This is a genomic window from Streptomyces piniterrae, from assembly GCF_005048155.1.
Taxonomy (GTDB): domain Bacteria; phylum Actinomycetota; class Actinomycetes; order Streptomycetales; family Streptomycetaceae; genus Streptomyces; species Streptomyces piniterrae.
In genome coordinates this window covers 229,596-418,818 of record NZ_SUMB01000008.1, presented here as the reverse complement: position 1 = coordinate 418,818, position 189,223 = coordinate 229,596, and the positions used below count along the sequence as shown (strand labels likewise).

Below are 189,223 nucleotides of genomic sequence, written 5' to 3'. Positions count from 1 at the left end.
GGGCGGGAGCGTCCGCGGCGGGAGCCTGGGCCGCTGGAGCGGGCGCAGCGGCTGGAGCGGGAGCAGCCGGGGCGGGCCCCGCCGCCCTGTCGCCCCCGCCCTGGTCGCTACCGGTCGCGGCACCGCTGCCGGCGCCCGTCGCGCCCCGTACCGCGGCGCGGGCGGCCGCCGGCCCGGACGGTCCCGCGGGCGCCGCCACCGGATGAGCCTCAGGGCCCGGTACGTAGCCGGCTGCCGGCCCGCCCCCGGAAGAAACGATCGGCACCCCGGCCCCGGCGCCACCGCCGCCCATGGGGCCCGGGGCACTCACACCGCCCAGCGCCGCCGCGCCCGCGCCGCGCTCCAGCCGGTCGAGCCGGGCCTGCACCGACCGCTCGTCGTCGTACGCCGCGGGCAGCAGCACCCGCGCACAGATCAGCTCCAGCTGCAGCCGCGGCGAGGTCGCCCCGCGCATCTCCGTCAGACCCGTGTTGACCAGGTCGGCGGCCCGGCTCAACTCCGCCGCCCCGAACACGGACGCCTGCGCCGTCATCCGCTCCACGACATCCGCCGGGGCGTCGATCAGGCCCTTCTCCCCCGCGTCCGGCACGGCTGCCAGAATCACCAGATCCCGCAGCCGCTCCAGCAGATCGGCCACGAACCGCCGCGGATCGTTGCCGCCCTCGATGACCCGGTCCACGACCTCGAAGGCCGCGGCCCCGTCCCCCGCCGCGAACGCCTCGACGATCGAGTCCAGCAGCGAACCGTCCGTGTACCCGAGCAGGGCGGTCGCCATGGCGTATGTCACACCGTCCTCGCCGGCACCGGCGAGCAGCTGGTCCATGACGGACATCGAGTCACGCACCGAACCGGCCCCGGCCCGCACCACCAGCGGCAGCACACCGTCCTCCACCGCGGCGGACTCCCTGGCGCACACCTCCGACAGGTACTCCCGCAGCGTCCCGGGCGGCACCAGCCGGAACGGGTAGTGGTGCGTACGCGAACGAATCGTCCCGATGACCTTCTCGGGCTCCGTCGTCGCGAAGATGAACTTCAGATGCTCCGGCGGCTCCTCGACGACCTTCAGCAGGGCGTTGAAGCCCGCCGAGGTCACCATGTGCGCCTCGTCGATGATGTAGATCTTGTACCGGCTCGACGCCGGCCCGAAGAACGCCTTCTCCCGCAGCTCACGCGCGTCGTCCACACCGCCGTGCGACGCCGCGTCGATCTCGATCACGTCGATCGATCCGCGCCCGTTCCGTGCCAGGTCCACACAGGACTGGCACTTCCCGCAGGGCGTCGGGGTGGGACCTTCCTCACAGTTCAGACACCGCGCCAGGATCCGCGCGCTGGTCGTCTTGCCGCAGCCACGCGGACCACTGAACAGATAGGCGTGATTGACCCGATTGTTCCGCAATGCCTGCATCAGCGGATCGGTCACATGCTCTTGCCCGATGACCTCCGCGAAGGTCTCGGGTCGGTAGCGGCGGTACAGCGCAAGGGACGACACGCTTACGACGATATCGGCCCCCACTGACAACCGGCCCCGCCCGCAAACGCAAGCGCCCCCCACGCACCCGCCAGAGCCGACCTACCCTTGCTGCCTTCCGGCCCTGGGGGAGTTCAGTCAGATAGCGCCACGTGAGGGGCTGCGCACCACACTAGCGGATCCCCCACCCAAGAAACGAACCCGGACCCCCGCCTCGATCCCACTCCACCCCCCGCCTCCGGATCATGTTCGCGAGCACTCCCCAACGTCTTGTATTGTTTGCGGCGGAGGATTCGCCTAGTGGCCTAGGGCGCACGCTTGGAAAGCGTGTTGGGGGCAACCCCTCACGAGTTCGAATCTCGTATCCTCCGCCGGCAGAAGGCCCGGACCGCTCGACGGTCCGGGCCTTCGTCGCGTTCCGGGCCCGGGGCGCTCACCGCACCTCGGACGTCCTGGGCATGTCTCCCTTGGTTGTTGTGGTGTCGATCACCGAGAACGCCGCGCCCTGCGGATCGCTCAGTGTCGCGAAGCGGCCGAAGGGGCTGTCCATGGGGCCGAAGCGCAGGACTCCGCCGCGTTCGGTCGCCTTGGCCACCGCGGTGTCGCAGTTCTCCACCGTGAAATAGATGTTGATGTACGGGCGCACCTCGGGCGGGAACTCCTCCGTCATCTTCATCCGGCCCAGGACCGGATCGCCGGCGAGGCTGAAGATCCTGAAGTCGATCTTGTCGTCCTCCAGTTGCTGCGCGCTATACGGGAAGACGGTGGGGAAGAACTCGTCCGACAACCCGGGTTCCCGGGTGAAGACCTCGGCCCAGCAGTACGCGCCGGGTTCGGCCTTCTTCTCGAAGCCCTCGTGGGCGCCGGCCTGCCAGACGCCGAAGACGACACCGCTGGGATCGCTGGCGAGCAGCATCGACCCGAAGTCGCCGACCTGCATGGGCTCCATCACCACCCGGCCCCCGCCGTCGCGGACCTTCTGTGCGGTGGCGGCGACGTCCGGCGAGGCGAAGTACAGACACCACGCCGACTGGCCTTCCTGGCCGGGCATCGGGGGGACGATCGCGGCCACCGCCTTGCCGTCCGAGTACGCCTGGGTGTAGTTGCCGTACTCCGCCGCGGCCTCGCCGAAGGTCCAGCCGAGCACGTCGCCGTAGAAGCTCTTCGCACCCTCGACGTCGGTGAACATCGCGTCGGCCCAGCACGGCATGCCCTCGGGTCGTACGGCCATGGCAGGGCCTCTCTCCCGCTCGGTGGTGGTCGGATTTGTCACGCTAGCCAGCGGTCCGTCACCACGCCCGCCGAACGCGTCCCGTAGGTGGTCCCCTAGGTGGTCGGTAAGCGGTCCCGTAGGTGGTCCCGTAGGCCAGAGCGCACGTGACGGAGCATCCGGCAGAGCGGTCGGCGGCGGTTCCGTGGGCAGGGGAAATCGCTGCCATAGCCATGAAATCCGGTCGGGCTATGGTGCTCCCGCAACAATGTTCATGCGTTCGAAGAAGGGGGCGGTCTCAGTGTCCGATCTGGGACGGCTCATAGCCAACCGGTACCGGCTGGTGGAGCGTGTGGGCCGGGGCGGTATGGGCACCGTGTGGCGCGCCGAGGACGAGGTGCTCGGACGGCACGTCGCCGTGAAGAAACTGCACGTTCCGCCGCATCTGCACGACGACGAGGTGCGGCGTCTCTACGAGCGCACCCGCCGCGAGGCCCGCAGCGCCGCCCGGATCACCCATCCCAACGTGATCGTGGTGCATGACGTCGTCGACGACGAGGGCCTGCCGTGCATCGTCATGGAGTACATCCCCTCGGTCACCCTGAGCGACGTCCTGAAGCGGCAGGGCTCGCTGCCGCCCGGCGAGGCCGCCCGGATCGGCCGCATCATGGCCGCCGCGCTGCGCGCCGCGCACGACGCCGGAGTGCTGCACCGGGACGTCAAGCCCGCCAACGTTCTGCTCGGTCACGACGGGCGCATCGTCCTCACCGACTTCGGCATCGCCGTGGAGTCGGGAACGCCGTCGCTGACCAAGACCGGCGAGCTGGTCGGGTCGATCCACTACCTCGCGCCGGAGCGCCTGCGCAGCGGGGTCGCCGAGCCCGGCCCCGCCTGCGACCTGTGGTCGCTCGGGGCGACGCTGTACCAGGCCGTCGAGGGGCGCCACCCGTTCCAGCGGGACACCGCGATCGAGACGGCGTACGCCATCGCCGCCGACGCTTACGACCCGCCGCGCAACGCCGGGGCGCTGGCCCCGGTCATCGAGGGCCTGCTGGAGAAGGAGCCCGGCCTGCGCATGGACGCGCACGAGGCCGAACGCCTCCTGAGCCAGGCGGAGGGGACGGGAGCGGCGACCGGGGGCGGTGTGACGACCGGGATGCCGACCGGGGGCGGGGTGGCGACGAGGACGGCGGCCGCTCCCGTCGAGGCGCCCACGCGGCCGGAGCGGCTGCGGGACGGCTCGGCCCCCGCGCGCACCGGCAACCGCGGTCGGCGTACGGCGCTGTGGAGTGTGTCGGCCGTGGTGGCCGCCGGGGCCGTGACGGGGGGTCTGCTGCTGTGGCCCGAGGGCGGTGCTCGTCCGGCGGCCGCGCGTCCGTCGACGACCGCCCCCAGCGACTCGCCGAGCCCCAGCGCTTCCCCGCCGCCACCGCTTCCCGACGGATACCACCTCGTGAAGGCCGGTCAGGGCTTCTCCGTGCCCATACGGGACGGCTGGAAGCCGAAGAAGGTGCCCAGCGGTGAGGTGGCCTATATCGATCCGTCCGGGCTGGTGGGGCTGCGGGTCAATGTCGTCGGGTTCGCGGGGTCCGATCCGCTCCAGCACTGGCGGGACACCGAAGAGGCCCAGACGGCCCGGGACAACGAGGGCTATGAGCGGGTGCGGATGGCCCCGACGACGTTCCGGGGACGGCCCGCGGGGTACTGGGAGTTCACCTTCAAGGGCACGCTGCGGGACTACCGGGCGGTGGAGGTGGCCTTCAGCGGCGCGGACGGCACGCAGTACGTGGTCTACCTCTCCGCGCCCAACGCGCAGTGGGACCAATACCGGCCGGACTTCGACAACGCGCTGAAGGGGATCCGCCTCCGCGAGTAGGGGCGGGTACGTGGGCGGGTGCGTGCGCGCACTCAGCAGCAGCCGCCGCAGCAGGCGGCGGCGGGCTTGGTGGCGCGGATGACGGCGGAGTGCATGCCGTCGGCGACAGCGCCGGTCACGGTGATCTCGATTCCGCTGAAGCCGGCGGCTTCCAGGCCCCGGCGGTATTCGGCGAAGGAAAGAGCCCCGGCGATGCAGCCGGCGTGGTCGCCGCGCTCGGCGCGCCGGCCGGGGGTCAGGTCGTCATCCGCGACGATGTCGGAGACGCCGATCCGGCCGCCGGGAGCCAGTACGCGGAAAGTCTCGGCGAAGACGGCCGGCTTGTCCGTGGACAGGTTGATAACACAGTTCGAGATCACGACATCGATGGTGTTCGCGGGCAGGGGGATCGCCTCGATCGTGCCCTTGAGGAACTCGACGTTGGTGGCGCCGGCCTTCCGGGCGTTGGCCAGGGCGAGGGCGAGCATCTCCTCGGTCATGTCGAGTCCGTAGGCCTTGCCGGTGGGGCCTACGCGGCGGGCGGAGAGCAGGACGTCGATGCCGCCGCCGGAACCGAGGTCCAGGACCCGCTCGCCTTCGTGGAGGTCCGCCACGGCGGTGGGGTTTCCGCAGCCGAGCGAGGCGGCGACGGCCTCGGCGGGCAACTCGTCGCGGTCGGTGGCGGCGTAGAGCCCGCCGCCGAACTCCTCGTCGACCTCGACGGCCTGCGGGCCGCAGCAGGCGGCGCCGCCCTCGGCGACCTGGACGGCGGCGGCCGCGTAACGCCGGCGGACGGTCTCACGCAGTGCGGCGGAGTGCTCACTCATGCCCCTCACTCCTTCATCGACGAGGGTGTATCGACACTCTTGGAATCAAGGCTGAACCTTGCATTGAAGAATGTCAACATAGATAAACGTCGATGTACGGCGACGTGCAGGGCCCTCGGAGTCAGGTCCCGTCAGGATCAGCCGGCCGGCAGTCGGTGGATGTTGTCGGCCCGGATGCCGGCGGCGTCCTGAGTGACGTTGAAGAGGACCCGCTCGCCCTCGATCAGCCTCCGATCCTGGTCACCTTGGATCGCCGACCAGTACGCCACGACCTCGCGCCCCGCACCGTCCTGCGCGATGACACCGACACCGCGTCCGGAGTCGAACCACTTCACTATGCCGTTGGGCACGGCGATCACCCCCGTGATTGTTGAAAGCAGAACCAGGGCAAGCAGCGTGCGCCCGCTGCCCGACGAGTGCAAGGGCGTACGACCTGGCGTGCGATGCATGCTCCCCGCGCACTACCCCGGCTCTCGCGCCCCCGAGGCCACGGCCGCCCGCGTCACCCCCAGCGGCTCCCTGACGGGCGGGTGCGGGAAGGCGGCTGTACCGCGCCGTTGCGTGCCTGGGGTTGTGCCTCGAAGAGGGTGGTGTACAGGCCGCTGCGCTGGAGGAGTTCGGTGTGGGTGCCGGACTCGACGAGGCGGCCGTCGTCCAGGACCAGGATGCGGTCGGCGTCGGCGGCCAGGTCCAGGTGGTGGGTGATGACGAGGGTGGTACGGCCTTCGGCGAGGCGGCGGAGGGGGGCGAGGATGCGTTGCGCTGCGAGGGCGTCCAGGCCGGTGGTGGGCTCGTCGAGGATGAGGACGGGTGCGTCGCGGAGCATGGCGCGGGCGATGGCGACGCGCTGGAGCTGGCCTCCGGAGAGGGCGGAGGTGCCCGGGGCGATGATCGTGTCGTAGCCGTCCGGGGTGGCGGTGATGAACTCATGGGCGTCGGCCGCCTTCGCGGCCCGCACCACGTCGTCGTGGGTCGCGTGCTCACGCCCGCAGGCGATGTTCTCCTCGATCGTGTCGTGCAGGACCAGGACCTCCTGGGGGAGCAGCGTGACGTTGCCGCGTATGTGGGTGAGCGGCAGGTGGTCCAGTGGTTCGCCGTCCAGCCGGATGGTGCCGGTGTCCGGGTCGTAGAACCTCAGCATCAGAGCGGCCAGGGTCGATTTGCCCGCGCCGCTGGGGCCGGTGATGACCAGGAGTTCGCCGGGGACGGCGGTGAAGGAGAGGTCGTGGACGGCTTCGTGTTTGCTGCCGGGGTAGCGGAAGGTGACTCCCTGCGCCTCCACTTCGCCGACGGCGCGCCCGCCGGCCGGGACGGTCACGGAGTCGGACGCGGCCGGGTCGGTGACGGAGGGCCGCGCGTCGAGGATCTCCAGCAGTCGCTCGGCTCCGGCGGTCGCGGCGACGGCTGTCAGGCCGAGCTGGCCCAGGGAGCGGATCGGCGGGTAGAGGTAGCCGATGAAGGCCGCGAAGGCCAGCAGCTGGCCCAGCGTCATCCGTCCCTCGGAGATCTCCCATGCGCCCATCCCGATGATCGTCAGGACGCAGAGCGTCTCCAGGAGCTCCACCAGTTCCTCGTAGAACTGGTTGAGGCGGGCGCTGCTCACCGATGCCCGCAGCGAGGTGCGCGCCTCGCGCTGGAGCCGCTGGTGCTGGTCGCGCTCCCGGTTGTACGCCTGGGTGAGGACGACGTTGACCAGCCCTTCCTCCACGACCGAGGTGATCGCGCCGTCCGCCTTGCGGGCCCGGCGGGACACCGCCTTCAGACGGCCCGTGAAGGCGCGGGTGGCGGCGAAGAACAGCGGGGCCAGGATGAACGTGACCAGTGCCAGGTCCCAGCGCAGCCACAGAGCCGCGGCGGCGTAGAAGAGGACGCCGAAGACCGCCGCGGACGCCTCGACGACGCCGGAGACCACCAGCTGCTCGATGGCGTCGACGTCGCCTGTCAGGCGCTCCACCAGGTCACCGCGGCGGTTGCGTTGGAAGAAGTGCGGCGGCAGCGTCTGGAGATGGTCGAAGACGCGGGCCCTCAGCCGCATCACGAAGCGTTCGGCGGTCCATGCCGCCAGGGAGTTGCCCAGATAACCCACTATTCCGCCGACGACGGCTATGGCGAGCCACTTGCCGGCCGGTGACCAGAAGGCGCTCACCGAGCCCTTCTGGAGAGCGTTGTCGGTGAGTTGGGCGAAGAGCAGGATGGCCACGGTCTCGGCGAACGCGGCCAGGATGGCGAGCAGGAAGACGATGACGAACCAGCGCCGGTCGCCCTTCGTGAGGGGCCAGAACCGCCCGAAGGCTTCTTTGAGGGCGACGTGCCTGGTCAGGATCGGGGCGTCGGCCGCGGCACCTCGGTAAGGGGCGATCCGCCCGGTGTCCGCGTTCGGATACGCGTCCTGATACCTGTCCTGATACGCGTCCGGATCCGGATCCGGATCCGTATCGATGCCGGCATACCCGTCCGCATCCGTGCCGGCATACGGGTCCTTGTCCATGCCGGTGTACGTGCCCGGCTCCGTCGCACCCGGCTTCGCGCCGACATCCGCGGCGGCATCCCAGTCCGCGGGCGGCTCTTCGGGGGGCGGGTGTGGTCGCGAGCTACGCAGACGCATGGCCGTTCCGCCTATCGGTGCCGGAGGCGAGGGGCGCTACGCGCGCCGGTGGTGGCCAGACAGCCGACGAGGCCGACCCGCGCCTCGCGCGGGCCCGCCTCGCACTCAGGCCTGTGTTCACAGACGGATGAAGATCCGAAGCCTACGACCCCGGAAGAACCGACGACGGCGGAACCTCCTGTAGTGACCGCGACCGTAGCAGTCGTCGTCATACCAGTCGTCGCCGTGGTGACGCCTGCGCCTACGCCTGCGAGGGAAGACTTTGCTGAAGCTCATCTTCGCCCCCTTACATCGATGGACTTCGCCGCCGCCTTGGTCCGAACGGCGACAACTCCGAGGCTACGACGCTTATCTGGCGCTAACAACACTTATAGGTGAAAATTCATCCAATACGGACATTTAATATTTTAGCCTGCGCCGATCTTCAGGATTGACCTTCGTCGGCCGCGGTCGACTGCGGGACCGCCTCGCCCTCTTCCTCGCGCCGGACGGCGGCGCCCACGACCTCCGGAGGCATCGCCAGCCGCACCGCCCCGTAGTGCACGGCCAGGCTGAAGACGATCACGATCACCAGGTCCCACCATTCGGGCAGCGCCCGGGTGCCGCCGTAGCGGCCGAAGTGGCCGATGACGACCAGGCCGCCCAGCCAGGGCCAGATCCAAGCGGCCTGCCGCCAGCCCAGCAGCGCCCGCTCGGCCGGCGGGACCGCGCGACGGTTGACCGCGAGGACGACGAAGCCGAGAAGGATGGCCAGGGCGAGCTTCCAGCCCGCCTCGTAGCCGGACCAGTAGAAGATCAAATTTGCAAAGACAAACCCCATGGGGGCCAGCACCGCCCACGCCGGCAGCCGGTAGGGCCGCGGCCGGTCGCCGTCCCGCAGACGCAGGGCGTGCAGCGCCACCGGAGCGAACGCGTACATGATCGCCGCGGCCGAGGTGACCAGTCCGACCAGCGCCTGCCAGCTGGGGAACGGCAGAAAGGCGAGCTCGCCGACCACGAAGGCCAGCAGCACCGAGACGACCGGTACGCCGCTGCGCGGTCCGACCCGGGCGAGGCTCCGGGGCAGCACCCGTTCCCGGCCCATGGCGTACGAGAGGCGCGCGGCCCCGGCCATGTACACCAGGCCTGTGCCCGCCGGGGAGATGACCGCGTCGACGTACAGGATGGTCGCCAGCCAGCCGGCCCCGATGGCGGTGGCGATCGTGGCGTACGGCCCGAAGTTGCCCTCCCCCGCCGGGTTGTCCCAGCCGTGAGTCAGGGCGGCGGGGTCCAGGGCGGCGAGGAACGCGGCCTGGAGCAGGAGGTAGAGCACGGTGCCGATGGCCATGGCCACGATCACCGCCCGGGAGATGTCCCGCTGCGGGTCGCGGGCCTCACCGGCCAGCTGGATGGCCTGCTCGAAACCCAGCAGCGCGAAGACCACACCGGCGGGCAGCGCAGCGAAGACGCCGTGCGCGCCGTGCGGGGCGAAGCCGCCGCCTGCGGTGAAGTTCGAACCGTGGAAGGACAGCGACATCAGGACGATGACGGTCAGCAGCGGTACGGCCGTCTTCACCACGGTGGAGAGCGAGTTGGTGGCGGCCAGCAGGCGCACGCCGAGGACGTTGATGAACGTGAAGAGCAGCATGAAGACGCTGGCGATGACCAGGCCCACGGTGGTGAGGGTGCCGTTCGGGCGCAGCATGTCGACCTGGTCGTGCACCCAGCCGATGCGGTCCAGGTACGAGAGGGTGGCCTCGACCTCGATCGGGGCGATAAGGACCGACCGCAGCCAGGACATCCAGCCGGCGGTGAAGCCGACCAGCGGCCCGAACGCGAAGAACGGGAACCGGGCGGTGCCGCCCGCGATGGGGTAGGTGGCCCCCAGCTCCGCGTGGGCCAGCGCCAGCACCACGAGCATCACCGAGGCGAGCACCCAGGAGACCATCGAGGCGGGGCCGGCGGAAACGGCGGTGGTCAGGGCGCCCAGCAGCCAGCCGGAGCCGATGATCGACCCCAGCGAGAGGAACATCAGCCCCCAGAAGCCGACCGCCCGATGGAGATGGCCGGCTCCCGTGGCGTTTCCGTTCCCCTGCGCGTTGGTCTTCGTCACACGCACTTTCCTTCCCGGAACCGTGGTCGTCCCGGGAAATGTCACTCGTATGCCGGTTCGCTGCGCTTGGGCTGGGCCGTTTTGGTCCCCGCCGTTTTCGGCTTGCCCGCCGTTGTGGCCGGTGTGGGCTGTTGCCGCTGCGCGGGGCTTTTCGGCTGCGGTGCCGGAACTCAGGACTCCGTCATGAGTTCCGGCCCCTCCCGTGGGTGGGTGGTGGGGAGGCTGTGGGGGTGTGCCGTACGCCGTCACCTGCGGGTTGGGCGTCTGGGGGCTCGCCCCCGGCTCAAGCCGAGCGCAGCGCTAAGCCGACCCCACCCGCCCGTACCAATGCGAGAAGCGCTCCAGCGGATCGCCCTCGGTGTTCCACGGCCAGGGGGTGGCCACGCCGTTCGTGGCGCGCAGGACCTCCAGCGCCTCGTCCGCGCGGGCGGCCTTGACCAGTGCGTAGGCCAGTACGTTGAGGTCGGCCACGGCTGTCGCGTGGGTGAGGAAGCCCGGCCGGAGCCAGTCCTGTACGGCCTGGTCGAGGGCCCGTGCGATGTCCGGGCGGCGCCAGTGCTCGCCGGCGCCGATCCCGGCCCGGCCGTCGGCGCCGAAGGCCCGGTGGTAGTTGCGGACGAGGGTGATGATCTCCAGGCCGGCGGTGGGGGCGTCGGGCGGCATGACGCTGCGGATGCCGTCGAGCAGGTCCAGCATCAAGGCCGTGGAGCCGCATTCGTCCGGTGAGAGATAGGCCAGTGCCTGGAGGTGGGCCTCGCGGTTCCAGAGGTCGCGGGCCTTGATCTCCCGCCAGACCGCCGACATTTCGCGGTGCGGACGGCGTTCCAGGCGCAGGGTGGCCAGCGCGAGGGTCCACGGGATGGGGTCGGCCGGGAGCAGATCGGCCGCGAGGTGGCAGGCGTCGCGGGTGGCGGCGAGGTCCACTTCCGCGCCCCGTTGCGCCTGGAGCAGGTCCGACCAGGCGTGCAGCAGTACCGCGCCCTGGTCGTTCGGGGAGTTGCGCCGCCACATGTCCGGTACGGCCCGGCCCGCCGCGCCGGCGAGCACCTCCAGACGGTGCGCCTTGCGGTCCCAGTCCTGGCCGGCGTCCTCGATCGCGCGGGCCACCAGGGCGATGACCGAGGTGTCGAGCGAGCCGCGGGACCAGGACGTCTCAAGGCGTCGCCGGACCTGGCCGAGGGTTGCGTCGTCGAGTTCGGGGACCAGTCGGGGGAGGTTGCCTTTGCGGCGTCTGAAGACGGGCATGGGGTGGGCGAATTCCAGGCGGGTGAGGAGTGGGTGGGGCAGTGCCGGGTGCGCGTCGGCTCATGCGCGGGCGGCGGTGTGTGGTCCACACCGCCGCCCGTACAGTCATCGCTCGGCCGGCCGATCAACTCGGCCGGCGAGCAGCTCGCTTACCGGGACGAGAGCGCGTCCGCCTTGGCGGACCTGCCGCCCAGCCGCTCGCGGACCACGGCGACGCCGATCACCAGCGCGGCCAGGAGCACGGACAGCAGCACCTGGATGCGTCCGCCGCCGGGCTTGTCGTCGGTGAGCATGTAGCCCAGCACGAAGGTGATCATCGCGATGGTGGCCCAGGTGAGGTACGGGAAGAGCCACATGCGGACGACCAGCTTGTCCGGGTTCTCGCGGAGGATGATGCCGCGCATCTTCAGCTGCGAGAAGCAGATGACCAGCCAGACGAACAGCGCGACCGCGCCGGACGAGTTCAGCAGGAACTGGAAGACCGTGGTCGGCCACAGGTAGTTGAAGCCGACGGCGATGAAGCCGAAGACGACGGAGGCCAGGATCGCGGCCTGCGGGACGCCCCGCGAGTTCGTCTTGGCGAAGGCCTTCGGAGCGTCGCCGCGCTGGCCGAGGGAGAAGGCCATGCGGGAGGCGGTGTAGAGGCCGGAGTTGAGACAGGAGAGCACGGCGGTCAGCACGATGACGTTCATGATCTGGCCGGCGTGCGGGATGCCGATGGTGTCGAGGGCCGCGACGTACGAGCCCTTCTTCTCGATCGCGGGGTCGTTCCAGGGGAGGAGGGAGACCACGACGAGGATCGAGCCGAGGTAGAAGATGCCGACCCGCCAGATGACGCTCTTGGTGGCCTTGGTGACCGCGCGCTCCGGGTCCTCGGACTCGCCGGCGGCGAGGGTGACGATCTCGCTGCCCATGAAGGAGAAGACGACCATCAGGACGCCGGTGAGGATCGCGCTGGGCCCGTTCGGCAGGAATCCGCCGTGCGAGGTGAGGTTGGCGAAGCCGGTGGCGGCGTTGTCGGAGCCGGGCAGGACGCCGAAGATCGCCAGGGCGCCGAGGCCGATGAAGGCGGCGATGGCGACGACCTTGATGCCCGCGAACCAGAACTCGAACTCACCGAACGAGGCGACCGAGGCGAGGTTGGTGGCGGTGAGGACGACCATCACGATCAGTGCCCAGGCCCACTGCGGGACGGCCGGGACCCAGCTGGTGAGGATCGCGGCGCCGGCGGTGGCTTCCACGGCGAGGACGACGACCCAGAAGAACCAGTACAGCCAGCCGATCGAGAAGCCGGCCCAGCGGCCGAGCGCCCGGTCCGCGTACGCGGAGAACGAGCCGGAGGTCGGGTTGGCGGCGGCCATCTCGCCGAGCATCCGCATGACGAAGACGACCAGGGCGCCGACCAGGGCGTACGACAGCAGGATGCCGGGACCCGCGGCGGCGATGCCGGAGGCGGAGCCCACGAAGAGACCCGCGCCGATGACACCACCCACGGCGATCATGGACAGATGGCGGTTCTTGAGACCGGACTGGAGACCTGACTCGTGTGGAGCCTGACTGTGGCCGGGTGCGGCGGGAGGTGAGGCCACGGGAGCAGGGGGACGTGTAGTCATCTCGACATCCATTGAGGGTTGGGACGGGTCATGCGAGGGGTGACTGCGTGGTGGATCGCCTCGGGTAGCAGGGCAGGAGAGGGCCGGGTACAGCTGGCGATCATGGCCCTGACTCATTTGCGATGACAGCGGCACCGAGCGGGCCGCGGTCTTCGGATTTCGGCGCGGGGAGTGAGGTAGCGGCTGCTGTGCAACCGCGTGCGCTCTGCCTCCTTTTGGGAGGTGAGCCGCATCACTGCCGAAATGGATTTGCGACAGCGTATGCGGAGAGCCGAGGTGGAGTATTTGTGAAGGACGACAAAGTCACCCTCGATGACTGTTCAGCTGAACAATGCGAAACCCAGGAAAAGACGCGTCGCCGCCTGTGAAGTGGTTGGCAATCCGGCTTCCAAACCTTCGGTAGCGGGGTAAATCCGGTGCGTGACCCCCGTTCCCCTCTCCTTTCGCCCTCCTGGGACGGGACGGCGGCTGGTACGCCCGGACAACAGGTACGCCCGGACAACATCGCCGTGCACTCCTTGGCCCGCCACACAGAGGACTGGGACGGCCGCCCTCCTAGCGTGAGTCGGGCCACCCCCGACCACGCCGATCAGTCGATCAAGGGAGCTCCATGCACGGCGACGAACTGCCAGGTCAACCTAACGGGGCGGGAGCCGGCATCGGGGCAGCGGGCGACATCGAGCCACCGGACGGCACCGGGACAGGGGACGGCATCGGGGCCGGAGACGACATCGGGCCCGGAGACGGCATCGTCGTCATAGGCGCGACCACCCTCGCACGCCGGGTCTGCGCCGCCCTGGGAGAGGGCGGCCACCCGGTGGACCACCTCGCCGCACCCGACGACCAGGACCTGCGGCGCGCGCTCGCCGGCCGCCCCGCCCACGTCGCGGTCCTCGTCGGCGACGACCTGTCCGCCCTCCGCTACGCGCTCGCCGTACGCCACGTCAGCGGCACCGTCCGGATCGTCGCCACGGTCTTCGACCGGACCGTGGCACAGCAGCTCCAGTCGCTGCTGCGCCGCTGTGTGACGGTCTCGCCCGCCGACATCCTCGCGCCGACGCTGGCCGGCCTGTGCGCGGAACCCGGCGACCCCGGTGACGCCGGTGAACCCCTCGTCCCCCGCGCCCCCGGCGCCCCCAGCACTCCCGGCATCCTGGCCGTATGGCCCGACGGAGACGGCGCGCTGGCGGTCCGCCGGCACGAGGAAGGGCTGGTGGAGACGGCCTGGCGACCGAGCCCGGGTGCGCGTCGGCGTGCGCTGCTCGGACGGCTGCGCGGCCAGCTGCAACCCCATGACGCGGACGCCCGGCTGCTGCTCATCGGCCTGCTGGGCATCGCGACGGTGCTGGCCCTCGACTGGCTGTGGCTGGTCGTCGCCTTCCACAAGCCGGCCAGTACGGCCTTCCTGGAAGCCGCACGGGTCGTCGCCGGGGTGGGCCCGGCCGCCCCGCACGAAGGACACCCCGTCTACGAGGTGATCTCAGGGATCGCGATGCTGGTCACGGTCGGTTTCACCGCGGTGCTCACCGCCGGGATCGTGGACCGGCTGTTCGGCCCGCGGCTGGTCGGCGTCCTGGGACCGCGGGTGCTGCCGCGCTCCGGGCACGTCATCGTCGTCGGCCTGGGCCAGGTCGGACTGCGGCTCTGCCAGACGCTGCGGCAGCTGGGGGTCCCGGTGATCGGCGTCGAGCGGGAGCCCGCCGCCCCGAACCTCCGGCTGGCCCGGTCGATGGGGATCCCGGTGGTGCTGGCACACGGCGAGGACCGCGAGGTGCTCGCCCGGCTCGGACTGGCCCGCGCGCACGCACTCGCCGCCGTCGGCTCCGAGGACCTCGACAACATCGCCGTCGCGGTCGCCGCCCACGGCGTGGCGCCGGACATCCGGGTGGTGCTCCGGGCCGGCGAGGACGAGGCGATCGCCGAAACCCGCTCCCTGCTCCCCCTCGGCCACACCCGCGACATCACCAGGACCAGCGCCGCCTACGTCACCGCCCACCTGACCGGCACGGTGCCGCGCCGGGTCGTCGCCGACACCGACTGCGACTACGTCGACCTGCCCGGCAGCGGCCTGACCCCCTGGCCGGTCCCGGCCCGCGACGACTGCGGCCACATAACGGGCGGCCACGCAACGGGCGGCCGCACAACTGGCGGCCACGCAGCCGTCCCGCGATCCGGGGATCCGGCTCAGGCGTCGGGCGGCAGCCGCAACTGCAGCATGGCCAGCAGCCGCTGATCCGGCCGGCTCAGATCGAGTCCGGTCAGCTGCTCGGCCCGGCGGATCCGGTAGCGCAGGGTGTTGGGGTGCACATGCAGCTGCGCGGCGGCCGCCCGTACATCGCCGAAGGCATTCAGATACGCCAGGATCGACTCGGCCAACTGCCCCTGGTGGCGGGCGTCGTGCGCGACCACCGCGGTCAGCCGGGGGTCACGCATGTCGGGCCGGGCGGTGATCAGCGCCAGCATCTCGCTGACCAGCACCTCGGCCTGTATGTCCGGCAGCGCCGCGACCGTGGTGGAGACATCGACATGCACCATGGCGTCGAGGATCCGGTCCGCCTCCCGCCGCGACTCGGGGACCTCGCCCAGCCCCGGCACGATGCAGCCGACCGACCCTCGCAGCGACAGCCCCAGGTGGCGCCGCGCGGCGTCGGCGATGTCCTGCCCCCAGCCGCGCAGCGTGCCGATGTCGATGCTGCGCGGCAGCTGCGGCAGCAGCACGTAGATGCGGTGGTCCGCCTCGGTGACCAGCGCGGCACGGTGCCGGGCGGCCGTGTGCACCGAGATCAGGTTGGTGACCTCGGCCCGCGTCAGCTCAGGACCGGTGGCCTCCGCCGCCCCGTACGAGAAGCCCAGAACGGCGGCCGGCCGGAAGGCGTCCAGCGCCAGATGGCTGGCCAGCGGCTGGGGTCCGGTGCTGCCCTCCAGCAGCCCGGCGGTGAGCGTACGGGTGAGCGTCAGATCCGCGGAGAGCTCCCGGCGGCGCCGTACGAGATGCAGCGCGGCGACCCGGGCCGCACCGAGAAGCGCCTGGTCGGAACGCTCGGTCAGCGGCGTCGACCCCTCCTGCACCCAGATCGTGCCCAGCTGCCGGTCCCCGGACCGGATGGCCACCGCGAGCCGCCGCCGGATCCCCAGCTCCGCATGACTTTCGATGGTGATCACGTCATCGGAGGTGCGCAGCCGCTGGAACACCCCCCACTCCCGCAGGTGCGCCAGATACGGCTCCGGGCCCTGCCAGCCCAGGATGGACAGCCGCCGCAGATCATCGACCTCGTCATGGTCGGCGGAGCGGGAGTAGGCGAGCACCCGGTTCGCGGTGTCCTCGATGCTGACGATGCCGCCGGTGAGGATGGCGGTGGTCTGGGCGAGCGAGAAGAGGTCGCCCTCCTCCATCCCCTCGCCGGCCCGCCCCGGCGGCGCGTCCTCAAGCGCCGCACGGGCGATGGCGTCCACCTGATCCCAGCGCGCCTCGCCGCGTACGGAGAGCAGCGCCACCCCGGCCTCGACGGCGGTCTCGCTCAGCGCGGCGGCCTGGCCGGGAGTGTCCAGCTTGACCGCGACGGCGGCGGCCCCGTCCCGCCCCGCCACCCGCAGCGCGGGAAAGGCCGCCCGCCCACGGGCGCCAATGGCCAGAACCAGTTCCCCAGGATGGGCGATGGGCGGATCCTCGGGGTCCAGCAGCGCCACGCTGCGTATCTCGACATCCAGCCCGGCGGGCGCGGCTTGCAGCTCCACCAGGGGCTCACCCAGGGACATCAGCAGCTGACGCAGGCTGATGCCGGCTGTGGGTGGCGGTGCCGCGGCAGCTGGTTCCATGATCGGCGCCTCTGCTCGGATCGGGTGGTACTGATGCTATCCGGCCAGGGGTACGCGGGAGCTTACGCCGGCCCCCTCATGGCGACCTGTGTCCGCACTGAAGAGGATGAGCCGGAATGATCAGGGATTGATTGCGGCTACCGCTAGCTGATCACTGGTGATCAACATGGGGCGCGGCAGGTACCTCGGCGTGCGGCTTGCTGTGCTCCACCCTGAGTGCTCCTACCGCAATGGGCAGCCCAGTTCCGGCATGGCGCGATTCGGCGAGCAGCACACCAGGGCCAGGGACAGGAACGTGGGGCGTTCGAGAGGGAAGCCGTGCGACACGTCCCCGCCCCAATCCAGCCGCGCGGCAGCAGCGTTGGCCAGTGTCTTCAAGCGTGTGCTGTCGCGGTCCGACTCGGAGGCGAACCGGGGCGCATACTCGGCCAGCCGTTGCCCGAGCCAGGCCGCAGCTTCCTTCGGTTCATCCCACGTGCCGCAAATCAGCTCGCGTGGCTTGATCAGCCAGTACGCCGTTTCCAGCGGCGGTAGGTCCACGACGGGGAACTCCGCCTTCACCTCCTTGTACCGACGAATCAGCTCCAGTCTGCCGTCGGCCGGAGGTGGATCAGGGGGTGGGGGCCGCCTCAGCGCCTCCTCGTCGAACCGTTGCTTGGAACCGGCCCACAGGTACCCATGGTGGTGCAATGGCCGTTCCCCTTCGGGGAGTTCGAGGAACTCTGGAGTCCGACCGGCCCCCGACTTGCGGAGGGGACGGAGACCAGTCGGAGATATGGGCCGGTCAGGCCGAGAGCCCGAAGCGGGCCGGGTCGATGCCGGCCGCGTGCAGCTCAGCCGTGGTGAAGCGCAACGGCATCACGTCTGGCCGCTTGCTGTCAGCCAGCGCCCATGCATCCTCAGCGATCTTGGAAAGGGTCACGCACCCTTCAGTGCACGGGCCGCCGCATGCCTTGCTGAACACAGCGGTCTCGGAAAGGGAGAGGTCGTACAGGTCGGTCATTGGTGCGCCTTCCTGATGGTCTGGCAGCCCCAGAGCAGGGCTGTCCCCCGCCCGTGCCGGGCGGAAGCCATGGGGGAGCGCCTGAGATGCCCTCTCAGGCGAAATCGTGGAGCTTGGACATCAGCGTCAAGCCCGTCCCTTCAGCGACGGCGTGATGGTGAAACAGCTCCTGCATGATCGAGCGCGAACCACCGACCGCTTCCGAGGCATTCCGATACGCGGGACGAGTCGGGATCACGTTGAGGCGCCAAACCCTCGGCGCCGAAGGCCCAATTGAGCTTCTCTGATCGGTCGGCATAGAGCAATTCTCGACCGCTCAGCACGGAAGCTCCAGCAATATTTGCGTTGTAGGGTAAGTGATCACGAACGGCAGGTGCTGGCCCATTTCCGGAGCACCGCCCTGGCCTCATCACCGAACAGCGCGTGACGCTCGTACAGGCCGAACACTTCCAGGTGTTCCGCAATATCCCTGGCGTCCTGGAACACTATGCGCCCGGTGAACGTCTCGACGGTTGCCAGCCGTTGATCGTAAACGGTGAACGTATTCATCGGACCACGTCCGACAATCGTGGCCAGTGGGATTACACCGATACGCACGTTAGGGAGATGGGATATCGAGACAAGGCGATCGATCTGTACGGCCATCGCCGCACGCGGAACCACCGGCCATCTCACGGCTTGCTCCGTCAGCACGAACGTGAAGCGTTTCGCGTTGTCGTACAGAATCGCTTGCCGCTCCAGCTTCTTCGCGACCGTCTTGGAGAGGTCCACCGGCGAGTGGCCAAGGCTGGCCCTGACGTATTCAGCCGTGGCCAGGAGCCCCGTCACCATCGCGGGCAGGAAGTAGCGGAGTGTCGTGGCTTCCCTTTCCAGGCCGGCCAACTCCGCTTGACGCTTCTCCAAACCCCTGCGCCACGATGCGCGCTTACCCTGCCACTCCGTGTTGGCGAGTCGCGCGAGGGTGGCCACTTCCGCCACGGTTTCCGGGGGCGCATCAAGGGCTCTGAGCGCCAACTCAACATCGACCAGGCCCGGCGTAATTCTGCCGGTCTCAATGTTGCTGAGCTTGGTTTGGGACATGTTGCAGCGCTGAGCGAGCCAGACCTGTGTACGGCCGGCTCGCTTGCGCATGGCGCGGAGGGTTTCCGCCAGGTCAGCCTTTGATTGGCCTAGCTGCCCAGGGTCATACGTCAAGGCCCTTCACGTACTCCTCGAACGGCACGGCGTGTTCCAGGGCGATCCCCTTCCACTCCCGGTAGGGAACTGGGCTGCCCTCGTACGCCTCCCGATTGATCTGGGTGCCGTCCGGTCGGAAATTCAGGTGGGCGATCCGGGTTTCGTCGAACATCCACCAGTCACGCCCGGAGAGCGGCAAGCCGTAGTCCTCCCGCGTCACGTCCAAGATTCGGATATCCTCACCGGCTGCGATGTTTCCGGGGATGCCCCAGGCGAATTGATACCGCTGGTAGTCGGTGAGCGGCTGGCGCACGACGCGGACACGACCAATGCGTCTGCCGGATTCGACGTATCCGCGCACCCGTTCATGCCAGCGGACATTGTGGTCGGCGGGCTTCTCCTCGCCCCGCCGGAAGCGGGCAACGTTCTCCTGCTCCCTGGGCATGGTGTAGGTCGGCTGCGCCTCGAACCGCCAGGCTTCCCGCTCGAAGGCGTCGAACAACCTACGCCAGCCCTCACCATCCAAGAACACGGACAGCCTCCCTCAGAACGTGCTCGGGGATTTCCACCAGGCCCTCACCGTCAGGGGGAGTGAAGGCGTCGGACACCACTCCCTGGACAACGAATGAACCGCTCTTGGCCCGGTAGACGTTCGGGCAATCGTCGTCGTCGCAGTCGGGTCCGCCGACATCGCCCGTAAGGCGGATCAGTTCCTCACGCGCCATCGTGCCCCTCCTCGGGCGCAGGGCCGCTCCCCGCTGCCACGAGGACCGTAGGACGGGCACGGGTGCCCGGTCCACGGCACATCGCCAATATTCGCGTTGTCGGGTAGATGATCACGGGAAATCGCCGGGGTCACACGAGAAGGCGTTCGGGGGCGAGCCGGACCCGAGGCTGTCGGGTCGCCGCTTCGCTGCGCAGGCTTCATGGCGGCTTACTCTCCTGGCCGCCACTCGCCGCCGCTCCCCCGAAGATCGCCACCAACAGATCCTCTTCACGCTGCCGGATGAGGCAGTCACGCAGCCGCACAACGAACTCCGCCGCAAACACGGGATCGACGGACATCGCGTACAACTCCCGCTGCAACTGGCGTGCATGGGGTAACGACGCCTGCGGCGACGCGAGTTGGGCACGCCGACGCCACCAGTCCGCCGACCATCGAGCGCCCCTCACCGCTTCCCCGTCCCCGTACCCTCGCTACGCTCGTTCACTTTCCTGACCTTCTCGGACAGGTCCCCCGTGTCACCCGAGGGCCGCTCATCCTTGTCCATCAGGAAGCCACCTTCATACCGTGAATCCAGCGCGGCCCCGCATCGATCCCATACGAAGCCAGCCACAACACACGTCGCCTGCTCCGTTGCAGTCGCTCTTCATGCGCGACCAGATACGGGCGCACGAGGGCGGAGTCCTCACCCCGCAGCAGCTCGGTGTGGCGGGCGGGTACGCGCGGCACGACCGCGTACCTCGTGGGCGCGGGGGCCGGCGATACGCCGACGGACCGATGGCGCCCCTTCGCAGGCAGCAGGAGGCGTAGCAGCGCCTCGAAGAGCCGGATAACGTGATGCATGTCGTCAACCTCCGAGTGGTTGATGGCCACGCCCCCGGACCGACGCGCATCGGTCGCGGGGGTCTTGCGTGTGGCGAGCGCGGATGAATACCGGATGTAGCCATTCGGTCACGCGAACAACGCAACGGGCAATAGAATTGGGCCTGTTGAACCGGCATCGCTCAACATCGCGACCTGCCGTGACGCCGACGCACGCCCACATGACGAGAGGTCACAGCGTTGGACGAGACAGCCGCGCCCGAGAACTTGAATCCGCTCCAACGCTTCGGCCGTGACATCAAACAGGTGCGCCTGGCCCGCAAGCTCACGCAGCAACATCTGGCCAACGCCACGGGCTACACCAACGGTTACGTCAGCAAGGTCGAGTCCGGGACGCTGTTGCCCAGGCCCAGCGAGAAGTTCGCCAAGGGCTGCGACGCCACGTTCGGGACCGGTGAGTTGTTCGCGGGGTTGCTACGCCGGATCGAGCAAGGGGACCACCCAAGTTGGTTCGTTCCGTACGCGAACCTGGAACAGAAGGCATCGCGGATCCTGGACTACTCGACAAACCTCGTGAAGGGAATCCTTCAGACCGATGACTACGCGCGGGCCATCTTTCGCGCGTACTACTCGCAGGAAGAGTCAGAGGCGATCGAAGACAAGGTCGCCGCACGACTTCGGCGACGTGAGGTATTCGAGCTGGACTCCCCACCGCTCCTGTGGACCATCCTGCATGAGGCGTGTCTACGGACGGTCGTTGGAGGCGCCAAGATCATGGCGGGCCAGCTTGAATACCTGCTGGCAGCAGCCACAGCGCCGCACATCATGCTTCAGGTGATGCCGTTTTCGGCAGGCGCTCCGGCCGCGCACGCGAAGCCCTTCACTGTGTTGCGCTTCACCAACTCCCCCACGGTGCTCTACACGGAAACCCGGGTAGGAGGCAGGACGTACGACTCCGAACAGACGGTCGACGCCGCCCTGGACGACTATGATCTTCTTAGGGCGCACGCATTGTCCCCGGATCAATCAGTGGTCCTGATCAAGACTCTGCTGAAGGAGTACCGCGAATGAGCCCCGCCTTGGATCTCACCAGAGCGCAGTGGATCAAGTCGTCCTACAGCGACGCCAGCGGCGGGGATTGCATCGAGTTCTCCCGCGACTTCGCCTGGATCAAGTCCTCCTACAGCGACGGCAGCGGCGGGCAGTGCATCGAGATAGCCCCCGGCCTCCAGGGCGTCGTCCCCGTCCGCGACAGCAAGAACCCCGACGGCCCGGCACTCGTCTTCCCGGCCGCCGGCTGGTCCTCGTTCGTCACCGCGGTCAAGGGCGGGGAATTCCCCGCCACCTGACAGACCCGCTCGGCCCTACTCGGCCGGCTTTCCCGGCTGGTCGTGGGTCGAGCAGTGGATCCCGCCCCCGCCGGAAGCAATCGCGTCGATCTTCACGGGGACGATGTCGCGACCGGGAAAGTGATCCCGCAGTATCTGCTGCGCACGGTCGTCGCCCCGCGCGTCACCGAAGCGCGGGACGAAGACCGCCTCGTTCGCGACGTAGAAATTGACGTACGAGGACACGAACGCGTCGCCGCGCCCGGTGATCTCGTCCGGGTCCGGCTGAGGCAGCTCAACAACCTCAAGTGCCTTGCCGCGAGCGTCAGTTGAGCCCTCCAGCACCCTCCTCGCCTGCGCGGCGGCGCGCGACCAGGAGTCCTCGGGCCCGCCCGGGAACGCCTTGTCGAGCAGTACCACCCCCGGCGCGGCGAAGCGGGCAAGGCAGTCCACGTGCGCATCGGTGATGTCCTCGCCGCGTACGCCCGCGAACCAGATCACCTTCCGTACGCCCAACGCCTTCTTGAGCTCGTCCTCGATCTGCTGCCGGCTCTTGCCGGGGTTGCGGTTCTTGTTGACCAGCGAGCTTTCGGTGGCCATCAGCGTGCCCTGGCCGTCCGTCTCGAACGCGCCGCCTTCGGCGACGACCCAGGTCCGGTCGCGCGAAATCCCGTACTCGGCAAGCGCCTTACGCCCGACCTGGGCGTCATTGCGGTGCTCCTGCTTGCCGCCCCACCCATTGAAGTTGAAGTCGACGCCCCGGACCCGGCCCCCGTCCTCCACGAACATCGGCACGGTGTCGCGCGCCCACAGATCGTCCACCGCGATCGGGGCGACCTCGACGTCCGCCCCGCACGCCCGCCGTGCCGCCGCCTCCTGTCCGGGCCCGGCGAGCAGCACCACCGGCTCGTACTCGGCGATGGCGCGGGCCAGCCCCGCGATGTCGCGGCGGACACCCGGCAGCAGATCGCCCCAGATCCGTTCCGAAGCGGGCCAGGCCATGAACGTACGGGCGTGGCTCTCCCACTCGGCGCCCAGGCGGCGCCCGGCGGCCGACGGGCTCGGCTCCGTGGCCGCCGGCACGTCCTTCGGGGAGCAGGCCACGCCGCCGAGCGCGAGCGCACCGACCCCGCCGAGGGAGCGCAGGAGGGTGCGACGGGAGAGGGGTGAGGGCGAATCGGTCATGGGTCGCATGTCCACACAGTGGCACTGACTGAAATTTCAGTCAAGAATGGAGGCGTAGCGGGGCCACTCCCACCCAAAGGAAAAACGGAAAGGGAGGCGGCCTACTTGCGGCTGCCCGCCGGGCCCAGCTCCAGCTCCAGCGCGCCCCGCAGCAGCTCCCGCGCACGCTCCAGCGGAATCGCGCCGGTCAGCCAGCGTTCGCTCAGGCCCTCCACCAGCGCGGTGAGCCGCTCGGCCGCGTCCGTGGCCACCACGTCATCGCGTGCCGTGCCTGCGTCCTGTGCCCTGCGGATGAAGTCGCTCGCGTCGTCGGACCACTGGGCCGTCGCCTCCCGGAGCTGTTCCCGCAGCTCCGCATCGAACATGGCGCTCGCCCTGAACTCGCCCCAGGCGGTGCTGTTTTCCACCACCGCGGGCAGATCCTGCAGTTCGAGAAGCAGCATCTCTTCGAGATAGGCGCGGGGGTCGGTGCGCGGGCTCGCGGACGGTTCCGTGTACCGCTCGGCCCGCTCGTTGATGAACTCCAGCGTCCGGCGCATCAGTCCGGCACGGTCGCCGAAGTGGTAGTAGATCAGGCCCGTCGAGACGCCGGCCTCGGCCGCCAGTTCCTCCACCCGCAATCCGCGTACGCCGCTCCGGGCGATGAGGCGGGTTGCGGCTTCGAGGATCGACTTCTGACGGTTGGACGCTTTCGACACCGTGCCACCCTATCCGCGACCACGGCACGGGCAGCCCACCAGGAAGAGGCCCCGTGACCCCATCGCCCTCCACCGAAAAATTCGATGAGGTTCCGCCACCCCAACCCGCCTTGGACACGCCCCTGACCAGCCCTTTCCCAGGCGCGGCCGCCACTTGTGCCACCTGCCTCCCCCGCTCCACCCAATCCCGCATGCCGGAAGTCTTGTTCCAATTCTGATCGAGATCTAGGGTCGGGCCACCCGGCGCGGCTGACCTCGTTCGCGGGTGATTCCGGGCTCCGTCGCGTGCGCAGCACACCCCGCTGCTGCCCGTGCGCGGACACCAAGACGAACGTGGGAAGCGGGCGAGCGCGTTGGCGAACGAGCAGCAGGAGAATCGGGCAGAGCCGGGACAAGAGCGGGGACACAAGCCGCAGCAGGAGGGGCAGCCGGGAGATCACGGCGTACGGCGGCGGCGGTTCCTCGCCGGAGCGGCGGTGGCGGGGGCCGGTGGGCTGCTCGGCGGCCCGGGGGCCGGCAGCGCGAGCGCGGCCGGAGGTGCCCCGGCCGACGGCGCACCGCATGGGCTGCGGCGGGAGCAGCTCGAAGGCAAGGGCACGAAGAAGAAGCTGCTGCTGGTGCCCGAGCTGCTGCTGTTGCCGAAGGGGCCGGTGCGCGGGCAGGCCGTACTCGTCGAGGGCGGAAAATTCCGGGAAATCGGGCCGGCCACGCGACTCATCGCCGCACACCGCGACCTCCAACCGGTCCGTCTGGACGGGCATTTGCTGATGCCGGGATTCGTCGACGCGCACCATCACCTGACCCAGAGTTTCGGGAAGGCGCAGTCGTTCGGTCAGCCGTCGGAGATGTTCAAGACGATCTGGGAGCCGCTGGAGCACGCGCTGGACGGGGAGACCGCCTATCTCTCCGCGAAGCTGGCCGCGCTCGAAGCGCTGCGGGGCGGTTTCACGACCATCTCGGATGCGGGGACGCGTGCCCCGGTCGGTGTCGACGTGATCGCGAGGGGCACGGAAGAGGCCGGCATCCGGTGCGTGCTGGCCAAGATCGTCGCCGACGGGAGCGGCGGTCCCGAGCATCTCGGGAGATGGGACGGGCATCCGCTGGTGCATCCGTCACTCGCCATCGCCGTGGCCGAGAACGCGACGGACAAGGTGCTCAAGAAGACCGCGGACATGTGCGCCGAGGCCGGTGCGGTGTTCCAGATCCACGTCAATGAACATCTCGCGTCCGTGGAGCGCTCGTTGAAGAGCGTCGGCCGACGCCCGGTCGAGTATCTCCATCACATCGGCGCTCTCGGTCCCCACACGCTGGGCTCCCACGCCACCCTCCTCACCCCCGTCGAGATGCGGCTGCTCGCCGACTCCGGCGCGGCGATCAGCTACAACCCGGTGGCCAGCGCCTGGAAGGGCAACGCCGTGGCCCACGCGACCATGCTGGCCGCGATGGGCGTACGGTTCGGCACCGGCACCGACGGCACCCGCGCCGACGGCTTCCGGCTGATCGACGCCGCGGAGACGGCGCAGCGGCTGGCGTACGGGATGCACTCGGGGGACAACTCGTGCGGGGCCGGGCGGATCTGGCTGGAGCATGCGACGTCGCTGAGCGCCGACGCGCTCGGGCTGGGCAAGGTGACGGGTGAGATCGCCGTCGGCAAGGCCGCCGACTTCCTCGTCGTGGACGTGAACGTCCCCGAGCTCACGCCGTCCTGGGACCTGCAGTGGGAACTTGTTCGCCTGGCGAACCGCGACCAGATCCGCGCGGTCGTGGTCGCCGGCAAACTGCGCCTGTGGGAGGGCTGGCCGACCGACTGGGACGGCCGGGCCCTGGTCGAACGCGCGGCGAAGGTGGGGCCCCAGGTGGTGCGCCGGGCCAAACTGCAGCGGGTGGAGCCGTTGCCGTAATGCTCCCGGTCCGCTGCGCCTGGCTGGGCCGTTGAGGTGTCCCGTCCTCTGGCGGGTGCTGCCGGGGAGCGTGTTCCCCGGCAGCACGTTCACGAGTGCCGGGCCCAGTCTCTGGTGGGGCACCCGGTCGCACGTGTCGCAGGGTCAGGAGAACGGGTCCATGCGCCCAAGAAAGTACTTTTCACCACCTCGGCCATCGTTGTCGATGTCGATGTAGAGGGTGCCGGAGGCGCTGTAACTGCCCCGCTTGGCGGTCTGCGGCGAGCTGCAGTCGATGTTCACACCGTCCCGGGCGTTGACCAGCGCTGTGTCATCGCAGGATCTGTTCCTGACGGCGGTGTTGCTGGAGCCCTTCCAGAGAGTCAGGTGGATCCAGAAGGAGTCGACCTTGCGCTGGCCGCCCCCGTCCAGGACCCTGCCGTAACCCTTCGCCCAGTACTTCCCACCGACCTTGTCGACGCAGATGTCTTACTCGACATCGATGTTCTCGCCGGGCGTATCGAACTCCTCCATCCAGTGATGCCCTGGCTAACCAGTCATGATCACGTCATGCAACGTGCGCTAAGGGGCTGCGCAGGACATGCCAGCGCAGCACGTTCGCCACCCGTCGCGCCCGATCGGCCCGCGTCAGGGCGCGACGGAGACGCGCCGTCTGGCCGAGGCCAGCCCGCGGGGTTCATGGATTGGCGGATTCGCGAATGGCCGCGCATGAAGTGCCTTTACGGTGTTGGCTCGTAGCAGGACAGCGGCACGAGAGAACGGGGCGTCATGGCGGACGAGGCCTGGGTCGGGCTTGCTGATGCGGTGCGTGGGGTACGGGCGGAGCTGGCCGCCGCGCAGGCAGACGGCGCAGGGCAGGAGCTCGGATTCGAGGTGGGGCAGATCGAGCTGGAATTCGCCGTGGACATCCGCAAGGAGGGCTCGGGCCAGGCAGGCGCGAAGGTATACGTACTGTCTCTGGGGGCCAAGGGCTCAGTGGCTCAGAGCGTCACGCACCGGATGAAGGTCGTGCTCAACCCTCAGGATCGGCAGGGCAACAGCCCAAGGATCTCTGATCGGGTCGACGAGATCCCCGAGCGCTGAGGCGCCCCATGAACCTCAATGCCGTCGCGGAGGTCTGGTCCCGAAGTTCCGGATCGGGCTGGATCGCGGGGTCCGGCCATGTGATCGCCGGACGCCTGCTGCTCACAGCGGCGCACACGGTGCCGTCCGACGAGGTGAGGGTGCGGCTGCTCACGGACGACGGCCTACGGGAAGGCCGCGTCGTATGGCGCGGTGACGGCCTGCTGGATGCCGCCTTGGTGGAGGTCGCCGACGCCACATTCGATGCTGTGGCGCACCGCCCCGTCCGGTTCGGGCGGCTGATCAGCTCCGCCCCAGGGACAGAGTGTGAGGCGGTCGGCTTCCCTGATGCGACGCGGGCCTTCGAAGGCCCTGACCAGTTGCGCGACACCGAACACCTCACCGCCCGGCTCAATCCGCTGACCCGCCGCAAGCAGCGGCTTCTGGACCTGCGGCTGGACAACTGGCCCGACCATGCCCCGGATCGCCCCTCCCGCTGGTCGGGCATGTCCGGAGCGGGCGTGTGGTGCGGGGAGTTACTCGCCGGAGTGGTGGCTTGGGACACCCCCTCGTTCGGTCAGCGCAGACTGACCGCGGTGCCGCTGGCGGCGCTCGCCGGCCAGACCGGGTTCCGCCGCGTAGTCGAGCGCCACACCGGTCACGCGCTACGCCTGGAAGCAGTGGAGCTGGCCGGTCTGCTCTCGCCCTGCTACCCCGCCCAGCTGCCTGCGTCCCCGGCAGCTCTGCTCCGTGCCGAACACGAGGTGGTCCCGTTCACCGGGCGCGAGGACATCCTCCGGCCGCTGGTGGACTGGTGCCAGGGGCCCGAGCAGTTGTCCGCGTGGCTGGTGTCCGGACCGGGCGGACAGGGCAAGTCCCGTCTCGCGCGTCGCCTCAATGAGCTGATGAGTGCCGAGGACTGGACGACCGGCCAGATCGCCGATCTCGCCGCTATCACCGACCAGCAGCTGACCGCCCTGTCGCGATGTACCGCCCCCGTGTTGTTGGTGCTTGATTATGCCGAGACGCGCCCTGAGCTGGCCCAGGAGATCATCGACCACCTCGCTGCCCATCCGCCCCGGCACCCCGTTCGGCTCCTTCTGCTCGCTCGGGCAGCCGGCGAGTGGTTCACCGCTCTTTACTCCGCTTCTCCCGCGATGCCTGGCACTCTCCGCGCGGGCCCACTCGTGCTGCCTGCACTCGCCGAGTCGCCCACCGCACAGGACGCCGCCTGGCGGGACGCCATCGGCGCGCTCCGCAAGGGCCTGCGCAGCCTCGGCGACGAAGCAGGACTCGGCGGCGAAACGGAGCAGACGGCCGAGGGGCTAGCCGTCCCTCAGCCCAGCACCGCAGGGCAGGCACTCTCGATGCATATTGCCGCGCTCGCCTCGCTGCTGCCCCGTGATTCTGAGCAGTCCCCTGAGCAGGTTCTGCTCACACATGAGCGCCGCTACTGGGACCGAGTCGCCGAGCGCCGCAACCTGGGCCTGGACCGTCTTCGTCCCCTTGCGATGCTGGCTGCCCAGCTCTGCGGGCCGACTCCACGCACCGCGGCCCTGGAGATCCTCGCCCAGCTGCCAGGCCTGCGTGGTGATGGGGCCGAGCAAGACCGCCGTGCGCTGGCTGAATGGATCCATGACCTGTATCCGCCTACCGCATCCGGCGATGCCTACTGGGGCACCCTGCAGCCCGATCCACTGGCCGAGCACTACATCATCCACGCCCTCGGCCAGGAAGCGCGCCTGGCCACCAAGGTGCTGGTGACATCAGGCATCGATCAACGCCGCCATGGCGTCACGCTGTTGGCCCGGGCTGCTGCCCGCCCGCGCGGAGGCACGGCAGCCGACCATCTGATCCACGGCATTGCGGAACACCCGATGGCACTCGGCCATGTCGCCGTCGAAGCCGCCACCCGTGTCGAGTCACCGACGGTGCTGGTGCAGGCGCTGGAAGCTCTGGTTGCTGGTTTGAAGGATTCCGCAGAGCAGCTTGAGACGGTGTACGCCTGGTTCCCTGGCGATACCCATGTGCTGGCCAAAATCGCGGCCGGAATGACCAGCCGTCTCGTCGACGTCTGTCGCGGGACGGACGACAAGGAGCGGCTGTGCTCATGGTTAAGCGACCACTCGATCCGTTTGGGCGACCTCGGCCGCCGCGCGGAATCACTGGCGGCAACCGACGAAGCCGTAGAGCTTCTGCGACGCCTGGCAGCGGAACGCCCTGAAAAGCTGCGCCCCAAACTCGCCCGTGTCCTGGCCAATCACTCGAACAGCTTGAGCAAGGTGGGTAGGCGAGCAGAGTCCCTGGAGGCCGCCACCGAGGCCGTAGCAATCTTTCATGACCTCTCTCAGGACAATCCTCAGGCCTTCGTTCCCGCGCTCGCCACATCCCTCATCAATCAAGCATCCGCTTTAAACGAACTGGGACACGGAGAAGCAGCAGTACGTACGAGTTGTTGGGCTGTCCACATCTTCCGCCAACTGGTGACAGCCAACCCCGGGGATGTCGACTGCGGCATCGGCCTCGCTCTGGCCCTGGACAATCAGTCACAGGGCCTCAGCATCCTCGGGCTGCGCGAGGAATCCCTTGCTGCAATCAACGAGTCGACGTGCGTTTCCAGGGAGTTTGCCGACGAACGTCCCGATGCCTTCCTGCCCAGGCTCGCCGCTGCCCTCAGCAATCAGTCATTGCTGCTAAGGGAACTGGGCCATCGCCGAAAGGCATTGGAAACGATCACAGAATCAGTTGCGATTCGGCGTCGGCTGGCAAAGGGCCATCCGGAGGCGTTCGAGCCCGCTCTAGCCGCAGCACTCACCAATCAAGCCACGATGTTGAAGATCAACGGCAACGGGGAGGGAGCTCTGGCCGCAAGCTGCGACGCTGTCACTCTTTATCGCAAACTAGCCGAAGTATCGCCGGATTTCTTCCTTCCAGAGCTTGCCTCGTCCCTTGTCACCAAATCATCTGCGCTGGGCGCGACCGACCGCGACGAGGAAGCTCTGGAGGCGAACTCCGAAGCAGTCGGGATCTTTGCCAATCTGGCAGAAATGCACCCCGATCTCTTCCTTCCGCGCCTTGCCGGATCGCTCAACAACCAGTCTAATCGGCTGCAACGCATGGGGAAGGCACAAGAATCCTTGGCTGCAGCCGACGATTCCGTACAGATCTTTCGGAAGCTGAGTGATGGGCAGCCGGACGCTTATCTGCCCGACCTCGCCAAAGCTCTAACCAATCAGTCAGCCCACATGGGTGAACTCATGCGGATCGAGGAGGCTTTGGAGGCCATAACCGAAGCCGTCGCGATCCTGCAAGAGCTCGCAGCTCGCCACCCCGACGCCTTCCTGCCCAACTTCGCTGGTGCGCTCGGCAACCAGTCAGTCATGTTGCGCCGGGCAGGTCGGCTGGACGAAGCAGTGGCGCCGAGTGCCCAAGCCGTCGAAATCTTCGCTAGCCTTGCCCGCTCCCATCCCGACGCCTTCTCGTCCGACCTCGCCCGAGCTATCGACAATCATGCGGACGCCGTCCACGCCGCCGAATTACTCGATGAACCGTTCGAGGAGCTTCCGGAAGAGCTCTCACCCGAGATCCACTGGACGCCCCTCAGGCAGGACTGCGGCTGTGTGATCGACTGGGGCTGGGAAGTGACCTCCGTACCACTCGACTCCTTCGTGAGCTGGTGCACCTACGTGGTGGCGCTCGCCTGCCCGTGGCACGGCGCAGAAAGCGGCCAACCTCTCGATATCCCCGACGGTGTCCCCGTGGCGCTCCGCGACCGTGATTGCGGAACTGCGATCTACGCCCGCCAAGCGACAGGCGAGGACATCGCCCTCGGGAAGAAGCTCGCCGACGCCCTACAAGCCTTCACCGAACAGCGGGCCGCCTCAGATCGCTCTTCGATCCTGGCGGAGATCCCGCCTCAGTACCAGGACTTCCTCCGAGCCGGAGGCTACGACCCTGTGGAGGCCTGGCTGGAACAGCGGCTGGTGGACATCATCCTTAATCGAACCGCCTGACCAATCGAGCCCGGCCTGCGCCACCGCTACCGTTGGGCAACTCCGACGACTGGAAAGGCCGCCCGTCATGACCAATAAGGCCGCGCCGTTCGACGAACTGGACCGCAAGATCGTTGCGGCGCTGATCGACAACGGGCGGGCGAGTTTCGCGGAGATCGGTACGGCCGTCGGTCTGTCGGCGACCGCGGTCAAGCGCCGGGTCGACCGGATGCGGGAGAACAACGTCATCACGGGGTTCACCGCCACCGTCCGGCCCGCCGCCCTGGGGTGGCTCACCGAGGCGTATGTCGAGGTGTACTGCGACAGCGCGGCGCCGCCGCGCCGACTGGCGGAGGTCGTGCGCAACCACCCGGAGATCGCGGCGGCGATGACCGTCACCGGGGGCGCGGATGCGCTGCTGCATGTCCGGGCGGCCGACGTCGAGCACTTCGAGGAGGTGCTGGAGCGGATCAGGACCGAGCCGTTCATCCGCAAGACGATCAGCTACATGGTGCTGTCCCACCTGCTGCCGGACAGCCCGGAGGCCGGCGCCCGCCAGTCCTCGGCCCCGGGCGACGCGGGCTGACACCCGACGGGTCGGGTTACGCCGGACGCGCGACAACGCGGGGTGACGCGGAGCGACCGGCGAATCTGACGCAGCAAACCTGCGGCAATCCCCTCCATTACGCAGCATTCCTGCGCAGCTAAGCAGCGGTTCTTTCTTGTGACCGGAATCGGTCGGTCCTTACCGTTGATCTGCACCCCGGGTCACGATCAGTGACAACCGGTCACCTCATTGCATGTCACCGTGCGTCACCACGAGTCACCGCACGTCGGGCATGCCATCGCAGGAAGCGAGGGATATTTCTGTGTCGACGAGTGTGCCGATGAGCCCCGTACCGGTGAGCACCACGCCGGTCAGTCCCGCGCCGGCGAGCCCTGTGCCGGTCAGCCCCGCCCCGATCAGCACCGCCCCGATCAGCACCGCCCCGATCAGTACCGTCCCGATCAGCACCGCGCCTGCCGCTCTCCTCCCGAACATCCGCGTGCCCGCGCCGACTCCCCGGCGCTACCTACTCTGCGAGCCCCGGCACTTCGAGGTCCAGTACTCGATCAACCCCTGGATGCGCGAGGACACACCGGTCGATACGGCTCGAGCGGGCCGCCAGTGGGAGGCGCTGGTCAGCGCGTACCGCGAGCACGGCCACACGGTGGAGACCGTGGCCCCCGTACCGGGTCTGCCGGACATGGTGTTCGCGGCGAACTCGGCGCTCGTCGTCGGCGGCCGGGTCTTCGGGTCGTACTTCCAGGCGCCCCAGCGGCGGCCGGAATCCGCCGAGTACGAGACCTGGTTCAAGGCGGCGGGATACGACGTCTACCGGCCGGAGTCGCTCTGCGAGGGCGAGGGCGACCTCGTCCCCGCCGGACGCCACATCCTGGCCGGGACCGGCTTCCGCACCACCCGCGAGGCGCATGCCGAGGTGCAGGAGTTCTTCGGCGTGCCGACGATCGGGCTCCAGCTGGTGGACCCGTACTTCTACCACCTGGACACCGCGCTGTTCGTCCTGGACGAGGGCGAGACGACGACGGAGGAGACGGCGGCAACGCAGGGGACGCCGGCGACGGGCGGGGCGAATGCGGCGACGGGCAGGGCGAATATCGCCTACTACCCCGACGCGTTCTCCCCCGGCAGCCGCGCCGTGCTGCGCCGGCTGTTCCCGGACGCGGTGATCGCCAGCCGGGACGACGCGATGGCGTTCGGCCTCAACTCCGTCTCCGACGGCCGTCATGTCTTCATCGCCCCTGGGGCCGTCGGCCTCATCGACCAGCTCACCCACCGTGGTTACGTCCCCGTCCCCGTCGACCTTTCGGAGTTCCACAAGGCCGGCGGCGGCATCAAGTGCTGCACCCAGGAGATCCGCTGATGACCGCTCCCACCCGTACCGCCCCCGCCGCCGCCCGCGTCGGCTCGCCCGCCGCCGCACCCGACGCCGCGCCCCGCTCCTCGGCCGAGCTGATCCGTGCCGAGGGACCGGTCCTGGCGCACAACTACCACCCGCTGCCGGTGGTCGTCGCCCGCGCCGAGGGCGTCTGGGTCGAGGACGTCGAGGGACGCCGCTATCTCGACATGCTGGCCGGCTACTCGGCCCTCAACTTCGGCCACCGCCACCCGGCACTGATCGAGGCCGCACACCGCCAGCTCGACCAGCTCACCCTCACCTCCCGCGCCTTCCACAACGACCGCCTCGCCGGCTTCGCCGAGGGACTGGCCGAGCTGACCGGCCTCGACATGGTGCTGCCGATGAACACCGGCGCCGAGGCGGTCGAGAGCGGCATCAAGGTCGCCCGCAAATGGGCATACGACGTCAAGGGCGTCCCGGACGGCCAGGCCACCATCGTCGTGGCCGCCGACAACTTCCACGGCCGTACGACCACGATCATCGGCTTCTCCAACGACGAGACGGCCCGCGCCGGCTTCGGCCCCTTCACGCCCGGCTTCCGCGTCGTCCCCTACAACGACCTGGCCGCTCTCGAAGCGGCCGTGGACGAGACGACGGCCGCCGTCCTCATCGAGCCCATCCAGGGCGAGGCGGGCGTCAACATCCCCGACGACGGCTACCTCACCGGCGTACGCGAACTGACCCGGCGGGCCGGGTGCCTGTTCATCGCCGACGAGATCCAGTCCGGCCTGGGGCGCACCGGCAGCACCCTCGCCGTCGACCACGAGTCCGTCCTCCCGGACGTCCTGCTCCTCGGCAAGGCGCTCGGCGGCGGCATCGTCCCGGTCTCCGCGGTCGTCGCCCGGCGCGAGGTCCTCAGCGTGATCGGGCCCGGTCAGCACGGCTCCACCTTCGGCGGCAACCCGCTCTCCGCCGCGGTGGGTTCGGCCGTCATCGACCTCCTCGCCACCGGCGAGTTCCAGCGCCGCGCCGCCGAACTGGGCGAGGTCCTGCGTACCGGCCTGACCGCCCTGACCGGCAAGGGCGTCACCGGTTTCCGGGCCCGTGGCCTGTGGGCCGGTGTCGACATCGACCCCGCGCTGGGCACCGGCCGCGAGATCAGCGAACGCCTCCTTCGCGAGGGCATCCTGGTCAAGGACACCCACGGCTCCACCATCCGCCTCGCCCCGCCGCTGACCATCACGGCGGAGGAACTGGAGTCGGCGCTGGCGGGGTTGGAGCGGGCGCTGGGGTAGGCGCTCAGGCGCGCGAGCGGGAGACGGGGCTCGGCGCCCCGTCCTCCCTCGCCCCGTTGTGCTGTGCCGCCCAGCCGTCGAGGGCGGTGCGGCACGCATGATCGAGATGCCGCAGCTCGGTCAGATCCAGCTCGACGGGCGTGTCCTGGGGCAGCGCCTCCAGCGCGTCCAGGATCTTCGGCAGCCGCAGGAAGGTCGCATTGCCGCGGAGCGTCACGACAGTGCGCCCACCGGTCAACTCCCTTACGTCGACCTGCACTTGGGACGTCTCCCAGGCGGACTTCACGACCGACAGCAGCAGCCCCAGCAGCACGCCCTCGAACATGTTGGTGAAGACGATGGCGCCCGCGGTCACCCCGAGGATCACCGCCTCGCCTCGGTGCTCCCGCCACAGCTGCGGCAGCTGCCGCGCCGGCACCAGCTTCACCCCGGCGTGCACCAGGACGGCCGCGAGCGCGGCGAGCGGGACCACGCCGAGGGCGGCCGGCAGCAGCACCGCGAAGACCAGCAGCCAGACGCCGTGCAACACCCGCGACGCCTTCGTCCGCGCCCCGGCCTGGACGTTGGCCGCGCTGCGTACGATCACCGCGGTCATCGGCAGCGCGCCGAGCACCCCGCACACCGCGTTGCCCGCGCCCTGCGCCATCAACTCCTTGTCGTAGTCGGTACGCGCCCCCTCGGCCATCCGATCCACCGCGGCCGCGCTGAACAGCGACTCCGCGGAGGCGATGAGGGCGAAGGCGAGCACGGTGCCGATAACGGACAGTTGGCCGAGCCCGGCGAGTTCGCCGAGGCCGGGCGGCTGGATGGCCTCCAGCAGGCCCCGCACCTCGACCTTCGCCACGGGCAGCCCGAAGGCCGCCGTCGCAACCGTGGCCACGCCGATGGCCGCGAGCGGCCCCGGCACCATCCGTACCTTCGCCGGCAGCCGCTTCCACAGCACGAGCAGGCCGAAGGTGCCCGCACCGACGGCGAATGCCGCGAGGGCCTCGGGCCGGCCGGCGATCCGCGCGGCGAGGCCGGGCAGCCCGGCGATCTTCCCGAGTCCGCTGCCGGGCTGGTCGGCGTCGGCCATCGCGTAGACCTGACCGAGGATGAGGATGAGGCCGATGCCGGCCAGCATTCCCTGGACGACGGCGACGGATATCGCCCGGAACCACCGCCCGCAGCGCAGCGCGCCGAGGACCAGCTGAAGCAGCCCGGCGGCGAGCACGATGGCGCCGAGCGAGGCGAGCCCGAACTCCCGCACCGCCTCGTGGACCAGCACCGTCAGGCCGGCCGCGGGACCGCTGACCTGGAACGAACTGCCCGGCAGACAGCCGACGACGAGACCGCCGACGATGCCGGTGACCAGCCCGAGTTCGGCGGGCACACCGGACGCGACGGCGACACCGACACACAACGGGACGGCGACGAGAAAGACGACGAGCGAGGCGAGCACATCGTGGCGCAGCGCGGTGGGACTGAGCGCCGGGAACTTGGATGTGACGCGTTCAAGTGCGGGAAGCATGGAACTCCGGTTCCTGGAGGCAGCGGCGAGCGGATGGGTGAGGTGTGCGGAAGGGTGAGGCGTGCGGTGACGGGGCCGTGCCCCGCGGAGCTGTCGACGGCCGCGCCTGCCTACAACCGCTGGAACTCCCGCACCTCCGGCCGGTAGCCGCGCACCGCCCCCGTATGCACCTCGTAGAACCAGACATCGAGCGAGAGCCGCCCCTCGGCCATCGCCTCCGCCACACACGGATAGGCCCGCAGCCGCTCGCCCTGCACCAGCGCATGCCGCTGCACGGCCTCGGCGAGCTCCGGCGAACCGCCGCCCGCCGCGCCCGCTCCCGTACCGCGCGACTGCTCCGGCGCGGCCGCCGCCAGCCAGCCCTGGACGGCGGGCACACCGCTCAGGTCGTCGTCACGCACCATGGCGCCGACCGCGCCGCAGTGGGAGTGCCCGCAGACGACGATGTGCCGTACGCCCAGCACCCGCACCGCGTACTCGATGGTCGCGGTCTCCCCCGCGGGCTGCTCCTGGCGGTACTCGGGGACGATGTTGCCCGCGGTACGCAGCTCGAACAGGTCGCCGGGGCCCGCCCCGGTGATGAGCGCCGGCACGACACGCGAATCGGAACAGGTGATGAAGAGAGCCTGCGGCGACTGCCCGGCCCCCAGCCTGTCGAAGTCCTCGCCGCGCTCCGCGCAACGGCTCTCGAAGGAACGGGCGTACGCGGTGAGTTGCTGCATGGTGGCCTGCCTCCTACTCGCCCTCGCGGGCGCGTGGTGTGGTCGGGTCAAGAGGTGTTACGGCACTCGGCGAGCGCCTGCGGCACACCATGACGCAGCGATCCTGAAGCGGAGCTGAAGCGCGGGCTGCTCCCGCTGTCGGACTCCCCCATCGGACTTTCTCTATCGGACTCCCTCTATCGGGCCGCCAGCAGCGTCGCCGCCGCCGTGCGTGCGTTCCGTGCCGCCTCCGGGTCGCCGGTCAGCGCGGCGGTGGTGATCGCACCGTCGACCAGCAGCACCAACTGCCCTGCCAGGCCCGCCGGATCGCCGACCTTCAGCCCCTGGACGAGTTCGGTCACGTAGGCATGCAGCGCCAGCTTGTGGTCCCGGGCGACACAGGCGACCCCGTCCGAGGTCGGGCCGAGCTCGCCGAAGGAGTTGATGAAGGCGCAGCCGCGGAAACCGGGGGCGGCGAACCAGGTGTGCAGCCAGTCGAAGAGCGCCAGCGGCCGGTCCTCGGGCGCGCCGGCATGCTCGGCGACGTACTCGGCGAGCTCGCTGCGCCACCGGGCGTCGCGGCGTTGCAGATACGCCTCGACCAGCTCGTTCTTGGACGGGAAGCACTGGTAGAGCCGCTTCAGCGACACCCCGGCGGCCGTCCGCAGCTCGTCCATGCCGACGGCCTGGATCCCCCGGTCGTAGAACAGCCGCTCCGCGGCGTCGAGCACCCGTGAGCGCGCTTCCTCCTGGTCCACTGCGCCTCTCCCTCCTCGGCACGATCCAGATGATCCAGACGATCGATCCGGCGCCTTCCCGCACCCCCCACTTGGCACGAGAACGAACGTTCTCTACACTACCGGACACGAGGAGAACGAACGTTCTCCTCATCGGTCGATCACGACACCGAGCACCACCAGGAGCCCGCCATGTCTGCCACGTCCACCCCTCCCCACACACCAAGGCCGCCGTTCCCCCCGTTCGACGAAGCATCCGCACTCGCGAAGGTGCAGGCCGCGGAGGACGCCTGGAACACCCGCGATCCGGAGCGGGTCGCCCTCGCGTACACCGAGGACTCCGTCTGGCGGAACCGGGACACCTTCGTCACCGGCCGCCCCGCCATCGTGGAGTTCCTGCGCGCGAAGTGGGCCAGGGAGCTCGACTACGCCCTGCGCAAGGAACTCTGGTCGTACACGGGCAACCGGATCGCGGTGCGCTTCCAGTACGAGAGCCACGACGCGACCGGCCAGTGGTGGCGCAGCTACGGCAACGAGCTCTGGGAGTTCACGGACGACGGCCTGATGCGCCGCCGCGAGGCCGGCATCCACGACGTCGCCATCACGGAGTCGGAACGGCGCATCTTCGGCCCACGCCCGGAATCCGAGAAGGGACTTCTGCTGCCGGTCCGTTGACCGGGGATCCCCGATGCCGGTGTCACAGGATGCCCAATGCCGGTGTCGCAGGCGCTGTCACATCCGGCGTCGCAGGACCTCGCCGAGGAGAGCGATGCCCTCGGCGAGGTCGGCGGGCGTCCGCGCCGCGTAGCCGAGGACCAGTCCGGGCGGGTGCGGGCGCTGGCTGTGCCAGGACAGGGGCTGGACCTTCACCCCTTTGGTGAGGGCCGCAGCGGCCAGGTCCGTATCAGAGAGGCCGCGTTCGAAGGTGATCGTCAGGTGCAGGCCGGCGGCCGCGCCGTGCACCGTCGCCCCCGGCAGGTGCGTACGGATCGCCTCGATCATGGCGTCCCGACGGCGGCGGTGACGTCGTCGCAGCAGGCGCAGCCGGCGTTCCAGCTCGCCGGATTCCATCAGCCGGGCCAGGACCAACTGCGGCAGTACGGCATTGCCGAGGTCGGCGAACCGCTTGGCGTCGACGAGGGCGTCCCGGTATTTCGGCGGTGCGAGCAGCCACCCCACCCTCAGCGCCGGGGCGAGGAGTTTGGAGACGCTGCCGGTGTAACAGACCCGGTCGGCGAGCATGGCGCGCAGGGCGGGAACCGGCGGGCGGTCGTAGCGATGCTCGGCGTCGTAGTCGTCCTCGACGATCAACCCACCCTCGCCGGCCCAACGCATCAGCTCACGCCGCCTGCCGCCGCCGAGCACCACCCCCATCGGGAACTGATGTGCCGGGGTGAGCAGGGCGGCCGGGGCGCCGCTGGCCCGCAACGCGTCGACGCGTATGCCCTCCCCGTCGACCGGGACCGGCACCGTCGCCAGCTGCCCATTGCCCAGATGCTGACGGGCCCCGAGCGATCCGGGCTCCTCCACGGCGATCGCTTCGACGCCGTCGTCCCGGAGCACCCGGGCGATCAGGCCGAGCGCCTGGGCGGTCCCGGCGACGATGAGCACCTCGCTCGGGTCCGCCCTGATGCCTCGATTGCGGGCCAGCCAGTTCACGACGGCCAGCCGCAGCGCCGGCGCCCCGCGCGGATCTCCGTATCCGAAATCGGCGGCCGAAAGGTCCCCGAACACTGCGCGTTCGGCGCGCAGCCACGCCGCTCGCGGGAACGCCGCCAGATCGGGCACCCCGGGCGACAGATCGATCCGGGCGGGTGCCGTCCGGAGCGCGTCGAAGATGTCCGGGCCGGGCGGGGAAGCGTAGAGCGCGCTCGCCGGAGGAGCATCGGCCGGGCGGGGCGGGCGCGATGCTGTCGGGGCCTCGATGGGCGCGGCGACGGGCGCTGCGACGACGATGGTGCCGCTCCGCCCGCGCCCGACGACATGCCCGTCCTCGGTGAGCCGTTGATACGCCTCGGTGACGACGCCACGAGATATGCGCAGGTCAGCGGCGAGTGATCGGGTGGCGGGCAGCTTGCTCCCGACCGGGAGGCGGCCGTCGGAGATCGCCTGCCGTAGTTGCCGGGCCAGCCAGTCGGAGCGCCCACCCGTGGGCGCGTCGGCGATGTTCAGTTGCAGGAAGTCGGCTCCGGGGGCGGTTATGGCCCTGTGAGAGTCATCGTCTTTGGACCTGTCCACCGGACCATTGTGGCGACACCCTGAACTCATGGATGACACAAACAAGGCGGCGGCGGGCGGGGAGTTGGCAGGGCTCCGCGAGTCGGCGGAGGTCGGCGAGTCGGCAGGGATTCGCGAGTCGGCGGCGAGCACCGCCTACGTCCACGGCTACTCGGACCATGAGGCGCGCCGGTTGGGCGATCAGGCGGACACCCTCGCGGCGCTGCTGCACGCCGGCACTGCGTACCCCGCCGGCAGCCGGGTGCTGGAGATCGGCTGTGGCGTCGGCGCGCAGACCGTGCACCTGGTCAAGGCCAGTCCGGGCGCCCGCATCGTCGCCGTCGACCGATCCGCCGAGTCGCTCGCGCAGGCCCGCGCGTACGTGGCCGCGCAGGCCCCGGACGCACAGGTGGAGTGGCGCCGCGCCGACCTGTACGGCCTGCCGTTCGCCGACGCGGCGTACGACCATGTATTCGCCTGCTTCGTACTGGAGCACCTGGACGACGTCGAGCGGGCACTGGCCGAGCTGCGGCGCGTGCTGCGGCCCGGCGGCACGCTCACCGTGATCGAGGGGGATCACGGGTCGACGCTGTTCCACCCCGACAGCCCCGACGCCCGCGCGGTGATCGGGCACCAGATCAGGTTGCAGTCCGCCGCCGGCGGGAACGCGCTGATCGGGCGGGAGTTGCAGCCACTGCTGGCCGGTGCGGGGTTCGACGAGGTGGCGGTACGGCCGCGTACCGTCTACGCCGACGGGACCCGGCCCGCGTTGGTCGACGGTTTCACCCGCAAGACGTTCATCGCCATGATCGAAGCGGTCCGGGCGGACGCGCTGCGCGCCGGGCTCACCACGGAGGCCGACTGGGACCGGGGGATCGCGGATCTGCGGCGATCAGCCGAGGACGGCGGCAGCTTCCACTACACGTTCTTCAAGGCGACGGCGGTGAAGGGAGAGGGAGAGGGAGAGGGAGAGGCTGGCGCATCCGTAGGCGCACCTGTACGCGCCGCCGCAGCCGCCTCCGTCGCGCACTCCCGCAACGCGGGCAGCTTTCGCGCCGTTTCGTCGTCCGCCGGCATACAGGCGAACAACTTGATGCCCGGCGCGTCCAGGGCCGCCAGCTTCGCGTAGTCGAAGGTGAGCAGCCCGACCCGGGGATGCGCGAACTCCCGGCGGCTGCTGTTGAGTTCCGCGATGTCGTGCGCGTCCCACCATGCGGCGAACTCCGGGCTCGCCTGCCGTAGCCCGCCCGTGAGCCGTTCGAAGCGCGGCTCGCCAACGCGGTCCCGCGCGTCCGCCCGGAACTGCGCCAGCAGGTTCCGGGCCTGCCCTGGCCAGTCCGCCAGCAGCGTACGCATCGCAGGATCCATGAACACCAGCCAGATCAGGTTGCGTTCGGACGGTGCCAGCTCCGCCGGGTCGCCGATCAGGCCCGCCTCGGCACGGTTCCAGCCCACCAAATCCCAGTTGGCGTCCAGGAGGTAGGCGGGGTGCGGTTCGAGCGCGTCGACCAGCCGTTGCAGCGCGAGCCCCGGGCCCCGCCCCGCGGGCTGCTCCGGCGGCCGTTCGCCGGCCAGCGCGAACAGATGACGGCGTTCGACGGAGGTCAGCATCAGGGCGCGCGCCAGGCTCGTGAGGACCTGCCGGCTGACGGTGATGTCCCGTGCCTGCTCCAACCAGGTGTACCAGGTCACACTGACACCGGAGAGCTGGGCGACCTCCTCGCGCCGCAGGCCGGGGGTACGGCGCCGGGGCCCGGCGGGGATGCCCGCGTCACTCGGCGTGATCCGCTCCCGACGGGACCGCAGGAACTCCGCGAGCGCCCGCCGTCGCCCCTGGTCGGAGCCAGGTTGAGCGTCCGAGTCGTAGTCAGAGTCGTAGTCAGATTCAGCCATCGCAACCGCCCCGTATGTGCCACCGCGCCCGTATGTGCACCGTACCTGCGGCCGGTGTTCGGGCGCCTGACAGCAATATGGGGGTAGCTGGAACACCAGCATAATCGGCCTCTGTATCTCCGTTACGGGCTGACCGAGCCTTGCGACATGCCCCAGCCCGAGACCAACTCACAGACACAGACACGGACACCGGCCGGCCCCCGACCCCGACCATCGAGGGGCCCCTCCCCCTGGCCGCCCCTGGCCATCGTCCTCATCGGCGCCTTCATGGCCGTCCTCGACACCTTCATCGTGCTCGTCGCCGCTCCCGCCATCCAGGCGGACCTGCGCGCCTCCGACGCCGATATCCAGCTCATCCTGGCCGGCTACCAACTCACCTACGCGATCGCCCTGATCACCGGCGCCCGGCTCGGTGACCGCTTCGGCCGCCGACGGCTGTTCCTGGCCGGAATGGGCCTCTTCACGCTCTCCTCCGTGGCCTGTGCGCTCGCTCCGGGCCCCGGCGGCCTGATCGCCGCGCGGCTGGCCCAGGGACTGAGTGCGGCCGCGATGTTCCCGCAGGTCTTCGCGATGATCCAGGTGCTGGTCCCGGCGGCCAAGCGGCCCAGGGCGTTCGGGGCGCTCGGTGCGGTCATCGGAATGGCCACCATCATGGGCCAGTTGCTCGGCGGCGTACTGATCTCCGCCGACCTGTTCGGCTCCTCCTGGCGCCCGGTCTTCTGGGTCAATGTCCCCGTCGGCATGATCACGCTGCTGCTCGCCGTCCTGTTCGTGCCCGAGTCACGGGCGCCGGAGGCCAGACGGCTCGATCTGCCGGGTGCCGCCGTACTGACCGTCGCCCTCTTCCTGCTCGTCGTGCCGCTGGTCGAGGGCCGCTCGTACGGCTGGCCGCCGTGGACCTGGCTCAGCCTGGCCGGCAGCGCGCTCGCCTTCGCGGCGTTCGGGCTGGTGGAACGGCGGGTGGCCGCGTCCGGCGGCGCCCCGCTCGTCCATCTGGCGCTTCTGCGCGCACGCCCGTTCGCCGTCGGCATGACCCTCGTCGTCCTCACCTACGCCGGCATCAACTCCTTCTTCCTCATCCTGTCGCTGACCCTGCAGAACGGCCTGGGGATGGACGCGCTCGGCGCCGGGCTGGTCTACACCCCGCTCGCCGTCGCCTTCTTCGCCGCCAGTCTCGTCGCCGGCCGGCTCACCCGGTACGGGCGCCGCGTGCTGCGACTCGGCAGCCTGATCAGCGGTACGGGCTTCCTCGCCACCATCGCCCTGGCCGTCGGCGCCGGCTCCTCGCTGACGGCCTGGTCGCTCGCGCCGCCCCTGGTCCTGGTCGGCGCCGGCAATGGTCTGCTGGTGACCCCGCTGCTGAACGCCGTGCTCGCCAACGTCGGGCCGAAGGAGGTGGGGATGGCGTCCGGGGTGCTCTCCACCGGGCAGCAGGTCGGCGGCGCGGTCGGCGTGGCCGTCGTCGGCGTCCTCTACTACAACGCCCTGGGCGGTGCGGCACACCACGACACCGGAGCGTACGGGCATGCGCTGACGATCGCCGTCGCCTTCAACGTCGCGCTGGCCGTGACGGTCTCCGCCCTGCTGCCGCTCCTCCCCAACACCGCCTCCACAAGCCGCAATTAGCGACGTGGGTCGGACCTGAGCCCTTGTCATCAGCGCACCATTCCCCTATCTTGGAATGACCGTTCCGAGATAGGGGGGGGCGGTCAGGGGTCGGGCCGGCACGCCCACCCGACCGACGAGGAAGCGAGCAGGCCATGCCGGACATCAAGCACTTCAACCCCGACGTCGTACTCGACGACGTGGTCCGTGTCTTCTGGCGCCAGGGCATGCCCACCACCGGAATACAGGCCCTGGTGACCGCGACCGGTGTGAGCCGCTCCAGCCTCTACGCGACCTTCGGCAACAAGGACGGCCTCTACGCCGCGGCCCTGAGCCGCTACATCGAGCAGCACTCCACACCCGCCTTTGCCCAGCTGTCCGCGGCGCCCTCGGGCCTGACCTCCATAGAGGAGTTCTTCGCCGGGCTGATCCATATCCGCTGCCATGGCGAGATCGCCGGCTGGGGCTGCATGGTCACCAACGCCCACGCCGGCCCGGAATGCTCCGATCCCACCATCCGCACACTCCTTGACGAGCACCACCGGACGCTTGAGTCGGCCCTGCGTGCCGCGCTCGCCACCGCCTCCCACCTCGGGCAACTCCGCCCTTCCGTCGATCTGGACACCGCCGCGGCGGTGCTGGCGACGCTCGCGTACGGAGTCAATCTCCGCTCCCGCGCCGGTGCCGAGGCCGAAACGCTGACCGCCACCGTGTCCGCGGCCCTCGCACCTCTGCGCGCCCGCCATCGGGCCACACCACAGGAGGAATCACCGACATGAGCCTCAACGACGAACTGGCCGCGCTCCGCGCCCACTACCTTCAGCTCCCGGCCGCCGCCCGCACGGTCATGGAGCGCGCCGGACACGACCTCGCCGCGTCCGGCCAGGCCGAGCGTGCACTGCAAGTCGGCGCCACGGCACCCTCGTTCAGCCTGCCCACCGCGACCGGCCGGACCGTGACCCTGGACGCCCTGCTGAAAGACGGCCCCGTCGTCCTCACCTTCTACCGCGGCGCCTGGTGCCCGTACTGCAACCTGGCGCTCCGCGCCCTCCAGCAGCACCACGCCGAAATCACCGCCCGCGGGGCGCGTTTGATCGCCGTCTCCCCCCAGATACCCGACGAGTCGCTCTCCCTCGCCGAGAAGCACGCCCTCGCCTTCGACGTCCTCAGCGACCTCGGCTCCGACACCGCCAAGCAGTACGGCCTCGCCTTCGACCTCCCCGACGACCTGGCCACCGTCTACGACTCCTTCGGCTTCGACCTCCAGCGGGTCAACGGCGGCCACTCGCGCACCCTGCCCGTCCCGGCCACCTACGTCATCGACCGCGACGGCACCATCCGCTGGGCGTTCGTCGACACCGACTACACAGCGCGCGCCGAACCGACCGACATCCTCACCGCCCTCGAAGCCCTCGAAGCCCTGAAGTAACTCCCGAAACGACTCCTGAAGTAGCTCCTGGAGCAACCGTTCGCGGCTCGTCGGCACCGGAGGATGGGCCGCCCGTCGCCGTGACGCTAAGGTCGGATTTCCAGGTACGTAACGGGGAAGGCAGGCGCCGATGGCGCAGGACGAGGCCGTGATCGGCTGCACCGGAAGGCTGCTGATCGGCACTCGAGGGACGGCCGGTCCCGGTGAGGTTCTGGTGCGGATCAGGGGCGGGTCGGAGACCTTTCTCGCCTGGTCCGCGGAGCCCCTTCCGGTGGGGGCGACAGTGCTCGTGATCGAATCCCGTGGCAGCCGCCAGGTCGATGTGATCGAGTGGACTGATCCGTTGGACGCGTTGACCGGCGCCGCCGGCGACGCCGGTTGAGGAGACGAAGAATGTTCGGTTACCGCGTTCCTGCCCCCGATGAGGCCATGCTGATCTCGGGAGGCAGGCGGCATCAGGGGGGCGCGCCATTCCGCGTGGTGACCGGGCACGGCAAGTTCGTGCTGCCGGTCTTCCGCAAGGTCCGCTTTCTCACCCTGGCGATGTGTGAGTCCGAGGTCGCCGAGACCTGTGTGACCAAGCAGGGCATCGCACTGACGGTCCGTGCCGTGATCGCGTTCAAGGTCGGCAACGACACCGAGAGCGTCGTCAACGCCGGCCAGCGGTTCCTGTCCGACCAGGACCAGATGTCGGTGCTGACCGGCCGGATCTTCGCTGGTCATCTGCGGTCCATCATCGGTTCGATGACGGTCGAGGAAATCGTCACGGAGCGGCAGAAGCTGGCCACCGAGGTCCTGGAGACGTCCAAGACCGAGATGGCGAAGATCGGCCTGATCGTCGACTCGCTCCAGATCCAGTCGATCGACGACGGCGACACCGGCTACATCGAGGCGATGTCCGCCCCGCACAAGGCGGCCATCCAGCGGCAGGCGCAGATCGCCCAGGCCAAGGCCACCCAGGCCGCGGTCGAGGCGCAGCAGGAGGCCGCGCGTAACCAGGCCGAGTACAACCGGCAGACGGCCGTGGTCCAGGCCGAGTACGCCGCCGAGGTCGACCGCGCCCAGGCGCGCTCCGCCCAGGCCGGCCCGCTCGCGCAGGCGCACGCACAGCAGGAAGTGCTCGCCGCCCAGACCGAACTGGCCGAGCGCGCCGCCAAGCTCCGCCAGCAGGAGCTGGTGGCCGAGGTCGTCAAGCCGGCCGAGGCGGAGGCCGAGCGCATCCGGCTGCTGGCGATGGCCGATGCCGAGCGGATGAAGATCCAGGCCGAGGCCGCCGCCTCGTACGACCGGGTGGCGCTGGACCGCATGCTCATCGACCAGCTCCCGCAGATCGTCAAGGAGGCGTCGGCCGGCCTGGCCAACGCCAACGTCAACGTCCTCAACGGCACCGACGGCCTCGGCGAGATCGCCGCCGGTCTGGTCGGCCAGGGCCTGACCATCCTGGACTCGGTCCGCCGCAACCTGGGCGCCCCGGACAGCCCCGCGGACAAGAACGGCGAGACCGCGAAGAAGCCGAGCAGCGGCCAGATCGAAATCCAGTAGCGGAATCCAGCAGCGGACGAGGCGGGCGGGCGACGGCCGGGGAAGGGACTACGCCCATGTGGTGGCCGGCACCGCCCCCCGCTAACCGGCACCGCCCCCCGCTAAGACGCCCCCTCCGCGTCCCGCCGCCGGGCGGCGTTCACCAGGTGGTTGAGTACGGCGACGGTGGTGGCGACATCGGCGCTGTCGATGCCGTCCAGGGCCTGTTGGAGGGTGGCCTGGCTGGCTTGTTGGAGGCGTTCGAGGACGGCCTTGCCGTGTGCGGTGATCGCGACCTTGCGGGCCCTGCGGTCCAGGGAGTCCGGGGTCCGTTCGACCAGATCCTGGGATTCCAACCGGCCGATCTGGCGCGTGACATGAGGCGGCTCCACCATGAGCAGGGCCGCCAGATCACCGACCCTGCTGACGCCTCCGTTGCTGTCCAGAGCCATCAGTAGCCACAGGTCGGAGCGCCCCGCCTTGACGCCGGCCCGCGCCGCCTTCCGTTCGTGCTCCTGGGAACGGGTGAGCAGATAGGACAGCGTGGCCAGCACTTCCTGCAGCGCGACGATGGGGTCCTGGTCTCTTGCGGGGTCCGGCATGGAGGCACTTTAGCCGCCGTGGGAACACCCCGCTCAGGTCTCGCACCTGCACTGATCCGCCGGCGCCCCGACCCCGCTCCGACCCCGCCCCGCCCCCGTCCCGGCCCCGTTCCGTTGCCTCTCGTGGCGCTCCGTAGGAGACATCGGGCGGGATTCGGCCAACCTCGTGCGGGCCGTGATGTCCCCTTTCGCCGTCGGCTCGGGGTGGGTTAGCGTACCGACAACTTAGTTACCTAAGTTAGGTAACTAGCGCAAGTCCGTTCACCAGCCCAGGAGTTGGCAAGGCCGGGGAGCCCCACACGTCAGCGCCGTCAGTCCCACGTCAGCGCCGTTTGTCCCGCGTCAGCGCCGCCTCCGACCGCGGAAGGACCAGCCGCATGACGACCGCAGAATCACTCGACGCCCTCACCGTCCCGGCCGCCCGCGCGAGCGGCTGCCCCTTCGATCCGGCGCCAAGTGTCGAGCGGGCGCGACAGACGGACCCGGTCATCCGGGCGACGCTGTGGGACGGCTCCTCGTGCTGGCTGGTCACCCGTCACCAGGACGTACGGGAGGTGCTCGGCGACCCGCGGTTCAGCGCCGACGCCACCCGCCCGGGATTCCCGTTCCTCACCCAAGGGCTGCGCGAACTCGTGGGCCGGAACCCGACGTTCATCCGCATGGACGACCCGGACCACGCCCGGCTGCGCCGCATGCTGACCGCCGACTTCATGGTCAAGAAGGTCGAGGCGATGCGCCCCGAGGTGCAGCGGATGGCCGACGATCTGCTGGATCGGATGACCGACGGCCGCACCTCGGCCGACCTGGTCTCCGAATTCGCGCTGCCGCTGCCGTCCCTGGTGATCTGCCTGCTGCTCGGCGTCCCGTACGAGGATCACGCGTTCTTCCAGGACCGCAGCCGGGTGTTGCTGAGCCTCCGCTCGACCGGCGATGAGGTGCGGACGTCGATGGACGAGCTGCTGGAGTATCTGACGCGTCTCGCCGAGTCCAAGCAGGGCGCCCCGGACGACGGCATCGTCAGCCGACTGGTCGCCCGCGGCGAACTCGACTTCACGGAAATCGCCGCCATGGGCCGCCTGTTGCTGATCGCCGGCCATGAGACCACCGCCAACATGACCGCCCTGTCGGTACTCGCCCTGCTCCGCAACCCCGACCAGCTGGCCCGGCTGCGTGACGACTCCTCCCTGGTCAAGGGTGCCGTCGAGGAGCTGCTGCGCTATCTGACGATCATCCACAACGGCGTTCCCCGGATCGCCACCGAGGACGTCACCGTCGGCGGCCGCACCATCCGCGCCGGCGAGGGCGTGCTGTGCACGGTGAACACGGCCAACCGCGACGAGGACGTCTTTCCTGGGGGCGACAGCCTCGATGTCGGCCGCGACGCCCGGCGCCATGTCGCCTTCGGCTTCGGCGTCCACCAGTGCCTGGGCCAGCCGCTCGCCCGCGTGGAGCTGCAGATCGCGGTGGAGACGCTGCTGCGCCGGCTGCCGGGCCTGCGCCTGGACATCCCCTTCGAGGACGTCCCCTTCCGGCACGACATGGGGATCTACGGGGTGCACGCCCTGCCCGTCGCCTGGTAGCCGCACAAGGCCACGCACCCCCTCCCCACCCACCAGCCGGCCCACCGTCAAAGCCGTTCGACAAGGAGAACCATGCGCGTTCACGCCGACCAGGAGAAGTGCTGCGGTGCCGGAAGCTGTGTGCTGTCGGCGCCGGATGTCTTCGACCAGCGCGAGGAGGACGGCATCGTCATCGTCCTCGACGCCCAACCGCCGGCGGAGCTGCACGAGGCGGTACGCGAGGCGGCTGCCATCTGCCCGGCCGCGGCGATCTCCGTCTCATAGGCCTGGGCGGCAACCCACCTCGCATGCCGCCCAGTTGACGACCGGGCACTCCTTCGTGTGACGGCGCACATCAGCGGGTCTCCTTACGGGCAGCGACAGTTCGCACAGATCCCGTAACGAAAGGAATATCCGCATGCGCCTTCGCCGCACGCTGGGCACCGCCGTCAGTGCCCTCGCGCTCGTCCTGGCCCTGCCCGCCTCCGCAAACGCGTCCGCGGGGACGTTCACCTACCTGTACAGCAACGTCGAGATCGGCCCGGTGAACATGGGTACGTTGGTCGACCCGCCGAGCGGGGAGTGCATCACCCTCCCGGAGGTCGCCGACGAGAGCGTGCCGCCCGCGCACACTCCGACGAACAGCACGGACGCGTACGCCACGGTCTACACGGATCCGATGTGCGAGGGCGACTCCTTCACCCTCCGGCCGCTCGGCGGTCACGCCTCCGAGCGGCTGAAGGTGCGGTCCGTGATGTTCTCCGACCCGATCCCGACCGAAGGCGCCTCCTAGCCCTGCCCTCGTTCCTGCGCCCGGCGCATCTGCCGGGACGGCCACCAACTCGTCTTCCCCAGAAGCAGCATCGCCGACGGGAGGATCATCACCCGGATGACGAAGGCGTCCAGGAGTACGGCCACCGCGAGGCTGAAGCCGATCTGCTTCATCTCGGCCAGGTGCAGGAACATAAAGCTGGCGAAGACCGTCACCATCACCACCGCCGCGCTGGTCACGACCTTGGCCGAGGCGCCGATACCGTGCAGCACCGCCTCCCGGGTCGGTACGCCGCGCAGCGCAGCCTCGCGAATACGGCTGACGACGAACACCTGGTAGTCCATCGACAGGCCGAAGAGGATGACGAAGAGGAAGAGGGGTACGCGGGAGCCGATCGCGCTGGTCGCCGCCGGGTCGAAGCCGAACAGCGTGCTGGCCAGGCCGTGTTGGAAGAAGATCACGACCAGGCCGAACGCGGCGCCGGCGGACAGCAGGTTGAGCGCGACGCCGATCAGCCCGATGACGACGGAGCGGAACACCAGGGCGGTCATCAGGAAGGTGAGGAGGAGCAGCATCCCCACGACCAGTGGCAGCTGCTCTTCCTGGTGGGCGAGGTAGTCGGTGTCGTGCGGGATGTCGCCGCTGACCGCGAACCGGGCGCCGGCGACCTCCCCGACCGTGGCCGGCAGATAGTCCCGGCGGAGGCGGTCGAGCGAGGCGATCGCCTCGGGCGAGCTGAGTTTGTGCGGGACGGAGAGGTACATGGTGCTGGTCCGCCGGTCCTGGGACGTACGCACCGTCGGCGTCACGTTCCTGGCGAACAGCGGGTCGGCCTGCGCCCGCCCACCCAGCTTCCGCAGCGCGGAGGCCACTTCACCGTTCTGATCGGCGGCGGCCCGGACCACGATCTGGTGCTGGGCGCGCAGTTCGGGAAAGGCGGTGGTGAGCCGGTCGTAGCTCTTGACCGCGGGGATCTCCCGGGAGTGGCTGTCCTTGTTGAGGACGCGCAGCTGCATACCGAGCGCGGGCGCCGCCAACCCCAGCATGACCAGCACCGAAAGGCACAGGGTGAGCGCCGGACGCTCGCCGGCCGGCCGTAGCAGCGCGTTCCACACACGGCCGGGTTCGGCCCGGTCCGCCGGGTTCCACCGGCCCCGGCGCGGGAGCCGACCGCCACGTTCGGCGGCCCTGGCCTCCCGGCGGGCCGCCCGGCGCTCCGCACGCTGTCCGATCTTCACTAGCAGCGCGGGCAGCGCCGTCATCGAGCTGAGGACGGCGGCCAGCACCACGATGATGGTGCTGGTGGCGAGGGACGAGAAGACGACGTCGGTGGCGAGATAGAGCGTGGCGGTGGAGACGACGACCGCGAGGCCGGAGACCACGATCGCCCGCCCCGATGTGGCCGCGGCCAGTTCGACCAGCGCCTCGGTGTCGATCCGGCCGCCCGAGCGGGCCCGTTCCTCGCGTTCGCGCTTGAGGTAGAAGAGCGTGTAGTCGACGCCGACGGCCATCCCGATCAGCAGGATGACGTTGGCGCCCACCCCGGCGTCCGGCTGGATGTGCGAGACGATCATCGAGAGCCCGAACGCGGCGACGATCGAGGTCAGTGCGAGCAGCAGCGGCACGGTCACCATCAGGGCCGATCCGAAGGCGGCCAGCAGGGTGAGCAGGGTGACGGGGAGGGTGATCGCCTCGGAGAGCGCCAGGTCCGCGCCGCGCTGGGTGTCGAGACCGACGCTGATCGACGGGCTGCCGGTCTCCTCCACCCGCAGCTTGGGATGGGCGCGTTGGGCCGCGGCGGTCTGTGCGGCGAGCGGCGCGACATGGTCCTTGGCCTCCGCCTCGGGGCCCTTCATGGCGACTTCGATCCGCAGCGTCCCGCCGTCGCCCGAGCGGACCGGGGCCGCGACCCCCGCCACCTCCGGGAGCTTGCGCATCCGGGCGGTGACATCCCGTACGGCCTCGTCGGCGGCGGCCCGGTCCAGCGGGCCGTTGCGCGCCGAGATCAGCACCTGTTCGACCGGCTTGCGGTCCAAGTGCCCCTCGGCCGCCATGATCTCGGCGCGGCCCGCTTCACCGACGCGGTAGTCGTCCGCGGTGGCCTTATGGGTGCCCATGGCGCTGCCCACGCCCAGGCACAGCACCACGAACGCCAGCCACCCGGCTATCGCGCGCCATGGATGCCGTGCACTCCAGGCCGCCACCCGCACGGTGACCGGCCGTTTTTCCCGCGTCTTCACTGGCACAGCTCCTTCGACAGCACATCGCGATTCACTAGTACGCATGTCAGTGGAGAATTACAGGTGTCATGATGAAGCGTCAACTGCGATGGTGTGCCCGGCGGGCCGGCTGTCTTGGCTGCGGAAGGCGCCGCTGACCGTGCCGCGCGGCACCGCGGAACACCTCCGACCTGGCTTGACAGCCCGTCCCCACATGCGAAAACCTCCGCTGACAGGCGTCCGGGCAGACAAGAAGGTGGGCCATGAACAGCGAGGAGCTGCTGGCCCTGCTCTCCGCCGTGGGCCATGCCCAGCGGCTGCGGGTGATCGCGGAGCTCGCGGACGGCCGGTTGTACGTCAGCGAGCTGGCCCGTCGGCTGGAGATGTCCCGGCCGCTGCTCTACATGCACCTCGACCGCCTGGAGAAGGCCGGTCTGGTCGTGGGCCGGCTGGAGCTGTCCGACGACGGCAAGGCGCTGAAATACTTCGAACTGGCACCGTTCGAGCTGAAGCTGAACGTGGCCACCGTCCTCGCGGCCCTCCAGGAGGACCGGTCCGGGACGGCGAATCCGGGGCAGTCGGCAGAGGCCGGGGACGCGGGCGGCGCGGGTGAGCCGTCGGCCGCGGAGGGACCGAACGACCTTAAGGGGACGGGTACATGAACGGCAGCACCATCATCCCAATCGCGGTTCTCCTCATCATTGGTGGTTGCATCACCACGATCGTGGCCTCGTACTTCAGGCTTCAGCGGCACCGCGCCGACGCCGCCGCGCTCGCGGAGTACCGCAAGTTCGCCGAGCAGGTCACCACCAACCAGCAGGCGATCAACGACCGTTTGGCGGAGCTGGGCGACCGCGTCAAGGCAGTGGAGAAGCTGCTGGCGAGCGTGGGCTGACCGGGAGCACGGCACCGCACCGCCGCCGCTCGGCACTTCGCTCCGAAGAATTCCCGCGGCGGTCGGCAACCCCCGTCCCCGCCACACGTCGTCACGGGTGAGGGCGCCATCAGGCGCCCGCCCGTCGACCGTGGAGCAGACCACCGTGAACCTCCCGCCCACCCCCCACCGTCACCAGCCGTCCGCATCCGCCGGCACCCCGCCGCGCACCGCCTCCCGTACGCGCCTGCGCGGTGCGGCCGGCGCCGCGCTGCTCGCCGCGGTCACACTCTCGGCGCTGTCCACGGCCACCGCCGCGCACGCCGACGCCCCGGCACCGCGCCCCACGGCCGGCACCCCCACCCCGGCGCCCACCTCCGCGTCCCCGCGCCCGACTTCCGCTCCCGAGTCCCCGCGCCCGACCGCCGGCCCCACGACCCCGGCTCCCACCTCGGACGAGTCCACCACCGCGGCGCCCTCCCCCCGGCCCACCTCCAGCACCACCGCCGCGCCCAGCGCCACCCCGTCCAGCCCCGGCCCCAAGCCGACGGCCGCCCCTGCCGACGGACACGGCGCCAAGCCGAGCCCCGCGCCCGCCCCCGCCGACGGACAAGGCCAACTCGCCCGCACCGGCGCCTCCCCCGCTGCCGCGATCGGGCTGAGCGGCGCGGCGGCCGGCCTGCTCGCCGCGGGCGGCGGCACCCTCTACGTCGTCCGCCGCCGGCGCACCTGAGCCCGCGCCCGGCCCGAGGAATCGATGGAGTACTCCGCCACCCAGCACAGCGCCCCGGTGCGATTCGCCGTACCGGGGCTGCGGCACGCCCTGTGGCAGTGGCTGCTGCGCGCCGCCCGCCCGGCGACCGCGCGCCGCGAAAGCCCCCGCCCCAGCCACCCGAGCCCGGTCACCGGCGAACCGGCCGGCACCCGGCCCCAGTTGCCCACCCCGTTCCCGTCACCGGACTCCCAGCCGACGATCAGCGAGCTCTACCACGCGCACCGGCTGAACATGGTGCGGCTGGCCGTCATGCTCGTCGACGACCGGGCCACCGCCGAGGACGTCGTCCAGGACGCCTTCGCCGCGCTCTACAAGCGCCACGGCGAACAGCTCGGGGAGGTCGACAACGCCCTCGCCTATCTGCGCACCGCCGTCGTCAACGCGGCTCGCTCGGTGCTGAGGCGCCGTCGTACGGCCCGCGACTACACCCCGCCGTACGAGGCGGACGCGCCGTCCGCCGAGGAGCGGATCGTGCTGGACGAGGAGCACCGGGAGGTGTTCGCCGCGCTGGGCCGGCTGACCACCCGCCGCCGGGAGGTGCTCGTACTGCGCTACTGGGGCGATCTGACGGAGGCGCAGATCGCGGCGACGCTCGGCATCAGCCGCGGCTCGGTGAAGTCCATCGCCAGCCGTGCGCTGGACTCCCTGGAGAAGATCTTGGAGGGGCGGTCATGAACGGCCATGGCGGCAGCGACGCCGGAACGGGACCCCGTGAGACGGCCCCAGAGCGCCCTGTCGAGGAACGGCTGCGGCGGGCGTTCGCGGCCCGCGCCGAGTCGATCGACGTACGGGATCTGCGGCCCGCCGATCCGCCGGGTCCGCACCTGCGCCGCGGTCGCCGACCCGGAGCCCCGCCCTGGCTGCGCCGCTTCGGGCTGCCGCTGGCGGCTGCCGCCGCGGCCGCCGCCGTCGCGGTCGGCTATCTCGCGCTCGCCCCCGCCGCCCCGCCGTCCCGGCCCGCCCCCGCTTCGTCGCCGAGCCCGGTGAGCCCTTCACCGTCCCCGACCCACACCGGCCCGTCCCCAGGGCCCTCCGCGGGCGAGCCCACCCCCAGCGGCAGCCGAACCGTCGAGCCCTCCAACTCCGGCTCACCAGAGCCCGGCGCCGACCCGATCCGGCCACCACAAGGCACGTCGACGAGCACCCCCACCGCCCGGCCCACGGAGCAACCCACCGAGGGGACCAGCACCTCCGCCCCACCCCCCTCACCGACCCCCACCGCACCCGACACACAGTCCGCCAACTCCCCCACCCCATCAGCGGATTGACGCCCTTCCCCCCTCCCCCCGTTTCACGTGAAACATCACTCCCCGACGCGCACCGCACCCGACAAACCCACGCCCGCCGCGTGGGGGTACCTCCCACGCCCTTTAGGCAGTGGGGGAGCAACGGCGACAAACCCCCACGGCGGGACAGCCGAAAACAGCGAGCAACCAAGACGGTTCAGGCCAAGCGCAGCCCCCCGTTAGCCACGCGTTAGCCGATCACCAGCCCCACCACCGAAGATCATGTACACACCACACTGACCGGCAGCCACCTCCGCCGGTCGCACCACCGCTCGGCCGCCGTCCCCGGGAGAGCCCGTCATGCCGTTCAGCCCTACCGCCACCGCCCACCGCGGCCGCCGGACAGCCGCCGTATCGCTGCTCGCCGCCGCCGCTCTGTCGCTCACCGCATGCGACGGCAAAGACAGCAGGGGCCAAGCGCCATCGCCCGCCGTGTCCCCGTCGGCGGACCGCAGCCCATCGACGCACCACAGCCCGTCGGCGCAGCACAGCGCGAGGCCCCACGCCGGCCCCAGCAGCCACACACCCGGCCCGACCAAGTCGCCGACGTCCGGCACCCGCGTCGCCTGCACTCCCGAGATGCTCAGGTTCCACGCCGGCGCCGCCCGGCGGCCGATCAACCACATGGTCCTGACCGTCACCAATATCTCCGACCGGACCTGCGACTTCGCCGGCCAGCCGTACCCGAAGCTCCGGTTCGGCGGCGAGCAGCGGCACGCCACCCCGGTGATCAGGCGCAGCAGACCGGGAACCGCCGTCTCGCTTGCCCCCGACGCCACCGCGTACGCCGGAGTCACCACCTCCGCCGCCGACCGTCCGGACGGCAAGGGCGAGAAGATCTCCCAGTTCGGCGTCACGCTGGCCCGCCACACTGCCCCGACCCAGGTGGGCCTGGACAACGGCGCCCCGGTGTACGTCGATGTGGACACCGCGAAGGTCACGTACTGGCAGTCCTGCCGCGCGGACGCCCTGAAATGGTGAGCGGCCGGCCCGCCCCCCTCGGGCGGCCGCATCCCGTAACCCATTCGTGTCGAATCCGGCCGCGTCCAGAAAAGCGGCCCCTGTCCTGCCCAAACGCCGACCCCACCCCCCTGCATCACTCCCCGTTTATCTGGATTCACCCCCTTTGATCCGCTGCGGCATGGCTGCGCCCGGTGCCGCTCGCCCGGTAGGCTTTCCGTGTGATCTTCAAGCGCATCGGAAATGGGCGGCCGTACCCCGACCACGGCCGGGAGAGCACCCGCCAGTGGGCGGATGTCGCCCCGCGCCCGGTACGCCTCGACCAGTTGGTGACCACCAAGCAGCAGCTCGATCTCGAGACGCTGCTCGCCGAGGACTCGACGTTCTACGGCGATCTCTTCGCGCATGTCGTGAAGTGGGACGGCGACCTCTACCTGGAGGACGGGCTGCACCGCGCCGTGCGCGCGGCCCTTCAGCAGCGCCAGGTGCTGCACGCCCGCGTCCTTGAGCTGGGCTGACATTTCGGGCACCGCAGGCCCTAATTGATCCTTTTGGGTTGGCTCTCACGCCACGCGTTGATCATTTAGTAGGCATGGCCTCCGCCCCGCACTACGCTGCGCCCATGAGCATGCTGACGCCCCCAGGCATGGGCGGTAAGAAGTACCGCATCACGGGCGACAGGTACCCGCGGATGCGCCGTCCCCGACACCGCCGCCGGATCATCCTCACCCTCATCGCCACGGCCTGCGCCCTCGGCCTGGCCGGCTGGGGAACCCTGCAGCTCATCGATGTCTTCGGCGGCAAGAGCAATACGGCACAGGCAACCCAGAGCAAGCAGAAATGCGGCAAGACCGGCACCGCGGGCCGGTCCCACCCCAAGCCCACTGCCGGGAAGCTGCCCAAGCCGACAGCCCTGACCGTCAATGTCTTCAACGCCACGTCGCGCGCCGGCCTCGCCAAGCGCACCGCCGACGAGCTCAAGAAGCGCGGCTTCAAGATCGGCAAGGTGGGCAACGCGCCGACCGCCCTCGACAAGAAGGTCAAGGGCTCCGGCATACTGCTCGGCCCCAAGGCCGCGACCACCGGCCCGCTGAAGGTGCTGGCCACCCAGCTGGCCGGCGCCGAGCAGCAGACGGACGACCGCAAGGGCGCCGACCTCGATCTGATCCTCGGCGACGGGTTCAAGGCACTGGCCAAGCAGCAGGACGCCGAAAAGGCGCTGGCCCTGCTGTCCCGCCCGGCCCCGCCCCCGTCCCGGGAAAAGTGCTGACAGCACGCACGACAGGGCCCGGTACGCGACGCGTACCGGGCCCTGTCGCAACTCACACCTAAGCCATCAGCCCGCAGTGCCGTACATCCGGTCGCCCGCGTCCCCGAGCCCCGGCACAATGTAGCGGGCCTCGTTGAGGCGCTCGTCGACCGCCGCGGTGACCACCGTGACCGGCGTGCCGGCCAGCTCCCGCTCCATGACCTGCACGCCCTCCGGCGCGGCCAGCAGGCAGATCGCGGTGACATCGTCCGCACCGCGCTTGATCAGCTCGCGGATCGCCGCGACCAGCGTGCCGCCGGTGGCCAGCATCGGGTCGACGACATACACCTGGCGCCCCGAGAGGTCGTCGGGCATCCGCGTGGCGTAGGTGTGCGCCTCGTACGTCTCCTCGTTGCGCACCATGCCCATGAAGCCGACCTCGGCGGTGGGCAGCAGCCGGACCATGCCGTCCAGCATGCCGAGACCGGCCCGCAGGATCGGTACGACCATGGGGCGCGGGTGCGAGAGCCGCACTCCGGTGGTCGCCGTCACCGGGGTCTCGATGTCGACCTGCTCGGTACGCACATCACGGGTGGCCTCGTAGGCGAGCAGGGTGACCAGCTCGTCGGCGAGCCGCCGGAAAGTCGGGGAGTCGGTGCGCTTGTCGCGCAGTGTGGTGAGTTTGTGCGCCACCAGCGGGTGGTCGACGACGTGGATCCGCATGACATCGACAGTAGCCGAGCCTGAGGGCCCCGACGCCCGCCCTGCGGCGCCCGGGTGCTCTCCGGGGTGGACGGCCGCGCTGGCATCAAACCACCAAAACGAGGGAAAGTGAGCACGTACGCCCGTGACGTCGACTCGGCATCGGGCGAGGACCCACCCGAGGGGTGTGTGCAGCGTGCCGGACCGTAAGCGGATCGACGACATGACGGACGCCGAGTCCGGTGCCCAGGGCGTCGAGAGCGACGCGGCACGCCGAAGGCGCCGGGCCCAATTCCTCCGGGAACTGCACGAGGCGCGGGAGCTGCGGGACCGCGTTCAGCCGCGCCGCGCGCGGGCCGCCCGGATGCGCCAGGCCATGCGGATGCGCTCCTTCCGCTGGTGAGCCGCCCGCCCCGGGCGCTGCCCCGGAGGCCGCCCCCGCACCCCGTTCGCTGCGGCACGTGAGCGACATCTCTCACATCCTCATCACGACGCAGCGTCGAAGACCCCGCGCGAACGCGATGTTTCTGCCACGATTCCGAAGGGGCGGGACCGCGGCGTGCAGCGCCGCCCCGCCCGGCCCGGCACGCCTATGACCAGTGGGAGAGTCACGGTGTACTTCGCCGCACTGCTCGCGCGCACCGAAGACGGGTGGGAAGCGAGCGATACGGAGCTCGACGATGTGGAGACGCTGACCGATCTGGCCGACCTGGCCCGAGAGGCGGCGATCAACGACGACACAGTGGTGGCGCTCATCGAACAGGAGGGCACCTGGTTCGGTGTCGTCCGGGTGGACGGCGAGGACGACCCCCGGGTCTTTCTCTCCAACGCCGCCGCCGCTGCCAGAAGCTCGTACGGCGCGATGCTGACCGACGAGCTCCTCGGCCGCGACGACAACGACGCGGACGAACTCGACAGCCTCGATCTGGACGGTACGGAGGACGGCGAAACCGAAACGGAAACGGACATCAGCGAGGACGACTCGGTGAATGGCTCGGCACCGCCCGGCCCTCTGGGCGACGCGGGGCTCCTGTCGGACCTCGGCATCGGCGAGAAGGAGCTGCTCGACCTGCAGGGCGACGCACTCGCCGAGATCGTCGACGCCCTGGGCTGCACGGACGTCCTGGAGGCCGTGCGCTGAGGCCTGCCGGGCCCCCGGGCCCGGCCTCCGGTCGCGTCCCCGACACTGGGGGCATGACCGTGCCCCCATCCGCCCCTGAGCCCCCATCCGCCCCTGAGCCCTCACCCGCGCCCGACCCGCTGCGCGACCCCTGGATCGCGCCGATGCGTCAGGCGCTGGACGAGGCCGCACGCGCCCCCGGGACCGGTGACGTCCCGGTGGGCGCCGTCGTGCTGTCCGCGGACGGCACGGTGCTCGGCACCGGCCACAACGAACGCGAGGCGACCGGCGACCCGACGGCACATGCCGAGGTCCTCGCCCTGCGGGCGGCGGCGAAGGCCGTCGGGGAGTGGCGGCTGACCGGCTGCACCCTCCTGGTCACCCTGGAGCCCTGCACGATGTGCGCCGGCGCGATCGTCCTCTCCCGGGTCGACCGCGTCGTCTACGGCGCCCGTGACGCCAAGGCCGGCGCCGCCGGATCCCTCTGGGACGTCATCCGCGACCGCCGGCTCAACCATCGCCCCGAGGTCATCACGGGCGTCCTCGAAGGCGAGTGCGCGGCCTTGCTGACCGCCTTCTTCCGCGACCGCTGACGAGCGGCGGGGAATCCGATTTCGGAGCACGGCCTCCTGTGGGCTAAGCTCTCTCTCGGTAGCGTGTCCGAGCGGCCGAAGGAGCGCGCCTCGAAAGCGCGTGAGGGGGCAACTCCTCCGTGGGTTCAAATCCCACCGCTACCGCTCTGAAGGCGAAGGCCCCGATCCCTTGCGGATCGGGGCCTTTGTCGTGCCCGCCGCCCCGGCTGTTCCGGAGCCGTCTGGAGGGCTGTCCTGAAGTCAACGTCCTTGCGGACTACGCCAGTTGAGGCAGGATCCTGCGGGCGTACGGCGAAGGACCCGGCAGCAGGAGCCGGGCCCTTCGCTGGGCGGTGCCGCCAGAGCCTTCAGGCCTGGCCCATCGGTCAGGCCCTAGTCCCGACGGCGGCCCAGCGCACGCCGGACGAAGTGGACGATCAGCGCGATCACCACGATGGCGATGATCAGGAAGATCACGAACAGCACGATCGCGAGGACACCGAGCTTCTTGAAGAAGCTCTTGCCCTTCTTCTTCGCCTTGGACTTCCACTTCGACTTCTTGGACTTGAAGCCGACCGACTTCAGGTGCGTCGAGCCGTGGTGCGCGGAGGCGGTGGTGGCGGACGCCGCCTTCCCCGCGCTCACCGTGCCCGACGTCCGCGATTCCGCGTCCGCGTATCGGACGGTGGCCGTGGTGCGCGCCGCCACCTCGCTGCCCGCGGCAGCGGCCGGTGCGGCAGCCGCCGCCAGCAGGCCGAGAAGCAGCGCGAGGACCACTGCCGGCCGCCTCCGTGCGGGCCGCGCGGCGGGCGAGCGCGAATCGCGCTGCCGGTGTGCCGAGTTCATCTCCATGGAACCAATCCCCCTCCAGTCGAGCGTCCAGCCATTATGGGCGTGGGCGGGCAACCCCGGCGGAGGCCTCGATCTCCGTGCGCAAGGTGCTGTGCCGTTCCGCATCGGAGGCTTCCCGAGCGAGGCAAAGCCCGAACAGCCGCTGGGTGAGGGCGATGTGGAGGCCCGCCAGGATCGCGACGGCCATGGTGGCAACCCCGCCCCGCCCTGTCGCGTACATGATCCTTTCAGATCCTTACGGGGAGAGGGACGCGGGGCGGCCGTCGACCGGTTGCAGAGCGTCCGCACGGCGCCGTTGTCCGAGGCGACGGGGGATTCGGTCGGGGGAAGCGGCGTCGGGGGAGGACAGGCCGCCTCCCCCGATGAGGACCGGGCCTCCAAGTCCGCGCCGCCGTCAGGGGGAAAGCCCGCGGCGCGGACCCCGCAGCGAGGCCTCGATCCCACGACCGGCGGATTCCTGCCAGACCCACCGGACACTCACCCATACTGCCGCTGCCGCGCGTCCCAACAGCTGGGCGAAGGACCTCATTTGGCGGGCCTTTGGTCCCTAAAGACGGAATCAATGACGGATCGGACGGGACCGGCGGCGCCCGGCACGCGGCACGCGATATGACGGCCCTCACCGCGACCGTCGAACACGTGTGGTTACACTCACCCGACTGCACTCGGGAACTGCAGGTACTGGCACAGGGGAGACGGGACTGATGGTGCAAGCGAAAAAGATCGCGCTGTACGTGGTCATCGTCTTCGTGCTCTACACGATCATCACGTCCCCGAGCCGGGCCGCCGACCTGGTCCAGATAGGCTTCGAGGGCATATCGACCGCTGCCCAGGGTGTCGGCGAGTTCATGACGCAGCTGATCAGCTAGACATCAACCAAGATCAGCCCGATACCCACAGAGGCAGCCGGCCGCCCGGACCGGCTGCGCACCATCCGCCGCACGGAGGCCCCAGTGATCCGCCACCTGGTCCTGTTCAAGCTCAACGAAGGCGTCTCGCGCGACGAGGAGCGGGTGCAGGCCGGCGCCCGCGCGTTCGCCGAGCTCAAGGGCCAGATCCCGGAGCTGGAGCACTGGGAGCACGGCTGGAACATCACGGACCGCCCGATCGCCTATGACTTCGCGATCAACTCGGCCGTCGCCGACGCGGACGCCCTCAAGCGCTATCTCGAGCACCCGGCCCATCAGGCGGCCGCCGGCCAGTGGCGCGAGTTCGCCACCTGGGTGATCGCCGACTACGAGTTCTGAGCCGGCACCCCCGCTCACCGAGCCCCTCGCCCCCTCCGGGCGGGGGGCTTCGTCGTACCCTCCGGCGCCGACCCACCACGCCCCACAGGCCTCACCACTCACCCAATTCCCCATCCAACTCAGCACTCAACACGTCGTTATGGGGTGCTTGCACACAGTGCACATGTCTTGTGATGCTATGACCGCTTTTGCCAGATACATGCACTGCGAAGGGAGGCGTAACCGTGACGGCCCGTACTGCGCCCAAGGCTCCATCCCGCGAGAGCCGAAGCGCGGACACGCGGGCACTCACACAGGTGCTGTTCGCGGAGCTGGCGGGTCTCGAACCCGGCACGCCCGAGCACGCCCGGGTCCGTGCCGCGCTGATCGAGGCCAATCTGCCGCTGGTCCGCTACGCCGCCGCCCGTTTTCGCAGCCGCAACGAACCGATGGAGGACGTCATCCAGGTCGGCACCATCGGCCTGATCAACGCCATCGACCGGTTCGACCCCGACCGCGGCGTCCAGTTCCCCACCTTCGCGATGCCGACCGTCGTCGGCGAGATCAAGCGCTACTTCCGCGACAATGTGCGCACCGTCCACGTCCCGCGCCGCCTCCACGAGCTCTGGGTGCAAGTCAACGGCGCGACCGAGGATCTGACGGTGCTGCACGGCCGCTCCCCGACCACCGCCGAGATCGCCGAGCGGCTCAAAATCGGCGAGGACGAGGTCCTGGCCTGCCTGGAAGCCGGCCGCTCGTACCACGCGACCTCCCTGGAGGCCGCCCAGGAGGGCGACGGTCTGCCGGGCCTCCTGGACCGCCTCGGATACGAGGATCCGGAGCTGGCCGGCGTCGAGCACCGCGACCTCGTACGGCATCTCCTCGTCCAGCTGCCGGAGCGCGAACAACGCATTCTTCTGCTGCGCTACTACAGCAACTTGACGCAGTCCCAGATCAGCGCGGAGCTGGGCGTGTCGCAGATGCATGTGTCGCGACTACTCTCCCGTAGCTTCGCCAGATTGAGATCCGCAAACAGGATCGACGCCTAACCGGGATGAGCGACCCGTTCCTGCGCAGATATGTCGACATGGCGCTACAGCGTGTTGCCGACATGTGACATTCTGCAGGAACCGCGTTTGCCGTGGCCCTGCCTCCGGTATTCAGGTGGAGGCATAACTCCTCGGTCCGGCCTGGGCCGGGGGACGCCGTAGCGACCCAACCGCGACCTCAAGGGGGTGGCATGTCCGTAGAACTGGGCAGCTCGAAGGTGCTTTCCGCGATTCCCGCGCCTGCGCCACACGTGCATGACGACGACGCCATCAACACCCGCACGCTCTCCCGCTCCCTCTTCCTGCGGCTGGCCACGCTCGACAAGGACTGCGCGGAGCGTACGTACGTCCGCGACACCCTGATCGAACTCAACCTCCCGCTCGTGCGCTACGCCGCGGCGCGCTTCCGCAGCCGCAACGAGCCGATGGAGGACATCGTCCAGGTCGGCACGATCGGGCTGATCAAGGCGATCGACCGTTTCGACTGCGAACGCGGCGTGGAATTCCCGACGTTCGCGATGCCGACCGTCGTCGGCGAGATCAAGCGCTTCTTCCGCGACACCTCGTGGTCGGTGCGCGTCCCGCGCCGCCTCCAGGAGCTCCGGCTCGCCCTCACCAAGGCCAGCGACGAGCTCGCGCAGAAGCTGGACCGCTCCCCCACCGTCCCCGAACTCGCCCTGTGCCTGGGGGTGTCGGAGGAGGACGTCGTCGACGGCCTGGCGGTGGGCAACGCCTACACCGCCTCGTCCCTCGACTCCCCCTCCCCCGAGGACGACGGCGGCGAGGGTTCTCTCGCGGACCGCCTCGGCTACGAGGACTCCGCGCTGGAGGGCGTCGAATACCGCGAGTCCCTCAAGCCCCTGCTGGCCAAACTCCCCGCCCGCGAGCGCCAGATCATCATGCTCCGGTTCTTCGCCAACATGACCCAGTCCCAGATCGGCGAGGAGGTCGGCATCTCCCAGATGCATGTCTCCCGGCTGCTCACCCGCACCCTCGCGCAGCTGCGCGAAGGACTCATCGCAGACTGAGGCCCGGTCCGCCGAGAGGCATTGCACCTCGCGCCGCTCGGCGGACAGCTGTACAGAAGAGCGCACGGCCCGCTGTACGGAAGAAAGCGCGGCCCGCAGGAAACACCGCACGCCCCTATACTCCTGACGCCCCGTCAACAACACTGTCCCGATGCGACGGACGACGACTGTTGCCTCCGCCTCGGCGGCCGTACTGTGTCTGGGCGTCCTGCTCACCGGCTGCGGAAGCGCATCCGAAGAGGGCTATGCCGCAGTGGGCGCCGCAGGCCCCGCCGACGGCCGCGCGCCGACGAAAGCCGTACCGGAGGGCGGAGTCGAACTGACGCCCCTGGACGGCGACGGACGCGGTGACTCCGACGACGGCGCCACCGAACCCGGCTCCGGCCCCCGGTCCGCGAGGCCCGCACCGGGCGCCTCCCCGGAGGCCGCCGATGCCACCCCCGACGCCCCGGACGACGGCCCGTCCAAGACCCCCAACTCGCCCTCGCCGCCCGGCGATACCCCGCGCCCGGACACTCCCGGCAGTGGCTCCCCCTCGCCCCGGCCGCCCGCCCCCACCATCCCGGCCGGCCCGGACGCCCCCACGGGGCTGGTGATCGGCAAGCCGGATCTCGCCGATACGGACGTCCGCTGGTGCGAGAAGGTCAGCATCGACTTCCTCAACACCGGCCGGCGCTCTGTCACCTCCGGCACCGTCACCTTCGGCAGCCACATCATCGGGCCCCTCGGAGTCGACTGGGCGACGATCGACGCCACCCGCAAGCTGCCGCTCCCGCTTACCCCGGGCGAGCGGAAGACCGGCACCTGGCGGGTGTGCGTGGAGTCTTGGCGAGTACCGCTCGGTATGCACCTGGACACCAAGGACGTGACCTTCCACTGGAAGTAGGTCCAGCAGTTCCAGTAGGTCAGCAGGTCCACGTACACCGGATCAGGCCAGATCAGGTGCGGATCAGGTCAGCATCAGCGTGCTTTTCGCCGTGGCCCGGGAGCTGTTGCCCACATAGACGTCGATCGTGCCGGGCTCGATCCGGTACGTGCCGTCCGGATCGTTCGTCCAGAAGCCCAGATCCTCGGCGCCGATCCGGAAGCGCACGGTCCGGCTCCTGCCGGCCGCCAGGGCCACCCGGCGGAAGCCGCGCAGCCGACGTACCGGCTGGACGACGCTGGCGGCGCGGTCGTGGACGTAGAGCTGTACGACCTCATCGCCTTCCCGGTCCCCGGTGTTGCGCACGGAGACCGAGACCTCGACCGTGTCGCCCCGCTCCAGCGCCTCGGCCGCGATGCGGGTGGTGCTCAGCCGGGGCTCGCCGATCTCGAAGGTCGTGTAACTCAGGCCGTGGCCGAACGCGAACTGCGGGCCGTGCGGCAGGTCCAGATACTTGGAGGTGTACTTGTTGTCCGGGTCGTACGGCCGCCCGGTGTTCTCGTGGTTGTAGTGGACCGGGATCTGCCCGGCCACGCGCGGGAAGCTGACGGGGAGCTTGCCGCCCGGGTTGACCTTGCCGAAGAGGACGTCGGCGATGGCGTTTCCGGCCTCGATGCCCGGGTGCCAGGCCTCCAGCACGGCGGGGGCCCGGTCCAGCCAGTCGCCGATGGTGAGCGGGCGCCCGTTGACCAGCACCACCACGAAGGGCTTGCCGGTGTCCGCCACAGCGGCGATCAGCTTCTCCTGGGCGCCGGGCAGCCCGATGTCGCTGCGGGCGGCGGCCTCGCCGCTGAGCGCCGGCGGCTCGCCGACCACGACCACGGCGACCTCGGCGGCCCGGACGGCGGCCACGGCCTCGGGGATGCCGCTGGTGTCCGTGCCCTCCGGGTCGACGCCCCGCGCATGGCCGATCTTCGCCCCGGGCGCCGCCGCGCGGACCGCGTCCAGCACCCGCACCGAGGGGAACCTCTCCCGCGCGGCGGGCAGCACCCACGTCCCCAGCAGATCCCCGGAGTCGGCGAACGGCCCGACCACCGCGATGGACGAGACGGACCGGCCGAGCGGCAGGGTGCGCCGCTCGTTCCTCAGCAGCACCATCGACCGCGCCCCGGTCTCCCGCGCCGCGGTACGCGCCTTCTTCGACGGCTCACGGATCTCGGCGGACTCGTCCACATACGGCTCGTCGAAGAGGCCCAGCGAGAACTTCAGCCGAAGCACCCGGGAGACCGCGTCGTCCAGCCTGGCCAGGCCGACCTTCCCGGAGCGGACCAGCGCCTTGCCGTAGCGGGTGACGTTGGTGCTGCTCATCTCCATGTCGACGCCCGCGTTGAGGCTCAGCCGCGCCGCGTCCGCACCGTCCTCGGCGAAGCCGTGCGCGATCAGTTCCTGGACGCCGGTCCAGTCGCTCACCACCATGCCGGCGTAGCCCCACTCCTCCTTGAGGATCTCGGTGAGGGTGTGGGTGTTGCCGTGCGCCGGTACGCCGCTGATGGTGTTGAACGAGGCCATCACGGTGGCCACGCCGGCGTCCACCGCGGCCTTGAACGGCGGCAGATACAGATTGCGCAGCCGGGCCTCGGAGACGTCCACGGTGTTGTAGTCGCGGCCGCCCTCGGCGCCCCCGTAGGCCACGAAGTGCTTGGCGCAGGCGGCCAGCCGGTTCCGCCCACGGAGACCGTCCGTACCGCCGCCCTGATACGCCCTGACCTTGGCGGCGGCGAATACGGATGTGAGATACGGGTCTTCCCCGCATCCCTCGGCGATCCGCCCCCACCGCGGCTCGTGGGTGACGTCCATCATCGGGGCGAAGGTCCAGTGGACCCCGTTGGAACGTGCCTCGGCCGCCGAGATCTCCGCGTCCCGCTCGGTGACCGCCGGATCGAAGGTGGACGCCTGGGCGAGCGGGATGGGGAAGGTGGTCCACAGGCCGTGGATGACGTCCAGCCCGAAGAGCAGCGGAATGCCGAGCCGGGACTCCTCAACTGCGATCTTCTGAACCGCGTTGCTGCTCTCGGCGCCGTAGATGTTGAGCACCGACCCGAGCCGACCGGCCCGCGCCGCGTCCTCGACCTCTTTGGTCCCTCCGCCACCCGGCCCCGTGTCGTAAGCCCACGGCAGCTGCTGTAACTGCCCCAGCTTCTCTTCGACACTCATACGCCCCAGCAGCGCGTCGACCTGACGGTCATACGGCCCAGGCTTCCGCGCAGCGCCGCCGGCGCGCGCACCGGGCGCCGCCTGGGCCACGCCGGCAGCCCCCGGAACAGCCCCGGCCGCGGCAACCGTGCCGCCTGCCGCAGCCAGCAGAGTACGTCGTCGGATCCCGCTCATGCCTTCACCTTTTCAATTCAAATCGGTGAGTAACTGCGGTAACTCCGGTAATTCCTCCAAGAGTTGACTGAAGCTACGGCGCTGTCACGGGCACGTCAAGAGTTTGGACGCGGGGGGCGGGACGCGGGGACGTGGGGCGCGCGACGCCCGGGGCGGTGAGGCATGTGCGGCGAGGGGGCGACGGACGTCGCCCAAGTACGGCCGACAGATCGACCGACAGCAGATTGACCGAGGCGCTGCGGGACTCGCCATGCACTACCGCGAGCTGTGAGCCAAGGGGCGGCGAGAGCCGGGGGCGGGGGGGGCGGGTTCCCGCGTTCAACGGCGCGTTCGACGACGAAGCGGCTCGGGGAGTACGTGTGTCCGGGGGAGTACGTGTGTCCCCTAGGGGGCGATCGAACAGATCCCCTAGGGGACGTGAGAGCCCCCTGCGGGTCCACAACGCCGGGGGCCAGACGGGTATTCCCGCTGACGGGGGGCCGGGTAGGCATTCCCGCTTCCGGAGGCCGGGCGGACACTCCCGCCTTCGGCTGGGCGGGCGGGCATTGCCACTGCCGGCGGGGCAGGCTGGCATTCCAGTTTCCGGCGGGCCGGGCGAACACTCCCGCTTCCGGCGGGGAGGGCGGGTATTCCCCGCTTCCGGGCGCGCCGGCGCACGGCGTGGCCGGCGGGGCGCCCTCTACAGTGGCGGCTGTCGTCCTACGACAGGGCCAGCCACGCAGCGCCGGCCACGACCGCGAGCGCGACGATCACGCCGATGATGACGCCCACGCGCGGGCCGGCCGACTGCTGCTGGGGCGCCGCCGCGCGGCCGCCGCCCTGCGGGACGCCGCCCTCGTCGACGAAGGCGCGGAACATCTGCGTGCTGCCGGCCGGGTCGTAGTTACCGTCGGCCTGGTTCTGCGGGTTGGTCGCCATGGGCAAGGACCCTAGCGAACCGGGGGCGCAGGGGCACCCCTGGGGCGCGCACCAGCACGTATGCGGCACTTGTGCAGCACCGGCCCCGCACGAATCCAGCACGGGCGCGTGCGCATCCGGCACGGACGAGTCCACAGAGTCAGCACGGGCGCGTCGAGAGCCGGCATGGACGAGCGCAGGCGCGGCACGACGATTACGCAGCCGGCACGCGCGAGTACGCAGCCGGCACGGGCGAGTACGCACCCGCGTGCGCGAGTACGCATGGCGCGCGACCGCGCCCCTCCCCACGCACCCGGCACACACGGTCGTACGGCGGCACATGCCTTCGCGCACCGGCACACTCCGGCACCCCCGGGCGCCCGCGGCACACGGCACACGGCACGCGCGTCCCCGTTCCAGCCCCGCGCTCCCCGCCCCACTGCCACTCCCCCTCCCCACCTGCGCCTTCACGTCGCCAGTCGACCGTCTTGACCGGCCCCCGGTCCAGACTTTTCGTTGCCTTTACCCCGCCCGCCCCACATTCGTTTGCCTTCAGCAACCAACCTGTTTATCGTTGCCCTAAGCAACAAAAGATCTGGAGGAGCGGTGGCCGCTCAAAGTCAGTACGAGGAGCTGGCCAGGCAACTCAGCGCCATCGGCGCCGTCAAACGGGAAATGGGGCGGATCCTTCCCCAGGACTGCCCGCCCGCCTCGGCCGGCGTGCTCACCCTGCTCGACCGGCACGGCGAGATGCGGATGGGCCAGCTCGCCGAGCTGCTCGCGATCGATATGTCGGTGACCAGCCGGCACGTCGCCCATGTCGCCGAGCGCGGCTGGATCGAGCGGCAGCCCGACCCGGCGGACAAGCGGTCGCGGCTGCTGCGCCTGACCCCGAGCGGCAGGGAGCTCCTCCGGGAGCTCGCCGAGCGCTACACCCAATCGCTCGCCCGGTACCTGGACGACTGGTCCGACGCCGACGTCGGCCGTCTCAACGAGCTGCTCGCCAGGCTCCGTACGAGCTTCGGCGACTGCCGTACCCGGGCGCATCACGACGCGCACCACGACACACGCCGTGACGCACGCCATGACACACGCCACGACTCCACCACCCGTACACCCGCAGGATGAAAAGGAACCACATGGCTACGACCACACCAGCCGGTGTGCGGGGCGGCCACGCCAAGCATGGAGGCGGGCACAGCGCCTCCAACGGGGCACCCATGACGCACCGTCAGATCATGGAGGCGCTGTCCGGGCTGCTGCTCGGCATGTTCGTCGCCATTCTGTCGTCGACGATCGTGTCGAACGCGCTGCCGGAGATCATTCATGATCTGGACGGCGGGCAGAGTGCCTACACCTGGGTGGTCACGGCCGCGCTGCTGGCGATGACGGCGTCCACCCCGCTCTGGGGCAAGCTCTCCGATCTGTTCAGCAAGAAGCTGCTCGTCCAGTTCTCCCTGGTCATCTATGTCGCGGGTTCGGTTGTCGCCGGGCTCTCGCAGAACACCGGCATGCTGATCGCGTGCCGGGTGGTGCAGGGCATAGGCGTGGGCGGTCTGTCCGCCCTGGCCCAGATCGTGATGGCCGCGATGATCTCCCCGCGCGAGCGCGGGCGCTACAGCGGCTACCTCGGTGCTGTTTTTGCCGTGGCCACCGTCGGTGGTCCGCTGCTCGGCGGTGTCATCACCGACACGGACTGGCTCGGCTGGCGCTGGTGCTTCTACGTCGGCGTGCCGTTCGCCGTCATCGCGCTGATCGTGCTGCAGAAGACGCTGAAGCTCCCCGTCGTCAAGCGCGAGGGCGTCAAGGTCGACTGGGCGGGCGCGTTCTTCATCAGCGCGGCGGTTTCGCTGCTGCTGGTGTGGGTGACGCTGGCCGGTGACAAGTACGACTGGTGGTCGTGGCAGACCGGCGCGATGGTCGGCGGCGCGGTCGTACTCGGCGTGATCTTCGTGCTCGTCGAGGCCAAGGCGAAGGAACCGATCATCCCGCTGCGGCTGTTCCGCAACAAGACGATCACCCTGGCGTCGCTGTCCTCGCTGTTCGTCGGTATCGCGATGTTCGCCGGCACCGTCTTCTTCAGCCAGTACTTCCAGCTGGCGCGGGGCAAGTCGCCGACGATGTCCGGTGTGATGACGATCCCGATGATCGGCGGCCTGTTCATCTCGTCGACGGTCTCCGGCCAGATCATCACCAAGACCGGTAAGTGGAAGGCCTGGCTGGTCAGCGGTGGTGTGCTGGTCACTGCCGGCCTCGGGCTGCTCGGCACCATCCGTTACGACACCGAGTACTGGCACATCGCGGTCTTCATGGGCCTGATGGGCCTGGGCATCGGCATGATGATGCAGAACCTGGTGCTCTGCACACAGAACCAGGTCGCACCCGAGGACCTCGGCGCCGCCTCGTCCGTCGTCACCTTCTTCCGCTCCCTCGGTGGTGCGGTGGGTGTCTCGGCGCTCGGTGCGGTGCTCGCCAACCGGGTCACGCACTACGTCAAGGACGGCCTGACCGAGCTCGGCCCCAAGGCCGCGAAGGCGGCCGCCCAGGCCGGTGGCAACAGCGGCGGCGGCATCCCGGACCTGGACGCCCTCCCGGCGCCGCTGCGCACCGTCATGGAGTCCGCGTACGGGCACGGGGTCGGCGATGTGTTCCTCTACGCGGCGCCCTGCGCGCTGCTCGCCCTTCTCTTCACGCTGTTCATCAAGGAGGTCGCGCTGAAGACCCGCGGCGGGCTGGCGCAGAGCGCGGCGAGCAGTGAGGAGGCGCCCGCTGCCGCGGATGCCCCCGTCGAGGCCGCTGCCGCACCGATGGCCGAGGAGCCGGAGCCCGCGCTGGTGGGCGCCTCGCCGGTCGCCCCCGAAGGCGACGGGCACACGCCCTCCTGGGCGCAGCCGGCCGCCGCGGTGGCAGCGCAGCCGCTTCAGGCGTTCGCGTCCGCCGGTGACGGCGACGGCACCGCGGGCGGGTCGGCGATCCACGGCTTCGTACGCAACCCGGAGGGCAACCCCGTCCCGCGCTCCGCGGTGACGCTGATCTCGCTCAGCGGGCGCCAGTTGGGCCGCTCGGTCGCCCAGGCCAACGGCTCGTATGTGCTGAACGCCCCCGGCGCCGGCTCGTATGTGTTGATCGCGGCCGCCGACGGGCACCAGCCGCAGGCGTCCACGGTCGTCGTCGGCGAGCAGCCGCTCGGTTACGACATCCTGCTCAGCGGCACCAGCGGCCTCGGCGGGCAGGTCCGCAGCGCGGTCACCGGCCAGCCGGTCGAGGGCGCGATGGTCGTCGTCACCGACGTCCGCGGCGAGGTGCTGGCCACCGGAAAGACCGGCGCCGAGGGCTTTTTCGCCTTCGACGACCTGGCCACCGGGTCCTTCACCGTCGCCGTGAACGCAGCCGACTACCGGCCGACCGCGCTGCCGGTCGAGGTCGGCGGCCAGGGCACGACCCGTATCGAGATCGAGCTGCTGTCCGGGGCGCGGGTGCAGGGCGTCGTACGGGCGGGCGGCCGGAGCGGCGCCCGGCTTCCGCTGCCCGACGCCCGGGTCACGCTGGTGGACGCGGCGGGCAATGTCGTCGCCACCTCGACGACCGGGGAGGACGGCGCCTACGCCTTCACCGACCTGGACGCCGGCGACTACACGGTCATCGCGAGCGGCTATCCGCCGGTCGCCAGCGGCCTGTCCGTCGATGCGCGCGGGGTCGACGGCTATGACGTGGAGCTGGCGCACCCGTCGGATGCTGGTGGGGCGGCGTGACCGGGGCGGGAGCCGTTGTCGGTTGCGCATCGACACGGTGCCAAATCCAAGTCCGGCAGGCCGGTGGGGCGGCATGACCGGGGCAGCAGACATGGTCGGCCGCGCGGGCAGCGGGCGCCGGCACTGACCCCGCCCCGGGATCCCGCAGCAGGGCATCCCGGCGGCACAGACCCCGGGTCCGGGCGCGCTTTGAGCGGAGACGCGTCCGGGCCCGGCACCAGGGCTCCGGCGGCGGCCGTGCACACAGGCAGGGGACGGCCTGCACGCCGCCGCCCGGAGCCCTACCTTCCCCCAGGCTCTCGGCCGGTCCTGAGCAGGGGGCATCGCATGAGGCAACAAACGGGAGAGGCAATGACTTCGACGGGAGCGGGCACGGGAGGCGCCGGCGTACGGGCGCGGATCCGTACGCGGGACGGCTGGGCGGTTCAGCATGCCGTACTGACCGTCACGGACATGACGGGCAGTCAGGTGCTGCGCGCGACGGCGGACGAGGAAGGCGGCATCCGCAGCGAGCGGCCGCTGCCCGCGGGCCCGTACACGGCCATCGTGACGGCCGTCGGCTACGCCCCGGTCGCCTCCAGCGCGATCGTGACGGCCAGCGGCCGGATGGACGTCGGCAGCGTGGTGCTGGCACGGCAGGGCGGCGCCGAGCTGCCGCCGCCCGGCGCCTGGACGATCGACCCGATGCACTCGACGGTGGGCGCGGTCGCCCAGCATCTGGGGATCTCCAGCGTGCACGGCCGGTTCACCGAGTTCGGCGGGCGGATCGAGATCGCCGAGGAGCTGGAGAAGTCGACGGTCGAGGCGACCATCAGCGCCTCGTCCATCGACACCGGCAACGGCATGCGGGACGGCCATCTGCGTTCCGAGGACTTCCTGAACGTGGCCGAGTTCCCGGAACTCAGCTACCGCAGCACCGGCCTGGCGCCGGCAGGACCGGACCGCTGGACGGTGCACGGCGAGCTGTCGCTGCACGGCGTCGTACGGCCCGTGGACCTCGACCTCAGCTACCTCGGCACCGGGCCCGACCCCTGGGGTGGCGTACGCGCCGCCTTCCGGGCCACGGCCGAACTGCGCCGCGAGGACTTCAAGATGAACTACAACCAGGTGGTGGCCGCGGGGATAGCGGCGATCGGTACGACGCTGCGGGTGGAGTTGGCCATCCAGGCGGTTCAAGGGCTTCACGGGCTTCACGGGGAAAACGCAGCTCAGGGGGAGAGCGCGCCCCTCGACTGAACGCTCCCCGCTACCACACGACCCGCTCCGCCGCCCGCGTTTTCGCCCCAGCTCGAATAGCTGGCGCGCCCCCGGTGCCCTGGGCAGACTGCCTTTCGCGGAGGCAGTGCGGCCCCTCACACCACGCTCGGCCGAGGGTCTGCCAGGCACTCCGTGCGACTTGACCGAAAGACCACGCAGACCGACAGACCACACCGGGGGAGAACCACCATGCGCAAGATCACGAGGGCCGCGGCCGCGCTCGCGCTGGCCGTCGGCGCCACCACCGCCGTCACCGCCACCAGCGCCAATGCCGCCCAGGCGGCCGGTACCGTGCACGGCTGCCCGTCCGGGGCCGTCTGCATCTACCCGCAGAACACCGGCTGGAACGGCGACCGTCCGAACCTCGTCTACTACAGCTACGGCGCCCACAACCTCAACAACCAGGTCGGGCAGCACTACGTCTTCAACAACCAGACCGGGGGTGCCACGGCCCGCACCTGCACCGGCTACAACGGCACGGGGGACTGCCAGGGCTTCATCCAGCCCGGCTACTACGTGGACAAGGACCTGACCCCGATCAACTCGATCCTCCTCGTGCGGCCGTAGTTGTCGCCACAGCGGTGGCCGCGGGCATGACCGCAGCCGTTCCGCACCCGCGGGTTCATCCGGGCCGGCCCTCCTGCTGGGGCCGGCCCGGCTACGGTTCATGGCCCACCGCCCACCGCCCGGTCGCGCAGCGCCTCGATGCCCGCGATCTGCAGATCGAGCGCGACCGCGAAGTCCCGCTCCAGCATTTCGAGGGCGGACAGGCCCTCGCGGGCGTCCCCGGCCCGGATCGACAACTCCATCATCTCGGCGAACTCCGGGCGGTCCGAGATCGCGGCGATGACCTGGGCGAAGTACTCGTCGAGGCTGATGCCGGCGGCCCGGCAGCGGGCTTCGTGCAGCCCCCGGATCGTCGAGAAGCCGTAGACGAAGTGGAAGACGGACGCGAGCGCGCCGGACGTCGTCTCCTGGGCCAGGCCGCTGCGCTGCATCACCCGGAGCGTGGCATTGGCGAACGCCGTCGAACGCGGGCCGATGTTGATGAACTCGCCCAGCAGCCGGGCCGCCCAGGAGTGCCGCAGCAGCATGTCGCGGTAGGCGACGGTGAGGGCGCGCAGCTGATCGCGCCAGTCGGCGGCGGGATCCGACTCGTCGGGGAGCGGCATCTCGCCGGCCACCGAATCGATCGCCAGCTCCAGCAGGTCGTCCTTGGTGTCGACGTACCAGTAGACCGACATCGCGGTGACGCCCAGCTCGGCGGCGAGCCGGCGCATCGAGAACTTCGCGAGGCCCTCGGCGTCCAGCAGCCGGACCGAGGCGGCGATGATCTTTTCGAGGTCCAGCCCGGCCGGCTGGTCCGTCTTCCGTTTGGGCGGGGGGCGTTCGGTCAGCCAGACGCTGCTCGGCTGCTTCTTGGCGCGGCCGTCCGTCTCTGCCATGGCGCCCTCCTTTTCGCAGAGCGATTCCCGGACCGCTTCTCGGAGCGCCGATCGGAGTTGTTCCCGGAGCGTTTCGCGGAGCGATCTTTCTTCTCGTGTCCGATGCTATTCCGCGGCACTGACAGTGGGTGACGAACCTGCGGCGGAGTCGGGCACTGCTGACGCCCCGGCGGATCCCTCCCGCCCCGTACGCTCCGCCCGCCGCAGCAGTACCGCGGCGAGCAGCCCGCCGAGGAACACCGCGGCCGCGCCGACGAGCTGACTGGTGCCGATCCCGGCCGCGAAGGCGTCGTGAACGGCGACCCGCTCGGCGTCCGTACGGGTCCGGGCGAGCGCCGCGGGAAGCGACCCCGCTCCGGCGGCGACCAGCGGAAGCAGCGCGACGAACCGGGAGTTCAGGACCGCGCCGAGGACGGCGACACCCAGGCCCTGGCCGAACTCCATCAGCGTGCCGTTGACCCCGGCGCCCACCCCGGCCTTGGCCGGCGGTATCGCGGACATGATCGCGTTGGCCATCGTCGGCATGGCGAACGCGACACCGACACCCATCACGATCAGGCCGGCCAGCATGCCGCCGTAGCTGTCACCGCCGAGCGTGGAGATCGCCGCGAGCCCGGCCGCGAGCAGCGTCATCCCGGAGACGATCATTCCGGGGGTGCCGAGGCGGGGCATCAGACGGGCGCCCACACCGGTGAAGTTGACCAGGATGACGGTGACGGCGAGCGGCGCCATCCGCAGCCCGGCGTCCAACGGGCCGTAGCCGAGGACCAGTTGGAGATGCTGGGTGAGCAGGAACATCGAGCCGCCCATCCCGAAGGCGACCAGGATGCCGCCCGAGACGGCGCCGATGAACCGGCTGTTGCGGAAGAAGTGCATATCCAGCATCGGATGCGGGACATGCAGCTCCCAGAGGGCGAAGGCGGCCAGTCCGACGAGGCCGACGGCGGCGGAGATCAGCACCCTCGCGGACAGCCAGCCGGTCACCGGACCGTCGATGATCGCGAAGACCACGCCGGCCATACCGATCATGGACAGCAGCGCCCCGAGCAGGTCCGGACGCTCCGCGCCACGGCTCTTGGACTCCGGCACGAGGGTGACGACGGCCGCCAGCGCGATCGCCGCCACTGGGAGGTTGACGAGGAACAGCGAGCCCCACCAGAAGTGGTCGAGCAGCGAGCCGCCGATCAGCGGCCCGGCGGCGAAACCGAGGGAGTTGACGGAGCTCCAGATGCCGATGGCCTTGGGACGCTCCGCGTCGTCGAAGATCTGCATGACGACGGCGAGGGTGGTGGTCACCAGGAGCGCACCGCCGACGCCCATGCCGGCGCGCGCGGCGATCAGCTGACCGGGCGACTGGGCGAGCGCCGCGCCGAGCGAGGCGAGGCCGAACAGCACCAGGCCGACGGCGAGCATCTTCTTGCGGCCGTAGCGGTCGGCGGAGTTGCCCGCGGTGAGCAGCAGGCCGGACTGCACCAGCGAATAGGCGTTGATCATCCACTGGACGTCGGCGGTGGTCGCGCCCATCCCCTGGGTGAGGGAGGGGACGGCGACGTTCAGGACGGTGTTGTCGAGGACGACGGTGAGCTGGGCGACGCAGATGACGGCCAGGATCAGCCAGCGGGTGGCGGGCCGGCCGGGCGGCTGGAGGGGAGTGGGTTCGGAGGCCACGGCGGGCATACGGGCTCCCTGTACGGTGCAAGGCGGAGTGGTCGCCATACACCGTACAGGGAGTGTTATACGCCGTACATTCAATTATGAGCGGGAGCCCGAGGCGCGGTCACGCCTTCCGCGTCAGGTCGTAGAAGGTGGCCTGACCCACGGTGACCTTCGTGAAGGTCTTCTCGATCCACGAGGTGATCTTCGACGAGGAGCCCTGGCCGCCGCCGGGGCCGCCCATGGCACCCCAGCCGCCCACGATGAAGTAGTGGATCTTCCCTTCCTGGACGTACCGCTTGAACTGGGCGAGGGTCGGCGAGGGGTCGCTCCCGTTGAAGCCGCCGATCGCCATCACCGGCTTCTCGGTGGCGAGTTGGTAGCTCGCGGCGTTCTGGGAGCCGATGGCCGCGGCGGCCCAGGTGTAGTCGTCCGCGTCCTTCTCCAGCAGCGCCTTCGCCTTGTCGCCGACCCGGCTGCCGTTGAGCAGACCGCCCATGGCGCCGCCCATACCGCGCATCCGGCCCCCCTCACCCAGTCCGCCCGCCTGGCCCGGACCGGGGACGACCTGCCGGCCGCCCCGCTGCCCCGGGAATTGGCCCTGCTTCTGGCCCTGGACCTGCCCCTGAACCTGGCCCGGAGGCCGGCCACCGGGCGGGACCGGGGCGTTGCCGCCGCGCGCCGCGCCGACAGGCGGCTTGCCACGGACGAAGCGCATGCCGCCCGGCCCGCCCATACCGCCCTGGACCGACGGCCCTGCCGTGATGATCGATCCGCCCTTTGCTGTATCGACCGTGTTGAGCGTGTACGCGAGCGGGCCGGCCAGCGCCGTCGCCACCCCGAGCCCGGCGGCGAGCACCGCGATCCGGCGACCGGCCCCGGCCGGCTTCGCCGTCCCCACGGGCCCCGCTTCCCCTGCCGCACCCACCACGCCTACCGCCCGGGTCCGCCGTAGCCTCAGCAGAAGACCGAGCGCCGCCAGCAAACCGAACGCCAGGACCGTCCAGCGCAGCCACGGCAGCCAGTTCGGCGAACGGTTCAGCAGGACGTACGACCAGCCGGCGGTCACCGCGACGGTCAGCGCCAGGACGAGCGACGCACTCCTCCCGCCGCGCCGCCACAGCAGCGTCCCGCCCATACCGACCAGCGCCGCGACATAGGGCGCCAGCGCGATGTTGTAGTACTGGTGGAAGATCCCGGACATAAAGCTGAAGGTCACGAACGTCATCAGCAGCGCGCCGCCCCACACCAGGAACTCCGCCCGCTGCCCGGCCTCTTCGGCGGCGACCGCCCGCCGCGCCCGCCGGAGCACACACACGGCCGCGACCAGCAGGATCAGCGCAGCGGGCAGCAGCCAGGAAATCTGGCCGCCCATGTCGGAGGAGAAGAGCCGGGTGATGCCGGTCTCGCCCCATCCACCACCGCCGCCACCACCGGGCCCGCCCCTGCCACCACCACCGACGCTGCCGGTCTCATTGCCGGTGATCCGCCCGAAGCCGTTGTAGCCGAAGGTCAGCTCAAGGAAGCTGTTGGTCTGCGAGCCGCCGATGTACGGGCGCGAGGACGCCGGCCACAGCTCGACGAGCGCCACCCACCAGCCGCCGGACACCACCATCGCCAGCCCGGCAAGCAGCAGTTGGCCGAACCGCCGGCCCACCCTCACCGGTCCACAGCATGCGTAGACGAGGGCCAGCGGCGGCAGGATCAGCCACGCCTGGAGGGTCTTGGTGAGAAAGCCGAGCCCGAAGCAGAGGCCGGCCAGCAGCAGCCACTTCGTTCGCCCGTCCTCCAGCGCGCGCAGCACGGCGGCGATCGCGCAGACCATCAACAGGCACAGCAGCGCGTCGGGGTTGTTGAACCGGAACATCAGGGCGGCGACCGGCGTGATCGCGAGCGCCGCACCCGCCAGCAGGCCGGCCGCCGCGCCGAACCGGCGCCGTACGGCCGCGTAGAGCACGCCGACCGTCGCGACGCCCATCAGCGCCTCCGGCACCAGGATCGCCCAGGTGCTCAGCCCGAAGAGGCGTACGGACAGCGCCATCGGCCACAGCGCGGCCGGCGGCTTGTCGACGGTGATCGAGTTGGCCGCGTCCGAGGACCCGAAGAAGAACGCCTTCCAGCTTTCGCTGCCGGCCTGCACGGCGGCCGAGTAGAACTGGTTGGCGTACCCGTTGGCGGCCAGGTTCCAGAGGTAGAGCGCGGCCGTGACCACCAGCAGCGCCAGCAGCGCGGGCCGCGCCCAGCGCGGGTCATTCGGGGTGGTCGGGGTCTCCGGGGTGATTGGCGTCTCCGGTGTGATCACGGCCGGATGCGGCTGGTGTGCCGGCTCTGCCGGCGTACGGGGTGAGTGCGGGGTCATCGGGCGCTCCTGGTGGGGTGGTTCTGCTGGTGCCGGGCGGCCTGGTGCGGTTCTCCGGTGTCGTCCCGGTGGCCCTCTCGCCGCTCCGCGTCCGGGAAGACCCAGGCGCGGAAGAGCAGGAACCGCAGCACCGTCGCCGCGAGGTTGGCGGTGACCAGCACCGCGAGTTCGGTGCCTTGCGAGGCCGTGTCGGCCGCTGCCTCCAGGGCCGCGAGCGAGCCGCTGGTGAGGGCGAGCCCGATGGCGAAGACCACCAGCCCCTGCGCCTGATGGCGGACCGCCCGGCCCCGCCCCCGTACACCGAAGGTCAGCCGCCGGTTGGCGGCCGTATTGATGACGGCCGACAGCAACAGGGCGGCGGCATTGGCGAGTTGGGGCCCGATGCCCAGCCGGAAGACGGAGTAGAGCGCGAGATAGAGCAGCGTGCTGAGCGCCCCGACGACGCAGAAGCCGACGAGCTGACGGGCGAGCCCGCCCGGCACACCGGTCAGCTCACGGTCCCGGGGATCGTCGCCGAAGGGCCGGGCCAGCCGGTCCAGCGGGAGCGCGCCGGTCGCCAGCGCCCGCCCCACCCGCCAGACGCCCTTGAGGTCGTCGGCGGCGGTACGGACGATATGCACGGTGCTGTCCGGGTCGTCGACCCAGTCCACCGGAACCTCATGGATGCGCAGCCCGGCCCGCTCCGCCAGCACCAGCATCTCGGTGTCGAAGAACCAGCCCGTGTCCTCGACCATCGGCAGCAGGCGCTCGGCGACATCGCCGCGGACCGCCTTGAATCCGCACTGCGCGTCGGAAAACCGGGCGGCGAGCGAGCCGCGCAGGATGAGGTTGTAGGTGCGGGAGACGAACTCGCGCTTGGGGCCGCGAACGACCCGCGAACTGCGGGCCAGCCGGGAGCCGATGGCCAGGTCGGAGTGGCCGGAGATCAGCGGCGCGACCAGCGGCAGCAGCGCGTTCAGGTCGGTGGACAGATCGACGTCCATATAGGCCAGCACCGGCGCTTCGGACAGCGTCCATACGGTGCGCAGCGCCCGCCCGCGGCCCTTCTGCTCCAGCCGTACGGCCGTGACCTCGTCGATCGCATCGTCGAGCAGGGCGGCGACCTCCGGCGTACGGTCCGTGCTCGCGTTGTCGGCGATGGTGATCCGGAAGCCGTACGGGAAGGTGCGGGTCAGGTGCGAGTGCAGCCGTCGCACGCAGGGTTCGAGGTCGGTCTCCTCGTTGTAGACGGGGATCACGATGTCGAGAACCGTCTCGATCTGGCCGAGGCGCAGATGCTCGCGTGGCGGCAGGGAGCCCAGTGGAGTGCGGGCCGGCTGTGTCATCGTCATGCGGACGACACTCGCCAGCCGCGCTGTCACCTCTGTGTGGTGAGGCTGTGGCTGGGCTGTGAGTGTGGGTGTGGGTGAGGCGCCTGCGGAGGTACGGCGGGCGCTTGCGGACGTACGGCTGGTGCCTGTGGACGTACGGCTGGTGTCTGCGGAGGCGCCACTCGCGTCTCCGGGCTCGCGACCCGCGCTTCCGGGCTCACGGCCCGCGTCTCCGGGCTCGCGGCCACCGGAAGGGTCACCCCGAAGACCGTCCGCCCCGGGACGCTGTCGACTCCGACCGTGCCGCCGTGCGCGGTGACCACGGCCTGCACGATGGCGAGGCCGAGGCCGGTGCTCCCGGCGGCGCGCGAGCGGGACGCGTCGCCGCGGGCGAAGCGTTCGAAGACATGCGGGAGAAGATCGGGCGGGATGCCGGGCCCGTCGTCCCGCACCTCCAGGCGGACGGCGGACCCGTCGCCCACCTTCCGCACCCCGGCGGTCACCGTGGTCCCCTCGGGCGTATGCGTACGGGCGTTGGCCAGCAGGTTCACCAGAATCTGGTGCAGCCGCCCGGCATCCCCGCGTACCAGCGCGGGCTCATCGGGCAGCTCCAGACGCCACCGGTGGCCGGGGCCGGCGGCCCGCGCATCGCTTACCGCATCCACCACCAGCGGCGAGAGATCAGTGCTCTCGTACGAGAGCGGGCGTCCGGAATCGAGCCGGGCGAGCAGCAGCAGATCCTCCACCAGCCCCGTCATCCGCTCCGCCTCGGACTCGATACGGCCCAGAGCGTGCCGGGTCGCCGGCCCCGGCTGCTCCTGCCCGCGCCGGGTCAGCTCGGCATAGCCGCGGATCGACGCCAGGGGGGTCCGCAGCTCATGGCTGGCATCGGCGACGAAGCGGCGCACCCGCGTCTCACTCTCCTGCCGCGCCGACAGCGCCGAACCGACATGTCCCAGCATCCGGTTCAGCGCCGCGCCGACCTGCCCCACCTCCGTACGCGCATCCGCCTCGGCCGCCGGCACCCGGACGTGCAGCGCCACCTCGCCCTGGTGGAGGGGGAGTTCGGACACACGGGTGGCGGTGGCCGCGACCCGGCGCAGCGGCCGCAGCGCGATACCGACCATGGCGGCGCCCGCGATCCCGGCGGCGAGCAGCCCGGCGCCCGTCACACACACCTCGACGAGGACGAGCGTGCCGACAGTCTCCTGCACCTTGCCGAGCGGCAGCCCGAGCACCAGGGAGCCGTCCTTGGCGTACTGCACGCGGTAGTCGCCCAGACCGGGCAGCTCGGCGGTGTGCGGCCGACCGTCCCGCGGCACGGAGTCCAGGGCCGCGGTCTGCGTCCCGCTCAGCCGCTCCAGATGATCTTCAGGCGTACGACTGGCCGCGCTCTTGCTCTTCGCCCCGCCCTCGAGCCCCCCGTCGAGCCCGACCCGCGCACCCACCGTCCCGAGGGGCATGCCGGGCATCACCACGAAGTCGGGGCCGTACCCCAGGAGAGGGGCGTGCGGCTTCGGCTCGTGGGAGCGGTCGACGGATCCCTTCAACTGCTTGTCCAACTGGCCCTGTAGCTGGGAGTGCAGCGCGATGGTGGTGACCGCGGCGATCACCGTCCCGACCACGGCGATCAGCGCCACCGCCGACACGACGAGCCGAGTCCGCAACGACCAGCGCCGTCGAGGAGCGGGGGCGGAGGCACGCTCAGGGACAGCGACGGGAGGAGTGACGGGGTCAGGGGCGGGGGGAGCCTCAGGGAGGCTCTCAGAACCCTGGCCGTCAGAGCCCTGGGCATGGCCCCCGGCGGGAGAACCCAGCATCCCGCTACCCGCCCGGCTTGATCAGATACCCCGCACCACGCCGGGTGTGAATCATCGGCTCGCGCCCCGCGTCGATCTTCCGCCGCAGATACGAGATATACAGCTCGACGACATTGGCCTGGCCGCCGAAGTCGTAACTCCAGACCCGGTCCAGGATCTGGGTCTTGCTCAGCACCCGCCGCGGATTCCGCATCAGATACCGCAGCAACTCGAACTCGGTCGCCGTCAGATGGATCTCCTGACCGCCCCGCCACACCTCGTGGCTGTCCTCGTCGAGCACCAGATCGCCCACCGTGAGCAGCGATTCGCTCCGCGCGGCGGCCGCCCCCGCACGGCGCAGCAGCCCACGCAGCCGGGCCACCACCTCCTCCAGGCTGAACGGCTTGGTGACATAGTCGTCGCCACCCGCCGTCAGCCCCGCGATGCGGTCCTCGACCGCGTCCTTGGCGGTCAGGAACAGCACCGGTACGTCCGGCAGTTCGCGCCGCAGCCGCCCCAGCACCGTCAGCCCGTCCATATCCGGCAGCATCACATCGAGCAGCACCGCATCCGGCCGCCAGCTCCGCGCACAGCGCAGCGCGCCCGCACCGTCCCCCTCCGAGCGGATGTCCCAGCCCTCGTAGCGCAGCGCCAGCGACAGCAGATCGGCGAGCGAGGACTCGTCATCCACGACGAGCACCCGCACCGGGCTGCCGTCCGCCCGCGACAACTCAGGCCGCTTCCCGGGCTCCCGCGCCGCACCGCCCCGGGAGCCGGAGCCCGTCGAGCGACCGGACGCGAGTCCGGCCGAGTAAGGGGACGACGCAGCGAACGACGGAGTCATGGTCATGCCCCTGAGCGTGGCCCGCCCCCCTGAGAGCTCCCTTTCCGCTACCTGTGAATCTCCTGAGAATCACCCTCCCCCGGCCCTTCCTCAGCCCTCCGGCCCCTGGCCCGTCCAACTCCCCGCCCCACCAGCCATGTTCCGTGCGGCTTTCCCTGCCACTTTTCGTGCGACCGGCCTGGGCCGCCCCCCGCGCGGCCCATACCGATCAGCACTCCCTCAGCATCGCACCCACCACTGACAATCGCCCTGACCAGCAATAACGCCCAACAGCCCGCGCCTGGCAGGCACTCACCGGACGGCCACCCTGCCCCTCCCACCCCCCACATCACCCCGTACCGTCGCGGCATGAGACTCCTCGCCCTCTCCGGCAGCCTCCGGGCCCGCTCCTCCAACGGCGCGGTGCTGCGCTCCGCCCTGGACCTCGTCGACGGCACCACCGCCATCGCGGACGTCGGCGCCCTCCCCCACTTCAATCCGGACCTGGACGGCGAGGACGCCACACCCCCCGCCCCCGTCGCCGCCCTACGCACCGCCGTCGCGGCCGCCGACGCCCTCCTCATCGTCAGCCCCGAATACGCGCACGGCGTCCCCGGCGTCCTCAAGAACGCCCTCGACTGGCTGGTCAGCAGCGGCGAATGCGTCCACAAGCCGGTCGCGGTGATCACCGCCTCGCCGTTCCCCACCGGCGGCGACCACGCCAATGCCCAACTCCGCGAGACCCTGCGCATGATGACCGGCGACGTCATCGCGGCCGCCTGCCTGGAAATCCCCGCCATCGGCCCGAAGATCGACCCCACCACGGAACGCGTCACGGACGAGGCGACCCTGGCAGCCCTCCGCGAGTCGATCGGCCATCTGGCTGCGGGCTCGCTGCGCTTGACCTGAGCCGGCCCGCCCCCACCGCGGCGAATCGACTCAAGCTCCCCACAACCCCGGCGAATCCAAAACCGGCCCGGGCCGAGCGCAGCGAACCGGGACCGTGGTCACCCGCCCCGAGGCCGCCCCCAGAACCCACCCCGACAGAACCCGGCCATCCAACACCGCAACCTCGCCCTCACCCCTGCCGCCGCCCCCGCCGTCAGCGACGTCCCCCGCCAGCCGCAGCCGCATATACACATCCGACCCGACCCCGGCCACCACCTCCCCCACGATCTCCGCCCCCGCCGTCATCCCGCCCAGCTCCGCCGCGCCCGCCGGGACACGGTCCAGCCCGAAGAGCTCCGTATGGTCCTCGCAGGCGAACTCCGCCGGCTCCAGAGTCTCCGGCCATCCGGCCAACTCCCGTGCCCTGCCATGCAGTTGAGCGAGTTCACCCACCCGCTCGGCCAGCGGCGGCAGCGCTCCGCGTGCCGCCCGCTTGGCCGCCTTCCCGAGCCGGTCCGGCACCGCCAGCGCACTCCCCAGCAACGCCTCCGCCCGCCGCGCCGCCATCAACGGCCCACGCCCCAGCCACGCGTACGCCACCGCTCCCTGCTCCACCAGGCGCGCCGGCCCGCGCTCGGCGGCCGTGATCCCGACCTTGACGAGCCCGGGACCGAAGTACGCCAGATACACCCCGTACGGGCGCGGATCATCGGCCATGGTGTCGGCCGCGACGGAACGCGACCGGTCCAGCTGGGCGCACCGCGCGCACTGGTCCTTCGCGCTCGCGCCGTCGAGCGCCGCCCCGTACGGGCACACGATCCAGCGGCCGGCCCGCCGCACCCCGAGACAGCGCCGCTCCCCCTGGACGGCGAACGCCAGCGCCTTGCCCACGGGGAGCGGACTCACCCGCTCCTCGCTCCGCTCGGCGCAGTACCAGCCGAGCCCCTGCGCATATCCGTCCGCCGGCCCCGATCCGCCACCTGACCAGCGCGGTCCCGTACATCGCCACACACAATCAGCGTACGACCGGCCACTGACAACGCCCCCACCCCACCGCAGAGCCCACGACCGCGGAGCCACCCCACGACGGCCCCGCCCGTACCCCCACCCCATGCGCCCCTACGACACCACCGTCAGCTCCACCCCCGGCCCCCGGAACGTGCTCCGATAGGCCCGCGGCGAGACGCCCAGCGCCGAGTGCAGATGCAGCCGCAGTGAAGCCGCCGTGCCGAAGCCCGCCTCGGCCGCGATCCGGTCCACGGTCAGATCCGTCTCCTCCAGCAACTGCCGTGCCCGTTCGATCCGTTGCTGCGTCAGCCACTGGAGCGGCGAGATGCCGACCTCCTCCCGGAAGCGCCGGGTGAAGGTCCGTACGCTCATCGACTCCCGCGCCGCCAGCTCCCGCAGGCTCAGCGGCCGGTCCAGATGCTCCAGCGCCCACGCCCGCGCGGTGCCCGTCGAGGACGCCTGCGGCTCCGGCACCGGCCGCCGGATGTACTGCGCCTGGCCGCCCTCCCGGTGCGGCGGCACGACCGTCCGCCGGGCCACGTCGTTGGCCACCGCCGCACCGTGATCGCACCGGATCATGTGCAGACACAGGTCGATCCCGGAGGCGACCCCGGCCGCCGTCAGCACATCCCCCTCGTCCGTGTACAGCACGTCCGCATCCAGCTCGACCGCCGGAAACAGCCGGCGGAAGTCGTCCACCGACCGCCAGTGGGTCGTGGCCCGCCGCCCGTCCAGCAGACCCGCGGCGGCCAGCACGAACGCCCCCGTACAGATCGACGCGATCCGCGTCCCCGGCCGGATCCGCCGCAGCGCGTCGGCCATCGTCGGACTCAGCCGCCCGGCGCTCCGCTCCGTGCCCGGGTCGTAGTCCACCCCGGAAGCCGGCAGCACGACCGTGTCCGCCTCCTCCAGCGCCTCCGCCCCGTGCGCCACATTCAGCGTGAAATCCGCGTCCGTACGCACCTCCCCCGGCTCCAGCGCGCAGGTCACCACCTCGTACAGCCACTCCCCGGACGCCGACCTGGCCTCCCCGAAGATCCGGTGCACGATCCCCACCTCGATCGGCAGCAGACCATGCCGCACCAGCACCGCAACCCGGTGCCGCCGCAAGCCCCCGGACGCCTCCGACCCCGAACCGGAAACCGAAACCCCGCTGCCACTGCCACTGCCAGCCATCATGGCCCGATCCTTGCACATCATGGCCATCCGGCCACTCGTACGCCGCCCCCGCCCACCCCGAGAGTGGACGCCATGAAGGTCCTCTGGCTGTTCGCCCACCCCGACCACCGCTCCCTGAGCGGCGCCCTCAAAACCGAGGGACTCCGCACCCTCGACGCCCACGGGCACGAACACCGCGTCTCCGACCTGTACGCCATGAAGTGGAACCCGGTGGTCGACGCCGACGACTACGCCCACGACCCGGCCGACCGCCTCCTCATCGGCGAGACCTCGGAACGCGCCTACGCCACCGGCCAATTGAGCCCCGACATCCGCTCCGAGCAGCAAAAACTCGCCTGGGCCGACACCTTGATCGTCCAGTTCCCCCTGTGGTGGTACGGCATGCCGGCCATCCTCAAGGGCTGGTTCGACCGCGTCTTCGTCAAGGGCTTCGCCTTCGGCATCACCGACCCCGCCACCGGCCGCCCACAGCGCTACGGCGACGGCAAACTGGCCGGCAAGCGCGCCATGGTCATCGTCACCGCCGGAGCCCGCGCCGCCACCCTCGGCCCGCGCGGCGTCAACGGCGACCTCAACGACCTCCTCTTCCCCTTGCAGCACGGCACCCTCTGGTACACCGGCATGTCCGTAGTCCCGCCCCTCCTGATCCCCGGCGCGGACCGCACCACCCCCACCGACTACGAAACCGCCGCCACCCGCCTACGCGACCGCCTGCGCACCCTCCCCACCGCCACCCCGCTCCCCTTCCGCCACCAGAACACCGGCGATTACGACGACGACCTCCTGCTGCACCCCCACCTGGCCACTCCGCAGCACCACGGCCCGTCGGCCCACTACACAGCCCCGCCACCACCGGCCCACGCCTGATCCGAACCGACTTCCCGCCATACGCTCCGAGGCCGCTCTGAAGCGCCGTGAAGCGCCGTGCCGTGCTGCGAAGTGCCCGGAACGCAAAAAGCCGCAGGCCCGGTGGACGTGAATCCACCGGGCCTGCGGCATCAGTAGCGGGGACAGGATTTGAACCTGCGACCTCTGGGTTATGAGCCCAGCGAGCTACCGAGCTGCTCCACCCCGCGTCGGTAGCCCAAACACTACGCGACTACCCGACCAACGCCTAATCCTTTCTCCGCAACCCGCCCGAACCGGCTACGCCACCAGCGCCACCGCACACCAGCAGCACAACCACAGCCTCGACCTCCACCCTCAACACCCCCGAGAAAGCACACCGTTGACACACCCCGACCTTCCGTCCCGAAGGCAGCACGAGACAGCGGCCGTCTGGCAAGATCCCCACCATGTCGAACGTTTCATCGATTACATACGCGCGGATAGGCGCGATCCTCCACGAGATCGGCATGGTGTCCGAGGAGGAGATGCACAGCACCCTCGAAGACGCCGCCGACTACGCGAACGAGGAGCTGGAGGACCACTACGAGGCGGCCGGCGCCCTCGAAGAATTCGGCGTGGCGGTCTCCGTCCACGCCGACGACATCGACTCCATCTACGACGACTACGAGAGCCTGCTGGAGGACGCCGTCGAGGTCGCGGGCGGCAAAGTCACCATCACCGACGTTCGGATCACCGAGGGCGAAGGCGATTTCGAGGGCGGCCGCTTCGATCGTCTGGAGTTCGAACGCAACGGCAAGCCCGTGTCGATCTCCGCCGAGCACTTCGCGGACGACTACTACGACCAGGAGGCGGCCTGCGAGGCCATCGCCATGACCGTCCACGACGACGACCCCCGCTCATGGCACTACGTCGACTTCGAACGCAAGCCGAGCGCCGGCTACGACAGCATCATGGTCCTCGCCACGCGCGACCAGGCCGAAGCGCTCCATGAGCACCTGGGCTTCACGTTCCCCTGCAGCGCGCCATCGGATTCCACGGAGAACTCGCCGGCGTACCAATGGCTGCAATGAAGCCGCCAACGCCAGGATGACGCCCTGTCAGCCGGGATCCTGAACACTGCGGCCGAGATAGGCGGCCAGACGGCCGAGAGCGCTTGCATCTTCGGATACCGGCTGCGGCGGGCCGAACGATCCGGCGGCGGTTCGCGGCAGTTCGCCGTAGATCTCCCGTACGACCGGCAGGGCCGACTCGGCGAGGTCGTGGACGGCGTCGTGACGGTGTCCGATGGCCTGGGCCAGGTCCCAGCCATGGACCAGCATCTCGATCACCAGCTGCTCGACCAGCCGGCGCCCGGGCGCCGGCCCGTACCGCCGGTCAAGCATGCCGGGTCGGCCAAAGGCGGCCCGCGCGCCCTGTGCGGCGGCGCGGAACGCCGCGACATGGTCATCGCCGAGGTGATCGGCGGTGACATCGGCCCGCGGGCTGCCGCCGGCCAAGCCGGCCCACAGCAGGTTCTCCCAGACCAGATGGTCGAGGAGGGTGCGAACATCCCAACCCGCACACGGCGTTGGCCGGTCGAACTGGTCCGGCTGCACGGCGGAGACGAGTACGTCCACGGCGTCCAGCACCCTTTCGCAGGCGTCGAGCACACCGGCCGGCTCCCAGGCGGCGTCCTCGGCGTCGTACATCTCACCGAGTTGCGCGGCTCGCGCACCCGGCGCGGGATTGGCCCGCAGCGCGGTCATCAGCCATTGCCCCGCAGCCACCATGCTCGGCCGCACGGGCCGGCCATTGATGACACACAGCAGCTGCCAGTAGCGCTCAACATGCGGATCGGCGACGACTTCGAGCTGCTCCAGCAACAGCCTGCGCGCCCCCGCACCATCAGCGAGCGCCTTCACGGAGGTGGCGGAGGTAGTGAACTCAACCGACTTGGCGGACGCCACAGCCTGCGTGGGTATCCAGATCGCCACAACGGCAGCGACAACCGGATCAGCCGCCGGCGAATCCGCGGCGATCCCCTCCCCCATCGCCTCCTCCACCCGCTGAAGCCACTCGTCGGTCGCCCGCTCGGCTTCCGCCAGCACCCTTTCGTCATGCTCACCCGGCCGGTGCTCGGCGGCGTACCGGGCCATCCGGCGCATGCCGGCACGCAGGGCCGGGTCCCGGACGAGTTCACCGAGCTCGATCCAGGCGTCGACCTGCTCGTCGGTGGGGTCCGCCGGAAGCTCCGGGGCGGCCGCCAGCAGGCCCCGGCGGTACGTCGGGACATCGAGCTCCCCCAGGGTCTCGGTCACGAAGTCATGGATGACGGTGCGGCGTTCGGCGGCGGACATACGCGCCAGCTCGGTCATGGTGGTGAATCCCTCGGCAGTGGTGTCGCGGCGGATGGCGGTGCGCAGTACGGCCTGCTGCGATCGCAGCGTGCGCATCTGCGCCTCCAGCGCGTCGACGTGGGCCGCGGCCACCTCCGCCAAGGTCTGTTCGCGCTCCAGTACGTCCTTGATCGTCGCCAGCCCAAGGCCCAGCTCCCGCAGCGTCCGTGCCAGCTGCAGACGGGCCAGCGCCTCGGTGCCGTAGACCCGGTAACCGGCAGAAGTCCGGCCGGCCGGATGCACCACCCCGATGTCGGACCAGTGCCGGATCAACTTCACCGACAGCCCGGTCGTCCGCGCGGCCTCCCCGATGCTCCAGAACGTGTCGTCGCCGACGTGCATGCGCTCCACTCTTGGGTCTCCCACAGTGGGAGAGTCAACCGCCCGGCCACGCGGGACGGCGCGGCCCGGCCCCCGCTCTCCCCTACGAGGCGGGTCGGACCGACACCCAGACGATCATGCAGGCCCTGAGCCACACCCTCATCGCCCCGCGGCCCGCAGCAGGCGGCACCGGCTGACGCGGTTGCTGTACTTCGCTGCTGTACGGCACGACAAAGCCCCCGCCCGGATGACCCGGCGGGGGCTTTGACCTGCTGTGCGCTCGGCAGGATTCGAACCTGCAACCTTCTGATCCGTAGGCGGGTGCCGCCGTCAGAAGCCCGCTGCCATGCCAACGTACGAGGTCGAGCGCCCTACCAACCCAGTGCGCCTGCGTCTGCCGACGTACGCGGCTGTTGATGTCACGCGCTGATGTCAGTTGATCAAGCCGCCCTGGAGTCTTGCGGATCCTCTGCGACGACGCACGACCGGGAAGTATGGTCAACGCATGCCGGGAGAAGAGCTGCACGAGGTCGGCGCGGACGGTGCCAGGCGTGCGAAGGAGTGGCTCGAAGCCACAACTCGCGTGAAGGCGTCGTGGACGAACACGGACTCCAAGTGGATTCGTCGCATGACATTCAAGTGGCCGGCAGGCAAGCAAACCACATTTTCTTTGGACCTCGGCGGCCTCCTTTGCGGCGGCGAGTTTGACAATGACATCTTCATGGCGGAATGCAAGAAGTACGCGTCACCCGGAGATCAAGGAACTCACTATTTAAGTTACCTTGCCAAGTGTTACGTGATCGTCAGCCAACAGCCAACCGCAGCAGAACACTTCATGTGGATCACGTGGTGCCCATTCAACGTAACCGACTGGGATAAGCTGCTGACTGAACACTGGGTACGTAAGGCAATTCGCGTTCACGCAAACGAGATTTTCGGCGAAATCCCACCCGAAGAAGTAGAAGACGCGATCGACGCAGACATAGTCACCGCAGTCACCGAACGACTGTGGATGATTGTACTGTCGGAAAAGCAGGAGAAGTTAGTAATCACGCGCGAACATCGCGCACTGATTCAGCGTCATGATGTCCTGGAGGGTGTCCGGTGACTTTTTCCGACTTTTCCAGTGCACTGAATGCCGCCTTCGAGACACCGGACCCGCGGGATGCCGTTGACCGCATCAAGGGCGTCGTGGCGGAAGAGCTGGCACAAACAGATTCGCGCGCCGTCGTCAAAAAGACAGACTTCTTCAATCACAGCTTTGCACCGGACCTCGTCCTTTCATGGCCTGGCGAGGACGAACGGTTGGTTTTCCTGAAATCTGACACTCGTCCCGATGTGCTGCGTGACGATGTCAGCGCAATCCGGAAGCATCACCCTATTGTTTTCGCGCTCGATGAAGTTGACAATGGCCTACTAAACTCGACTGATCCTGAGAGTCAACTTCCAGAAGACGACACTCTAATCGCAGATACTCGCGGAATGGAAGTGCTAATCCGCAGTCGCCTGCATGACCCAGTTGTAGGGCTAGCTTCGAGCGCTGTCTTACAAGGAGGCCGCGGATTCCTTACGGAAGCCGAGGCAGAGACCATGGCGTCCAGCGTTTCCAGCGGATTCAGCGGGGCTCAACGTCTTGACGTACAGACAACCGAGGCTGCCGTCACCCAAATTTCCGGGCATTTCGATACCCGGCGCACTTCGCGCCTTCTCCGATTCTTGAGTGCTGTATGGGTAGGGTCCGGCGGCACACCAGCCAACTTTCCAGGAGAGCACGATGTTAGCGGCGACCTGGACAGTGCAGCGCTCGAATTCCTTCTTGACCTGCCAGAAATCGAGGACTTCGGATTTTGGCGCCGCATCGGCAGGCCCTTGACCCTTGACTCTATTCAAAGATTGCACGTGGATGACGAAAGGGAGAATCTGCAGCACCTCATTGAATCGAATCTGGACGTTTTGCAGGCACGCGCATGCAGAGTCCTGGAGCGGCAACCCGAACTGGGCGAAACGGTCCGGAGAGATTTCCGCTGGGGTATCGACAGAGAAATGCTCTGTCTGCGGAATGATCACAGCGCTGTATATTTTGCCGCCAAAGTTGACGATCTGCGCGTCGAGCCACACAGCGGCGATGGGATCTCCTTGCCCGAACTACTGAAGCGCGTAGAATATCGGCGAGTTCCAATCAGTGAGCTTGAATTGGCAACTCCGACACGCACCGTTTCCTACGCAACAGTAAACCGTGACGATGTTTCTCACGACGAGGAACTACTGGATCTAACGCGCACACTCAGTTATTCAGCCCACGTAAAGAGTGCCGTTGCTACCCTGATGGGCACACGTCAGCTGGTATGCGATTTTCCTGCACGTACAGGCAAGGGGCGAACGACATCAAAGTTTCCGCTGGGCCTTCTCGCTCCGGTGGCGCTTTCACTTCTCACAGAGCTCGCCGGAGAGGAGCGGCGCAGCCTGGATGAGGTGACTCGATTCTATCAGCCAAATCATGGCGAGCAGATGGCACTGGACGACCACTCGGAATCTGAATTCTTGTTTTGATCCGCGCTCAACTTCATCCGCTGGTCGCGAAATGTGCAATCATTCCTTGCTTCCGAGGGAGATTCTTCCGCAGCGCTACGCCGGGCTTTTCATGACGTACACAAATGCAGCGAGATGCTCAGGAGTTCGGGATCAACAGGTTCCTGCCGTCGTGGACTCGCACGTGCGGCTTCCCGGCGCCGAGCGCATCCAACACCCGTACGGCGTATGCCTCCACCATGTAGCTCTCGACCTCTTCGCGGGTGAACCAGCGCACTTCGGCGGACTCGCTTGAAGTGTGCTCCTCGCCTCCGACCGGTCGGCATCGGAAGACCAGGGCGACAACGCCGCGCTTCATGTTCTTGTAGACGCCGGTCAGGCGCTCCGTCTCGACCTTGATGCCGGTCTCTTCCAGGACCTCTCGGCAGGCGCCGTCCTCGGGGTGCTCGTCCAGTTCAAGGACACCGCCCGGCGCCTCCCAGGCGCCATTGTCAGCACGCTTGATCACGAGAACGCGGCCGTCTTCGCGGACCACCACTCCGGCCACCGAAACCGAGTGAAGCGACATTGACCGGCCTTCCCGGTTAGCGTTACTCATGTACAGGAGCATAGGAGGACTGAAGGACATGGGCACAGCCGCCTCTAGAGACTCAGGTCGGCCACGGTACCTACAGATCGCGGATGACCTTGCTCAGCAGATCAGGTCCGGAGTGCTCGCCCCTGGAACCAAGGTTCCCAGCGAGTCGGAGCTCATGGCTCGCTACTCCGTCTCCCAGGGCACGGCGCGCAAGGCCGTGGCGGAGCTCCGGCCTACCGGCTTGATCGACACCCACCACGGCAAGGGCTCATTCGTGAAGAGCCAGCCGCCGGTACGTCGTAAGTCGTCCGACCGCTTCCGGCGCTCCCACCGCAAGGCCGGCAAGGCTGCCTACCTCGCGGAGTCCGAGCAGGCCGGAAAGACCGCGGGCGTGACCGTGCTGTACGTCGGCCCCACGGAAGCGCCGGCCGAGATCGCCGAGCGCCTGGGCGTTCCTGCTGGCACAAAGGTGCTCGCGCGACGGCGCCTGTACTTCAGCAACGGGACACCGACGGAAGAGGCAACGTCATACCTCCCCTGGGACCTCGCCGAGGACATCCCCGAGCTGCTTGCGGAGAACCCTGGAGGCGGTGGCATCTACGCGCGCCTGGAGGAGAACGGGCACATGCTGAAGGAGTTCACGGAGACCGTCCGCGCCCGGCTCGCCACGAAGCAGGAGACCGGCGCGCTCAGCCTGAGTCCTGGCTCGCCCGTGATCCACCTGATCAGGAACGCGGAAAGTGAGGACGGCCGGGTGGTCGAGGTCTGCGACACCGTCATGGCCGCTGACCAGTTCGTTCTCGACTACCGCATCCCCGCCAGAGACTGACGAAGCCTCACCCCATCCAGCCCGTCGCGAAGAAACCTCTCGCGGCGGGTTGACTCATATACAGGAGTTGGGCATTCTCATGGCAGCAACTCCTGCACATAAGTACATGAGTGCAGGAGTTCAGGGGTCAACGACCCCGTGCATTGCCTGCCTGGACGCCCTCACCGGTGTCCAGGTGCACCACCCAGGAGCCCCGCAGCGGACGGGGGGAGGCGACCCGGCGCCTTGTCATTCCGGAGGGCTTAGACCGAAAGGTCATGTCTCCATACGCCTACAACGGGGTCACGCAGCGCTACCTGATACGGGCGCTGCTCCCCCGAAGGAGACCTGTCCACGTCCGCTTCCACCAAGGAGGCACCGTGCACAGCCAACGAAGACTCCAGGCGCCGCAGTGATCGACCGGCAGGGCGGCGCCGTTCACCACTCCGTTCGCGAGCAGCAAGTCCAGCCGCGAGCAACCGGTCTCACCCAACGCGGATATCGCAGCGGCTAGCGCTGCGCCGGTTGCCTCCTCCGCCCGTCCGGGCGCTCCCTCGTGGGGCAGCTCGTACGGGCGGGGTTGAGGGGAGCCGGACTATCCGGCCCTGACTTCCCAACCACGTGAGAGGACTGTTCATGAGCCGCTTGAAGAAGGCTGCCGCCGTCAACCGTCGGGCCGCCGATATGGAGCGCGAGCGGGGCAACGACAAAGTCGCGGACCGGTATGAGGCCCGTGCCGACGAGCTGGAGTCCGGGCGGGTCGCCGACCGCACGGATGACGCGATCGCTCTGGTCCGCGCCTTCCGCCGCAGGTGACCGGCTAACCCTGCACCACGGCCCAGCCGCTTCTGGTCTCCATCCTGCCCAGCCAAGGAGTTTCGTCCGTGGACGCAGCCACGTTTGCCGCTGTCTTCATCGCCCTGTACGTCGCCCACAGCGTGGGCGACCACTGGGTGCAGACCTCGCACCAGTCAGCCCACAAGGGGCGTCCCGGCTGGGTCGGCCGTCTCGCGGACGCCCGGCACGTCGCCACCCTGACGCTCACCAAGGCCGCCGTCCTTATCCCGGTCGCCGCGCTGCTGGGGCTGCGCCTGTCGGTGCTCGGCGTCGTCGCCGGGCTCACCGCCGACGCCATCACGCACTGGTGGGCCGACCGCCGCACCACGCTTGCGTGGCTGGCCAAGGTGACCGGCAAGGGCGAGTTCTACCGGCTCGGTGCCCCGCGTGCCGGCCACGACGACAACGCGCACATCGGCACCGGCGCCTACGCGCTTGACCAGTCCTTCCATCACCTGTGGCTACTGGTCGCCGCGCTGCTCATCGCCACCGTCTGACCCTCGTTCTTCGCGGGGCGGTCGCACTCCCGGACAAGGACAGCCGACCGCCCCGCGCCATCCCGACGTACCTGACAAGGAGAGATCCACCATGCGCATGCGCACTTTCATCGCGGGTCAAGAGGCCGCAGACGAGATGGAGTTCGTAGAGCTGGCGCTGGGCATCGACGTCGACCTGTTCCGTGGCCCGCTGGAGAGGGAGACGGTGGAGGAACGGCACGCTCGCTGGGACGTGGCTCGCGAAGTCCTGCGGGATCTGCGGGAGTCGGCGGACGCTGGTGACGAGGTCGCCGGTTGGGACGCCCTGTACGCCGACGCGCTGACCCGCACGGTGCCGTTCATCCGCTCCTCCCGCGACCAGCGCACGGGGACGGGGGCAGCAGCGTGAAGGCCAAGACGGTGCTGCCCGCCGTGGCGATGACGGCGGTGTCCATGGTGCTCACGTTGGCCGTGGTCGTGATGTGGCTGGGCACGGCCGTGCCGTGGATGGTCGCGCTGGTCGTCGGTCTCGGGATCGACGGCGGCTGGCTGGCCACGCTCGCCTATGAGCGGCGTCTTGCTGCGCAGGGTGACCACTCCATGCCCGTCACGGCCGTCGGCTGGGCTTTTGGCGCGGTGGCGACCGGCGTCCTGGTCGCCCACGCGCTCACCAGCTCGTCGTCCGCCGCGTGGCTGGCGGTCGCCTGGCTCCCGCTCGCTGCCAAGGCCCTGTGGCTGGTCCATGGGCTGTGGGAGCACACAGCGCTGACCCCGAGGGCGCTGGAGTCGATCCGGGGTATCCAGCAAGAGGCCCGGGATGAGGCGGCTGTGGCGCGTGCCCGGCTCCGGGCTGAAGCGGCCACGGAGGAGGCCCGGTTGACGGCCGTGACAGGGGCCGGTGCACGCGTCGCACGCGTCCAGGCCGAGACTGCCAAGACGCTGGCCGAGGCGTGGTCGACGCTGGAGACGGCGCGGGCGGGCGAGGAGACCGGCAAGGCGCTGACCAGCGTGACGACCCCCGTCACGCCTGGCGTCACGCCCCGCTGGGAGCTTCCGGTGTGGGGCCCCTCCGAGCCGGTCGGGACTCCCGCCCTAGAGGCGGCACCCGGGCTGACCGATGACGCACTGGACGCGTTGGTCGACGAGATCCGTCACAGCGAGGTCCCGGCCCTGTCCTACAACAAGATGTCCACCCGGTTCCGGGCGGCTGGCCACTCTGCCTCCGAGGTTCGCTTGCGGGCCGCATGGAAGCGTGTGGCCGCCTGATGGGCGCGCTGCCGGTGTTCCGGTGGCGCCTTGCCCCGGACGGCTACGCCACGCGCCGCCAACTGCGCGCCCGCGGTCTGCGGCCCGGTGGGCAGCAGGTGGTGGCTCAGCTCGAACGGCCGCGCCGCCGCCGGCCCCCGTTGGTCGCCTACCTCTACCGGGTCGACTTGGCCAAGCAGGTCCGCCCGATGACGCCCGCCCGGTGGGCGGCACTGGCCAAGGCCAACCGCGCACGCCGCATCTGCCCGCAGTGCCGCGCCGAAGCGGGCTACGTCATTCCTCCCTCGCTGGGCACCTGCGTGCCCTGTGCCTTCCCCGACCCGTCCCACGCCGTGAGGAGTGCCTGATGGGCAAGCCCGACACCCGTCGACTGGACAAGGCGATACAGCAGACCACCCGCAAGCTCGAAGCCGTCCGCAACCGCGAGTTGTGGCCGCTGGAGGGGCGTGAGCGCCGCGCCGTGCTGGGCGCGCTCACCTCCGGCTCCTACAGCACGCACCGGGGCAACGGCACCGGCCGCGCCGAACGCCAGCTGGAGACCGCCTGGACGAGCGCCGAGACCCGGCTCATCACCGAACTCACCGTCCTCAACACCGAGCGGCAGCGCGTGGCGAACGAGGCCGCCGCCGACCGCGCGGCCAAGAAGTCCTCCGGGTGGTGGTGAGCGTGTTCCAGGCCGGAGACATCGTGCAGATCGTCGCCTGTGAGGACGAGCCCCGCGCCGTGGGCCGGCGCGGCCGGATCGTCGACGAGGTCCCGCCGGGTCCGCTCACCGGCGGCCTGTGGACCGTCCACGGCGCTGGCCTGCTGATCGGTTCCTTGCTGTGCCACACGCACGAACTGCGCAAGGTCAGCGCCCGGCACTAGACCTCGCGCGCCTGCTTCCCGCGGCGCGGGGCTCCCCACGTGATGGGTTGAGCCCCGCGCCGCTCCCCGCACACCTCCCGCCCTGACCAGGGCAGTTCAGGAGATCCGCCGTGAGCAGCAACGTCGTTCACCTGCACAAAAACTCCAACCCCAACCCCGCCCCCGACCAGGAACCGGCCACCGTGACCACGCTGACCGTGGTCCCCGACCCGCCCGCTGCGCCCCCGGTCCCGCTGTGGGTCCGCTCCGGCCGTGCCCTCAAGACGGCCGTCACGCACGAGAACACGCGCACGGCCGCCCGCGCGGCGGCCCGGCACTCCCTGTACGTCGCCGGTGGCACGCGGATCGTGGCCCGTCGGGCGTGGGACGGCCGCACTGCCGCACGCTACGAGCGCTACATGCGCACGGCGGAAGCCGCGGGGAACATCGAGGCGGCAGCCGAGTGGGAGGAGCGCGGGCAGCGCTTCCGCAAGGCCCGTCACCGTCGCCGCATGGACCTGTTGCACTCCCCGGTTGAGGCCGCCAAGGGCGCCTTGGTCGGCACCGGCATGGGCATCGGCACCCTGGTCGCCCTCGGGGTGGTCCTCGCCATCGCTAACAAGGACGTCACCGACGTCATCACCCCCATCAAGGCCGTCATCGACTTCATCGCCCTGATGATCACCATCGTGCAAGTGGTGTGGCCCTACGCGATCACCCTCGGGCCGTTGTTCGCCCTGCTCGGACTGTGGGCGGTCGGTCAGCACCAGCAGGCCGCACCGCAGTGGGCGCTTCCCACCAACGTCCGCTCCAGCGAGGGTGAGCCGATCACCCCGTCCATCGTGGTCAAGGCCCTGCGGGACCTCGGCGTGCCCGCGCTGCGTAACGCCATCAAGGAGATGGGAGACGCCGGCGCCTCGATGCTCGGTCCGATCCGGATCGCCGGGTGCGGGGTCGAGGTCGACGTCACCCTGCCCTCGGGGGTGTCGACGATCGAGGTGCAGAACCGGCGCCGCAAGCTCGCGGAGAACCTGACCCGGCACGAGCACGAGGTGTTCATCACGATCCCGCAGGCGGCTCGCACGGTGCGGTTGTGGATCGCTGACTCCGGCGCGCTGGATGAGCCGATCGGCCCGTCTCCGCTGGTCACCGATGAGTCGCTGACCGCCGACTACGCCAAGGGCCGCGCCCCCTGGGGTCAGGACCTGCGCGGTGATGCTGCCGCGCTGAGCCTGTACCAGCGCCACCTGCTCATCACGGGCCTGTCGAACCAGGGCAAGACTGCCGCCCTGCGCTCGCTGGCCCTGTGGGCGTCGCTGGACAAGCGAGTTGAGTTCCGGATCGCCGACCTCAAGGGCGCCGGCGACTGGGCCATGTTCAACGGCCTGGCCACCGTGCTCATCCAGGGACCGACTGATGAGCACGTGATCGAGGCGACCGAGATGGTCGAGAGCCTGGTCGACGAGATGAATCGCCGCATCGCGGCGCGGCAGGCCGATCCCACCGTGGTGTTCGAGCCGCTGATCGGCATCGTGGACGAAGCGCAGGTGGCGTTCATGTGCCCGGCCGTGGACGACGAAAAGCGCCCCTACGGCGGCTCCAAGGCCACCTCCCGCTACTTCATGGCCGTGCGCAAGGTCCACAACCAGGGCCGCGTAGTCGACGTGCTCATGTACGAGGGCACGCAGGACCCCACCGACCAGAACCTTCCCAAGCTCGTGCGCGAGGGCGCCCACACCCGGGCCTCGCTCGCGCTGGGCACCGAGGCACAAGCCGTCATGGCCCTCGGCGAGAAGGCCGTCAATGGCGGCGCCGCCCCGCACCTGCTGCGCCAGGGCCTGGACAAGGGAACCCTGGTCGTCGCCTCCGACGGCATCACCATCCCCAAAGGCCAGTCGTCCATCACCCTGCGGACGCACTTCATCGGCGACGACGACGCCAAGGCCATCACCGACCGGGCCAAGGCCCTGCGCGACGGCGTCACCACCCTGCACGCCATCGCGCGAGAAGAAGAGCACGAACCGCTCGCCGACATCGCGGCCGTCGTCGGCGACGCGCCCCGCGTGCGGACCAAGGACGTGCTCGCGCGGCTCGCCACGCTCAACACGGACGCCTACGGCGGCTGGTCGTTCATCGACCTCAAGCGTGTCCTCGACGACGCCGGCGCGGAGCCCTACAAGTCCGACGGCGTCATGGTCGTCGCCCGCGACCGCGTCGCCCGCGCCCTCGCCAACCGCGACACGGACGGTTCCGCTTCCGCCGACGGATAACAGGGAGCCAACCCCCGAACGGTCAGGGAGGCAGGGAGAACTCCCTGAACGCCTCCCTGACCCGCCTCCCTGACCCTGACCAGCACAAATGATCGTTCAGGGAGGCAGGGAGGCACGCAGGTCAGGACGCCCGAAACCCCCTCCACAGCACCCCCGGAAGGGGGTGCCTCCGCCTCCCTGAGCCGACACCGGAAGGGATTCCGCATGGACCCCGAGCACGCCCGCCACGCGCCCGCCGACCGGGCCGTGGAAGTCCACCAGCCCGCCCCCGTCGCCATGACGCCGGCACCGCTCGTTCCCGCCCAGCCGGGAACGGTCCCGGCGGTGGCGAGCATCGTGCTGCCGGACGGCCGTGTCGTTACCGGCTACGCCATCGAACCCGCCAAACCCGAACCGGCCGTCGCCAAGCCGCCCGTCTCCCGCGCGGCGGTGAACATCGCCCTCGGGGGCATCGGGTTCGGTGCGGTGTGCGGCGGGCTGTTCCTGCTGACCGCGTTCATCACAGCGCTGACCGCGCTGATCACTCAGCTCATCACGCTCGCCGCCGTCTGCTTCGGCGGGTTCGTCGCGGCCCAGATCTTCAAGGCCGACGACGCCAAGAGCGGGATCACGTTCCACATCCGCAAGGCCGTCTTCAAGCGCAACCGCTTCAACGGCTAGCTACGCCCGAGGGCGGCGGCACTCCCGGACAGGACAGCCCGCCGCCCTCGGTCTCCTTATCCCGACGTAAGCAGAACAGGAGACCTACAGCATGGCCCAACCCATGCCCATCCTGCGAGCCGACTCCCGGCCGCGGCTGTTGGACCTCTTCTCGTGTGCCGGCGGCGCCGCCGTGGGTTACGCCCGCGCGGGGTTCGCCGTGGACGGCTGCGACATCACCCACCGGCCCAACTACCCCTTCCCGTACCACCAGGGCGACGCGCTCTACTATCTGGCCTGTCTGATCGAGTCGGGCCAGATCGAGCGGTACGCGTTCGTCCACGCCTCCCCGCCGTGTCAGCACGGATGCGCGCTCACCGTCGGTACGAACGCCTCCCAGGGCTGGGGCCGCACGCACGTCGATTTGGTGGCACCCACCCGCGAACTGCTCGACGCCACCGGTCTGCCGTACGTCATCGAACAGCCCAACGGCCGCGCACAGATCCGCAAAGACCTGACCCTGTGCGGGGAGATGTTCGGGCTCGGGGTCATCCGCCACCGCAACTTCGAGTTGGGCGGTTGGACTGCCCCGAAGGCGGTCCACGTGCCCCACCGGGGCCGCGTGCGGGGCTACCGGCACGGCCGCTTCTACGACGGCCCGTACGTGGCCGCCTACGGCAACGGCGGTGGTAAACCCACCGTCCCTGAGCTGCAAGCCGCGCTCGGCATCGACTGGACCGACGTGCGCGAGGAACTCACCGAGGCCATCCCGCCCGCCTACAGCGAGCACATCGGCCGCGCCTTCCTCGCCTCGCGCACGATGGGGGTGGCGGCATGAAGGCTCGCCTGCACACCGCCCTCCGTCTCGCGGCCAGCGGCCTGCCAGTCCTGCCGCTGCGCAAGGGCAAGCTGCCCTACGGGAATTGCCCGGCGTGTGCCGAGAACGTCTGTGGCGGCCGGCCGAACATGAAGAACGCCGGTCCCTGCGAATGCGCCAGCGTCTGCCACGCCTGGGCCGCAGCCACCACCGACCCCCGCGTCCTCACCTCGCCGACATGGGCGTCCGCGTGGCGTGAAGCGGCGGCCGTCGCTTACCACCCCGGTGGGGCCGGGCTGACTGTGGTCGACCTGGACGACGCGGCAGCCATCGCATGGGCTGGTGAGGCCCTGCCCGCCACCCGCACGGTACCGACGACGCGGGGCGAGCACTGGATCTACCGGGGTGCGATGCAGTCCGCGAACGCTGTGCGGCCCGGCGTCGACATCAAGTCGCTCATGTCCTACGCACGCTGGCTCGGTCCCGGAACCGGCACCATGACCGACCTGCCCGACGCCGTGCGCGGGCTGGCCGTGAAGGAGCCCTCCGCGGTCCGGCCTGCATCGCCTGTCGTCACCGTGTCCGCGCTCGCCGGGGGTGGGGAGTGCCGTCATCGCACGCCCGCCTACCTGGAGCGTGGCATCGCCATGGCCGAGCAGCGCATCACCGAGGCGCGTAGTGCGGTCCACACCACCGTCTACCGGACGTTCCTCGCCGTGCTGGCCGCCCATGGCCGGTGCGGCTGCCTCACCGACGCGCACATCGTGCGCCTGTTTACCGCCGCTCAGACCAAGGGGGAATCGCCCCGCCACTGCACCGAAGCGTGGGCCAACGCCTGTACCAGGTTGGGGCTGTGACCATGTCCGACGACGAAAAGAACCCGGCCCGCGAGGTCATCACCGACTACGCGCAGGCGCACTTCCGGTACTTCCGCACCGCCGACGGGACCGTGTACGCGCAGAAGAACGGCCACCCCGTGGCCCGTCCGATCCGCTCGCAGGGCACGACGGGCAGCCATCGGCAGGAACTCATGGTCGGCCTGTTCAAGGACGGGATCGGCGTGTTCAACGGGACCGCGCTCAAGGAGGCGTTGGACTTGATCGAAGCACTCGCGTTGACCGAGGACGTGCAGCCCGTGAACATCCGCGTCGCGCCCGGATTCGACGGGGCGACGTGGCTGGACCTGGGCCGCAGCGACGGTCAGTCCGTCCGCATCCACCCCACCGGGTGGGACATCGCCATCCCCGACCCGCGCGAGGTGTGCTGGCGCCGCACCCAGCTCACCGGGGAACTGCCCCTGCCGGCCAAGGACACCGACGGCAAGGGCATCGACCTACTGCTGCAGCTGTGCAACTTCGCCACCGCGGAGACCGAGTGCCTGGCCATCGCCTGGCTGATCGGCTGCCTCGGCCCGTCCGTGCCCGTCCCCGCCCCGTTCCTCACCGGGCCGCAGGGCGCCGGCAAGTCCACCGGGGGCCGCATGCTCGTGCGGATCATCGAGGGCATGAGCGGCGACCTGCGCCGCGCGCCCAAGGACGAAGAGAACCTGATCGCGGCCGTGGCCGCCGGTTGGGTCACCGCCCTGGACAACCTCTCCCACATGACCCCGGACCTGTCCGACGCCATGTGCTGCATCGTCACCGGCGCCGAGAACGTCAAACGCGCCCTCTTCACCGACGGAGACGTCTTCCGCGCCCGCTACCGCCGCCCCCTGCTCCTGACCGGCATCGACGTGGGAGTCATCCGGCCCGACCTCGCCGAACGGCTCCTGCCGCTGCGTCTGGAGCGTCCCCGCGTCCGGCGCACCGAAGCTGAACTGTGGGCGGAGTATGCAGAGGTTCTGCCCGTGGTTCTCGGGTCTCTCCTGGACCTCACGGTCAAGGTCCGCGCCGCCGATGCGGAGACCCCGACCGACCTGCGGATGGCGGACTTCGCGCACTTGTGCGCGCAGCTCGACGCGGCAACCGGCCTCGGAGCGCTCACCGCCTACCGGGCCAGTCTGGACGACCTCAACGACGACGTGATCGAGGGGGACCTCCTGGCACAGACCGTCCTCAGGCACGCCGCAGACATCGAACCGGGCGCAGAGCAGCGGATGGCCTCCACGGAGTGGCTGCACTGCCTCACCCGCCTCTACACCGGCGAGGACTTCCGTCCCCTGCCCAAGGGGTGGCCGACCACGGGCAAGGTCCTCTCCGACCGTCTCAAGCGTCTACAGCCGACCCTGGCCGCCCGGGGCGTCCTGATCGACTCGGGCCGCACCAGGGAGGGCCGCTACATCGAAATGACCCGCTCACCGGCCACGCCCCCGCACGAGCAGCAGGCGTTCTGACTGACACCCGACCGCACGAGCAAGAGGAGCACCAGCGGCCAGGCGTGCTCCTCTTGCTGTTCGGCGGCGGCGCCGCCCTGCGATGGACGCGCCGCGAAGCGGCTCCTTCTTCACTCCCTGAGCCGCGCAGCACCACCACAGACACCCCCCTCTTTTTCCTAAGTGGGAAACCCTGCGTCACCTGCGTCACGGGTACCCGAAAAACGCCGGGTGACCTGGGCATACGACCGTGACGCAGACGGCCGCCCTCTGCGTCACGCCGCGTCACCTGCGTCACCGTGACGGACAGCCTGTGTCACCGGTGACGCACCCCCACGCTCTGCGTCACCCAAAACGCGCAGGTCAGGCGCGCGCATGACGCAGGTGACGCGGTGACGCAGAAATCCGCACCTCGGACAGGCAAGCCCCAAGAAGCCCCCCAACCAACTCCATTCGCAGGTCCAGCCCTCTTCTGGAGGTCTCAACGTGCTGACCGTCGTCGCGAGCGACCCGCAAGTCCTCACCGTCCCGGAGGTCATGACCGCTCTGAGGCTCAGTCGAAGCAAGGTCTACGACCTCATCCGCTCCGGCACCCTGCCGAGCTTCACCGAGGGCCGCGCTCGGCGCATCCCCCTCGACGCACTCCGCACCTACATCCACAACAAGCTTGAGGAGGCTGCCTGATGGCCAAGAGGCGCGCCAACGGAGAAGGCACGATCACAAAGCGCACCGACGGCCGCTATCACGCCGCTGCGTACGTCTACCGGCCTGACGGCACCCGAGTCCGCAAGTTCGTCTACGGCAAGACACGCGAAGAGGTGGGCGGCAAGCTCATCGAGCTCCAGGAGAAGACCCGGCAGGGCATCCCGGCCGCCACGTCCGCCATGCCGTTCGGCGACTTCCTCACTTACTGGCTCGCCGCGATCGCGCCCACCCGCCTCAAGCCCGCAACGCTCAACAGCTACGAGGGCCTCTCGCGGCTCTACATCAAGCCCGCCCTCGGCAAGAAGAAGCTCAACCGCCTCTCCCCCACCGACATCCGCCTGTTCCTCGCAGAGTTCAAAAGCGGGTGCCTGTGCTGCCTCCGAGGCGTCGACGCAGCGCGCGCCAAGGAAGAGCGGACGTGCTGCGCCCTGAACAAGTGCTGCAAGCGCCGGCCGTCCGCCCGCACCGTCCAGTACATCCACGCCGTCCTCCGCTCCGCACTCCAGCAGGCCGTCCGTGAGGAACTCATCGCCCGCAACGTCGCCCGCATCGTGGAGACGCCCACCATCGAACGCCAGGAGGTACGACCGTTGGACGCCGCCGAAGCCAGGATCCTGCTCAAGACGGCCCGCAATCACCGGCTCTACGCCTTGTGGCTCCTGCTCATCTCCACCGGCCTGCGCCGCGGGGAAGCGCTCGGGCTCACCTGGTCGGACATCGACCTGGGCACCGGCCAACTGCGCGTCCGGCGCAACCTCCAGCGCATCAAGCGTGAGCTTCTCTTCGGCACGCCGAAAACGGCGCGCTCGATCCGAACGGTGTCGCTCCCCCGGAAGTGCGTAGAGGCCCTCATCGCCCACCAGGCGCAGCAGGAGAAGGAACGAAAGGTGGCCGGCGCCAAATGGCAGCCGTTCCCCGACCAACCGAACGGCCTGGTCTTCACCACGGCCACCGGCCGGGCCACCGATCCTCGCAGCCTGAACCGGATGCTCACGATCTTGTGCCGGGACGCCAAAGTGCGGCGCGTACGGGTGCACGATCTCCGGCACACCTGCGCCTCACTGCTGCTGGCTCAGGGGGTCGACGCCCGCACGATCATGGAGACGCTGGGTCACAGCACGATCACCATGACGCTGGATACGTACGCGCACGTGATGCAGACGACGCTCAAGGCCGCGGCCGACCGCATGGACGATGCGCTCGGAGTGGATGACCCGGATAAGCGAGACGGTGACGACCCCGGGTGCGTACCCGCCGCCTGAGTGGCTTCTCGCCGCGCGTTGATGTCAGCCGCTGATGTCAAAGGCCCCCTGGACGATGTCCAGGGGGCCTTTGACCTGTGTGCGCTCGGCAGGATTCGAACCTGCAACCTTCTGATCCGTAGTCAGATGCTCTATCCGTTAAGCTACGAGCGCTTGGCTTTCCGGCGGTTTTTCTTGGCCGGTCGGCGTTGCGGGAACAACATTACATGACCTGCGCCGTGAGGCGAAATCCATTACCCGCACCCGCTCTGACCTGCGGAAATGTGTTCGTGGGCGGATTTTGGGCGGGGGCGGTCCCGGGGCGGGCGTCGAGGTTCTGGGCGAAGTTCGGGTGGGTGCCGCCCTCTTCGGAGGCGTCGAGGGGGAGGACGGGGGAGCGAGGGGCGCGGAGAGGCGCGGCGCTGCGGGCGTCGGTCTCGTACCCCGCGTCGTACCGCCTCGTGTCTTCCTCGTACGTGTCGTGCTCGCGGCCCGCACCTCGCGGCTCGTGCGAAAGCGTTCAGGCCCCGGTCGCGGACGACCGGGGCCTGAACGAAAGAGGAGCGGAGGCGGAGGGATTTGAACCCTCGATGGGGGGTAAGCCCCAAACCGCATTAGCAGTGCGGCGCCATAGACCGGACTAGGCGACGCCTCCACACACCCCACGCGCGCAAGCGCGATGTGGCGTGTCCAGATGATGGCACAGCTCTGCGGGCTGTCACCAATCGCCCCCTACGGTACTAGGCCCGCACGCCACCCGGCAAAGACGTTCCTGCGGCGCAACGTCGGGGTCGGCGGCGCGTTAGGAGAGGCGGGACGTACGGGACGCAGCCGTACGCCCCCGGCGCGTACGCATTGCGTACCTGCCCCGCTCTCGTCCCTCTGGAGCTGTGATGCCGCACCTCAGAACATCCCGCAGGACATCCCGGAGAACGTTCCGCCGAACCTCCCGCTTCGGCGCGGCCGCCACCACCGCGGCCGCCGTCGTGTCCGCCGCGTCCGCCCTTGCCACGGCGGCGCCGGCCGCCTCGGCGTCCCCGATCCCGCTGCCGGAGCGCCGGGCCGCGGCCGGCCGGGCGGTGCCGACGGGCGATCTGCCGATGTCCGGCGACCACCTCACGGTGACCGTCGCCCACTCCGGGGACCCGAAGCGGGACGGTACGCGCGACCTGTACTGCCACCCCACGGGTGGCGACCACCCCGAGGCCAAGGCGGCCTGCGACGGGCTGGACGAGGTGACGACGTGGGGCAAGGACCCCTTCGCGCCGACATCGCCGAACTCCCAGTGCACGATGATCTACGGCGGCCCCGCCACCGCCCATGTGGTCGGCAGGTGGGCCGGGCGGGAGGTGGACGCGCGCTTCGACCGCTCGGACGGGTGTGAGATCCACCGGTGGGAGCGAGTGCAGCCGCTGCTTCCGCGCACCACCTTGTGGTCCAGTTCGTGAGGGGGGTGAGGGGCACGAGGCGTGAGCGGTGAGGCGTGAGGTGTGCGTAGGTTTGTGGGTGGGCCGTGTCCGGTTCGCGGTTGCGCTCCCGCCCCTTCGTCACTCATCGTCACTCAGTTCGCCCCCGGGTTCGCCGGTCGGCCGGTGACCCGGTTCGTGGCGGAGTAGCGCGCCAGGTCAGGACGCGGGGCACATGTCCGGCGTGCGGCGAGTCACACGAAGTCGCGGCATTTCCTCCTCGTCAGGCGCCTCTGTGTCTCGGGCAAGTGCCCGTAGACTCCCTCCCAGCGACCCGCCCCGGTGGGTCGGCAAGGTGCGGTAACAGGGAGGAAGCGTCGTCGTGAGCAGCAGGCCATCCCGAGGCGCTGCTCGCCTCGCAGCCATACTCGATGCCCTGCCGGACGCGCTGTTGCTCGTCAACTGCAACGGCACGGTCGTCAACGCCAACACCATCGCGCTGGAGACGTTCGAGGCGCCGGGCACCGCCCTGGTGGGCCGCGGTCTGCTGGATCTGCTGCCGTCCTTCGACTCCAAGCGCATCCCGGGCTCCATGCGGCGCCGGGACGAGGAGAGCGAGGGCGGCCGTACGAAGCCGACGCGGATGATCGCGCGGCGTACGGACGGGACCGAGCTGTTGGTCGAGGTGACCAGCGCCAATCTGGAGGACGGGCGCACCCCGTACGAGAGCGCCTTCGAGGCCGCGTACGCCGATCACCGCAACGGCTACACGGGCGATGAGCTGCTGATGCTCGTCGTCCGTGATCTGACCGGGACGCTGGACACTGAGACCGAGCTGGCCCGCCAGCAGCGGCAGACCGAGATGATCCTGCGGGCCGCGGCAGAGGGTGTGGTCGGGGTCGACGCCGAGGGCAAGGTCGTTCTCGTCAATCCGTCGGCCGCGCAGATCCTCGGCTATCGGGCGAGTGAGCTGGGCGGCAAGGAACTTCATCCGCTGATCCACCACTCGCGGGCGGACGGTACGGCGCTGGCCTGGGAGGACACCCCGCTCGCCGACACGCTGAAATCCGGGCGCAAGCACCGGGTGCGCGGGCAGGCGCTGTGGGCCAAGGACGGGCGGGCGGTGGCCGTCGATCTGACGACGGCGCCGGTGCGGGACGGCGATCAGCTCGTCGGCGCGGTGATGACGTTCACGGACCGGCGGCCGTACGACGCGCTGGCGGCGCGGCACGGCCAGCTGCTCGCGGTGCTCGAACAGGCGCTGCGCGGGCCGCTGGAGGAGCTGAAGGGCGAGCTGGGCACGCTCGCGTCCGACCCGGCCGGGCAGCTGTGGCCCGAGGCCAACCAGATCCTGCACCACCTCGCCGCCGGCCACGCCCGGATGACGACGCTGGTGGACAACGTCCTGAGCTATCAGCGGCTGGACTCCGGGAAGGACCGGCTCAACCGCACCAAGGTCTCGCTGGACACCGTCGTCGCGGCGGGTGTGGAGGGCGCGGTCGAGTTGATCGGGCCCGGCCGCGCGCAGTTCGCGGTGCACGCGCCGCCGATAGAGGCGACCGTCGATGCCGAGCGGATCGCGCAGGCGCTGTCGCATCTGATCGCGGATGTCGCGGGTGTGGACTCCACGGGGCGGATGCCGGTCGGGGACGGCGCCACGGGCCCTGGCGGGCGTCCGGGGCCGGTCCCCGGAGACTCGACGATCGTGGTCGCGGCGGCCAAGCGCGGCGATGTCGTACGGATCGAGGTGCGCGGGCCGTACGGCGGCGGCGACCCGGTCCATGAGCCCATCGTGCGCGGGATCATGCGGCAGCACGGCGGTCTGATGCAGACGCACGAGATGCCGGGGGCGCCGGGCGCGGGCGGCAGCGCGTATGTGCTGGAGCTGCCGGTTTCGCCGGACGGGTCGGTGACGGCCGGTGCGGGCGGTGCGGCCGGGGCCGAGCGGGCGTCCGAGGCGACCGGCAATGAGACGACGGTGATGCCGGTTCCGGCCGGTCGGGCCCGCGGGATGCAGGGGCCGGGGGCCGCCTCGGCGGCGGCGGAGGCCGGCGAGGGTGGTGCCGGTGGTGCCTCCGGGGATGGTGACCGTACGGGGCAGCACGGGGCGGATGTTGGCGGCGGTGCAGGAGTACCGGCCCAGCCGACCGGTCGTCGGCGCGCGCGGCACTCCGGCGCCGAGCAGGGCTCGGGAGACGGCACGGGTACGGCTCCGCGCGCGCTCGGTGCGGGTGGTGGCGCGGCAGCCACGCCCGGTGCGGAGGCCGGCGTTCCACACGGTGCCGTAGGCGATGGCCCCCAGGGCGAGACGGGCGCAGGGGCGGCCGGCGGCGGTACGGGCGCGCATCAGCACGGCGGTGCCGCGGGCGGGTCCGACGGCGGGGGCCGGCCGGGCGCGGACGGTACGGGGCTGCCGCCGGGCATGGCGGGGGCCGAGGCCGTACCGCCCACCGGGCGGCGACGGGCCAGGCAAGGCGCGCCGGAGGGCGGGGCGCCGCCGGCGCTGCCGTCCGGCGCGAGCGCGAACGAGGCGGCCGACGGCGGTACGGCCGCGCAGCACGGGCCCGGCGGGGCGCAGGCGGCAGGTGCCGGACAGGGGGCGCGTCCGGGCTCGGGTCCGGGTGCGGGTGCGGCGTCGGTTCCCGGGCAGGGTCCGGCGACGGGTCCGGGGCAGCCGCAGGGGCTGGGCCCGGTGGTGCCGCAGGGCCAGGCGCTGGTTCAGCCGCAGGGTTTGGGACCGGCACAGGGTTTGGCGCCGGCACAACCGCAGGGCCAGGGACCGGTTCCCCCGCAGGGCAACGCTCCCGTTCCGCCGCAGGGCCACGGCCCCGTCCAGCCCCAGGGTCTGGGCCCGGTGCAGCCGAGTGGGCGACGGGCCCGCCGGGCGCTGGCCGAGGCGCCCGAGCGGGCGCAGTCATCCGCGTCCGCCGCCGCGTCGAACGGCGCCGCCGCAACGCAGCAGCCGTCGGATCCCCGTTCAGCGGACGCGCTGTCGCCCGCCGGCGCGCGTACCGCCTTCGCACTGCCGCCCGCCGCGGCGGACCAGACTCCGCAGTCGCTGCCGGCCCTGCCCGCGGTCGCGGGTCAGGTACCCGCGCAGGCCGCCGGTGCCCAGGAGGGCGGTGGCACGGGCCGTCGCCGGGCGCGTCGGGCGGTCGGCGACGGGGCGGACGGTACGCCCGGTGCACAGCCGGGACACGAACTGGAAGCCGCCGCCAACTCCGGTGCCGCGCAAGGCGATTGGGATGCCGAGCCGACCGGAAGGCGGCGTGCCCGGCGGGCCGCGGCCGAGGAACGGGCGGCGGCCGCGATGGCCGATGCCGAGGCGTCCGGCACGTTCGTGGCGGGCCCGGAGGGTCTGGTGGCGCAGCCGACCGAGCCCGGCGCCGAGACCGGTACGACGACGGGCACAGCGGCCGGGATCGCCCCCGTTGCGAACGGGGCCGGAGCCGCCGCGCCCGCCCCGACGGGCCGTAGGCGCGGGCGTCCCAGCCCGGCCGAGGAGGCCCCCGGCGGGCCCGCGGCCACCGGCCAGGGCGCCGAGCACACCCCGGCGCACGGCAACGCGCAGGTCGCGGCGCCGGGCCAGGACGCGTCCCCCGTCCCGCCGCAGGGCCGAGCGGCCGCGCCCGTGCACCGGCAGCCGCTGCCGCCCGCCGAGGACGACGGCGCCCACGCGGCGGGGCACTCGCACGGGCGGGCGTTCAGCGTGCGCACCCTCGGGCAGGGTGTGCCGTTCGCCCAGCAGCTCGCCGATCAGCAGCGCCCGGCGGCCCCCGCCGGCAGCACGCCGCCCAACGGCACATCCGGCGGTTCCGGGCGCCGCCGCAAGCTCGCGGCGCCCCCGCAGGACGGCGAGCGCGCCACCGCGGCCGAGTCCGCGCCGGCCGAGGCGCGCCCGCACCCGACGACGCAGCAGGCACAGCCGGCGCAGCAGCCCCAGCCCGAGCCCGCCCCCCAGGCGCAGCCGCAGCCGCACCTGATGGACGCCGGCGAGGGCCGCGCCTTCGCGATCTCCGCGCCCGACGAGGGCAGCGAGGGCCCCGAGCCGCTGGACGGCCCGAACGGCGCCATAGAGGTGATGAACCGTCAGCCGCTGCCGATGGACGACGAGCTGCCGCCGGAGCCGCTGGACAACCCGCGCCGGCTGCTGGTCTGGCCGGCGCCGGACGTCTCCACCCAGGCGGCGCTGAGCGATCGCGGCTACCGCCCGGTGATCGTCAACTCCCGCGAGGAGGTGGACGCGCAGATCGCGGCGTACCCGGCGGCGCTGTTCGTCGACCCGCTGACCGGGCCGATCACCCGCACCGCGCTCCAGTCGCTGCGCCAGGCGGCGGGCGCTGCGGAGGTCCCGGTGCTGGTCACCGCCGGTCTGGCGCAGGCGACCCGGGAAGCGGCGTACGGCGCCGACCCGGCCGTACTCCTCAAGGCGCTGGCGCCGCACGACAGCGAGCAGCACCCGCCTCGGGTGCTGCTGATCGAGCAGAACGACGCCATCGCGGGCGCTCTGACCACGTCGCTGGAGCGGCGCGGGATGCATGTCGCACGGGCCGACGCGGACGCCGACGCGGTCACCCTCGCGACGCAGATGCGGCCCAACCTGGTCGTGATGGATCTGATGCAGGTACGCCGTCGGCGGGCCGGCATCGTCGACTGGCTGCGCGCCAACGGACTGCTGGACCGCACCCCGCTCGTCGTCTACACCTACGCCGACATGGACCCGGCCCAGATGCCGCTGCTCGCCGCGGGCGAGACCGTTCTCTTCCTGGCGGAGCGCTCCACGAGTGCCGAGGTGCAGGCCCGGATCGTCGACCTGCTCGCCAAGATCGGCACGAACTGACGGGATCGGCCCGCGCTGACGGGGATCGGCGCCGGCTGATGGGCATCGGAGCGGGCTGACGGGGTCGGGCAACAGCTGACGGGATCGACACGAGCCGACGGCGGGGCCGGCGGGCGCCGTTGGAGTGGTCCTCCTCCGGCTCCCGGCCCGGCCCCGCCGCACCTCACCGCGCTTCACCGCACCTCACGGCATCACGCCAGCAGCGTCACATCCAGCTCGCCCTCCGCGTACTGCCTGCGCAGCACCTTCTTGTCGAACTTCCCCACGCTCGTCTTCGGCACCGACGGGATCACCGCCCACCGCTCCGGCAGCTGCCAGCGCGCGATCCGCTCGCCCAGGAACGCCTTCAGCTCCTCGTAGCCGATCACCGCGCCGTCCCGCAGCACCACCGTCGCCAGCGGCCGCTCGCCCCACTTCTCGTCCGGTACGGCGACCACCGCGGCCTCCGCGACATGCGGGTGCGCCATCAGATGGTTCTCCAGCTCCACGGACGAGATCCACTCGCCGCCTGACTTGATGACGTCCTTGGCACGGTCGGTCAGGGTCAGATAGCCGTTCGCGGTGATGGTGCCGACGTCACCGGTGCGCAGCCAGCCATCCGGGCTGAACTTGTCCTCGGGGCGCAGCGGTTCGCCCTCCGCGCCGCCGTAGTACGCACCCGCGATCCACGGACCGCGGACCTCCAGTTCACCGGCCGACTCGCCGTCCCACGGGAGCTCCTCGCCGCCGGGGCCGATCAGCCGCGCCTCGACGGAGGCGGGGAAGCGGCCCTGGGTGGCGCGGTAGGTCCACTCCTCCTCGCCGCTGGCACCGGCCGGTGGATGCGCGACCGTGCCCAGCGGGGAGGTCTCCGTCATGCCCCAGGCGTGCACGACACGGATGCCGTGCCGGTCCTGGAAACCGCGCATCAGGACCGGCGGACAGGCGGAGCCACCGATGATGACCGTCTTCAGACAGGCGACATCCCGCTTAGTGGCATCCAGCTCGGCGAGCAGTCCCTGCCAGATGGTCGGTACGGCGGCGCCGATGGTCGGGCGTACCGCCTCGATCATCTCGGCGAGCGGGGCCGGCTGCAGGAAACGGTCGGGCATCAGCAGCGACGCGCCGGCCATGAACGCGGCGTGCGGCAGGCCCCAGGCGTTGACGTGGAACATCGGCACGACCGGCAGGGCGATGTCCTGGGAGCTGAGCGCGAACGCCTCGGCGTTGTTGACCTGCAGCGAGTGCAGATACAGCGAACGGTGGCTGTAGAGGACGCCCTTGGGGTCGCCGGTCGTCCCGGAGGTGTAGCAGAGCGCGGCGGCCTCGCGTTCGTCGATCTCCGGCCAGTCGAAGGTCTCCGCCCGCCCGGCGATCAGCTCTTCGTAGTCGTGCACCCGCACCTGGGCGTCCGCGAGGGCGGAGAGGTCACCGGGGCCGATGACGACGAGGTGTTCCAGGGTGCGCAGCTGCGGCAGCAGCGGGGCGAGCAGCGGGATCACGGTGCCGTTGACGAGCACGACCCGGTCCTCGGCGTGGTTGATGATCCAGGCGAGCTGTTCGGCGGGCAGCCGCAGATTGAGGGTGTGCAGCACCGCCCCCATGGACGGGATCGCCAGATACGCCTCGAGGTGCTCGGCGTTGTTCCAGGCGAGCGTGGCGACCCGCTCCTCGGCCACCACGCCGAGCTCGTCGCGCAGGGCGTGCGCCAGCTGCGCGGCACGGCGCCCGACCTCGGCGAACGTACGCCGCTGCGGATCTGCGCCGCCGGTCCAGGTGATGACCTCCGACTCGCCGTGAATGGTCGACCCATGGGCCAGGATTCGCGAGACCGTGAGCGGTACGTCCTGCATCGTGCTGAGCACCGGGTGCCTCCGCTGTGTTACGGGCGGGTATTCGTGCTGCGATTGTCGACGCATACCGCGTGGTATGTCACGCCCCTGGGGTGTGTTCTTTGCCGCTTACTCCTGGTGGAGGCCGGGTGCGCGGTGAGTGAGGGGCGGTGGCGGAGGGGCCGCAGCCAAGGGGCGGTGCCGGTGCGGGAGGGCTTCCCGCTATCCGTTCACCTTCGGGGAGTGCTGCCCTGCGGAGCCGCCGGGCTTCTGGCTCCCGCACAGCGCCTGGGTACGGTGCGCGACCATGGCGGCGTCTATTCGGCTGGGCATCGGGAGACCGTTTCCGTCGAGCTTCTGATAGTGCGTCAGGTTGAAGCCGAGGGAGAGCTGGCGCCGGCCGTCCTCGGTGGAGAGGGACCAGGTCTCGGCGCCGGACACCCGGCCGTTATGGCCCCAGAACTCTCCGCACGGCGTCTCCATGCGGAACAGGCCGAGCCCGTAGCGGACGGTGCCGTCCTCGGTCGGCACCGTGGTCTTCATCTCCCGCAGCTCGGCCGGGGCGAGCAGCTCGCCGCCCAGCAGTGCGCGGTAGAACTGGTTGAGGTCGGCCATCGTCGACACCAGCGAGCCTGCCGTACTGACCCAGGACATGTTGTAGACGCTGAAGTCGCGCGGCGGGTCGTAGAGGCCGTACATGGCGTCGTAGGCCTTGGCGTGCGGTCCGGTGAGGTGCTCGGAGCGCGGGAAGTAGGTGTGCCGGAGGCCGGCCTTACCGATGACGTGCTCGGTGATGTACTTCTCCGGGGCCTCGCCGGTGATCTTCCGCAGCAGGAGCCCGGCGATCACGTAGTTGGTGTTGGCGTAGTGGTGTGCCTGGCCCGGCTTGCCCGACGGCTTTGCCTTCAGGCCCAGTCGGGCCAGTTCTTCCGGGTCGAAGTGGCGGTAGCGGTTGGCTTCCATGCTGTCCGGCGACGAGAAGATCGCCGGGGTGTACTCGGCGATGCCGCTGGTGTGGTTGAGCAGCATCCGGACCGTGATGGCCCGGCCGCGCTCCCCGGGGACGAGGTCGGGCAGATAGCGGCCTATCGGTGCGTCGAGTTCGATGCGGCCGGCGCCGGCCTGCTGAAGCACGGCGACGGCGGTGAAGGACTTGGTGATGCTGCCGATGCGGTGCCGCATCTGCGGTGCCATGGGGCGGTCGGTGGCGGTGTCGGCCACCCCGGCGGCGCCCTGCCATTCTTCGGCGCCGTCCCGGACCGCCGAATAGGCGCCGTACATCCCGGCGTCATGGAACGCCTTCAACGTCCCGGCCAGCGCCGGGCGGTCGAGACCCGCCCGCTCCGCGGCCGCCGCCGCCGACGGGCCGGGGGCGGGCGCGGCCCAGACCGGGGCCGCAGCGGCCACCGGGACGGTCAGCGTCAGCAGGGCGGCCGTGGCGGCTCCGGCCAGCCGCGCGCGGCGGTGCTTGGCGGGTGACTTCGGGTGGGCCGGGTGGGCGGGCTGGCGCAGGTGTGCCAGGGGCATGGTGTCTCCGTCGGTTCGAGGCGAGCCGCGCGGGGCTGTCCACTCCCCCGAGCCGGACAGTCCCGCGCACCGCCGCCCGTGCGGGCGGTCGGGCGATCTTCGTTGCCTCGATTTTTGCGACGGAACGTCACCGAGCCATCAACCCGTGGAACGACCTTGATCCCAAGTTCACATGACAAATGTCAGGTTTGGAGAGGGGAGGGCAGGAGGGGCGGGAGCAGCGGCGTGCTGACGGGACAGTGCGCTGAGAGGGTGGTGCCGCTGACGGGACAGCGCCGGTGGTCAGGTCCGCCCGCGGCCGCCGTCCGCCACCGCCTGCAGGACCAGGACCGAGAGATCGTCCTCGACCGGCCCCGTGCCGAAGTCGTGCGCGGCCCGGCGTACATGCTCCGCCAGCGCCTTCGCGCCCAGCCCCATGCCCTGCCGCAGGATGTCGGCCAGGCCGTCGTTGTCGTCCAACTGCCAGTTCCCACAACGGCGTTCGGTCACGCCATCGGTCACACACAGCAGCGTCTCGCCCGGGGCGAGATCGAAGGAGCTGGCGTGGAATTCGGTGCCTTCGTCGATCCCCAGCAGCATCTGGGGATCGGACGCGGGACGTACCGTGCCGTCGACGAAGAGGTGCAGCGGCAGCGGGTGGCCGGCGCTGGCGACCGTGCAGTGGGCCCCGGCGACATCCGGTTCGACCTCCAGCTCCCCGTACAGCAGGCTCAGGAAGCGCGGCCCGGCCTGCTCGCCGCCGAGTTCCACCGCCTCCTTGCTCTCCTCCGCCATGGCGGCGTTCAGCCTGCCGAGCACCGACTCGACGCCATGGCCCTCGCGCGCCAGCAGCCGCACCAGGTGCCGGGCCAGGCCGGTGACGGACATCGCCTCCGGGTCCTTGCCCTGGACGTCCCCGAGGAGGAAGCACCAGCGGCGTTCGCCCATCGGGAAGATGTCGTAGAAGTCGCCGCCGACGGTCTGCCCCTCGCCGTGCGGCTCGTAGACGATCGCGGTGTCCACGCCGACGATGCTGGCCAGCGACGAGGGCAGCTGGCGCCGCTGGAGGGCCCGGCTGATCGTGGTCTGCCGGGTGTACTGGCGGGCGGTGAACACCGCCTGGGCCACCCTCCGGGCCACGTCCTCCACCATCCGCACCACGGTGTCGGTCATCCGCAGCTGCCCCGCCCGGCCGAGCAGCAGGACGCCCTGGTCCGTGTCGCGGGCCACCAGGGGAAAGGCCAGCGCCGAGCCGGCCGTCCGGCCACCGCCGCCACCCGCACTCTCCGGCCAGGGCCAGGGCGTCGCGGTCCGGACTCCGGTGGACGGCGGGTCCCGCTCCAGCTCGGCACGGAGCGGGTTGATGCGCCGCTCGTCGACGTGCCACACCCGGGACAGCTGGACGCCCATGCCCTGAGTGGTCAGCCAGATGCCGCACCAGTCGGCGAGCCGGGGGACGAGCAGCTGTGCGGCGAGCGCGGTGACCATGTCCTCGTCGAGCTGCCCGGCCAGGAGTTCGCTGGTCTCGGCGAGGAACGACGGGCCGCCGCGGTCGACCCACTCGGCGGCGGGCTTGCGGTCGCGGGTCAGGTGTACGTGGTGCGCGGGGGGCGCCGGGGTGCGGAGCGAGGGGGCGGGGAACTCGTAGACGCGGGTCTCGGAGGCCGGTACCTCACTGGCGAACACGGCCCCGGCGTGTGCACTGGTGGTCCCGCCGTCGCCCTCGGCCACCGGGCCGGCCGCCTCGGTGTCGCTCGTCTCCAGCCGGAACCAGACCCGTTTCTCCGACTGCCGGTAGGTCACCCCCCACGACTCCGCCAGCGCGCCCACCACCTGGAGGCCGTAGCCGGGCTCGCCCTCCCGGGCGTCCACTCCGCCGTGGACGGTCCTGGAGGGGTGGCGGTCCGCCACTTCGATCACCACGCCCGTCCCGTCGGAGGGGCTCCGCTCCAGGCGGCAGACCACGTCGATGTCGGTGCCGGCGTACATGACGGCGTTGGTGACCAGCTCGCTGACCAGGAGGAGTGCGTCGTCGAGGACCTGCTCGCCGACCGCCCCCGCCGGCGGTGCCGACCCCCGGCCTGTCCCGGTGAGCGCCGCACGCACGAATTTTCGTGCTCCGGAGGGCGCGAGCTGGTTCGCCGGCAGAGCCTTCCGGGACACGGATTCGGTCGCGTGCGCGGACATCGGTCCCACTGCGTCCCCTGGATGCACCTGGGAGAAAGTACTTGCAAGCCCTTTATACTATGACATATCTGCCCTAATGGATCACGGGGGGATGGTGTGCCATGGCGCTAGACCCAGCCCGGACCGATGCCGATTCAGCACCCCCGGGCTCCGACAAATCCACCCCCGAAACCCAGGCCGGGACGGCCACCACCACCCCGGTCCCGCCGCCGGCTGTGCCCGACGGCCAATGGGTTCGTACGGCCGACCTGCGTCCGCTGCTGGCGGCGATGCACTCCCTCTGCGACGGGGATTTCACCGCCTCCGTACAGACTGACCAGGAAGGCGTGGTCGGCGACATGGCCGGCCTCTTCAATCAGATCGTGGCCCGGAACGCCCATCTGGCCGATGAGATGCAGCGCGTCCGGCGCGAGATCATCCGGCAGGGACGGCTGGACGAGCGGATCACCGCGAGCCCCGGCCAGGGGACCTGGACGACGAACGTCGACGCCGCCAATACGGTGCTCGAGGCGCTGGTCGTCCCGGTTGCCAAGGCCACCCGGGTGCTCGACGCCGTCGCGGACGGCGATCTGACCCAGCACGTCGAACTGCACGACGGGAAACGCCAGCTCCGGGGCGACCTCAGACGCCTGGGCAGCGGCGTGAACCGCATGGTGGACCAGCTCTCGCTGTTCACCGGCGAGGTGACCCGGGTCGCCCGCGAGGTCGGCACCGAAGGCCGGCTGGGCGGCCGCGCCAAGGCCCAGGGCCTGTCCGGGGACTGGCTCCACGTGACCGAGGCGGTCAACACCATGGCGTCGCGGCTGACCGCACAGGTGCGGGACATCGCGGTCGTGACGACGGCGGTGGCGCGCGGCGACCTGACACAGCAGGTGACCGTCGAGGCCACCGGCGAGCTGCTGGAGCTCAAGCTCACCGTGAACACGATGGTGGACCAGCTGCTGGCGTTCGCCGACGAGGTCACCCGCGTCGCCCGCGAGGTCGGCACCGAAGGCCAGCTCGGCGGCCGCGCCCAGGTCAGGGGCGCATCCGGGGTCTGGAAAGACCTCACCGACAACGTCAACTTCATGGCGTCCAACCTGACCTGGCAGGTCCGCAACATCGCCCAGGTCACCACCGCCGTCGCCAACGGCGACCTGAGCCAGAAGATCACCGTGGACGCGCGCGGCGAGATCCTGCAGCTCAAGGACACCGTGAACACGATGGTCGATCAGCTCTCCGCGTTCGCCGACGAGGTCACCCGCGTCGCCCGCGAGGTCGGCACCGAAGGCCAGCTCGGCGGCCGCGCCCAGGTCAGGGGCGTGTCCGGGGTCTGGAAGGACCTCACCGAGAGCGTCAACTTCATGGCCGACAACCTGACCTCCCAGGTCCGCAACATCGCCCAGGTGGCCACCGCCGTCGCGGAGGGCGACCTCGGCAAGACGATCACCGTGGAGGCGAAGGGCGAGATCCTGGAGCTGAAGTCGACGATCAACACCATGGTCGATCAGCTCTCCGCCTTCGCCGACGAGGTCACCCGCGTCGCCCGCGAGGTCGGCACCGAAGGCAACCTGGGTGGTCAGGCGCAGGTCAGGGGCGTGTCCGGGGTCTGGAAAGACCTCACCGACAACGTCAACTTCATGGCGCTCAACCTGACCTCCCAGGTCCGCAACATCGCCCAGGTGACCACCGCCGTCGCCAACGGCGACCTCTCCAAGAAGATCGACGTGGACGCGCGCGGCGAGATCCTGGAGCTCAAGGACACCGTGAACACGATGGTCCAGCAGCTGCGGGCGTTCGCGGACGAGGTGACGAGGGTGGCCCGCGAGGTCGGCACCGAAGGCCGGCTGGGCGGCCGGGCACAGGTCCACGGCGTGTCCGGGGTCTGGAAGAACCTCACCGACAACGTCAACTTCATGGCCGACAACCTGACCTCCCAGGTCCGCAACATCGCCCAGGTCGCCACCGCCGTCGCGAAGGGCGACCTGTCCAAGAAGATCGACGTCGACGCGCGCGGCGAGATCCTGGAGCTCAAGACCACGATCAACACCATGGTCGACACGCTGTCCTCGTTCTCCTCCGAAGTGACCCGCGTGGCCCGTGAGGTGGGCAGCGAGGGGCAGCTGGGCGGCCAGGCCCGGGTGGAGGGCGTCTACGGGACGTGGAAGCGGCTGACCACCAGCGTCAACGAGCTGGCACTGAACCTGACCACGCAGGTCCGCGCGATCGCCGAGGTCGCCAGCGCGGTCACCCAGGGTGACATGTCCGGCTCGATCACCGTGGACGCCCAAGGCGAGGTCGCCGCACTGAAGAACAACATCAACCTCATGGTGGCGAACCTCCGCGAGACCACCCGCGCCAAGGACTGGCTGGAGTCCAACCTGGCCCGTATCGCGAGCCTGATGCAGGGCCACCGCGACCTGGTCGAGGTCGCCGACCTGATCCTGCGCGAGCTGACCCCGCTGGTGAACGCCCAGTTCGGCGCCTTCTTCCTGGCCGAGGCGGGCGCCGAGCCGGGCGAGGGCCTGGAGCTGATCGCCGGATACGGCACCGGGCAGGCGGAAGGCCGTCGCTCGCTGCCGCGGCTGCGCCTCGGCACCCCCGGCTGGGGGCTGATCACCCAGGCCGCCACGGAGAAGAAGCGGATCCTCGTCGAGGCCGTACCGGCGGACTACATCACCATCCGTTCCGGACTCGGCGACGCGCCGCCGGCCAGCGTCGTCATCCTGCCGGTGCTCTTCGAGGACCAGGTGCTCGGCGTCATCGAACTGGCCTCGTTCAGCAAGTTCAGCGAGGTGCACCTGGCGTTCATCGACCAGTTCGTGAACACCATCGGCGTCTCCATCAACACCATCATCGCCAACTCCCGTACGGAAGCGCTGCTTTCGGAGTCCCAGCGGCTCACCGCCGAGCTGCGCAAGCGCTCCGACGAGCTGCAGCTCACCAACGCCGAACTGGAGGAGAAGGCGGCCCTGCTGGCCACGTCCTCGCAGTACAAGTCCGAGTTCCTGGCGAACATGTCGCACGAGCTGCGCACCCCGCTCAACTCGCTGCTGGTGCTCTCCCGGCTGCTCGCCGACAACCCCGACGGCCGGCTCTCCGCCCAGGAGGTGGAGTTCGCGGTCACCATCCACCGTGCCGGCTCCGACCTGCTCCAGCTGATCAACGACATCCTCGACCTGTCGAAGATCGAAGCCGGCCGGATGGATGTGCACCCCAAGACGCTGCCGCTGATCAAGCTGGTCGACTACGTACGGGCGACGTTCCGGCCGCTCGCCCTCGACCGGGGCCTCTCGTTCGATGTGAAGGTCGGCGAGAACGTGCCCGGCGAGCTGTACTCCGACGAGCAGCGCCTCCAGCAGATCCTGCGCAACCTGCTGTCCAACGCCGTGAAGTTCACCTCGTCCGGCGGGGTCGAGCTGATCGTCGAACGGGTGCCGGGCGCCGACTTCGAAGAGGAGTCGCTGCGCAACGCCGAAGACGTCATCGCCCTGTCCGTGAAGGACACCGGGATCGGCATCCCGCCGGAGAAGCTCGACGGGATCTTCGAGGCGTTCCAGCAGTCCGACGGCACCACCAACCGCAAATACGGCGGCACCGGTCTCGGACTCTCCATCAGCCGGGACATGGCGGCGCTGCTGGGCGGCCGGATCATCGCCGAGAGCGAGGAGGGCGTCGGCTCCACGTTCACGCTGTATGTGCCGGCGCACTACTCCGGGCCGTCCTCCGAAAGCGGGGTGACGCCGGCCGAGGCGGGTGTCCCCGTCCCGGTCCCGGTCCCCGTGCCGGCCGGCCGAGGCGCGCCGCAGCCGGAGGCTCTGCCCGGCGACGTGTTCCCCAGGAAGGAGGCTCCGCCCCGTACGGGCCCCAGGGCCGATGGCTCGGAGGTCGCCTGGCCAGAGACGCAGCGCCTCAAGGAGTGGCTGAGCGGACGCCCCGGCCGTGTGCTGGCCAACCGCCAGATCCTCATCGTCGACGACGACATCCGCAACGTCTTCGCGCTCACGCATGTACTGGGCCGGGTCGGTATCAGCGTGAAGTACGCGGAGAACGGCCGCGAGGGCCTGGAGGTCCTGGACCGGACACCCGATGTGTCGCTGGTGCTGATGGACATCATGATGCCCGAAATGGACGGTTACCAGATGATCCAGGCGATCCGCCGCGCACCTCGCTTCGCCGACCTGCCGGTCATCGCGCTCACCGCGAAGGCCATGCCGGGTGACCGGGAGAAGGCGATCGAGAGCGGTGCCAACGAGTACGTCCCCAAGCCGGTCGACGTGGACCGGCTGCTGTCGGTGATCTGCCGGCTTCTCGACCCGCACTGCGACTCCGACATGCTGCGGCCGCCCGCGTCGTCGCCGGATGGCAATGGATCATCGGACGGAGCGTCGGAAGGCCGCGCATCGGCAGGGTCGGCTGGGTCGGCTGGGTCGGCTGAAGCCTCTGATGCCCCGGGGGCGACCGGCGCCGGCGGGGCCGCCACGGCTGACGACGACGGCACACCGGAGCAGCGCTCATGACCACGACACCGACGGACACCTCCAGCATCCTCATCGTCGACGACATGGAGGAGAACCTGGTCGCCCTGGAAGCCGTCCTCGGGTCACTCGCCAATGTGGTCCGCGCGCGCTCGGGCGAGGAAGCGCTCAAGGCGATGCTGCGTCAGGAGTTCGCCGTCGTCCTCATCGACGTCCTGATGCCGGGCATGAGCGGCTTCGAGACCGCCGCCAACATCAAGGGACTCGACCAGACCAAGGACGTCCCGGTCATCCTGCTCACCGGGGCCTCGGTCGACCCGGACTACGCCTACCGCGGCTACACGGTCGGCGCCGCCGACTTCCTGATCAAGCCGTTCGACCCATGGCTGCTGCGCACCAAGGTCAATGTCTTCCTGGACCTGCACCGCAAGAACCGTCAACTCGCCGCGCAGGCCGAGCAGTTGCGGCGCCTGCTCACCGCCGAGAACCGGCCGGGCGGCGATACGGCGCCGCCCCCGGAGGCGGCCGAACAGCCCGCGGAGGTCCCGGAACGCCCGGAGTCCACCAGGCCCCCGGAAGCGCCCGACTTCCCGGAGCACCCGGAATCCCCGGACCACCACCAGCCGACGGACCAGGCACCCGCCGGGCCGCACGAGCACGTCGCCGGCCGCGGCGCGGCGGCCGGCGACGCGGCCCGGCTGGCCGAGGCGGCCGGCCAACTCGCCCAGGTGGAGCTCGTCCTGCGCGAGACGGAGGGTCCCGAGCCCGGCGATATCGCCGACCGTATCGCCGAATTGGAACAGGCGGTGGGCCGGCTGCTGGCCCGCAAGGGGCCGTAGGCGCAGGCGCCGCGTGGCGGTGCGGCGCCTCCCGGGGTGACGGTTCCCCGGGAAAGCGCCGCACCCTTTTCAGGCGGCGATCAACAATTGCCGAGACCGGCGAATCGTGCGGTGCGCGCCACGGTTTCCTTGTGCCAACCGCCGTACGCGCCAATAGTGGTGCAGGGGCCGTCGACGTGCCGGTCCCACTTGAAATAGACCCGGACCGAATACGAGCAGTTGTTGGTGGCCTTGGTCGTGGTCGTGGCCCAGCTCGACGTGGTCCTGAGGTGCACGCAGGAAGGCGCCGAGACCTTCCCGGAGGAAGCAGCGCTGGCGGGAGCCGCGCCCATCCCCGCGAATATGGCCCCGGACGCCACCAGAACGGCGGCGGAACGGGCAAGATTCTTTCGGCCATGAGTCATGGCTGTCCCCCTTGGTTTCGGGTCGGTCGGGCCCGAACTCGGGTTGGTCGGACCCAAGTTGCACGGACGTTACTCACGCCCGAGCCGAGGAAGAAAGCATTCCGCCCGAAAGTCTTTCGCATTAACCGCGATCGCCCTGTGGGGAATTCAAGCCAGCGAAAACGATATTGATTCGGCGGCTTTTGAGCGGACGATCCAAGTCCATTTGCCGCGCGGGGAAACCGGTGGAACGATGCCTGCCCCGCCACGCTGCCCCACATGGCTGCAGGCGGCATGCGGTGGCGGCTCCGCGGGAGATTTTTTCCGGAACCGTGAACCGATCGCCACCGCCCGTCCGATGAAGGGATGTGGCAGGCATGGACGAGAAGCACAGCAGCGACGCGGAACTGCTGTGCGCGGCAGCGGGAGGCGACAGCCGGGCCTTCGAGCTGTTCTACCGGCGCTACGAGCCGTGGCTGGTCACCCGGCTCCGCTACCGCTGCTCCGACGCCGCCCTCGTCGATGACGTCGTCCAGGAGACGTTCCTCGCGATCTGGCGCGGCACCGCGCGCTACGGCGAGCAGCCCGGCGCGGACGCCGCCGGCTGGCTGTGGCGCATCGGCTCCCGGCGGCTCACCGACGCGCAGCGCGGCCACGGCACGAGACAGCGGCTGTTGCAGGCCCTCGGCCGGTTCCGCATCGCGCACCAGCCGTCCGCCGAGGACGAGGTGCTGGAGCGGCTGCCGCACGGCGACCTGGCCGCAGCGCTGGCCCGGCTTCCGGCCGAGCTCAGCGCCGTATTGCAGGCGACCGTCGTCGACGGACTCACCACCACCGAGGCCGCCGCGGTGCTGCGCATTCCGGCGGGCACGGTGAAGACCCGCGCGATGCGCGCCAGACGACGGCTCCGCAAGGAACTGGAACTCCTCACATGACGGAAGGAAGCAGCGACATGACCAGCGGCAGAGAGGAGCGGGCGATGGAGGTGACGGCAGGGGGTCCGCCGCCGGGCGGTCCACGGCCGCCGCACGGCCCGCGTTCGCCGCACACCACGCATCTCGAGGACCAGATGCTGCGGGCCTACGCGTACGGGGAGTTGCTCCCGCCGCGGCTCGCCCACGCCGACGCGCATGTCGCGGACTGCCCGCACTGCCGCTCCCGGCTCGGCGACCTCGGCGACCGGGCGCGTACGGACACCGGATGGGCCCGGCTGCGCGCCGTCATGGACGTTCCGCAGCCCGGCCCCGTGGAACGCGCGCTGCTCCGGTGCGGGGTCCCCGACCACACCGCGCGGCTGATCGCGGCCACTCCGGCGCTGCGCCGCTCCTGGCTGATCGGGGCGACGGTGACGCTGCTGCTGACGGTGGCGGTGGCGCGATGGGGCCGTGCCGATGCGGCACCGCTGCCGTTCTTCGTCCTGGCGCCCGCCCTGCCGGTCATCGGGGTCGCCGCGTCCTTCGGACCGCGCTCCGATCCGATGTACGAGATGACGCTGGTCGCGCCGGTGCACGGCCTGCGGCTGCTGCTGGTGCGCACGGTCGCGGTGGTCGGCACCACTGCCGCACTGGTCGGTGCGGCCGCCGTGGCGATGCCCGGCCCCGCGCTCCGGGCACTCGGCTGGCTGCTGCCTTCGCTGGCACTGACCCTGATCACGCTGGCGCTGTCCGCTCGGCTCGATCCCGCGGTGGCGGCGGGGGTGACCGGCGGCGGCTGGACGCTGGCGCTGGTGCTGACCTTCGGGGACGGCGACAGCCCGTTGCTGTCCGGCACCGGGCAGTGCGCCGCGGCCGGGGCCGCGCTGGCGGCCGGCGCGGTCATCGCGCTGACCCGATCCAGCTTCGACCGGGGGCTGCCCCATGCGTGACATGGATACGCGCCCCGCGGCGGCGCACCCGGAACTCCGGCCGGCGACCCGGCCGGATCTCACCCCTGCGTGGCCCACCCCGCCCCTCGGCCACCGCCAAGCCCACCCACCCCACCGTCAAGACCGTCTGCTCTCACCATCGTGAAAGAGGGGGAACCTGCCATGAACCGCGCAGCCGTGTCGGCCCGGGAGCTGACCGTCTCGTACCGCAATTTCCGTGCGCTGAACGGGATCTCGTTTGTGCTGGAGCCCGGCGTGACCGGTCTGCTGGGGCCGAACGGCGCGGGCAAGACGACCCTGCTGCGGGCCCTGGCCACCGCCGCGCTGCCCGACAGCGGTGCGCTCAGCGTCCTCGGCATGGACCCCTGCACCCCCGAGGGTCGGCTGGGAATACGCCGCCGGCTGGGCTATCTGCCGCAGGACCCGGGCTTCCATCCGCACTTCACGGCCTTCGAGTTCGTCGACTACGTGGCCATCCTCAAGGAGATGAAGGACCGGGCCGCCCGGCACCGCGAGGTCCTCCGCGTCCTTGACGCCGTCGGTCTGCCCGACCGCCGGCGCAAGAAGATCAAGCAGCTGTCGGGCGGCATGCGGCAGCGCGTCGCGCTCGCCGCGGCGCTCGTCGGCGATCCCGAGCTGCTGATCCTCGACGAGCCGACCGTCGGGCTGGACCCCGAACAGCGTCTGCGGTTCCGCGAGTTGATCGCCGATCTGGGCGACGGCCGCACCGTGCTGCTGTCCACGCACCAGACCGAGGACGTCGCCGCGCTCTGCCGCAGGGTCATCGTCCTGGACGGCGGCACCATCAAGTTCGACGGCGAACCGCCCGCGCTCGCCGCCGTCGCCGACGGCAGGGTGTGGAGCAGCGAGCAGCGGGACCCCCGCGCGCTGGCGGGCTGGCGCACCGGCGTCGGCACGGTGCGCAACATCGGCTCGCCGCCGCCCGGCGTCCCACTGCTCGAACCCACTCTGGAAGACGGCTATCTGCTGCTCCTCGACGCCACGACGGCACGGGAGAACGTGGCATGAAGGAGACGACCAGGAGAGACACGACCAAGAGGAACATGACCGAGCGGGACCAGAGCGGGGAGGGCCGGAGCGCGAGGAACACGGCCGAGCCGACCGGTTCCCCGGCACCGCCCACCCGTCACCAGGCCCGCACCGGCACCCCCGGCCACACCCGGCCGCCCGGCCACACCCGGCCGCACGGGGCCGGCCCCAGCCGGGGCGCCGTACTGGCACTGGCCCGCGTGGAAGCGCTGCGTCTGCTGCGGCATCCCGCGATGCTCGCCTCCCTCGCCGGCTATCTCGCGCTGTGGGGGTACGCGGCGGCCACCGGCGACCCCGCCAACCGCTATCCGGTGCTCCAGGACGAATCCCGCTACCTCCAGATCCCGCTGCTGCTGCTCGCGATCGGCACCCTGCTCGCCGCCAATCTCGGCATACTGCGCGGACGCCGGCATGGTGTGGAGCCCCTCTACGAGGTGCTGGGCCTCGGCCCGCGCAGCCGCACGACGGCCCATCTGCTTTCGCTGCTGCCCGCGGTGGCGCTGACCGCGGTGCTCGCGCTCGCGCGGCTCGGATATCTGGCGGCGAAGCCGGGCGCCGTGGGCACCGTCCAGTGGCTGGAGATCGCGGTGCCGCCCGCCGCCGTGTTGCTCGCCGGGGCCCTGGGCATACTGCTGGCCCGCCTCGCCCCCTCCCCCTCGGTGGCGCCGCTCGTACTGGCCGGGCTGGCCGCGGTCACCTTCGTCGCGGCGGTGCAGAACACGGCCGCCTGGCGCTGGCTGGCCATCGTCGCCATCGAGGACGAATTCGCCCCGCCGATGCCATCGGAGCTGGTGGGACGGCCCGCCGGCTGGCACCTTCTGTGGCTGCTCGCCCTCGCCGGGCTGTGCGCGGCGCTCGCACTGCTGCGGCGCGCGCCCGGCGACGCTCCACCCGCCGTGCAGCCCGGCGCGGGCCCCCTGGGGACGGCCGCGGCCGCCGCCGCGGCGCTCGCCATACTCGCCGGCACGCTCCAGACCCGGCCCCTCCCCGCGAACGTCGTCCAGGCGCGGGCCGAAGCCACCGAGCACCCGGTGGCGCAGCAGGTGTGCACCACCCTCGACACCACCGAGTACTGCGCGTTTCCCGAATTCAAGGGCCGCGCCCAGGACTGGGACAAGGTGGTGCGGGGCGTCCTCGCCCGCACCCCCCGCGAGATCGCCGACGCCCGCTACGCCGTCCGCCAGCGCATGTTCCGCGGCGGCGTCGAGTCCCACCGCGATATGCCGCTCCCCCAGGCGGCCTGGGACGCCGACGACCTACGGGCCGGCACGCGGCGAGCGGTCCCGGTCGGCACGTGGTGGAGCGAGGGCGACGCCGGGGGCGACGCGGCGGGCGACGCGGTGGCCGAATTCTCGACGCTGTTCGCGTATCGCGTGGTCACCGCCTCCGTGCCGCACGCCCCGAGGACGGACATGGTGTGCGGTTCGCGCGGCGTGCTCGTCCTGTGGCTCGCGGGCCAGGCGACCGACGGCACCCGGCAAGCCCTCCGTGATCTGGCGACCCGCTCCTCGGGAGGCTTCAGTTTCCCCGTCCTGGAGTCCGCGACCGGACTCGGCTTCGACTCCCGTGAGCGGGAGCTGGCGATGAGCCTGCTGGAGCGGCCCGCCGACGAGATCGGTGCCCGGGTGAAGGCGTCCTGGGCGGAGCTGGCCTCCGCGCGCACCTCGACCGACCGTGCCGCGCAGCTGCTCGGCGCGCCCGCCCCGGCGCAGGCGCCCGCCACCGACGGGGCATGCCGATGAGCCGACCAGTCCACCACCGACCTCGGCGGCACCCCGGCAAGCCGCTCCCTCTGGTTCTCCTCCCGCCGCTGCTCCGCGCGGCCCGGACCACACCGCTCCTGGGCGCCGCTGTCACGACCGTCCTGCTGGCGGGAATCCCCGCCGCCCTGTCCGCGAATCTGCGCCTCACCGACGGCGTGCTCCTGATCCGCGTGGCCACGGTGCTGATCGCGCTCGGCGCGGCCTTCCTGCTGGACGACCCGGCGGCGCGCACCACCGAGGTGGCGCCCACGCCCCGCCTGCTGCTGCACGGTCTGCGTGCCCTCGTCACGATCACCATCACCGGCACGGTCTGGGCCGCGGTCCTGCTCCTCGGCCGGTCCGCCATCGCCCCCGAGGAACGTGTACTGCTCCCGGAATCCGGCCTCGCCCTGGAAGCGGGGTCGCTGCTCTTGTCGGTGCTGATGCTCGCGGCGGCGGGGCTGAGGGTCACGGCGGGTACCGGCGGCGGCCTGGTCGCCGCACCGGGGGCGGTGCTGCTGCTACTGACCGCGATGCTGCTGCCACTGCCCGACGGAGTGGAACTGTTCCCGCAGCCACTGTCACCGGCGTGGGAACCGTCCCGGCAACTGTGGGCGGGAATAGCCGGGTTGGCGGCGATCGCCACCGGGCTGCTGCTGCGGGAGCCCCGACGGCAGCGCCGTTCGCCGCGCGTGGCCTAGGCATTCTCCGTACATGGCCTGGGAATTCGCCGCGCGTGGCCTAGGAAAATGCGGGGATCCCCACCCGCCCTCGCAACTGGGCGGGGCGGATCCGTCGACCCACTGCCAAGGAGGCGCGACTCAAGAGGCGCGACACGCCTCACGCAAAGGTCGTCGCCAGCTCCGGGTCCTCACGGAGTTTGGCCAGGGCTCGCGAGACGGCGCTCTTCACCGTGCCGACGGAGACCTCCATGACCTCGGCGGTCTGGGCCTCGCTGAGGTCCTCGTAGTAGCGGAGGACGACCATGGCGCGCTGACGGGCGGGCAGTCGCATCACCGCTCGCCACATCGCGTCGCGCAGCGCCTGGAGTTCCGCCGGGTCCGGTGCCGGGAAGGGGTCCGGCTCAGGGAGTTCGTCGCAGGCGAACTCCTCGACCTTGCGCTTGCGCCACTGGGAGGTACGTGTGTTGACCAGCGCGCGGCGGACATAACCGTCCAGGGCGCGGTGGTCCTCGATGCGCTCCCAGGCCACGAAGGTCTTGGTCAGCGCGGTCTGCAGCAGATCCTCGGCGTCGTTCGGGTTCGCGGTGAGCGACCGCGCGGCGCGCAGCAGCACCGGGCCCCGGGCCCGTACGTAGGACGAGAACGACGGGAAAACCGCGGGCGTCGAAGCGTTTGTGCACACTGGCGTGGTCATGGCTCAACGCTAGAAGCGGGGGTGGGGTCGGGGGATCGGTCCCAGGTGCCGAAGCGCCATCCCTCTCAAGTTGTACGGGTGGCACCGATCCCACCTCCTCAGGACTGACGGGTGGGGGATCACCCGTAGGACCTGCTGAGGATCAGTCCCGAGGTGGGGACGCCGGTGCCGGCCGTGACCAGGACGTTCGCGGCGTCCGGGGTCTGATTGACCGAGGTGCCGCGAATCTGCCGGACGGCCTCGGCGATGCCGTTCATGCCGTGCAGGTACGCCTCGCCGAGCTGCCCGCCGTGGGTGTTCAGCGGCAGCGCGTCCGCGGCGACGAAATCGGCCCCCTCGCCCGGCCCGCAGAAGCCGAACTCCTCCAGCTGCATCAGAACGAAGGGGGTGAAGTGGTCGTAGAGGATGGCGGTGTCGATGTCGGAGGGGGCGAGCGCGGCCGTGCGCCAGAGCTGGCGGGCCACCACCCCCATCTCGGGCAGGCCGGTCAGGTCGTCGCGGTAGAAGCTGGTCATCTGCTCCTGGGCACGGCCGGCGCCCTGGGCCGCGGCCGTGATCAACGCGGGCGGCCTGGGCAGATCGCGGGCCCGCTCCGCCGAGGTCACCACGATCGCCTGGCCGCCGTCCGTCTCCTGGCAGCAGTCCAGCAGCCGCAGCGGCTCGACGATCCAGCGCGAGGCGGCGTGATCGGCGAGGGTGATGGGCCGGCCGTGGAAGTACGCGGCGGGGTTGCGGGAGGCGTGCCGGCGGCCGGTGACCGCGACATGGCCGAACGCGTCCGGGGTCAGCCCGTAGGTGTGGAGGTAGCGCTGGGCGGCCATGGCGACCCAGGAGGCGGGGGTCAGCAGCCCGAAGGGGAGGTTCCAGCCGAGCGCGGCGCCCTCGGCGGACGGCTCTCGCTTCTGTACGCCGGAACCGAAGCGACGGCCCGAACGTTCATTGAAGGCGCGGTAGCAGACGACCACTTCGGCGATGCCGGACGCGACCGCCAGCACCGCCTGCTGGACGGTGGCGCAGGCCGCGCCGCCGCCGTAGTGGATGCGCGAGAAGAAGGACAGTTCGCCGATGCCGGCGGCCTGCGCCAGGGTGATCTCGGGGGTGGTGTCCATGGTGAAGGTGACCAGCCCGTCGACGTCGGCCGGGGTCAGCCCGGCGTCGTCGAGCGCGGACTGCACCGCCTCCACGGCGAGCTTGAGCTCGCTGCGCCCCGAGTCCTTGGAGAACTCGGTCGCACCGATGCCGACGATGGCGGCCCGGCCGCCCAACGAATCCGCGCGGCGCAGGCTCATACCGTCCCCTCCGACAGCGCACCCTCGGATCCCACGCCGCCCGATATCCCGCCCGGCGATATCCCGCCCTGCGCTGCGCCGTCTTCCGATGTCCCGCCCTGCGATATCCCGTCTTCCGGCAGCCCGACGATCACCGTGCCGGTGACGTGGTTGCCCAGGCCGTTCGCCCCGACCACCCGTACCTCGGCCGTACCCTCGCCCACGGCCGTCACCGTGCCGCTCAACACCATCGTGTCCCCCGGATAGTTGGGCGCACCGAGCCGGATGGCGACCTTGCGCAGGACGCAGCGCGGACCGAAGTGGTCGGTGATGTAGCGGCCGACCAGGCCGTTCGTGGTCAGGATGTTCATGAAGATGTCCGGGGAGCCCTTCTCCCTGGCGGCCTCCACGTCATGGTGCACGTCCTGGTAGTCGCGCGAGGCGACCGCCCCGGCGACGATCAGGGTGCGGGTGACGGGGAGGGTGAGGGGCGGCAGTTCGTCACCGACGGCAGCGATCGCGGCGCTCATATCTCGGTCTCCCCTACGAATGTCGCGGTCTCCGCTACAGATTTCGCGGCCTCCGCCACGAGCAACTCACCCAGCTCTTCCAGGAGTTGGGCACCGGCTCCGAGGTGGGCGGCAAGCTGCCTGCCCCAGAGGAAGTGCCGGTGGACGGGGTGTTCGACGTCCGCTCCGATGCCGCCGTGCAGATGCTGGCCCGCGTGCACCACACGTGTGCCGGCCTCGGCCGCCCACCAGGCGGCGGTCAGCGCGTGCGACGCGGCGTCCAGCCCCTCGTCCCGCCGCCAGGCCGCCTCGTACGCGGTGACCCGGATCGCCTCGGTGTCCATATACGCGTCGGCGGCCCGCAGCAGCACCGCCTGGTTGGTGGAGAGCGGGCGGCCGAACTGCTCGCGGGTGGAGGTGTGGGACACGGCGCGAGCGAGGGCGCCCGCGCAGACCCCGGCCTGGAGCCCGGCGAAGGCGGTGCGGGCGGCGGCCAGGACGTCGTCGTACGGCGCCGGCCCACCCCGGCCCCTTAGGCCCCCCAGGTCCCCCATGCCCCCGGCATCGTCCCCCAAGGGCTCCGCCTCCGCCCCTGTCAGCGTGAGCCGCCCCGCCGACCCGGGCGCGGTGGTCGCCACCGGTTCGACGCCGACCCCGACGTCCCCGGCCCTCACCAGCCACAGCCGCCGGTCCGCGTCCGGCACCAGCAGCAGGGTGGCCTCGCCCAACCAGGGCACCACGGGGACGACACCGCTCAGCCGCGCCCGCTCCCGCACCGCGCCGACCACCCGAACGCCGCTCCCGGCGCCACCCCGCCCGAACGCGCCCGTCGCCACCTCCGACCCCGCGCGCAGCCCGGGGAGCAGCCGCTCCCGCTGCTCGTCCGTCCCGTGCACGGCGATCGCCAGCAGCCCGTAGACACAGGTCGCGGCGAGCGGCACCTGCGCCGTCGTACGCCCCTGCTCCTCCAGCAGCAGTACGAGTCCCAGCAGCCCGATGTCCTCGACGGCGCCCGGCAGTCCGGCCGCGCACAGCGCCTTCCACAGCTCGGTGTCGGCGGCGGTGCCCAGCGCCGCCAGCCGCTCGGGCGTGGACCGGTCCGCGAAGATCTCTCCGGCCAGTCCGCTCGCGGCCCGCTGCTCCTCCGTGGGCGTGAAGTCCATCTCAGCCCTCACCCCCGGCCACCCGGAACACCGGCAGCTCCAACTCCGGTTCCACCCGCTGGAATTCGACCCGTACGGGCATCCCGATGCGCACCTTGTCGTAGGGCACGCCGACCACGTTGCTGACCATCCGCACCCCCTCCGCGAGCTCGATCAGAGCCACCGCGTAGGGACCCGCGGTGTCGGCGGCCGGATCGGATGCGGTGAAGGCGGGGAACGGCGGGTGGTGCATCACCACATACGAGTAGACGGTGCCCGCACCGCTCGCCTCGACCGTGTCCCACTTCTGCGATCCGCAGCCGTTGCACCCCGGCAGCCAGGGGAAACGCAGCGTTCCGCAGCCGCCGCACCGCTGGATGAGCAGTCTGTGCTCGGCGACTGCGGCCCAGAACCCGGCGTTGTCGCGGTTGATCACAGGGCGCGGGCGCTTGCCTCCAGAAGCCGCGGCGGCCGTGGGTTTCTTGGCCGCAGGCGTAAATTTCCTGGCCGCAGGCGCGTACTTGAGGACCCGGAAGCGATGCGTCCCGGCCAGCTCCCCCGCCACCCGTATGTCCATCCGCGTCGTGACGAAGTACCCGGTCCCCAGCTTGGTGGTCTTGCGCCCCGACACCGACTCGATCACCGCGTCGAAGGTGATCCGGTCCCCGGGACGCAGCGGCCGCAGATACTCCTGCTCGCAGTCGGTGGCGACGATGGAGGTGCACCCGGCGGCGTCCAGCAGCGCGGACAGCTCGTCGTAGGCCCCCGAGCGGCCGGTGTGCCCGGAGAGCCCGCCCATCGTCCAGGCCTGGAGCATCGCCGGCGGAGCGATGGCGTCCGGCCCCGCGTACGCCGGGTTGCCGTCCCCCATCGCCTCGCACCAGTGCCTGATCATCGGCTCGTTGACGGGGTCCTTGCCCACCCCCGCGACGGCCGCCGACCGCCCCTCGTACGCCTTCAGCCGCGCGAACAAGCCGTCGCCGGCCACGTCGCCACCGGCCCTTCCGTCGCCGGCCACGTCGCCACCGGCCCTTCCGTTGCCGGCCACATCGTCACCGGCCATTTCGCCACCGGCCACCGCCTCACCCACCACGCCCGCGCCCTCCATGCCCTCGCTCACCGCCGCCCCCTCCGCATCCCCAGCCGCATCGTCGCCACGATCTCCCGCTGGACCTCGCTCACGCCGCCCCCGAAGGTGTTGATCTGCGCCGCACGGTTCATCCGCTCCAGCTCGCCGTCCCCGAAGACGCCCGGCGAGCCGGCCCGTACGAGGGCGGTGTCGCCGACGGCTTCCTGGCACATCCGGTAGACCTCGACGGTGCTCTCCGTCCCCGCGAACTTCACCCCGCTCGCGTCCCCGGGGGCGAGCTTCCCGGCACCCACATCGCCGACCAGCCGCCAGTTCAGCAGCCGGGTGGCGGCCAGCCGGGCGTGCGCCTCGGCGAGCCGGGCCCGTACCCATGGGCGGTCGGCGGGCCGCTCGCCGGTCGCCGCATTCGGGGTACGGGCGTGGGCCAGGGCCGCGTCGAAGGCGTCCTCGGCCTGCATACCGAGGGCGGCGAGCGCGACCCGTTCATGGTTGAGCTGGTTGGTGATCAGGCCCCAGCCGGCGTTCTCCTCGCCCACCAGGTTCCCGGCCGGGACGCGGACCCCGTCGTAGTACGTCGCGGTGGTCGTCAGTCCGCCGACCGTCTCGATCGGCGTCCAGGAGAACCCGGGTGCGTCGGTCGGTACGAGGATGATCGAGATGCCCTTGTGCTTGGGGGCTCCGGGGTCGGTTCGGCAGGCGAGCCAGATCCAGTCGGCGTGCTGGGCGTTGCTGGTGAAGCTCTTGCTTCCGTCGATCACCCAGTGGCCGGCCCCCTCGGCCGCACCGCCCCCACCCCACTCCTCACCCTCACGTCCCCCGCTCCCCGCGCCGTCGTCCCTCACCGCTCTCGTACGGAGCGAGGCGAGGTCGGTCCCGGCGTCCGGTTCGGTGTAGCCGATGGCGAAGACGATCTCACCGCTGAGGATGCGCGGCAGGAAGTAGTCCTTCTGGCCCGGCGTCCCGTACTTCATCAGGGTCGGGCCGACGGTGTTGAGCGTGACCATCGAGACGGGCGCGCCGGCACGGTACGCCTCGTCGAAGAAGACGAACTGCTCGTCGGGGCCGCGCCCCTGGCCGCCGTACTCGGCCGGCCAGCCCAGGCCCAGCATGCCGTCGGCGCCGATCCGGCACAGCACCGCGCGCTGTCCGGCGGCGTCCTCCACCGGCCCGTGGGGCAGCAGTTCCCGGAAGTACGAGCGGAGTTCGGCGCGCAACCGCTGCTGGCGCGCGGTGGGGGCGAGGTGCACGTCGGCGGCCTCCTGGCGGCGTCGGCGTACGTCCCGGCCGGGCCTTCCGGCGAACCGTCCGGGCGCACGAACGAGCGAGCGGGTTTCTGACTGTCCGTCAGAAACCCGCTCGCTGTCAAGGTCGGCGCAGTGAACCCCAGAGCAGCCCAATTGCCCCTGCGCCGCACCTCGACATCACCCGTCGGTCAGGCGCCGCTCTCCCCAGCGGCGCCTTACCTCACCACATCTCGGAGAAGTTGACGGTGGTGTTGTCCTGGTCGATGAACGTCCCGCCGGAGCCGTCCACACTCGCGGTGTTGTTCTGGTTCGACGCGCCTTCCCCGTTGGCCACCTGCTGGCCGTTGGTGGCGTTGCCGTTGTTGTTGCCGCCGACGCCGACGCCCCCCTGGCTCACCGCCGCCGAACTCGACCCGTGGTTCGCGAAGCCGCCGTTGTCGGCCTGCGCCACGCCGCTGAGCAGCGCGACCGCGAAGGGCAGTGCCGCTGCGACAGCGAGGACGCGGGCTGTACGGGTGCTTGCCATGTCTATTCCTCCTACGGAACACACTTCTGGATCTGATGGATCGATGCTGGATTCGCCGGACCTGCTGGATGGCGTGGATCCCGGGGCGCCCATGGGTCCCGTGAAACCCGTGGAATCCCTGAGCCCGAGGAACCACTCAAGTCCGATGTCACCTGTGGAAGTTCTCGATCTGCGTGGGGTTGTCGACTGAACTCCATTTGTTCACCGGGCGGTTGGCCGACCACCGCGGTTTCTTCCTCGACGTCGCGAACCCAGGATTGCCCACCGAATCCCCTGCGAACCCACTAGGAAGGGCCGATTCCCCCGCAAGCATGAGGAACCCCGGGTAAACCCCGAGCGGACCCCGACTTTCCCCGGAGCCCCCACCAGCCCCTCCTCGCCCCTCGCGTCCCAGCCCCGCCCCTCCCCCCTTCCCTTTCTCGAACATCTGTACGAAAATGGTGCCATGGCCACGCCCCGGCCCCATGCCGCACCGCCCGCCGGACCCCCGCCCGCGCCGCACCCCGACCTCCGGCCCTCCGGGCGCAGGGCAGCCCCCTGCCCCGACGCCCACACCAGCACCCACACCCGCGCCCTGGCCCACGCACTCGCCGCCGCCGACCGCGGCTACGCCGTCATCCCGCTGACCCGCGGCAAACTCCCCGCCATCCGCTCCCCGCACCACGACCGGCCCGGCGACCCGCCCTGCCACGGCGAATGCGGCCGCCTCGGGCACGGCGTACACGATGCGAGCACCGACCCCTTCGAGGTCCGCCGGATGTTCGCCGTCGCCCCCTGGGCCACCGGCTACGGCATCGCCTGCGGACTGCCGCCGCACCACCTCATCGGCCTCGACCTCGACACCAAGAGCGGCGCGGACGGCCTCACCGCCCTCCGGTTCATCGCCGAACAGCACCGCTTCCCGATCCCGCCCACGGTCACCGTCCGCACCCCCAGCGGCGGCCGCCACCTCTGGCTGACCGGCCCGCCCGCGCCGCCCGTCCCCAACTCCGTCGGCCGCCTCGCCCCCGGCATCGACATCCGCGGCGCCGGCGGCTATCTGGTCGGCCCCGGCTCGCAGACCACCCGCGGCCGGTACGTCCTGGCCCCCGGCACCCCGAGCCGACCCGCCCCCGCGCCGCGCGCACTGCTCGCGCTCCTCACGCCCCCACCACCCGAAACACACCAAGGCGCCCCTACGCCCCATCCCGCCGCCGCCCTCATCCGCTTCGTCCGCGCCTCCCCCGTAGGCCAGCGCAACGCCCGCCTCTTCTGGGCCGCCTGCCGCGCCCACGAAGCCGGCCTGGGGCGCGAACTCGCCGCCCGGCTCATCGAGGCCGCCCGCCACACCGGCCTGCCCGAACGAGAGGCCCGCGCCACACTCGCGTCGGCGGCCCGCCTCTAACCACTGCGCCCGCCCGCTCCGACGGGTTACCCCACCCCGCCGCCGGGTGCGGCACCCGGCACCCTCCACCCGTCCGAACCATCCATCCGAACTATCCGCATGAACCATCCGTACGAACCATCCGTCTGAATTGCCCGACGCTGCCGCAAACGCCTTGCCACGCCACCGAATTGCCCGGCCGACCGGCCCCGCCGACCGATCACCGTACGTAACTCGACAGGCCGGTCGCGTCATGAACGACCAGGAACCGCCGAACCACCCTCAACAACGCCCACTACCACGACAATTCGACCACCCATCCGTCACCGCCCGACATTCCCTCACCAACCAGTACATCCAGACAGCCGAACTCACCCGATCGGGTGAGAATCACCCATGTCGAATGCGTCACGACTGGCAGCGAAAACCGTGTGAGGTGCGCCACTCCCCGGCTCGGCAGGCGGCCATGAACTGCGGCGATTCCGATCAGTAACAAGCGCGGGGCGGGAGCCAGATCCGGCCAATGGTCGCACCGCACCCCAATTACGAGGCAAGATGGAGCCCAACGTGTTCGCGAAAAAGTGATCCGCGTCACACATTTCGCCACCATTCCGCTATACGGAAGTCGCGCGAAACGCAGCGGGTCGCGATCCCGAGCCTCGGGCCGGCGGACATATTGCAGACGTGAAAAGGCGAGAGCCTCATCCCCTGTAGCCCGCGAAGCCGTTGGGGATGAGGCCCTCTACCACTCACCGCGCGCGGGGCCTTGGCCGGTTGGTCGGGGCCCTTCGCGTTGCAAGGGGGAAGAATCCGCTCCCGCACAACCCGCAGGGTCGTGCGTATCGGACCGGACCACCGGGCCGCATTGCGCACACCCGGTCCCACTCGCAGCAGTGACCCTAGGGCTATGGCGGGAGCCCATCGGGCCACCTCCCTTCCGGGCCAGCATTCGTGGCCCCCCGGGGGAAACCCACGATTGCACTGCGCTCAGAAGTTCGGCGTTTGGTAACCCCATACAGTACCGGTCGGCATCGTCGGCACCGCCACCGCAGGTTCCCTTGCTCAGCCTTCCCGGTGCGGCGCAATCCGACACTGCGTGCCCGCCAGGGAGTTTGTACAGACCTTCGCCGCCTGCCATCCAGGCGCCCACCTGCGAGAACTCCGGCCAACAACAGGGAACGCAGTGCCAGTTCCCGTACCGGGGGTAGCACAAATCACATTCTCCGCCGTCCGAGCCGAATCCCCTATTGACGATCTTTCCTATAACGCGGCGGAAATGATCGATCAATGGAATCGCCGGCGACACACCGCGTATTAACCATAAAAATGACGGGAGTTGGTCGCCCCCGGGAAGTCAATGAAAGGCGTTTCCCCGAACCAGCCCCTCAGGAACCGGACTTGCGAACACGAGCGACACATCAACAGCGGGAACTACCCGCAGAAGCCTCCGGAAAGCGGGTTTCACCGCTGCACCATGGCAAATGCCTTCAGAAATACGGGACTTGAGGACCACGGGGACACCCGGCCCTCGACGCCCCCGCTCTCGGCGCCGCCAAGGTTCGGCGACCCGTCACTCGGCGCCCCGAACCTCCCCGTTCTACGCCACCAAAAGGGTGAACTCCGGCCGGTCCCACATCACCGCCGGCGGGTTCGCCGGCACGGTCCCGATGAGCCGCGCACCCACGCTGCGGTAGAAGCCCTCGGCGGGCGGGTGCGCGACGACCCGTACGCTGCCCAGTCCGACGTGCCGCGCCTCGCCCCGTAGGTGCTCGATGAGCCGGCGTCCGATGCCCAGCCCCTGCGCGTGGTCCGCCACGAACATCAGGTCCAGCTCCGGCGGTTCGACGATCAGCGAGTAGAAGCCGAGCGGCCGGCCGTCGTCGGCCTCGTCGACGGCGACGAAGACCCGGTGCGTCTCTATGTAGTCAGGACCCACCCGATACCCCGCGACCATCGCGGCATACGGGCCTTCATAGGCAGCCGACTTCTGCACGAGCCGGCTCAGCCGCTTGGCGTCGCGCGCGACCGCCCGCCGGATCACCACCACCGGCCGCCTCCCACGCACCGGGCCGCCGCCCCCCACACCCGCCGTTCGCGCCACCACGGTGCCCACCGTCCCTCATCCAGAACGCCGAGAGGGCCCCGGTCGTCCACCGGGCGCCCCCTCACCTGCGTAGGGAGCCTCCCGACTGGAAACCCGATTCTACCTGGGCCAACGCGGCGGGCGGGGGCCTCCGGGCGCCGATCTTGCCGACCACCAGGCCACACCGGCTGCGGTGCCCACCACGCGATTTCCCGCACACGGCCACTGCGATCTAATGCCCCGTCAGGGGTGAGACGCAGGCGGTCCGGCAGTGCGACGGGCCAAACGCAAAAAGGGGCACCCGATCCCCTCGGGCGCCCCTTCTGACCAGCTAAGTCGCTGACCTCTGCGGAGGCTGTGGGATTTGAACCCACGGTGACGTTGCCGCCACGACAGTTTTCAAGACTGTTCCCTTAGGCCGCTCGGGCAAGCCTCCCCGCGGCACCGCGGCGCGGTGTCGCGGGATCAGCCTAGCGCGTCACTTGTCGCCCGCGCGCTGCCCCAGGGTGACCTGGGCGGTGTGCTCCTTGCCGGCTCGCTTGTACGTGAGGGTGACCCGGTCGCCGGGCTTGTGCTGCCAGATCTCGCTGATCAGGGTCGGGCCGCTGTCGATCACCGTGTTGTCGAGCTTGGTGATGGTGTCGCCGGGCTGGAGGCCGGCCTTGTCGGCGGGGCCGCCCGGAGTCACCGCGTCCGTGCCGTTGTTGCCGGTCTGGGCGATGGTCGCGCCGTCACCGGTGTCCTTCATCCCGACCTGGACGCCTATCTGCGGATAGACCGGCCGGCCGGTCTTGATCAGGTCCTGCGCCACCCGCTTCGCCTGGTCGATGGGGATCGCGAAGCCCAGGCCGATGCTGCCGGACTGCTGGGACTCGCCGCCCAGACCGCCGCCGCTGGCCGACTGGATGGCGGAGTTGATGCCGATGACATTGCCGGCCGCGTCCATCAGCGGGCCACCGGAGTTCCCGGGGTTTATCGACGCGTCGGTCTGCAGGGCGCTCATGTACGAGGCGCTGGTGCCGCCGCCGTCGCTGGACGCCACCGGGCGGTCCTTGGCGCTGATGATGCCGGTGGTGACCGTGCCGGACAGCCCGAAGGGCGCACCGATCGCGATGGTGGCGTCGCCGACCTGGACGTTGGCGGACCTGCCGAGCGGCAGCGGCTTGAGGGAGACGTCCGAGGCGTTCTTGAGCTTGATGACCGCGACGTCGTAGCCCTCGGCCCGGCCGAGGGCCTCGGCGTCGTACTTCTTGCCGTTGGAGAACGTCACGGTGAGCTTGCCGCCGCTCTCGGCCGCGCTGGCGACGACGTGGTTGTTGGTGAGGATGTGGCCCTGCTTGTCGTAGATGAAGCCGGTGCCGGTGCCGCCCTCGCCGGTCGCGCCCTGCGCCTCGATCGTCACCACACTGGGCAGCGCCTTCTGGGCTATCCCGGAGACGGAGGTGGGCTTGCGGTTCAGCGCCTCGGGGTTGCCGGTCGCGGTGACCGTCGTCGAGGCGGTGTCGTCGCGGCCCGCGGCCCAGAAGCCGATGCCGCCGCCGACGCCGCCCGCGACCAGCGCTGCCGCCAGGACGGCCGCGATCAGGCCGCCGATGCTCTTCTTGGCGGGGCCGGCGGGCCTGCCCCAGGGGTCGCCGCCGCCCCCGTAAGGAGGCTGCTGTCCCCAGCCGCCACCGGAGTGACCGTGTGCTGCCCCGGGCCCGGTCGGTGCGAAGCCCGGCGGCGGGGGCGCCGCGGGCGGAGTGGCCGGCACGGGCGGGGCGTCCGGAGTCTGTGCGCCGGAGGCGGACACGGGGGCGCTGTCCGACGCCTGCGGAACCGTCGGCGGCTTGGCCTCCGACGGGCCGACGGCTCCCTCGTTCTCGGTGCTCACAGCTCTCTCCTCAGCTTCACGACCGGGCCGGCCCACGGCCCGGTCGGTGTCTTTCTTCATGTGTTCTTCAGGATCTACGGTTCTGCCGGATCTACCGCTTCCGCTGTCCACTGGGGTGCCGAACCCGGAGCTCCCTGGAGGCGAGCTCCTGGTTCCGGAACTCCAGGATTCACGATCAGGGCGATACGGGCGAGTCTCGACCTCCTAGCCTTGCCCACCGCGCGTCAGACCGCCGTAAGCCGAGCCTGTGACCGTTCCCCTCATCCTTTATGCCGGACAAATCCGGCGCATCCCCTGTGATCCGCCCCAGGCACCGCACAAGCGGCCCGGCGACGGTGGATGGCACGATAACGCGGTGACCTATGCACGCCCCGCCCAGGACGCCCGTCCGGGTCCGCACGCGATCTCCGTGGTAGCCCATCGCGGTGCCTCCGAGGACGCCCCGGAGCACACGCTGACCGCCTACCGCAAGGCCATCGAGGACGGCGCGGACGCCCTGGAGTGCGATGTCCGGCTGACCGCCGACGGCCATCTGGTCTGCGTCCACGACCGGCGGGTGAACCGGACCTCCAACGGGCGCGGCGCCGTCTCCGCCCTGGAGCTGGCCGATCTCGCGACGCTCGACTTCGGATCCTGGAAGGCCGGCGCGCACGACCGGGAGGCCCCGGACCTGCAGTACGACGACCCGGAGCGGACCTCCGTACTGACTCTGGAGCGGCTGCTGGAGCTGGTCGCCGACGCGGACCGCCGGGTCGAGCTGGCCATCGAGACCAAACACCCGACCCGATGGGCCGGACAGGTGGAGGAGCGGCTGGTCGAGCTGCTCGGACGGTTCGGGCATACGAATCCGGCCATGGGCTCCGGTCAGGCTCCGCCGGTCCGCGTCATGAGCTTCTCGGCCCGCTCGCTGCACCGCGTACGGGCGGCCGCGCCGGGGATCCCCGGCGTCTTTCTGATGCAGTTCCTCACTCCGCGGCAGCGTGACGGCCGGCTGCCCCCGGGCGTCGGCATCGCGGGCCCCGGCATCCGCATCCTGCGCGCGCACCCCGAATACGTCGCCAAGGCGCATGCCGCGGGCCATCGCGTCCACGTGTGGACGGTGAACGAGGCGGACGACGTCGAGTTGTGCCGGGATCTGGGCGTGGACGCAATCATTACCAACCGCCCCAAACAGGTACGAAACCAGCTCGGCCTTAGGTAAGGCTCATCACAGGGTGTGCACCGGCGCATTCGATCCGTATTCGATCGTGTCGAGTGCGTCACTGCGAGGTGATTGGCCGGTTTCCGGTCCAGTCCAATGGGGCATTCATCCCGTGGCGTGGGGCAAAGGAGGTCTCGGGGGTGGCGTTGGTGGTGGCACAAGAGGTGCCGACGTCGTCGATCATGGCCGTACCCCATGGTCCGACGGGTGTGGGCATGGCCAGACGGCGCATGCGCGAAGAGCTGTTGGCAAGTGGAGTTCAGGACACAGTCGTCGATGACGCGGTCCTTATCCTTTCTGAACTCCTCAGCAATTCGTGTCGGCATGCACGTCCGATAAACGAAAACGGATCGTCAAATTCCGTACGGAGCTCCTCGCGAGGCACTCCACCGGACTCCGTCCGCGCTTCCTGGCGCATCGATGCCGAGGGAAGGCTGACGGTCTCGGTCACGGACGGCGGTGGCCCGACCCGCCCACTTCCGGCCACTCCGTCGGTCACGGCACACGGCGGCCGCGGGCTGGCGATCATCCGCTCGCTCGCCAAGGACTGGGGCGTCCGCGACACCGTCGCCGGCGAGGTGACGGTATGGGCCGTGCTCTCTCTTCAAGGCGCGTTCGCTACGCGCGTGGACCTGGCCCGCGATCTGACGGACGATCTGCCGCCGTCGCTCGCCCGGGGACCGGTCCCCGGACTGCCGTCCGGACTGACCTTCGCGGACTTCGACGACCCGGCGTAGCGCGCACCCGGCGCGCCGAGCACCGAGCCGGCACGCGCCGAGCGACCCGGCGTCCGCACACCGCCAAGCCGTACACCGTCTCCAGGGCACGCATCCTCTAGGCTCGCGCCGAAACGCGTCCGTACGCCCAGGATCGACCAGGAGACACCGCCGCCATGGCCAAGAAGCGCCGCCCCCAGCCCCGCGCCGCAGCACCGCAGACGACCGGGGAGGTACCGGTCGTCGGCGCCCGTGAGCCCTGCCCGTGCGGTTCGGGCCGCCGCTACAAGGCCTGTCACGGCCGCAGCGCGGCGCACGCCGCCACCGAGCTGGTCCAGCGCCCCTTCGAGGGCCTGGCCGGCGAATGCGACTGGGTGGCGCTGCGCGAGCTGGTGCCCGCCGCGACGGCCGAACTGACGCTGAAGGGCGGACTGCCCGACGGCGTCCCGTCCGTGACGCTCGCGACCGTGCTGCCGATGGCCTGGCCGGCGCTGCGCCGCGACAACGGCGCGGTGCTGCTCGGCCTGCAGAACGACACCGCCTCCGGCGACATCAGCCGCGACCTCGCGGACACCCTCCAGCGCGCGCTGACCACCGAGCCGGGCAATCCGGTCCCCGCCGGACGTGCCGCCGCCGACGGGCCGCGGCTGCAGGACCTGTTGGACCCGAATGCGGCTTTCGAGCCGGTCGTCCACACCGGCTTCGAGTTCTGGGTGGAGAACGCCGAGAACGCCACCGGAGAGGTCGCCGCCTCCCTGGAGCGGGCGAACGCCGCGGCCATCCCGACCGCCCGGATCTCCGGCCTGGAGGGCGCGTACTGGTGCGAGGCCCCCGAGAAGAACCATCTGCGCTGGGTCACCTCCTACCCCGAGGAGAAGCTGCTGGACGCGCTCGCCCGGCTGCACGCCGCGGGCACCTCCTCGCTCGGCGAAGGCACCAGGCTGGTCGGGTCGTTCCGGGCCCACGGACTGGTCGTCCCGGTCTGGGACCTGCCCTCGTCGATGAGCGCCGAGGACGTGGCCGGCCCGGCCGCCGCGTTCGCCGAGCGGCTCGACGGGGCGCTCGCGTCGGACGCCCCGCTGACCGCCGAGGAGCGTCGTTCGCGCGGCGGTCTCACCAACCGGCAGATCACCCTGAGCTGACGCTTCGAGCCCCGGCAGGCACACGCGTGACACCCGTCACAACTCCCCATACCTGCCGGTAAATAGGCGTCCGGAAATCCACGATCGAATTTGCGAACCGCGGATCTCTTGTTACGGTTCTAAAAGCCCGGTCGCTGGTGCATCCCCCGTCGCCAGCGACCGGGCGCTTCCATGTCCGCCGCCGGACGTCCTTCCCCGCGGCCGACCGCCTCCCCCGCCTTCCGGGACCTCATCGACCCGAACCCGCGTCGTGCGGTGCCGAGTTGCCGCCGGAGCGCAGCAGCAGCCGCTCACCCGCCGCATCGGCGATCTCCGCCACCGCCCCGTACGGCAGCCGGTCCTTGCGCACCGTCGCCCCGGTCGGCGTCTCGCACATCCCCGGTACGTCCTCCGCCGCCACCTCGCAGTGCACCTGGATGGTCCTGCCGTCCGGTCGCAGCAGCGTCAGCACGGCCCGCAGCGGGGCGCCCGTCGGGTTGCGGTAGTACGTCCTTGCCCAGGTCAGACCGCGTTCGGCGAGGACACAGGTCTGCGCCTCGATGCCCTGGGGAGAGGCGAGTTCGGGGCCGCAGCGGGTGGTGCGGCGACCTTCGGGCAGCAGCGGGAGTCCGAGGTCGGCGAGGACCTTCCCGGCGACCGTGTCGCCGGCTCCCCTGGCGGCGGCAGGCTTAACGGACTTGTCGGTCTTGGTGCGTTCGGCGGCTCTATCGGGCCGTGTGTCCGACGTAAGGCCGTCCGCCGGACCGGCCGTCGCGGCGGCGAGAGGGACGGCGACGGCCAGCACCACCGTGCCGGCCAGCGCGATCAGGCGGGGATGGGGGACACGCTGCATGGGGGGCCACCTGCGATCGATGTGCCGTCGACGACGGCTTGACGGTGCGCCGAACCTATCGGTCGGCGAACGTGTCACCTGGGGCCCGAACACCCATTTCCCGTAGTGGTACGGCCTGCTCACACCCGTAAGGGTGAACTTGGCCGGGCGATCTTCCCGGGCCGTTGGCACACGGGCTTTCCGGGCCGGCGGAGCCCGCGGTGGCGGCGGGCTCCGCTTTACCTCAACCGCCGTGGCGAACGGCGGGTTTCGGCCACGCGCGGAGCGGTCCGGGACCGAAGTTCGGCTGGTCGGCGACCGCCCGGTGCCCCGTTCAGTACGCCAGCCGGCTGCCGCCGTCCGGTGTGCTGGTGCTCGCCATGACCAGCGCGTCGACGATCGTGGCGACCTTGGGCAGCCAGGGCGCGGCCGACGGTGGGGGTCCCCCCTGCTCGAACGAAGTTGAGCGCTTGGGGGACGCCGGCGGCCGCTCCCAGCGCACCTTGCCGGCGCCGATCTGGGAGGGCGGGAGCACCAGATAGCCGCCGTCCCCGTGGAACCGCAGCGAGCTGGGCACCCAGTCCTGCGAGTTCAGCAGTTCGCCCAACTCCGCCAGGTCGTACGGCGCTACCAGCAGCGACCAGCGGGTGGGCGTGGCCACCACGGGGCCGAGGCGGACGCCGAAGTGGTCCAGGGCGGCCAGCGCGCGGGCGCCGGCCACGGCCGGCAGGCTCACCGCGCAGGGCGCACGGCCGCCGGTGGCCAGCAGGACCGGGGCGTCCGGGCGGTTCGCCCACCACCAGCGCACCATCCGGGCATCGGTGGTGGCGGCCAGCAACCCGGGGTCGAAGGGGTGCGCGCCGGGTACCGCACAGTCGGGGTCGGGACAGCCGCAGGGGCGGCTGACCCGCTCACCGAGGCCGAGCCGGCCGCCGACGGGCTGGCGACCGCCGGACCGCAGTCCCACACCGGGAAGTACGGGCCACCGCCACTCGGTGGCGCAGTGGAGCGCCGCACCGAGCAGCGCCGACCTTCCGCCGCGCCGGAACAGGAGCTTGCGTCGCCTTCCGAGGATCTCGCGCATGAGCGCTCGTTCCTTTCCGTTAACGCCGAGGGCTATGTCCATCGCACTACATGCCGCATACCGCTTCGTGCTTCATCTGCTGCGTGGCGCTTCATGCGACCTGGTCAAACGACCCTGGGGCCGATCACACGTCGATCTCTCACCCATAGATCCCACATGGATCACATTGCGTGGATCATTGGTCACCGCTGTACAAGCAGCGCATCACGCCGTACGCCGAGCGTGGAACGTGGCGGAGGGTGGCGCGCGCATGGCGCTTGCGCTTCCGTCGTGCGATCCCGCCACGGGGAGGTGCGTCGCGGTCGTCGCCGTATGAGACGCCGGTGCCCGCCGGAGAGTTCCGGTGCGGCCCCAACTTGCCCCGCACCTTTCCGATTACGTACCCGCCACTGTGGAGATGACGCGCTGTCGATCGCCGTCAGTCGACCTCAAATTGACGTTCGGGGGGCTATTTTCAGGCCAATATACAGACCTCGTTGACACCGCAAACCCCATCGGGACAATGCTGGACATCGCAACCTTGGTGCGTGTACATGTGGAGGCATTGATAGCGGAGCAGCATGACATGGGGGTTTGCGATGCTATTGAGGAAATTGAGCGGCCACCTGTACCGCACAACACCACTCAACAAAATGCCGCACTCCCTACCAAAATGCGGCCTGACCTGGGGATATACCGGGCACGACGTTAGCCGTCGGCCATGACTGCCCCTCACGTGCCAAAAGTGGCTGGAATCGAACCTACACTTCCCAGCCCCGCGCACACTGCCGATCCGCTCGCGGCGCACGCCCCCGCGGACACCCCCTCGGACGCCTCGTCCGACCCCCCTCCCGGCGCCCCGGGCGCCTCTGCGGAGGCCCAAGACGTCGTCCCCCCGGACGTCTCCCCCGTCGATCAGCTGATCGCCGTCCAGGACCGGCTCGCCGGCTGGATCTCCGACCTCAGCACCCTGCACGACCTCACCGAACAGCTCGCGCGCACCCGCACGTTGGAGGAAGCCCTCCACGAGATGCTGCGCGCCGGCGCGTACCTGGTCGGCGCGCAGCGCGGCCTCGTCGTCGTCGAACCGTCCGACGGAAGGGGCCCGGACACCTCTCTCGGCCTCGGCCTCCGCCGGTCCGACATCGGTCACATCGAGACCATCCCCCGGAGCGCGCTGTCGTACGCGCGGATACTGGACGGCCTCCCCGAGCCGGGCACCGCCGGCGACGCCCGTACCGAGATCGCCGAGCCGGACATCCCCGGTGAGAAGGACCTCGACCCCCGCCTGCGCGAGGTCGCCGCGCGCCTCGGCTACGCCGCCAGCTACGCCGTCCCGCTGACCGCCGAACCGATCGGCAGGATCGGCGCCGCGGTCTGGCTCTACGACGAGCCCGCCGAGCCCACCGAACGCCAGCGGCACCTCATCGGCCTCTACCGGGCGCACGCCTCGGAGCACCTCGCCCGCCTCCTGGAGCTCCATCGCAGCCGGCACGACGCGCAAACGCTCCGCGAGGAGCTGCTGCCCAGCCGGCTGCCGCGGGTCCCCGGCGTACGGCTCGCGGTGGCGCACAGCACCGGGCCGCTCGGCGGCGGCGACTGGTACGACGCGCTGCCGCTGCCCGACGGCGCGCTGGGCCTCGCCGTCGGGTCGGTCACCGGGTCAGGGCCGAGCGCGGTGGCGGCCATGGGGCGGCTGCGCGCCTCGCTGCGCGCGTACGCCGTCATGGAGGGCGAGGATCCGGTCGCGGTCCTCTCCGACCTGGAGCTGCTGCTGCGGCTGACCGAGCCGGCCCGCAGCGCCACCGCGCTGTTCGCGTTCACCGAGCCGCCGCCCGGCACACCGGGCGGACCGCCCGCGCCGTCGATGCCGGCCGGGCCCGCCGACCCGTTCCCGCGCAAGCTGGTGCTCGCCGGGGCGGGGCACTGCCCGCCGCTGATCCTCGGTGATCTGCGGACCGAATTCGTGGAGACGTCGCTGTCCGCGCCGCTGGGCATGCTCGCCTGCTGGGAAGCGCCGAGTGTCGAGGTCTCGCCGGCTCCCGGCGAGACCCTGCTGCTGTACAGCGACGGGCTGCTGCACCGCACCGGGGAGCCCATGGACCGCGCCTTCGCCCGGCTGCACGCCGCGGCCGCGGGCGTCCCGAGGGCCATCCGGCACGATCCGGAGGCCATCGTCGATCACATTCTGCGCACCGTTCTGCCGCAGGGCCTGGACGATCCCACCTCTGAGGAGGACGTCGTACTGCTCGCGGCCCATTTCGACGAGTAGCGCGCGACTGCTTCGACGAGCAGTAGGTGCTGGGGAGCCCCACGCGGCGGCGCCGTGCGGGGCTCGCCGCATGCGAGGTCACATCCGGCGCCCCTGGACCGCCATGAATCCGCACTTACGATGGAATGCGGTTCCCGCTCGGGGCCGTTTCACGTGAAACAGCTCACAGCGGTTCACTCTTAAAAGGAGGCATGGTGACCGACGCGCCCACACCGGAGACCCCGGGCGAGGACGAGCAGCCGATCAAGCAGCGCAAGAACGGCCTTTACCCCGGCGTATCGGACGAGCTCGCGGAGAACATGAAGAGCGGCTGGGCCGACACCGAGCTGCGAGACCTCCAGCCGATCGAGCAGGCCCCGAACGCCGCACTGCGCCGTACCGCGCTGTCCCGGCGGTTCCCCGGTGAGCGCCTGGTGATCCCGGCGGGCAACCTCAAGACCCGCTCCAACGACACGGAGTACGCGTTCCGTGCTTCGACGGAGTACGTCTACCTCACCGGCGACCAGACCGACGACAGCGTCCTCGTCCTCGAGCCGCGTGCCGGCGGCGCCGAGGGCCATGACGCGACGCTCTACCGGCTGCCCCGCTCCAACCGCGAGAACGGTGAGTTCTGGCTGAACGGCATGGGCGAGCTGTGGGTCGGCCGCCGCAACAGCCTCAGCGAATCCGAGGCGCTGCTCGGCGTCCCCTGCAAGGACGTCCGCGAGCTCACCTCGGCGCTGGCCGAGGCCACCGGACCGGTCCGGGTCGTCCGCGGCCATGACGCCGGTATCGAGGCCGCGCTGACCGACAAGGTCACCGCCGAGCGCGACGAAGAGCTCCGGGTGTATCTCTCCGAAGCGCGCCTGGTCAAGGACGAGTTCGAGATCGGCGAGCTGCAGAAGGCCGTCGACTCCACCGTCCGCGGCTTCGAGGACGTCGTGAAGGTCCTGGACAAGGCCGAGGCGACCAGCGAGCGCTACATCGAGGGCACGTTCTTCCTGCGCGCCCGCGTCGAGGGCAACGACGTCGGCTACGGCTCCATCTGCGCCGCAGGCCCGCACGCCACCACCCTGCACTGGGTCCGCAACGACGGCCAGGTCCGCTCCGGTGACCTGCTCCTCCTGGACGCCGGCGTGGAGACCACCACCCTCTACACCGCGGACGTCACCCGCACCCTGCCGATCAACGGCCGCTACACCGAGCTCCAGCGCAAGATCTACGACGCGGTGTACGAGGCCCAGGAGGCCGGTATCGCGGCGGTCAAGCCGGGCGCGAAGTACCGCGACTTCCACGACGCCGCCCAGCGGGTGCTCACCACGAAGCTCGTCGAATGGGGCCTGGTGGAGGGCCCGGTGGAGCGGGTGCTGGAGCTCGGACTGCAGCGCCGCTGGACGCTGCACGGCACCGGCCACATGCTCGGCCTCGACGTGCACGACTGCGCGGCGGCCCGCACCGAGACGTATGTGGCGGGCACCCTGGAGCCCGGCATGGTGCTCACCGTCGAGCCCGGCCTGTACTTCCAGGCCGACGATCTGACGGTGCCCGAGGAGTACCGCGGCATCGGCGTCCGTATCGAGGACGACATCCTCGTCACGGAGGACGGCAACCGGAATCTGTCGGCTGCGCTGCCGCGTACCTCCGCCGCCGTCGAGGAGTGGATGGCGGGGCTGCTCGCCAAGTAGCACCGAGGACGACGCGGGGGCCGGACGGCGACGTCGGCCCCCGCGTCGTCTCACCCCTCGCCCGCGCCCTTCGCCGGCGCGCCGTCCGGCCTCGCATAGGCGCCCGCGCGGGCGGCCGCCCAGACCGCGGTGGCCGCGGACTCCGCGAGGGCCGCGTCGACGGGCCGGCGGGCGATCAGGATCCGGTAGTAGAAGGGCGCGCCGAGCGCGGACATCACTTCCTTCGGGTCCGTGTCGGCGGGCAGTTCGCCACGTTCGACGGCTCGTACCACCATCCGGCCGGCCAGCGTCAGCCGCGCGTCGAAGAACTCCCGCAGCACCGCCTCCGCCTCCGGATCGCGTGCCGCGGCGGAGACCACCGCCTCGATCAGACTGCGCCGGCGCGCGTCGCCGTAGAACGCTCCTATCGCGTGGGACAGCGCGCGCAGGTCCCCGGGCAGCGAACCGGTGTCGGGCAGCAGTACATCGGCGCTGAGGTCGGCGAGCAGCTCGCAGACCATGCCCTCGATGCAGCGCCAGCGCCGGTAGAGCGTCGCGAGGTGGATTCCCGAGCGCTGGGCGATCCTCTCCATGCTGAGCGCGGCGTAGCCGCCGTCGCCCAACTCCTCGAAGACGGCGGCCAGTACGGCCTGCCGGGTTCTGGCCGTTCGTCCTCCCGGTCGGGTCTCTCCCGGGGCATGATGCGCTGTCACCACGGCGGCTCCGTATTGCAGTGCAGGTTCACGCCAAGTATTGTCCAAGACTGGTTAACGCGAGCAAGTTCGCGTTAATCCTGGTGCGCGCCGGTCTCGCGGGGACAGGGGACGCCGCGGGGGAGGTTCTCTCACCCCGAGACCGCGCTGCGCGCCACCTCACAGGGACGGTTTCCGGCCGGGTTTCGGCTGATGGCCGTTGCGCCGGTTTGACACGTTGTGGGTTTGACGCAGGGGCGGCGGGCACGGTTCACCGGCTGCCGCAATGCCACCGCGGAAGACGAATTACGGTGGGCAGGCCGATATTGAGGAAAACTTGCGGGATCTGCGGCCCTCATCGCCAAACAGGTACAGCTTCGGCAAGTAGGCACAGCGTCGCCGAGCAAGTACAGCGTCGTTAGGCGGGTACAGCACCGTCAGGAAGGTAGAGCGGGATCCGCTGTCAGGAAAATGCGGCGGAGATGTCCGCGATCGCAGGGATGACCAAGGCTGCCCGATTTGCTCCAGGGCACGGTCCGCGGTTCACGGGGTGGCGATTCCCAGCCCGTTTCGCGGGCCGAACTCGCGGTCACATCGGGCCGCTGCCGCACTCGCCGCCGCCCAATTCAGTGGAATTCCGGAGCGGTTCGAGCCCCGGAACGAATTGATCACCCCAGGCGTCCGTCCGGACGGCTTTCCGGGTGGCGCACCAGGCGCCAGTCCAGCAGGTCATTCGCCTGACGCTGGGTCGCCTCGGCCGCCGCGCGTGATTCCGCCACCACGTCTCCGCGTTCCCGCACCAAACGCTCGTAGATCGGCTGGTCGGATCCTGTGGTCGTCACGTGCTGGTCCTTCACTGGCGTGTCATGAAACCTGGGACTGCTCGGCTGCGCGCAGAGCCAGGCAGTGATCCTGCCACGCTGAGCGGGGAGTTCGCAGGTCGTGGCGGTAACTTGGCTGCTTGTTGGCGGGTTTCGGCGGGGTCGGCGGGCGGGCTGCGAGGTCCCGCGGCCGCAGAGCGTCGGTAAGGCCGTTAACCCGGCCAGCAGTTCGCCACGCACCGGCATCCACACCTTTCACAGCCTCCACAGGCGAGTGCCGAATTGGCCGGCCTACGGAAAGCACGTTGATGAGCCAAGGGGGGAGCGGCCGAAGCAGATTAGCACCAGGAGATTCCCACTCCTGCCGGAACTCACCTCGAACAAATGAGGACAAGGGCGGCTCCCCGGAATCATTCGGAGATCGCCGACACCAATGATCACGGTGCCGTCATGGGCTGCGGCACGGCCTCGTCGAGACCGCACCGCGGGCCGACCGGTCACTGCGACGGCTCCCGATCCAATCCCAGGCGCAATACACCCGGCGTAATGCGAAATGCGTCACGGCGGATGAATTCCCTCCGGATGAAAGGGAATTGCGTGGGTCGACGGGTGCGCGGGGCGGCGATCTCCACGGCGGAAATCTCCTGCGCGCGGGGCCGCACCGGAAGTTCACCGGGACTGCCGCCTATCCGGCAGGAGCCGAAAGGTAATCTGCGTCGGTCAACTTCGCGTTGACCTTCGTTCATGCCATCGACCATGGGGGACCCCAGCTGTGTCCGCACCGCCGCCGCCCTATCAGAACCAGCCGCCACAGCAGCCGTACGGATACCAGCAGCCGCCGCAGCAGTACGGGCAGCAGCAGTACGGCCAGCAGCCATACGGGCAGCAGCCGCAGCAGCCGCGCGGACCGCAGCGGCCGCAGCCTCAGCGGAACCCCCGGCGTGCGCTGATCAACATCACCGTCATCCTGGCTGTCATCTGCGGCACGGTCTGGTACGTGTGGGACTACAACACCAATCCCAACGGCGGCAAGGCCAAGGCGGAGGCTTCGGCGTCCGCTCGGGCCAAGGAGATCGAGAAGTACAACCCCGAGGTCGGCGACTGCGTCAAGGTCGACGATCCCCATGGCGAGGATCCGACGGCGGTGGTCGTCGACTGTGACTCCCCCCAGGCCCAGTACAAGACGGGCGAAGAGCTGATCGGCGCCAACGAGACCTGCCCGTCGAAGTACGACTACGGCATTCACTACATTCCCAGCCGCGGATCTCAGTCCACGCTGTGCTTCACCAAGCTCTGAGTCCGGCCCTCGGCCTGGTTGCCGGCCGTCGCCCGCAGCAGCGGGTGACGGCCGGATCCGTTTCCCGGCAGGACTTTGGTCGCGGGCAAGACTTTGGTTGAGGCACATCGCGACGAACGGCGGTGTCCTCGGCGCGAGGGCCTGCTTAACGTGGCCGCGTGACAGGTGTGGAACGTACGGACTCGGACACTGCGAAACCGGCTCGCCAGGCGCCGGCGGTGAGGCTGCGTTCGGCGTCCCGGCGGCTGGCCGGTCCGGGCAGGGCTCTCCTCGACCCGGGGATGTGGCCGCCCCGGCGCATCGCGGGCGAATCGCTGCTGAGCGTGGTGCTGGCGCTGCTGGCGGCCGGTTCCGGGGCGCTGACCGGCGGCGGCACCCTACAGATCGTCGGCATTGCCCTCGCTACCGGAGTGCTGTCACCGCTGCGCCGGGTGCTGCCGGCGACCGTACTGCTGGTGTCCGTCGTCGGTTCCGACGTGTTCGAGGGTCTCGCCCCGCTGGCCCTCGTCGCCGCCTGGTCGGCCGGACGGCGGATCGCCGGGGCCGGCAGGGCGACCGTCGCCTTCGGCCTCGCCTACGTCCTCAGCCTGACCGCGACCATCCTGCAGGCGCTGCCGCAGTTCTCGGTCCCGCTCTCGGTCTTCGCCGCCCTGTGGCTGCTGGGCACGGTCATCGTGCCCGGTCTCGCCGGCCGCTACTGGGTCCAGCGCCGTACGCTGCTGAACACCCTCCGGGAGTACAACGCCCAGCTGTTGCGCGAGCGGGCGATGATCGCCGGACAGGCCCGGCTGCGCGAGCGGCAGCGCATCGCGCAGGACATGCACGACAGCCTCGGCCATCAGCTCGCCCTCATCTCGGTGCACACCGGCGCGCTGGAGGTGGACCGCGAGCTGACGGGTCGCCAGCGCGAGGCCGTGGGGGTGCTGCGCGAGGCGTCGGTGGCCGCGATGCACGAGCTGCGCGAGGTGGTTGGCCTGCTGCGGGACGGCACGCAGGCCCCCGGGCCCGAGGCCTTTTCCCCGGCGACCGCTGCGGGCGTCCCCGGCGGACCTGTTGCGGCCGCGGGGACGGAGGATGCCGCGGTGCCGTCGCGCGGGGTGGCCGGCATCGAGGACCTGGTGGCGGCGTCCCGTGGCGCGGGTACGGCCGTGGAGCTGCGGCGCTCCGGCGAGCCGCGCCCGCTCCCGCCGACCGCCGATCACGCGGCGTACCGCATCGCCCAGGAGGGCCTGACCAACGCCCACAAACACTCCCGGGGCGCCTCGATCACCATCGAACTGCGATATGAGCCGGACTCGCTGGTCGTGGAGGTCGCGAACGGCCCCGCGCCCGCGCCGGCGGACGGCGGCCGGAGCGTGGTGAGCGGTGGCCAGGGGCTGACCGGGCTCGGTGAGCGGACCCGGCTCATCGGAGGGATGGTGCACGCGGGCCCGACGGCCGACGGCGGCTTCCGTCTGGCGGGCGTCCTGCCGTACACCTCGCCGGAGGGCGGTGCCCCGGGCCCTGCGCCCTGGGGCGAGGCCACACCGTTCGTCGATCCGACAGGCGACTTTCGGCGGCAGATTCCGGCGGGCCCCCTGGGCGAGGGTGATCCGGTCATCTACGGGAGCGGTCTGCCGAAGGAGCTGGCCAGGGCAATGAGCAGGAACAACAGAAGCAGTGGCATAGCCATCGGCTGCGGGGTGGCGGCGCTGATCGCCCTGCTGCTGGTGATCGCCGCTGTGGTCGGGCTGTTCGTCTTCGTAGGCGAGGCGGACAAGGGCATGATCGAGCCGAGGAAGTACGACGAGGTGAAGGTGGGCCAGTCGGAGGCGGAGGTCCGCAAGCGGCTGCCCGACGGGTCGTCGTTCCTGACCGAAGGCCTGGAGAAGGGTGCGCCGCCGGTGCCCCAGGGGGCCGAGTGCCTCAGCCTGAATTCCACGGCGACCGGCAGCAGCTGGGACAGGGAACCTGTCTTCCGCTTCTGCTTCAAGGGCGGAAAGCTGATCGAGAAGAAGTCCTTCGAGGTCAGGACGTAACGGCAGCGGAACGGTCGCCTGGGTGTTCGGGTGGACGGCTCGATCGGGGATGATGGCGAGTGGCCGTAGGTAGGACCGCTCAAGACCGCGCAGGAGAGTCGTGATCAGGGTTCTTGTCACGGATGACGAGCCGCTCATTCGGGCAGGCATCAGGATGATTCTGAGCTCGGCCGACGATATCGACGTCGTCGCGGAGGCCGCGAACGGCCGTGAGGCGGTCGAACTGGTCCGTGCCCAGCGCGTGGACGTCGTGCTCCTCGACATCCAGATGCCGGTCATGGACGGACTGACGGCCCTGGCCGAACTGCGCCGGGCCGTCCCCGACACCCGGGTGCTGATCCTTACGACGTTCGGGGAACAGCAGAACGTGCTGCGGGCCTTGGCGGAGGGCAGCGCGGGTTTTCTCCTCAAGGACTCGGCGCCGGCGGAGCTGATGCGTGCGGTACGGGCCGCCGCGGCCGGAGACGCGTATTTGTCGCCGGGCGCCACCCGTCATGTCGCGGACTCGCTGGCGTCCGGCCAGACCGTGCGTCGCACCGAGCAGGCCCGCCGCCGTCTGGAGTCGCTGACCGAGCGTGAACTGGAGGTCCTGGCGCTGCTGGGCGAGGGCCTGTCCAACGCGGACGCCGGACAGCGGATTCATATGAGTGAGGCCACGGTCAAAACGTATGTGAGCCGGATCCTGGCCAAGCTGGGCTGCGAGAACCGGGTGCAGGCCGCGCTCCTGGCACGGGACGCCGACCTGGGCACCGCCTGACGCAGCGCACAGCACGCCGCACTCAGCGCACAGCACCTCATGGCATTCACCGCCACGGTGCCCAACTCACCCTGATCATCGCCCCGTTCACGAACCCCGCCCGAACACCTCGCCACCCGCACCCGTACTCATCCCGTACCAGCACCCACCAGAAGGCCAATGATGTCCAGACATATACCCCTTCGCACCACCTCGCTGCTCTCCGCTTCTCTGCTGCTCGCCCTCGGCGTCACCGCCTGCGGCCCCGCCGAGGGCGGTGACGGGGCCGGATCCGACCGCGACCCGTCCTCCCCCTCGGCGGCCACCGCGCTGCCCGCGTCGCTCACTTCCCAGAAGCTCGACTGGCGGTCCTGCCCGGCGCCGTCCACCGCCGAGGGCGGCGGCAAGGCACCCGGAAATCTGCCGGACGGCACGGCATGGGAGTGCGCGAGCCTGAAGGCCCCCCCCTGGACTACGCCAAGCCCGCCGGCGACACCATCGACCTCGCGCTGATCCGCGCCAAGGCGGAAGACGGCGGCAAGCGGATCGGCTCGCTGGTCTTCAACTTCGGCGGCCCCGGCGCCTCGGGCGTGGCCACCCTGCCGAGCTACACCGCCGCCCAGTCCCTGCGCTCGCGCTACGACCTGGTCAGCTTCGACCCCCGCGGCGTCGGCAACAGCGCGGGCGTGAAGTGCCTGAGCGACAAGGAGTCCGACGAGCAGCGCGCCAAGAACCTCGACCTGGCCGGGACCGTCGAGGAGGGCAGGAAGACCGCGGCGGCCTGTGAGAAGAACTCCGGGAAGGTGCTGCCGCACGTCGGCACCGAGAGCGCGGCCCGCGACATGGACCTGATGCGCCAGGTCCTGGGCGACGCCCGGCTCAACTACTTCGGGATCTCCTACGGGACCGAACTGGGCGGTGTCTACGCCCACTTGTTCCCGAAGAAGGTGGGCCGCACGGTCCTGGACGCCGTGGTCGACCCGACCCAGGACCCGGCGCAGGAGTCCCTGGGCCAGGCGAAGGGCTTCCAGCTGGCCCTGGACAACTACCTCGCCGACTGCGTCAGGACGCCCGGCACCTGCCCGTACAAGAGCCCCGAGGACGGGCGCCGGCGGATCACCGGCCTGCTGGCGAAGACCGGCGAGCAGCCGCTGCCGGCCCGGAGCGGGCGCAAGCTCACCCAGGAGAGTGCGGTCATCGGCATCGCCGCGACGCTCTACTCCAAGGAGGCCTGGCCGGCCCTGTCGGTCTCGCTCTCCGACGCGGAGCAGGGCAGCGGCGACAACCTCCTGATGCTGGCCGACAGCTACGTCGGCCGGGACGACCAGGGCCGCTACAACAACATGCACGCCGCCAACACCGCGATCAACTGCGCCGACACCAGGCAGCGGAGCACTCCCGAGGACGTGCGGGCCAGGCTGCCCGAGTTCCGCAAGGCCTCACCCGTCTTCGGTGAGCTGACCGCGAAGGGCCTGCTGGGCTGCACCGGCTGGCCGGTCACCGGCAAGAGCGACACCCCGGAGGTCTCGGCACCCGGCGCCGCCCCCATCGTCGTCATAGGGAACGCGGGCGACCCGGCGACCCCCGTCGCGGGCGCCCGGAAGATGGCGGAGAAGCTCGGGAAGGGCGTGGGTGTGCTGGTCACCGTCAAGGGGGAGGGCCATGGCACCTACGGCGTCAACCAGTGCGCCACCAAGGCCGTGAACGGACATCTGCTGGACGGCGAGGTCCCGGCGAACGGCACCGTCTGTTCCTGACCACTTGGCCACGGGGCGGTGCGCACGACCGGTACGCGACCTCACGACGCCATCGGCAGCGCCGCCCCCTCCCGCCACTTGAGGATCTTGTCGAAGCTGACCACCGCACCGCGCCGACCCGTCCGGTTGCGGTAGCGGACGTGGTCGGTGAGGGCCTCGATCAGAAAGAGCCCCCGGCCGTCTTCGGCGTATGCGGGGGCCTGCGCGGGGGCGGGGACGGCGGCCGGCACGGGGGCGCCGTCCGTCGCGGGATGGGGCGGGGCGGACGGCTGGGGACGGCGGAAGCCGGGACCGGAGTCGGTCACTTCGATGCGGCAGGTGTCGCCGTCGATGAAGGCGGTGACGCGATAGTCCTCGGTCGCGGCGTCACCGCCGTGCTCGACGGCGTTCGCGCAGGCTTCGGAGAGGGCGACCGACAGGTCGTAGCAGATGTCCGGGTCGACGCCGGCCGTCTCCATCGTGCCCAGTAGCAGACGACGGGCCAGCGGCACGCTCGCGGCCTCACGCCGCAGATGGAGGGACCACCAGATGCTCATCGCTCCAGCCTCCTGGCCACGGCTCGACATACCGATACCTATTGCCGCGCGCCAAGGTCCGTAAGCATGTCCGGGATGTGACACCGCTCATTCGGCGGATGCGGGGACAGAGCGCGTCGGTGTAGGCAGCGCCCTCCCACGCGCCCCCGTGCGCCCCGCCCGGCTTCCGTACGGCCCCGGGGCGCTGCGCTGAGCGGCGCCCTGCCGTATGCGGTATTTCGGGGCAGTGGCATGATGGCGCCGCCATGACTGCCCCGCCCGCCCCGACCGCGCGCGCAGCCGCCGATCTCCGGTTGCTGAGGGCCGCGGTGTTCACCGCGGTCTGTGTCGCGCTGTCCGCGGCCGGGCATCTGGCGGCCTCCTCCACCGCGATTCCGCTGTGGACGCTGGGCGTCGCCTGCGCCGCGGTGTTCGCGGTCGCCGCACCGCTGGCCGGGCGGGAACGCTCGCTGCCGGGGATCGCGGCCGGGCTGGTCGTCGGCCAGCTCGTACTGCACTCGTTGTTCGCCCTGGGGCAGCAGCGGCCGCTGGCCACCGCGCCGATGGGCGGCGGGGGCGGCGTCAAGGGACTCTCCGACCAGGCGGCCATCGCCCTGGCCCGCCATGTGTCCTGCGGGCTCGGCGCCGGTCGGCTCGACGGCGACGAGGCCCGCCGGATCCTCGGTTCCGGCGGCTTCGGGGCCGCCCACCAGATGACCGGCGGTACGGCCCCCGACCCGTCGATGGCGCACTGTCTGCTGCCGTCGCTGCCGATGTGCCTGGGGCATCTGCTCGCGGCGCTCGCCCTCGGGTGGCTGCTGCGGCGCGGCGAGGCAGCGCTGTGGCGCCTGGTACGGCTTTCGGCTCCGGCGGCGCGCGAGGTCGCGGCCGAGACGCTCGTCGGTGCGCTGCGCGGGGCACTCACGCTGGTACGTGCCCTGCTCACGGGGCTCGGCCCGGCGTCCGACGACGCTCCGCGCGCCCCCGTTTCGTACGGGGATGACAAACCCGGCCCGAAGGGCCTCGCGCTCCACCACAGTGTCGTCAGGCGAGGGCCGCCCGCCCTGGCCCTCGCGGCCTGACGTCACGCGAAGCACGCCCCACGGACCGGGTACGGGCTCTCGCGCCGTCGCCGCATGCGCGCCGGATCACCCTTACCTCTTACCTGTGGAGCATTCACCCCATGTCGGACATGACGACCAATGCGACGAGCGACCCGACGACCCACGCGGCGAACACGCGGAACGCGACGGAGTCGGGAGTGGCGCGGGGCACCGTGCGGCGGCTCGGCCGCCGGCTGCCCGTCATCGGCGGAATCGCCGCCGGCAGCGTGCTGCTGCTCGCCGTCCCGGCCTTCGCGCATGTCAGCGTCCAGCCCGACGGTCAGGCCGAGAAGGGCGGCATTGCGACCGTCAACTTCAAGGTGCCCAACGAGCGCGACGACGCCTCGACGGTGAAGCTGGAGGTCACCCTGCCGACCGACCACCCGCTGGCGTTCGCGATGCCACAGCCGGTGCCCGGCTGGAAGGTCGAGGTCACCAAGACCAAGCTCGACAAGCCCCTGGAGATGCACGGCGAGAAGATCAACGAGGCGCCCTCGAAGATCACTTGGACCGCCGACGACAAGGGCGTCGAGCCCGGCCAGTTCCAGCAGTTCCCGGTCGTCCTCGGACAGCTCCCCGAGGACGCCGACCAGGTCGTCTTCAAGGCCCTCCAGACGTACTCCAACAAGGAGGTCGTGCGCTGGATCGAGCCGACGAAGGAGGGCGCCGCGGAGCCGGAGAACCCCGCGCCGGTGCTCGAACTCGCCGAGGCGAGCGGTGACGGGCATCACGGCGGGACCGGCGACCACGACGCCAAGAGCGACGCGAAGGCCACGCACGACGCGATCTCCAACGCGGCCGGCTCGGCGTCGAGCAGCGACAGCACCGCGCGGATCCTGGCCGTCGTCGGCATCGTCGTCGGCATCGTCGGTGTCGCCTTCGGCGTGCTGGCCGGCCGTCGCCGCGGCGCCTGATCACCGACCGGGCCGGCGCCCGACCGCGCCGGCCCGGCACTTCGTTTCCCGGGCCACCGGGATCTCTGGACCAACGGGATATTTCTGTAATGCGTAGCTCTACAAGGCGCCGTGCCCTGCCCGGCGCACCGCGCCGAAGGACCGTGCTCGTCTCCGCCGTCGCGGCGGCCGCGGCCCTCACCCTCACCGCCTGCGGCGCCGACGACGGCGGCAAGCCCGTCGCGGACGTCTCCGGCGGCACGGCCGCCAAGCCGATCGTCAAGCTCGACAACCCCATGGAGAAGCCGGACCTCGTCCTGACGGACACCAACGGCAAGAAGTACGACCTGCTGGAGAAGACCAAGGGCCATCCGACCCTGATCTACTTCGGCTACACCAACTGCCCGGACGTCTGCCCGCTGTCGATGGCCAACATCGCGGTGGCGGTCAAGCAGCTGCCGAAGGCCGAACAGGACGACCTCCGGGTCGTGTTCGTCACCTCCGACCCCGAGCGCGACACCTCGGCGGCGCTCAAGAAGTGGCTCGGCGGGATCAACGCCGACTTCACCGGCCTGACCGGCGACTTCGACACGATCCAGGCCGGCGCGCGCAGCGTGAACATCGGCATCGAGAAGCCCGTCAAGAAGAAGAACGGCGACGTCGTCTCGACACATGGTGCCCAGGTTCTGATGGCGTCCCCGAAGGACGACCGGATCCACTGGCTGGGCATGCAGGAGGCCACCTCCGACGACTACACCAAAGCAATTCCGAAGATCATCAAGGGGCAGAACCCGTGAACCGCCGTACCACCCTCGCCGCCGCCCTCGCCCTGACCGCCGGCCTCGGCCTCGCGGGCTGCGCCGACGAGGAAACCGCCCCGCAGCTCAAGGTCGACGGCGCGTACATGCCGCAGCCGGTCACCAAGGACATGGCCGGCGCGTTCTTCACGATCAAGAACAGCGGCGCCGCCGACAAGCTCACCGCGGTCACCACCAACCAGGCCAAGGACGTCACGATCCACAAGACGGTCGGCAACAAGATGGAGCAGGTCGACTCCCTGGCGATTCCGGCGGGCGGCGAGCTCAGGCTCGACCGCGGCGGCAACCACCTGATGCTCATGGGCCTCAAGTACAAGCCGCTCAAGGGCGACGGGATCAGCGTCCAGCTGCACTTCGCCCACGCCCAGCCGATCAACGTGGCCATCCCGGTCAGGGCCGCCGACTACGCGCCGAAGAAGTAACGGTCGGGCGGCACAGGAACGTCACAGCAACGGCAGTTGAGGGGAGCGATCACTATGGTCACCACCGGGCTACGGCCGCGACGGTCCGCCGTACTGCGGCTGCTGGTCGTCATGGCGGCGCTGGCCGGCGCGCTGCTCGGCGGCGCCGCCCCGGCGTCCGCGCATGCCGCGCTGACCGGCAGCACGCCGACGCAGGGTTCGGTGGCGGACCGCGCACCCGAGCAGGTGACGCTCACCTTCTCCGAGGGCGTCGCGATGGGCGACGACTCCATCCGGGTCCTGGACCCGAAGGGCAAGCGGGTGGACCGCGGCAAGCTGCGCAATCTGTGCAGCGGCAGCACCGTCAAATACGGCGCGGGGCTGCCGCCGGGGCTCGCCGACGGTACGTACACCGTCGCCTGGCAGGCGGTCTCCGCCGACAGCCACCCGGTTTCCGGCGCCTTCACCTTCTCCGTCGGCGCGCCCTCCAAGACCGCCGCCACCGTGCCCGAGCAGGAGGCCGGCGGCGGGCTGGTGGGCGCGCTCTACGGCATCGCGCGCTATCTGGCCTACGCCGGGTTCGTGCTGCTGGTGGGTGGCGCCGCCTTCGTGGTCGCCTGCCGCCCGGCCGCGTCCCGCGTACGGTCCGTGCAGCGCCTGGTCGTTCAGGGCTGGGCCGTGCTGACGGCCGCGACCATCGTGATGCTGCTGCTGCGCGCCCCGTATACCGGGTCCGGCGAGCTCGCCGACGTCCTCGACCTCGGCGGTCTCAAGGCGGTCCTCAACACCAAGCCCGGGGCGGCGCTGGTCTCCCGGCTGCTGCTGCTCGGCGCCGCGGCGGTGTTCGTGGCGGTGCTCTTCGGGGCGTACGCGCAGGCGCACGAGACGCGGCGGGAGCGGGATCGGGAGGCGGAGCCGGAGGCGGAGGCGGAGGCGGAGGCGGCGGACGCGGACGCGGACGCGCCGGACGAGGACACGGGGGACGAGGAAGCGGCGGTCGAGAAAACGGCGGACGAGGACGCCAAGCGGCGCCGGGATCTCACCTTCGGGCTCTCCTTCGGTGGCGTGATCGTCGCCGCCGGTCTCGCCGCGACCTGGGCGATGGCCGAACACGCCTCGACCGGGCTGCAACCCGCCGTCGCCATGCCGGTCGACGTCCTGCATCTGCTCGCCGTCGCCTTCTGGCTCGGCGGGCTGACCGCCCTGCTGGTGTCCCTGTACTGGGGACCGCCGGTCGAGCGGAGCGCCGTACACCGCTTCTCGCGGATCGCGTTCTGCTCGGTGCTGGTGCTGGTGGCCACCGGGATCTACCAGTCCTGGCGGCAGGTCGGCAGCTGGCGCGCGCTGACCGACACCTCGTACGGGCAGCTGCTGCTGCTCAAGACGGGCCTGGTCGTGGTGCTGGTCGGCATCGGCTGGACGTCGCGGCGGTGGACCGCGCGGCTCGCGGAGATCCGTACGACGGGTGCCGCGGAGACCGGGCGGGAGGCCGGAGCGGAAGCCGGGCAGGAGGCCGAGGGAGCCGAGGGAGCCGGGCGGGAGGCCGAGGGGGCCGAGCCGGAGCCCCGGGAGGCCGAGCTCGAATCGGTGACCGTCGCCAAGGCGCAAACCGGCGCCGAAGCGGATGCAGCCGCGGATGCCGACGCAAGCGCAGGCGCAGGTGCCGACGCCCCCCACCCCCAGGCGCCCGCCCCCGCCCCCGACCCCGCCCGCGCCGCTCAACTGGCCCGTCAGCAGGCCGCGTTGAGCACCGCCCGCGCCAAGCGGCTCCGCGACGCCGACCCGGAGCGGCTGGGGCTGCGCCGGTCCGTGCTCGCCGAGGCGTCGGTCGCCGTCGTGCTGCTGGCGGTGACCACCGTGCTGACCGCCACCGAGCCGGCCCGTACGGAAGCGGCGGTCAAGGCCGCGGCCGGGCAGAACGGTGGCGGGGCCGCCACCGCCGGCCGGCCGCAGGTCCTGACCATCCCCTTCGACACCGGCGGCCCGCGCGGCAAGGGCACCGCCCGGCTCGACCTCGACCCCGGACGCAGCGGCAGCGCCAACGAACTGCGTCTGCGGATCTCCGACCCGTCGGGCAAGGCCATGGACGTCCCGGAGGTGAAGATCTCCTTCACCCTCAAGTCCCAGAAGCTCGGACCGCTGCCGGTCGTCCCCCGGCACAGCGGGGTGGGCCGCTGGAGCGCCCACGGCGTACAGCTGCCGGTCCCCGGGAAGTGGCAGCTCTCGCTGCTCGTACGGACCTCCGACATCGACCAGATCACCGAGACCGAGAACGTGAAGATCGGCTGATGAGCAAGCAATCCAAGCAAGCCCCGGACCCGCAGGTCTCCCTGGAGCTCTCCCGCCGCCGGCTGCTCGGCACGGTCGGTGCGGCGGGCGCCGCCGGGCTGGTCGTCGGCGGGGCCGGGGGCGCCCTCGCGGTCTCCGGCGGCGAGCAGGCCGCGCCCACCGCGCTCACCACCATCGGCTCGACCGAGGTCCCGTTCCGCCCCGAGCGCGCCAAGCACCAGGCGGGCATCACCACTCCGTTGCAGGCCAACGGGCATCTCGTCGCCTTCGACCTGGTCCCGGGCGCGGACCGCAAGGCCGCCGCAGCGCTGCTGCGCCGCTGGTCGCGGACGGCCGAGGAGCTGATGGCCGGGCGGGCCCCGGACGCCGACACGGGGGTCGCCCTCGACGCCGGCCCGTCCTCGCTGACCGTCACCTTCGGCCTCGGCCACAGCTTCTTCGACCGTACGGGCCTCCAGAAGCGCCGTCCGGTACAGCTCGACCCGCTGCCCGACTTCTCCGCCGACGCGCTGGACCCCAAGCGCAGCAACGGCGACCTGTGGATCCAGATCGGCGCCGATGACGCGCTGGTCGCCTTCCACGCACTGCGCGCGCTCCAGAAGGACGCGGCCGGCAGCGCGCGGCTGCGCTGGCAGATGAACGGTTTCAACCGCACGCCGGGCGCCACCGCGCACCCGATGACCAGCCGCAACCTCATGGGCCAGATCGACGGCACCAACAACCCCAAGCCCTCCGACGAGGATTTCGACGAGCGGATCTTCGTGGGGCGGGACGCCGACCAGGAGTGGATGCGCGGCGGGTCGTACGCCGTCGTGCGCCGGATCCGGATGCTGCTGGACGACTGGGAGAAGCGTTCACGGGGCGAACAGGAGCGGGTCATCGGGCGCCGCAAGGACAACGGGGCGCCGCTGACCGGCGGTTCGGAGACCACCCCGATGCGGCTGGACCAGAACGGCGCCGACGGGCTGCCGGTCATCCCCGCGAACGCCCATGCGCGGGTCGCGGCTCCGGAGTCCAACCAGGGCGCGGCGATGCTGCGCCGCCCGTTCTCCTTCCACGACGGCTACCGCGACGACGGCGCCCCGGACGCGGGCCTGCTCTTCGTCTGCTGGCAGGCCGATCCGCTGCGCGCCTTCACCCAGGTCCAGCGGAAGCTGGACCGCGGCGACGCGCTCTCCCCGTTCCTGCGCCACGAGGCGAGCGGGCTGTACGCGGTGCCGCCGGCCGCGGCGCCCGGCGACTACGTCGGCCGGCCGCTGCTGGAGGGCTGAGGGACCGGAGGCCGAGGGACCGGAGGGCGGGGGAGCTTAGGCAGGACCCCGGTCCGGCCCCGTGCGGGCTCGGTATCGTGACAGGACAGGGAGAAGATCGGCGGGGCGCCCCCGCAGTTACGCGAGGAGTCACCTGCATGTCGGCCAGCCGCTACACCTATCTCGGCCCCGAGGGCACGTTCACGGAGGCCGCGCTGCGCACGCTTCCCGAGGCGGCCACCCGGGAGCTGACGCCGATGGTGTCGGTGCCGGCGGCCCTGGACGCGGTGCGGGCCGGGGAGGCCGCCGCCGCGCTGGTGCCGATCGAGAACTCCGTCGAGGGCGGGGTGACCACCACCCTCGACGAACTGGCCGCCGGCGAGCCACTGATGATCTACCGCGAGGTGCTGCTGCCGATCGCCTTCGCGCTGCTCGTACGCCCCGGTACGGCCCTGCACGACGTGAAGACGGTGACCGGGCACCCGGTGGCCCAGCCACAGGTGCGCAAGTGGCTGGCGGCCCAACTCCCGGAGGCCGTATGGGAGTCGGCGGCCTCCAACGCGGACGGCGCGCGGCTGGTGCAGGAGGGGCGCTACGACGGCGCGTTCGCCGGCGAGTTCGCGGCGGCGACGTACGGCCTGGAGCCGCTGGTCACCGACATCCATGACGCGCAGAACGCGGCCACCCGCTTCGTCCTGGTGGGCCGTCCGGCCCGGCCGGCGGCGCCCACCGGCGCGGACAAGACCTCGGTCGTGCTGTGGCTGCGCGAGGACCACCCCGGCGCCCTGCTGGAGCTGCTCCAGGAGTACGCGGTCCGCGGCGTCAACATGATGCGGATCGAGTCCCGGCCGACCGGTGAGGGCATCGGCCGTTACTGCTTCTCGGTGGACTGCGAGGGGCATGTCACCGACCGCCGGGTCGGCGAGGTGCTGATGGGTCTCAAGCGGATCTGCCGCGGGGTGCGCTTCCTCGGTTCGTACCCGCGGGCCGACGAGGTGACGGCGACCGTACGGCCGCAGATGACCGACTCGGCGTTCACGGAGGCTTCGGACTGGCTGGCGCGCTGCCAGGACGGGCGGAGCTGACGGCTACCTAGCGTCGGCGACGCAGCTGAGGGCGACGTCGCCGACGGCGTCCGGGCGGCGCTGTCGGGGCCGTCGTCGAAGGCCGTCGTCGGAGGCCGTCCCGGTCCGGCGCGGGGACACCATGCGACGCATACGACCTGCGGTTTTGGCGTGCCGCGAGTTTTCCACAAAGTTATCCACAGGCACGGTTCTCGATCTGTGGGTAAGTCGACACAACAGCCGGACAGAGTCGACAAATCCCTCTAGTGACCGCACACCCCTCCACAGGGCCCCACCTTGTGCGGCGTCAGCTTAATTTACGCGATCAATCCTTTAGAGCGAGGCAATCCCACACGAAAGAGTGCCGGAAGGTGGTTTGAACAAGGAATCCATAGCGGAACATTCCGGGAACGGAATGATCACTTCCGACTTCCACAGACCTCGCACACAGCCTGTGGATAAGACCCCCCGAACCCCCGCCCCCTGTGGACAACCCCGGCCGTGAGCCGGGTTCGAGGCCCGATCGGTGACCCAGGGTGGCACCTCGCCTCCACAGCGCGAATGCCGCATTGCGGATACCGGATCAAGGAAACCGGACCGGAAAACGAGACGGGAACCGGACTGGAAACGGGATCGGAAACCGGACCGGAAACCAGCACCCCCAAACCGGACGCGGAACCGGCCCGGGGAGCCAGGCCTCCGGGAATGCGCGGCACGGCAATTCCTTGACGATCACTCCTGCGCCCATTCACCCCGCCGTCCATTCCCACCCCACCTATTCCCACCCAAGGAATAAATAGCCGCAAAACGGTCAAATGATGGCACGCGGCAATATCACGTCGAGTGCCGGGGCACGGCCCCGGTAGCCTGGTGGGGTGATTGACCTTCGCCTGCTCCGTGAGGACCCCGACCGTGTGCGCGCCTCCCAGCGCGCCCGTGGAGAGGACGTCGAGCTCGTCGACGCCCTGCTCTCCGCCGACGAGCGGCGCAGGTCGTCCAGCGTCCGCTTCGACGAGCTGCGCGCCGAGCAGAAGGCGCTCGGCAAGCTCATCCCCAAGGCCTCTGGCGACGAGAAGGCCGCGCTGCTGAAGAAGGCCGGCGAGCTGGCCGCGGCCGTCAAGGCCGCCGACGCCGCGCAGGACGAGGCCAAGGACGAGACCCAGACGCTGCTGCTCAAGCTCGGCAACATCGTCCACCCGGACGTGCCGGTCGGCGGCGAGGAGGACTTCACCGTCCTCGAAACCCTCGGCACCCCGCGCGACTTCGCCGCCGAGGGCTTCGAGCCCAAGGACCACCTGGAGATCGGCGAGCTGCTCGGCGCCATCGACGTCGAGCGCGGCGCCAAGGTCTCCGGCTCGCGGTTCTACTACCTCACCGGCGTCGGCGCGCTGCTGGAGCTCGCCCTCGTCAACGCCGCCATCGCGCAGGCCACCGAGGCCGGCTTCACCCCGATGCTGACGCCCACCCTGGTGCGCCCGCGCGCCATGGAGGGCACCGGCTTCCTCGGCCAGGCCGCCGAGAACGTCTACCACCTGGAGAAGGACGACTACTACCTGGTCGGCACCTCCGAGGTCCCGCTCGCCGCGTACCACATGGACGAGATCCTCGACGCGGGCAAGCTGCCGCTGCGCTACGCCGGCTTCTCGCCGTGCTACCGCCGCGAGGCCGGTACGTACGGCAAGGACACCCGCGGCATCTTCCGGGTCCACCAGTTCGACAAGGTGGAGATGTTCTCCTACGTCGCGCCGGAGGACGCACAGGCCGAGCACCAGCGGCTGCTGGACTGGGAGAAGCAGTGGCTGACCAGCCTGGAGCTGCCCTTCCAGGTGATCGATGTGGCCACCGGCGACCTCGGCGCCTCGGCCTCCCGCAAGTTCGACTGCGAGGCGTGGATCCCCACCCAGGGCAAGTACCGCGAGCTGACGTCGGCGTCGAACTGCAATGAGTTCCAGGCGCGGCGGCTCTCGGTCCGGATGCGCGAGACCGTCGACGGCAAGCAGAAGGTCCAGCCGCTCGCGACGCTGAACGGCACGCTCTGCGCCGTCCCGCGCACCATCGTGGCGATCTTCGAGAACCACCAGCAGGCGGACGGCTCCGTGCGCGTCCCCGAGGTGCTCCGCCCCTACCTGGGCGGCCGCGAGGTCCTGGAGCCCGTCGCCAAGTGACCGCCGCCGCGCCCTCGCTCCCCTACAAACTCATCGCGACGGACCTCGACGGGACGCTGCTGCGTCCGGACGAGACCGTCTCCGAGCGCACCCGCGCGGCGCTCACCGCGGCCACCCGGGCGGGCGCGGCGCATATCGTCGTCACCGGCCGCTCGGTGCCCTGGACCCGGCACATCCTCGACGCCCTGGACTACCAGGGCCTCGCGGTGTGCGGGCAGGGCGCGCAGGTCTACCACGCGGGGGAGCGCCGGCTGCTGACGTCGGTGACGCTGGACCGGCAGCTGGCCGGACTCGCGCTGTCCAAGATCGAGGCGGAGGTGGGCCCGCTGTTTCTGGCGGCGAGCCGGGACGGCCTGGAGGGCGAGGTGCTGGTCGGCGCCGGCTACCGCGTCCAGGACGGCCCCCTGCCGACCGTCATGATCAAGGACCCCGCCGACCTGTGGGCGGCCCCGCTCAACAAGGTCTACCTCCAGCACCCGACCCTCGACGACGACGAGCTCGCACGGACCGCACGCGAGGTCGCCGGGGATCTGGTGGGGGTGACGATGGCCGGCGAGGGCATAGTCGAACTCCTCCCCCTGGGCCTGTCGAAGGCCACCGGACTCTCACTGGCCGCCAGGCGGCTGGGCCTCAAGGCCAAGGAGACCGTCGCCTTCGGCGATATGCCCAACGACATCCCGATGTTCGCCTGGTCCGCACACGGCGTGGCAATGGCCAACGCCCACCCCGAACTCACGGCCGTCGCCGACGAGATCACCACCTCCAACGAGGACGACGGCATCGCACACGCCTTGGAGCGGATCTACGGGCTCTGAGAGCCGGGAGTGGGTTGACGGGCTCTGACGCCGGCGAGCGGATCTACGGGCTCTGAGTGAGGCCGTGGGAGGGCGGTCGGAACACGGGAATACCCGCTCCGCACCCCGACGTTGTGGACCCGCAGGGGGCCTTCGCATCCCCTAGGGGATCTGTTCGAACGCCCCCTAGGGGACACCCCCGGGCCCCTCCTCGGCCCCCTCCGTGGGTTCCTCGTGTTCCCCGTGTTCCCCGTGTTCCCCGGGTACGGACGCGGCCGGCGTCAGCGGCCAGGCCGCGTAGCCCATGACCAGCGCGATCGCATGGCCGAAGTCGGTGAAGGTCGCCCCCGTCATCAGGGGGACCGCGAAGAAGGCCAGCACCACGGCGAGATACACATGGCGCCAGAGCGGCCGCAGACGATACGTCAGCACACCGGCGGCGGCCGCCAGCCCGTAGGAGACGCCGATGTCCACCACATGGGTCATCGAACGCGGCAGCCGGTGCCCCTCGATGGCCAGCAGGACGAGTTCCTGGCTGGCGAGCGTGGCGGCGACATGCGCGGCCGCGACGGTCAGCAGCCAGCGCCAAGTGCCCATCCATCGCTCGACGTTGGCGTGCAGCAGCTCGAACATCACCACGTAGAGCAGAAACGACCCGGGCTGCTCGATCCAGAAACCGCTGATCAGCAGCGAGGGCAGCGGATGCTCGTTCAGCTCATGGATGTTGCTGCTGGTGCGGTGGAGGAGGAAGTGCTCCAGGCCCTCGGATGCCGAGGCGATGACGAGGCTGGTGATGCCGATGATCAGCAGCCAGATGTGGGTGCCGGGAGTGGAGCGGATCCAGGCCAGGAGCCAGTCCGTGGCCCGGAGGAGCCGGCGGCGGACGGCTTGGATCTTCCCTTTGGGCGTCTCGTTGGACGCCCTGTTGTGCGCCCCGTTGTGCGCCCCGTCCGCCGTATCGTCCGCCCTGCCCTCGGTTTCCACCGTAAGAGGCTAACGCGGGCGGAATGCACCATGGTGCGCGTGGCGGGTCGGCACCCGGAGCCGTACGGCCGTACGGGGTTCCGGGTTGCCGCCCTCGGGCCCTGTGAAGATCTTCGCGGTGCAGCAACCCCCAAGTCAATCCTCAGGTTTCCTTTCAAAACCCTTAGAGATAGCTTGGATTGGGGCTAGCGTGAGCCCGTGACTCTCGACGATCTCCGCGCCTTCGTGGCCGTCTGCGAGGCGGGCAATCTCAGCGCCGTCGCCCGGGACCTGGGGTGTACGCAGTCCGCCGTCAGCCAGCGCATCAAGCGGCTCGAACGCGAGGCGGGCATCGGCCTGTTGGAGCGCCGGGCGCGCGGCGTCGCGCCGACCCAGGCGGGCCGGATCCTGCAGCGCGCGGCCGCCGACGGCCTCGGCGGGCTGGATCTGGCGCTGCGCACGCTGGCCGATATGCGGGAGGGCGACGGCGGCACGGTCCGGGTGACCACCGGCGCCACGACCGTACGGCACTTCATGTCCGACGCGGTGGTCGCCTTCCGGGCCCGCCATCCACGGGTCAACCTGGAGTTCCAGACCGAGAGTTCCAGCCGCCGCTGCTTCGGGGCGGTCGCGGACGGCACGTCCGAGCTGGCCTGGATCACCATCGGTCCGCCGGTACGGGGCATCGAGCAGCACCCGATGATCGATCTGCCGTGGGTGCTGGCCGTACACGCCGACGATCCGCTCGCGTCGCGGGAGCGGATCGAGCCCGAGGAGCTGGCCGGCATCCGGCACATCCGACTGCCGGAGAACTCCACGTCCAGGATGCGGCTCGACGGCCATCTGAACAGCCGGGAACCCGGGCCGCTACCGCCACCGAGCACCACCAGCGTCGCGGACTGGGACACCGCCCTGCTGCTGGCCGAACTGGGCGTCGGGCATGCGGTGGTACCGCAACCGCCGGGCCACCGCGACACGGCCGGGTCGGCGCTTCGGCTGGTGCCGATCCCCGCGCTGCCCCCGCTGGCGACGGGCTGGGCGGTACGCCAGTGGGCGGCGCTGAGCCCGGCGGCCGTGGAATTCGCCGAGACGGTTCGCGGGGCGCTGCGCGTTGCCTGAGCCGGTCTTGGTCCCCAGCCGTTTGCGGCGGGTCCGCCGCGCTTCGCCGGCGGGGTGCGGGCGGGGGTGCGGGTGCACATGGTCGATCAAGCGGGTTCAGCCCCGTCACAGGAAGTGGCGAAGTCGCCACCAACCGCCGATCTTCGGTCGCCAACCGTGGCCCCCCGGCCACTCAGCGACTACATCGCGTCAAGTCCTGTCCAGGAATCGTCAAGGATGCGTCAGCGAGCACCCAGCTGTCCGGTTTTCCGGGAATAGCGTCTGAGACGAGCCCCGGCGTACGCGTCTTCCACCGGTCCGGGGCCGATGTTCTGCCCTAGGAGCAATACCGTGTCCCACACCACCCTGTACGCGGAAGATCCCGAACCGGCCGATCGCGTCCCGGCCGGACCTCTCTTCGTCCCCGTCCGGTCGGGTCCCGCGGGCTGCACGGCCCGCATGTTTCGCACTGCCCTCGGCGGTCGTACCGCCGTCGGCTTCACCTCACAGCAGCGGCTGACCGAAGCCCTGGGCGGCGGCCAGCCCTGGGTCACGCTCTCCGAGCCCGCGCTCCGCGCTCTGACCGAGCCCCTGGGAGCCACCGCGGTCACCGTCGACCCACGGTTCGCCCCCGAGATGTCCCGGGTCCGTCACGTACGGGCCGCGTGAGGGGGCGAACACCATGAGCCACACCATCAGCGACGGCACGTTGCCCCAGACTGACGTGCCCGCGACACCCCCCGCGCCCCCGGTGGCCACCCCGTCGTACGGGACCGCCGTCGCCCCCGCGCCACGGGGCGCCCGGTCCGATGCCCGCGCCAAGCGCCCCCGCGTTCCGGTCGAGACCCCGCCCGCCACCCCGAGCGCGCCTCGCGACAGCGATCCGCTCGCCATCTGGCCCGGGTCCACGACCCCCCTCCCGCAGGCCGACCTCGCTGTGGGCGGCGTCCCCCTCACCGAGCTCGCCGAACGTTTCGGCACGCCCACCTACGTCCTGGACGAGGACGAGGTCCGGCGCCGCTGCCGCGCCTACCTGCGGGCTTTCCCGGACGCCGATGTCCTCTACGCGGCCAAGGCGTTCCTGTGCCGCGCCATGGCGCACTGGGTCCAGGAGGAGGGCCTCGGCCTGGACGTCTGCTCCGCCGGCGAGCTGGAGCTGGCTGTGACCACCGGCTACCCGCCCGAGCGGATCGTGCTGCACGGCAACGCCAAGAGCCCGGACGACCTGGGCACCGCGCTGCGGCTCGGCGTCGGGCGGATCGTCATCGACAGCACCTCGGAGATCGCCCGGCTGGCCGCCGCGGTCCCGGCGGGCAGCCGCCAGAAGGTGCTGATCCGGGTCGTGCCGGGAATCGCCGCGGGCGGCCACGCCAAGATCCGTACGGGGACCGAGGACCAGAAGTTCGGACTGTCGGTCGCGGACGGTTCCGCGCAGCACGCCATCGCCCGGGTGCTGGGCCAGCCACGTCTCGAACTCGTGGGCCTGCACTGCCACTTGGGCTCGCAGATCACCACCGTCAAGCCGTATCTGTCGGCCGTACGGCGACTGGTCGGGCTGCTGGCGCGGATCCACGAGCAGCACGGCGTCACGCTGCCCGAGCTGGACCTCGGCGGCGGCCACGGCATCGCCTACCTCCCCGGCGAGCCCGCCCTCGACATCGCCTGCCTCGGAACCAAGATCCGTGCCGAGCTGGCCCGCGGCTGCGCGGCGGCCGGCCTGCCGGTTCCACGGCTCGCCGTCGAACCCGGCCGCGCCATCGCCGGCCCGGCCGGTGTCGCCCTCTACCGGGTGCTGACCGTCAAGCGGACCGGGACGCACCTGTTCGTGGCGGTGGACGGCGGGATGAGCGACAACCCCCGGCCGGCGCTGTACGGGGTGCGCTACGCGCCCCGGCTCGTCGGCCGCCGCTCGGCCGTCGCGCCGGAGGCGGTCACCGTCGTCGGCCGGCACTGCGAGGCGGGCGATGTCCTCGCCTCGGACGTCCGGCTGCCCGGCGACATCCGGCCCGGAGACCTGCTCGCGGTCCCCGTGGCCGGCGCGTACCACCTCTCGATGGCCTCCGGTTACAACCTCGTCGGCCGCCCGCCGGTCGTGGCGGTCGCCGACGGCCAGGCCCGGCTTCTCGTACGTCGCGAGTCCTTCGCCGATATCCGGGAGCGGGATATCGGGTTGTAGCGGGCTGGCGCGCTAGCGGGCTAGCGGGCTAGCGGGCTAGCGGGTTGTGACGTGGTGGGGGTGCGGGGTTCGCCGGTGCCGGGCGGCCCCGCACCGGCATTTCGTCTCCCCGCTGACCTCTCCAATTCGCCTCCCCGCTGACTTCGCCATTTCGTCCCCCACTGACTTCTATGTACGCTGAATCAATCGGTTGTAGGATGACTGGGCAACTGGCAGCTCGGTGATGCGCGCTGCCGGCATGCGCGCGCCACACGGGCAGGGCAACGAGCGGACACGGAGGGCAGACGGCCATGGCACTGCAGGCGGCGGGACGGCACTCCCTCGTGGACACCGTCGTCGAGGCCCTGCGGTCCCAACTGTCCGCCGGGGAATGGCAGGTCGGGGCCCGTATCCCGACCGAGCACGCGCTGGCGGAACAACTCCAGGTCGGTCGTAACACCGTCCGCGAGGCGATCCGGGTGCTCGTTCACGCCGGGATGCTGCGGTCCAGGCAGGGCGAGGGCACGTTCGTGGTGTCCACCGCCGACCCGGGCGAGATCATGCGCGGCATCCAGCGGGCCGGTATCCGTGACGTCCTGGAAGTACGGATCGCCCTGGAGGCGGAAGCCGCCCGGCTGGCCGCGCTACGGCATGAGCCCGCCGACCTGGAGCGGATGCGGGCGGCCCTGGATGCCCAGGCCGAACTGGCCGACGCGGACGGCCGGCCCGGATCCGGCAGCCTCGAGCTCTACGCCGATCACGACATCGCCTTCCACAAGGCCGTCGTCGAGGCCGCGCACAACACCGCACTGACGGCGACGTACGGATGGTTCAGCAGCTCGGTGCGGGAGGCGCTGGTCACCGCGCTCGACGACCAGGCGATGCCGAGGGTCGTGCACGGCGATCACCGCCGCGTCCTGGACGCGATCGCGTCGGGCGACCCGGAGGGCGCGGAACGGGCCACCCGCGAGCTACTGGAAAAGCCGAAGCGGGCCGTCGAGGCCCTGCTCGCCGCGCGCTGAGCCGACCCCGCGTCCCTGCCTCTGCCTCGGCTCGCTCCGCGCCCCCATTTCTCCCCCTGCTTCTCCTCCTGTTTCCCCTGCTTTCTCTTCCGCTGAGTTTGCTCAGCGCGCCCCGGGGCCCGCCCCCTCCCCCCAAACCCCCTCCACACCGCACGATTGGCGAGGTACGCACACATGCCAGGGACCAGGTCCGAAGCCCCTTTGATCGACTCGATCGACGCCGAGCAGGATCTGGCCGCGGCATCGCAGGTCGCCGCCGCCCGCCGACGACTCCGGGCCCACCCGGCGCTCCTCCTGGCCGGTATCGTCCTCGCCGCGCTCAACATGCGCGCGGCGCTGGCCGGTGTCTCTCCGCTGCTCAGTGAGATCGGCGAGCAATTCCATCTGGCCGCGACCGCCAGCAGCCTGGTGACGACCATCCCGCTGATCTTCATGGGCCTCGGTTCGATCATCGCGCCCAGGCTGGCCCGACGTTGGGGAACGGAGACGGCGCTGTGCGCCGCGTTGGTGCTGCTGTGCGGCGGCATCGCGCTGCGGATCGCCCCGCCCGTCGTGGCGCTGTTCGTCGGCTGCGCGGTGGTCGGTACGGCGATCGCCCTGCTGAACGTGCTGATGCCGGGTCTGATCAAGCGGGACTTCCCGGAACGCGCCGCGGGCATGACGGCGCTGTACTCCACGGCGATGATCCTCGGCGCGACCGTCTCGGCCGCCTCCGCCGTTCCGCTGGAGAACGCCCTCGGCGGCTGGCAGGGCTCGCTGGTCTCCTGGTCGCTGCTGGCCGCCGTGGCCGCCGTCGTCTGGATCCCTCAGGCGGTCATCGCCCGCCGCGGCACCCATCTGGGTGGGGCCGCCGCCACGCCCGTGCACACCACCGAGAACGGCCCGCGGCTGAGCCGTTCCCCGCTGGCCTGGCAGGTCACGCTGTTCATGGGATCGCAGTCGCTGATCGCCTACGTAATCATCGCCTGGATGCCGACGATCTTCACCGATCACGGGATGGGTAAGGGCGAGGCGGGGCTGGTCTTCGCCTTCAGCACGCTGGTGCAGATGGTGGGGTCGTTCGTGGTGCCGATGCTCGCGGGGCGGATGCGCCGTCAGCGGCTGCTAGGGGTGGCGGTCTCCGCGCTGATGGCCAGCGGCGTCACCGGCCTGCTGGTGGCGCCGGTGGCCGGCGCCTGGCTGTGGGCCGCGCTCCTCGGTATCGGACAGGGCGGCGCGCTCGGCCTGGCCCTGACGATGATGGTGCTCCGCTCCGGCGACGCGCACACCGCCGCCCGCCTGTCCGGTATGGCCCAGACCGGCGGCTACCTCCTGGCCGCGGCCGGCCCCCTGGCCCTCGGCGCCCTCCACCAGACCACCAACGGCTGGACCATCCCCCTCGCTCTCCTCCTCGCCGTCTGCACCGGCCTGGCCCTGCTGGCCCTGGGCGCCGGCCGAGACCGCCGGATCGGGGACGCGCGGTAAGAAACGCGAGCCGCTTGCCTCACCGAGCGCGGGCGCGCGGGGGGGCCGGCTTGGCGGGAGCGACGGACGGGGAATCCGACGGACGGGGAATCCGACGCATGAGGAAGGCACCCGAAGCCGGCCGGATCCGCGCCCTCGTCTTCCAGTAGCGCGCGGGCCCGGTCTTCTCGGACCGGCGAAGGGAGCCTCCGCGCGTCGCCCCGGGTCGCGCGCACGTCGCGCCGGGCGGGCGGTTGGCGGTCTGTTAGGTCCAGGTCACGTCGGGGGTGGTCGGGGGGTGAGGGACAGAGCCTGTACGCACCGGCCCAGTGGTGCGGGGGGCAGGCGACTGGCAGTCGGACGGGTCGCGGGGCGCGGGGCGCGCCGGAGGCGACGGGCAGAGCTTGTGGACGCACCGGCCCCGTCGCGCGGGGTGACGGGCAGCGCGGGGACAGGTGGGCCCTGGTCGCGTCGGGGTGACGGGCCGTGACGACTGACCGGTACCGTCCCCCGGCAGGGACCGGGCTCTCCCGCCATGCGCCGGTCCGGAGCAGCCCGGTGTGGTGGGCTGTTCTACCGCTCTGGCCGCGCGCAGTGACCAGGGATTCCGGCGGCCATCCGGGCCCGACGGGGGCAGCTGGCGGCGGTCCCGGGCCGGGGGTGGCCGTCCCGTGGCCGGGCGGACTGGCCTACGGTGCCCTCATGAGCGATGTTCAGCGCACCGTTCGCCGGTCAGGTCCGCGGCTCTCCCGCACCGGCCGGCTCCTTCTTGTGGCCGTCCTTTGTGTCCTGGTCGTTCTCGCCGTGCTCATCCTGCCGCGGCTGCTGCGCGGCGGGCCGGAGCGTGCGGAGACGCTGACGGTCCCGGAAGGGCTACGGGCCACCCAGGTCTACGCCGAGGCCGACAAGGCCCTGCATGTGGCTCCCGGCACCACCGCCAAGGCCGCGAGGACCGCGCGGCTCGCACTGCCGGATGAGGCGAAGGGCAAGCCGGAGGGGTACCTCTTCCCAGCGACATATCCGATCGGCGACGACACCACCCCCGCCTCACTGCTCTCTTACATGGTCCGCACCGCCAACCAGCGGCTCGCCGCGGACGGCATCGCCTCCTACCGGACCGTTGTGATCGCCAGCATCGTCCAGGCCGAGGCGGACCGGCCCGGCGACATGGGCAAGGTCGCCCGGGTCATCAGCAACCGGATCGCCCAGAACATGCCGCTGCAGATGGACTCGACGATCAACTACGCCCTGGGCCGCAGCACCCTCAACACCAGCCACTCCGACACCAAGACCGACAGCCCGTACAACACTTACCGGCACGAGGGCCTGCCACCCACCCCGATCGACAACCCCGGGGCGGACGCCCTGAAGGCGGCGGGTGCGCCGCCCAAGGGCGACTGGCTCTACTTCGTCACCGTCAAGCCGGGTGACACCCGCTTCACCGCCAGCTACCAGGAACACCTGAAGAACGTCCGGGAGTTCAACGACCAGCAGAAGAGCGCCGGTGGTGACGGCGACGGCGCCTGAGCGCGCCGCCGTCCCCTCCGTTGCTCCTCGCCCGCTCCGTTACTCCTCGCCCGCCAGCGTCAGGGACGTCAGCCGGCGCCCGGCGTACCAGGTCGCGGCGACCGTGACGGCGGCCAGCAGGGATATCGCGAGCGGCAGTTGGACGTCGGAGGTGATCGCTCCCTCCGCGCCTATCTTCTGGCCCACCGCCAGCGCCCACTGCTGGACGCTGAGGGTCTTCGCACCGGGGACGAGGTTCCCGAAGAGGGATTCCCAGACCAGGGCGTAGACCAGGCCGAAGACGACGGCGTGCCGGGTGACCGTGCCGAAGAAGAGGAACAGCGCGCTGTAGGCGATCGACGCGACGGCCGCCGCCAGGGCGTACGCCACCGCTATCTGCTGGCTGTTGCCGTTCAGGACGAAGCCGGCGACCAGGATGGGGACGGCGGAGAAGGCCACCGTCACCCCGATCGCGACCAGCAGTTTGGTGAAGATGATCGTCGACCGGGACACCGGCTTGGCGAGCAGATAGACCACCGAGCCGTCGTCTATCTCCGGGCCGATCGCGCCCGTTCCGGCGATGACGCCGATCAGCGGCACCATCGTGCCGAGCGCGAAGCCGCCCAGGATGCCGTTGGCGGTGGTGTCGTCGGCTCCGACCAGCGAGCGGACGAGGATCGCGATGGCCACCAGGAGGGCGGGCAGCGCGAAGAGGATCAGGGCGCGGCGCCGACCGAGCAGGGCGCGATACGTGAGCCGGGCGACGGTCGGGTTGAACAACGAGGCCTTCGGAGAGGTCAAGGCCGGCGGCGAGGTCGCCGGTGAGGTCGTGGACATGCGTCGGGGCTCCTTTCAGGCCTCAGGCCGCAACCAGGTAGGAGAAGACGGATTCCAGCGACTCGTCGGAGGGCGAGACCGTCAGAAGGCGGATGCCGTGGTCGCGGGCGACCCGCGGCAGGAGTTCGGTGAAGCGGGCGAAGTCGATGGCCTGGATGTGCAGGGCGCCTTCGGCGAGGTCCACTTCGATGCCGGCCGTCGAGGGGTCGGCGATCAGTGCCCCGGCCAGCGCCCGGTCGTTGTCGGACCGGATGAGATAGCGGTGCGGGCGATCGGTCATCAGCCTGCGGATCTTGCGGAAGTCACCGGACGCGGCATGCCGGCCGGCCACCACCACCTCGATGTGCGAGGCCAGTTGCTCGACCTCTTCGAGGATGTGCGAGGAGAACAGCACCGTGCGGCCCTCGTCGCCCATCCGACGCAGCAGCTCCATCAGCTGCATCCGCTGGCGCGGGTCCATGCCGTTGAACGGCTCGTCCAGCAGCAGCACGGACGGATCATGGACCAGCGCGGAGGCCATCTTCACGCGCTGCCGCATGCCCTTGCTGTATGTCGATATCTTGCGGTCCTGGGCGTACTCCATCTCGACGGTGGCCAGCGCCCTGGCCGCCTCGGCCCGGCCGAGACCGTGCAACTCGGCGTTGGCGACGACGAATTCACGGCCGGTGAGGAAGTCGTACATCGCCTCGCGCTCGGGGACGATGCCGATGTGGCGGTAGATGCCGGCGTTGCGCCAGATGGTGGTGCCGTCGAGGGTGACGGTGCCGTTGGAGGGCGCGAGGAAACCGCCCATCATGTTGATGAGGGTGGATTTACCGGCGCCGTTGGGGCCGAGCAGGCCGGTGACGCCGGGGGCGATGGTCATCGTGATGTCGTTGACGGCGACGACATTCCCGAACCAGCGCGAGACGTGGTCGATGTGGAGGGAGGTCACAGCCCGGCCTTCCTGTAGCGGCGCATCAGCAGGGCGTAGCAGCCGGCGATGACGATCAGCGTGACGAGGAGATAGACGAATCCGGCGGCGGTGGACGGCTCCAGGTTGTTGGGGAACGAGCTGGTTCCGCCGAGGAACTTCGTCTGCACGCCGTCGATGAGCGTGATGGGGGAGAACAACCCGAGCCAGCCGGCGGCGGCTTCGTTGCCCTGGACGGAGGCGATGCTTTGGACGGCGCTCACGGCGGCGTACGGAATGGTGAGTACGGCGATCACCGCGGCGACGCCGAACCCGCGGCGCGGCGTGAGCGCGGCTATGACCAGGCCGATCCCGGCGAACAGCAGCGAGAGCAGCGCGACGGACACCAGCCCCTGGCCCAGCCCCTTGGTCTGGTCGAGGAAGTCCAGCTTCGCCAGCAGAGCTCCGGCGTAAAGGATCACCAGGGGAGCGGCGGTGAGGATGAACAGGGCGCTCGCCATGGCCGCGAACTTCGCCACGACATAGTCGACCCGCTCGATGGGGCGGGAGAAATACAGCGGGACCGACTTGAAGCGCAGATCGCGGGAGACGGACTGCGGGGCCTGGGCGGCGAGGTAGAGGCCGATGACGGCCTGGAGGAAGATGGCGTAGCGGGTGTAGTCGATGAGGAGGCTGCTGGCCTTGGTGAACACGGCCACCGCGACCACGATTCCGGCGGGCAGGCACATCACCGCGAACAGCAGCATCGGCAGCACCTTGCTCTTGGCCGACCGGCCCAGCCCGTAGGCGCCGCGCAGGCTCTGCGAGAAGAGCGACCGGCGGGCGTAGGCGCGGCCGAGGCGAGGGCCGTCGTAATGCCGGTAGCCGATGTTGTGGATGTACGCGCCGGACGGGGCGTTCTGCACCGCGGCGGGTGCCGCTGGTCCGGATGCCGTCGCGGATACGGACGTCGTGGGCTCAGGCGACATCGGGGGAGCCTCCGTCCTGGATGTGCGGGGCGCTCGGAGCGCCTTCGGTGGCGGTCTGGGCGGGGATGGCTCCCGGGTTGGCCCGGGAGCGCGCGGCGGGGTCGGCCGCCGCGTCCGCGTCGCGGAAGACCTCGGCGATCTGGTGGCGGCGCTGTTCCATCCGCACCAGGCCCAGGCCGAGGCCGGCGACGGTGTCCCGCACCAGGTCGTAGGTCTGGTGGCCGGCCGCCTCGACGTACAGGACGTGTCCGGGCGTGGCGAGGCTTCGCCCACCGGCGGCGCCGGTGGTCACCGCGGCACCGGCGCCGACCAGCGCCGCACGCAGCGCCTCGGTGCCGTCCGGATGGGCGTCGGTGTCCGTGACCTCGACCGCCAGTGAGGCCGTGACCTGCGTGAACTCATCCGTGGAGGAGGAGCGCAGCAGCTTGCCGCCGTCGATGACGACCACATGGTCACAGGTGCGCTCCAGCTCGCCGAGGAGGTGGGAGGTCACCAGGACGGAGATGCCGAAGTCGGTGTGGACGCGGCGGATCAGGCCGAGCATCTCGTCCCGCCCGGCCGGGTCCAGGCCGTTGGTCGGCTCGTCCAGGAACACCAGCTGCGGGTCGTGGACCAGCGCCTGGGCAAGCTTGACGCGCTGCTTCATGCCCGTCGAGTAGCCCCCGATGGGCCGGTAGCGCTCCTCGTAGAGACCGACGTGACGCAGGGTGTCGGCGGTGCGCTCGCGGGCGGCGGTCGGCGGCAGGCCGGACATTCGGGCCATATGCACGACGAACTCGGTGGCCGAGACGTCGGGCGGGAGGCAGTCGTGCTCGGGCATGTAGCCGACCCGCTCACGGATGGTGCCGCCGTCCTTGGTCACGTCCAGGCCGAGGACGCGCGCGGTCCCTTCGGTGGCCGGGGCCAGGCCGAGGAGGATCTTGATCAGGGTGGACTTGCCGGCGCCGTTGGCACCCACCAGGCCAGTTACGCCGGGGGCGATGTCAACGGAGAGCCGGTCCAAGGCGGTCACCCGCGGGAACCGCTTGCTCAGGCTTTCGGTCACGATCACAGTCACGTCTTCGACGGTAGTGGCGGCCGCCACACCAGTCGTCAGCCCTGAGGCTGGAAGCTTCCTACCTCTCCGGGATTACAAGCCCCTAGGGGATGTCCTGCCTGGGGCGGCCTGGAGTCAGGGTTCACGTCAGGGTGGGGGCGGGAGCGAGGGGCGGCGCGAGGGCCCGGGACGGTGCGGGATCGCGGTGGCGGCGCCTCGCCCGCTGCACACCCCTTGACGCAGCCGCCGGTCATTGTCACATTCATCAGTGTCAAGTTACGGGCGCGTACCGCGATGAACTGCTCACGGACGGACGGTTGGCGATGGCCTCAGTCACCTCAGCGACCTCAGCAGGAGCCGGAGAAATCACCGCCGAGCTGGCGGGATTCAGAGAGGTCCAGCGACTCGCCTATGCCTGCGCCGAGGCGGTGGCCGGCCAGCTCAAGCCCGGGGTCACCGAGCGCGCGGCGGCGCGGATGCAGCGCGAGTGGCTGCGCGAGCGCGGCGTGCGGGACTGGTTCCATCTGCCGTTCGCCTGGTTCGGCGACCGCACGGCCTTCGTCAACTTCCGCATTCCGCTCCAGTTCTTCCCCACCAACCGCGAGCTGGAACCGGGGATGGCCTTCATCCTCGACATGGCACCGGTCTACAAGGGGTTCACGGCCGATATCGGCTACTCCGGCTGCCTCGGGCTGAACCCCGTGCACGACCGGCTGCTCGCCGACCTCGAAGCGCATCGGGAGCTGATCCTGCGCGAGGTGCGGGAGCGCCGTTCACTGCGGGAGATCTACGAGGACGTCGACCGGCTCATGGTGCGGCAGGGGTACGCCAACCGTCATCGCGCCTATCCCTTCGGCGTCATCGCGCACAAGATCGACCGGGTCAGGGAACGCCGCTGGTCCCCCACCCTGTTCGGATTCGGCACCCAGTCCCTCAAGGGCCTCGCCTCCGACGCGCTGCACGGTCACCGTGACGGCTGGTCCCCGCTGTGGAGCCCGTACACCTTCTCCGACCACCCGCCGCAGCCGGGGCTGTGGGCGGTCGAACCGCACCTGGGATTCCGGGGCACGGGCGCGAAGTTCGAGGAGATCCTGGTCGTCACCGACTCCAAGGACCCGCAGGAAAGCGCCTTTTGGCTGGACGACGATCTGCCGCATGTGCGGCGCTGGCAGGAGGAGAAGGCCGCGTGAACACGAGACGTGGACGGGACAAGAGCAAGGGCCGTGGAAAGGTGCCGGGATCCGGGCATGGACCGGGCTCCGGCCCGGTGACCGGGGCCGGGCTCCAGGAGGCGCGGGAGCGCTGGGTGCACACCGGCGGGGTCGAGCTGTGCGTCGCCGAGCTGGGGGATCCGGCGCAGCCGACGGTGATCCTGGTGCATGGCTATCCGGACAGCAAGGAAGTGTGGTCCGAGGTCGCCGGCGGCCTGGCGAGCCGTTTCCATGTGGTGCTCTACGACGTCCGGGGCTGCGGTCGCTCCACCGCCCCGAAGCCGCTGCGCGGCGGCTTCACGCTGGAGAAGCTGACGGACGACTTCCTCGCTGTCGCGGACGCAGTCAGCCCCGGCCGCCCCGTCCATGTGGTGGGCCATGACTGGGGATCCGTGCAGGCCTGGGAGTTCGCCACGGTCCGGCGTACGGAGGGCCGGATCGCGTCCTTCACCTCCATGTCGGGACCGTCCCTGGACCACTTCGGCCACTGGATCAAGAAGAGGCTGGCCCGCCCCACCCCACGGCGCACCGCCCAGCTCCTCAACCAGGGCGCCAAGTCCTGGTACGTCTACATGCTGCACACCCCCGTGCTGCCCGAACTGGCCTGGAAGGGCCCGCTCGGCAAGCGCTGGCCGGCCATCCTGCGGCGCATGGAGAAGGTGCCGGGCGGCGGCTATCCGACCGCCTCGCTGCCGACCGACGCCGCGCACGGCGCCTGGCTCTACCGCGACAACGTCCGCGCCCGGCTGCGCCGCCCCCGCGCCGACGCCTACGCGCACTGCCCGGTCCAGCTCATCACCCCGACCGGCGACATGTTCCTCTCCCAGCGGCTCTACGACGACCTGGAGCAGTGGGCACCGCAGCTGGTGCGCCGCACCCTGCCGGCCAAGCACTGGGTGCCGCGCACCCGCCCCGACCAACTGGTCTCCTGGATCACCGAGTTCGTCACCGCCAAGGAGGAGGGCGATCCGGCGAGGGAGATCGCGGCATCCGGCCCGTACGCCGACCGCTTCGGCGGACAGCTGGTGCTGGTGACCGGCGCGGCCAGCGGCATCGGCCGGGCGACGGCGTTCGCCTTCGCGGAGGCCGGCGCCCGGATCATCGCCGTCGACCGGGACGCGGAGGGCGCCGCGCGGACCGCCGACATGGCGCGGCTGATCGGCGCCCCTCAGGCCTGGGGCGAGGCCGTCGACGTCTCGGACGAGGCGGCGATGGAGAAGCTCGCCGACAAGGTCGACACCGAATACGGGACCGTCGACGTGCTGGTGAACAACGCCGGCATCGGGCTGTCCGGCTCCTTCATGGAGACCAGCACCGAGGACTGGAAGAAGGTCCTGGACGTCAATCTGTGGGGTGTCATCCATGGCTGCCGGGTCTTCGGCAAGCGGATGGCGGACCGTGGGCAGGGCGGCCATATCGTCAACACCGCCTCGGCCGCAGCCTTCTCGCCGTCCCGCGTCCTGCCGGCCTACAGCACCTCCAAGGCGGCCGTCCTGATGCTGAGCGAGTGCCTGCGCGCCGAGCTGGCGGGTCAGGGCATCGGCGTCTCGGCCATCTGTCCGGGCTTCGTCAACACCGGCATCACCAGCACCGCGCGATTCGCCGGTGTCTCGGCCGACGAGGAGAAGCGTCGCCAGACCGAGGCGGCACGCCTGTACGGGAGGCGCAACTACCCGCCGGAGAAGGTCGCGGACGCCACCCTGCGTGCCGTGGTCCGCAACCAGGCGGTGGTGCCCGTCACCCCCGAGGCCCGCGGCGCCCACCTGATGTCCCGCTTCACTCCGCGAGCGCTGCGCGCCATCGCCCGCATCGAGCCGCCCCGGTAGTGCCGGGTCGTCTTTGCCGCACCCACCCCACGGCGCGTCCGGGCCGGAGAGCCTCCCGGTCCGGCGCGCCCCACCGAAATCCCGAGACCCACGCACGTCAGGGGCGCATCAGCGAGCGAAGCGAGGCATCGGCATGAGCACGCCCCGGTCCCAGCAGCACCACCCGACCGCACCGCGCCGGGTCGTCCGACTGGCGCGGGACGCCCCTGAACCCGGTACCCGACGGCCCCACCACCCCTCGCACAAGGGGCTGTTGCCCACCTGGCGTGAGCTGAGAGCGGCGATACCACGGCATCCGCGGCATCCGCGGCGGTCGTACCATCCCTCGCAGGAAGGGTCGCTGCGCGCGGCCGCCGCCTGTCTGGCGTCCTCCCCGGCCGCGCGGACCGCGGCGGGCGCGATGGGCGCGACGGGCCGCGTGGCCATCTCCCGGCGCGCGGCCATCTCGTAAGGAGCACCACAGTGACCGAGCAGCCGCCGACGGCCGAATACCGCATCGAGGACCTGGCCCACATCAGCGGCGCCACGGTCCGTACGATCCGCGCCTACCAGGACCGCGGGCTGCTGCCCCGCCCGGAACGCCGCGGCCGGGCCAACGTCTACGGCGCCGCCCATCTGGCCCGGCTGCGCCAGATCGCCGCTCTGCTCGACCGCGGCTACACCCTGGCCAGCATCAAGGAACTGCTGGAGGCCTGGGACGCGGGGCGCGACCTCGGCGGCGTCCTCGGCCTGGTCGCCGAGATCGACGGGCCCTGGACCGACGAGCAGGCGTCCCGGATCAGCCGCGCCGACCTGAACACCGCCTTCGGCGGCACCCCCGACGAGGCGGCGGTGTCCGAGGCCGTCGAGCTGGGTGTCCTGGAACGCGTTCCGGGCCGGGACGACGAGTTCCATGTGCCCAGCCCCCAGGAGCTCGCGGTCGCCGCCGAACTGCACTCCGCGGGCGTTCCGTTGCGGGCGATATCCGGCCATCTGCGCGAGCTGCGTGGCCAGGTCGAGCACATCGCCTCCCGTTTCCTGGACTTCACCACCGAACACATCTTCCGGCCGTTCCTGGACCACTCGCCGACGGAAGCCGAAGCGGAGGAGGCCGCCGCCCTCGTTCGGCGGCTGCGTCCCCTCGCGCAGCAGACGGTGGATGCCGAACTCGCCCGCGCCATGCGCACGCTGGCGACCCGCTACCTCCGCCACCACCTCATCGAAGCGCTGCCGCCGGCCTCAGACCCAGCCGACTGCGGCGGTGGCGGTACGGCCGACGAGACGGAAGCGCCCCAGCTCGCCTCGGTCCCCATCCCCGTCCCCGCCCCGGCCCGCGCCCCCGCGCCCGTCGCAGACCCCCGTCCCGCGGCCGGCACGGAGCCGCTGGCCCTCCCCGCCGAAACCGTGCAGGCCGTGCGTGCTCTGGTGGGCCCGGAGAACACGGCCGCCTTCGTTGCCGCCGCCGCGCACCGTGAGGTCCATGCACGCACCTTGGACACCTTGGCCATGGCCGCACGCCAGACCTCGGCGGCGGACGAGGCGGACGCCGGCGACGGAACGCCAGCCGACCATGGATCGCCCAGCCATGGAGCGCCCGGCCACGCCGCGACCGGCCACCGTGCGCCGACGGGCTGCCATCAGGCGCCCAACGCATCCGGAACGCCCCCGGCCGCGCGTCGCTGATCGCCGCCACAGCCTCCCCCGCCGCCCCGGCCCTCTCTTCAGTTGTCAAGATTCAGGTCGGGCGCGGCCTCAGGCGCGCCCTGTCGGTCGTCAACCGGCCGGATCCGGGAGCCAGTTGCCATGGAAGCCGTACGGCACGCGTCGCGGAAGATGGACCGTGGCCACGGGGTCGGCGGATATGTCCTCCGCGTCGAGCACGACGAGATCACTGGTGTCGGTGGCGGCGTCGTAGACGTAGGTGATCAGCCAGCCGGGGCCGCCTGGCCGGTCGTCGGCGGGCGCGAAAGCCGCCTCGCCCGGAGTCCGCCCCGGCCCGAAGTCATGCCGGACGACCGCGCCGGTCCGCAGGTCGTAGCGGAGCAGGGCGCCGGGGATGGGGCCCGAACCGGGCAACTCGCCGCTGGTGGCGTGACCGAAGCGGGCCGGTTGCCCGGCGAGGCGGTCGTCCACCCGGGGGAACTCGCTGAACTGGTCGTCGAGCTGGTCCTCGGTGACCGTGCCGGCGGCGAGATCGATCGTCCAGCGCCAGAGGTGGGGCAGGCTCCTGCCGCCGAACTCCGCATAGCGGCATACGTAGAGGACGATCCGCTGGTCGCCGTCGTCGTGGGCGTTGAGGGAGTGGAACACATAGCAGGGGTCGATGGGCAGCCAGCGGACCTCACCATAGGGATCGTCGCGGCGCAGTACACCCAGCCGGGCGCCGCGCTCCGGCTGCCACCCGTACGGCATGCCGGGGTGGTCCCGGTCGTAGACGACCGGGAGGTCCATGAAGATGACATGGCCGGCGGTCAGATGGAAGTCGTGCATCATCGTCGGCGCCGATACGTCGATGGGGCGGCTGATGACCAACTCCCCGGCCGCGTCGGCACGGTGATAGGTGAGATAGGGCGCGGTACGGCTGGCGTATCCGAAGAAGTGCAGCTCGCCGGTGGTGGGGCAGGTCTTGGGGTGGGCGGTCATGGCGGTGGTGAGCCGGCCGTCGAAGTCATAGGGGCCGACGGTCTCCAGCTCATGGGCGGGGCGGCAGTCGACTTCGTAGGGAAACGACGACTCGACCAGGGCCAGGGTGCGGCCGGCGTGCCGGACGATATGCGTGTTGGCCACGCCCGCCGCCAGATCGCGACGGCCCTGCCCGTCGACGACGCGCGGGCCGTCGGTGAAGGTCGAGGTGCGGACCCAGCGGTTGCGGTAGGAGACGGCCCGGCCGCCCTCCAGACGCAGTCCATGGACCATGCCGTCGCCGAAGAACCAGTGTGGCGAGGCGGCGTCCCGCGGGTTGGGTCCGTTGCGCAGATACCAGCCGCTGAGCTCGGCCGGAATGGTGCCCGTGACCGGGAGGTCGTAGGCGGTCAGCTCGTCCGTCACAGGAGCGAAGTTGCCTGCCATGTGCGGTGCGGGAGCGGAGGATTCGGACGCGGTGGTGGGTGACGCCGTGGTCATGAGACCAGACCTCCCTCGAGGTCGGGGCGCGCACCGGCCCCCTGCAGGGCGCGGGCCTTGGCTCGCTCCGGGTAGGTGGCGGTGAAGCGCATGGGCAGGACGAATCCGGCGGCCTGGATGACGATCGAGAAGAGCGGGTTCAGCCCGTAGGCGGAGATGAGGGTCTGGGCGATCGCGGTGAGGGTGAAGGACAGCGCCCATGCGGCGGTGAGCACGACATTGATCCGGCGGAACAGCGCGGTGCGCCACACCTCGGGCGGCGTCATCCGGCGCGCGATCGCCATCGTGAAGGGCCGCCGGACGGCGATCGACACCCAGGAGACGACCGCCAGCCAGCCCATCGAGAGCGCGCCGCAGTAGACCTTGAGGCCGCTGTCGGGCCGGGCGAAGGCCAGGACCGTGAGGGCCGCGAAGAACACGATCGTGCCGTACTCCAGCACGCGGTAGTCCAGCGAGAGCCCGCCGGCCCGGTCCGCTACGAGCACCGCCACCGAGAGCGCCAGACCTGCCAGCGCACCCCACTGCCAGCCGGCCGCGGACACCCCGGCAAAGGCCAGCCATGGGATGAAGCTCCGCAGGTAGACCATGATTCCCCCTCTGCACGCACGGCCTTCCGATGCGGCCGATCCGACGTGCAATCACCTGATGCGTGGTCAACAGTTCCGAGAAGTGTGGTCAACGGCTCTGCAGTCGCCGCCGATTGACCGCGACCACACCAACTCCCACACATTCCAATCTCGACATGTCGAAGATAGAAGGTACTGCTTTGACATGTCAAGAGTGGAAGGTAAAGTGCTGTCCATGAGCCTGAGACATGCCGTGCTGGGTCTGCTGGCGGAATCCCCTGCCAGTGGCTACGACCTGATGAAGCTGTTCAACGCCTCGCTCGCCAGCGTCTGGCCCGCCACTCAGAGCCAGGTCTACGGCGAGCTCTCCAAGCTCACGAACGCGGGCCTGGTAGAGGTCGCCGCCCAAGGCCCCCGCGGCCGCAAGGAATACGCGATCACCCACGACGGCCTGGCCGAGCTGCGCCACTGGCTGACCGAGGTCGAGCCCAGCGGCCCCCAGCGCCATGACGGCCTGCTGCGCGTCTTCTTCCTCGGCATAGTCACCCCACTCGAAGCGCGGACGTACCTCCTGCACCAGGCCGAATCCGCGGCCCGTGCCCACGCCGCGTACGAGCACATCGACAAGGCCGCCCCATGGGACGACGAAATGATCTCTGTCTACGGGCGGATCGCGCTGGAGTACGGCCTGCGCATGACCGCGGCCCAGGAGGAATGGGCCCGCTGGGCCGCCGAGGAGGTGTCCAGCGCGAAGGCCAGGAAAGCGAGCGAGCTCGCGAGGCACCAGCATGCGCAAGGGAAGGGAGAAGAAGGGGAAGGAGAAGGAGAGGGGGCGCAGGAAGGGGCGGGGCACGGGGCGACCACGGACGGGGAGTGAGGCTCCGGCGGGAGGCTCGGCCGCGAGGTTCCGCCGGGGAGTTCCGCGCCGGGAAGTGATGCCCAGCGGCAAATCAGATGCCTCCGGACCCCTCGCGCGGCACCCTGGAAGCATGAACAACCAGCGCTCGGTGCGCATATCGAAGTATCTGGCGAAGCATCTGCGCCATGAACCGGAACGGATCGGCATCACCCTCGACGCCCAGGGCTGGGTCCCGGTGCCGGAGCTGATCGATGCGGCGGCTCGGCACGGATTCCGCTTCTCCCGGGCCGAGTTGGAGTCGGTGGTCGCCGACAACGACAAGCAGCGTTACGCCATCGAGGACGAGCGGATCCGCGCCAACCAGGGCCACTCCGTGCGTATCGAACTCGATCTTCCGCCCGCCGAACCCCCCGCGTATCTCTTCCACGGGACCGTGACACGCAATGTCCCCGCCATCCGGGCCGAGGGGCTGCGGCCGATGTCCCGGCACGCCGTCCATCTCTCTCCCGACCGCGAAACCGCGACCCGGGTGGGCGCGCGGCGCGGCAAGCCCGTCGTCCTGACCGTCGACGCGGGGGCGATGCACCGGGACGGCCATGTGTTCCGGGTCAGCGCCAACGGGGTCTGGCTCACCGGCCACGTACCGCCGACCTTCCTCCGCTTCCCCGACTAGGCTGCCGCCGCCCCGTCGGCGAGGCGGCCGTGGACAGCGCGTACAGCGCGGATCAGAGCCCTGGAGCCCCCCACACCGGGAACCACCGCGCCAGATCGCTCTCGATCGTCAGGTCGTCCCCGAGCATCGCCCGTACCTGGAGTTCCAGCGGGTTGTCACGCTTCTCGCCACCGGCCGGCTGTGGTGCGAAGGGGTAGAACGTGCCGCGTTTGTAGAGGTAGACCAGCGCCAGCGGCCGCTCCCGCTCATCGCGGAACCCGACCAACGAGCACAGCAGCTGCGCTCCGAAGCCCGCCTCCTCCAGGGACGTGTTGACCGCGTGCAGGTCGTTGACCAGGCCCGCCACGTCCTCCGGGGCATGCCGCGCGAGCAGCCAGGTATAGCCGTACGCGTCCTGGCCGAACTCCACCGGGCCGTCCAGCAGCGCCCGCGCCTCCTCCTGGATGCGCGAGAACGCGCCGCCCTCGACGCTCGCGAAGCACACCGACCCCAGCCCGGTGGGTACGAAACCGGCCCCGGCCTGCAAGGTCACGGCGGCGGACGGCAGCGCGAAGAGCCGGTCGAGATCGGGGCGTACCGGCTTGCTGCGGCCGAGAATGGCGTCCAGAAATCCCATGCGCGCGAACTCCTCACTCGGTTGGTCCAGTTGACCCGTTGGGCCTTCGACCCGTTGGCGCGTTGGCCACTCGGCTCGTCGGCCCGGTGGCCACTCGGCTCGTCGGCCCGTCCGACCCCGCCGGCCGGCGGTCCGCCGGCCCATCGGTCGTACGGGGAGCCCGTCACGACCGCCCCAACTGCGCGGAGATCCGGCCCAGCTGGTCCAGCCGCTGCTCCAGCGTCGGGTGCGACGAGAGCAGCCGGTTGAAGCTCTCCTTGTTGAACGCGGGGGCGAAGTAGAAGGCGTTGAACGGCTCCGCCTTCCGCAGATCGCGGGTGGGGATCCGCGCCATCTGCCCCGTGACCTTGGTCAGCGCGGATGCCAGCGCCGAGGGGCGCCCGGTCAGTATCGCGGCGGCGCGGTCGGCGGACAGCTCCCGGTAACGGGACAGCAACCGGGTCAGCAGGAAACTGATGGCGTAGACGACGGCGCTGACGGCGGTGACGATCAGCACGGCGATGGCCGCGTTCTGGTCCCGGTTGTCGCGTCCGACGCCGCTCCACAGGGCGGCCCGGGTGATGATCCCCGCCAGTACGCCGAGGAACGACGCGATGGTCATCACCACGACATCGCGGTGCGCGACATGGGAGAGCTCATGGGCGAGCACACCCTCCAGCTCCTCCGGCTCCAGCCGGCGCAGCAGCCCCGTCGTGGCGCAGACCATCGCATTCTTCTGGTTCCGGCCGGTCGCGAAGGCGTTCGGCACATCCGACTCCGCGATCGCCACCCGCGGCTTGGGCATGTCCGCCAGCGCGCACAGCCGGTCGACGGCACCGTGCAGCTCCGGCGCCTGCTCCGGCGTCACCTCGCGCGCGCCCATGCTGAACGCGGCGATCCGGTCGCTGAACCAGAACTGCGCGATGAACAGGCCGCCCGCGAGAAGCATGATCACCACCCAGGCGCCCTTGAGCAGCACCACCAGCACGCCGACGACCACGACGTACAGCAGACCGATGAAGAACATCGTCGTGACCATGCGCGAGGTCAGCCCGCGGTCGGGGGCGAATCGGGTCTGTGCCATGGCTCCTCCGCAACGCACCGCGCTTCGCTTCGCGCAGTGCGCCGGAGCGCCCGGCATGCCGCCGCCTCTGGACCGCGTGCCGCGCACCCTGCGCACTGCGCCGCTGCCTCGATTGTCCCTCTTGTTTACTCTTTGCGGGATAAAGCCCAGGCCAGCGGGGTGCACATGCGTCAGCCCCGCCCAGCCACCGACGCCCCGGCTCGCCTCGCCTGTCCGCCGACACCTCGCCTACCCGCCCAGCTGCGCCAACCCCTCCGTCGCGATCCGCTCGAAGAGCGCGAGATCGGCCTCGAAGAGCGAATCGGCGATCGGCCAGTGGATGACGAGTTCGTCGATGCCCAGCTCGGCGTGGGCGCCCGCGAAGTCCACAAACGCGTCGAAGGAGTCCAGCGGACGGTCCGGGGTGAAGCCGCTCAGCATGATCTTCCGCAGTTCGCCGGCATCACGGCCCACCTCGGCGCACGCCTTCCCCAGCCGCTCCGCCTGCCCGCGGATCGCCACGAGCGAATCGGCCGACGTACCGCCTCCGTTCGAGACCTTCGGATCGCCGGTCGTCACCCAGGCCTGGCCATACCGGGCCGCCAGCTTCAGCCCGCGCGGCCCGGTGGCGGCCACCGCGAACGGCAGCCGGGGCCGCTGCACACAGCCGGGGATATTGCGCGCCTCGTCAGCGGAGTAGTGCGTGCCCTCGTAGGTGACGACGTCCTGGGTCAGCAGCTTGTCGAGGAGCGGTACGAACTCACCGAAACGGTCGGCCCGTTCGCGCGGCGACCACTGCTCCTGGCCGAGGGCGGTGGAGTCGAAGCCGTTGGTGCCGGCCCCGATGCCGAGGGTGATCCGGCCGCCGCTGATGTCGTCCAGCGAGAGGAGTTCCTTGGCGAGGGTGACCGGATGCCGGAAGTTCGGCGAGGTCACGAGGGTGCCGAGACGCAGTCGGGAGGTGGCGGTCGCGGCCGCGGTCAGCGTCGGGACGGCGCCGAACCAGGTCGTGTCGCGAAAGCTCCGCCACGAGAGGTGGTCGTAGGTGTACGCGGCGTGGAAACCCAGCTCCTCGGCGCGCTGCCACACCTCCCGCCCGCCTTCGGACCAACGGCGCACGGGGAGGATCAAGGTACTCAGTCGCATACCCACGAGCGTACGGCGGCCGGCCGCGCGCCCCCGTGCCCAGGTTCCCCACCACCTGCCGCCGACCTCACATAACACGTATACCGCACCGAACACCGTGCCCCTCCCCGCGTCCCGTCCGGCTCATACGCGCGACCCAGCGCACGCCTGTGCACAGCGGTAGGCGAAGATGGCCGGGTGACTGATGCCCCCGCCACGCCACCCCGGGCGCCCGAGCCGGCCGTTGCGCCCCGGCTGATCGCCACCGATCTCGACGGCACCCTGCTGCACGACGACAAGACGGTGTCCGACCGGACGATCGCCGCACTCGCCGCCGCGGAACGGGCCGGCATCGTGGTCTTCTTCGTCACCGGGCGCCCGGCCCGCTGGATGGACGTGGTCAGCGACCATGTGCACGGCCACGGCCTGGCCATCTGCGCGAACGGCGCCGCCGTCGTCGACCTGCACCGCGGCGGGCGCATCGTCGAGGTCAGCCCGCTGGAGAGCGCGGTCGCGCTGGCCGTCGTGGAGACCCTGCGCAGCGCCGCCCCCGGCACCTCGTTCGCGGTCGAGCGCACCGGCGGCTTCCACTACGAGCCGCAGTACCCGCCGTTCCACGCCGACCCCACGGCGATCATCGCCCCGGCGGAGAAACTGCTTGCCGAAGACACCCCCACCGGCTTCGACCAGCCCGTACTCAAGCTGCTCGCGCACCACCCCGACATGGACCCCGACGCGTTCCTCGCGCTGGCCCGTAAGGCCGCCGGCGGCCTGGCGTCCTTCACCCGGTCCAGCCCCACCGCCCTCCTGGAGATCAGCGGGCTCGGCGTCAGCAAGGCCGGGACCCTCGCCCGCTGCTGCGCGGAGCGCGGGATCACGCCGGAGGAGGTCGTGGCCTTCGGGGACATGCCCAACGACATAGAGATGCTCAGCTGGGCCGGCACGTCCTACGCCATGGCCAACGCCCACCCCGAGGTGCTCGCCGCCACCACCCGTCGTACCGGATCCAACAACGACGACGGCGTCGCCACGGTCATCGAGCGCATTCTCGAAGATCTTTAGGGCTGCGTTCCCAAGGGAGCTTCAGGGCTGCGTTCTCAAGGGACTTCAGGGGCCTGCGTCCTTGAGGAGCCGCCTAAAGCCCTACGCCCCGATCGCGCAGCCACGTCGCCGGGTCGACGCCCGACCCCAACGACGGCGTCCGCCGCACCTCGAAGTGCAGATGCGGACCGGTGGAGTTGCCGGTGTCGCCCGAGAGCGCGATCCGCTCACCGGGCCGCACCTGCTCTCCGGGGCCCGCCAGCGCCGCGGACAGATGCGCGTACTGCGAGTACAGATCGCGGCGATGCCGTACGACCATGCTGATCCCGAAGCCGTCGCCGCAGGTCAGGCTGACGATACGGCCCGCGCCGACGGACCGCACGGGGGTGCCGACGGGCACCTTCAAGTCCTGCCCCGTGTGGCGGCCGACCCAG

The 189,223-nt window shown here is 70.5% G+C and carries 166 protein-coding genes, 6 tRNA genes, 1 other RNA gene and 3 pseudogenes (1 of these 176 running past the window's edge); 103 read left to right on the top strand and 73 right to left on the bottom strand.

Translation table 11 applies throughout. From position 1 onward, the window contains the following. A partial coding sequence (locus tag FCH28_RS24240; RefSeq protein WP_136742198.1) for a DNA polymerase III subunit gamma and tau occupies window positions 1-1,489 on the bottom strand: 1,489 nt, incomplete at its 3' end. Window positions 1,490-1,534: 45 nt separating this feature from the next. Further along, window positions 1,535-1,633, bottom strand: an RNA gene (gene ffs / locus FCH28_RS24235) — signal recognition particle sRNA small type. Between the two features lie 121 nt (window positions 1,634-1,754). On the opposite strand from ffs, the gene FCH28_RS24230 reads away from it, so the two are divergent. Next, window positions 1,755-1,839, top strand: a tRNA-Ser gene (locus FCH28_RS24230). A 62-nt stretch (window positions 1,840-1,901) separates the two neighbouring features. Here FCH28_RS24230 and FCH28_RS24225 read toward each other — a convergent pair. Further along, complete coding sequence (locus tag FCH28_RS24225; protein WP_136742197.1) at window positions 1,902-2,699, bottom strand: VOC family protein; 798 nt, start codon at window positions 2,697-2,699, stop codon at window positions 1,902-1,904. 280 nt (window positions 2,700-2,979) lie between these two features. Between FCH28_RS24225 and FCH28_RS24220 the strand changes: the two genes are divergently transcribed. After that, window positions 2,980-4,554 carry a serine/threonine-protein kinase gene (locus FCH28_RS24220; RefSeq protein WP_136742196.1) on the top strand — a complete coding sequence of 525 codons (1,575 nt, stop codon included), beginning with the start codon at window positions 2,980-2,982 and terminating at the stop codon, window positions 4,552-4,554. Window positions 4,555-4,586: 32 nt separating this feature from the next. Here the strand turns inward: FCH28_RS24220 and arsM are convergent, their stop codons facing one another. The 6 genes from arsM to FCH28_RS24190 all read right to left on the bottom strand — a co-directional run bounded on the left by arsM (window position 4,587) and on the right by FCH28_RS24190 (window position 12,915). Further along, the gene (gene arsM / locus FCH28_RS24215; protein ID WP_136742195.1) at window positions 4,587-5,360 is read right to left on the bottom strand and encodes an arsenite methyltransferase; all 774 of its coding nucleotides are present in this window, start codon (window positions 5,358-5,360) and stop codon (window positions 4,587-4,589) included. A 137-nt stretch (window positions 5,361-5,497) separates the two neighbouring features. Further along, entirely contained in the window at window positions 5,498-5,719 is a 222-nt protein-coding gene (locus tag FCH28_RS24210; RefSeq protein ID WP_425471983.1) for a cold shock domain-containing protein, read from the bottom strand. A gap of 143 nt (window positions 5,720-5,862) precedes the next feature. Then, on the bottom strand, window positions 5,863-7,965 hold the full coding sequence (locus tag FCH28_RS24205) for an ABC transporter ATP-binding protein (RefSeq protein ID WP_246103125.1): 2,103 nt from the start codon (window positions 7,963-7,965) through the stop codon (window positions 5,863-5,865). Between the two features lie 424 nt (window positions 7,966-8,389). Continuing rightward, window positions 8,390-10,057, bottom strand: a complete 1,668-nt coding sequence (locus FCH28_RS24200) for an APC family permease (protein WP_246103123.1) — start codon at window positions 10,055-10,057, stop codon at window positions 8,390-8,392. Window positions 10,058-10,357: 300 nt separating this feature from the next. Beyond that, window positions 10,358-11,302, bottom strand: a complete 945-nt coding sequence (locus FCH28_RS24195; protein ID WP_136742194.1) for a hypothetical protein — start codon at window positions 11,300-11,302, stop codon at window positions 10,358-10,360. A gap of 149 nt (window positions 11,303-11,451) precedes the next feature. Beyond that, entirely contained in the window at window positions 11,452-12,915 is a 1,464-nt protein-coding gene (locus FCH28_RS24190) for an amino acid permease (protein ID WP_136742193.1), read from the bottom strand. A 610-nt stretch (window positions 12,916-13,525) separates the two neighbouring features. Here FCH28_RS24190 and FCH28_RS24185 point away from each other — a divergent pair. Beyond that, the gene (locus FCH28_RS24185; RefSeq protein ID WP_136742192.1) at window positions 13,526-15,148 is read left to right on the top strand and encodes an NAD-binding protein; all 1,623 of its coding nucleotides are present in this window, start codon (window positions 13,526-13,528) and stop codon (window positions 15,146-15,148) included. Here the strand turns inward: FCH28_RS24185 and FCH28_RS24180 are convergent. The 7 genes from FCH28_RS24180 to FCH28_RS24150 all read right to left on the bottom strand — a co-directional run bounded on the left by FCH28_RS24180 (window position 15,100) and on the right by FCH28_RS24150 (window position 19,635). After that, window positions 15,100-16,731 carry a helix-turn-helix domain-containing protein gene (locus FCH28_RS24180; RefSeq protein WP_169314230.1) on the bottom strand — a complete coding sequence of 544 codons (1,632 nt, stop codon included), beginning with the start codon at window positions 16,729-16,731 and terminating at the stop codon, window positions 15,100-15,102. The two genes, FCH28_RS24185 and FCH28_RS24180, sit on opposite strands and share 49 nt — an antisense overlap. 222 nt (window positions 16,732-16,953) lie before the next feature. Next, window positions 16,954-17,421, bottom strand: coding sequence for a hypothetical protein (locus FCH28_RS24175; RefSeq protein ID WP_136742191.1), 468 nt, complete (start codon window positions 17,419-17,421; stop codon window positions 16,954-16,956). Between the two features lie 94 nt (window positions 17,422-17,515). Next, window positions 17,516-17,734 carry a DUF397 domain-containing protein gene (locus FCH28_RS24170; protein ID WP_136742190.1) on the bottom strand — a complete coding sequence of 73 codons (219 nt, stop codon included), beginning with the start codon at window positions 17,732-17,734 and terminating at the stop codon, window positions 17,516-17,518. A 94-nt stretch (window positions 17,735-17,828) separates the two neighbouring features. Continuing rightward, window positions 17,829-18,032 (bottom strand): hypothetical protein, encoded by a 204-nt coding sequence (locus FCH28_RS24165; protein WP_136742189.1) that lies wholly within the window; start codon window positions 18,030-18,032, stop codon window positions 17,829-17,831. 62 nt (window positions 18,033-18,094) lie between these two features. Beyond that, entirely contained in the window at window positions 18,095-18,928 is an 834-nt protein-coding gene (locus FCH28_RS24160; RefSeq protein ID WP_136742188.1) for a helix-turn-helix domain-containing protein, read from the bottom strand. Then, the gene (locus tag FCH28_RS24155; RefSeq protein ID WP_136742187.1) at window positions 18,918-19,442 is read right to left on the bottom strand and encodes a DUF6879 family protein; all 525 of its coding nucleotides are present in this window, start codon (window positions 19,440-19,442) and stop codon (window positions 18,918-18,920) included. Before FCH28_RS24155 ends, FCH28_RS24160 begins: the two co-directional genes overlap by 11 nt. Next, the gene (locus FCH28_RS24150; protein WP_136742186.1) at window positions 19,426-19,635 is read right to left on the bottom strand and encodes a hypothetical protein; all 210 of its coding nucleotides are present in this window, start codon (window positions 19,633-19,635) and stop codon (window positions 19,426-19,428) included. The genes FCH28_RS24155 and FCH28_RS24150 overlap by 17 nt, the downstream gene beginning before the upstream one ends. A gap of 1,061 nt (window positions 19,636-20,696) precedes the next feature. On the opposite strand from FCH28_RS24150, the gene FCH28_RS24140 reads away from it, so the two are divergent. Together FCH28_RS24140 and FCH28_RS24135 are read left to right on the top strand one after the other, a co-directional pair. Continuing rightward, window positions 20,697-21,527: a helix-turn-helix domain-containing protein gene (locus FCH28_RS24140; protein ID WP_136742185.1), complete on the top strand. Its 831-nt coding sequence runs from the start codon at window positions 20,697-20,699 to the stop codon at window positions 21,525-21,527. Next, complete coding sequence (locus FCH28_RS24135; protein ID WP_136742184.1) at window positions 21,524-21,805, top strand: DUF397 domain-containing protein; 282 nt, start codon at window positions 21,524-21,526, stop codon at window positions 21,803-21,805. Before FCH28_RS24140 ends, FCH28_RS24135 begins: the two co-directional genes overlap by 4 nt. A gap of 15 nt (window positions 21,806-21,820) precedes the next feature. Here the strand turns inward: FCH28_RS24135 and FCH28_RS24130 are convergent, their stop codons facing one another. Then, a complete protein-coding gene (locus FCH28_RS24130; RefSeq protein ID WP_136742183.1) occupies window positions 21,821-22,969 on the bottom strand; it encodes an agmatine deiminase family protein in 1,149 nt (382 codons plus the stop codon). A gap of 101 nt (window positions 22,970-23,070) precedes the next feature. Continuing rightward, window positions 23,071-23,667, bottom strand: coding sequence for a TetR/AcrR family transcriptional regulator (locus FCH28_RS24125; RefSeq protein ID WP_136742182.1), 597 nt, complete (start codon window positions 23,665-23,667; stop codon window positions 23,071-23,073). Window positions 23,668-24,233: 566 nt separating this feature from the next. Between FCH28_RS24125 and FCH28_RS24120 the strand changes: the two genes are divergently transcribed. From FCH28_RS24120 to FCH28_RS24105, 4 genes are all read left to right on the top strand, one after another. Continuing rightward, complete coding sequence (locus FCH28_RS24120) at window positions 24,234-25,568, top strand: amidohydrolase family protein (protein ID WP_246103147.1); 1,335 nt, start codon at window positions 24,234-24,236, stop codon at window positions 25,566-25,568. Window positions 25,569-26,336: 768 nt separating this feature from the next. Beyond that, window positions 26,337-26,651, top strand: a complete 315-nt coding sequence (locus FCH28_RS24115; RefSeq protein ID WP_136742181.1) for a trypco2 family protein — start codon at window positions 26,337-26,339, stop codon at window positions 26,649-26,651. A gap of 8 nt (window positions 26,652-26,659) precedes the next feature. After that, complete coding sequence (locus FCH28_RS24110) at window positions 26,660-30,643, top strand: S1 family peptidase (protein WP_136742180.1); 3,984 nt, start codon at window positions 26,660-26,662, stop codon at window positions 30,641-30,643. 67 nt (window positions 30,644-30,710) lie between these two features. After that, window positions 30,711-31,208 carry an Lrp/AsnC family transcriptional regulator gene (locus tag FCH28_RS24105; RefSeq protein WP_136742179.1) on the top strand — a complete coding sequence of 166 codons (498 nt, stop codon included), beginning with the start codon at window positions 30,711-30,713 and terminating at the stop codon, window positions 31,206-31,208. A gap of 237 nt (window positions 31,209-31,445) precedes the next feature. Here the strand turns inward: FCH28_RS24105 and FCH28_RS38705 are convergent, their stop codons facing one another. Further along, on the bottom strand, window positions 31,446-31,637 hold the full coding sequence (locus tag FCH28_RS38705; RefSeq protein ID WP_246103119.1) for a pentapeptide repeat-containing protein: 192 nt from the start codon (window positions 31,635-31,637) through the stop codon (window positions 31,446-31,448). A 31-nt stretch (window positions 31,638-31,668) separates the two neighbouring features. On the opposite strand from FCH28_RS38705, the gene ddaH reads away from it, so the two are divergent. Further along, the gene (gene ddaH / locus FCH28_RS24100) at window positions 31,669-32,547 is read left to right on the top strand and encodes a dimethylargininase (RefSeq protein WP_425471982.1); all 879 of its coding nucleotides are present in this window, start codon (window positions 31,669-31,671) and stop codon (window positions 32,545-32,547) included. Continuing rightward, complete coding sequence (rocD, locus tag FCH28_RS24095; protein WP_246103117.1) at window positions 32,547-33,818, top strand: ornithine--oxo-acid transaminase; 1,272 nt, start codon at window positions 32,547-32,549, stop codon at window positions 33,816-33,818. Before ddaH ends, rocD begins: the two co-directional genes overlap by 1 nt. A 4-nt stretch (window positions 33,819-33,822) precedes the next feature. On the opposite strand, the gene FCH28_RS24090 is transcribed toward rocD, so the two are convergent. From FCH28_RS24090 to FCH28_RS24080, 3 genes are all read right to left on the bottom strand, one after another. Further along, the gene (locus tag FCH28_RS24090; RefSeq protein WP_136742178.1) at window positions 33,823-35,328 is read right to left on the bottom strand and encodes a SulP family inorganic anion transporter; all 1,506 of its coding nucleotides are present in this window, start codon (window positions 35,326-35,328) and stop codon (window positions 33,823-33,825) included. Between the two features lie 110 nt (window positions 35,329-35,438). Beyond that, complete coding sequence (locus FCH28_RS24085; protein WP_136742177.1) at window positions 35,439-36,050, bottom strand: carbonic anhydrase; 612 nt, start codon at window positions 36,048-36,050, stop codon at window positions 35,439-35,441. A 176-nt stretch (window positions 36,051-36,226) separates the two neighbouring features. After that, window positions 36,227-36,787 carry a TetR/AcrR family transcriptional regulator gene (locus FCH28_RS24080; RefSeq protein WP_136742176.1) on the bottom strand — a complete coding sequence of 187 codons (561 nt, stop codon included), beginning with the start codon at window positions 36,785-36,787 and terminating at the stop codon, window positions 36,227-36,229. A gap of 171 nt (window positions 36,788-36,958) precedes the next feature. Between FCH28_RS24080 and FCH28_RS24075 the strand changes: the two genes are divergently transcribed. Further along, entirely contained in the window at window positions 36,959-37,441 is a 483-nt protein-coding gene (locus FCH28_RS24075) for a nuclear transport factor 2 family protein (RefSeq protein ID WP_136742175.1), read from the top strand. A 57-nt stretch (window positions 37,442-37,498) separates the two neighbouring features. Here the strand turns inward: FCH28_RS24075 and pdxR are convergent, their stop codons facing one another. Then, window positions 37,499-39,004: a MocR-like pyridoxine biosynthesis transcription factor PdxR gene (gene pdxR / locus FCH28_RS24070; RefSeq protein ID WP_246103115.1), complete on the bottom strand. Its 1,506-nt coding sequence runs from the start codon at window positions 39,002-39,004 to the stop codon at window positions 37,499-37,501. Window positions 39,005-39,032: 28 nt separating this feature from the next. On the opposite strand from pdxR, the pseudogene FCH28_RS24065 reads away from it, so the two are divergent. Then, window positions 39,033-39,689: pseudogene (locus FCH28_RS24065) on the top strand (class I SAM-dependent methyltransferase); the annotation flags it as partial. A gap of 212 nt (window positions 39,690-39,901) precedes the next feature. Here FCH28_RS24065 and FCH28_RS24060 read toward each other — a convergent pair. Beyond that, window positions 39,902-40,876 (bottom strand): helix-turn-helix transcriptional regulator, encoded by a 975-nt coding sequence (locus FCH28_RS24060; RefSeq protein WP_136742174.1) that lies wholly within the window; start codon window positions 40,874-40,876, stop codon window positions 39,902-39,904. A gap of 147 nt (window positions 40,877-41,023) precedes the next feature. On the opposite strand from FCH28_RS24060, the gene FCH28_RS24055 reads away from it, so the two are divergent. The 5 genes from FCH28_RS24055 to FCH28_RS24035 all read left to right on the top strand — a co-directional run bounded on the left by FCH28_RS24055 (window position 41,024) and on the right by FCH28_RS24035 (window position 45,452). Then, a complete protein-coding gene (locus FCH28_RS24055) occupies window positions 41,024-42,502 on the top strand; it encodes an MFS transporter (RefSeq protein WP_136742173.1) in 1,479 nt (492 codons plus the stop codon). 134 nt (window positions 42,503-42,636) lie between these two features. Next, on the top strand, window positions 42,637-43,260 hold the full coding sequence (locus FCH28_RS24050) for a TetR/AcrR family transcriptional regulator (protein ID WP_136742172.1): 624 nt from the start codon (window positions 42,637-42,639) through the stop codon (window positions 43,258-43,260). Further along, on the top strand, window positions 43,257-43,910 hold the full coding sequence (locus FCH28_RS24045) for a peroxiredoxin-like family protein (RefSeq protein WP_136742171.1): 654 nt from the start codon (window positions 43,257-43,259) through the stop codon (window positions 43,908-43,910). Before FCH28_RS24050 ends, FCH28_RS24045 begins: the two co-directional genes overlap by 4 nt. 130 nt (window positions 43,911-44,040) lie before the next feature. Beyond that, entirely contained in the window at window positions 44,041-44,292 is a 252-nt protein-coding gene (locus FCH28_RS24040) for a hypothetical protein (protein WP_136742170.1), read from the top strand. Between the two features lie 11 nt (window positions 44,293-44,303). Next, window positions 44,304-45,452, top strand: a complete 1,149-nt coding sequence (locus tag FCH28_RS24035) for a flotillin family protein (RefSeq protein ID WP_136742169.1) — start codon at window positions 44,304-44,306, stop codon at window positions 45,450-45,452. Between the two features lie 101 nt (window positions 45,453-45,553). On the opposite strand, the gene FCH28_RS24030 is transcribed toward FCH28_RS24035, so the two are convergent. Next, window positions 45,554-46,033: a MarR family winged helix-turn-helix transcriptional regulator gene (locus tag FCH28_RS24030; protein ID WP_136742168.1), complete on the bottom strand. Its 480-nt coding sequence runs from the start codon at window positions 46,031-46,033 to the stop codon at window positions 45,554-45,556. Window positions 46,034-46,410: 377 nt separating this feature from the next. Here FCH28_RS24030 and FCH28_RS24025 point away from each other — a divergent pair, with 377 nt between their 5' ends. The 3 genes from FCH28_RS24025 (at window position 46,411) to FCH28_RS24015 (ending at window position 48,385) form a co-directional block, all read left to right on the top strand. Beyond that, on the top strand, window positions 46,411-47,613 hold the full coding sequence (locus FCH28_RS24025) for a cytochrome P450 (protein ID WP_136742167.1): 1,203 nt from the start codon (window positions 46,411-46,413) through the stop codon (window positions 47,611-47,613). Between the two features lie 72 nt (window positions 47,614-47,685). Further along, complete coding sequence (locus FCH28_RS24020; protein WP_136742166.1) at window positions 47,686-47,877, top strand: ferredoxin; 192 nt, start codon at window positions 47,686-47,688, stop codon at window positions 47,875-47,877. A gap of 133 nt (window positions 47,878-48,010) precedes the next feature. Beyond that, complete coding sequence (locus FCH28_RS24015) at window positions 48,011-48,385, top strand: hypothetical protein (protein WP_136742165.1); 375 nt, start codon at window positions 48,011-48,013, stop codon at window positions 48,383-48,385. On the opposite strand, the gene FCH28_RS24010 is transcribed toward FCH28_RS24015, so the two are convergent. Then, window positions 48,382-50,574 (bottom strand): MMPL family transporter, encoded by a 2,193-nt coding sequence (locus FCH28_RS24010; RefSeq protein WP_246103145.1) that lies wholly within the window; start codon window positions 50,572-50,574, stop codon window positions 48,382-48,384. The genes FCH28_RS24015 and FCH28_RS24010 overlap by 4 nt on opposite strands. A gap of 272 nt (window positions 50,575-50,846) precedes the next feature. Between FCH28_RS24010 and FCH28_RS24005 the strand changes: the two genes are divergently transcribed. The 8 genes from FCH28_RS24005 to FCH28_RS23970 all read left to right on the top strand — a co-directional run bounded on the left by FCH28_RS24005 (window position 50,847) and on the right by FCH28_RS23970 (window position 55,748). Next, window positions 50,847-51,245 (top strand): ArsR/SmtB family transcription factor, encoded by a 399-nt coding sequence (locus tag FCH28_RS24005; protein ID WP_136742163.1) that lies wholly within the window; start codon window positions 50,847-50,849, stop codon window positions 51,243-51,245. Continuing rightward, the gene (locus tag FCH28_RS24000) at window positions 51,242-51,478 is read left to right on the top strand and encodes a hypothetical protein (RefSeq protein WP_136742162.1); all 237 of its coding nucleotides are present in this window, start codon (window positions 51,242-51,244) and stop codon (window positions 51,476-51,478) included. Before FCH28_RS24005 ends, FCH28_RS24000 begins: the two co-directional genes overlap by 4 nt. A gap of 130 nt (window positions 51,479-51,608) precedes the next feature. Further along, window positions 51,609-52,190, top strand: a complete 582-nt coding sequence (locus FCH28_RS23995; protein ID WP_169314229.1) for a hypothetical protein — start codon at window positions 51,609-51,611, stop codon at window positions 52,188-52,190. A 24-nt stretch (window positions 52,191-52,214) separates the two neighbouring features. Continuing rightward, on the top strand, window positions 52,215-52,907 hold the full coding sequence (locus tag FCH28_RS23990; RefSeq protein ID WP_136742160.1) for an RNA polymerase sigma factor: 693 nt from the start codon (window positions 52,215-52,217) through the stop codon (window positions 52,905-52,907). Beyond that, the gene (locus FCH28_RS23985) at window positions 52,904-53,500 is read left to right on the top strand and encodes a hypothetical protein (protein ID WP_136742159.1); all 597 of its coding nucleotides are present in this window, start codon (window positions 52,904-52,906) and stop codon (window positions 53,498-53,500) included. The genes FCH28_RS23990 and FCH28_RS23985 overlap by 4 nt, the downstream gene beginning before the upstream one ends. A gap of 318 nt (window positions 53,501-53,818) precedes the next feature. Continuing rightward, window positions 53,819-54,499, top strand: a complete 681-nt coding sequence (locus tag FCH28_RS23980) for a DUF4232 domain-containing protein (protein WP_136742158.1) — start codon at window positions 53,819-53,821, stop codon at window positions 54,497-54,499. A gap of 200 nt (window positions 54,500-54,699) precedes the next feature. After that, a complete protein-coding gene (locus tag FCH28_RS23975) occupies window positions 54,700-54,996 on the top strand; it encodes a type II toxin-antitoxin system VapB family antitoxin (RefSeq protein WP_136742157.1) in 297 nt (98 codons plus the stop codon). Window positions 54,997-55,100: 104 nt separating this feature from the next. Continuing rightward, complete coding sequence (locus FCH28_RS23970) at window positions 55,101-55,748, top strand: LytR C-terminal domain-containing protein (protein WP_136742156.1); 648 nt, start codon at window positions 55,101-55,103, stop codon at window positions 55,746-55,748. A 66-nt stretch (window positions 55,749-55,814) separates the two neighbouring features. Here the strand turns inward: FCH28_RS23970 and upp are convergent, their stop codons facing one another. After that, on the bottom strand, window positions 55,815-56,450 hold the full coding sequence (gene upp / locus FCH28_RS23965; protein WP_136742155.1) for a uracil phosphoribosyltransferase: 636 nt from the start codon (window positions 56,448-56,450) through the stop codon (window positions 55,815-55,817). A gap of 202 nt (window positions 56,451-56,652) precedes the next feature. On the opposite strand from upp, the gene FCH28_RS23960 reads away from it, so the two are divergent. The 4 genes from FCH28_RS23960 (at window position 56,653) to FCH28_RS23945 (ending at window position 58,286) form a co-directional block, all read left to right on the top strand. Further along, a complete protein-coding gene (locus FCH28_RS23960; RefSeq protein WP_136742236.1) occupies window positions 56,653-56,832 on the top strand; it encodes a hypothetical protein in 180 nt (59 codons plus the stop codon). A 210-nt stretch (window positions 56,833-57,042) separates the two neighbouring features. Next, window positions 57,043-57,570 (top strand): tRNA adenosine deaminase-associated protein, encoded by a 528-nt coding sequence (locus FCH28_RS23955; protein ID WP_136742154.1) that lies wholly within the window; start codon window positions 57,043-57,045, stop codon window positions 57,568-57,570. 53 nt (window positions 57,571-57,623) lie between these two features. Continuing rightward, window positions 57,624-58,142, top strand: a complete 519-nt coding sequence (tadA, locus tag FCH28_RS23950; protein ID WP_136742153.1) for a tRNA adenosine(34) deaminase TadA — start codon at window positions 57,624-57,626, stop codon at window positions 58,140-58,142. Between the two features lie 57 nt (window positions 58,143-58,199). Continuing rightward, window positions 58,200-58,286 (top strand) — tRNA-Ser (locus tag FCH28_RS23945). Window positions 58,287-58,514: 228 nt separating this feature from the next. On the opposite strand, the gene FCH28_RS23940 is transcribed toward FCH28_RS23945, so the two are convergent. Further along, window positions 58,515-58,973, bottom strand: a complete 459-nt coding sequence (locus tag FCH28_RS23940) for a hypothetical protein (protein ID WP_136742152.1) — start codon at window positions 58,971-58,973, stop codon at window positions 58,515-58,517. Between the two features lie 704 nt (window positions 58,974-59,677). On the opposite strand from FCH28_RS23940, the gene FCH28_RS38250 reads away from it, so the two are divergent. From FCH28_RS38250 to FCH28_RS23920, 5 genes are all read left to right on the top strand, one after another. Then, window positions 59,678-59,842, top strand: a complete 165-nt coding sequence (locus FCH28_RS38250) for a hypothetical protein (RefSeq protein WP_169314228.1) — start codon at window positions 59,678-59,680, stop codon at window positions 59,840-59,842. Between the two features lie 84 nt (window positions 59,843-59,926). Beyond that, entirely contained in the window at window positions 59,927-60,220 is a 294-nt protein-coding gene (locus tag FCH28_RS23935; RefSeq protein ID WP_136742151.1) for a Dabb family protein, read from the top strand. 224 nt (window positions 60,221-60,444) lie between these two features. Next, window positions 60,445-61,248, top strand: a complete 804-nt coding sequence (locus FCH28_RS23930) for an RNA polymerase sigma factor SigF (RefSeq protein WP_136742150.1) — start codon at window positions 60,445-60,447, stop codon at window positions 61,246-61,248. A gap of 191 nt (window positions 61,249-61,439) precedes the next feature. Continuing rightward, window positions 61,440-62,276 carry an RNA polymerase sigma factor SigF gene (locus FCH28_RS23925; protein WP_136742149.1) on the top strand — a complete coding sequence of 279 codons (837 nt, stop codon included), beginning with the start codon at window positions 61,440-61,442 and terminating at the stop codon, window positions 62,274-62,276. 151 nt (window positions 62,277-62,427) lie between these two features. Further along, the gene (locus FCH28_RS23920; RefSeq protein WP_136742148.1) at window positions 62,428-63,162 is read left to right on the top strand and encodes a divergent polysaccharide deacetylase family protein; all 735 of its coding nucleotides are present in this window, start codon (window positions 62,428-62,430) and stop codon (window positions 63,160-63,162) included. Between the two features lie 63 nt (window positions 63,163-63,225). Here the strand turns inward: FCH28_RS23920 and FCH28_RS23915 are convergent, their stop codons facing one another. Together FCH28_RS23915 and FCH28_RS23910 are read right to left on the bottom strand one after the other, a co-directional pair. Further along, window positions 63,226-65,355 (bottom strand): glycoside hydrolase family 3 N-terminal domain-containing protein, encoded by a 2,130-nt coding sequence (locus tag FCH28_RS23915; protein WP_246103113.1) that lies wholly within the window; start codon window positions 65,353-65,355, stop codon window positions 63,226-63,228. 873 nt (window positions 65,356-66,228) lie between these two features. Then, window positions 66,229-66,447, bottom strand: coding sequence for a hypothetical protein (locus tag FCH28_RS23910; RefSeq protein ID WP_136742235.1), 219 nt, complete (start codon window positions 66,445-66,447; stop codon window positions 66,229-66,231). Window positions 66,448-67,032: 585 nt separating this feature from the next. On the opposite strand from FCH28_RS23910, the gene FCH28_RS23905 reads away from it, so the two are divergent. The 4 genes from FCH28_RS23905 to FCH28_RS23890 all read left to right on the top strand — a co-directional run bounded on the left by FCH28_RS23905 (window position 67,033) and on the right by FCH28_RS23890 (window position 72,002). After that, a complete protein-coding gene (locus FCH28_RS23905) occupies window positions 67,033-67,554 on the top strand; it encodes a MarR family winged helix-turn-helix transcriptional regulator (protein ID WP_246103111.1) in 522 nt (173 codons plus the stop codon). 92 nt (window positions 67,555-67,646) lie between these two features. Further along, window positions 67,647-70,178, top strand: coding sequence for an MFS transporter (locus tag FCH28_RS23900; protein ID WP_484422078.1), 2,532 nt, complete (start codon window positions 67,647-67,649; stop codon window positions 70,176-70,178). A 351-nt stretch (window positions 70,179-70,529) separates the two neighbouring features. Then, entirely contained in the window at window positions 70,530-71,414 is an 885-nt protein-coding gene (locus FCH28_RS23895) for a YceI family protein (protein WP_136742145.1), read from the top strand. 210 nt (window positions 71,415-71,624) lie between these two features. After that, a complete protein-coding gene (locus tag FCH28_RS23890) occupies window positions 71,625-72,002 on the top strand; it encodes a hypothetical protein (RefSeq protein ID WP_136742144.1) in 378 nt (125 codons plus the stop codon). Between the two features lie 98 nt (window positions 72,003-72,100). Here FCH28_RS23890 and FCH28_RS23885 read toward each other — a convergent pair whose 3' ends face one another. The 6 genes from FCH28_RS23885 to FCH28_RS23860 form a co-directional block, all read right to left on the bottom strand. Beyond that, the gene (locus FCH28_RS23885) at window positions 72,101-72,880 is read right to left on the bottom strand and encodes a TetR/AcrR family transcriptional regulator (protein WP_136742143.1); all 780 of its coding nucleotides are present in this window, start codon (window positions 72,878-72,880) and stop codon (window positions 72,101-72,103) included. A 105-nt stretch (window positions 72,881-72,985) separates the two neighbouring features. Beyond that, window positions 72,986-74,557: an MFS transporter gene (locus FCH28_RS23880; RefSeq protein WP_136742142.1), complete on the bottom strand. Its 1,572-nt coding sequence runs from the start codon at window positions 74,555-74,557 to the stop codon at window positions 72,986-72,988. 100 nt (window positions 74,558-74,657) lie between these two features. Next, window positions 74,658-76,892 (bottom strand): ArnT family glycosyltransferase, encoded by a 2,235-nt coding sequence (locus FCH28_RS23875; protein ID WP_136742141.1) that lies wholly within the window; start codon window positions 76,890-76,892, stop codon window positions 74,658-74,660. Next, window positions 76,889-78,223 carry a bifunctional glycosyltransferase family 2/GtrA family protein gene (locus tag FCH28_RS23870; RefSeq protein ID WP_136742140.1) on the bottom strand — a complete coding sequence of 445 codons (1,335 nt, stop codon included), beginning with the start codon at window positions 78,221-78,223 and terminating at the stop codon, window positions 76,889-76,891. Before FCH28_RS23870 ends, FCH28_RS23875 begins: the two co-directional genes overlap by 4 nt. Before the next feature lie 26 nt (window positions 78,224-78,249). Continuing rightward, window positions 78,250-79,869, bottom strand: a complete 1,620-nt coding sequence (locus tag FCH28_RS23865) for a sensor histidine kinase (protein ID WP_246103109.1) — start codon at window positions 79,867-79,869, stop codon at window positions 78,250-78,252. Between the two features lie 157 nt (window positions 79,870-80,026). Next, entirely contained in the window at window positions 80,027-80,851 is an 825-nt protein-coding gene (locus FCH28_RS23860) for a response regulator transcription factor (RefSeq protein WP_281289753.1), read from the bottom strand. A gap of 342 nt (window positions 80,852-81,193) precedes the next feature. Here FCH28_RS23860 and FCH28_RS23855 point away from each other — a divergent pair, with 342 nt between their 5' ends. After that, entirely contained in the window at window positions 81,194-81,733 is a 540-nt protein-coding gene (locus FCH28_RS23855; RefSeq protein ID WP_136742139.1) for an NADPH-dependent FMN reductase, read from the top strand. Window positions 81,734-81,763: 30 nt separating this feature from the next. On the opposite strand, the gene FCH28_RS23850 is transcribed toward FCH28_RS23855, so the two are convergent. Further along, window positions 81,764-82,618 (bottom strand): DUF2797 domain-containing protein, encoded by an 855-nt coding sequence (locus FCH28_RS23850; RefSeq protein WP_187363910.1) that lies wholly within the window; start codon window positions 82,616-82,618, stop codon window positions 81,764-81,766. A 213-nt stretch (window positions 82,619-82,831) separates the two neighbouring features. After that, window positions 82,832-83,896, bottom strand: coding sequence for a GlxA family transcriptional regulator (locus tag FCH28_RS23845; protein ID WP_425471986.1), 1,065 nt, complete (start codon window positions 83,894-83,896; stop codon window positions 82,832-82,834). Window positions 83,897-83,971: 75 nt separating this feature from the next. Here FCH28_RS23845 and FCH28_RS23840 point away from each other — a divergent pair, with 75 nt between their 5' ends. After that, window positions 83,972-84,766 (top strand): NAD(P)H-dependent oxidoreductase, encoded by a 795-nt coding sequence (locus tag FCH28_RS23840; protein WP_136742137.1) that lies wholly within the window; start codon window positions 83,972-83,974, stop codon window positions 84,764-84,766. A gap of 135 nt (window positions 84,767-84,901) precedes the next feature. Here the strand turns inward: FCH28_RS23840 and FCH28_RS23835 are convergent. Beyond that, window positions 84,902-84,975, bottom strand: a tRNA-Met gene (locus tag FCH28_RS23835). Between the two features lie 219 nt (window positions 84,976-85,194). On the opposite strand from FCH28_RS23835, the gene FCH28_RS23830 reads away from it, so the two are divergent. Further along, window positions 85,195-85,818 carry a hypothetical protein gene (locus FCH28_RS23830; RefSeq protein ID WP_136742136.1) on the top strand — a complete coding sequence of 208 codons (624 nt, stop codon included), beginning with the start codon at window positions 85,195-85,197 and terminating at the stop codon, window positions 85,816-85,818. Window positions 85,819-85,845: 27 nt separating this feature from the next. On the opposite strand, the gene FCH28_RS23825 is transcribed toward FCH28_RS23830, so the two are convergent. After that, window positions 85,846-87,465 carry a TIGR03086 family metal-binding protein gene (locus tag FCH28_RS23825; RefSeq protein WP_136742231.1) on the bottom strand — a complete coding sequence of 540 codons (1,620 nt, stop codon included), beginning with the start codon at window positions 87,463-87,465 and terminating at the stop codon, window positions 85,846-85,848. A 484-nt stretch (window positions 87,466-87,949) separates the two neighbouring features. On the opposite strand from FCH28_RS23825, the gene FCH28_RS23820 reads away from it, so the two are divergent. Both FCH28_RS23820 and FCH28_RS23815 read left to right on the top strand, forming a co-directional pair. Beyond that, complete coding sequence (locus tag FCH28_RS23820; RefSeq protein WP_136742135.1) at window positions 87,950-88,552, top strand: hypothetical protein; 603 nt, start codon at window positions 87,950-87,952, stop codon at window positions 88,550-88,552. Beyond that, window positions 88,549-89,994 (top strand): hypothetical protein, encoded by a 1,446-nt coding sequence (locus FCH28_RS23815; RefSeq protein ID WP_136742134.1) that lies wholly within the window; start codon window positions 88,549-88,551, stop codon window positions 89,992-89,994. The genes FCH28_RS23820 and FCH28_RS23815 overlap by 4 nt, the downstream gene beginning before the upstream one ends. A gap of 118 nt (window positions 89,995-90,112) precedes the next feature. Here FCH28_RS23815 and FCH28_RS23810 read toward each other — a convergent pair whose 3' ends face one another. Then, window positions 90,113-90,583, bottom strand: a complete 471-nt coding sequence (locus FCH28_RS23810) for an NUDIX hydrolase (RefSeq protein ID WP_136742133.1) — start codon at window positions 90,581-90,583, stop codon at window positions 90,113-90,115. A 16-nt stretch (window positions 90,584-90,599) separates the two neighbouring features. Here FCH28_RS23810 and FCH28_RS23805 point away from each other — a divergent pair, with 16 nt between their 5' ends. From FCH28_RS23805 to FCH28_RS23735, 15 genes are all read left to right on the top strand, one after another. Next, window positions 90,600-91,379 carry a GntR family transcriptional regulator gene (locus tag FCH28_RS23805; protein WP_136742132.1) on the top strand — a complete coding sequence of 260 codons (780 nt, stop codon included), beginning with the start codon at window positions 90,600-90,602 and terminating at the stop codon, window positions 91,377-91,379. 615 nt (window positions 91,380-91,994) lie between these two features. Continuing rightward, a complete protein-coding gene (locus FCH28_RS23800) occupies window positions 91,995-92,174 on the top strand; it encodes a hypothetical protein (protein ID WP_136742131.1) in 180 nt (59 codons plus the stop codon). 68 nt (window positions 92,175-92,242) lie between these two features. Beyond that, window positions 92,243-92,692 carry a DUF3307 domain-containing protein gene (locus tag FCH28_RS23795; RefSeq protein ID WP_136742130.1) on the top strand — a complete coding sequence of 150 codons (450 nt, stop codon included), beginning with the start codon at window positions 92,243-92,245 and terminating at the stop codon, window positions 92,690-92,692. 97 nt (window positions 92,693-92,789) lie between these two features. Next, window positions 92,790-93,080: a hypothetical protein gene (locus FCH28_RS23790; RefSeq protein ID WP_169314235.1), complete on the top strand. Its 291-nt coding sequence runs from the start codon at window positions 92,790-92,792 to the stop codon at window positions 93,078-93,080. After that, window positions 93,077-93,937: a protein spdB gene (locus tag FCH28_RS23785; protein ID WP_136742128.1), complete on the top strand. Its 861-nt coding sequence runs from the start codon at window positions 93,077-93,079 to the stop codon at window positions 93,935-93,937. Before FCH28_RS23790 ends, FCH28_RS23785 begins: the two co-directional genes overlap by 4 nt. Further along, window positions 93,937-94,284 carry an RRQRL motif-containing zinc-binding protein gene (locus tag FCH28_RS23780; RefSeq protein ID WP_136742230.1) on the top strand — a complete coding sequence of 116 codons (348 nt, stop codon included), beginning with the start codon at window positions 93,937-93,939 and terminating at the stop codon, window positions 94,282-94,284. The genes FCH28_RS23785 and FCH28_RS23780 overlap by 1 nt, the downstream gene beginning before the upstream one ends. Beyond that, on the top strand, window positions 94,284-94,601 hold the full coding sequence (locus FCH28_RS23775; protein ID WP_136742127.1) for a hypothetical protein: 318 nt from the start codon (window positions 94,284-94,286) through the stop codon (window positions 94,599-94,601). Before FCH28_RS23780 ends, FCH28_RS23775 begins: the two co-directional genes overlap by 1 nt. Continuing rightward, window positions 94,592-94,804: a hypothetical protein gene (locus FCH28_RS23770; protein ID WP_342781662.1), complete on the top strand. Its 213-nt coding sequence runs from the start codon at window positions 94,592-94,594 to the stop codon at window positions 94,802-94,804. Before FCH28_RS23775 ends, FCH28_RS23770 begins: the two co-directional genes overlap by 10 nt. Before the next feature lie 110 nt (window positions 94,805-94,914). Next, complete coding sequence (locus FCH28_RS23765) at window positions 94,915-97,053, top strand: FtsK/SpoIIIE domain-containing protein (protein ID WP_136742126.1); 2,139 nt, start codon at window positions 94,915-94,917, stop codon at window positions 97,051-97,053. A 204-nt stretch (window positions 97,054-97,257) separates the two neighbouring features. Beyond that, entirely contained in the window at window positions 97,258-97,713 is a 456-nt protein-coding gene (locus tag FCH28_RS23760; protein ID WP_136742125.1) for a hypothetical protein, read from the top strand. Window positions 97,714-97,804: 91 nt separating this feature from the next. Then, the gene (locus FCH28_RS23755) at window positions 97,805-98,530 is read left to right on the top strand and encodes a DNA cytosine methyltransferase (protein WP_136742124.1); all 726 of its coding nucleotides are present in this window, start codon (window positions 97,805-97,807) and stop codon (window positions 98,528-98,530) included. Continuing rightward, a complete protein-coding gene (locus FCH28_RS23750; RefSeq protein ID WP_136742123.1) occupies window positions 98,527-99,366 on the top strand; it encodes a bifunctional DNA primase/polymerase in 840 nt (279 codons plus the stop codon). The genes FCH28_RS23755 and FCH28_RS23750 overlap by 4 nt, the downstream gene beginning before the upstream one ends. A gap of 2 nt (window positions 99,367-99,368) precedes the next feature. Then, window positions 99,369-100,841 (top strand): ATP-binding protein, encoded by a 1,473-nt coding sequence (locus tag FCH28_RS23745; protein ID WP_136742122.1) that lies wholly within the window; start codon window positions 99,369-99,371, stop codon window positions 100,839-100,841. A gap of 465 nt (window positions 100,842-101,306) precedes the next feature. Next, window positions 101,307-101,504: a helix-turn-helix domain-containing protein gene (locus tag FCH28_RS23740; RefSeq protein WP_136742121.1), complete on the top strand. Its 198-nt coding sequence runs from the start codon at window positions 101,307-101,309 to the stop codon at window positions 101,502-101,504. Then, window positions 101,504-102,787, top strand: coding sequence for a tyrosine-type recombinase/integrase (locus FCH28_RS23735; protein WP_136742120.1), 1,284 nt, complete (start codon window positions 101,504-101,506; stop codon window positions 102,785-102,787). The genes FCH28_RS23740 and FCH28_RS23735 overlap by 1 nt, the downstream gene beginning before the upstream one ends. Before the next feature lie 80 nt (window positions 102,788-102,867). Here FCH28_RS23735 and FCH28_RS23730 read toward each other — a convergent pair. Both FCH28_RS23730 and FCH28_RS23725 read right to left on the bottom strand, forming a co-directional pair. Next, window positions 102,868-102,940: transfer RNA gene (locus FCH28_RS23730), tRNA-Arg, on the bottom strand. Window positions 102,941-103,330: 390 nt separating this feature from the next. Continuing rightward, a tRNA-Ser gene (locus tag FCH28_RS23725) sits at window positions 103,331-103,421 on the bottom strand. 238 nt (window positions 103,422-103,659) lie between these two features. Here FCH28_RS23725 and FCH28_RS23720 point away from each other — a divergent pair. After that, on the top strand, window positions 103,660-104,214 hold the full coding sequence (locus FCH28_RS23720) for an SSI family serine proteinase inhibitor (RefSeq protein WP_136742119.1): 555 nt from the start codon (window positions 103,660-103,662) through the stop codon (window positions 104,212-104,214). 340 nt (window positions 104,215-104,554) lie between these two features. Next, entirely contained in the window at window positions 104,555-109,012 is a 4,458-nt protein-coding gene (locus FCH28_RS23715) for a hybrid sensor histidine kinase/response regulator (RefSeq protein ID WP_136742118.1), read from the top strand. A gap of 191 nt (window positions 109,013-109,203) precedes the next feature. Here FCH28_RS23715 and FCH28_RS23710 read toward each other — a convergent pair whose 3' ends face one another. The 3 genes from FCH28_RS23710 to FCH28_RS23700 all read right to left on the bottom strand — a co-directional run bounded on the left by FCH28_RS23710 (window position 109,204) and on the right by FCH28_RS23700 (window position 114,516). After that, the gene (locus FCH28_RS23710) at window positions 109,204-110,856 is read right to left on the bottom strand and encodes a long-chain fatty acid--CoA ligase (RefSeq protein WP_136742117.1); all 1,653 of its coding nucleotides are present in this window, start codon (window positions 110,854-110,856) and stop codon (window positions 109,204-109,206) included. Window positions 110,857-111,045: 189 nt separating this feature from the next. Further along, window positions 111,046-112,350: a serine hydrolase domain-containing protein gene (locus tag FCH28_RS23705; RefSeq protein WP_136742116.1), complete on the bottom strand. Its 1,305-nt coding sequence runs from the start codon at window positions 112,348-112,350 to the stop codon at window positions 111,046-111,048. 282 nt (window positions 112,351-112,632) lie between these two features. Continuing rightward, window positions 112,633-114,516: a SpoIIE family protein phosphatase gene (locus FCH28_RS23700; protein ID WP_136742115.1), complete on the bottom strand. Its 1,884-nt coding sequence runs from the start codon at window positions 114,514-114,516 to the stop codon at window positions 112,633-112,635. Between the two features lie 101 nt (window positions 114,517-114,617). Here FCH28_RS23700 and FCH28_RS23695 point away from each other — a divergent pair, with 101 nt between their 5' ends. Next, a complete protein-coding gene (locus FCH28_RS23695) occupies window positions 114,618-119,015 on the top strand; it encodes a HAMP domain-containing protein (RefSeq protein WP_425471980.1) in 4,398 nt (1,465 codons plus the stop codon). After that, window positions 119,012-119,812, top strand: coding sequence for a response regulator (locus FCH28_RS23690; RefSeq protein ID WP_136742114.1), 801 nt, complete (start codon window positions 119,012-119,014; stop codon window positions 119,810-119,812). The genes FCH28_RS23695 and FCH28_RS23690 overlap by 4 nt, the downstream gene beginning before the upstream one ends. An 80-nt stretch (window positions 119,813-119,892) precedes the next feature. Here the strand turns inward: FCH28_RS23690 and FCH28_RS23685 are convergent, their stop codons facing one another. Next, complete coding sequence (locus FCH28_RS23685; RefSeq protein ID WP_136742113.1) at window positions 119,893-120,216, bottom strand: hypothetical protein; 324 nt, start codon at window positions 120,214-120,216, stop codon at window positions 119,893-119,895. Window positions 120,217-120,572: 356 nt separating this feature from the next. On the opposite strand from FCH28_RS23685, the gene FCH28_RS23680 reads away from it, so the two are divergent. The 5 genes from FCH28_RS23680 (at window position 120,573) to FCH28_RS23660 (ending at window position 125,552) form a co-directional block, all read left to right on the top strand. Further along, on the top strand, window positions 120,573-121,130 hold the full coding sequence (locus FCH28_RS23680) for an RNA polymerase sigma factor (RefSeq protein ID WP_136742112.1): 558 nt from the start codon (window positions 120,573-120,575) through the stop codon (window positions 121,128-121,130). A gap of 17 nt (window positions 121,131-121,147) precedes the next feature. After that, the gene (locus FCH28_RS23675) at window positions 121,148-122,059 is read left to right on the top strand and encodes an anti-sigma factor (protein ID WP_246103105.1); all 912 of its coding nucleotides are present in this window, start codon (window positions 121,148-121,150) and stop codon (window positions 122,057-122,059) included. A 162-nt stretch (window positions 122,060-122,221) separates the two neighbouring features. Further along, on the top strand, window positions 122,222-123,088 hold the full coding sequence (locus tag FCH28_RS23670; RefSeq protein WP_136742111.1) for an ATP-binding cassette domain-containing protein: 867 nt from the start codon (window positions 122,222-122,224) through the stop codon (window positions 123,086-123,088). Beyond that, complete coding sequence (locus tag FCH28_RS23665; protein WP_136742110.1) at window positions 123,085-124,851, top strand: hypothetical protein; 1,767 nt, start codon at window positions 123,085-123,087, stop codon at window positions 124,849-124,851. The genes FCH28_RS23670 and FCH28_RS23665 overlap by 4 nt, the downstream gene beginning before the upstream one ends. Further along, window positions 124,848-125,552, top strand: coding sequence for a hypothetical protein (locus FCH28_RS23660; protein WP_136742109.1), 705 nt, complete (start codon window positions 124,848-124,850; stop codon window positions 125,550-125,552). Before FCH28_RS23665 ends, FCH28_RS23660 begins: the two co-directional genes overlap by 4 nt. A gap of 139 nt (window positions 125,553-125,691) precedes the next feature. Here the strand turns inward: FCH28_RS23660 and FCH28_RS23655 are convergent, their stop codons facing one another. The 7 genes from FCH28_RS23655 to FCH28_RS23625 form a co-directional block, all read right to left on the bottom strand. Then, window positions 125,692-126,228 carry a SigE family RNA polymerase sigma factor gene (locus FCH28_RS23655; protein WP_136742108.1) on the bottom strand — a complete coding sequence of 179 codons (537 nt, stop codon included), beginning with the start codon at window positions 126,226-126,228 and terminating at the stop codon, window positions 125,692-125,694. Window positions 126,229-126,347: 119 nt separating this feature from the next. After that, window positions 126,348-127,517 carry a lipid-transfer protein gene (locus FCH28_RS23650; protein ID WP_136742107.1) on the bottom strand — a complete coding sequence of 390 codons (1,170 nt, stop codon included), beginning with the start codon at window positions 127,515-127,517 and terminating at the stop codon, window positions 126,348-126,350. Continuing rightward, the gene (locus FCH28_RS23645) at window positions 127,514-128,026 is read right to left on the bottom strand and encodes a MaoC family dehydratase (protein WP_136742106.1); all 513 of its coding nucleotides are present in this window, start codon (window positions 128,024-128,026) and stop codon (window positions 127,514-127,516) included. The genes FCH28_RS23650 and FCH28_RS23645 overlap by 4 nt, the downstream gene beginning before the upstream one ends. Continuing rightward, window positions 128,023-129,168, bottom strand: a complete 1,146-nt coding sequence (locus FCH28_RS23640; protein ID WP_136742105.1) for an acyl-CoA dehydrogenase family protein — start codon at window positions 129,166-129,168, stop codon at window positions 128,023-128,025. The genes FCH28_RS23645 and FCH28_RS23640 overlap by 4 nt, the downstream gene beginning before the upstream one ends. A 1-nt stretch (window position 129,169) precedes the next feature. Then, a complete protein-coding gene (locus FCH28_RS23635; protein WP_136742227.1) occupies window positions 129,170-130,210 on the bottom strand; it encodes a bifunctional MaoC family dehydratase N-terminal/OB-fold nucleic acid binding domain-containing protein in 1,041 nt (346 codons plus the stop codon). Between the two features lie 53 nt (window positions 130,211-130,263). Next, window positions 130,264-131,484 carry an acyl-CoA dehydrogenase family protein gene (locus FCH28_RS23630; RefSeq protein ID WP_136742104.1) on the bottom strand — a complete coding sequence of 407 codons (1,221 nt, stop codon included), beginning with the start codon at window positions 131,482-131,484 and terminating at the stop codon, window positions 130,264-130,266. A 217-nt stretch (window positions 131,485-131,701) separates the two neighbouring features. Beyond that, a complete protein-coding gene (locus tag FCH28_RS23625) occupies window positions 131,702-132,007 on the bottom strand; it encodes a hypothetical protein (protein ID WP_136742103.1) in 306 nt (101 codons plus the stop codon). 445 nt (window positions 132,008-132,452) lie between these two features. On the opposite strand from FCH28_RS23625, the gene FCH28_RS23620 reads away from it, so the two are divergent. Next, complete coding sequence (locus FCH28_RS23620; RefSeq protein ID WP_136742102.1) at window positions 132,453-133,391, top strand: bifunctional DNA primase/polymerase; 939 nt, start codon at window positions 132,453-132,455, stop codon at window positions 133,389-133,391. Window positions 133,392-134,967: 1,576 nt separating this feature from the next. Here FCH28_RS23620 and FCH28_RS23615 read toward each other — a convergent pair. From FCH28_RS23615 to FCH28_RS23605, 3 genes are all read right to left on the bottom strand, one after another. Then, window positions 134,968-135,414, bottom strand: a complete 447-nt coding sequence (locus FCH28_RS23615) for a GNAT family N-acetyltransferase (protein WP_246103141.1) — start codon at window positions 135,412-135,414, stop codon at window positions 134,968-134,970. Window positions 135,415-135,802: 388 nt separating this feature from the next. After that, window positions 135,803-135,889: transfer RNA gene (locus FCH28_RS23610), tRNA-Ser, on the bottom strand. Window positions 135,890-135,931: 42 nt separating this feature from the next. After that, a complete protein-coding gene (locus FCH28_RS23605) occupies window positions 135,932-137,326 on the bottom strand; it encodes a S1C family serine protease (protein ID WP_136742101.1) in 1,395 nt (464 codons plus the stop codon). A 355-nt stretch (window positions 137,327-137,681) separates the two neighbouring features. Here FCH28_RS23605 and FCH28_RS23600 point away from each other — a divergent pair, with 355 nt between their 5' ends. The 3 genes from FCH28_RS23600 to FCH28_RS23590 all read left to right on the top strand — a co-directional run bounded on the left by FCH28_RS23600 (window position 137,682) and on the right by FCH28_RS23590 (window position 140,385). Further along, window positions 137,682-138,527: a glycerophosphodiester phosphodiesterase gene (locus tag FCH28_RS23600; protein WP_136742100.1), complete on the top strand. Its 846-nt coding sequence runs from the start codon at window positions 137,682-137,684 to the stop codon at window positions 138,525-138,527. A gap of 53 nt (window positions 138,528-138,580) precedes the next feature. After that, window positions 138,581-139,264 (top strand): ATP-binding protein, encoded by a 684-nt coding sequence (locus FCH28_RS23595; protein WP_136742099.1) that lies wholly within the window; start codon window positions 138,581-138,583, stop codon window positions 139,262-139,264. A 155-nt stretch (window positions 139,265-139,419) separates the two neighbouring features. Then, window positions 139,420-140,385 (top strand): DUF5926 family protein, encoded by a 966-nt coding sequence (locus tag FCH28_RS23590; protein WP_136742098.1) that lies wholly within the window; start codon window positions 139,420-139,422, stop codon window positions 140,383-140,385. Window positions 140,386-140,614: 229 nt separating this feature from the next. Here FCH28_RS23590 and FCH28_RS23585 read toward each other — a convergent pair whose 3' ends face one another. Then, window positions 140,615-141,217 (bottom strand): hypothetical protein, encoded by a 603-nt coding sequence (locus tag FCH28_RS23585; RefSeq protein WP_136742097.1) that lies wholly within the window; start codon window positions 141,215-141,217, stop codon window positions 140,615-140,617. Between the two features lie 313 nt (window positions 141,218-141,530). After that, window positions 141,531-142,280 carry a bifunctional DNA primase/polymerase gene (locus FCH28_RS23580; protein WP_136742096.1) on the bottom strand — a complete coding sequence of 250 codons (750 nt, stop codon included), beginning with the start codon at window positions 142,278-142,280 and terminating at the stop codon, window positions 141,531-141,533. Window positions 142,281-143,004: 724 nt separating this feature from the next. On the opposite strand from FCH28_RS23580, the gene FCH28_RS23575 reads away from it, so the two are divergent. Both FCH28_RS23575 and FCH28_RS23570 read left to right on the top strand, forming a co-directional pair. Next, the gene (locus FCH28_RS23575) at window positions 143,005-144,531 is read left to right on the top strand and encodes a PP2C family protein-serine/threonine phosphatase (RefSeq protein ID WP_136742095.1); all 1,527 of its coding nucleotides are present in this window, start codon (window positions 143,005-143,007) and stop codon (window positions 144,529-144,531) included. A 194-nt stretch (window positions 144,532-144,725) separates the two neighbouring features. Then, window positions 144,726-146,195: an aminopeptidase P family protein gene (locus FCH28_RS23570; protein WP_136742225.1), complete on the top strand. Its 1,470-nt coding sequence runs from the start codon at window positions 144,726-144,728 to the stop codon at window positions 146,193-146,195. Window positions 146,196-146,245: 50 nt separating this feature from the next. Here the strand turns inward: FCH28_RS23570 and FCH28_RS23565 are convergent, their stop codons facing one another. Together FCH28_RS23565 and FCH28_RS38245 are read right to left on the bottom strand one after the other, a co-directional pair. After that, window positions 146,246-146,890: a TetR/AcrR family transcriptional regulator gene (locus FCH28_RS23565; RefSeq protein ID WP_136742094.1), complete on the bottom strand. Its 645-nt coding sequence runs from the start codon at window positions 146,888-146,890 to the stop codon at window positions 146,246-146,248. A gap of 644 nt (window positions 146,891-147,534) precedes the next feature. Then, the gene (locus FCH28_RS38245; RefSeq protein WP_169314227.1) at window positions 147,535-147,708 is read right to left on the bottom strand and encodes a hypothetical protein; all 174 of its coding nucleotides are present in this window, start codon (window positions 147,706-147,708) and stop codon (window positions 147,535-147,537) included. A gap of 751 nt (window positions 147,709-148,459) precedes the next feature. On the opposite strand from FCH28_RS38245, the gene FCH28_RS23560 reads away from it, so the two are divergent. From FCH28_RS23560 to FCH28_RS23545, 4 genes and pseudogenes are all read left to right on the top strand, one after another. Then, on the top strand, window positions 148,460-148,984 hold the full coding sequence (locus tag FCH28_RS23560; protein WP_136742093.1) for an LppU/SCO3897 family protein: 525 nt from the start codon (window positions 148,460-148,462) through the stop codon (window positions 148,982-148,984). A 281-nt stretch (window positions 148,985-149,265) separates the two neighbouring features. Continuing rightward, complete coding sequence (locus FCH28_RS23555; RefSeq protein WP_136742224.1) at window positions 149,266-151,002, top strand: sensor histidine kinase; 1,737 nt, start codon at window positions 149,266-149,268, stop codon at window positions 151,000-151,002. 100 nt (window positions 151,003-151,102) lie between these two features. Then, window positions 151,103-151,759: a response regulator transcription factor gene (locus FCH28_RS23550; RefSeq protein WP_136742092.1), complete on the top strand. Its 657-nt coding sequence runs from the start codon at window positions 151,103-151,105 to the stop codon at window positions 151,757-151,759. 162 nt (window positions 151,760-151,921) lie between these two features. Further along, window positions 151,922-153,495 (top strand): annotated as a pseudogene (locus FCH28_RS23545) (alpha/beta hydrolase). Between the two features lie 41 nt (window positions 153,496-153,536). Here the strand turns inward: FCH28_RS23545 and FCH28_RS23540 are convergent. Next, the gene (locus FCH28_RS23540; protein ID WP_136742091.1) at window positions 153,537-154,031 is read right to left on the bottom strand and encodes an ATP-binding protein; all 495 of its coding nucleotides are present in this window, start codon (window positions 154,029-154,031) and stop codon (window positions 153,537-153,539) included. A gap of 245 nt (window positions 154,032-154,276) precedes the next feature. Between FCH28_RS23540 and FCH28_RS23535 the strand changes: the two genes are divergently transcribed. The 9 genes from FCH28_RS23535 to FCH28_RS23495 all read left to right on the top strand — a co-directional run bounded on the left by FCH28_RS23535 (window position 154,277) and on the right by FCH28_RS23495 (window position 164,808). After that, window positions 154,277-155,092 carry a hypothetical protein gene (locus FCH28_RS23535; RefSeq protein ID WP_136742090.1) on the top strand — a complete coding sequence of 272 codons (816 nt, stop codon included), beginning with the start codon at window positions 154,277-154,279 and terminating at the stop codon, window positions 155,090-155,092. Window positions 155,093-155,193: 101 nt separating this feature from the next. Beyond that, on the top strand, window positions 155,194-156,027 hold the full coding sequence (locus tag FCH28_RS23530; RefSeq protein ID WP_136742089.1) for a YcnI family copper-binding membrane protein: 834 nt from the start codon (window positions 155,194-155,196) through the stop codon (window positions 156,025-156,027). Window positions 156,028-156,116: 89 nt separating this feature from the next. Then, window positions 156,117-156,803, top strand: a complete 687-nt coding sequence (locus FCH28_RS23525; RefSeq protein ID WP_136742088.1) for an SCO family protein — start codon at window positions 156,117-156,119, stop codon at window positions 156,801-156,803. Beyond that, window positions 156,800-157,246, top strand: a complete 447-nt coding sequence (locus FCH28_RS23520; RefSeq protein WP_136742087.1) for a copper chaperone PCu(A)C — start codon at window positions 156,800-156,802, stop codon at window positions 157,244-157,246. The genes FCH28_RS23525 and FCH28_RS23520 overlap by 4 nt, the downstream gene beginning before the upstream one ends. A gap of 54 nt (window positions 157,247-157,300) precedes the next feature. Further along, the gene (locus tag FCH28_RS23515; protein ID WP_136742086.1) at window positions 157,301-159,514 is read left to right on the top strand and encodes a copper resistance CopC/CopD family protein; all 2,214 of its coding nucleotides are present in this window, start codon (window positions 157,301-157,303) and stop codon (window positions 159,512-159,514) included. Then, on the top strand, window positions 159,514-160,785 hold the full coding sequence (gene efeB, locus FCH28_RS23510) for an iron uptake transporter deferrochelatase/peroxidase subunit (protein ID WP_136742085.1): 1,272 nt from the start codon (window positions 159,514-159,516) through the stop codon (window positions 160,783-160,785). Before FCH28_RS23515 ends, efeB begins: the two co-directional genes overlap by 1 nt. Before the next feature lie 137 nt (window positions 160,786-160,922). After that, window positions 160,923-161,849, top strand: a complete 927-nt coding sequence (pheA, locus tag FCH28_RS23505) for a prephenate dehydratase (RefSeq protein ID WP_136742084.1) — start codon at window positions 160,923-160,925, stop codon at window positions 161,847-161,849. 854 nt (window positions 161,850-162,703) lie between these two features. Further along, a complete protein-coding gene (serS, locus tag FCH28_RS23500; RefSeq protein ID WP_136742083.1) occupies window positions 162,704-163,993 on the top strand; it encodes a serine--tRNA ligase in 1,290 nt (429 codons plus the stop codon). After that, window positions 163,990-164,808 (top strand): HAD family hydrolase, encoded by an 819-nt coding sequence (locus tag FCH28_RS23495; protein ID WP_136742082.1) that lies wholly within the window; start codon window positions 163,990-163,992, stop codon window positions 164,806-164,808. Before serS ends, FCH28_RS23495 begins: the two co-directional genes overlap by 4 nt. 165 nt (window positions 164,809-164,973) lie before the next feature. On the opposite strand, the gene FCH28_RS23490 is transcribed toward FCH28_RS23495, so the two are convergent. Further along, the gene (locus FCH28_RS23490) at window positions 164,974-165,681 is read right to left on the bottom strand and encodes a rhomboid-like protein (protein WP_136742223.1); all 708 of its coding nucleotides are present in this window, start codon (window positions 165,679-165,681) and stop codon (window positions 164,974-164,976) included. Window positions 165,682-165,969: 288 nt separating this feature from the next. Here FCH28_RS23490 and FCH28_RS23485 point away from each other — a divergent pair, with 288 nt between their 5' ends. The 6 genes from FCH28_RS23485 to mltG all read left to right on the top strand — a co-directional run bounded on the left by FCH28_RS23485 (window position 165,970) and on the right by mltG (window position 172,995). Continuing rightward, window positions 165,970-166,869: a LysR family transcriptional regulator gene (locus tag FCH28_RS23485; RefSeq protein ID WP_136742081.1), complete on the top strand. Its 900-nt coding sequence runs from the start codon at window positions 165,970-165,972 to the stop codon at window positions 166,867-166,869. 330 nt (window positions 166,870-167,199) lie between these two features. Next, window positions 167,200-167,517 carry an SAV_915 family protein gene (locus tag FCH28_RS23480; RefSeq protein ID WP_246103101.1) on the top strand — a complete coding sequence of 106 codons (318 nt, stop codon included), beginning with the start codon at window positions 167,200-167,202 and terminating at the stop codon, window positions 167,515-167,517. 13 nt (window positions 167,518-167,530) lie between these two features. After that, window positions 167,531-169,024, top strand: coding sequence for a diaminopimelate decarboxylase (lysA, locus tag FCH28_RS23475; protein ID WP_246103099.1), 1,494 nt, complete (start codon window positions 167,531-167,533; stop codon window positions 169,022-169,024). Window positions 169,025-169,314: 290 nt separating this feature from the next. Next, on the top strand, window positions 169,315-170,025 hold the full coding sequence (locus FCH28_RS23470) for a FadR/GntR family transcriptional regulator (RefSeq protein WP_136742079.1): 711 nt from the start codon (window positions 169,315-169,317) through the stop codon (window positions 170,023-170,025). A 174-nt stretch (window positions 170,026-170,199) separates the two neighbouring features. Next, the gene (locus tag FCH28_RS23465) at window positions 170,200-171,489 is read left to right on the top strand and encodes a CynX/NimT family MFS transporter (RefSeq protein WP_136742078.1); all 1,290 of its coding nucleotides are present in this window, start codon (window positions 170,200-170,202) and stop codon (window positions 171,487-171,489) included. A 681-nt stretch (window positions 171,490-172,170) separates the two neighbouring features. Next, window positions 172,171-172,995 (top strand): endolytic transglycosylase MltG, encoded by an 825-nt coding sequence (gene mltG, locus FCH28_RS23460; protein ID WP_136742077.1) that lies wholly within the window; start codon window positions 172,171-172,173, stop codon window positions 172,993-172,995. A gap of 39 nt (window positions 172,996-173,034) precedes the next feature. On the opposite strand, the gene FCH28_RS23455 is transcribed toward mltG, so the two are convergent. From FCH28_RS23455 to FCH28_RS23440, 4 genes are all read right to left on the bottom strand, one after another. Next, window positions 173,035-173,754, bottom strand: a complete 720-nt coding sequence (locus FCH28_RS23455) for an ABC transporter permease (RefSeq protein WP_136742221.1) — start codon at window positions 173,752-173,754, stop codon at window positions 173,035-173,037. A 79-nt stretch (window positions 173,755-173,833) separates the two neighbouring features. Continuing rightward, window positions 173,834-174,745, bottom strand: coding sequence for an ABC transporter ATP-binding protein (locus tag FCH28_RS23450; protein ID WP_136742076.1), 912 nt, complete (start codon window positions 174,743-174,745; stop codon window positions 173,834-173,836). Continuing rightward, window positions 174,742-175,692 (bottom strand): ABC transporter permease subunit, encoded by a 951-nt coding sequence (locus FCH28_RS23445; protein WP_222852445.1) that lies wholly within the window; start codon window positions 175,690-175,692, stop codon window positions 174,742-174,744. Before FCH28_RS23445 ends, FCH28_RS23450 begins: the two co-directional genes overlap by 4 nt. Beyond that, window positions 175,682-176,749, bottom strand: coding sequence for an ABC transporter ATP-binding protein (locus tag FCH28_RS23440; RefSeq protein WP_246103097.1), 1,068 nt, complete (start codon window positions 176,747-176,749; stop codon window positions 175,682-175,684). Before FCH28_RS23440 ends, FCH28_RS23445 begins: the two co-directional genes overlap by 11 nt. Window positions 176,750-177,051: 302 nt before the next feature. On the opposite strand from FCH28_RS23440, the gene FCH28_RS23435 reads away from it, so the two are divergent. The 4 genes and pseudogenes from FCH28_RS23435 to FCH28_RS23420 all read left to right on the top strand — a co-directional run bounded on the left by FCH28_RS23435 (window position 177,052) and on the right by FCH28_RS23420 (window position 181,427). After that, on the top strand, window positions 177,052-177,918 hold the full coding sequence (locus FCH28_RS23435) for a M24 family metallopeptidase (protein WP_136742075.1): 867 nt from the start codon (window positions 177,052-177,054) through the stop codon (window positions 177,916-177,918). Between the two features lie 41 nt (window positions 177,919-177,959). Continuing rightward, window positions 177,960-179,765, top strand: a complete 1,806-nt coding sequence (locus tag FCH28_RS23430; RefSeq protein WP_281289755.1) for an SDR family oxidoreductase — start codon at window positions 177,960-177,962, stop codon at window positions 179,763-179,765. Window positions 179,766-180,006: 241 nt separating this feature from the next. After that, window positions 180,007-180,216 (top strand): annotated as a pseudogene (locus tag FCH28_RS23425) (hypothetical protein); the annotation flags it as partial. 11 nt (window positions 180,217-180,227) lie between these two features. Further along, a complete protein-coding gene (locus tag FCH28_RS23420) occupies window positions 180,228-181,427 on the top strand; it encodes a MerR family transcriptional regulator (protein ID WP_136742074.1) in 1,200 nt (399 codons plus the stop codon). Between the two features lie 90 nt (window positions 181,428-181,517). On the opposite strand, the gene FCH28_RS23415 is transcribed toward FCH28_RS23420, so the two are convergent. Together FCH28_RS23415 and FCH28_RS23410 are read right to left on the bottom strand one after the other, a co-directional pair. Next, window positions 181,518-182,867 carry a carotenoid oxygenase family protein gene (locus tag FCH28_RS23415; RefSeq protein WP_136742073.1) on the bottom strand — a complete coding sequence of 450 codons (1,350 nt, stop codon included), beginning with the start codon at window positions 182,865-182,867 and terminating at the stop codon, window positions 181,518-181,520. Then, window positions 182,864-183,454, bottom strand: coding sequence for a hypothetical protein (locus FCH28_RS23410; protein WP_136742072.1), 591 nt, complete (start codon window positions 183,452-183,454; stop codon window positions 182,864-182,866). The genes FCH28_RS23415 and FCH28_RS23410 overlap by 4 nt, the downstream gene beginning before the upstream one ends. A gap of 214 nt (window positions 183,455-183,668) precedes the next feature. Here FCH28_RS23410 and FCH28_RS23405 point away from each other — a divergent pair, with 214 nt between their 5' ends. Next, a complete protein-coding gene (locus FCH28_RS23405) occupies window positions 183,669-184,310 on the top strand; it encodes a PadR family transcriptional regulator (RefSeq protein WP_136742071.1) in 642 nt (213 codons plus the stop codon). Between the two features lie 112 nt (window positions 184,311-184,422). Next, window positions 184,423-184,965 (top strand): RNA 2'-phosphotransferase, encoded by a 543-nt coding sequence (locus FCH28_RS23400; RefSeq protein ID WP_136742070.1) that lies wholly within the window; start codon window positions 184,423-184,425, stop codon window positions 184,963-184,965. Between the two features lie 52 nt (window positions 184,966-185,017). On the opposite strand, the gene pspAB is transcribed toward FCH28_RS23400, so the two are convergent. From pspAB to FCH28_RS23385, 3 genes are all read right to left on the bottom strand, one after another. After that, window positions 185,018-185,581 carry a PspA-associated protein PspAB gene (pspAB, locus tag FCH28_RS23395; RefSeq protein WP_136742069.1) on the bottom strand — a complete coding sequence of 188 codons (564 nt, stop codon included), beginning with the start codon at window positions 185,579-185,581 and terminating at the stop codon, window positions 185,018-185,020. Window positions 185,582-185,744: 163 nt separating this feature from the next. Then, a complete protein-coding gene (gene htpX, locus FCH28_RS23390) occupies window positions 185,745-186,644 on the bottom strand; it encodes a zinc metalloprotease HtpX (RefSeq protein WP_136742068.1) in 900 nt (299 codons plus the stop codon). A gap of 228 nt (window positions 186,645-186,872) precedes the next feature. Continuing rightward, window positions 186,873-187,769, bottom strand: coding sequence for an LLM class flavin-dependent oxidoreductase (locus FCH28_RS23385; protein ID WP_187363903.1), 897 nt, complete (start codon window positions 187,767-187,769; stop codon window positions 186,873-186,875). Between the two features lie 177 nt (window positions 187,770-187,946). Here FCH28_RS23385 and FCH28_RS23380 point away from each other — a divergent pair, with 177 nt between their 5' ends. Next, complete coding sequence (locus tag FCH28_RS23380) at window positions 187,947-188,810, top strand: Cof-type HAD-IIB family hydrolase (RefSeq protein ID WP_136742066.1); 864 nt, start codon at window positions 187,947-187,949, stop codon at window positions 188,808-188,810. Window positions 188,811-188,883: 73 nt separating this feature from the next. Here FCH28_RS23380 and FCH28_RS23375 read toward each other — a convergent pair whose 3' ends face one another. Further along, on the bottom strand, window positions 188,884-189,223 hold the 3' portion of the coding sequence (locus tag FCH28_RS23375; protein ID WP_136742065.1) for a M23 family metallopeptidase. It continues 815 nt past the right edge of the window; only the last 340 of its 1,155 coding nucleotides appear in the window; its start codon lies beyond the right edge, outside the window; it ends in the stop codon at window positions 188,884-188,886.

Excerpts from the sequence above, each read along its gene's own strand:
- FCH28_RS23875 (WP_136742141.1), bottom strand. The coding sequence starts at position 76,892 with ATGACCCCGCACTCACCCCGTACGCCGGCAGAGCCGGCACACCAGCCG.
- FCH28_RS23625 (WP_136742103.1), bottom strand. The coding sequence starts at position 132,007 with ATGGCAAGCACCCGTACAGCCCGCGTCCTCGCTGTCGCAGCGGCACTG.
- FCH28_RS23445 (WP_222852445.1), bottom strand. The coding sequence starts at position 175,692 with ATGTCGCCTGAGCCCACGACGTCCGTATCCGCGACGGCATCCGGACCA.
- FCH28_RS24190 (WP_136742193.1), bottom strand. The coding sequence starts at position 12,915 with ATGACTACACGTCCCCCTGCTCCCGTGGCCTCACCTCCCGCCGCACCC.
- FCH28_RS23690 (WP_136742114.1), top strand. The coding sequence starts at position 119,012 with ATGACCACGACACCGACGGACACCTCCAGCATCCTCATCGTCGACGAC.
- FCH28_RS23990 (WP_136742160.1), top strand. The coding sequence starts at position 52,215 with ATGGAGTACTCCGCCACCCAGCACAGCGCCCCGGTGCGATTCGCCGTA.
- FCH28_RS24130 (WP_136742183.1), bottom strand. The coding sequence starts at position 22,969 with ATGACCGATTCGCCCTCACCCCTCTCCCGTCGCACCCTCCTGCGCTCC.
- FCH28_RS23970 (WP_136742156.1), top strand. The coding sequence starts at position 55,101 with ATGAGCATGCTGACGCCCCCAGGCATGGGCGGTAAGAAGTACCGCATC.
- FCH28_RS23775 (WP_136742127.1), top strand. The coding sequence starts at position 94,284 with ATGGGCAAGCCCGACACCCGTCGACTGGACAAGGCGATACAGCAGACC.
- FCH28_RS23800 (WP_136742131.1), top strand. The coding sequence starts at position 91,995 with ATGAGCCGCTTGAAGAAGGCTGCCGCCGTCAACCGTCGGGCCGCCGAT.
- FCH28_RS24050 (WP_136742172.1), top strand. The coding sequence starts at position 42,637 with ATGCCGGACATCAAGCACTTCAACCCCGACGTCGTACTCGACGACGTG.
- FCH28_RS23515 (WP_136742086.1), top strand. The coding sequence starts at position 157,301 with ATGGTCACCACCGGGCTACGGCCGCGACGGTCCGCCGTACTGCGGCTG.
- FCH28_RS23940 (WP_136742152.1), bottom strand. The coding sequence starts at position 58,973 with ATGGAGATGAACTCGGCACACCGGCAGCGCGATTCGCGCTCGCCCGCC.
- FCH28_RS23415 (WP_136742073.1), bottom strand. The coding sequence starts at position 182,867 with ATGACCACGGCGTCACCCACCACCGCGTCCGAATCCTCCGCTCCCGCA.
- FCH28_RS23470 (WP_136742079.1), top strand. The coding sequence starts at position 169,315 with ATGGCACTGCAGGCGGCGGGACGGCACTCCCTCGTGGACACCGTCGTC.
- FCH28_RS24185 (WP_136742192.1), top strand. The coding sequence starts at position 13,526 with ATGCACGGCGACGAACTGCCAGGTCAACCTAACGGGGCGGGAGCCGGC.
- efeB (WP_136742085.1), top strand. The coding sequence starts at position 159,514 with ATGAGCAAGCAATCCAAGCAAGCCCCGGACCCGCAGGTCTCCCTGGAG.
- FCH28_RS23530 (WP_136742089.1), top strand. The coding sequence starts at position 155,194 with ATGTCGGACATGACGACCAATGCGACGAGCGACCCGACGACCCACGCG.
- FCH28_RS23585 (WP_136742097.1), bottom strand. The coding sequence starts at position 141,217 with ATGCAGCGTGTCCCCCATCCCCGCCTGATCGCGCTGGCCGGCACGGTG.
- FCH28_RS23920 (WP_136742148.1), top strand. The coding sequence starts at position 62,428 with ATGCGACGGACGACGACTGTTGCCTCCGCCTCGGCGGCCGTACTGTGT.
- FCH28_RS24015 (WP_136742165.1), top strand. The coding sequence starts at position 48,011 with ATGCGCCTTCGCCGCACGCTGGGCACCGCCGTCAGTGCCCTCGCGCTC.
- FCH28_RS24170 (WP_136742190.1), bottom strand. The coding sequence starts at position 17,734 with ATGACCGACCTGTACGACCTCTCCCTTTCCGAGACCGCTGTGTTCAGC.
- FCH28_RS23620 (WP_136742102.1), top strand. The coding sequence starts at position 132,453 with ATGGCCACGCCCCGGCCCCATGCCGCACCGCCCGCCGGACCCCCGCCC.
- FCH28_RS23820 (WP_136742135.1), top strand. The coding sequence starts at position 87,950 with ATGCCGGGAGAAGAGCTGCACGAGGTCGGCGCGGACGGTGCCAGGCGT.
- FCH28_RS24025 (WP_136742167.1), top strand. The coding sequence starts at position 46,411 with ATGACGACCGCAGAATCACTCGACGCCCTCACCGTCCCGGCCGCCCGC.
- FCH28_RS23665 (WP_136742110.1), top strand. The coding sequence starts at position 123,085 with ATGAAGGAGACGACCAGGAGAGACACGACCAAGAGGAACATGACCGAG.
- FCH28_RS23860 (WP_281289753.1), bottom strand. The coding sequence starts at position 80,851 with ATGACCATGACTCCGTCGTTCGCTGCGTCGTCCCCTTACTCGGCCGGA.
- FCH28_RS23985 (WP_136742159.1), top strand. The coding sequence starts at position 52,904 with ATGAACGGCCATGGCGGCAGCGACGCCGGAACGGGACCCCGTGAGACG.
- FCH28_RS23555 (WP_136742224.1), top strand. The coding sequence starts at position 149,266 with ATGTGGCCGCCCCGGCGCATCGCGGGCGAATCGCTGCTGAGCGTGGTG.
- FCH28_RS24090 (WP_136742178.1), bottom strand. The coding sequence starts at position 35,328 with ATGCTTCCCGCACTTGAACGCGTCACATCCAAGTTCCCGGCGCTCAGT.
- FCH28_RS23525 (WP_136742088.1), top strand. The coding sequence starts at position 156,117 with ATGCGTAGCTCTACAAGGCGCCGTGCCCTGCCCGGCGCACCGCGCCGA.
- FCH28_RS23840 (WP_136742137.1), top strand. The coding sequence starts at position 83,972 with ATGAAGGTCCTCTGGCTGTTCGCCCACCCCGACCACCGCTCCCTGAGC.
- FCH28_RS23645 (WP_136742106.1), bottom strand. The coding sequence starts at position 128,026 with ATGAGCGCCGCGATCGCTGCCGTCGGTGACGAACTGCCGCCCCTCACC.
- FCH28_RS23805 (WP_136742132.1), top strand. The coding sequence starts at position 90,600 with ATGGGCACAGCCGCCTCTAGAGACTCAGGTCGGCCACGGTACCTACAG.
- FCH28_RS24020 (WP_136742166.1), top strand. The coding sequence starts at position 47,686 with ATGCGCGTTCACGCCGACCAGGAGAAGTGCTGCGGTGCCGGAAGCTGT.
- FCH28_RS24000 (WP_136742162.1), top strand. The coding sequence starts at position 51,242 with ATGAACGGCAGCACCATCATCCCAATCGCGGTTCTCCTCATCATTGGT.
- FCH28_RS24165 (WP_136742189.1), bottom strand. The coding sequence starts at position 18,032 with ATGCCGACCGATCAGAGAAGCTCAATTGGGCCTTCGGCGCCGAGGGTT.
- FCH28_RS24085 (WP_136742177.1), bottom strand. The coding sequence starts at position 36,050 with ATGCAGCAACTCACCGCGTACGCCCGTTCCTTCGAGAGCCGTTGCGCG.
- FCH28_RS23410 (WP_136742072.1), bottom strand. The coding sequence starts at position 183,454 with ATGGTCTACCTGCGGAGCTTCATCCCATGGCTGGCCTTTGCCGGGGTG.
- lysA (WP_246103099.1), top strand. The coding sequence starts at position 167,531 with ATGAGCCACACCATCAGCGACGGCACGTTGCCCCAGACTGACGTGCCC.
- FCH28_RS23760 (WP_136742125.1), top strand. The coding sequence starts at position 97,258 with ATGGACCCCGAGCACGCCCGCCACGCGCCCGCCGACCGGGCCGTGGAA.
- FCH28_RS23705 (WP_136742116.1), bottom strand. The coding sequence starts at position 112,350 with ATGCCCCTGGCACACCTGCGCCAGCCCGCCCACCCGGCCCACCCGAAG.
- FCH28_RS23465 (WP_136742078.1), top strand. The coding sequence starts at position 170,200 with ATGCCAGGGACCAGGTCCGAAGCCCCTTTGATCGACTCGATCGACGCC.
- arsM (WP_136742195.1), bottom strand. The coding sequence starts at position 5,360 with ATGAGTGAGCACTCCGCCGCACTGCGTGAGACCGTCCGCCGGCGTTAC.
- FCH28_RS23880 (WP_136742142.1), bottom strand. The coding sequence starts at position 74,557 with ATGCCCGCCGTGGCCTCCGAACCCACTCCCCTCCAGCCGCCCGGCCGG.
- FCH28_RS24195 (WP_136742194.1), bottom strand. The coding sequence starts at position 11,302 with ATGCCCGTCTTCAGACGCCGCAAAGGCAACCTCCCCCGACTGGTCCCC.
- pheA (WP_136742084.1), top strand. The coding sequence starts at position 160,923 with ATGTCGGCCAGCCGCTACACCTATCTCGGCCCCGAGGGCACGTTCACG.
- FCH28_RS24055 (WP_136742173.1), top strand. The coding sequence starts at position 41,024 with ATGCCCCAGCCCGAGACCAACTCACAGACACAGACACGGACACCGGCC.
- FCH28_RS23855 (WP_136742139.1), top strand. The coding sequence starts at position 81,194 with ATGAGACTCCTCGCCCTCTCCGGCAGCCTCCGGGCCCGCTCCTCCAAC.
- FCH28_RS23825 (WP_136742231.1), bottom strand. The coding sequence starts at position 87,465 with ATGCACGTCGGCGACGACACGTTCTGGAGCATCGGGGAGGCCGCGCGG.
- FCH28_RS23540 (WP_136742091.1), bottom strand. The coding sequence starts at position 154,031 with ATGAGCATCTGGTGGTCCCTCCATCTGCGGCGTGAGGCCGCGAGCGTG.
- FCH28_RS24180 (WP_169314230.1), bottom strand. The coding sequence starts at position 16,731 with ATGGAACCAGCTGCCGCGGCACCGCCACCCACAGCCGGCATCAGCCTG.
- FCH28_RS23890 (WP_136742144.1), top strand. The coding sequence starts at position 71,625 with ATGCGCAAGATCACGAGGGCCGCGGCCGCGCTCGCGCTGGCCGTCGGC.
- mltG (WP_136742077.1), top strand. The coding sequence starts at position 172,171 with ATGAGCGATGTTCAGCGCACCGTTCGCCGGTCAGGTCCGCGGCTCTCC.
- FCH28_RS24040 (WP_136742170.1), top strand. The coding sequence starts at position 44,041 with ATGGCGCAGGACGAGGCCGTGATCGGCTGCACCGGAAGGCTGCTGATC.
- FCH28_RS23830 (WP_136742136.1), top strand. The coding sequence starts at position 85,195 with ATGTCGAACGTTTCATCGATTACATACGCGCGGATAGGCGCGATCCTC.
- FCH28_RS24115 (WP_136742181.1), top strand. The coding sequence starts at position 26,337 with ATGGCGGACGAGGCCTGGGTCGGGCTTGCTGATGCGGTGCGTGGGGTA.
- FCH28_RS23810 (WP_136742133.1), bottom strand. The coding sequence starts at position 90,583 with ATGCTCCTGTACATGAGTAACGCTAACCGGGAAGGCCGGTCAATGTCG.
- FCH28_RS23680 (WP_136742112.1), top strand. The coding sequence starts at position 120,573 with ATGGACGAGAAGCACAGCAGCGACGCGGAACTGCTGTGCGCGGCAGCG.
- FCH28_RS23720 (WP_136742119.1), top strand. The coding sequence starts at position 103,660 with ATGCCGCACCTCAGAACATCCCGCAGGACATCCCGGAGAACGTTCCGC.
- FCH28_RS23435 (WP_136742075.1), top strand. The coding sequence starts at position 177,052 with ATGGCCTCAGTCACCTCAGCGACCTCAGCAGGAGCCGGAGAAATCACC.
- FCH28_RS23915 (WP_246103113.1), bottom strand. The coding sequence starts at position 65,355 with ATGAGTGTCGAAGAGAAGCTGGGGCAGTTACAGCAGCTGCCGTGGGCT.
- FCH28_RS23750 (WP_136742123.1), top strand. The coding sequence starts at position 98,527 with ATGAAGGCTCGCCTGCACACCGCCCTCCGTCTCGCGGCCAGCGGCCTG.
- FCH28_RS23925 (WP_136742149.1), top strand. The coding sequence starts at position 61,440 with ATGTCCGTAGAACTGGGCAGCTCGAAGGTGCTTTCCGCGATTCCCGCG.
- FCH28_RS23405 (WP_136742071.1), top strand. The coding sequence starts at position 183,669 with ATGAGCCTGAGACATGCCGTGCTGGGTCTGCTGGCGGAATCCCCTGCC.
- FCH28_RS23580 (WP_136742096.1), bottom strand. The coding sequence starts at position 142,280 with ATGCGCGAGATCCTCGGAAGGCGACGCAAGCTCCTGTTCCGGCGCGGC.
- FCH28_RS24060 (WP_136742174.1), bottom strand. The coding sequence starts at position 40,876 with ATGGCTGAATCTGACTACGACTCTGACTACGACTCGGACGCTCAACCT.
- FCH28_RS24225 (WP_136742197.1), bottom strand. The coding sequence starts at position 2,699 with ATGGCCGTACGACCCGAGGGCATGCCGTGCTGGGCCGACGCGATGTTC.
- FCH28_RS24005 (WP_136742163.1), top strand. The coding sequence starts at position 50,847 with ATGAACAGCGAGGAGCTGCTGGCCCTGCTCTCCGCCGTGGGCCATGCC.
- FCH28_RS23685 (WP_136742113.1), bottom strand. The coding sequence starts at position 120,216 with ATGACTCATGGCCGAAAGAATCTTGCCCGTTCCGCCGCCGTTCTGGTG.
- FCH28_RS23960 (WP_136742236.1), top strand. The coding sequence starts at position 56,653 with ATGACGGACGCCGAGTCCGGTGCCCAGGGCGTCGAGAGCGACGCGGCA.
- FCH28_RS23695 (WP_425471980.1), top strand. The coding sequence starts at position 114,618 with ATGGCGCTAGACCCAGCCCGGACCGATGCCGATTCAGCACCCCCGGGC.
- FCH28_RS23655 (WP_136742108.1), bottom strand. The coding sequence starts at position 126,228 with ATGACCACGCCAGTGTGCACAAACGCTTCGACGCCCGCGGTTTTCCCG.
- htpX (WP_136742068.1), bottom strand. The coding sequence starts at position 186,644 with ATGGCACAGACCCGATTCGCCCCCGACCGCGGGCTGACCTCGCGCATG.
- FCH28_RS23735 (WP_136742120.1), top strand. The coding sequence starts at position 101,504 with ATGGCCAAGAGGCGCGCCAACGGAGAAGGCACGATCACAAAGCGCACC.
- FCH28_RS23590 (WP_136742098.1), top strand. The coding sequence starts at position 139,420 with ATGGCCAAGAAGCGCCGCCCCCAGCCCCGCGCCGCAGCACCGCAGACG.
- FCH28_RS23780 (WP_136742230.1), top strand. The coding sequence starts at position 93,937 with ATGGGCGCGCTGCCGGTGTTCCGGTGGCGCCTTGCCCCGGACGGCTAC.
- FCH28_RS23675 (WP_246103105.1), top strand. The coding sequence starts at position 121,148 with ATGACCAGCGGCAGAGAGGAGCGGGCGATGGAGGTGACGGCAGGGGGT.
- FCH28_RS23745 (WP_136742122.1), top strand. The coding sequence starts at position 99,369 with ATGTCCGACGACGAAAAGAACCCGGCCCGCGAGGTCATCACCGACTAC.
- FCH28_RS23700 (WP_136742115.1), bottom strand. The coding sequence starts at position 114,516 with ATGTCCGCGCACGCGACCGAATCCGTGTCCCGGAAGGCTCTGCCGGCG.
- FCH28_RS24075 (WP_136742175.1), top strand. The coding sequence starts at position 36,959 with ATGTCTGCCACGTCCACCCCTCCCCACACACCAAGGCCGCCGTTCCCC.
- FCH28_RS23635 (WP_136742227.1), bottom strand. The coding sequence starts at position 130,210 with ATGGCCGGTGACGATGTGGCCGGCAACGGAAGGGCCGGTGGCGACGTG.
- FCH28_RS23755 (WP_136742124.1), top strand. The coding sequence starts at position 97,805 with ATGGCCCAACCCATGCCCATCCTGCGAGCCGACTCCCGGCCGCGGCTG.
- FCH28_RS23400 (WP_136742070.1), top strand. The coding sequence starts at position 184,423 with ATGAACAACCAGCGCTCGGTGCGCATATCGAAGTATCTGGCGAAGCAT.
- FCH28_RS23895 (WP_136742145.1), top strand. The coding sequence starts at position 70,530 with ATGACTTCGACGGGAGCGGGCACGGGAGGCGCCGGCGTACGGGCGCGG.
- FCH28_RS24205 (WP_246103125.1), bottom strand. The coding sequence starts at position 7,965 with ATGCGTCTGCGTAGCTCGCGACCACACCCGCCCCCCGAAGAGCCGCCC.
- FCH28_RS24045 (WP_136742171.1), top strand. The coding sequence starts at position 43,257 with ATGAGCCTCAACGACGAACTGGCCGCGCTCCGCGCCCACTACCTTCAG.
- FCH28_RS23870 (WP_136742140.1), bottom strand. The coding sequence starts at position 78,223 with ATGACGATGACACAGCCGGCCCGCACTCCACTGGGCTCCCTGCCGCCA.
- FCH28_RS23660 (WP_136742109.1), top strand. The coding sequence starts at position 124,848 with ATGAGCCGACCAGTCCACCACCGACCTCGGCGGCACCCCGGCAAGCCG.
- FCH28_RS24135 (WP_136742184.1), top strand. The coding sequence starts at position 21,524 with ATGAGCCCCGCCTTGGATCTCACCAGAGCGCAGTGGATCAAGTCGTCC.
- tadA (WP_136742153.1), top strand. The coding sequence starts at position 57,624 with ATGACCGTGCCCCCATCCGCCCCTGAGCCCCCATCCGCCCCTGAGCCC.
- pspAB (WP_136742069.1), bottom strand. The coding sequence starts at position 185,581 with ATGGGATTTCTGGACGCCATTCTCGGCCGCAGCAAGCCGGTACGCCCC.
- FCH28_RS23980 (WP_136742158.1), top strand. The coding sequence starts at position 53,819 with ATGCCGTTCAGCCCTACCGCCACCGCCCACCGCGGCCGCCGGACAGCC.
- FCH28_RS24110 (WP_136742180.1), top strand. The coding sequence starts at position 26,660 with ATGAACCTCAATGCCGTCGCGGAGGTCTGGTCCCGAAGTTCCGGATCG.
- FCH28_RS23910 (WP_136742235.1), bottom strand. The coding sequence starts at position 66,447 with ATGGCGACCAACCCGCAGAACCAGGCCGACGGTAACTACGACCCGGCC.
- FCH28_RS24030 (WP_136742168.1), bottom strand. The coding sequence starts at position 46,033 with ATGCCGGACCCCGCAAGAGACCAGGACCCCATCGTCGCGCTGCAGGAA.
- FCH28_RS24035 (WP_136742169.1), top strand. The coding sequence starts at position 44,304 with ATGTTCGGTTACCGCGTTCCTGCCCCCGATGAGGCCATGCTGATCTCG.
- FCH28_RS23535 (WP_136742090.1), top strand. The coding sequence starts at position 154,277 with ATGACTGCCCCGCCCGCCCCGACCGCGCGCGCAGCCGCCGATCTCCGG.
- FCH28_RS23885 (WP_136742143.1), bottom strand. The coding sequence starts at position 72,880 with ATGGCAGAGACGGACGGCCGCGCCAAGAAGCAGCCGAGCAGCGTCTGG.
- FCH28_RS23385 (WP_187363903.1), bottom strand. The coding sequence starts at position 187,769 with ATGCGACTGAGTACCTTGATCCTCCCCGTGCGCCGTTGGTCCGAAGGC.
- FCH28_RS23640 (WP_136742105.1), bottom strand. The coding sequence starts at position 129,168 with ATGGACTTCACGCCCACGGAGGAGCAGCGGGCCGCGAGCGGACTGGCC.
- FCH28_RS23845 (WP_425471986.1), bottom strand. The coding sequence starts at position 83,896 with ATGGCTGGCAGTGGCAGTGGCAGCGGGGTTTCGGTTTCCGGTTCGGGG.
- FCH28_RS23790 (WP_169314235.1), top strand. The coding sequence starts at position 92,790 with ATGCGCACTTTCATCGCGGGTCAAGAGGCCGCAGACGAGATGGAGTTC.
- upp (WP_136742155.1), bottom strand. The coding sequence starts at position 56,450 with ATGCGGATCCACGTCGTCGACCACCCGCTGGTGGCGCACAAACTCACC.
- FCH28_RS24150 (WP_136742186.1), bottom strand. The coding sequence starts at position 19,635 with ATGGCGCGTGAGGAACTGATCCGCCTTACGGGCGATGTCGGCGGACCC.
- rocD (WP_246103117.1), top strand. The coding sequence starts at position 32,547 with ATGACCGCTCCCACCCGTACCGCCCCCGCCGCCGCCCGCGTCGGCTCG.
- FCH28_RS24105 (WP_136742179.1), top strand. The coding sequence starts at position 30,711 with ATGACCAATAAGGCCGCGCCGTTCGACGAACTGGACCGCAAGATCGTT.
- FCH28_RS23900 (WP_484422078.1), top strand. The coding sequence starts at position 67,647 with ATGACGCACCGTCAGATCATGGAGGCGCTGTCCGGGCTGCTGCTCGGC.
- FCH28_RS23670 (WP_136742111.1), top strand. The coding sequence starts at position 122,222 with ATGAACCGCGCAGCCGTGTCGGCCCGGGAGCTGACCGTCTCGTACCGC.
- FCH28_RS23650 (WP_136742107.1), bottom strand. The coding sequence starts at position 127,517 with ATGAGCCTGCGCCGCGCGGATTCGTTGGGCGGCCGGGCCGCCATCGTC.
- FCH28_RS38250 (WP_169314228.1), top strand. The coding sequence starts at position 59,678 with ATGGTGCAAGCGAAAAAGATCGCGCTGTACGTGGTCATCGTCTTCGTG.